The organism is Mycobacterium branderi (assembly GCF_010728725.1).
GTDB classification, from domain to species: domain Bacteria; phylum Actinomycetota; class Actinomycetes; order Mycobacteriales; family Mycobacteriaceae; genus Mycobacterium; species Mycobacterium branderi.
Map to the genome: position 1 here is coordinate 945,111 of NZ_AP022606.1, position 227,537 is coordinate 1,172,647.

General features: G+C 67.4%; 218 protein-coding genes, 1 tRNA gene, 3 pseudogenes and 2 riboswitches (2 of these 224 cut by a window edge). Of the genes and pseudogenes, 118 read left to right on the plus strand and 104 right to left on the minus strand.

Annotation, left to right across the window (positions count from 1 at the left end; all coding sequences use genetic code 11):
• The 4 genes in view from G6N47_RS05055 to G6N47_RS05070 are tightly spaced (at most 52 nt apart) and all read right to left on the minus strand, a layout consistent with a single transcriptional unit that may run on beyond the window.
• Positions 1-440, minus strand: the 5' end (the start) of a protein-coding gene (locus G6N47_RS05055) for a glutamate--cysteine ligase (protein WP_083134234.1). Its footprint begins 712 nt before the window's first position; the window shows 440 of its 1,152 coding nt (coding positions 1-440); its start codon is at positions 438-440; the stop codon falls past the left edge of the window.
• Complete coding sequence (sodC, locus tag G6N47_RS05060) at positions 421-1,125, minus strand: superoxide dismutase[Cu-Zn] (RefSeq protein ID WP_083134233.1); 705 nt, start codon at positions 1,123-1,125, stop codon at positions 421-423. Before sodC ends, G6N47_RS05055 begins: the two co-directional genes overlap by 20 nt.
• A 10-nt stretch (positions 1,126-1,135) precedes the next feature.
• Positions 1,136-1,600, minus strand: coding sequence for a LytR C-terminal domain-containing protein (locus tag G6N47_RS05065; RefSeq protein ID WP_083134232.1), 465 nt, complete (start codon positions 1,598-1,600; stop codon positions 1,136-1,138).
• 52 nt (positions 1,601-1,652) lie between these two features.
• Positions 1,653-1,961, minus strand: a complete 309-nt coding sequence (locus G6N47_RS05070; protein WP_045373824.1) for a DUF3263 domain-containing protein — start codon at positions 1,959-1,961, stop codon at positions 1,653-1,655.
• 130 nt (positions 1,962-2,091) lie between these two features.
• On the opposite strand from G6N47_RS05070, the gene G6N47_RS05075 reads away from it, so the two are divergent.
• The 5 genes and pseudogenes from G6N47_RS05075 to G6N47_RS30275 form a co-directional block, all read left to right on the plus strand.
• Positions 2,092-2,685 carry a peptide deformylase gene (locus G6N47_RS05075; protein WP_083134231.1) on the plus strand — a complete coding sequence of 198 codons (594 nt, stop codon included), beginning with the start codon at positions 2,092-2,094 and terminating at the stop codon, positions 2,683-2,685.
• Positions 2,685-3,542 (plus strand): N-acetylglutamate synthase, CG3035 family, encoded by an 858-nt coding sequence (locus G6N47_RS05080; RefSeq protein WP_083134230.1) that lies wholly within the window; start codon positions 2,685-2,687, stop codon positions 3,540-3,542. The genes G6N47_RS05075 and G6N47_RS05080 overlap by 1 nt, the downstream gene beginning before the upstream one ends.
• 2 nt (positions 3,543-3,544) lie before the next feature.
• A complete protein-coding gene (locus tag G6N47_RS05085) occupies positions 3,545-4,351 on the plus strand; it encodes an exodeoxyribonuclease III (RefSeq protein WP_083134229.1) in 807 nt (268 codons plus the stop codon).
• Between the two features lie 176 nt (positions 4,352-4,527).
• Complete coding sequence (locus G6N47_RS05090) at positions 4,528-4,950, plus strand: hypothetical protein (RefSeq protein WP_083134270.1); 423 nt, start codon at positions 4,528-4,530, stop codon at positions 4,948-4,950.
• A 1,815-nt stretch (positions 4,951-6,765) separates the two neighbouring features.
• Positions 6,766-9,141, plus strand: a pseudogene (locus G6N47_RS30275) (cation-translocating P-type ATPase); the annotation flags it as partial.
• Here the strand turns inward: G6N47_RS30275 and G6N47_RS30035 are convergent.
• Positions 9,110-9,364: an Rv1535 domain-containing protein gene (locus tag G6N47_RS30035; RefSeq protein ID WP_249025618.1), complete on the minus strand. Its 255-nt coding sequence runs from the start codon at positions 9,362-9,364 to the stop codon at positions 9,110-9,112. The pseudogene G6N47_RS30275 and the gene G6N47_RS30035 sit on opposite strands and share 32 nt — an antisense overlap.
• 63 nt (positions 9,365-9,427) lie before the next feature.
• On the opposite strand from G6N47_RS30035, the gene G6N47_RS05100 reads away from it, so the two are divergent.
• A complete protein-coding gene (locus tag G6N47_RS05100) occupies positions 9,428-9,703 on the plus strand; it encodes a hypothetical protein (RefSeq protein WP_139799709.1) in 276 nt (91 codons plus the stop codon).
• Here the strand turns inward: G6N47_RS05100 and G6N47_RS05105 are convergent.
• Genes G6N47_RS05105 through G6N47_RS05115 form a run of 3 tightly spaced genes read right to left on the minus strand, consistent with a single transcriptional unit; the run spans position 9,700 to position 12,512 of the window.
• On the minus strand, positions 9,700-10,062 hold the full coding sequence (locus tag G6N47_RS05105) for an STAS domain-containing protein (RefSeq protein WP_083134226.1): 363 nt from the start codon (positions 10,060-10,062) through the stop codon (positions 9,700-9,702). The genes G6N47_RS05100 and G6N47_RS05105 overlap by 4 nt on opposite strands.
• 32 nt (positions 10,063-10,094) lie before the next feature.
• Complete coding sequence (locus tag G6N47_RS05110) at positions 10,095-10,769, minus strand: PAS and ANTAR domain-containing protein (protein WP_232080126.1); 675 nt, start codon at positions 10,767-10,769, stop codon at positions 10,095-10,097.
• 9 nt (positions 10,770-10,778) lie between these two features.
• Positions 10,779-12,512, minus strand: coding sequence for an MFS transporter (locus G6N47_RS05115; RefSeq protein WP_083134268.1), 1,734 nt, complete (start codon positions 12,510-12,512; stop codon positions 10,779-10,781).
• Between the two features lie 101 nt (positions 12,513-12,613).
• A riboswitch (TPP riboswitch) is annotated at positions 12,614-12,722 on the plus strand.
• On the opposite strand from G6N47_RS05115, the gene thiC reads away from it, so the two are divergent.
• The 5 genes from thiC to G6N47_RS05140 all read left to right on the plus strand — a co-directional run bounded on the left by thiC (position 12,712) and on the right by G6N47_RS05140 (position 17,545).
• Positions 12,712-14,310: a phosphomethylpyrimidine synthase ThiC gene (thiC, locus tag G6N47_RS05120; RefSeq protein ID WP_083134225.1), complete on the plus strand. Its 1,599-nt coding sequence runs from the start codon at positions 12,712-12,714 to the stop codon at positions 14,308-14,310. (Overlaps the previous riboswitch by 11 nt.)
• The gene (gene thiD / locus G6N47_RS05125; RefSeq protein WP_083134224.1) at positions 14,307-15,137 is read left to right on the plus strand and encodes a bifunctional hydroxymethylpyrimidine kinase/phosphomethylpyrimidine kinase; all 831 of its coding nucleotides are present in this window, start codon (positions 14,307-14,309) and stop codon (positions 15,135-15,137) included. The genes thiC and thiD overlap by 4 nt, the downstream gene beginning before the upstream one ends.
• Positions 15,134-15,769: an alpha/beta hydrolase family protein gene (locus tag G6N47_RS05130; RefSeq protein WP_083134223.1), complete on the plus strand. Its 636-nt coding sequence runs from the start codon at positions 15,134-15,136 to the stop codon at positions 15,767-15,769. Before thiD ends, G6N47_RS05130 begins: the two co-directional genes overlap by 4 nt.
• Before the next feature lie 7 nt (positions 15,770-15,776).
• The gene (locus tag G6N47_RS05135) at positions 15,777-17,261 is read left to right on the plus strand and encodes a flavin-containing monooxygenase (RefSeq protein WP_083134222.1); all 1,485 of its coding nucleotides are present in this window, start codon (positions 15,777-15,779) and stop codon (positions 17,259-17,261) included.
• Positions 17,262-17,269: 8 nt separating this feature from the next.
• The gene (locus tag G6N47_RS05140; protein WP_083134221.1) at positions 17,270-17,545 is read left to right on the plus strand and encodes a hypothetical protein; all 276 of its coding nucleotides are present in this window, start codon (positions 17,270-17,272) and stop codon (positions 17,543-17,545) included.
• Here the strand turns inward: G6N47_RS05140 and G6N47_RS05145 are convergent.
• Positions 17,520-18,719, minus strand: coding sequence for a TetR/AcrR family transcriptional regulator (locus tag G6N47_RS05145; RefSeq protein ID WP_083134220.1), 1,200 nt, complete (start codon positions 18,717-18,719; stop codon positions 17,520-17,522). The genes G6N47_RS05140 and G6N47_RS05145 overlap by 26 nt on opposite strands.
• 157 nt (positions 18,720-18,876) lie before the next feature.
• Between G6N47_RS05145 and G6N47_RS05150 the strand changes: the two genes are divergently transcribed.
• Genes G6N47_RS05150 through G6N47_RS05160 form a run of 3 tightly spaced genes read left to right on the plus strand, consistent with a single transcriptional unit; the run spans position 18,877 to position 20,359 of the window.
• Positions 18,877-19,101 (plus strand): hypothetical protein, encoded by a 225-nt coding sequence (locus tag G6N47_RS05150; protein ID WP_083134219.1) that lies wholly within the window; start codon positions 18,877-18,879, stop codon positions 19,099-19,101.
• Positions 19,098-19,982: an oxygenase MpaB family protein gene (locus tag G6N47_RS05155; RefSeq protein ID WP_083134218.1), complete on the plus strand. Its 885-nt coding sequence runs from the start codon at positions 19,098-19,100 to the stop codon at positions 19,980-19,982. The genes G6N47_RS05150 and G6N47_RS05155 overlap by 4 nt, the downstream gene beginning before the upstream one ends.
• Before the next feature lie 20 nt (positions 19,983-20,002).
• Positions 20,003-20,359: a hypothetical protein gene (locus G6N47_RS05160; RefSeq protein WP_232080127.1), complete on the plus strand. Its 357-nt coding sequence runs from the start codon at positions 20,003-20,005 to the stop codon at positions 20,357-20,359.
• A gap of 18 nt (positions 20,360-20,377) precedes the next feature.
• On the opposite strand, the gene G6N47_RS05165 is transcribed toward G6N47_RS05160, so the two are convergent.
• Complete coding sequence (locus tag G6N47_RS05165; RefSeq protein WP_232080128.1) at positions 20,378-20,920, minus strand: Mce protein; 543 nt, start codon at positions 20,918-20,920, stop codon at positions 20,378-20,380.
• The gene (locus G6N47_RS05170) at positions 20,920-21,507 is read right to left on the minus strand and encodes a hypothetical protein (protein ID WP_083134217.1); all 588 of its coding nucleotides are present in this window, start codon (positions 21,505-21,507) and stop codon (positions 20,920-20,922) included. Before G6N47_RS05170 ends, G6N47_RS05165 begins: the two co-directional genes overlap by 1 nt.
• A 268-nt stretch (positions 21,508-21,775) precedes the next feature.
• Here G6N47_RS05170 and G6N47_RS05175 point away from each other — a divergent pair, with 268 nt between their 5' ends.
• From G6N47_RS05175 to G6N47_RS05235, 13 genes are read left to right on the plus strand one after another with little or no spacing between them, the layout of a single operon-like run.
• Entirely contained in the window at positions 21,776-22,627 is an 852-nt protein-coding gene (locus tag G6N47_RS05175; RefSeq protein ID WP_232080129.1) for an MlaE family ABC transporter permease, read from the plus strand.
• 52 nt (positions 22,628-22,679) lie between these two features.
• Positions 22,680-23,537, plus strand: coding sequence for an MlaE family ABC transporter permease (locus G6N47_RS05180; RefSeq protein ID WP_083134215.1), 858 nt, complete (start codon positions 22,680-22,682; stop codon positions 23,535-23,537).
• A complete protein-coding gene (locus tag G6N47_RS05185) occupies positions 23,538-25,058 on the plus strand; it encodes an MlaD family protein (RefSeq protein ID WP_083134214.1) in 1,521 nt (506 codons plus the stop codon).
• Positions 25,055-26,134, plus strand: coding sequence for an MCE family protein (locus G6N47_RS05190; RefSeq protein WP_083134213.1), 1,080 nt, complete (start codon positions 25,055-25,057; stop codon positions 26,132-26,134). Before G6N47_RS05185 ends, G6N47_RS05190 begins: the two co-directional genes overlap by 4 nt.
• Positions 26,127-27,149 carry an MCE family protein gene (locus tag G6N47_RS05195; RefSeq protein ID WP_083134212.1) on the plus strand — a complete coding sequence of 341 codons (1,023 nt, stop codon included), beginning with the start codon at positions 26,127-26,129 and terminating at the stop codon, positions 27,147-27,149. Before G6N47_RS05190 ends, G6N47_RS05195 begins: the two co-directional genes overlap by 8 nt.
• Entirely contained in the window at positions 27,146-28,255 is a 1,110-nt protein-coding gene (locus G6N47_RS05200; RefSeq protein WP_083134211.1) for an MCE family protein, read from the plus strand. Before G6N47_RS05195 ends, G6N47_RS05200 begins: the two co-directional genes overlap by 4 nt.
• A gap of 2 nt (positions 28,256-28,257) precedes the next feature.
• On the plus strand, positions 28,258-29,478 hold the full coding sequence (locus tag G6N47_RS05205) for an MlaD family protein (RefSeq protein WP_083134210.1): 1,221 nt from the start codon (positions 28,258-28,260) through the stop codon (positions 29,476-29,478).
• Positions 29,475-30,725 (plus strand): MlaD family protein, encoded by a 1,251-nt coding sequence (locus tag G6N47_RS05210; RefSeq protein WP_083134209.1) that lies wholly within the window; start codon positions 29,475-29,477, stop codon positions 30,723-30,725. Before G6N47_RS05205 ends, G6N47_RS05210 begins: the two co-directional genes overlap by 4 nt.
• A complete protein-coding gene (locus G6N47_RS05215) occupies positions 30,607-31,212 on the plus strand; it encodes an Mce protein (RefSeq protein ID WP_232080308.1) in 606 nt (201 codons plus the stop codon). The genes G6N47_RS05210 and G6N47_RS05215 overlap by 119 nt, the downstream gene beginning before the upstream one ends.
• 8 nt (positions 31,213-31,220) lie before the next feature.
• Complete coding sequence (locus G6N47_RS05220; protein WP_232080130.1) at positions 31,221-31,973, plus strand: mannan-binding family protein; 753 nt, start codon at positions 31,221-31,223, stop codon at positions 31,971-31,973.
• 50 nt (positions 31,974-32,023) lie between these two features.
• A complete protein-coding gene (locus G6N47_RS05225; RefSeq protein ID WP_083134266.1) occupies positions 32,024-32,458 on the plus strand; it encodes a MarR family winged helix-turn-helix transcriptional regulator in 435 nt (144 codons plus the stop codon).
• Positions 32,459-32,473: 15 nt separating this feature from the next.
• Positions 32,474-33,343, plus strand: a complete 870-nt coding sequence (locus tag G6N47_RS05230; RefSeq protein WP_083134207.1) for an LLM class F420-dependent oxidoreductase — start codon at positions 32,474-32,476, stop codon at positions 33,341-33,343.
• A 21-nt stretch (positions 33,344-33,364) separates the two neighbouring features.
• Positions 33,365-33,820 (plus strand): SDR family NAD(P)-dependent oxidoreductase, encoded by a 456-nt coding sequence (locus G6N47_RS05235; protein ID WP_264007157.1) that lies wholly within the window; start codon positions 33,365-33,367, stop codon positions 33,818-33,820.
• A 6-nt stretch (positions 33,821-33,826) separates the two neighbouring features.
• On the opposite strand, the gene G6N47_RS05240 is transcribed toward G6N47_RS05235, so the two are convergent.
• The 8 genes from G6N47_RS05240 to thiO all read right to left on the minus strand — a co-directional run bounded on the left by G6N47_RS05240 (position 33,827) and on the right by thiO (position 41,525).
• On the minus strand, positions 33,827-35,347 hold the full coding sequence (locus tag G6N47_RS05240; protein ID WP_163659550.1) for an HNH endonuclease signature motif containing protein: 1,521 nt from the start codon (positions 35,345-35,347) through the stop codon (positions 33,827-33,829).
• Positions 35,348-35,443: 96 nt separating this feature from the next.
• Complete coding sequence (locus G6N47_RS05245) at positions 35,444-36,928, minus strand: M28 family metallopeptidase (RefSeq protein WP_083133886.1); 1,485 nt, start codon at positions 36,926-36,928, stop codon at positions 35,444-35,446.
• Positions 36,929-36,962: 34 nt separating this feature from the next.
• Positions 36,963-37,826, minus strand: a complete 864-nt coding sequence (locus G6N47_RS05250; protein WP_163659552.1) for an MEDS domain-containing protein — start codon at positions 37,824-37,826, stop codon at positions 36,963-36,965.
• 61 nt (positions 37,827-37,887) lie between these two features.
• Positions 37,888-38,811 (minus strand): sensor histidine kinase, encoded by a 924-nt coding sequence (locus G6N47_RS05255; RefSeq protein WP_083133803.1) that lies wholly within the window; start codon positions 38,809-38,811, stop codon positions 37,888-37,890.
• A gap of 30 nt (positions 38,812-38,841) precedes the next feature.
• Positions 38,842-39,585, minus strand: a complete 744-nt coding sequence (locus G6N47_RS05260) for an SGNH/GDSL hydrolase family protein (RefSeq protein ID WP_083133804.1) — start codon at positions 39,583-39,585, stop codon at positions 38,842-38,844.
• Positions 39,582-40,340, minus strand: coding sequence for a thiazole synthase (gene thiG / locus G6N47_RS05265; RefSeq protein WP_083133805.1), 759 nt, complete (start codon positions 40,338-40,340; stop codon positions 39,582-39,584). Before thiG ends, G6N47_RS05260 begins: the two co-directional genes overlap by 4 nt.
• On the minus strand, positions 40,333-40,530 hold the full coding sequence (thiS, locus tag G6N47_RS05270; RefSeq protein WP_083133806.1) for a sulfur carrier protein ThiS: 198 nt from the start codon (positions 40,528-40,530) through the stop codon (positions 40,333-40,335). Before thiS ends, thiG begins: the two co-directional genes overlap by 8 nt.
• Complete coding sequence (gene thiO, locus G6N47_RS05275; protein ID WP_083133807.1) at positions 40,527-41,525, minus strand: glycine oxidase ThiO; 999 nt, start codon at positions 41,523-41,525, stop codon at positions 40,527-40,529. Before thiO ends, thiS begins: the two co-directional genes overlap by 4 nt.
• Positions 41,516-41,625, minus strand: a riboswitch (TPP riboswitch). It overlaps the preceding gene by 10 nt.
• A gap of 29 nt (positions 41,626-41,654) precedes the next feature.
• On the opposite strand from thiO, the gene thiE reads away from it, so the two are divergent.
• Positions 41,655-42,326 (plus strand): thiamine phosphate synthase, encoded by a 672-nt coding sequence (thiE, locus tag G6N47_RS05280; protein WP_083133808.1) that lies wholly within the window; start codon positions 41,655-41,657, stop codon positions 42,324-42,326.
• Here thiE and G6N47_RS05285 read toward each other — a convergent pair.
• A complete protein-coding gene (locus G6N47_RS05285) occupies positions 42,298-42,921 on the minus strand; it encodes an NUDIX hydrolase (RefSeq protein WP_083133809.1) in 624 nt (207 codons plus the stop codon). The genes thiE and G6N47_RS05285 overlap by 29 nt on opposite strands.
• Positions 42,922-43,046: 125 nt before the next feature.
• Here G6N47_RS05285 and glnX point away from each other — a divergent pair, with 125 nt between their 5' ends.
• The 5 genes from glnX to G6N47_RS05310 all read left to right on the plus strand — a co-directional run bounded on the left by glnX (position 43,047) and on the right by G6N47_RS05310 (position 50,245).
• The gene (gene glnX, locus G6N47_RS05290; protein ID WP_083133810.1) at positions 43,047-44,366 is read left to right on the plus strand and encodes a protein kinase G-activating protein GlnX; all 1,320 of its coding nucleotides are present in this window, start codon (positions 43,047-43,049) and stop codon (positions 44,364-44,366) included.
• Positions 44,366-45,379 carry a glutamate ABC transporter substrate-binding protein gene (locus G6N47_RS05295; protein ID WP_083133811.1) on the plus strand — a complete coding sequence of 338 codons (1,014 nt, stop codon included), beginning with the start codon at positions 44,366-44,368 and terminating at the stop codon, positions 45,377-45,379. Before glnX ends, G6N47_RS05295 begins: the two co-directional genes overlap by 1 nt.
• Positions 45,379-47,622, plus strand: coding sequence for a serine/threonine-protein kinase PknG (locus tag G6N47_RS05300; protein WP_083133812.1), 2,244 nt, complete (start codon positions 45,379-45,381; stop codon positions 47,620-47,622). The genes G6N47_RS05295 and G6N47_RS05300 overlap by 1 nt, the downstream gene beginning before the upstream one ends.
• Positions 47,623-47,750: 128 nt before the next feature.
• Positions 47,751-49,067, plus strand: a complete 1,317-nt coding sequence (locus G6N47_RS05305) for a DUF1800 domain-containing protein (RefSeq protein ID WP_083133813.1) — start codon at positions 47,751-47,753, stop codon at positions 49,065-49,067.
• On the plus strand, positions 49,064-50,245 hold the full coding sequence (locus tag G6N47_RS05310) for a DUF1501 domain-containing protein (RefSeq protein WP_083133814.1): 1,182 nt from the start codon (positions 49,064-49,066) through the stop codon (positions 50,243-50,245). Before G6N47_RS05305 ends, G6N47_RS05310 begins: the two co-directional genes overlap by 4 nt.
• Position 50,246: 1 nt before the next feature.
• Here the strand turns inward: G6N47_RS05310 and G6N47_RS05315 are convergent, their stop codons facing one another.
• From G6N47_RS05315 to fgd, 4 genes are read right to left on the minus strand one after another with little or no spacing between them, the layout of a single operon-like run.
• Positions 50,247-52,085: a serine/threonine-protein kinase PknD gene (locus G6N47_RS05315; RefSeq protein ID WP_083133815.1), complete on the minus strand. Its 1,839-nt coding sequence runs from the start codon at positions 52,083-52,085 to the stop codon at positions 50,247-50,249.
• 17 nt (positions 52,086-52,102) lie between these two features.
• Positions 52,103-53,233, minus strand: coding sequence for an acetate kinase (locus G6N47_RS05320; RefSeq protein WP_083133816.1), 1,131 nt, complete (start codon positions 53,231-53,233; stop codon positions 52,103-52,105).
• Positions 53,230-55,287 carry a phosphate acetyltransferase gene (gene pta, locus G6N47_RS05325; RefSeq protein ID WP_083133817.1) on the minus strand — a complete coding sequence of 686 codons (2,058 nt, stop codon included), beginning with the start codon at positions 55,285-55,287 and terminating at the stop codon, positions 53,230-53,232. The genes G6N47_RS05320 and pta overlap by 4 nt, the downstream gene beginning before the upstream one ends.
• A 1-nt stretch (position 55,288) precedes the next feature.
• A complete protein-coding gene (gene fgd, locus G6N47_RS05330; protein ID WP_083133818.1) occupies positions 55,289-56,299 on the minus strand; it encodes a glucose-6-phosphate dehydrogenase (coenzyme-F420) in 1,011 nt (336 codons plus the stop codon).
• A gap of 89 nt (positions 56,300-56,388) precedes the next feature.
• On the opposite strand from fgd, the gene G6N47_RS05335 reads away from it, so the two are divergent.
• The 6 genes from G6N47_RS05335 to G6N47_RS05360 all read left to right on the plus strand — a co-directional run bounded on the left by G6N47_RS05335 (position 56,389) and on the right by G6N47_RS05360 (position 60,515).
• On the plus strand, positions 56,389-57,135 hold the full coding sequence (locus G6N47_RS05335; protein WP_083133819.1) for an MBL fold metallo-hydrolase: 747 nt from the start codon (positions 56,389-56,391) through the stop codon (positions 57,133-57,135).
• Between the two features lie 275 nt (positions 57,136-57,410).
• Complete coding sequence (locus tag G6N47_RS05340) at positions 57,411-57,776, plus strand: heme-binding protein (protein ID WP_179966428.1); 366 nt, start codon at positions 57,411-57,413, stop codon at positions 57,774-57,776.
• 227 nt (positions 57,777-58,003) lie between these two features.
• Positions 58,004-59,011, plus strand: coding sequence for a questin oxidase family protein (locus G6N47_RS05345; RefSeq protein ID WP_308206277.1), 1,008 nt, complete (start codon positions 58,004-58,006; stop codon positions 59,009-59,011).
• Between the two features lie 3 nt (positions 59,012-59,014).
• Positions 59,015-59,575 carry an NADPH-dependent FMN reductase gene (locus tag G6N47_RS05350; protein ID WP_083133821.1) on the plus strand — a complete coding sequence of 187 codons (561 nt, stop codon included), beginning with the start codon at positions 59,015-59,017 and terminating at the stop codon, positions 59,573-59,575.
• A gap of 7 nt (positions 59,576-59,582) precedes the next feature.
• Positions 59,583-60,008: a nuclear transport factor 2 family protein gene (locus G6N47_RS05355; protein ID WP_083133822.1), complete on the plus strand. Its 426-nt coding sequence runs from the start codon at positions 59,583-59,585 to the stop codon at positions 60,006-60,008.
• A 24-nt stretch (positions 60,009-60,032) separates the two neighbouring features.
• The gene (locus G6N47_RS05360) at positions 60,033-60,515 is read left to right on the plus strand and encodes a carboxymuconolactone decarboxylase family protein (RefSeq protein ID WP_083133823.1); all 483 of its coding nucleotides are present in this window, start codon (positions 60,033-60,035) and stop codon (positions 60,513-60,515) included.
• Here G6N47_RS05360 and G6N47_RS05365 read toward each other — a convergent pair.
• The 6 genes from G6N47_RS05365 to G6N47_RS05390 all read right to left on the minus strand — a co-directional run bounded on the left by G6N47_RS05365 (position 60,493) and on the right by G6N47_RS05390 (position 66,327).
• Entirely contained in the window at positions 60,493-61,635 is a 1,143-nt protein-coding gene (locus G6N47_RS05365) for an FAD-dependent oxidoreductase (protein ID WP_083133824.1), read from the minus strand. The genes G6N47_RS05360 and G6N47_RS05365 overlap by 23 nt on opposite strands.
• Positions 61,636-61,697: 62 nt before the next feature.
• On the minus strand, positions 61,698-63,011 hold the full coding sequence (locus G6N47_RS05370; protein ID WP_083133888.1) for an NtaA/DmoA family FMN-dependent monooxygenase: 1,314 nt from the start codon (positions 63,009-63,011) through the stop codon (positions 61,698-61,700).
• Positions 62,999-64,117, minus strand: coding sequence for an LLM class flavin-dependent oxidoreductase (locus G6N47_RS05375; RefSeq protein ID WP_083133825.1), 1,119 nt, complete (start codon positions 64,115-64,117; stop codon positions 62,999-63,001). Before G6N47_RS05375 ends, G6N47_RS05370 begins: the two co-directional genes overlap by 13 nt.
• Positions 64,114-65,181 (minus strand): LLM class flavin-dependent oxidoreductase, encoded by a 1,068-nt coding sequence (locus tag G6N47_RS05380; protein WP_083133826.1) that lies wholly within the window; start codon positions 65,179-65,181, stop codon positions 64,114-64,116. The genes G6N47_RS05375 and G6N47_RS05380 overlap by 4 nt, the downstream gene beginning before the upstream one ends.
• Positions 65,178-65,657: a GNAT family N-acetyltransferase gene (locus G6N47_RS05385; RefSeq protein ID WP_083133827.1), complete on the minus strand. Its 480-nt coding sequence runs from the start codon at positions 65,655-65,657 to the stop codon at positions 65,178-65,180. The genes G6N47_RS05380 and G6N47_RS05385 overlap by 4 nt, the downstream gene beginning before the upstream one ends.
• 313 nt (positions 65,658-65,970) lie before the next feature.
• A complete protein-coding gene (locus tag G6N47_RS05390; protein ID WP_083133828.1) occupies positions 65,971-66,327 on the minus strand; it encodes a DUF3054 domain-containing protein in 357 nt (118 codons plus the stop codon).
• Between the two features lie 57 nt (positions 66,328-66,384).
• On the opposite strand from G6N47_RS05390, the gene G6N47_RS05395 reads away from it, so the two are divergent.
• Genes G6N47_RS05395 through G6N47_RS05415 form a run of 5 tightly spaced genes read left to right on the plus strand, consistent with a single transcriptional unit; the run spans position 66,385 to position 70,843 of the window.
• The gene (locus G6N47_RS05395) at positions 66,385-67,188 is read left to right on the plus strand and encodes an enoyl-CoA hydratase-related protein (protein ID WP_083133829.1); all 804 of its coding nucleotides are present in this window, start codon (positions 66,385-66,387) and stop codon (positions 67,186-67,188) included.
• Positions 67,185-67,904, plus strand: a complete 720-nt coding sequence (locus tag G6N47_RS05400) for an SDR family NAD(P)-dependent oxidoreductase (protein ID WP_083133830.1) — start codon at positions 67,185-67,187, stop codon at positions 67,902-67,904. The genes G6N47_RS05395 and G6N47_RS05400 overlap by 4 nt, the downstream gene beginning before the upstream one ends.
• Positions 67,901-69,073: an acyl-CoA dehydrogenase gene (locus G6N47_RS05405; RefSeq protein WP_139799671.1), complete on the plus strand. Its 1,173-nt coding sequence runs from the start codon at positions 67,901-67,903 to the stop codon at positions 69,071-69,073. The genes G6N47_RS05400 and G6N47_RS05405 overlap by 4 nt, the downstream gene beginning before the upstream one ends.
• A complete protein-coding gene (locus G6N47_RS05410) occupies positions 69,070-70,212 on the plus strand; it encodes an acyl-CoA dehydrogenase family protein (RefSeq protein WP_083133832.1) in 1,143 nt (380 codons plus the stop codon). The genes G6N47_RS05405 and G6N47_RS05410 overlap by 4 nt, the downstream gene beginning before the upstream one ends.
• 1 nt (position 70,213) lies before the next feature.
• Positions 70,214-70,843 carry a TetR/AcrR family transcriptional regulator gene (locus tag G6N47_RS05415; protein ID WP_083133833.1) on the plus strand — a complete coding sequence of 210 codons (630 nt, stop codon included), beginning with the start codon at positions 70,214-70,216 and terminating at the stop codon, positions 70,841-70,843.
• Here the strand turns inward: G6N47_RS05415 and kasB are convergent.
• Entirely contained in the window at positions 70,840-72,108 is a 1,269-nt protein-coding gene (gene kasB / locus G6N47_RS05420; RefSeq protein WP_083133834.1) for a 3-oxoacyl-ACP synthase KasB, read from the minus strand. The genes G6N47_RS05415 and kasB overlap by 4 nt on opposite strands.
• 146 nt (positions 72,109-72,254) lie before the next feature.
• On the opposite strand from kasB, the gene G6N47_RS05425 reads away from it, so the two are divergent.
• The 5 genes from G6N47_RS05425 (at position 72,255) to G6N47_RS05445 (ending at position 79,908) form a co-directional block, all read left to right on the plus strand.
• Positions 72,255-73,745, plus strand: a complete 1,491-nt coding sequence (locus G6N47_RS05425) for a cytochrome P450 (protein ID WP_083133835.1) — start codon at positions 72,255-72,257, stop codon at positions 73,743-73,745.
• Positions 73,746-73,774: 29 nt separating this feature from the next.
• Complete coding sequence (locus G6N47_RS05430) at positions 73,775-74,755, plus strand: YihY/virulence factor BrkB family protein (protein ID WP_163659554.1); 981 nt, start codon at positions 73,775-73,777, stop codon at positions 74,753-74,755.
• 40 nt (positions 74,756-74,795) lie between these two features.
• On the plus strand, positions 74,796-75,653 hold the full coding sequence (locus G6N47_RS05435; RefSeq protein WP_083133837.1) for an SDR family oxidoreductase: 858 nt from the start codon (positions 74,796-74,798) through the stop codon (positions 75,651-75,653).
• 67 nt (positions 75,654-75,720) lie between these two features.
• Entirely contained in the window at positions 75,721-78,507 is a 2,787-nt protein-coding gene (locus G6N47_RS05440; RefSeq protein ID WP_083133838.1) for an aminotransferase class I/II-fold pyridoxal phosphate-dependent enzyme, read from the plus strand.
• 6 nt (positions 78,508-78,513) lie between these two features.
• Positions 78,514-79,908 (plus strand): NAD(P)/FAD-dependent oxidoreductase, encoded by a 1,395-nt coding sequence (locus G6N47_RS05445; RefSeq protein ID WP_083133839.1) that lies wholly within the window; start codon positions 78,514-78,516, stop codon positions 79,906-79,908.
• Here the strand turns inward: G6N47_RS05445 and G6N47_RS05450 are convergent.
• The 7 genes from G6N47_RS05450 to G6N47_RS05480 form a co-directional block, all read right to left on the minus strand.
• On the minus strand, positions 79,905-81,038 hold the full coding sequence (locus tag G6N47_RS05450) for a glycoside hydrolase 5 family protein (RefSeq protein WP_083133840.1): 1,134 nt from the start codon (positions 81,036-81,038) through the stop codon (positions 79,905-79,907). The genes G6N47_RS05445 and G6N47_RS05450 overlap by 4 nt on opposite strands.
• Positions 81,039-81,138: 100 nt before the next feature.
• Entirely contained in the window at positions 81,139-82,275 is a 1,137-nt protein-coding gene (locus G6N47_RS05455; protein ID WP_083133841.1) for a cellulase family glycosylhydrolase, read from the minus strand.
• Between the two features lie 71 nt (positions 82,276-82,346).
• Positions 82,347-83,567 (minus strand): O-succinylhomoserine sulfhydrylase, encoded by a 1,221-nt coding sequence (locus tag G6N47_RS05460; RefSeq protein WP_083133842.1) that lies wholly within the window; start codon positions 83,565-83,567, stop codon positions 82,347-82,349.
• On the minus strand, positions 83,564-83,977 hold the full coding sequence (locus G6N47_RS05465) for a rhodanese-like domain-containing protein (RefSeq protein WP_083133843.1): 414 nt from the start codon (positions 83,975-83,977) through the stop codon (positions 83,564-83,566). Before G6N47_RS05465 ends, G6N47_RS05460 begins: the two co-directional genes overlap by 4 nt.
• A gap of 14 nt (positions 83,978-83,991) precedes the next feature.
• Positions 83,992-85,242, minus strand: a complete 1,251-nt coding sequence (gene purT, locus G6N47_RS05470; protein ID WP_083133844.1) for a formate-dependent phosphoribosylglycinamide formyltransferase — start codon at positions 85,240-85,242, stop codon at positions 83,992-83,994.
• A 27-nt stretch (positions 85,243-85,269) separates the two neighbouring features.
• Positions 85,270-85,947: a PaaI family thioesterase gene (locus tag G6N47_RS05475; protein ID WP_083133845.1), complete on the minus strand. Its 678-nt coding sequence runs from the start codon at positions 85,945-85,947 to the stop codon at positions 85,270-85,272.
• Positions 85,944-87,242 carry an adenylosuccinate synthase gene (locus G6N47_RS05480; RefSeq protein ID WP_083133846.1) on the minus strand — a complete coding sequence of 433 codons (1,299 nt, stop codon included), beginning with the start codon at positions 87,240-87,242 and terminating at the stop codon, positions 85,944-85,946. Before G6N47_RS05480 ends, G6N47_RS05475 begins: the two co-directional genes overlap by 4 nt.
• A gap of 155 nt (positions 87,243-87,397) precedes the next feature.
• Between G6N47_RS05480 and G6N47_RS05485 the strand changes: the two genes are divergently transcribed.
• From G6N47_RS05485 to G6N47_RS05495, 3 genes are all read left to right on the plus strand, one after another.
• A complete protein-coding gene (locus G6N47_RS05485) occupies positions 87,398-87,967 on the plus strand; it encodes a peptidase M50 (protein ID WP_232080310.1) in 570 nt (189 codons plus the stop codon).
• Between the two features lie 399 nt (positions 87,968-88,366).
• Positions 88,367-89,146: a site-2 protease family protein gene (locus G6N47_RS05490; RefSeq protein ID WP_083133847.1), complete on the plus strand. Its 780-nt coding sequence runs from the start codon at positions 88,367-88,369 to the stop codon at positions 89,144-89,146.
• An 11-nt stretch (positions 89,147-89,157) separates the two neighbouring features.
• The gene (locus tag G6N47_RS05495) at positions 89,158-90,033 is read left to right on the plus strand and encodes a cation diffusion facilitator family transporter (protein ID WP_083133848.1); all 876 of its coding nucleotides are present in this window, start codon (positions 89,158-89,160) and stop codon (positions 90,031-90,033) included.
• On the opposite strand, the gene G6N47_RS05500 is transcribed toward G6N47_RS05495, so the two are convergent.
• Positions 90,030-90,446, minus strand: a complete 417-nt coding sequence (locus G6N47_RS05500) for a DUF3151 domain-containing protein (protein WP_083133849.1) — start codon at positions 90,444-90,446, stop codon at positions 90,030-90,032. The two genes, G6N47_RS05495 and G6N47_RS05500, sit on opposite strands and share 4 nt — an antisense overlap.
• A 117-nt stretch (positions 90,447-90,563) precedes the next feature.
• Between G6N47_RS05500 and G6N47_RS05505 the strand changes: the two genes are divergently transcribed.
• Positions 90,564-91,415 carry an Rv0361 family membrane protein gene (locus G6N47_RS05505; RefSeq protein WP_083133850.1) on the plus strand — a complete coding sequence of 284 codons (852 nt, stop codon included), beginning with the start codon at positions 90,564-90,566 and terminating at the stop codon, positions 91,413-91,415.
• Here G6N47_RS05505 and fbaA read toward each other — a convergent pair.
• A complete protein-coding gene (fbaA, locus tag G6N47_RS05510) occupies positions 91,412-92,446 on the minus strand; it encodes a class II fructose-bisphosphate aldolase (RefSeq protein WP_062539902.1) in 1,035 nt (344 codons plus the stop codon). The two genes, G6N47_RS05505 and fbaA, sit on opposite strands and share 4 nt — an antisense overlap.
• A gap of 95 nt (positions 92,447-92,541) precedes the next feature.
• Here fbaA and G6N47_RS05515 point away from each other — a divergent pair, with 95 nt between their 5' ends.
• Positions 92,542-93,225: a VTT domain-containing protein gene (locus G6N47_RS05515; protein WP_083133851.1), complete on the plus strand. Its 684-nt coding sequence runs from the start codon at positions 92,542-92,544 to the stop codon at positions 93,223-93,225.
• A 75-nt stretch (positions 93,226-93,300) separates the two neighbouring features.
• On the opposite strand, the gene G6N47_RS30040 is transcribed toward G6N47_RS05515, so the two are convergent.
• The 8 genes from G6N47_RS30040 to clpB form a co-directional block, all read right to left on the minus strand.
• A complete protein-coding gene (locus tag G6N47_RS30040; RefSeq protein ID WP_083133852.1) occupies positions 93,301-94,650 on the minus strand; it encodes a 3-oxoacid CoA-transferase in 1,350 nt (449 codons plus the stop codon).
• Positions 94,647-95,765: a glycoside hydrolase family 76 protein gene (locus tag G6N47_RS05525; RefSeq protein ID WP_083133853.1), complete on the minus strand. Its 1,119-nt coding sequence runs from the start codon at positions 95,763-95,765 to the stop codon at positions 94,647-94,649. The genes G6N47_RS30040 and G6N47_RS05525 overlap by 4 nt, the downstream gene beginning before the upstream one ends.
• A gap of 16 nt (positions 95,766-95,781) precedes the next feature.
• On the minus strand, positions 95,782-96,420 hold the full coding sequence (locus G6N47_RS05530; RefSeq protein WP_163659556.1) for a TrmH family RNA methyltransferase: 639 nt from the start codon (positions 96,418-96,420) through the stop codon (positions 95,782-95,784).
• Positions 96,417-97,289: a hypothetical protein gene (locus tag G6N47_RS05535; RefSeq protein ID WP_276037056.1), complete on the minus strand. Its 873-nt coding sequence runs from the start codon at positions 97,287-97,289 to the stop codon at positions 96,417-96,419. The genes G6N47_RS05530 and G6N47_RS05535 overlap by 4 nt, the downstream gene beginning before the upstream one ends.
• Positions 97,290-97,312: 23 nt before the next feature.
• Entirely contained in the window at positions 97,313-97,855 is a 543-nt protein-coding gene (gene pyrE / locus G6N47_RS05540) for an orotate phosphoribosyltransferase (protein ID WP_083133855.1), read from the minus strand.
• Positions 97,842-98,618, minus strand: a complete 777-nt coding sequence (locus tag G6N47_RS05545) for an SDR family NAD(P)-dependent oxidoreductase (protein WP_083133856.1) — start codon at positions 98,616-98,618, stop codon at positions 97,842-97,844. Before G6N47_RS05545 ends, pyrE begins: the two co-directional genes overlap by 14 nt.
• Positions 98,619-98,689: 71 nt before the next feature.
• Positions 98,690-99,535, minus strand: coding sequence for a trehalose monomycolate transport factor TtfA (gene ttfA / locus G6N47_RS05550; RefSeq protein ID WP_083133857.1), 846 nt, complete (start codon positions 99,533-99,535; stop codon positions 98,690-98,692).
• Between the two features lie 125 nt (positions 99,536-99,660).
• Positions 99,661-102,207, minus strand: coding sequence for an ATP-dependent chaperone ClpB (gene clpB / locus G6N47_RS05555; protein WP_083133858.1), 2,547 nt, complete (start codon positions 102,205-102,207; stop codon positions 99,661-99,663).
• 192 nt (positions 102,208-102,399) lie between these two features.
• On the opposite strand from clpB, the gene G6N47_RS05560 reads away from it, so the two are divergent.
• Genes G6N47_RS05560 through G6N47_RS05575 form a run of 4 tightly spaced genes read left to right on the plus strand, consistent with a single transcriptional unit; the run spans position 102,400 to position 105,812 of the window.
• The gene (locus G6N47_RS05560; protein WP_163659558.1) at positions 102,400-103,002 is read left to right on the plus strand and encodes an Rv0361 family membrane protein; all 603 of its coding nucleotides are present in this window, start codon (positions 102,400-102,402) and stop codon (positions 103,000-103,002) included.
• A 21-nt stretch (positions 103,003-103,023) separates the two neighbouring features.
• Positions 103,024-103,695, plus strand: a complete 672-nt coding sequence (locus tag G6N47_RS05565; protein WP_083133861.1) for a GAP family protein — start codon at positions 103,024-103,026, stop codon at positions 103,693-103,695.
• Between the two features lie 34 nt (positions 103,696-103,729).
• The gene (locus G6N47_RS05570) at positions 103,730-104,902 is read left to right on the plus strand and encodes an FAD-binding oxidoreductase (protein WP_083133862.1); all 1,173 of its coding nucleotides are present in this window, start codon (positions 103,730-103,732) and stop codon (positions 104,900-104,902) included.
• A 10-nt stretch (positions 104,903-104,912) separates the two neighbouring features.
• Positions 104,913-105,812, plus strand: coding sequence for an aldose 1-epimerase (locus tag G6N47_RS05575; protein ID WP_083133863.1), 900 nt, complete (start codon positions 104,913-104,915; stop codon positions 105,810-105,812).
• Between the two features lie 99 nt (positions 105,813-105,911).
• Here G6N47_RS05575 and G6N47_RS05580 read toward each other — a convergent pair whose 3' ends face one another.
• The 4 genes from G6N47_RS05580 to dnaK are packed head-to-tail and all read right to left on the minus strand — an operon-like array spanning position 105,912 to position 110,045.
• Positions 105,912-106,292, minus strand: a complete 381-nt coding sequence (locus G6N47_RS05580) for a heat shock protein transcriptional repressor HspR (RefSeq protein ID WP_083133864.1) — start codon at positions 106,290-106,292, stop codon at positions 105,912-105,914.
• On the minus strand, positions 106,292-107,476 hold the full coding sequence (gene dnaJ / locus G6N47_RS05585) for a molecular chaperone DnaJ (protein ID WP_083133865.1): 1,185 nt from the start codon (positions 107,474-107,476) through the stop codon (positions 106,292-106,294). The genes G6N47_RS05580 and dnaJ overlap by 1 nt, the downstream gene beginning before the upstream one ends.
• A gap of 53 nt (positions 107,477-107,529) precedes the next feature.
• Positions 107,530-108,183 carry a nucleotide exchange factor GrpE gene (gene grpE, locus G6N47_RS05590; protein WP_083133866.1) on the minus strand — a complete coding sequence of 218 codons (654 nt, stop codon included), beginning with the start codon at positions 108,181-108,183 and terminating at the stop codon, positions 107,530-107,532.
• The gene (gene dnaK / locus G6N47_RS05595; RefSeq protein WP_083133867.1) at positions 108,180-110,045 is read right to left on the minus strand and encodes a molecular chaperone DnaK; all 1,866 of its coding nucleotides are present in this window, start codon (positions 110,043-110,045) and stop codon (positions 108,180-108,182) included. The genes grpE and dnaK overlap by 4 nt, the downstream gene beginning before the upstream one ends.
• Before the next feature lie 270 nt (positions 110,046-110,315).
• On the opposite strand from dnaK, the gene G6N47_RS05600 reads away from it, so the two are divergent.
• From G6N47_RS05600 to G6N47_RS05615, 4 genes are read left to right on the plus strand one after another with little or no spacing between them, the layout of a single operon-like run.
• Positions 110,316-111,767: an amino acid permease gene (locus G6N47_RS05600; RefSeq protein ID WP_083133868.1), complete on the plus strand. Its 1,452-nt coding sequence runs from the start codon at positions 110,316-110,318 to the stop codon at positions 111,765-111,767.
• Entirely contained in the window at positions 111,764-111,946 is a 183-nt protein-coding gene (locus tag G6N47_RS05605) for a hypothetical protein (protein ID WP_083133869.1), read from the plus strand. The genes G6N47_RS05600 and G6N47_RS05605 overlap by 4 nt, the downstream gene beginning before the upstream one ends.
• A gap of 42 nt (positions 111,947-111,988) precedes the next feature.
• Positions 111,989-112,627: a TetR/AcrR family transcriptional regulator gene (locus G6N47_RS05610; protein WP_083133891.1), complete on the plus strand. Its 639-nt coding sequence runs from the start codon at positions 111,989-111,991 to the stop codon at positions 112,625-112,627.
• Complete coding sequence (locus G6N47_RS05615) at positions 112,617-113,288, plus strand: enoyl-CoA hydratase-related protein (protein ID WP_083133870.1); 672 nt, start codon at positions 112,617-112,619, stop codon at positions 113,286-113,288. The genes G6N47_RS05610 and G6N47_RS05615 overlap by 11 nt, the downstream gene beginning before the upstream one ends.
• A 21-nt stretch (positions 113,289-113,309) precedes the next feature.
• Here G6N47_RS05615 and G6N47_RS05620 read toward each other — a convergent pair whose 3' ends face one another.
• The 4 genes from G6N47_RS05620 to G6N47_RS05635 all read right to left on the minus strand — a co-directional run bounded on the left by G6N47_RS05620 (position 113,310) and on the right by G6N47_RS05635 (position 118,399).
• Positions 113,310-116,207, minus strand: a complete 2,898-nt coding sequence (locus tag G6N47_RS05620) for an MMPL/RND family transporter (protein WP_083133871.1) — start codon at positions 116,205-116,207, stop codon at positions 113,310-113,312.
• Positions 116,204-116,626, minus strand: coding sequence for an MmpS family transport accessory protein (locus G6N47_RS05625; protein ID WP_372517546.1), 423 nt, complete (start codon positions 116,624-116,626; stop codon positions 116,204-116,206). Before G6N47_RS05625 ends, G6N47_RS05620 begins: the two co-directional genes overlap by 4 nt.
• Before the next feature lie 128 nt (positions 116,627-116,754).
• The gene (locus G6N47_RS05630) at positions 116,755-117,348 is read right to left on the minus strand and encodes a TetR/AcrR family transcriptional regulator (protein ID WP_083133872.1); all 594 of its coding nucleotides are present in this window, start codon (positions 117,346-117,348) and stop codon (positions 116,755-116,757) included.
• Between the two features lie 49 nt (positions 117,349-117,397).
• Complete coding sequence (locus G6N47_RS05635; RefSeq protein ID WP_083133873.1) at positions 117,398-118,399, minus strand: LLM class flavin-dependent oxidoreductase; 1,002 nt, start codon at positions 118,397-118,399, stop codon at positions 117,398-117,400.
• Between the two features lie 52 nt (positions 118,400-118,451).
• Here G6N47_RS05635 and G6N47_RS05640 point away from each other — a divergent pair, with 52 nt between their 5' ends.
• The 8 genes from G6N47_RS05640 to G6N47_RS05675 all read left to right on the plus strand — a co-directional run bounded on the left by G6N47_RS05640 (position 118,452) and on the right by G6N47_RS05675 (position 127,401).
• A complete protein-coding gene (locus tag G6N47_RS05640) occupies positions 118,452-119,165 on the plus strand; it encodes an oxygen-binding di-iron domain-containing protein (protein ID WP_083133893.1) in 714 nt (237 codons plus the stop codon).
• 60 nt (positions 119,166-119,225) lie between these two features.
• Positions 119,226-119,771, plus strand: coding sequence for a hypothetical protein (locus tag G6N47_RS05645; RefSeq protein WP_179966365.1), 546 nt, complete (start codon positions 119,226-119,228; stop codon positions 119,769-119,771).
• A gap of 20 nt (positions 119,772-119,791) precedes the next feature.
• Positions 119,792-120,721 carry an LLM class F420-dependent oxidoreductase gene (locus tag G6N47_RS05650; RefSeq protein WP_083133875.1) on the plus strand — a complete coding sequence of 310 codons (930 nt, stop codon included), beginning with the start codon at positions 119,792-119,794 and terminating at the stop codon, positions 120,719-120,721.
• A 13-nt stretch (positions 120,722-120,734) separates the two neighbouring features.
• A complete protein-coding gene (locus G6N47_RS05655; RefSeq protein ID WP_083133876.1) occupies positions 120,735-121,229 on the plus strand; it encodes a hypothetical protein in 495 nt (164 codons plus the stop codon).
• 66 nt (positions 121,230-121,295) lie between these two features.
• A complete protein-coding gene (locus G6N47_RS05660) occupies positions 121,296-121,943 on the plus strand; it encodes an oligopeptide transporter substrate-binding protein (protein WP_139799673.1) in 648 nt (215 codons plus the stop codon).
• A 19-nt stretch (positions 121,944-121,962) separates the two neighbouring features.
• Entirely contained in the window at positions 121,963-122,352 is a 390-nt protein-coding gene (locus G6N47_RS05665; protein WP_139799674.1) for a hypothetical protein, read from the plus strand.
• A gap of 290 nt (positions 122,353-122,642) precedes the next feature.
• Complete coding sequence (locus G6N47_RS30045; RefSeq protein ID WP_083133878.1) at positions 122,643-124,436, plus strand: Hsp70 family protein; 1,794 nt, start codon at positions 122,643-122,645, stop codon at positions 124,434-124,436.
• A gap of 184 nt (positions 124,437-124,620) precedes the next feature.
• Positions 124,621-127,401 carry a (Fe-S)-binding protein gene (locus G6N47_RS05675; protein WP_276037064.1) on the plus strand — a complete coding sequence of 927 codons (2,781 nt, stop codon included), beginning with the start codon at positions 124,621-124,623 and terminating at the stop codon, positions 127,399-127,401.
• Between the two features lie 7 nt (positions 127,402-127,408).
• Here the strand turns inward: G6N47_RS05675 and G6N47_RS05680 are convergent, their stop codons facing one another.
• Positions 127,409-128,785, minus strand: a complete 1,377-nt coding sequence (locus G6N47_RS05680) for a hypothetical protein (protein WP_083133880.1) — start codon at positions 128,783-128,785, stop codon at positions 127,409-127,411.
• A gap of 114 nt (positions 128,786-128,899) precedes the next feature.
• Between G6N47_RS05680 and G6N47_RS05685 the strand changes: the two genes are divergently transcribed.
• Positions 128,900-130,192 (plus strand): pyridoxal phosphate-dependent aminotransferase, encoded by a 1,293-nt coding sequence (locus tag G6N47_RS05685; RefSeq protein ID WP_083133894.1) that lies wholly within the window; start codon positions 128,900-128,902, stop codon positions 130,190-130,192.
• 1 nt (position 130,193) lies between these two features.
• Here G6N47_RS05685 and G6N47_RS05690 read toward each other — a convergent pair whose 3' ends face one another.
• The 9 genes from G6N47_RS05690 to dcd form a co-directional block, all read right to left on the minus strand.
• Entirely contained in the window at positions 130,194-130,592 is a 399-nt protein-coding gene (locus G6N47_RS05690; protein ID WP_083133881.1) for a DUF732 domain-containing protein, read from the minus strand.
• A 2-nt stretch (positions 130,593-130,594) separates the two neighbouring features.
• Positions 130,595-131,461, minus strand: coding sequence for a glucose-1-phosphate thymidylyltransferase RfbA (gene rfbA / locus G6N47_RS05695; RefSeq protein ID WP_083133882.1), 867 nt, complete (start codon positions 131,459-131,461; stop codon positions 130,595-130,597).
• A gap of 10 nt (positions 131,462-131,471) precedes the next feature.
• Complete coding sequence (locus G6N47_RS05700) at positions 131,472-131,825, minus strand: nuclear transport factor 2-like protein (protein WP_083133883.1); 354 nt, start codon at positions 131,823-131,825, stop codon at positions 131,472-131,474.
• Positions 131,826-131,847: 22 nt separating this feature from the next.
• Positions 131,848-132,603 carry a maleylpyruvate isomerase family mycothiol-dependent enzyme gene (locus G6N47_RS05705; protein ID WP_083133884.1) on the minus strand — a complete coding sequence of 252 codons (756 nt, stop codon included), beginning with the start codon at positions 132,601-132,603 and terminating at the stop codon, positions 131,848-131,850.
• 4 nt (positions 132,604-132,607) lie between these two features.
• Positions 132,608-133,933: a UDP-glucose dehydrogenase family protein gene (locus G6N47_RS05710; protein WP_083133885.1), complete on the minus strand. Its 1,326-nt coding sequence runs from the start codon at positions 133,931-133,933 to the stop codon at positions 132,608-132,610.
• 155 nt (positions 133,934-134,088) lie between these two features.
• Complete coding sequence (locus tag G6N47_RS05715) at positions 134,089-135,585, minus strand: DUF7159 family protein (RefSeq protein WP_170294987.1); 1,497 nt, start codon at positions 135,583-135,585, stop codon at positions 134,089-134,091.
• A 65-nt stretch (positions 135,586-135,650) separates the two neighbouring features.
• Complete coding sequence (locus G6N47_RS05720; protein ID WP_428839067.1) at positions 135,651-137,111, minus strand: DUF7159 family protein; 1,461 nt, start codon at positions 137,109-137,111, stop codon at positions 135,651-135,653.
• Positions 137,112-137,224: 113 nt separating this feature from the next.
• Positions 137,225-138,628 carry a DUF7159 family protein gene (locus tag G6N47_RS05725; protein ID WP_372517547.1) on the minus strand — a complete coding sequence of 468 codons (1,404 nt, stop codon included), beginning with the start codon at positions 138,626-138,628 and terminating at the stop codon, positions 137,225-137,227.
• Positions 138,629-138,799: 171 nt separating this feature from the next.
• On the minus strand, positions 138,800-139,372 hold the full coding sequence (gene dcd / locus G6N47_RS05730) for a dCTP deaminase (protein WP_045384910.1): 573 nt from the start codon (positions 139,370-139,372) through the stop codon (positions 138,800-138,802).
• A gap of 76 nt (positions 139,373-139,448) precedes the next feature.
• On the opposite strand from dcd, the gene G6N47_RS05735 reads away from it, so the two are divergent.
• The 4 genes from G6N47_RS05735 (at position 139,449) to G6N47_RS05750 (ending at position 142,195) form a co-directional block, all read left to right on the plus strand.
• Positions 139,449-139,522, plus strand: a tRNA-Gly gene (locus G6N47_RS05735).
• 96 nt (positions 139,523-139,618) lie between these two features.
• Positions 139,619-139,870 carry a helix-turn-helix domain-containing protein gene (locus G6N47_RS05740; RefSeq protein WP_083134777.1) on the plus strand — a complete coding sequence of 84 codons (252 nt, stop codon included), beginning with the start codon at positions 139,619-139,621 and terminating at the stop codon, positions 139,868-139,870.
• Complete coding sequence (locus G6N47_RS05745) at positions 139,860-141,161, plus strand: type II toxin-antitoxin system HipA family toxin (RefSeq protein WP_083134778.1); 1,302 nt, start codon at positions 139,860-139,862, stop codon at positions 141,159-141,161. Before G6N47_RS05740 ends, G6N47_RS05745 begins: the two co-directional genes overlap by 11 nt.
• A 179-nt stretch (positions 141,162-141,340) precedes the next feature.
• On the plus strand, positions 141,341-142,195 hold the full coding sequence (locus G6N47_RS05750; protein WP_083134779.1) for a L,D-transpeptidase: 855 nt from the start codon (positions 141,341-141,343) through the stop codon (positions 142,193-142,195).
• A 45-nt stretch (positions 142,196-142,240) separates the two neighbouring features.
• Here G6N47_RS05750 and G6N47_RS05755 read toward each other — a convergent pair whose 3' ends face one another.
• Entirely contained in the window at positions 142,241-142,621 is a 381-nt protein-coding gene (locus G6N47_RS05755; RefSeq protein WP_232080133.1) for a VOC family protein, read from the minus strand.
• Positions 142,622-142,669: 48 nt separating this feature from the next.
• Between G6N47_RS05755 and G6N47_RS05760 the strand changes: the two genes are divergently transcribed.
• On the plus strand, positions 142,670-143,164 hold the full coding sequence (locus G6N47_RS05760) for a pyridoxamine 5'-phosphate oxidase family protein (protein ID WP_083134781.1): 495 nt from the start codon (positions 142,670-142,672) through the stop codon (positions 143,162-143,164).
• 7 nt (positions 143,165-143,171) lie between these two features.
• Here G6N47_RS05760 and G6N47_RS29280 read toward each other — a convergent pair whose 3' ends face one another.
• On the minus strand, positions 143,172-143,741 hold the full coding sequence (locus G6N47_RS29280) for a hypothetical protein (protein ID WP_083134789.1): 570 nt from the start codon (positions 143,739-143,741) through the stop codon (positions 143,172-143,174).
• 525 nt (positions 143,742-144,266) lie between these two features.
• Positions 144,267-144,914 (minus strand): hypothetical protein, encoded by a 648-nt coding sequence (locus tag G6N47_RS05770; protein WP_083134783.1) that lies wholly within the window; start codon positions 144,912-144,914, stop codon positions 144,267-144,269.
• A gap of 152 nt (positions 144,915-145,066) precedes the next feature.
• Between G6N47_RS05770 and G6N47_RS05775 the strand changes: the two genes are divergently transcribed.
• Positions 145,067-146,638 carry a long-chain-fatty-acid--CoA ligase gene (locus G6N47_RS05775; protein WP_083134784.1) on the plus strand — a complete coding sequence of 524 codons (1,572 nt, stop codon included), beginning with the start codon at positions 145,067-145,069 and terminating at the stop codon, positions 146,636-146,638.
• On the opposite strand, the gene G6N47_RS05780 is transcribed toward G6N47_RS05775, so the two are convergent.
• From G6N47_RS05780 to G6N47_RS05800, 5 genes are all read right to left on the minus strand, one after another.
• Positions 146,635-147,483, minus strand: coding sequence for a glycoside hydrolase family 16 protein (locus G6N47_RS05780; protein WP_179966366.1), 849 nt, complete (start codon positions 147,481-147,483; stop codon positions 146,635-146,637). The two genes, G6N47_RS05775 and G6N47_RS05780, sit on opposite strands and share 4 nt — an antisense overlap.
• 129 nt (positions 147,484-147,612) lie before the next feature.
• Entirely contained in the window at positions 147,613-147,981 is a 369-nt protein-coding gene (locus G6N47_RS05785) for a hypothetical protein (protein ID WP_083134786.1), read from the minus strand.
• 11 nt (positions 147,982-147,992) lie between these two features.
• Complete coding sequence (locus G6N47_RS05790) at positions 147,993-149,405, minus strand: DUF7159 family protein (RefSeq protein ID WP_163659560.1); 1,413 nt, start codon at positions 149,403-149,405, stop codon at positions 147,993-147,995.
• A gap of 158 nt (positions 149,406-149,563) precedes the next feature.
• Positions 149,564-151,444 carry an Hsp70 family protein gene (locus G6N47_RS05795; protein ID WP_083131811.1) on the minus strand — a complete coding sequence of 627 codons (1,881 nt, stop codon included), beginning with the start codon at positions 151,442-151,444 and terminating at the stop codon, positions 149,564-149,566.
• Between the two features lie 203 nt (positions 151,445-151,647).
• Complete coding sequence (locus G6N47_RS05800) at positions 151,648-152,868, minus strand: hypothetical protein (protein ID WP_083131838.1); 1,221 nt, start codon at positions 152,866-152,868, stop codon at positions 151,648-151,650.
• Between the two features lie 39 nt (positions 152,869-152,907).
• Between G6N47_RS05800 and G6N47_RS05805 the strand changes: the two genes are divergently transcribed.
• Positions 152,908-153,489, plus strand: a complete 582-nt coding sequence (locus G6N47_RS05805; RefSeq protein ID WP_083131810.1) for a TetR/AcrR family transcriptional regulator — start codon at positions 152,908-152,910, stop codon at positions 153,487-153,489.
• Between the two features lie 4 nt (positions 153,490-153,493).
• Here G6N47_RS05805 and G6N47_RS05810 read toward each other — a convergent pair whose 3' ends face one another.
• Positions 153,494-154,069 carry a Uma2 family endonuclease gene (locus tag G6N47_RS05810; protein WP_083131809.1) on the minus strand — a complete coding sequence of 192 codons (576 nt, stop codon included), beginning with the start codon at positions 154,067-154,069 and terminating at the stop codon, positions 153,494-153,496.
• A 95-nt stretch (positions 154,070-154,164) separates the two neighbouring features.
• On the opposite strand from G6N47_RS05810, the gene G6N47_RS05815 reads away from it, so the two are divergent.
• Positions 154,165-154,647, plus strand: coding sequence for a nuclear transport factor 2 family protein (locus tag G6N47_RS05815; protein WP_139799485.1), 483 nt, complete (start codon positions 154,165-154,167; stop codon positions 154,645-154,647).
• Positions 154,648-154,714: 67 nt separating this feature from the next.
• Here the strand turns inward: G6N47_RS05815 and G6N47_RS05820 are convergent, their stop codons facing one another.
• On the minus strand, positions 154,715-155,377 hold the full coding sequence (locus tag G6N47_RS05820; RefSeq protein WP_083131837.1) for a L,D-transpeptidase family protein: 663 nt from the start codon (positions 155,375-155,377) through the stop codon (positions 154,715-154,717).
• Between the two features lie 276 nt (positions 155,378-155,653).
• Here G6N47_RS05820 and G6N47_RS05825 point away from each other — a divergent pair, with 276 nt between their 5' ends.
• Genes G6N47_RS05825 through G6N47_RS05840 form a run of 4 tightly spaced genes read left to right on the plus strand, consistent with a single transcriptional unit; the run spans position 155,654 to position 159,998 of the window.
• A complete protein-coding gene (locus G6N47_RS05825) occupies positions 155,654-158,008 on the plus strand; it encodes an ATP-binding cassette domain-containing protein (protein ID WP_083131836.1) in 2,355 nt (784 codons plus the stop codon).
• 35 nt (positions 158,009-158,043) lie between these two features.
• Positions 158,044-158,658, plus strand: a complete 615-nt coding sequence (locus G6N47_RS05830) for a hypothetical protein (protein WP_083131807.1) — start codon at positions 158,044-158,046, stop codon at positions 158,656-158,658.
• The gene (locus tag G6N47_RS05835; RefSeq protein WP_163659562.1) at positions 158,655-159,488 is read left to right on the plus strand and encodes a hypothetical protein; all 834 of its coding nucleotides are present in this window, start codon (positions 158,655-158,657) and stop codon (positions 159,486-159,488) included. The genes G6N47_RS05830 and G6N47_RS05835 overlap by 4 nt, the downstream gene beginning before the upstream one ends.
• A 27-nt stretch (positions 159,489-159,515) precedes the next feature.
• Positions 159,516-159,998: a hypothetical protein gene (locus G6N47_RS05840; RefSeq protein WP_083131806.1), complete on the plus strand. Its 483-nt coding sequence runs from the start codon at positions 159,516-159,518 to the stop codon at positions 159,996-159,998.
• On the opposite strand, the gene G6N47_RS05845 is transcribed toward G6N47_RS05840, so the two are convergent.
• The 3 genes from G6N47_RS05845 to G6N47_RS05855 all read right to left on the minus strand — a co-directional run bounded on the left by G6N47_RS05845 (position 159,986) and on the right by G6N47_RS05855 (position 161,442).
• A complete protein-coding gene (locus G6N47_RS05845; RefSeq protein WP_083131805.1) occupies positions 159,986-160,285 on the minus strand; it encodes a hypothetical protein in 300 nt (99 codons plus the stop codon). The genes G6N47_RS05840 and G6N47_RS05845 overlap by 13 nt on opposite strands.
• Complete coding sequence (locus G6N47_RS05850; RefSeq protein ID WP_197945471.1) at positions 160,272-160,676, minus strand: helix-turn-helix domain-containing protein; 405 nt, start codon at positions 160,674-160,676, stop codon at positions 160,272-160,274. Before G6N47_RS05850 ends, G6N47_RS05845 begins: the two co-directional genes overlap by 14 nt.
• 82 nt (positions 160,677-160,758) lie before the next feature.
• Positions 160,759-161,442, minus strand: coding sequence for a hypothetical protein (locus G6N47_RS05855; RefSeq protein ID WP_232080135.1), 684 nt, complete (start codon positions 161,440-161,442; stop codon positions 160,759-160,761).
• A gap of 28 nt (positions 161,443-161,470) precedes the next feature.
• On the opposite strand from G6N47_RS05855, the gene bluB reads away from it, so the two are divergent.
• The 3 genes from bluB to stf0 are packed head-to-tail and all read left to right on the plus strand — an operon-like array spanning position 161,471 to position 164,314.
• Positions 161,471-162,142 (plus strand): 5,6-dimethylbenzimidazole synthase, encoded by a 672-nt coding sequence (gene bluB, locus G6N47_RS05860; RefSeq protein ID WP_083131802.1) that lies wholly within the window; start codon positions 161,471-161,473, stop codon positions 162,140-162,142.
• Entirely contained in the window at positions 162,132-163,511 is a 1,380-nt protein-coding gene (locus tag G6N47_RS05865) for a sulfatase family protein (RefSeq protein WP_139799491.1), read from the plus strand. Before bluB ends, G6N47_RS05865 begins: the two co-directional genes overlap by 11 nt.
• Positions 163,508-164,314, plus strand: coding sequence for a trehalose 2-sulfotransferase (gene stf0 / locus G6N47_RS05870; protein WP_083131800.1), 807 nt, complete (start codon positions 163,508-163,510; stop codon positions 164,312-164,314). The genes G6N47_RS05865 and stf0 overlap by 4 nt, the downstream gene beginning before the upstream one ends.
• 8 nt (positions 164,315-164,322) lie before the next feature.
• Here the strand turns inward: stf0 and G6N47_RS05875 are convergent, their stop codons facing one another.
• Positions 164,323-165,090, minus strand: coding sequence for a trans-aconitate 2-methyltransferase (locus G6N47_RS05875; protein ID WP_083131799.1), 768 nt, complete (start codon positions 165,088-165,090; stop codon positions 164,323-164,325).
• Between the two features lie 67 nt (positions 165,091-165,157).
• On the opposite strand from G6N47_RS05875, the gene G6N47_RS05880 reads away from it, so the two are divergent.
• Both G6N47_RS05880 and G6N47_RS05885 read left to right on the plus strand, forming a co-directional pair.
• On the plus strand, positions 165,158-166,063 hold the full coding sequence (locus tag G6N47_RS05880) for an amidohydrolase family protein (RefSeq protein WP_083131834.1): 906 nt from the start codon (positions 165,158-165,160) through the stop codon (positions 166,061-166,063).
• Entirely contained in the window at positions 166,060-167,247 is a 1,188-nt protein-coding gene (locus tag G6N47_RS05885; RefSeq protein ID WP_083131798.1) for an alpha/beta hydrolase family protein, read from the plus strand. The genes G6N47_RS05880 and G6N47_RS05885 overlap by 4 nt, the downstream gene beginning before the upstream one ends.
• Here the strand turns inward: G6N47_RS05885 and eccE are convergent.
• From eccE to eccA, 11 genes are read right to left on the minus strand one after another with little or no spacing between them, the layout of a single operon-like run.
• Positions 167,244-168,230: a type VII secretion protein EccE gene (gene eccE, locus G6N47_RS05890; RefSeq protein ID WP_232080136.1), complete on the minus strand. Its 987-nt coding sequence runs from the start codon at positions 168,228-168,230 to the stop codon at positions 167,244-167,246. The two genes, G6N47_RS05885 and eccE, sit on opposite strands and share 4 nt — an antisense overlap.
• Complete coding sequence (gene mycP, locus G6N47_RS05895; protein ID WP_083131797.1) at positions 168,227-169,612, minus strand: type VII secretion-associated serine protease mycosin; 1,386 nt, start codon at positions 169,610-169,612, stop codon at positions 168,227-168,229. The genes eccE and mycP overlap by 4 nt, the downstream gene beginning before the upstream one ends.
• On the minus strand, positions 169,609-171,039 hold the full coding sequence (eccD, locus tag G6N47_RS05900) for a type VII secretion integral membrane protein EccD (RefSeq protein WP_139799482.1): 1,431 nt from the start codon (positions 171,037-171,039) through the stop codon (positions 169,609-169,611). The genes mycP and eccD overlap by 4 nt, the downstream gene beginning before the upstream one ends.
• 51 nt (positions 171,040-171,090) lie before the next feature.
• Entirely contained in the window at positions 171,091-171,951 is an 861-nt protein-coding gene (locus G6N47_RS05905; RefSeq protein WP_083131795.1) for an ESX secretion-associated protein EspG, read from the minus strand.
• 17 nt (positions 171,952-171,968) lie between these two features.
• Positions 171,969-172,259, minus strand: a complete 291-nt coding sequence (locus G6N47_RS05910; protein ID WP_083131182.1) for a WXG100 family type VII secretion target — start codon at positions 172,257-172,259, stop codon at positions 171,969-171,971.
• Positions 172,259-172,555 (minus strand): type VII secretion system protein EsxG, encoded by a 297-nt coding sequence (gene esxG, locus G6N47_RS05915; protein WP_083131183.1) that lies wholly within the window; start codon positions 172,553-172,555, stop codon positions 172,259-172,261. Before esxG ends, G6N47_RS05910 begins: the two co-directional genes overlap by 1 nt.
• A gap of 51 nt (positions 172,556-172,606) precedes the next feature.
• On the minus strand, positions 172,607-174,043 hold the full coding sequence (locus G6N47_RS05920; RefSeq protein WP_083131794.1) for a PPE family protein: 1,437 nt from the start codon (positions 174,041-174,043) through the stop codon (positions 172,607-172,609).
• Between the two features lie 2 nt (positions 174,044-174,045).
• Positions 174,046-174,354, minus strand: a complete 309-nt coding sequence (locus G6N47_RS05925) for a PE family protein (protein WP_083131793.1) — start codon at positions 174,352-174,354, stop codon at positions 174,046-174,048.
• Positions 174,351-178,313 (minus strand): type VII secretion protein EccCa, encoded by a 3,963-nt coding sequence (gene eccCa / locus G6N47_RS05930; RefSeq protein WP_083131792.1) that lies wholly within the window; start codon positions 178,311-178,313, stop codon positions 174,351-174,353. The genes G6N47_RS05925 and eccCa overlap by 4 nt, the downstream gene beginning before the upstream one ends.
• Positions 178,310-179,875, minus strand: coding sequence for a type VII secretion protein EccB (gene eccB, locus G6N47_RS05935; RefSeq protein WP_083131791.1), 1,566 nt, complete (start codon positions 179,873-179,875; stop codon positions 178,310-178,312). The genes eccCa and eccB overlap by 4 nt, the downstream gene beginning before the upstream one ends.
• Positions 179,872-181,713 carry a type VII secretion AAA-ATPase EccA gene (gene eccA, locus G6N47_RS05940; RefSeq protein WP_083131790.1) on the minus strand — a complete coding sequence of 614 codons (1,842 nt, stop codon included), beginning with the start codon at positions 181,711-181,713 and terminating at the stop codon, positions 179,872-179,874. Before eccA ends, eccB begins: the two co-directional genes overlap by 4 nt.
• Positions 181,714-182,177: 464 nt before the next feature.
• Here eccA and G6N47_RS05945 point away from each other — a divergent pair.
• Positions 182,178-182,561 (plus strand): annotated as a pseudogene (locus G6N47_RS05945) (PPE family protein); the annotation flags it as partial.
• A pseudogene (locus tag G6N47_RS30280) lies at positions 182,558-182,632 on the plus strand (PPW family C-terminal domain-containing PPE protein); the annotation flags it as partial. The pseudogenes G6N47_RS05945 and G6N47_RS30280, both read left to right, overlap by 4 nt.
• On the opposite strand, the gene G6N47_RS05950 reads toward G6N47_RS30280, so the two are convergent.
• A complete protein-coding gene (locus G6N47_RS05950; protein ID WP_083131788.1) occupies positions 182,622-183,527 on the minus strand; it encodes a class I SAM-dependent methyltransferase in 906 nt (301 codons plus the stop codon). The pseudogene G6N47_RS30280 and the gene G6N47_RS05950 overlap by 11 nt on opposite strands.
• A gap of 115 nt (positions 183,528-183,642) precedes the next feature.
• On the opposite strand from G6N47_RS05950, the gene G6N47_RS05955 reads away from it, so the two are divergent.
• The gene (locus G6N47_RS05955) at positions 183,643-183,897 is read left to right on the plus strand and encodes a ribbon-helix-helix protein, CopG family (RefSeq protein WP_083131787.1); all 255 of its coding nucleotides are present in this window, start codon (positions 183,643-183,645) and stop codon (positions 183,895-183,897) included.
• 2 nt (positions 183,898-183,899) lie between these two features.
• On the plus strand, positions 183,900-184,328 hold the full coding sequence (locus G6N47_RS05960) for a type II toxin-antitoxin system VapC family toxin (RefSeq protein ID WP_083131786.1): 429 nt from the start codon (positions 183,900-183,902) through the stop codon (positions 184,326-184,328).
• Here the strand turns inward: G6N47_RS05960 and G6N47_RS05965 are convergent, their stop codons facing one another.
• The gene (locus tag G6N47_RS05965) at positions 184,329-185,237 is read right to left on the minus strand and encodes an oxygenase MpaB family protein (RefSeq protein ID WP_083131785.1); all 909 of its coding nucleotides are present in this window, start codon (positions 185,235-185,237) and stop codon (positions 184,329-184,331) included.
• An 81-nt stretch (positions 185,238-185,318) separates the two neighbouring features.
• On the opposite strand from G6N47_RS05965, the gene G6N47_RS05970 reads away from it, so the two are divergent.
• A complete protein-coding gene (locus tag G6N47_RS05970; RefSeq protein WP_372517504.1) occupies positions 185,319-185,957 on the plus strand; it encodes a TetR/AcrR family transcriptional regulator in 639 nt (212 codons plus the stop codon).
• On the opposite strand, the gene G6N47_RS05975 is transcribed toward G6N47_RS05970, so the two are convergent.
• On the minus strand, positions 185,954-186,529 hold the full coding sequence (locus tag G6N47_RS05975; protein ID WP_083131783.1) for a VOC family protein: 576 nt from the start codon (positions 186,527-186,529) through the stop codon (positions 185,954-185,956). The genes G6N47_RS05970 and G6N47_RS05975 overlap by 4 nt on opposite strands.
• 135 nt (positions 186,530-186,664) lie before the next feature.
• On the opposite strand from G6N47_RS05975, the gene G6N47_RS05980 reads away from it, so the two are divergent.
• From G6N47_RS05980 to G6N47_RS05995, 4 genes are read left to right on the plus strand one after another with little or no spacing between them, the layout of a single operon-like run.
• Positions 186,665-187,303 carry a TetR/AcrR family transcriptional regulator gene (locus G6N47_RS05980; RefSeq protein WP_232080312.1) on the plus strand — a complete coding sequence of 213 codons (639 nt, stop codon included), beginning with the start codon at positions 186,665-186,667 and terminating at the stop codon, positions 187,301-187,303.
• 1 nt (position 187,304) lies between these two features.
• Positions 187,305-188,426, plus strand: a complete 1,122-nt coding sequence (locus tag G6N47_RS05985) for an alpha/beta hydrolase (RefSeq protein WP_083131781.1) — start codon at positions 187,305-187,307, stop codon at positions 188,424-188,426.
• Positions 188,423-189,373, plus strand: a complete 951-nt coding sequence (locus tag G6N47_RS05990; RefSeq protein ID WP_083131832.1) for a 2-hydroxyacid dehydrogenase — start codon at positions 188,423-188,425, stop codon at positions 189,371-189,373. Before G6N47_RS05985 ends, G6N47_RS05990 begins: the two co-directional genes overlap by 4 nt.
• 42 nt (positions 189,374-189,415) lie before the next feature.
• Positions 189,416-191,590, plus strand: a complete 2,175-nt coding sequence (locus G6N47_RS05995) for an acyl-CoA dehydrogenase (protein ID WP_083131780.1) — start codon at positions 189,416-189,418, stop codon at positions 191,588-191,590.
• A 98-nt stretch (positions 191,591-191,688) separates the two neighbouring features.
• Here the strand turns inward: G6N47_RS05995 and fadD2 are convergent, their stop codons facing one another.
• Positions 191,689-193,362: a long-chain-fatty-acid--CoA ligase FadD2 gene (gene fadD2 / locus G6N47_RS06000; protein ID WP_083131779.1), complete on the minus strand. Its 1,674-nt coding sequence runs from the start codon at positions 193,360-193,362 to the stop codon at positions 191,689-191,691.
• Positions 193,363-193,418: 56 nt separating this feature from the next.
• Here fadD2 and ligD point away from each other — a divergent pair, with 56 nt between their 5' ends.
• The 9 genes from ligD (at position 193,419) to G6N47_RS06045 (ending at position 203,167) form a co-directional block, all read left to right on the plus strand.
• Positions 193,419-194,633 carry a non-homologous end-joining DNA ligase gene (ligD, locus tag G6N47_RS06005; RefSeq protein WP_083131778.1) on the plus strand — a complete coding sequence of 405 codons (1,215 nt, stop codon included), beginning with the start codon at positions 193,419-193,421 and terminating at the stop codon, positions 194,631-194,633.
• Positions 194,634-194,671: 38 nt separating this feature from the next.
• On the plus strand, positions 194,672-195,661 hold the full coding sequence (locus tag G6N47_RS06010; RefSeq protein WP_083131777.1) for an ABC transporter substrate-binding protein: 990 nt from the start codon (positions 194,672-194,674) through the stop codon (positions 195,659-195,661).
• Between the two features lie 74 nt (positions 195,662-195,735).
• Positions 195,736-196,386, plus strand: a complete 651-nt coding sequence (locus tag G6N47_RS06015) for a 5-oxoprolinase subunit B family protein (RefSeq protein ID WP_083131776.1) — start codon at positions 195,736-195,738, stop codon at positions 196,384-196,386.
• A gap of 11 nt (positions 196,387-196,397) precedes the next feature.
• Positions 196,398-197,315 carry a 5-oxoprolinase/urea amidolyase family protein gene (locus G6N47_RS06020; protein WP_083131775.1) on the plus strand — a complete coding sequence of 306 codons (918 nt, stop codon included), beginning with the start codon at positions 196,398-196,400 and terminating at the stop codon, positions 197,313-197,315.
• 9 nt (positions 197,316-197,324) lie between these two features.
• Positions 197,325-197,870, plus strand: coding sequence for a GNAT family N-acetyltransferase (locus G6N47_RS06025; protein WP_083131774.1), 546 nt, complete (start codon positions 197,325-197,327; stop codon positions 197,868-197,870).
• 180 nt (positions 197,871-198,050) lie between these two features.
• Positions 198,051-199,460 carry a nitrate/nitrite transporter gene (locus G6N47_RS06030; protein ID WP_083131773.1) on the plus strand — a complete coding sequence of 470 codons (1,410 nt, stop codon included), beginning with the start codon at positions 198,051-198,053 and terminating at the stop codon, positions 199,458-199,460.
• Positions 199,461-199,850: 390 nt separating this feature from the next.
• Complete coding sequence (locus G6N47_RS06035) at positions 199,851-201,251, plus strand: MFS transporter (RefSeq protein ID WP_083131772.1); 1,401 nt, start codon at positions 199,851-199,853, stop codon at positions 201,249-201,251.
• An 87-nt stretch (positions 201,252-201,338) separates the two neighbouring features.
• Positions 201,339-202,481: a uroporphyrinogen-III synthase gene (locus G6N47_RS06040; protein WP_083131771.1), complete on the plus strand. Its 1,143-nt coding sequence runs from the start codon at positions 201,339-201,341 to the stop codon at positions 202,479-202,481.
• On the plus strand, positions 202,478-203,167 hold the full coding sequence (locus G6N47_RS06045) for a sirohydrochlorin chelatase (protein ID WP_083131770.1): 690 nt from the start codon (positions 202,478-202,480) through the stop codon (positions 203,165-203,167). The genes G6N47_RS06040 and G6N47_RS06045 overlap by 4 nt, the downstream gene beginning before the upstream one ends.
• Here the strand turns inward: G6N47_RS06045 and nirD are convergent.
• Both nirD and nirB read right to left on the minus strand, forming a co-directional pair.
• The gene (nirD, locus tag G6N47_RS06050) at positions 203,137-203,517 is read right to left on the minus strand and encodes a nitrite reductase small subunit NirD (protein WP_083131769.1); all 381 of its coding nucleotides are present in this window, start codon (positions 203,515-203,517) and stop codon (positions 203,137-203,139) included. The genes G6N47_RS06045 and nirD overlap by 31 nt on opposite strands.
• Before the next feature lie 25 nt (positions 203,518-203,542).
• Positions 203,543-206,116 carry a nitrite reductase large subunit NirB gene (gene nirB, locus G6N47_RS06055; RefSeq protein ID WP_083131768.1) on the minus strand — a complete coding sequence of 858 codons (2,574 nt, stop codon included), beginning with the start codon at positions 206,114-206,116 and terminating at the stop codon, positions 203,543-203,545.
• A gap of 203 nt (positions 206,117-206,319) precedes the next feature.
• On the opposite strand from nirB, the gene G6N47_RS06060 reads away from it, so the two are divergent.
• A complete protein-coding gene (locus tag G6N47_RS06060; RefSeq protein WP_083131767.1) occupies positions 206,320-206,757 on the plus strand; it encodes an Hsp20/alpha crystallin family protein in 438 nt (145 codons plus the stop codon).
• A gap of 60 nt (positions 206,758-206,817) precedes the next feature.
• On the opposite strand, the gene G6N47_RS06065 is transcribed toward G6N47_RS06060, so the two are convergent.
• On the minus strand, positions 206,818-207,579 hold the full coding sequence (locus G6N47_RS06065; protein WP_083131766.1) for an isocitrate lyase/PEP mutase family protein: 762 nt from the start codon (positions 207,577-207,579) through the stop codon (positions 206,818-206,820).
• A gap of 113 nt (positions 207,580-207,692) precedes the next feature.
• Here G6N47_RS06065 and G6N47_RS06070 point away from each other — a divergent pair, with 113 nt between their 5' ends.
• From G6N47_RS06070 to G6N47_RS29150, 5 genes are all read left to right on the plus strand, one after another.
• On the plus strand, positions 207,693-207,989 hold the full coding sequence (locus tag G6N47_RS06070; protein WP_083131831.1) for a hypothetical protein: 297 nt from the start codon (positions 207,693-207,695) through the stop codon (positions 207,987-207,989).
• 75 nt (positions 207,990-208,064) lie between these two features.
• Positions 208,065-208,886 (plus strand): hypothetical protein, encoded by an 822-nt coding sequence (locus G6N47_RS06075; RefSeq protein ID WP_083131765.1) that lies wholly within the window; start codon positions 208,065-208,067, stop codon positions 208,884-208,886.
• Positions 208,887-208,904: 18 nt separating this feature from the next.
• On the plus strand, positions 208,905-210,821 hold the full coding sequence (locus G6N47_RS06080) for a fumarate reductase/succinate dehydrogenase flavoprotein subunit (RefSeq protein ID WP_083131764.1): 1,917 nt from the start codon (positions 208,905-208,907) through the stop codon (positions 210,819-210,821).
• On the plus strand, positions 210,822-211,568 hold the full coding sequence (locus tag G6N47_RS06085; protein WP_045374135.1) for a succinate dehydrogenase/fumarate reductase iron-sulfur subunit: 747 nt from the start codon (positions 210,822-210,824) through the stop codon (positions 211,566-211,568).
• Positions 211,569-211,611: 43 nt separating this feature from the next.
• A complete protein-coding gene (locus G6N47_RS29150) occupies positions 211,612-211,773 on the plus strand; it encodes a hypothetical protein (RefSeq protein ID WP_169717262.1) in 162 nt (53 codons plus the stop codon).
• Positions 211,774-211,782: 9 nt separating this feature from the next.
• On the opposite strand, the gene G6N47_RS06090 is transcribed toward G6N47_RS29150, so the two are convergent.
• Complete coding sequence (locus G6N47_RS06090; protein WP_083131763.1) at positions 211,783-212,271, minus strand: flavin reductase family protein; 489 nt, start codon at positions 212,269-212,271, stop codon at positions 211,783-211,785.
• Positions 212,272-212,302: 31 nt separating this feature from the next.
• Positions 212,303-213,292: an isopenicillin N synthase family dioxygenase gene (locus G6N47_RS06095; protein WP_083131762.1), complete on the minus strand. Its 990-nt coding sequence runs from the start codon at positions 213,290-213,292 to the stop codon at positions 212,303-212,305.
• Between the two features lie 190 nt (positions 213,293-213,482).
• Between G6N47_RS06095 and G6N47_RS06100 the strand changes: the two genes are divergently transcribed.
• The gene (locus tag G6N47_RS06100) at positions 213,483-215,318 is read left to right on the plus strand and encodes an acyl-CoA dehydrogenase (RefSeq protein ID WP_083131761.1); all 1,836 of its coding nucleotides are present in this window, start codon (positions 213,483-213,485) and stop codon (positions 215,316-215,318) included.
• Between the two features lie 51 nt (positions 215,319-215,369).
• On the opposite strand, the gene G6N47_RS06105 is transcribed toward G6N47_RS06100, so the two are convergent.
• Positions 215,370-216,284, minus strand: coding sequence for a TIGR03564 family F420-dependent LLM class oxidoreductase (locus G6N47_RS06105; RefSeq protein ID WP_083131760.1), 915 nt, complete (start codon positions 216,282-216,284; stop codon positions 215,370-215,372).
• Between the two features lie 212 nt (positions 216,285-216,496).
• Positions 216,497-217,828, minus strand: a complete 1,332-nt coding sequence (locus tag G6N47_RS06110) for an acetyl-CoA C-acetyltransferase (RefSeq protein WP_083131759.1) — start codon at positions 217,826-217,828, stop codon at positions 216,497-216,499.
• A gap of 130 nt (positions 217,829-217,958) precedes the next feature.
• Here G6N47_RS06110 and G6N47_RS06115 point away from each other — a divergent pair, with 130 nt between their 5' ends.
• Together G6N47_RS06115 and G6N47_RS06120 are read left to right on the plus strand one after the other, a co-directional pair.
• Positions 217,959-219,323 (plus strand): 3-oxoacyl-ACP reductase, encoded by a 1,365-nt coding sequence (locus tag G6N47_RS06115; protein WP_083131758.1) that lies wholly within the window; start codon positions 217,959-217,961, stop codon positions 219,321-219,323.
• 3 nt (positions 219,324-219,326) lie between these two features.
• Positions 219,327-220,169 (plus strand): MaoC/PaaZ C-terminal domain-containing protein, encoded by an 843-nt coding sequence (locus G6N47_RS06120; protein WP_083131757.1) that lies wholly within the window; start codon positions 219,327-219,329, stop codon positions 220,167-220,169.
• A gap of 87 nt (positions 220,170-220,256) precedes the next feature.
• Here the strand turns inward: G6N47_RS06120 and G6N47_RS06125 are convergent, their stop codons facing one another.
• Complete coding sequence (locus G6N47_RS06125) at positions 220,257-220,868, minus strand: TetR/AcrR family transcriptional regulator (protein ID WP_083131756.1); 612 nt, start codon at positions 220,866-220,868, stop codon at positions 220,257-220,259.
• A gap of 58 nt (positions 220,869-220,926) precedes the next feature.
• A complete protein-coding gene (locus tag G6N47_RS06130; RefSeq protein WP_083131755.1) occupies positions 220,927-222,060 on the minus strand; it encodes a glycoside hydrolase family 3 N-terminal domain-containing protein in 1,134 nt (377 codons plus the stop codon).
• Between the two features lie 113 nt (positions 222,061-222,173).
• On the opposite strand from G6N47_RS06130, the gene G6N47_RS06135 reads away from it, so the two are divergent.
• The 3 genes in view from G6N47_RS06135 to G6N47_RS06145 are tightly spaced (at most 39 nt apart) and all read left to right on the plus strand, a layout consistent with a single transcriptional unit that may run on beyond the window.
• Positions 222,174-222,347 carry a DUF2613 domain-containing protein gene (locus G6N47_RS06135; protein ID WP_065013670.1) on the plus strand — a complete coding sequence of 58 codons (174 nt, stop codon included), beginning with the start codon at positions 222,174-222,176 and terminating at the stop codon, positions 222,345-222,347.
• 16 nt (positions 222,348-222,363) lie between these two features.
• Entirely contained in the window at positions 222,364-226,509 is a 4,146-nt protein-coding gene (locus G6N47_RS06140) for an alpha-(1->3)-arabinofuranosyltransferase (RefSeq protein WP_083131830.1), read from the plus strand.
• A gap of 39 nt (positions 226,510-226,548) precedes the next feature.
• Positions 226,549-227,537, plus strand: partial view of a lipase maturation factor family protein gene (locus tag G6N47_RS06145; RefSeq protein WP_083131754.1) — the 5' portion only. The gene runs 457 nt beyond the window's last position; the window shows 989 of its 1,446 coding nt (coding positions 1-989); the start codon lies at positions 226,549-226,551; the stop codon falls past the right edge of the window.

Below are 227,537 nucleotides of genomic sequence, written 5' to 3' on the forward strand. Positions count from 1 at the left end.
ACGTGCACACCCCAGATCAGCATCTGCCGACCCCACCACTGGGTGCGCTTGATCAGCTCGGCGTAACGCGGTGCGTCGGTGAGCTTTTGGGCGGACCACCGCGCGAACGGATGGGCGCCCGCGCAGAACAGCTCCATGCCGCGGTCCCGGACGATGGGACGCGCGGTGCGCAGCGTCTCGCGAAGGTCTTCCATCGCTTCGGCGGTGCACTCGCACACCCCGCTGACGATCTCGACGGTGTTGCGCAGCAATTCCTTGTGGACACGCGGGTTTTCGCCGATCTCCCCCATGACCTCGACGGCTTCGTTGCTCAGATCACGGGTCTGCGCGTCGACTAACGCGAATTCCCACTCCACTCCGATCGTCGGTCTTGGCGAGCCGGCGAAATCCACACGCTCGGTTACCCTGTTGCCCTTCGGGCTAACCGGAACCAATGACACCGCACGCCACCCGCTTGCCGGCGTCGCCGGTGGCCATGGTGGTCTGGTCGGGACCGGGCGCGCCGTTGACCTGGGTGTAGCGGTCCGGCGGGATGTTGGCGAAGTTGTCGGCGCCCTCGTGGATGACGATCGCCGAGCCGTCGCCGGACACCAGGTCCTCCTTGGTGAACGCGTCGGTGGTGGTCACCAGCAGCGCGGCACCGTCCTTGCGGACCTGCAGCGAGGTCAGGTCACCGCTTTCGGGATCGCCGGTGTGCCCGGGAGCTTGGTAATGCCCGCCGGCAGAGAGGAAGTCGCCCGGCGCACCCCCCGTCGGGGCGACGGAGTTGGGCTCGCACTTGCCCACCGAGTGGATGTGCACGCCGTGGAACCCGGGGGACAGCTGGCCCAGGCCGGTGGTCTCGATCGTGACGGTTACAAAGCCGTTGTCGAATTCGAACTTCGCCGTGGCGACCTGCACGCCGGTGGGCGACATCAAATGCGTGGTCAGGCTCTCCGGCCGTCCCGGACCGCCCTTCGGCGGCGTGCTGGCCGGCGGCGGCGACCCGGTCCACACCGACGGCGTGGTCCCGGGCGACGTCGCCGGCGGCTGGTTGGGCGAACAGGCGCTCAGCAGCGCGACGGGGACGGCGAGCACTCCGAGGGCTGTTGCGGCGACGACTTTGCGGCTCACGGGCTTGACCATGGGGTAAAGACTAGCCCGCAACCACCACGATGACGCCGGGTGGCTGGTCGGCGACTTCGGGGACCCGTGGTTCAACGGGGGCGTCCAGTAATTTGCCCACTGCGTCGGCGGTGTCCCGCTCCCCGGGCGCATTGCTGAAGTACACCGTGGTGGCCGAGACGTCGGGCAACGACAGGTTGCCGACCTCGGCAACGTCGTAGCCCTTGCCCTTGAGCTGGTCGGCGGTTCGGCCGGCGACGCCCTCCTGGCCGGAGATGTTGTACACCCGCACCTGGGCCTTCGCCGCGGCCGGCGTCGACTTCTTCGGCGGCATTGTGCTGGTCGTCACGGTCGACACCGAATCGTCGTCGTCGGAGTGCCCGCTCGATCCCATGGCCTGGAAACCCACCAGCAAGAAGATGACGCCGAGGAAGAGCAGCACCATCACCATGGCCCGCAGGGGCAGGCCGGAAGAGTCCGGGACACGTTCGTTCATTTCAGCCCACTGTATCCAGGCGTGGGCCCAAACCCACAAAACCGGATAAAGGTCAGGTGACCTCGAAGCCGAGCCGCCGCGCGGCCCGCGCCTTCTGCCGGCTGGCACGCAGCCGTCGCAGCCGTTTCACCAGCATCGGATCGGCCGCCAGCGCCTCGGGACGATCGACCAGCGCATTGAGCACCTGGTAATACCGCGTCGCCGACATCGAGAACAACTCTTTGATGGCTTCTTCTTTTGCACCGGCGTATTTCCACCATTGACGCTCGAACGCCAGAATGTCGTGTTCGCGGCGGGTCAGCCCATCAACGATTTCAGAGTCGTCCCCCGATCGATTAGCCCGCGCCTCAGCGCTGTCCATATCGCTCCTCTGAGCCTTCCCAAGACCCTTCGAATCTCGAATGCTGGCTGTTCCGGCGAATATTCAACCACGCCCGCAACAGCTGACCCGTAACCCCGGCCCGCGAGTCGCCCGCTTAAGCTTGCCGACCATGGCAGTCGTACCCATTCGGATCGTGGGAGATCCGGTCCTGCACACGCCCACCAAGCCGGTGCCGGTGGGCGCGGACGGTTCGCTGCCAACCGATCTGCCGGAGTTGATCACCACCCTTTACGACACCATGGACGCCGCATACGGCGTCGGCTTGGCCGCCAACCAGATCGGCGTGAGCCTGCGGGTATTCGTCTACGACTGCGCCGACGACCGCGGCCAAACCGCGCGCCGCCGCGGCGTGGTGGTCAACCCCGTCCTGGAAACCTCCGAGATCCCCGAGACCATGCCCGACCCCGATCACGACGACGAGGGGTGCCTGTCGGTGCCCGGCGAGTCGTTCCCGACCGGCCGCGCCAAGTGGGCCCGAGTGACCGGCCTCGACGCCGACGGCAACACCGTCACCGTCGAAGGCACCGGGCTGTTCGCCCGAATGTTGCAGCACGAGACGGGCCATCTGGACGGCTTTCTGTACCTGGACCGGCTGATCGGCCGGCATGCCCGCGCCGCAAAGCGGGCCGTCAAATCGCACGGCTGGGGCGTTCCGGGGCTGTCCTGGACACCCGGCGAGGGGCCTGACCCGTTCGGGCACTGATGGTTTCGTGGCCCGACCTCGGGACCCGGGTGACGGTTCGCTACCGCAGGCCCGCCGGCAGTGTGCCGCCGCTGACCGACGCGGTGGGCCATCTGCTGGCAGTCGCGCCGCTGGTGCGGGTTCGCACGAAAAGCGGTCGGGTGGTGCAGTTTTCGCCCGCCGACGTCGTGGCGGTGCGGGCGTTGACCGACGCCCCGGTGCGCACCTCGCAGATCCGCGCGCTCGAGCACGCGGCCGCGCTGGCGCGGCCGGGTCTGGAGCGGCAGTGGCTGGACGGCTGGCTGCTGCGCGCCGCGCCGGGCGCTGATATTGAGTCGAATTCTGCTGTGCTACTCGATGTTTCAGCGAGTCTGGCAACCGTCCCCGCGATCGTCGATTGGTACGCGCAACGTAGGCTGACGCCGCTGCTGGCGGTCGCCGACCGGCTGTTGCGGCTGACCGATCCAGGTGTGCACGCTCACCGGATGCTGGTGCGTGGCGTGAGCACCGCGGAGCCGGATCCGGCCGTCCGACTCACGGCAAGCCCTGACGACGACTGGCTGCGCTGCTATCACCGCGCTGAGCCCGTCGAGGTGCTGACCACCGTGCTCGACGGCGAGCTGGCGTTCGGAACCCACGACCACGCGGCCGCCCGCGCGACGGTGACCAACGCTCCGGACGGCACCCGCTGGGTCGGCCTGTCGGCGATATCCGACGAGCGTTTGTGCGAGGCGCTGCTGGCATGGGGCGCAACTCGTGGCGCAACCCGCGGTTATGTGCGGGTGCTCGACGACGACCACGCGGCCGGAAGCCTGCTCGAATCACTGGGTTTCACAGCGCACCACCGAGGCCGCTACCTCGACGTGCATACGCTCTAAGCATGCGGCTCGCCACCTGGAACGTGAACTCGATCCGCACGCGCCTTGACCGCGTGCTCGATTGGCTGCGCCGCGCCGAAGTCGACGTGCTGGCGATGCAGGAAATCAAATGCGCCGACGACCAATTTCCGGCACTGCCGTTCTTCGAACTCGGCTACGAGGTGGCCCACTGCGGGTTCAACCAGTGGAACGGCGTGGCGATCGCCTCGCGGGTCGGGCTCGATGACATCGAGGTCGGCTTCGACGGCCAGCCGAGCTGGAGCAGCAAGCCCGATCTAGCCGCCGCGGCGGAGGCGCGCGCTTTGGCCGCAACCTGCGGCGGGATCAGGGTGTGGAGCCTTTATGTGCCCAACGGCCGCGCGCTGGGCGATCCGCACTACACCTACAAGCTCAATTGGCTTGCCGCACTGCGTGATACGGCTGAAGGCTGGCTGCGTGACGACCCGTCGGCGCAGATCGCGTTGGTCGGCGACTGGAATATCGCGCCCACCGACGACGACGTCTGGAGCGTCGAGTACTACCGGGGCTGCACGCACGTCTCCGAGCCGGAGCGCAAAGCGTTCAACGCGATCGTCGACGCTCAATTCGCCGATGTGGTGCGGCCTTTCACGCCCGGCCCCGGCGTGTACACCTACTGGGATTACACCCAGCTGGCCTTCCCCAAAGGACGCGGGATGCGCATCGATTTCATTCTCGCCTCACCCGCGCTTGCCGCCCGGGTCGCCGGCGCGCAGATCGTGCGCGACGAGCGCAAAGGCAAAGCGCCCAGCGATCACGCACCGGTTTTGGTGGATTTACGCAACGATTGACTCCTAATGGCAGGCAACTGTCGGATGGCTGTGCGTTGTCTGTACGTTTGCCCTGCACCGGTCATAGCATTTATGAAGCTGAACAGAATCTCATTGATTCGCTGAACTCCGCGAGCATGCGGGTATACAACCGTCGCGAACCGGGGTTCGATAATTCAATCGGTCAGGGAGTCATCATGGGTGTCATTGACGGCGCGGTGCGCAAGGCGAGTCGAACGGTGGGTCGCGCCGCCGCGGCCACCACGGCAGCCGCCGGCGCGGTGGGCGGCGCCGCGGTCAATGGCGCCGTCGGAGCCGTGACCGGTGCGGCGGCCGGTGTGCAGAAGGGCATCAACTCCGGCAGCCATTCGGTGCCGGCGGCCGCGTTGGCATTGGGTGCGCTGGGCGTTACCGGGCTGGTCGAATGGCCGATCCTGCTGGCCGTGGGCGGCGGCGCATTGGTGTTGCGGCAGCTGAACCGCCAGCGCGACACGGGCGCCCCGGCTAAGGCGCAGCCCGCCAAAAAGTCGGCCCCCGCGAAGAAGTCGACCGGTTCGACGACGCAGGCCAAAAAAGCACCGGCACGGTCACGCGGCGCCCAGTCGCGCGCCCGCCGTTAGTTCACCGGATTGAGTACCGTCGAATTCGTGCGAAGTTCCATGCCGCTGCGCGCGGTCGCCATGGGCTTTCAAACCCTGAGCACCACAGCGTCCGTCGGCGCCAGCATGGTCGCTATTCCGGTGCGCGAAGCGGTCAGAGCGGTCGCCGGTGAGCTGCCCGGTCCGCCGCTGAACCGGCACTGCTGGCGCGGACACAACCGCGCCTGGATCGAGGTGCGCGGCCTGGACCGCCCGGACGGCGACGAACTCGGACGCGCCGTCCTCGACGCGGTCACCGCCCGACCGGGAGTCGTCTCGGCGAAGCTGAATCGTCCGCTGTCGCGGGTGGTCGTCGAGCTCGACGGCGACCACGTGTCGCTGCGTGAGCTGTGTCGGGTGGTCGACGACGCCGAAACCGGCCTCGCGGACGGCGAACGCCCGAAACCGCTGCCCGGCGACGGCCTGGTGCTGGCCACCAAGGCGGTGGCGGTGGGCGCCACCGCCGCCGGGATGGGCGCCGCGCTGGCCGGCCGGGTGCTGCGCTGGCCGCGGCTGCCGGACACCGTCGAGGCGGCGGTGGTGGCCGTGGACTACCAACCGCGGCTGCGCCGTTTGCTCGAGGATCGGATCGGCCAGCCGGCCACCGACACGGTGTTGACGCTGGCGATGACCGCCGCGCACATCATCTCGCTCGCACCGGCGTCGCTGGCGGTCGACCTGATGATGGAAACGATCAAGGCCGCCGAGTGCCGCGCCGAGGCGCAGGCCTGGCACCGGCACGAGCCGAGACTGGCCGCCCACGCCGACAACGACAACCTCTATCCGCCGTCCCGGCCGGTGCCGTTGCCGCCCGGGCCCGCCCAGCGTCACGCACAGCGGGCCGCATACGCGCAGGCCGTGGGGGCAGGCGTCGTCGGCGCTGCCGCACGCAGCGTCAACATGGCCGGCACCGCGGCGTTGGTGACCGCGCCCAAGGCGCTGCGCACCACCCGCGAGTCGTTCGCCGCGGCGCTCGGCCACGGGTTGTCCGACCGGCACGGCGCGTTGCCGCTGCGCCCGCACAGCCTGCGCCGGCTCGACCAGGTCGACGCCCTGCTGGTCGACCCGCGGGTGTTGTGCACCGACAAGCTGCGCGTGGTGCGCGTCCGCGGCGCCCGCGACGACGAACTGGCGCAAGCGTGGGAGCGCGCCCAGGAACTGCTCGACGACCCCGATGTCGGCCTGGGCTGGCACCGGGTTCCCCGCGGGCGGGGACGCCGAGTCGAGGCGCTGATCTGTCCCACCCACGACCCGCTGGCCCCGGCGGTGATGGCCGAGGCCCGCCGCTGCGGCGTGGACCTGATCTCCGTCGACACCGACGCGCTCGGCGAACTGCGGCCCGCGTTCGACGAGGTCCGCCCGCTGGACGTCGGATCCCTTGACGACGCGCTCGCCGACGCGCTGGCGCAGCTGCAGCGGGACGGCCACACCGTGGCGGTGCTGTCGTCGGCCGCGGCGCAGGCGCTGTCGTCGGCCGATGTCGCGCTGGGCCTCATTCCGACCGACGACGACGAGCCGCCGCCGTGGTACGCCGATCTGCTGCTGCCTGACCTGGCCGGCGTCTGGCGGGTGCTGCATGCGCTGCCTGCGGCCAAGGCCGCCACCCGCCGCGGCATCGAAATATCCGCCGGCGCTTCGGCTTTGGGCGCGCTGCTGATGCTTCCCGGGGTCCGCGGCCGCGGGCCCGGCCCGGTGACCACCGGCGCGGCGGCCGGCCTGCTGTCCGGCTACTGGCTGGCTCGCGGGGTGGTCAACGCGCCGACACCGCGACCGGCTCCGGTCCAGGAATGGCACGCGATGACCGTCGAACAGGTCCGCCGGGAGCTGCCGCCGCCCGCCGAGCCCGACGTCACCAGGCCCAGCCGCGCCGTCGCCACCGCTCAACGCGGCGCCGAGATCACGGCGCGGCCGGGCCGCGCGGTCTGGAATTTCGTCAGGGCCGTGCGCGCCGAACTGTCCGACCCGCTGACCCCGGTCCTCGCGCTCGGCTCGGCGGCCAGCGCGGTGCTGGGTTCGCCGGTCGACGCGGTGCTGGTGGGCTCGGTGCTCACCGGCAACGCGGTGCTCGCCGCCAGCCAGCGGCTGCGCGCCGAGAGCCGGCTGAACCAGTTGCTGGCCTTGCAGATTCCGCCGGCCCGCAAGGTGACCGCCGACGGGTACACCAATGTCAAAGCGGCGCAACTGCGTCCCGGCGACGTGATCGAGGTGCGCACCCATGAGGTGGTGCCCGCCGACGCCCGCCTCATCGAGGAAGAAGACCTCGAGGTCGACGAGTCCACGCTCACCGGCGAGTCGCTGCCCGTCGAAAAGCAAACCGACCCAACACCGGGCGTGGAGCTGGCCGACCGTCGCTGCATGGTGTTCGCCGGGACCACCGTCGTCGCCGGCACCGCGCTGGCGCTGGTGACCGCCGTCGGCCCCGACACGCAGGCCCGGCGCGCCGCCGAACTCGCATCCGGCGAGCTGCCCGACGTCGGGCTGCAACACCAGCTCAGCCAGCTCACCAACCGCGCCTTCCCGGTCAGCATGGCCGGCGGCGTGCTGGTCAGCGCGCTGGGGTTGTTGCGCCGCAAGGGTTTACGTCAGGCGGTGGCCAGCGGCATCGCCGTCACCGTGGCCGCCGTGCCCGAAGGGATGCCGCTGGTGGCCACCCTCGCGCAGGCGGCGTCGGCCCGGCGGCTGACGAATTACGGTGCGCTGGTACGCATTCCGCGGTCGGTGGAGGCGCTTGGCCGGGTCGACGTGGTGTGCTTCGACAAGACCGGCACGCTGTCGGAGAACCGGCTGCGGGTGTCGCAGGTGCATCCGGTGGCCGGGCATTCGCGCGAGGAGGTGCTGCACTGCGCCGCGCATGCCGCGCCGACCGCCAACGGCAACCCGCACGTGCACGCCACCGACCGGGCCATTATCGAGGCGGCGCAGTCCGTGAATGGTTCGGCGCCCACCGACGAGCCCGACGCACATCTGCCGTTCCGCTCCGGCAGGTCGTTCTCGGCCTCGGTGTCCGGCGACCAGCTCACCGTCAAGGGCGCACCGGAAGTGGTGTTGCGTGCCTGCCAAAACGGCGCCGCCGACTACGAGCGCACGGTGCGCGGCCTGGCGGGCGAAGGGCTGCGGGTGATCGCGGTGGCACGCCGGCAGCTGACCGCAGAGCAGGCTCAAGCGGTCCAGGACGACGAGGACGCCATCGACGACTTGTGCCGCGACAGTTTGTCGCTGACCGGTTTCCTCGGCCTGTCCGACACGCCGCGGCCCCAAGCGCCCGGTCTGCTGGCCGATCTGGCGGACCGCAACACGGCCATCCGGCTGATCACCGGCGACCACCCGATCACCGCCACCGCGATCGCCGCGGAGCTGGGCATGCCGGTGACACCCGAGCAGGTGATCACCGGCGCAGAGTGGGACGAGTTGTCCCGCAAGGACCAGGAACGCGCCGTCGCCGAGCGGGTGATCTTCGCCCGGATGTCGCCGGAGAACAAGGTGCAAATTGTCCAGACGCTGGAACGCACCGGCAAGGTGTGTGCGATGGTCGGCGACGGCTCCAACGACGCCGCCGCGATCCGGGCCGCGACCGTCGGCATCGCCGTCGTCGCCCGGGGCAGCGACCCGGCCAGCGTCGCCGCCGACGTGGTGCTGGTCGACGGCCGGATCGAGGCGCTGCTGCAGGCGATCGAGGAAGGCCGCGAGCTGTGGCGGCGGGTGCAGGCCGCGGTGTCGGTGCTGCTCGGCGGCAATGCCGGCGAGGTCGGCTTTGCGATCATCGGCAGCGCGCTGACCGGCAGTTCGCCGCTGAACACCCGCCAGCTGCTGCTGGTGAACATGCTCACCGACGCGCTGCCGGCGGCGGCGCTGGCAGTCAGCCAGACGACCGGCTCGGGCAACCGCGACGCACGCGGGCCCGATCAGCAGGCGCTGTGGCGTGCGGTCGCGATCCGCGGGACGACGACGGCGGCGGCCGCGACGGCTGCCTGGGCGATGGCGGGGGTCACCGGGCGGCCCCGCCGCGCGTCGACGGTGGCGCTGGTCGCGTTGGTGTCGGCCCAGCTGGGCCAGACCCTGCTCGACTCGCGTGCCCCGCTGGTGGTGCTCACCGCGGGCGGGTCGCTGGTCGCCATGGGGACGCTGATCAGCATCCCCGGAGTCAGCCAGCTGCTCGGCTGTACTCCGCTCGGGCCGATCGGCTGGGCGCAGGGGCTGGGATCAGCCGCGGTGGCAACCGTCGCGGTGGCCGCCGCGCCCCGTCTGCTGTTCGACCAGCGCCCGGACTCTGATCAGCCGGAACAACGTCGAGAACACCGGCCCGCCACAGTGCCGCGTACAACTCGATCACCGGAACGGTCAACGCAACAGCGAGCGCGCAAGCTAGTGGATCGGCCAGAGCATCGGTCGTCGACATACCTTCGACAGTGATGGCGCCACCCGGCCCGACGGCAAACCCAACGTTTCAGAAAGGCAAATGATGGTCGAAAAGAAGACGCGCCGCAGCACCTCCCAGCGCGAGGCCGTCGACCACATCCGCGAAGGCGAGACGTTCTTCGTCAATCTGCCGGTGGTGGGAAGGGTCGAGGTTCCGCGGCCCGAGCAACTGGCCTACTACGGCGGTTTGGCCGCGCTGGCCGCCTTCGAACTGATCGACTGGCCGGTTGCACTGGTCATCGCGGCCGGCCACATCATGGCCAGCAACCACCACAACAAGTTGCTCGAGGAGCTCGGTCAGGCCATGGAAGAGGTCTAGCCGCGGCCGTGATCCTGCAGCGCATCGGTCAGCGTCGGGAAGATCTGCAGGACGTGGTGCAGGTTGGTGACTTCGATCGGCCGGGTCACCAGCACGTTGTCGGCCACCAGCCGCACCGATGTCCCCGCGTCGGCTCCTTGCCGGTGGCAGTCGAGCACGGCGTTGAGCCCGGCGCTGCCGAAGTAGGTCAGCGCCTGCAGGTCGATGACGAGCCGCCGCGCGGCATGTGTCGCGGCTTGGCGCAGCGCGGCGCCGAGTTCCGAGATCAGCCCGCCGACGTTGCTGGAGTCCACTTCGCCCTTGACGTGCACGACGACTGCTTCCGGCAGAACGTCACAGGCCACCGCCAACAGGTCCATCTGATTTCTTCGAGCCTAGCCCGAGACCGCGTTCAGGTATCCGAGTCGGGACGGATACGGTCGTGGACCGTCAGCAACAGATGGTCGAATTCGCTTTGGACGTTTGCCGACGGCGGCGGCAGCGTGCGGACTTCGTCGAGCAACTGCTTGGCCAGCGCCCGCAGTTTGGTGTTGGTTTCCTGCGATCGCCACCGCAACACGGCGAACGCCTGCTCGGCGCTGACCCGGTAGATGGCCATCAGCACACCCTTGGCCTGCTCGATCACCGCCCGGGACTCGAAGAGGTCCGGCAGCGTTTCGTCGAGAATCTCCTGGCGGGTCTCCTCGAAGGTGTCCGTCAAGTCGATGTAGTAGCCGGCCGTTCCCACCACAGCGCCGGTCTCGTCGGTCATCCGGTCGGCCACCACGATCGCGTCGTGCATGGCGCCGCCGGTGTCGACGAAGCGGTGCCGGCTGGAAAACGACCCTCTGCTGTGCAGCGCGCGGTCGAGAATGTCTTGGACGTGGGCCCGGTCGTCCGGATGTTTGTGCGAGAGCATCAATTCCGTCGTGGGCCGCACCGACCCGGGTTCATAGCCGTGCATTCGGGCCACCTCGTCGGACCACTCCCAGCGCTGACCGACGAACCAGAACCGGAACGTGCCGACGTTCGAGTACTCGTCGGCGCCCGGCGGAAATTCCGTGGCCGCTCTGGAAGTTCTCTGCACGGTAAGAAATCATTCCACCCGGGAGTCGAACCGGCCAGAGGGCAGCACCTCGGCGGCGTAGTGTCCCGGCGCCACCAACGACGCCAACGCGCCCAGCAGCATCATCACCGTCGCCGCGCTGAACACCACCGTCAGCCCGGTGTGCAACGGCCCGGACATCAGCAGCGGGAAGAAGCTGTGACCGGTCAGCACGTCGGCGGCCACACCCGGCTGCCGCAGCGCCCCGGACGGTCCGAGCAACTCGGCGATCGGGTTGTACCCCAGGAACGCCGCGAACAGGCTGCCGACCGGCGGCGTATGCGCTACTTGGTGGGCCACCGCAGCCGACACGCCCTGCTGTTGCAGCCCGGCGCTCATCGCCCCCGGCAACGAGTTGGCCAGCCCGATGACCATCAGCGAGAAGAAGATGCCGATCGACAGCGAGGTGCCCGCATTGAAGAACGTCGCCCGCACGCCCGACGCCGACCCGCGCTGATCGGCCGGAACGCTGGACATGATGACGGCGGTGTTGGGTGCGGTGAAAATGCCGCCGCCGAACCCGTTGAGGAAGACCAGCGCCGCGAACACCCAGTAGTTGAAGTCGACCGGGATCGTCATCAGCAACACGAAAGTGATTGCCATCAACAGCATTCCGCCGACGGTGAACGGTCTGGCGCCGTGCCGGTCGGCCAGTGAGCCGGCCAGCGGACCGGCCACCAGGAAACCGACCGTCATCGGGAGCAGGTAGATCCCCGACCACAGCGGGGTGGATTCGAAGCTGTAGCCGTGCAGCGGCAGCCAGATGCCCTGCAGCCAGATGATCAGCATGAACTGCAGGCCGCCGCGGCCCACCGCGGACATCAGGCCGGCGAGGTTGCCGGTGCCGAACGCGGTGATCCGAAACAGCCGAATGTCGAGCATGGGGTGGGGCACCCGCAACTCGATAACGCAGAACGCAGCGATCGCCAGCACGCCTGACACCAGCGCGCCCAGCACCCACGGGTTGGTCCAGCCGGTGGCCGAATCACCGTGCGGCTGAATGCTGTACGTGATGGCGGTAAGAATCACGGTGAGCCCGACGCCAAGTGTCACGGTGCCGGCCCAGTCCAGCTTGGCCGGGCGGGTGTCACCCAGTTCGTGCAGCGAGCGCATCGCCCAGACGGTGCCCGCCAGCCCGATCGGCACCCCGACCCAGAAGATGGCGCGCCAGTCCCACTCGGAAAGCAGCCCGCCCAACAGCAGACCGATGAACGACCCGGCGACCGCGGCAACCTGGTTGATGCCCAACGCCATACCGCGCTGGTTGGCCGGGAACGCGTCGGTCAGGATCGCCGACGACGTCGCCATCAGCATCGCGCCGCCGACGCCTTGGACCACCCGCCATCCGATCAGCCACAACGCGCCGGCTTTGAGCTGGAACGGGTCGATGGACAACGCGACGGCGGCGGCGGTGAACACCAGAAAACCGACGTTGTAGACCCGGACTCGGCCGTACATGTCGCCGATCCGGCCGAAGAACACCACGAGCACGGCGCTCACCAACAGGTAGCCCATCAGCATCCACAGCAGGTAGCTGACGTTGGCCGGATCCAGCGCGTTCAGCCCGATGCCGCGGAAGATCGCGGGCAGCGAGATCAGCACGATCGAGGCGTTGATGGTCGCCAGCAGGACGCCCAGCGTGGTGTTCGACAGCGCGACCCACTTGTAGAACGGATGGTCGCGTTCGACACGCAACCGCGGGCCGGGGTCGACTGCCCGGGTCATTTCGGTCACCACGAAACACATATGTTAGCTATACAAATGATTGCGGTCGAATTCTTTCCCGGTACCTGCCACCGACTGCGCTAGCGTGGGCAGGGTCCGTAATACAACACCGCGGGAGCTCACCGCAGTGAGCTGAGAGGACGGCGGGGGCCGTCGACCGTATGAACCTGACCGGGTAATGCCGGCGTAGGGAGAGGAAATGACTGCAACAGTCAAACCGTCCGTGACCACCGGCCCCATCGCGGGCAGCACCAAGATCTACCGCGATGGTGTTCCGTTTCGGCGGGTGAATCTGTCCAACGGCGAGCACTTCGACCTCTACGACACGTCCGGGCCGTACACGGATCCCGACGCCGTCATCGACGTGCACCGCGGGCTGCCGCCGCGTGCCGGTGTGGTGCGTGACCGCGGCACGCAGCTGCAGCGGGCCCGCAACGGCGAGATCACGGCGGAGATGGCGTTCATCGCCTTGCGGGAAGGGATGCCCGCGGAATTGGTGCGCGACGAGGTCGCCCGCGGCCGGGCGGTGATCCCGGCCAACCACAACCATCCCGAAAGCGAGCCGATGATCATCGGCAAGGCGTTCGCGGTCAAGGTCAACGCCAACATCGGCAACTCGGCGGTCACTTCGTCGATCGCCGAAGAGGTCGACAAGATGGTGTGGGCCACCCGCTGGGGCGCGGACACCATCATGGACCTGTCCACCGGCAAGGACATCCACGAAACCCGCGAATGGATTCTGCGCAACTCGCCGGTGCCCGTCGGCACCGTGCCGATCTATCAGGCGCTGGAGAAGGTCAAGGGCGATCCGACGAAGCTGACGTGGGAGATCTACCGCGACACCGTGATCGAGCAGTGCGAGCAGGGTGTCGACTACATGACGGTGCACGCCGGCGTGCTGCTGCGCTATGTGCCGCTGACCGCCAAGCGGGTCACGGGCATCGTGTCGCGCGGCGGATCCATCATGGCGGCGTGGTGCCTGGCGCATCATCAGGAGTCGTTCCTCTACACGCATTTCGAGGAGCTGGCCGACATCTTCGCCCGCTACGACGTGACGTTCTCGCTCGGCGACGGGCTGCGGCCGGGCTCGATCGCCGACGCCAACGACGCCGCCCAGTTCGCCGAGCTGCGCACGCTGGGTGAGCTGACCAAGATCGCGAAATCCCGTGGCGCACAGGTGATGATCGAAGGCCCGGGACATATCCCGATGCACAAGATCGTCGAGAACGTGAAGCTCGAAGAGGAGTGGTGCGAGGAGGCGCCGTTCTACACGCTGGGCCCGCTGGCCACCGACATCGCCCCGGCCTACGACCACATCACGTCGGCGATCGGCGCGGCGATCATCGCGCAGGCCGGCACCGCGATGCTGTGCTACGTGACGCCCAAGGAGCATCTGGGGTTGCCGGACCGCAAGGACGTCAAGGACGGGGTGATCGCCTACAAGATCGCCGCGCACGCAGCGGACCTGGCCAAGGGTCATCCGCGCGCCCAGGAGCGCGACGACGCATTGAGCACCGCCCGGTTCGAGTTCCGCTGGAACGACCAGTTCGCGTTGTCTCTGGATCCCGACACCGCGCGGGAATTCCACGACGAGACACTGCCGGCCGAGCCCGCCAAGACCGCGCACTTCTGCTCGATGTGCGGGCCGAAGTTCTGCTCGATGCGCATCACCCAAGATGTCCGCGACTACGCCGCCGCGCACGGCCTGGACAGCGAGGAGGCCATCGAGGCCGCTATGGCCGAGAAGTCGGCCGAGTTCGCCGAGCACGGCAACCGGGTGTATTTACCCATAGCGTGAGGTACTTGCCTTTACCGCCCGCGGGTGAGACGCCGCTGCGGGTGCTGGCCATCGCCGGGTCGGATTCCGGCGGCGGCGCCGGCATCCAGGCCGACGTGCGAACCTGCACCCTGCTCGGCGTGCATGCGCTGTGCGCGGTGACCGCGGTGACGGTGCAGAACTCGGTGGGCGTCAAGGGTTTTCACAAGGTTCCCGGCAACGTGATCGCCGCGCAGATCGAGGCGGTGTGCCACGACATCGGGTTGCAGGCCGCCAAGACCGGCATGCTGGCATCCGCCGAGATCATCGAGGCCGTCGCGTCGGCGTGGCGCGACCACGCCCCGGATGCGCCGCTGGTGGTGGACCCGGTGTGCGCGTCGATGCACGGCGATCCGCTGCTGGACAGCGGCGGCCTGGATTCGCTTCGCGCCGAACTGCTTCCGTTGGCCACCCTTGTCACGCCGAACCTGCATGAGGTGCGGCTGCTGGTGAACATCGAGGTCGACGACGCACAGTCACAACGGGAAGCCGCCCGCGCGTTGCACGACCTGGGAGCGAAATGGACCCTGGTCAAGGGCGGGCATCTGCGCGGCTCGGCGTGCAGCACCGATTTATTGTTCGACGGCAACGACTTTCACGAGTTCGAGTCGCCGCGCGTCGATACCATCCACGACCACGGCTCCGGTGACACTCTGGCCGCCGCGACGGCCTGCGCGCTGGCGCATGGCTACCCCGTTCCGGATGCGGTCGCCTTCGCCAAAGGCTGGGTGACCGAATGCCTGCGCGCCTCGTATCCCCTCGGCCACGGGCACGGCCCGGTATCCCCGCTGTTTCGGCTCGGGACATGAACCTCGAGGACATCGCCGGCGTCGCGCATCAGCCGGGCGGCACCCCGTCGGGCGTGGTGGTGTTGACGCACGGCGCCGGCGGCAGCCGGGAATCCCCACTGCTGCAACGGGTTTGCGACGAGTGGGCGCGGCGCGGCTGGCTGGCGGTGCGCTACAACCTGCCCTACCGGCGGCGGAGACCCAAAGGGCCGCCGTCCGGTTCGGCGGCCACCGACCGCGCCGGGATCGTCGAGGCCATCACGCTCTGCCGGGAACTTGCCGACGGGCCCCTGGTCGCCGGCGGGCATTCCTACGGCGGCCGGCTGACCTCGATGGTGGTGGCCGCCGGCGACACGCCGGTGGATGTGTTGACGCTGTTCTCCTACCCGGTGCATCCGCCCGGCAAGCCGGAACGCCCGCGCACCGAGCACCTGCCCGACATCGCGGTGCCGACGGTGTTCACCCACGGCACGTCGGACCCGTTCGGCACCCCCGACGAGCTAGGCGACGCCGCCGCGCTGATTCCCGCGCCGACGGAGATCGTCGAGATCACCGGCGCGCGGCACGACCTGGGCAGCAAGACCGTCGACGTGCCGGCGCTGGCCGTCGATGCGGCGTTGCGGCTGCTATCCGGTACCGCGGGTTCTGTATAGTCGCATTATGGACTCACCACAGTATGACTTCGTCATCGTGGGGGCGGGCTTCGCCGGTATCGGCACTGCTATCCAGCTCAAGCGGCTCGGCTACGACAACTTCGTCATCCTCGACCGCGAGGCCGACCTGGGCGGCACCTGGCATGTCAACCGCTACCCGGGTCTTGCCGTCGACATCCCGTCGACCACCTACTCGTACTGGTTCGAGCCCAACCCGCACTGGTCGCGGCTGTTCGCTACGGGCCCCGAACTCAAGCAGTACGCCGACCACGTCGCCGACAAATACGACGTCCGCCGCTACATGCGGTTCAACACCGCCGTCGAAGGAGCCCGCTGGGACGAGGACTCGCAGATCTGGCTCGTGGCGCTGGCCGACGGCCAAACGCTGACCACCCGCTTTTTGATCACCGCGACCGGCTTTTTGTCGCAGCCGCACACCCCGGACATCCCCGGCATCTCCTCGTTCGAGGGCAGGATCATCCACACCACAGCGTGGGACGACAGCTACGACTTCGCCGGCCGCCGGGTCGGGCTGATCGGCACCGGCGCCACCGCCATCCAGCTCATCCCCGAGCTGGCCAAGACGGTCGCCGACCTGACGGTGTATCAGCGCACCGCGATCTGGGTGGCGCCCAAGGTCGACTTCCGGATCTCCCCCGCCGTGCAGCGGCTCTTCGCCCGGCTGCCGGTGACCCAGCGGGCGGTCCGCTGGGTGACCGACAACCTGCTCGAGATGATGACGGTCATCGGGGTGCTCAACTACCGCTACTTCCGCCGGCTGTCCATCGCCGCGATGGACCTGTGCAAGATCCACCGGTTCATCCAGGTCCGCGACAAGGAGCTGCGGCGCAAGCTGACACCGGATTACGACATCGGCTGCAAACGGCCGAGCTGGTCCAACGACTACTACCGCAGCTTCACCAAACCGCACGTTCACCTGGAGACCGGCGGCATCAATCGGATCGAGCCGGACGGCATCGTCACCAACGACGGAAACAAGGCCAACATCGACACGCTGGTGCTGGCCACTGGATTCGACCTGTGGGACGCCAACTTCCCGGCCATCGAGGTGGTCGGACGTGAAGGCCGCAATCTGGGTAAGTGGTGGCGGGAGAACAGGTTCCAGGCCTACCAGGGCGTGTCGATTCCGTACTTCCCCAACTACCTGAGCCTGGCCAGCCCGTACGCCTTCTCCGGGCTCTCGTTCTTCAACACCATGGAATACCAGATGCGCCACATGGACCGGCTGCTCGGCGAGGTCAAGCGCAGGGGCGCAACAACTTTCGAGGTGACCGAAGAGGCCAACGCACGCTTCCTGGATCGCATGACCCGGAACCTGGACAACTCGGTATTTTACGCCGGCAACTGTGCCACGTCGCGGTCCTACTACTTCAACCACAGCGGCGAGGCGACCCTGCTGCGGCCCACCTCGGTGCGCAACGCGGTGCGGGACGGGTCTAGATTCCCGTTAGACGACTACGCGATCGCCTAAGGAGCCGCATGTCACGCAAGAGCAACCGTCTGGCCCGATTCTCCGGTTTGGCGTTGGCCGGCGCGGGGGTGTCGCACTTCACCAGCCCGCAGCTGTTCGAGCCGATCAGCAAGCCGGTCTTCCCGCGTGACACCCGTCAGCACATCTACATCAACGGCGGGATCGAGACGGTGCTCGGGCTCGGCTTTTCCAGCCGGCGAACCCGCAGCGCGGCCATCGTGGGGTTGATCGCCTACCTCGCCTACCTGGGCGGTAGCGCTATTCGCAACGGCCAAAAAGCGTAGCCTGCATCAGCTTTCGCACGCACGCCTGCGGGTAGGCGGTCTGCTCGGCCGAGTCTTCGTAGTGCACCAACCGGCCCAGGTCGACCACCAAGGCCATCGCGGCGTGCACCAGGAACCGCGCCTGCGCTGCCGTCAACGCCGGGCGTGCCGCCTCCAGTAGCCGCGTCCACGAATCGATCGTCGTACGCTGCACGTCGCGCAGCAGCTCCTGGTCGGTGCGGGTCAAGTTGACCCGCTCGGTGTAGTAGATCGAAGCCAGTTCGGGGTTGGCGAACGACGTCGCCACAAACGCCTCGATCAGCATGGTCAGCATCTGCCGCGGTTCTCGCAGATCACCGAGGATCGCCGACAGGTGGCCGGAGACCCGGTCGGCTGCCCGCCGCAACCCGGTGGACAGGATCTCGCACTTGCCGGAGAAGTACCGGTAGATGCCTGATACCGGGATGCCGACCGCCGAAGCGATTTGCGACATGCTGGTTTCGGAATAACCGTGGTGGTTGAACAACACCATCGACGCGCCCAGCAGGGCTTCGTAGACGCCGGCATCGGAAGAGAAGATCCGCCAGGCCGTCGGCCGGGCGATGGCGTCGTCCGGGTGGGGAAGCTCGGCGGCCAGCACCGCCAACGCAGCTTCGGCCATCAGCGCGCGGATCTCGTCGTGCGGCAGCCGAACTCGATGGTCGACGATGCTGCCGATCACGCTGAGCGCTCCCGCGGATGCCATCCACCGTTGCGCGGACGTCAACGCCGGCCGAATTGCCATGAGCGGACGCTGAATTCGGTGGTTGACCAGCCGCAGCTGATCGGCCAGTGTCGACGCATCCTCGCCGTGCAGGTAACGCGCCTGCCAGCGGTACAGTCCGCCGGATTCCCTGTTGGCCAACGCTAAGTCGATCAGTGCATCCACCAAGCGCTCCAACATGGCGGCCGGGTCTGCGTCGGCAGGCTCGTCGTCGGCGAAAGCGGTGCTATCGACCAGCTGCTGACCCAAGGCGAGCACCGCGCCGCGAAACAGGTCGTACTTGCTCGAGTAGTGCCGGTACAGCGCCGCCGCCGAGATCCCGACCTTGGCCGCGATGGCTTCCATGCTGACCGCGTGGTACCCCTGTGCGCTGAACGCCTCGGCCGCGGCGCGCGCGATCTGCGCCTTGCGGTCTTTCGGCCGCCGGCGCACCTGCGTCGCGGGCTCGGCAGGAGGGGTCGTCACCGCCTCACCCTAGCGTCAGATTTAGGGTCCGGAAACCTACCCTGGGGTCAGAATGTCCATTAACATAGCTTCTATTCGATCGCCGGAGACGACGGCGCCCGGGTTGCCTGTCGGAGGGACGCACATGCTGGAGAAGGTTCGCCAGGTGCTTGGCTTCCAGATCACCATCGCCGAGTTGATCGGGCTCGCCTTGATCGTCGGTACGCCGTACTTACTGGTCGGAGTGGTCTGGTCGACGACACACACCGATCATCTGCACCAGATGCACGGAGCCGACCTGGTGGTGTCGTTCCTTGGGTCGATCGTTTCCTGGCCGGTGCTGTTGTTCGCCAACGTCTGCATGACATGACTGCCGAAGCCGGAGCCCCGCTGACCACCGCCGATACCAGGATTCACATCACCCGCCGCACCGCGCGTTGGGACAACCGACCGGCCACCGCAGCCGACGCGCTCGATTTCTGGTCGTTCGCCGCCGGGGCCGCCAATGTCGTCATGCAGCTGTCTTGGCCCGGGGTCGGCTACGGCGTGATCGAGAGCACGGTCGAATCCGGCAGCCTGATGAAGCACCCGTGGAAGCGGGCCCGTACCACGTTCAGCTATCTGGCGGTGGCGATCCTGGGCACCCCCGAGGACCGGGCCGCCTTCCGTGACGCCGTAGACGCCGCACACCGGGAGGTCCGCTCCGGACCCGAGAGCCCGGTCAAGTACAGCGGCTTCGACCGCGATCTGCAAATGTGGGTCGCGGCTTGCCTTTTCGTCGGTCTGGAAGACACCTACGAGCTGCTGCGCGGCAAGTTGACCGGCGAGCTCGCCGAGCACTTCTACCGGTCGACGTTCACGCTGGGTACCACGCTGCAGGTCACCGAGAACCAATGGCCGGCTACCCGTGCGGATTTCGACCAATACTGGAACCAGGCTTGCGGGCGCGTCGTGCTCGACGACACCGTGCGGGGGTACCTGCAGGACCTGATCAACTTGCGGATGGTCGCGCCGCCGCTGCGTATCTTCGTCCCGTTGTTGCGATTCTTGACCACCGGTTTCCTCGCTCCGGTTTTTCGCGACGCGCTGCAGGTCTCGTGGACGCCCGGTCAGCAGCGCCGGTTCGAATACCTGTTTTTGTTGGTGGCATTCGTCAACCGGTTTCTGCCCAAGTTCATCCGCCAGGGCGGCAGCTATGTGCTGCTTGCCGACGTGCGCCGCCGAATCCGGCGGGGCCGCAGGCTGATCTGAAAGGAGGTGCGTAAGTAACCGTGCAACATCTGAAGCACAGCCACTTCGTCGCCGGTGTGGTGGCCGTACTGTTGATCGCCGTCGGATTGCTTGCGCTCTGGTGGCCGGTGTACCTCGACCAGTTCGACCACTACGGAATCCAGATAACCTGCGGCAGAGGCTTCAGCGCCAACCTGACGCAGGCCGCCGACGCCGGCGGCGACGACATCGCGGGCAAATGCGGAACAGCGCTGCTCATCCGGCGTGCCTGGGCCATCCCGACCGCGGTCATCGGATGGGTGATCATCACCATCGTTCTGGCGATCTGGGTGCACACCCCGCCCGGCCCCCACGAGGAAAGCACGCGGTTCTGGGAATTGCGCGGCGACGCGACATAGCAACGCGCGCCGCACATCTCACGGCAGATCGACCTTACTGGCCAGCCATCGGCCGTCGACCTTCTCCATGGTCATCGTGACCCTGCTGCGGTCCAATTGCGGTTGCGGCGCGGCGGCGTTGCTCACCGACTGATCGACGAACAGCACAACCTCGACCTTGTTCTTGCTGGCCGATTTCACTGCTGCTTCGATGACGGTGCCGTGTGCGGCCGCCTTGTTGTCGAGCAGCGTCTGACGCAGCTGTGCGCTCGATTGGGTGTACATGTTCTTGAACTCACCGGTCGCGCCGTCGAGAACGTCGGTGAAGTTCCTGTCGATCGCCTTGGTGTCGATGCTGGTGAGCGCGAGCGTGTATTTGGTTGCGGCGTCGAGTGCTTGGGCAGCGGCGACTTTGACCTGATGGTGCTCGAACAGCAGCCAGCCCTCGTAGCCGGCTCCGGCCAGCACCGCGGCAAGCACACCGCAGGCAACCCACCGGCCTGCTCGCCGCTGCCTACCTTCCGGCTCTTGCGGTTTTTCCTCGACTTCGGGTTCCAGCTCATCAGCCTTGGTAGTGGTCATCAGTTGCATGCCCCCGATTCGCGGATCGCATTACCCCATCCCGTCGCTGCGACGATGTTGGCGTGGGTGACGCCTGACGGGTCTTTCTTCTTGATGCTGGTGCCGATTCGGCTCAGCTGAAACGCCACATGGGTCATCGATTCGCCGCCGTATATCGGCGAGTACGGGCCGAAGTTGTCGGGGTTGTTGGTGACGATCAACGGTTTGACGCGTGGCGCCAAGAACACCGTCGACTGGTCGATGTTGGCGACGACGGCGTCGGCCTGGCGTTGCACGCCGGCGCTCGAGTAGTCGTCGTGGTGGTCCCCGAGGTTGCGATTGAACTCGTTGATCTGACCCATCAGCGCGTCGAATTGCGCGTTGAACCACTGGCAGGAGTCCGACATGCCGCCGACCATTTCGGGGGTTACCCGATAGGTGAAAGTGTTGTACGGCCAGATGTCGAAGTTGGGCGACCAGTCACCCGGCGCCGGGCTGAACACCGGCAGCGGCGGCGGCGGATTCGGATCGGCGTGCGCGCCGGCGGCCAGCCCGAGCGCGGCCGCGGCCACACTGCCTACCGCCACCAACGACGCCGCCGGAACCATGCAGGCAACCGTAAATGACGAAATCACTGTTAACAAGAGCCTGACGTGCAAACCTCGCAGGTCCCCGACGCCAGAGTTGCTGCACCGTGTCACCGACGCCGTTTGTAGACTGACATTCTTTACAAAGACCCTCGCTTCTGTAGGAATTCACCGGCGCCCACGTCTCGACCGCCAATGGGGCAGTGCCGCCGACCGCGCCGCCTCCTTGCTCCGGGCCAGTTTCCCGAAAGCCTTCCCCCGAAGCAGAACCGTGATTAACATGCTCGCCGTGGATCGTGGCACAGACGTGGCGCCCGACGGCGTGGCCGCCATCGAAGAGTGGACCACAGGATACGTCCGCCGCCACCCGCTCGCGTCACTGACGACCGTCGGAGAGCAATACGTCCTGGCCGTGCGCACCATCCAGTACTTCTTCATCGACCTGTTCACCGGACGCTTCCAGTGGATCGAGTTCCTGCGGCAGGGCGCATTCATGGCCGGCACTGCCGTGCTGCCGACGGTGTTGGTGGCACTGCCGATCGGGGTCACGCTGTCGATTCAGTTCGCGTTGCTGGCCAATCAGGTTGGCGCGACGTCGCTGGCCGGCGCGGCCAGCGGCCTCGCGGTCATCCGCCAGGCCGCCTCGCTGGTGGCCGCGGTGCTGATGGCGGCGGCCGTCGGGTCCGCGATCACCGCGGACCTGGGCTCGCGCACCATGCGGGAGGAAACCGACGCCATGGAGGTCATGGGCGTCTCGGTGATCCGCCGACTGGTGGTGCCGCGGTTCGCGGCCGCGATCATGATCGGTGTCGCGCTCACCGGAATCACCTGCTTCGTCGGCTTTTTGGCGAGCTACCTGTTCAACGTCTACTTCCAGCGCGGCGCGCCCGGCAGCTTCGTCGCGACGTTCTCGTCGTTCGCGACCACCGGCGACATGATCGTGGCGTTGCTGAAAGCGGTCGTGTACGGCGGCATCGTCGCGGTGGTGGCCTGCCAGAAGGGCTTGTCGACCAGGGGTGGACCGACCGGCGTCGCCGACTCGGTGAATGCGGCTGTCGTGGAAGCGATCCTGGTGCTGATGATCGTCAACGTCGGCATCAGCCAGCTCTACAACGTGCTGTTCCCGCGGACGGGTCTGTGAGATGCGCGCCGGCGACAATGCAGAGCGAAGCGATGCTGAGGAGCGGCGCTGAATGACCGCATCAACCTACGTACCCGCCGTCGCACGGCCGCTCGTCGCCATCTACCGCCGGGCATCTACGCCGACGATCCGCCTGGGGCACATGCTGGTGTTCTTCGTCCGCGCCCTGGTCGCCGTGCCGGCATCGCTGCGGCAATACCGCAAGGAATTCCTGCGGCTGCTCTCCGACATCGCCTGGGGCAACGGCTCGATCGTCGTCGGCGGGGGCACTGCCGGGGTGGCGGTGGTGCTCGGGTTCACCGCGGGCGCCCTGGTCGCCGTCGAGGGCTACAACTTTCTGAACCTGCTGGGGCTCGGTCCGGCGACCGGCATCATCTCGTCGCTGGTGAACACGCGGGAGCTCGCGCCGATCATGGCCTCGCTGGCGTTCGCGATGCAGGCCGGTTGCCGGTTCACCGCGCAGCTGGGCGCAATGCGGATCGCCGAGGAGATCGACGCGCTGGATTCGCTGGCGATTCGGCCGATCCCGTTCCTGGTCACCACGCGGCTGATGGCCTCGATCATCGCGGTGATCCCGCTGTACGTCGCATGTCTGGCCGTCACCTATCTCACCTGCCAGCTGGTCGCGGGGGTGATCAGCGGCGGCTCGGTCGGCCCGTATCTGCACTACTTCACGATGATGTTGAGCGGCAAGGACATCGTCTATTCGGTGCTCAAATGCGTGGTGTTCGTGTGGATTTCGTCGACTGTGCAGTGTTATTACGGGTTTTATGCCGCCGGCGGCCCGGAGGGTGTGGGGGTGGCCGCCGGGCATGCGATGCGCGCCAGCATCACCGTCGTGATCATGGTCAACATGCTGCTCACCATGGCGCTGTGGAGCATCGACGCCGGCGCGAGATTTGGCGGCTAGATGGGCAATTCGTTGGACCTCGACGGACGTGGTCCCTCCGATCAGCAGCTGCTCGCGTACGGGGTGACCGTCCTGCTGGTGGTCGCGGCCGTCACCGCGGCCCTGCTGCTGAAGTCCACCGGGCGGCTCAACGACTACGTCCGGGTGGTGGCCGAGCTGGTCAACGTCGGCGACGGGCTGCCGCAGCGCTCCGACGTGAAATACCACGGCTTGCTGGTCGGCGCCGTCGACAACGTCATCCCGGCGACCTACGGCAAACCCAACTACGTGCACATCAACCTCAAATCGGAGCACGCCAGACAGATCCCCTCCACCGTCACCGCGCGAGTGGTCCCCAGCAACGTGTTCGCGGTCTCATCGGTGCAACTCGTCGACCGGGGGCAGGGCGCCGGCATTCGCGACGGCGCGCATATCCGAGAAGACACCGAGCTGTCGACGGTGATCTTCCAGACCACCATCAGCAAGCTGCGTGACATCCTCGCCGCGACCGGCCGCGGACGCGAGGACCACAGCGTCGGCATCCTGGCGGCCGTCGGCGCCGCGACCGAGAACCGGCGCGTCAAACTGCTCACCGCCGGCGCCCAGTTGACTCGCGTGCTGAACGAGCTCAACGCGATCGTCGCCACCGACCCCGGCCCGACGACGGTATCGGCGCTGCTGGATGCCACCCGCGGCCTGCAGTCCACCGCACCGGAACTCGTCGACGCCCTGCACGACGCGGTGCGGCCGATGCAAACGCTGGCCGAAAAACGCGCCCAGTTCCTGTCTTTGGTGACCGGCTCGACGCACACGTTCGGTGTCACCCGGCAGGCGTTCGACAACCACACCGACCAGCTGATCGAGATGACGCAGAACCTCACCCCGGCACTGGGCGTGTTCGCGATCAACAGCGACAAGTTCCTGCCTATCTTCACCCGCCTGAAGCGGTTGTCCGACAAGTTCTTCGACGAGGTGTGGGATCCCGAGCTGGACACCGGCAACATGCGGGTCAACCTGGCGCTGACCCCCACCTACACCTACACCCGCGCCGACTGCCCGCGCTACGGCGAGCTCAAGGGCCCGAGCTGCTTCACCGCTCCGGAGATCGCGGTGCGGGCCGATTTGCCCGAGGTGTTGCTGCCGCAGAACTACCATCCGCCAACCGATCTCGCGCCACCGCCGGGCACCCAGATCGGGCCCGACGGGAACCTCGTCGCGGTCGGGCCGCCGCTGGTCAACCCCGGCGGGCCCAACCTGGAGGATCCCAACCCGCCGTTGCCGTGGTGGCCGTGGCCCACCGGCCCGGCGCCGCGGGTTCCGGGCACCGCCGATCCCGACGACGCTCCCCCGCCACCAGCGCCCTTGCCCGCCGAGGCTGCGCCGGCGTCGTACGGCGGGAACGTCGGCCCCGTCGGCAGCCAACGCGAACGCGACCAACTGGGCGTGATCACCGGCCAGCCACACCCGGCGTCGGTGGCGACTCAGCTGCTGCTCGGCCCGCTGGCCCGCGGCACGACGGTGTCACTGGAGGGCACGAAATGAAGTTCCGTGGTCCGCTGATCGGGCTGTCCATCTTCATGGCAATCGCCACCGCCGTGACGTGGCTGGTGTACGCCACGCTTCGGCGCGACGTGTCCGGGTCCACCACAGCGTATGCGGCGATGTTCACCGACGTGTACGGCCTGCGCGTGGGCGACGACGTCCGGATGGCCGGCGTGCGGGTCGGCCGCGTCGAAAACATCGAGCTGGCAGGCAAACTGGCCAAGGTTTCGTTCATCGTCCAAAACGACCAACAGGTGTACGGCAACACCGTCGCGTCGGTGACCTACCAGAACATCATCGGGCAACGCTATCTCGGGCTGTCGCTGGGCGAGACCGGGAACCGGACCGTGTTGCCGCCGCGAAGTGTGATCCCCGTGCAGCAGACCGATCCGTCGTTCGACGTCGGAAAGCTGCTCAACGGTTTCGAACCGCTGTTCTCCCTGCTGAATCCGAAGCAGGCCGACGACCTGACCAAAGGGGTGATCCAGTCGCTGTCGGGCGACCGGGCGTCGATCCCGCAGCTGGTGGAGCAGACGTCGACGCTGTCCCGGACCCTGTCCGCGCGCGATCAGGCCCTCGGCGACCTGATCACCAGCCTGACCCGAGTGACGGACAGCGTCGCCGCGCAAAACGACGACTTGGACCATGCGCTGAGCCAAACCCTGGACGTGATGGCGGATTTCGATGCTCGCCGACCGTCGCTGCAGTCGTCCGTCGGCTCGATCGCCGCGGTCACCCGGCGGCTGTCCGCGATCGCCGACGACGTCTACCCCGCGCTGGACGAGATGATCACCCGCCAGCCGGGTTTCACCAAACACATGGCCGCCATGGAGCCGCAGTTGGCGTTCACCGGCGACAATCTACCGCTGCTGCTCAAAGGTCTGGCCCGCATCGTCGACGAGGGGTCCTACGGCAACGCCTATGCCTGCGACCTGAACGCCACCGGATTCTTCCCCGGGCTCAACGACATCACCACGTTCATCGTCAACGCGGCCACCCCGGGCAACGCCTACCCGATCACCACCAAGAACCTGGGCTGGCACACCCCGCGATGCAGGAACATGGCCAATGGCTAGGCGCCGTCCGCTGGAGTCCTACAACAAGACCTGGCTCGGGTTCGTCGCACTGGCGGTGGTCGGTGTTCTTGTCGCGGCGTCGCTGTTGGTGAAGGTGCTGGGGTTCGGCTACACGCACTACACCGCCGAGTTTCTGCAGGCGGCGTCGCTGCGTGCCGGCAACCCGATCACGATCGCCGGCATCGAGGTCGGCAGCGTGTCGAGCATCAAGCTCGCCGGCGACCACGTCGAGGCAGGCTTGAAGGTGCGCAACAACGTGCCGCTGGGCAAGGACACCAGGGCGGTCATCAAGGTCATGACCATCCTGGGTTCGCGTTATCTCGAACTGGTGCCCGACGGCCCGGGCTCGCTACCGGGCAAGACGATCAGCCTGGCGCACACCGAGGTGCCCTACGATTTGCAGTCCCTACTCGAAGACGCCACAACGACATTCGAGCAGGCGGACTCCGACCAGTTCGCGCAGTCGCTGGCCGTCCTGGGTAAGCAACTCGAGGGCGTGCCACCGCTGGTTCCGCAGGCCATGGCCAACCTGCACACGCTGGCGGCGATCACTGCCGTCCGTCGCGATCAGCTCGGCGCACTGCTCAAGAGCACGCAGCGGGTGGCCAACACGCTGCGGCGTCAGCAGACCAACCTGGGCAACCTGATGGACCAGGGTCAGGACCTGATCGGTCATTTGGTGGCGCGGGAGGCCACCTTTCACGCGATGTTGGCGGCGCTGACCCAGCTGGTCGACCAGCTCGACAAGATCGTGGTCAACCACCGGCCGATGCTCGACGAGCTGTTCACCAATTTGCATGAGCTCACCAACATGGTCGGCCAGCATGACGACCTGCTGCGCAACCTGCTGCAGGCCGCGCCGGTGCCGCTGCGCGGGCTGACCAACGCCACCGGCTACGGGCCCGTCGTCGAGTTCAATCTGGCCAACGGGCTTGCCATCGACTCGTGGATGTGCGCAATCAGCGGGCGCGCCAAGGAGTTCGGCATGATCCAGTACTTCAAGGACTGCAAATGAACAGGCGCAGGGTCGTCGCGATCGTCGCTGCTGCGGCCGTGCTGGCCGTCGCGGGCCTCGGGGTGGTCGGCTACTACGTCAAGTCCCGGCTCGACACCATTACGCTGACCGCCCAATTCGACAGCGCTGCAGGGCTATACGAGGGCAACGCGGTCGCGGTGCTCGGCATGCCGGTCGGAACGGTCACCAAGATCACGTCGAAGGGCAGCTACGTCGAGGTCGAGTTCACCGTCGACAAGCACGTCAAGATTCCCGCCGCCGCGCAGGCGGTGACGATCACCACCTCGATCCTGACGGCCCGCCAGATCGAGTTGACACCGCCCTACCGCGGGGGTCCGGTGCTCAAGAACCACGACACGATCGGGCTGACCAGAACCAAGACGCCGGTCGCCTTCGACCGGGTGCTCGACATGCTCGACAAGGTCTCGAAGTCGCTCAAGGGCAACGGCACCGGGGGCGGGCCGATCGCCGACCTGACCGACGCCGCGGTCGGAATCAGCGACGGCAACGGCCAAAAGATCCTGTCGGCCCTCGACGAGCTCTCGAAAGCGTTGCGGCTCAGCTCCGAACGCGGCGAGACCACCCGCGACGAGCTGACCACGATCATCACCAATCTCAGCTCGCTGGTGGAGGCCGCCGCCCGCAACGATGCCAAGGTACGCCAATTCGGTTCGACGACACACCAGCTCAGCCAGATGCTCGCCGACGAACAATTCGGCACCGGCGCCACCGGCCGCACCATCAACACGATTCTCGACCAGGTGGCCTCCCTGATCGAGGCCAATCGCGAGAACCTGAAACAGGCCATCCGCAACGGCGACACCGCCGCGAAGTCGATTGTGGACAACCAGCGCGGGGTCGCCGAGATGCTCGACGTGCTGCCGCTGACCCTGGAGAACCTCTATAACACGATCGACCAGAACAACGGCGCGATCCGCGTGCACGGCCTGATCGACAAGGCGCTCACCGACAGCCAGTCCGCGAAGGAGATCTGCAATCTGATGCATCTGCGGCAGTTGGGCTGCAGCACAGGGACATTGCAAGACTACGGCCCCGACTTCGGCCTGACGTACATTCTCGACGGTCTCTCGGCGATGGGACAGTAGCGATGGCGCACAAAGCGTTGGGGGCAGCCCTGACCGCCGTCGTTGTATCGGGATGCGCCACCAACGGGCTCAGCAGCCTGCCGCTGCCCGCTCCGGGGATCGGCAGCGGTGGATATCTTCTGCACGCGGTCTTCTCCAATGCGCTGAACCTGCCCGCACACGCCAAGGTGAAACTCGCCGGCGCCGACGTCGGCCAACTCGAGTCAATGGTCGCGCGTAACTACACCGCGGAGACCACGTTGCGCATCATGGACGGCGTCCGGGTTCCGGTGGGAAGCACCGCGGAGCTGCGGTCGGCCACCCCGCTCGGCGACGTGTTCATCGCGATCAAGCCACCAAATCCGTTGCAGCCCAACGCTTCGCTGTTGCACAGCGGCGACACCATCGGCCTGGAGTCCACCAGGGCCGCCGCCACCGTGGAGTCCGTGCTCAGCTCTGCGGCGTTACTGGTCAACGGCGGCGCGGTCCGTAACTTCACCAACATCGTCAACGGCGCAGGCAAGGCGACCGGTGACCAGGGACAGGCATTCGGCGACCTAATCAACCGGACCAACGCGCTGCTGGTCAAGCTCAACGCCCGATCCGGCCAGATCGACGAGGCGCTGACGGAAACCGCGCGGCTCGCCGATCGGCTCGACGAGAAGAACCAGGCCATCACCGACGTCTTGCGGGCGGTCGGGCCGGCGACCGACGTGTTGGCCGCCGACGCCGACCAGATCGCCGATGTGGTCGAGCAAGTCGGCGCCACCACCCGCCAGCTGCAGAAGTTCCCGTCGATCGCCGGCACCGACAAGACCGGTCGCAGCGTTATCAAGGACGCGAATGCGATTGCCGCGGCGTGGAACGACGTCTCGGTGAGTCCCGACACCAGCCTGGCCGCGCTCAACAGGCTGATTGCGCCGATCGTCAAAGGGACGTCGAGCTCGGCGATTTCGGTGCGCGCGAGCATCGACCGGCTGGTGATGGGATCGCGGCCGGGCACCGGGGCGGAATCCGGCGGGTTCAAGGGTGATCCGGTTTTCCACGGCCCGATGCACCGCGACATCAACAAGTTCATCGGCTCACTCAAGTACGCCCTGTGGCGGCTGCAGGAGCGTGTTGTCGGGCGCGGCCCGAACACGCCGATGGGTCAGGATCCGTGGACGCCGTCCGGTCCGCCGCTGCCACCCGCACCCCCGGGAGAGGCGCCGCCGGATCCGTTCGCTCAGGAGCCGCCGGGATGATCGACACCCTGAGCCGGCTGCTCGTCGGCATCGTCCGCGCCGGCCATCGCCAGCGAGCGTGGTTGTCCGGCATAGCGCTCGCACTGACACTCGTTGTGGCCGTGGCGTATTTGCTGATCGGGGCACTGCGGGTGAACCCGCTCGACGCGACGTATCGGGTCAGGATCCAGCTGCCGGAATCCGGTGGCCTGCTGGCCAACCAGGACGTCGCCGTCCGCGGAATCCGGGTCGGGCGCATCGACTCGCTGGAAGCCACACCATCCGGCGTCGAGGTGATCGCGCACATCAAGAAGAACGTCAAGATCCCGGCGTCGAGCCCGGTTCGCGTGTCGGGACTTTCGCCGGCCGGCGAGCAGTACATCGACTTCGAGCCCGCGTCGAACACCGGCCCGTTTCTGGCCAATGGCAGCGTGGTCGGCCCGGAGCGGGCCAGCACGCCGGTTCCGCTGTCTCAGCTGCTCGCCGACGCCGACGGGATGCTGGCCCAAACCGATCCGAGGAAGCTCGAGCTGGTCAAGAAGGAGCTGAGCTTGAGCAAGGAGGGTCCGCGCAAGCTCACCGACATCATCGACGGCGGCACCTTCCTGCTGTCCACGATGGATCCGGTGCTGCCGCAAACTGTTTCGGTGCTGAAAACCAGCCGGGTGGTGCTGACCACGCTGGCCGACAAGAACGCCGGACTGGGGGCCGCGACGCAGGATGTCGCCCAGGTGATGGCCGGCGTCAACAAGATGGACGGCGGGTTCCGGCGATTCGTCGACCGGACACCCGGGGTGTTGTCGTCGGTGGACAACCTGTTCGACGACAACTCGGACACCATGGTCGGGTTGCTGGCCAATCTGGTGACGACGGCGCGGCTGGTGTACGTCCGGGTTCCGGCGCTCAACGCGGTGTTCCCCAACTATCGTGGCTCGACGCTGGAGGCGTTGGCGACCACGATGCACGAGCATGGGCTGTGGGCCACCGCCGACATCTATCCCCGCTACACCTGCGACTACGGCACGCCGCGCCGGCCGTCGTCGTCGGCGGACTATCCGGAGCCGTTCCTCTACACCTACTGCCGCGACGACGACCCCGAGGTGCTGATCCGGGGCGCCAAGAACGCGCCCCGGCCGGGCGGCGACGACACTGCCGGTCCGCCGCCGGGCGCCGACCTGGGTCAGACTACCGACCCAACACCCAAGGGCCGCTTCACGATTCCCACCCCCTATGGCGGGCCGACACTGCCGGTCGAGCCGCCGCGCTGAATTGGAGACGATCATGAGGTATGTGCGCATCGGGCTGGTGGCCGCGGTGTTCGTTGCCGCGTTCGGCGTCGCCGGCCTGCTGGGCTGGAAGTTGTGGGAGGAGCACACCGTCAGCCAGGCCGCCCAGGCTGCCCGGCAGAGCGCAGTCGACTACGCGCAAGTGCTGACCAGCATCGACTCCAACCAGGTGGACCAGAACTTCGCGGCGGTACTCGGCGGAGCCACAGGCCAATTCAAAGACACGTACACCAAAGCCAGTGTGCAACTTCGGCAGCTGCTGATCGACAACAAGGCCACCGCGCACGGCGTCGTCGTCGCGTCCGCCATCCAGTCCGAGACCAAGGACAAGGTCGTCGTGCTGTTGATGGTCGACCAGACGGTCACCAACGCCGCGCGTCCCGACGGTCGCGTGGACCGCACCCGGATGAAGATGACGATGGAGAAGGTCGACAACCGATGGCTCGCAAGCAAAGTCGAACTGCCTTAGCCTTGCTCATGGCTGTCGCGGCCGTGACCGGCGCGCCGACGGCGTCGGCGTCGGCGCAGACGTTCTGCGGCGAGCTCGGCGGCCAATGGGACGGCCAGTACTGCCATTCCTCGGTCACCTCCGAGCGAAAAGCGGTGCGCGACATCAAGATGGCCATCCCGGGCGATCTGGTGGACAATCCCACCGCTGGCCCGGTGATTCGCGATTACCTGCGCACGCTGTCGCAGAATTGGCGCACCAAGGGCGCCACGATGGTTCAGGACAGCTGGGGCGAGGAGAACTACCAGGTTTTCCAGCACGGGCCCGCGCTCAGCGTGGCCTTCCACGAGGACTACCACGCCGACGGGCCGTGGATCAACAACGCCTACCGCACTTTCACCTTCGACATGGCCGGCGGCAGGCGGCTGGAGCTCACCGATATCACCAAGCCGGGGGTGGATCCGCGGGCGGCCATTCCGCCGCTGGCCGAACCGTTCGTTCAAGAGGCGCTCGACCGGGCCGCCTGGCAGCATTCGCCCGGCACATACCCGTTCACCCTCGACCGGTGGACGCCGGACAAGGTGTACTCGGGTGGCTACAAGGCGTGGGTGGTCACACCCGACGAGCTGATCCTCTACATGCCGGACTACCCGGTCGGCCACGACTCCCCTGTCCAATACGACCAGGCTCAGCAATGGTCGATGGACGGCGGGACCGTCGAGCCGCACATTCCGCTCGCCGCGCTCAGTTCGGTCCTGCGTCCGGAGTTCGGCGGAACATAGTAGACAGCCGAAACTGTTCAGTTCAGCCTGTCTAGTGTATGGTGGCAGGCGTGGACGGGCCGAGCGAGTCTGCGACGCAGGCGGCACGCGATTTGCGGGTTTTTTTCAGCCGGTTGCGGCGCCGAATGCGCGAGGTTGCCACCGACGACGACCTCACGCCGTCGCAGACGGCGGTGTTGACGCGACTATGGAAAGACGGGCCGTCGTCGGCCAGCCTGCTGGCCGGCGCTGAGCGGGTTCGACCGCAGTCGATGGCGGCCACACTGGCCGCACTCGACCGGCACGGCATGATCCGCCGAGCTCCGGACCCGGAAGACGGTCGGCGGCAAGTGGTTTCGCTGACCGCCGCCGGCCGGCGTCGCGCCGAGAACCACCGGCAGCTGCGCGGGGAGTGGCTGGCCCGCGCCATGCAGGAGCAGTACTCGGAGCGGGAGCGCCGCGTCATTCTCGAGGCGTTGTCGCTGCTCGAGCGCTTGACCGACTAGCGAAAGGACGTGCCAATGGAATTGGCGATTCACTTCATCGACTTTCTCCCGGAGCATCCGGCGCGGCTGGCGCCGACGCTGACGGCCACCGCCAAGGCCGCCGAAGAGATCGGCGCGACGTTGTTCACCCTGGCGGATCATTTCTTCCAGATGGAAACCGTTGGGCGCGCGGAAGACCCGTTCCTGGAGGGCTACACGTCGCTGGGCTATTTGGCGGGGCAGACGTCGACGATCGACTTGGCCATGCTGGTCACCGGGGTCACCTACCGTTATCCGGGGCTGCTGGCCAAGACCGTCAGCACCCTCGACGTGCTCTCGCAGGGCCGCTCGATGTTCGGCATCGGCGCCGCCTGGTACGAGCGCGAGCACGTCGCACTGGGTGTTCCGTATCCACCGTTGCGGGATCGGTTCGAGATGCTCGAAGAGACACTGCAGATCTGCCGGCAGATGTGGAGCGACGACAACGGCCCGTATCACGGCAAGCACTACCAGTTGGCCGAGACGATCTGCGTGCCGCAACCGATTCGGCGTCCACCTGTCTTGATCGGCGGCTCCGGGGAGAAGAAGACGCTGCGGTTGGTCGCCCAGTACGCCGATGTCTGGAACAGCACGGTCTCCGAACCCGAGGAGCTCGCGCACAAGATCGATGTGCTGAACCGGCATTGCGCGACGGTGGACCGCGATCCCGCCGAGATTCGCAAGACCGTGGGACTGTTGGCGGATCCGTTCGCGGACCTCGACGGGTACCTACGGACGCTCGAACGCTATGCCGGGATGGGTGTTTCGATGATCAACGTCGGTCCGGTACCCGGGAATCCGGATCCGGCCGGCTTCGTGAAGCGTCTCGGCGACGACCTGATGCCGAGGATCGCCGAGATCGGGTGAGCGCGGCGATATCCTTTCGCAATGGCGTCGAGCGTGTCGGGAAAGGTCGCATTCGTCACCGGCGGCGCGTCGGGCATCGGTCTTGTCACCACCGCGGGCCAGGCGGGCTATACCGCCACCAAACACGCCGTGGTCGCGATCTCGAAGACGTTGCGCATCGAGGCCGAGCGCCACGGCGTCCGGGTCTCGGTGCTGTGCCCGGGCGTGATCCGGACCCCGATACTCACCGGCGGTCGCTACGGGCGGACCGAGAAGGCCGGCCTCAGCGACGACGAAATCCTGCGGCGCTGGGAGCAATTGCGTCCCATGGCGCCCGAGAAGTTCGCCGAGCGCGCCCTTCGCGCGGTCTTCCGTGACAAGGCGATCATTGTGGTGCCGGCATGGTGGAAGACGTTCTGGTACTTGGAGCGGCTCTCGCCGTCGTTGTCGATGCGCCTTGCACGAGTCACGCTCGAGCGCATCCGGAAAGCGCCCTGATCCGCGTTAGAACGGCGGTGGTTCGTCGTCGTCGGTGGGTGGTGCGGGGCCGAATATTGCGGTTTCGCGGGCTTGTCGGCGCGCCGCGCGGGCGTCTCGGTTGCGTTTGCGTTCTTTGGCGATGTAGTTGGCGCGGTTTTGGGCGCGGGTGCGGCGGCGTTTGGGCATCATCACGGCCCGCTCGGCGCAGCGTTCGGTGCGGACCGGCGCGGGTGCGCCTAGGTCGCCGGTGGGCGCGCACAAGCTCGGGAACAACAGCGCGCTGCCCGGAGTGGTGACATAGGTCTGCCCAGACGGCGAGGTCAAAATCACCGTCGCGTCGGGCAGCTGCTTGTCTGCCCAGCCCCAGAACGTTTTCACCAAATGATGTGTGCGGCAATAGCATTTGAGGTTCGACGCGTGCGTGGGCCCACCCTGGGCATAGGGGGTCGTATGATCAAGGTCGCAGTCCCAGGCCGGCCGATCGCAGCCGGGCCAGCGACACGTCAAATCCCGGCAGCGCACAAAATCCGCCAGCGCCTTCGACGGCACATACCCCGGCTCCGGGGCGGCATCGGCGGGATGGGACAGCGCCACCAGCTTGGCCGATGTCGCCAGTTGCTCGAGCAGTTCGGGTGGGATCAGCGCATCAGCGCCCACCCGCGAGGCCGCCGCCGACCCGGCGCCCGCGATCGCGGCCGGCTCGGCGATGACATGAATCAGCACCGGTGAGGGCGCCGGCTTGGCCGCCGCGGGGCACTCGGCGCGCCCGCAGTGACACGTCAACCGCTCGGCCCCGACCGCCAGCGCCCCCATCGCATCGGCGCGGCGCTGCGTGCGGGTGCGCGGATCATGCTCACACACGCTGCCCGCCAACGCCTCCAGGCGGGCATCCACCGCATGAGCGTCGGTGGCGATCAAACGGCCGAACACCTCGGCTAAACCGTTACCGCTATCGGAGATGCACAACTCGCGATCGGCCTGCTGCTCACGACGCTGGCGCACGGCATCGCGATCGGCGCGGGCCACGATCTTATCCACCTGCCCCGCCAGCCGGCCCTGTGTCATCGACGGCCAACGCGGCACCCGCAGCGCCAACTGGGCATCGACCGCGGCCAGCACCTCGGGATCGGTGATCAGATCGGTGCGAAACACAATCGTCTGAAACATCCGATAGTCGATATCCCCGGCGACAAACACCGCGCCCAGCTGGGGCAACCGCTCCCGCATGGCCCGCGCATAACGCAGCCGGCTGCCCGCCAGGCCCTGGCTGATCCGCAACGCCGCCGCCACCTCCGCGGCCACCGCCGCCTCGGTGTCCATCGCCCACTGCTCGGTCTCCGAACAACGCGCGAGCCGATAGCCGAACAACTCCCCAATCGCAGCCAACTGCGCGGCCGCCGCCCGATTTTCCAACCGCGTCGCCGCGCAAATCCGATCCACCAAGCCAGCCGACTCCGACGTCGTCGACGGATGGCGCCGTTCCATCAGCTCATCCAGGCGGGCAATCACCGCCTCCTGCGACCCCGGACCCTGAGCATCGAACATACATTCGAGTCTAGCAGGGTGGGCGACAAGTCGTCCCGACCAGCGTGCCGTGGGATTCATCTGGTCAACGCCCAAATTGCCGCCCACCACGATCGACTACTTCTTCAGTTCGTGACGGGTGCGGTCCTCGCGGATCGGTACACCGTTGCGGCCAGTGATGTCCTGGGCGTACAGACCGGTTGCGTAGGCGACCCCGGCGCCGTGGATGCCCAGTGCGGTGCGATCGACGTGGTCCAAGGTGTCGGTGGCCTTGTGGTAGTTGGGGTCGAACGGCTGATCCGCCTCGCCGCCCCACAGCTTGGCCTGCTCGTCGGACTTCTTGTTCTCGGCGCCGGAGAACAACCCGCCCGCCGGGATGCCCGCCAGCGTGAACCCGTCGTAGTCGGACCGTCCGTCGAACGAGGTGTCCTGCGGCGTTTTGCCGGCTGAGCGCAGATACGCGGCCAGCGAGCGCTCGATACCCGCCGAGCCCTCGGGCACAATCGGCTCGCCCCGCTTGTCGACCGGCATCGACTGGTCGCCGTCGTAGGTGAAGTAGCCGGGATTCGGCGAGCCCAGCATGTCGAAGTTCAGGTACAGCGCAATGTCTTTGAGCGCGTCGAGGTTCAGCGACTCGACGTACTTGCGTGAACCGATCAGCCCGAGTTCCTCTGCGCCCCAGAAGCCGAAGCGCACCGCGTTGTGCACCTGCGGCGAACTGCCCAGTTGCAGCGCGGTTTCCAGCACCGCGGCCACACCCGAGCCGTCGTCGTTGATGCCGGGCCCCTCCGGGACGCTGTCGAGGTGTGCGCCGATCATCACCACATCGGAGGTGGAACCGGTCTTCGTTTGCGCAATGACGTTGCGGGCCGCGATGTCTCGGGTCTCCGCCTTCAGCTTGACGGTGACCGGTCCGGCCTTGTCGCGCAACTGCACCCCGGCCGCTCGGGTGACGCTGACCACCGGGATCTTGACGTCGGCTTTGTCGCCCAGCGTGCCGCCCATCTCTTTTTCGTCGACATTGTCGGCAATGATCAGCGCCACCGCACCGCGCTGCACGGCGGCCTCCTCCTTCTCGGTGAACGGGCAGGTGCCGCGGTCCACCAGCACCACCGCCCCCTTCACCGGCAGCTTGTCGTAATCGGACGGGGTGCAGCCGGGGCTGTCGTCGACGGGAGCGGACACCAGCGGTCCGCTCACCCCGTCGGGCGGGGTGGGCAGGCTGAACTGCAACGCGCGGGCCTCGAAGGTTTTGTCGCCAATCGCCACCGAACCCGGCTCGGAGTGGAATACCCGAGCCTGGAACTCCGGGGTTTGGACGTCAAACCCCTTGTCGCGCAGCTTGTTTACCACGTAGTCGACGCTGGCGTCGTAGCCGGGCGTGGCCACTGCGCGGGTGTTTCCGTTAGCGCGGGCGATGTCCTGCAGCTTCGACAGGTGCGCCATCATCGCGTCGGTGCTGATCTTCTGCCGCAGGGAGGTCGCGAAATTCGTGGCGGCGGCCGACGACGCGGGCTGGGCGGACTTCGACGTGCCACAGCCGCCGATCAGCAGTGCCGCCGTCGCGACGATGATCAGGGTTACCTTCGATTTGTTAGCCACCGCGCCCACGTTAGCCGCTGACGGACTCGCCACCTCAGCCGACGTCGGCCAGATCCGGTGCTTCCACCCGCAGGTTGGTCAGACCGAGTAGCTTGGCCAGCCGGGCCACCATGCGCCGGTCGGTCCGCAGCACGACCTGCCGCCCGTCCGCCGCGGCAAGTCGATCCAGCGCAACGAGCTGAGGGTGTGTCACGAAGTCCAACGCGCGCGCGTCGATGACCACCTCGTCGCCGGCCGCCAGCGGCCAGATCCATTGCAGCGCAGTGCTGAACGCCGCGTGGACGGCCGCGTCGAGTTCACCGGCCAAGGCGAAGTCAATGCCCTGCCCGGCGTAGATGCGGAAGCCGACCGCGCCTGTGTTGACCATGGGGTGCAGGCACATCAGCTCCTTGGCGGCGTCACCCAAGAGAGTGAGGTTGTAGGCACACAGCGCCGCGAAGGGCAGCACCGCCATCTTCTGGTCGACGAGGTACTCGAGGCGGGCGAACGCCGCGCGTTGCTCGGGCGTGCGGACCAGCACCGCCCCGTCGACCACCGCGCGGCATCCACTACATCCCGCGCCGACCACGTAATTCATCGCGGCCACTCCGTCGGCCACGGTCGCCTCCGCATCGACGACGTCGGTCCCTGGCACAAACCGGTAATGCTCGGCCACCGGAGTCACCGCGATCTGCCCGGTACGCACCGCCTCGGCGAAACCCATCTCGTCCAGCTCATTGCGCAGCGCGGCGGAGCTGGCGTCGCACGCATACAAAATGCGCTGGTTTCGCGCGAGGCCGTCGGCGATGTATTCGGCTGCGCGGGCCAGAAACTCCGAGCGGTCGCGATAGCCCCACGCCACGTGCCCCAACGGATTGAGGCCGGCGGCGGAGCGGACCTCACCATGCCGTCGGGTCATAGCGCCCCCACTCAACCACTCGCAGACCACCCCCACCACATAATCGAGATATTCGCGGCGGTCATGTCGACGACCTGGTGTCGCGACGGAGGTAGGCATGGATGGTGGTGCCCTCCGGCGTCGTGTGCATCCGCAGCAGATCAGCGACCGCGTTGACCACGAAGAGGCCGGATGGGCTCGGTTTGTCGCAACTCGGCGGCCGGCGGCCGGCCAGCGGGTCGCCAAGAAAGCCGGTATCGCGGGCTTCGCAGACCAGGTAACCGCCGTGCTCCCACAGCGAGAGCCGGCATGCCGTCCCCGCGTGCTGAAGACTGTTGGTGGCCAACTCGGTGATGACGAGTTGCAGGTCGGCGATCCGGTCGGTGGGCAGGCCGAGCAATCGGGCATAGCGATCGCCGTGCCGGCGCCCACCCACCAGGTCGGCGGGCCGGGCGACCGTGTACTGCACCGCGGCCGGGCTCGTGGCCAGCGGTTGGTTGCAGCGTTCCAGGGCGGCGTCGACCGCGTAGTCGGCACTGCGTTCGAGCGATCCGTTCCACCGGATCAGCGGGTGGGTGGCTCGAATGTCGGCCAGCACCCCGTCGTCGAGCAGCGACGCGTCATACGGGCAGAGCCCCGCCACCCGATAGTCGACGAACGCGACGTTGACCAACGCTTCGTGCTGGATGCAGGCCGGGTATTCCAGCGCGCTGCGGCCGGGCCACATCGGCTCGGCGACCATGCGGACACATCGGTCGCGGTGCCGTTGGGCGAAGGCCAGCTCGGCCGCGAGGATCCGCCCCGGATTGCGGCCCAACTCGGCAATGTCGACCCATGCCACCCGCCTCGCCGAGTCACCCAGCCCGTGACGCAACAACGGCCCTTTGTCTTCGGGGACCGCCGCCCATACCGGCTCCCCGTGGGCCAACCCTTCGGAGATAAAGGGCACCACGGAGCCGACGTATTCTTCCGGCGACCGATAGACGACCGCGGTGTGCGTGTCCATCGGCAGACGCCTACCCCCGCGGGCAGCGCCTTAATCAGCCAGGATCAGCTCGGCCACCGCACGCATCCCCGCGGCATTGGGATGAAACGGCGCCGCGCGCCAGGGCAGCGGCAACGCGGCACCCACCGTCCACGGGTCGGCGGACCAGGCGTGGTGTTCGCGGCTGGCGTGTCCGGCGCGCACGATTTCGCAGCCGGTGCTCTCGGCGGCCGCCGCGGTCAGCTCCTCCAGGCGGGCGGCGACGTACCGGCCCAGCTCGGCGTCGGCCTCCGACAACGGCGGGGCGGCTTGGCCGTCCGGCGGCAGCAGGGTCAGGTAGTCGACGAACACCACCCGGGCCTTGGGCGCGCGACGGCGCACCACCGCGCCGACCGCGCGCAGCGAGTCGCCGACTTGCCCGAGCGCCTGCTCGCGGGCATCGCGGTTGAGCAGGTTGCGGATCGGCGGCAGCAGCCGGGCCGGCGCGGGAAGGGCGGCCGCCATCAACAACGGCACGTATCCGACGTCGTTGCCGCCGATCGTGATCGTGACCAAGTCTTCGGAACCGTCGAGTGCGTCGATTTGCGGCGGTGCACCGCGCTGCCGGTCGGCGAGCACATGCGCGGTGGTGGCACCGGAAAACATGACGTCGACCAGGTCGAGGTTGCATTTCTGCGCGACGAGATGCGCGTAGTTGCGGGCCGAGCGGCCCGACCCGAACGGCGCGCCATTGGCGCGCGGCCGGATACCGGGACCGGCCGCCATCGAACTGCCCAGCGCCACATACCGTTTCATCGGTCGGGGCTGGAGGCCTGCGCCCAGAAGCGTTTCGGGATTCGGCCGGCGTTGCGCGCGAGATAGCCGGCGGTGACGGCGGCGGCCATCGCGGCGGCCATCGCGGGCGGGTCGGCGGCCCGAGTCACCGCGCTGGCCAACAGCACAGCGTCGCAACCCAATTCCATCGCCAGCGCGGCGTCGCTGGCTGTCCCGATGCCGGCGTCGAGCACTACCGGGACACCGGCGGCCTCGACGATCATCTCGATGTTGTGCGGGTTGGCGATTCCCAGCCCGGTGCCGATTGGCGAGCCCAGCGGCATGACGGCGGCGCAGCCGGAGTCCTCCAGCCGTCGCGCCAGCGCCGGGTCGTCGTTGGTGTAGGGCAGCACCACGAACCCGTCGTCCACCAATTGCTCTGCGGCCCGCACTAATTCGACGGCATCGGGAAGCAGGGTGCGCTCGTCGGCAATCACTTCGAGCTTCACCCACTCGGTGCCCAGCGCTTCGCGGGCCAGCTGCGCGGTGAGTACCGCCTCCGCGGCGCTGCGGCAGCCGGCGGTGTTGGGCAGCGGTGTGATGCCGAGGCGCCCCAACAGGTCGAGCATCCCGGTGCCGCCCTCGGCGTCGACCCGGCGCATCGCGACGGTGGTCAGCTCGGTGCCCGACGCGATCAGCGCCTCCTCGAGCACCGCGAGGTTGGTCGCTCCCCCGGTGCCCATGATCAGTCGCGAGGAGAATTCCCGCCCGGCGATCGTGAGTTTGTTGTCAGCCACCTTGCACCGCCGTCACCACCTCGAGCCGGGCGCCGTCGGAAAGCGTTGTCTGCCAACCGGATCGCGGCAGCACCGCCTGGTTCAGCGCCACCGCGATGCCCCGGTCGGGATACCCCAGGGATTCCAGCAGCGCAGCGACCGTGGTCTGGTCGTCGACCTGCACCTGTTGTTCGTTGACGAGGATGATCACGAGGCGGCTCCCACCGGAACAAGTTGGGACACAATCTGTTCGGCCGTCCACGGCGCGAGCAGGAAACCGTTGCGCCCGTGACCGGCGGCCACCAGCGTCCGCTCGTCCAAGCGCTGAACCAACGGCAGGTTGTCCGGTGTCATCGGGCGCAGCCCGGCGGCGCATTCGGCGAGCTCGTATTCGCCGAGGGCGGGCAGCACGGCGCAGGCATCGTCGAGTAGATCGCGCACACCGGAGACCGCCGGCGCGGTGTCGCGGCCGTGCTCGTATTGGGTGGCGCCGACGACCACGCCGTCGGCTCGGGGCACCAGATACACCTGTCGGCCGTGCACCCGGGCGCGAATCACCCGCTGCGGCACCGGCATACAACCTTTGCGCCAGCGCAGCCGCAGCACTTCGCCCTTCACCGGGCGGATCGGTAGGCCCGGCCACAATGCCGGCGCGTCGATACCGTTGGCGATCACGACGGCGTCGGCGTCGACGGCGGTCAGGTCGCCCACCGGCCCCGCCCACTGCACGCCGAGCCGCTCACAAGCCACCTCGAGCGCGTCCAGCACCGCGCGGTTGTCGACCGCAAGCTCGGTGGGCGCCCGGAAGCCGTGCCGGATGCCTTGGGCCAGAAGCGGTTCCACGTCGCGGGCGGCCGACTCCCAGACCACCGGATGGCCCTGCGCGGACAGCCAGTCGGCGACGGTGCGCAGATCGGCGGCGTCGGCGCGGTCGACGGCGACCACCAGCGACTCGCGTGCGGTGATCACGTGCGCCGGCAAGCCGAAGCCTTGGCGCCAGAGCCGCAGCGACTCCAGGCCCATCCGCAGTAGCCGTTCCTCGCCGGGCCAGCCCTCGCTGTGTGGGGCCAGCATGCCGGCCGCCACCCAGGACGCCCCGTGATCGCCGGTGCGGTGCACCCGCACCGACCAGCCAGCCTGCGCCGCCCGGCGCGCCACCGAGAGGCCGATGACACCTCCGCCGATGACGGCCAGTGAGCCGGGCATCCTTTTCTCCCTTCGCCGGCATGATCCGGATCAGGTGTGACGGTAAGGGCAGGCGTGCCCACTCTCAGACCCCGTGCCTGGGACTCCCGTGATTCGTCAGCTTTCCACGCTAGCGGCTAGCGTCGCGGTGTGCACGAACCCCATGCCAGGCTGGCCAGCGCCAGGCTCTACCTGTGCACCGACGCCCGCCGTGAGCGTGGTGATCTGGCCGAGTTCGCCGAGGCGGCGCTGGCCGGCGGCGTGGACGTCATCCAGCTGCGCGACAAGGGCTCTACCGGGGAGCGCCGATTTGGGCCGTTGGAGGCCCGCGACGAGCTGGCGGCGCTCGAGGTGCTCGCCGACGCCGCCCGCCGGCACGGGGCGTTGGTCGCCGTCAACGACCGCGCCGACATCGCCCGCGCGGCCGGTGCCGACGTGCTGCACCTGGGACAGAACGACCTTCCGCTGCGGGTGGCGCGCGAGATCGTCGCACCGGCAACCCTGATCGGCCGCTCCACCCACGACACCGACCAGGTCACCGACGCCCTGACCGAGGACGTCGACTACTTCTGCGTCGGGCCGTGCTGGCCCACCCCGACCAAACCCGGCCGACCGGCGCCGGGCCTGCCGCTGGTCCAGGCGGCCGCCGCGACGGCGACCGGCAAACCCTGGTTCGCCATCGGCGGCATCGACGCCGACCGGCTGCCCGAAGTGCTGGCCGCAGGGGCTCGCCGGGTCGTGGTGGTGCGGGCAATCACCGCGGCCGAGGACCCGCGCGCGGCCGCCGAGCGGCTCAGTTCGGCGCTGGCAGCAGCGAGCTGATCCGGCTGGAAAGCTGCGACGGCGCCTGATCCGGGCCGCCCGCGGTGCACCACAGGAACACCCCCGCCTCGATCTCGACCGTGCGCGGCAGGTGACGGCGCCGCTCGTCGCCCGGGCCCAATGGCACCGTCGCCGGCGCGGCGCGCAGCCGCTGCCAGCTGGCGGCGAACCCGGGATGCAGCGGCAGGTCGGCCACCTCGTCCTCGTCGACCCAGCGCAGCTCGGCGCTTTCCCGGTTGGGCACGGTAGGCAGCAGCTCGCCGGCGTCGGCGACGACGGTGGTGTAGGTCCAGTCGGTGCCGCTCGCCGTCGCGGTGATCACCGTCGCGCGCACCGACAGCTGCTCGCCCGTCAGCCCGGCCTCCTCGAGCGCTTCGCGCACGGCGGCCTGCTCGGCGGTCTCGTGGCTGTCGCGGGCGCCTCCCGGCAGACCCCACGTGCCGCCCTGATGACTCCACGGCGCGCGGTGTTGCAGCAACACTGCGGGGCTGCCGTCGGCGCGCGGCGCCCGCAAAAGCAGACCCGCCGCGCCGTGCCGGCCCCAGTACGGCACGCCGGTGTCGGAAATCACCCAGCCGTCGCCGTCGCCGCGCACGCGTTCAGGATAAGCAGCCCAACCCCGGTGACTCGGCGATGCTCCCCGCATCCCGAAAACAAACTCTTAGACTTCGCTTATAGAGTTCGTGCGACGCACAGCGAAGAGATGAGGTCCGAACAGACGTGACCGTTGAGTTGGCGCACCCGTCGACCGAGCCACTGGGGTCGCGGTCGCCAATCGAACCGGCGCACCCGCGTTGGTGGTTCATCTCGACGACCCCCGGCCGCATCCTGTCCATCGGCGTCATCTTGGCGATCCTCGGCGGGCTCAGCGCGTTTGCCACCTCGACGACGATCAACCAGCGCCAGCAGGCGCTGACTACCGTGCTCAATCACACCGAGCCGCTGTCGTTCGCGGCGGGCCGGCTCTACACCACGCTGTCGGTGGCCGACGCGGCGGCGGCGACGGCGTTCATCGCCCAGGCCGAGCCGCGGACCGTCCGGCAGCGCTACGAGCAGGCCATCACTGACGCCGCGGTCGCGGTCACCCGGGCCTCGAGCGGGCTGACCGACGAGCCGCTGGTGCAGCTGCTGGGCCGGATCAACGCCGAGCTGGCCGTCTACACCGGGCTGATCGAGATCGCGCGAACCAACAACCGGGCGGGTAACCCGGTCGGCTCGTCATATCTGTCCGAGGCGTCGGCGTTGATGCAGTCGCGAATCCTGCCCGATGCGCAACAGCTCTACCGCCAGACGTCGGAGCGAGTGGACAGCGAGACAACGGCATCCACTCAAATACCGGCTCCGGTGATCCTCGTGGTCGTCACCACCGTGACCTTCGGCGCCTTCGCGCACCGCTGGCTGGCGCGGCGCACCAACCGGCGGATCAACCCCGGTCTCGTCGTGGGCGCGCTGGCGATCCTCATTATGGTGGTGTGGGTAGGAACGGCCCTGGCGATTTCCACCTCGGCCAGTCGCAGCGCGAAAAACACTGCGGCAGAATCGTTGAAGACCGTCACCAACCTGTCGATCACCGCCCAGCAGGCGCGTGCCGACGAGACGTTGTCATTGATCCGGCGCGGGGACGAAGAGGTCCGCCAGCAGTCCTTCTACCAACGCATCGACGCCATGCACACCCAGCTCGACCAGTACCTGTCCCGCGGTGACGCCGTCGACAAGACCGATTTGCACGACGCCGGCCAGCTGCTGGCCCGCTGGCGCCAGGCCAACGACCGGATCAACGCCTACATCTCGGTCGGCAACTATCAGGCCGCCACCCAGGTCGCGCTCGGTAACGGTGAAGACGACTCCAGCCCCGCGTTCGACAAGCTCGACGAGGCGCTGCGCAAGACCATGGAGCAAAGCCGCAACCAGCTGCGCACCGACATCCTCAACGCGCGTCAGGGGCTGTCCGGCGCGACGGTCGGCGGCGTCGTGCTCAGCCTGGGCGCCGCCATCGCGGTCGCGCTCGGCCTGTGGCCACGACTGAACGAGTACCGATGATGACGCGCCGATCGCAAGCACGGCGGAGCCGGGCGCAGGGGGTCGGCGCCATCGGCTGCCGGCCCATTGCCATCCTGTGCGCCGCCCTGCTGCTGGCCGGGTGCGGGCATTCGGCGCCGATGGTGGTGGCGCCGGTGCCGACGCTGCCGCCACCCACTCCGGCCGGCATGCAGGAGCTGCCGCCGCAGCCTCCGCGGCCGCCGGAGAAAGCCAACGCCGACTGCGACGTCACCGCCAGCCTGCGGCCGTTTGCCACCAAGGCCGAGGCCGACGAGGCGGTCAGCGGCATCCGCGACCGCGGCCGGCTGATCGTCGGACTCGACATCGGCAGCAACCTGCTGTCCTTCCGCGACCCGATCACGGGCCAGATCACCGGTTTCGACGTCGACATCGCCGGCGAGGTGGCCCGCGACATCTTCGGCAGCCCGACCTCGGTGGAATACCGGATCCTGTCGTCGGCCGAACGCATCACTTCGCTGCAGAAGTCGCTCGTCGACATCGTCGTCAAGACCATGACCATCACCTGCGAGCGGCGCAAGCTGGTCAACTTCTCCACGGTCTACCTCGACGCCAACCAACGCATCCTGGCGCCCAGCCACTCGGCGATCACCAAGCCGTCCGACCTGTCCGGCAAGCGGGTCTGCGTGGCCAAGGGCACCACGTCGCTGGGCCGGATACGCGAGATCGCGCCGCCGCCGCTGATCGTGGAGGTGGTGAACTGGGCCGACTGCCTGGTGGCGCTGCAGCAGCGTGAGGTCGACGCGGTCAGCACCGACGACACGATCCTGGCCGGTCTGGTGTCCCAGGATCCGTACCTGCACATCGTGGGGCCCAACATGGACACCCAGCCCTACGGCATCGGGGTCAACCTGAACAACACCGGGCTGGTCCGGTTCGTCAACGGCACCCTGGAACGCATCCGCCGCGACGGCACCTGGAACACGTTGTACCGCAAGTGGTTGAACGTGCTCGGTCCGGCGCCGGCCCCGCCCGCCCCGAGGTATCTGGACTGATGGACAAGCCTGACGACGACGCCGTCGCTCCCGGCACCGAGCCGGCCGACGCGACGGCCGACTCCGCGGCGCAGATGCGCCCGGTGTCCACCCAGGCGCTGTTCCGCCCGCACTTCGACGACGACGAAGAGGACGACGCCACCACCGTCGAGACCGAGCCGGCCGAACGGGCGACGACAACGCGGGTGGCTCAGCCGGTCCGGCGGCTCGGCGGCGGCCTGGTGGAGATTCCGCGGGTGCCCGACATCGACCCGCTCGAAGCGCTCATGCCCAACCCGGTGGTGCCGGAGTCCAAGCGGTTCTGCTGGAACTGCGGCCGGCCGGTGGGCCGCTCCAGCCCCGACGGCAAAGCCCTCTCGGAGGGCTGGTGCCCGTATTGCGGCAGCCCGTATTCGTTTCTGCCGCAACTGAATCCGGGCGACGTGGTCGCCGGTCAGTACGAGATCAAGGGTTGTATCGCACACGGCGGGCTGGGCTGGGTGTACCTGGCGTTCGACAAGAACGTCAACGACCGGCCGGTGGTGCTCAAAGGCCTTGTGCATTCCGGCGACGCCGAGGCGCAGGCGATCGCGATGGCCGAACGGCAGTTCCTCGCCGAGGTGGTGCACCCGTCGATCGTGCAGATCTTCAACTTCGTCGAGCACCCCGACCGCCACGGCGATCCCGTTGGCTACATCGTGATGGAGTACGTCGGCGGTCAGTCGCTCAAGCGGGGCCGGGGCGTCAACCTGCCGGTGGCCGAGGCCATCGCCTATATCCTGGAAATCCTTCCCGCCCTTGGGTATTTGCATTCGATCGGCTTGGTCTACAACGACCTCAAGCCGGAGAACATCATGGTCACCGAGGAGCAGCTCAAGCTGATCGACCTGGGTGCGGTGTCGCGGATCAACTCGTTCGGCTATCTCTACGGCACGCCGGGCTATCAGGCGCCGGAGATCGTGCGCACCGGGCCGACGGTGGCCACCGACATCTACACGGTGGGCCGGACGCTGGCGGCACTGACGATGACGCTGCGCACCCGCAACGGACGCTACGTCGACGGGCTACCCGAAGACGACCCGGTGCTGGTCGAATACGACTCGTTCGCACGGTTGCTGCGCCGCGCGATCGACCCCGATCCGCGGCGGCGGTTCGCCAGCGCCGAGGAGATGTCGGGGCAGCTGTCCGGTGTGCTGCGCGAGGTGGTCGCTCATGACACCGGCGTGCCGAGACCCGGTTTGTCGACGATCTTTTCCCGCACCCGTTCGACGTTCGGGGTCGAGCTGCTGGTGGCCCATACGGACGTGTACCTGGACGGCCAGGTGCATTCGGAGAAGCTGACCGCCAAGGAGATCGTGACCGCGCTGCCGGTGCCGCTGGTCGACCCGGCCGACGTCGCCGCCCCGGTGTTGCAGGCGACGGTGCTCTCTCAGCCGGTGCAGACGCTGGATTCGTTGCGTGCGGTGCGGCACGGCTCACTGGATTCGGAAGGGATCGACCTGTCGGAGTCGGTCGAGCTGCCGCTGATGGAGGTCCGGGCGCTGCTGGACCTCGGCGACGTGGCCAAGGCGACCCGCAAACTGGACGACCTGGCCGAGCGGGTCGGCTGGCGGTGGCGGCTGGTCTGGTATCGCGCCGTCGCCGAGCTGCTCACCGGCGACTACGACTCGGCGATCAAACACTTCAACGAGGTGCTGGATACCTTCCCCGGCGAGTTGGCGCCGAAGCTGGCGCTGGCCGCCACCGCCGAATTGGCCGGCAGCTCCGACGAGCACAAGTTCTACGAGACGGTGTGGGACACCGACGACGGCGTGATCTCGGCCGCGTTCGGGCTGGCCCGCGCGCTGTCGGCCGACGGCGACCGCGAAGCCGCGGTGCGCACCCTCGACGAAGTGCCCGCCAGCTCAAGGCATTTCACCACCGCGCGGCTGACCAGTGCGGTGACTCTGCTGTCCGGCCGGTCGACCAGCGAGATCACCGAGGAGCAAATCCGCGACGCCGCGCGACGGGTGGAGGCATTGCCGCCGACCGAGCCGCGGGTGTTGCAGATCCGGGCGCTGGTCCTGGGCAGCGCGATGGACTGGCTCGAGGCGGGCCACGAGGCCAGCACCAACCACATCCTGGGTTTCCCGTTCACCGGGCACGGGCTTCGGCTCGGCGTCGAGGCATCACTGCGGGCGCTGGCGCGGGTAGCGCCCACCCAGGCGCATCGCTACACGCTGGTCGACATGGCCAACCGGGTGCGGCCGACGTCGACGTTCTAATCTGCGTCGAGCGTGCGTGTTTGTGCGCCGACACCAACGTAACGCCCGTACAACTGTGCACGCTCGCGACCTCAGGACCTTCAGCGTGTCCTCAGCAAATTTCCAGTTTTGCGGTTCACAGTTGAGTCATGGCGGGCCAATCCGACCGGTGGATTACCACTGCCCGAATCCTGCGCCGCGCAGGGTTCGGTGTCAGCGGCCCGACCGTCGACGCTGTCGTCGCGCAAGACTGGCCGACCTACGTTGCGGCGGCACTGAATTCGGACCCCGACGCCGACCCCGGCGCACGCGCGACGCCGATGCCCACCTTCGCCGTCCCGCGTGCACCCGGCAAGGATGCGACCAAAGAAGCGCGAAAGGCCCACAATCGGCAGTTATCCGAGCAGATGTCGGAATTGTCGGCGTGGTGGCTGCGCCGCATGGCATCGGTCGAGCAACCCGTGCACGAGAAGCTGACCTTGCTGTGGCACAACCACTTTGCCACCTCCGCCCAGAAGGTCCGCGTTGCCGACTACATGGCGGCGCAGAACCAGAAACTACGGACGCTGAAACTAGGCGACTTCCGGACGCTGGCCTATGCGATGCTGACCGACGCGGCGATGCTGCGCTGGCTGGACGGACAGTCCAACACCGCCAAGGCCCCCAACGAAAACCTGGCCCGCGAATTCATGGAACTGTTCGCGCTGGGCCACGGCAACGGGTACACCGAGGACGACGTGCGGGCCGGCGCACGGGCGCTGACCGGCTGGGTGATCAAGCCAAGCGGCGAAACGTCGATGATGCCCAAGCGCCACGACAACACCGCCAAGACAGTGCTCGGCGCCACCGCCGACTTCGATGCGGCCGGGTTCTGCGACACCGTGCTGGCCCAACCGAAGTCGGCGCAATACGTCGCCGGACGGCTGTGGCAGCAGCTGGCCTCCGATGAGCCGCCATCACACGCAGCCCTGGACCGGGTGGTCGCCGCCTACGGTCCCGGCCGCGACCTGAAGGCACTGACCGCGGCGATCCTCACCGACGACGAGTTCGTCGGCGCCCGTGCCGCAATCGTCAACACGCCGGTCGAGTGGCTGATCGGAATGGTCCGGACGCTACGTGTTCCGCTCGACACCCCGAAGCGTCTCAAGACTGTCGACGCGACGCTGAAAGCATTGGGGCAGCGGCCTTTCTACCCGCCCGACGTGGGCGGCTGGCCGCACGGCCAGGTATGGCTGTCCACCGCCAGCGCCGACGTCCGGTTCCGCGCCGCGAGCAACCTGGCCCGCGCCGGCGACCTGTCCACCATCGAGGACACCGGCGCCGGGGACCGCATCGACGCCGCCGGTTACCTCATCGGCGTCGGCACGTGGTCAGATCGGACCGTCGCCGCGCTCAAACCACTGGTGCGCAAGCCTGTGCAGCTGCTGGCCGCCGCCGTGAATACACCGGAGTACCTCACATCATGAATCGCCGCAAGTTCCTGATCGCCAGCGCCGGCCTGGGTGCGGCCGGCCTGCTGTCCGGCACAGTGGCGATCAGCTGGCCGGAGCTGATGCGCGCGGCCGAGGACCGACCGTTGGCCGAGGGCAGCGGCGTGCTGGTGATCGTCACCCTGTACGGCGGCAACGACGGTATCAACACCGTAATCCCCTACGCGGACAACGCTTATCACGACGCAAGGCCCGAACTTGCTTATGCCCCAGGCGATGTGCTGCACCTCGATGACCAGCTTGGTCTCAACCCGGCGCTGAAAGGTATGGCCCAGCTGTGGAACCAGCGCAAGCTGGCCATCGTGCGGGGCGTCAGCTACCCGCAGCCCGACCACAGCCACTTCCGGTCGATGGATATCTGGCAGACCGCATCGCCGGCCGAGCCCGTCTCGACGGGCTGGATCGGGCGCTGGCTCGACGCCACCGGCGACGATCCGCTGCGCGCGGTCAACATCGGCTCGGTGCTTCCCCCGCTGGCAGTGGGCGAAAAGTGCACGGCGGCAGCACTTTCCCCGACCGCCGCGCCGGAGTCGGCGGACAGGTTCGCCGCCACCATGGAAGCGTTGGGCGTCGACGACCCGGACGACACCCCGGCGATGTCCGCGGTGTGCGCCGCCTACCGCGCGAGCCGCACCACTGATACCACTCTCAGACAAGTCAAACCCTCTGGCGAGGACCACAACTCGCTGGCCGCCCAGCTGAGCATGGTGACCAGCGCGGTGAGCGCCGGGGTGCCGACCCGGGTATACGCGGTGCAGCTCGGCGGATTCGACACCCACGCCGACGAACGCGGCACCCAGCAGCGCCTGCTGCAGACCTTCGACGACGCGCTGACCCCGTTCCTACAGCAAATGGCCGGCGACCGGCGCGGCAGGAACGTCGTCGTGCTGGCGTACTCGGAATTCGGGCGGCGGGTGAAGGCCAACGCGTCGCAGGGCACCGACCACGGCACCGCCGGCCCGGTGTTCGTCGCCGGCGCACCGGTCAAGGGCGGCTTCTACGGCGACGAGCCCAGCCTGACCGACCTCGACAACGGAGACCTCAAGCCCACCACCGACTTTCGCGACGTCTACTACGAGCTGCTGGCGCAAACCCTGCAGTCCGACCCCACCCCGGCGGTCGGCAGCGGCAGACGCGCCCTGGGCTTCCTGTAGGTCAGCCGGCTACCAGCTTCACCACCTGGTCGTTGCCGTAGTCGGTGACGTAGACGTTGCCGGCGTCGTCCACCGCCACGCCCCTGGTGTAGCCGAGGCCCGTAACCGGCACGACGCTCTGCTGGTTGGACCGCGGCTCCAGCCGCACCACTCTGCTGCCGTCGGTGACGTAGACGGCGCCCTGCTCGTCGGCCGCCAACCCGGACGGGTCTTTCAGGCCGGTGAACGGGAGCACCTCCTGGCTGGTCGACCCCGGCGGCAGCTTCAGCACCCGGTTGTTGCCGGTATCGGCGACATAGACGCGGCCGGCCTTGTCCACCGCGACCCCCTTGGGCCGTTCGAGGCCGTTGAACTGCAACACGCTCTGGCTCGTCGACCCCACATCGAGCTTGAGCACCCGGTTGTTGGAGGTGTCGGCGACGTACACGCGGCCCGCCGCGTCCACCGCCAGGCCTTCCGGCCGGTTGAGCCCGTCGAACGGCAGCACGGTCTGGTTGGTGGTCCCCACATCGAGTTTCACCACACGGTTGCCGTCGGTGTCGGCGACGTAGACGTTGCCGTCCTTGTCGACGGCCAGCCCGTACGGTTCCTTGAGGTTGGTGAACGGCAGCACGGTCTGGGTGGTCGTCCCGGACTCCAGCTTCAGCACCCGGTCGTTGTCGATGTTGGCGACGTAGACGTTGCCGGCCGGGTCCACGGCCACACCCTCCGGGCCGGTCAGCCCGGTGAACGGCAGCACGGTCGGCCGGTACGTTTTCGGCGCGGCCGACGGCTGGGCGTGCAGCTCACCGCCCGTCGAGGCCACCCGCCACACGACGACGCCGACGGCAGCGAGCACCAGTAGCGCCACCACACCGACGACCAGCGGCAGCAGCCTGGAGCGCCGCCACGGCGGCGCAGCGGCCTCGTCTGAGTAGAAGTCCAGGTTGGGAATCGGGTCGGGGAGGCGGCCGCCGCCGCGCCGGGCGGCGATGACCTTGCCGAGGTCGCTGGCCCGGCGAACCATCGTGGGAGCCTCCTGGCCGGCCGCGAGCGCATCCCGGGCCGCGCGAGCGAGATCGCCCGCCGTCGCGAACCGCTGCTGCGGATTCTTCGCCATCCCGCGCGCGACGACAGTGTCGAACCGCGGAGAAACGGCATGCGGCCGCGCCAGGCTGGGCTTCGGCGGCGGGGCGGTCAGGTGGGCCTTGATGACCTGGCCCACCGTCGTCGCGGTGGGAAACGGCCTGTCGCCGGTCAGGATTGTGGCCAAAACCGCGGCGAGCGAATAGACGTCGGCGCGACTGGTCACCGGCCCTTCGTCAAATCGCTCCGGCGCCATATACGCATAGGAACTCGCCGTCGGCCCGGGCGCGCTCAGTGTCGGGTCGGCGATGCCGAGACCGAGTAGGTATGCGTCGCCGTCGTCGGTCACAACGATGTTCTCCGGCTTGACATCCCGGTGAATCAGCCGACGGGCGTGTGCGGCGTCGAGAGCCGCGGCGATCTGCTCGATGATTGCCACCGCGCGTACGGGATCGATCGGCCCGAACGTGCTCACGAGCGATTGGAGAGTCTCCCCCGGCACCCATTGCGTCACGACATAGCACCGGCCGTCGATCTCGCCCCAATCAAGCACCGGAATGACGTGCGGTTCCTTTAGCTCCGACGCAACGTCCAATTCACGGAAGAACCGCTCGCGATCCACGGTCGGCGGCAGCAGGGTGAGGCCGACCGTACGGTCTTTGGCCGTATCTATTGCCTCGTAGACCTGGCCTACGCCGGTGTGGCGAAGCAGCGCGCGGATCTTGTAGCGGCCGAATTGGGTCCCGACCGGTGCAATGCCGGGCTGCTCACCCATGTTCCAAACTGTAGCCTTCACCGGGCCGTAATCACGCTCAGAGCATCGCGGGCGATGGCCAGTTCTTCGTTGGTCGGGATGACCAGCACGGCAACGGGTGAGCCGTCGGTCGAGATCCGCCGCGCGCCGCGAGCCGGCTCGAGGTTGCGCTGCTCGTCGATCTCGATGTCCAGTGCCGCAAGGCCGCTCAGCGCGTCGCGACGCACCGACGCGGCGTTCTCGCCGATCCCGGCGGTGAAACTCACGACATCGGTGCGGCCCAGCACCGCCAGGTAGGCGCCGACGTACTTGCGCAGCCGGTGGATGAACACGTCGTAGGCCAATTGTGCTGAGCTGTCGCCTGATTCGATCATTTCGCGTAGCCGGCGAAAATCACGCTCACCGGCCAGCCCCAGCACCCCGGAGCGATGGTTGAGCACCGACTCGATCTCGTCGACGCTCATGTTCGCCTCACGACACAGGTAACCGATGATCCCCGGGTCGATGTCGCCGCTGCGGGAGCCCATCACCAGGCCTTCCAACGGAGTCAGCCCCATCGAGGTGTCGACGGGCCGGCCTCCCGCGATCGCCGACGCCGACGCGCCGTTACCCAGGTGCAGCACAATCTGATTCAGAGTCCTTAGCGGTCGGCCCAGGAATTTGGCCGCCTGCTCGCTGACATAGCGGTGCGACGTGCCGTGGAAGCCGTACCGGCGGATCTGCCACCGCTCGGCCAGTTCGCGCTCGATCGCATAGGTCGCCGCGGCGGGCGGCAGGTCGTGGAAGAAGGCGGTGTCGAACACCGCAACGTGCGGAACGTCGGGCAGCAGCTTGCGCGCCACCTCGATGCCGGCGACGGCCGGGGGGTTGTGCAATGGGGCCAGCGGCGACAGCTCTTTGAGCTCGGCGATCACCGCGTCGTCGAGGATGGTGGGCCGATAGAAATCCTGACCGCCGTGCACCACCCGGTGCCCGACTGCCGCGAGCCGGTCGAGGTCACCCAGCTGTTCGAAGGCATGTCGCAGCGCGGCATCGTGGTCGGGAAACTCCGACCCACGCTCGCCGATCTGCTCGACGAGGCCGTCCGCGCGAGACTCGCCTGAATCAGGTTGGAGCAGCTGGTATTTCAGCGACGACGAGCCAGAGTTGATCACCAAGACAAGGGTCATGAGCCCTGCGCCTGGATCGCCGTGATGGCAACGGTGTTGACGATGTCTTCGACCAGCGCGCCGCGAGACAGGTCGTTCACCGGCTTGTTCAAGCCCTGCAGCACCGGGCCGATCGCGATAGCGCCGGCGCTGCGCTGCACCGCCTTGTAGGCATTGTTACCGGCGTTGAGATCGGGGAAGATCAGCACGGTCGCACGCCCGGCGACCGCCGAGTCGCGCATCTTGGTCGCCGCGACCGACGGGTCCACCGCGGCGTCGTACTGGATGGGTCCCTCGACCAGCAGCTGAGGCGCCCGGCTGCGCACCAATTCGGTTGCCGCCCTGACCTTATCGACACCGGCGCCCGCGCCCGAGTCGCCGGTGGAGTAGGACAGCATGGCCACCCGCGGCTCGATACCGAACCGTGCCGCGGTGCGCGCCGAGCTGATCGCGATGTCGGCGAGCTGCTCGACCGTCGGGTCCGGGACAATCGCACAGTCGCCGTAGGCCAGCACCCGATCCGGCAGGCACATCAGGAAGATCGACGACACCGTGGACACGTCCGGCGCGGTGCGGATGATCTCGAACGCCGGCCGCACGGTGTGCGCGGTGGTGTGCGCCGCACCGGACACCATCCCGTCGACCAGGCCGTTGTAGACGAGCATGGTGCCGAAGTACGACACGTCGCGCATCACCTCGCCCGCCAGGTCCAGGGTGACGCCCTTGGCGGCGCGCAGCTCCGCATACTGGTGGGCGAATTTTTCGTGCAGCTCGCTGGTGCGTGGGTCGAGCACAGTGGCGTTAGACAGGTCGACGCCGAGTTCTGCTGCGCGGGAACGGATCTCGTTCTCGTCGCCGAGGATCGTCAGGTCGGCCACCCGGCGCTGCAGCAGCCGCCCGGCCGAGCGCAGGATGCGATCGTCGTCGCCCTCGGGCAGCACGATGTGCTTGCGGTCGGAGCGGGCGCGGTCCAGCAGCTGGTAGGTGAACATCTGCGGCGTGGTGACGGTCGGGATCGGAATCGCCAGCCGTGCCACCAGTTCGGCGACGTCGACGTTGCGTTCCATCAGGGCCAGCGCGGTGTCGATCTTGCGCTGCGCGCCGACCGTGATCCGGCCCCGCGCAGAGGCGACGGCGCTGGCGGTGTCGTAGGTGCCCAATGTGGTCGCGATGATCGGCAACCGCAGCCGCAGCCCGGACACCAGCGCGGCGATCGACGGGTGCAGCTCGAAGCCGCCGTTGAGGATGATGCACGACAGTGACGGAAAGCCTTCTGCCGCATGGGCACTCGCCACCGCCAGCACGACGTCGGAGCGGTCACCGGGGGTGATCACCGCGACCCCGTCGGCGAGGCGCTCGAGCACATGGTCGGCGGTCATCCCGGCGACCACCACACCCATCGCTTCGCGTCCCATCAGCGCGTCGTCGCCGGATAACAGCGTTCCACCCACCGCCTGTTGCAGGTCGGCCACCGTCGGCGCGACCAGCAGCGGCTCGTCGGGCAGCACATAGGTTTTCGGTTCGAACGCGCTCAACGCCTTGGCGACCGCGGTCATTTGCGACGGGTCGCAGCGGTTGGCCACCACTGCCGCGGTGTGGGCGTGCTGGGCGGCCAGTTCGGCCAGGCAGATCTCGACAACCTGGGCGACCTCGTCGGGAGTGCGGCCGCGGGCTCGTACGGTCAGGACCACGGGGGCGCCGAGGTTGACGGCGATGCGGGCGTTGACGGATAGCTCCGCCGGCGCCGCAACGTCGTTGTAGTCGCTGCCGACGATGACGACCGCATCGCACTGGTCGGCGACCGCGTGGAACCGGTCGACGATCTCGGTGAGCGCGGCGTCGGTGTCCTCGTGCAACTGCTGGTAAGTGACCCCGACGCACTGCTCGTAGGACAGGTCGGCGGTGGCGTGCGCCAACAGCAGTTCGAGGATGTAGTCGCGCTCGTTACCCGCCCGCACGATCGGCCGGAACACCCCGACCCGGGCCACGGTCGCGGCCAGCAGGTGCAGCACCCCCAGCGCGATCGTCGATTTGCCGGTGTCGCCTTCCGGCGAGGTGATGTAGAGACTCGGCACGTCAGCCCAGTCGCCGCAGCCTTGGCGCGAGATCCTTCTCGAATAGTTCCAGGAACCGGCGCTGGTCGTGGCCGGGCGCGTGGAACACCAGGTGGTTGAGGCCCCAGGTGACGTACTGGCCGACCTTTTCGACGGCCTCGTCGGGATCCGAGGCGACGATCCAGCGCTTGGCGACCTGCTCGATGGGCAGCGCGTCGGCGGCCTTTTCCATCTCGATCGGGTCGTCGATGGAATGCTTCTGCTCGGCGGTCAGCGACAGCGGCGCCCAGAACCGGGTGTTCTCCAGCGCGAGCTTGGGGTCGGGGTCGTAGGAGATCTTGATCTCGATCATCTTGTCGATATCGTCGACCGATCTGCCCGCGCCCGCTGCTCCTTCCAAGACCGCCGGGATCAGCTTGTCCTTGTAGAGCTCCTCGCCCTTGCCGGAGGTGCAGATGAAGCCGTCGCCGGCCCGGCCCGCGTACTTGGCCACCGCCGGGCCGCCCGCGGCGATGTAGATCGGCACCCCGCCCTCGGGCACGTCGTAGATCGAGGCGCCCTTGAGCCGGTAGTAGTCGCCGTCGAAGTCCACGCGGTCGCCGCGCCACAGTTCGCGCATCAGCCGCACCGACTCCCGCAGCCGGGCGAAGCGCTCCTTGAACTCCGGCCACTCACCCTCGTAGCCGGTGGCGATCTCGTTCAACGCCTCGCCGGTGCCCACGCCCAGGAAGATGCGGCCCGGATACAGGCAGCTCATCGTTGCGAACGCCTGGGCGACGACGGCTGGGTTGTACCGGAAAGTCGGGGTGAGCACCGAGGTGCCCAGCGTGATCCGCTTGGTGCGCTCACCGACCGCGGTCATCCAGGCCAGCGAGAACGGGGCGTGCCCGCCCTTGTGCCGCCAGGGCTGGAAATGGTCGCTGACGGTGGCGCTGTCCATGCCGTGCGCTTCGGCGGCGACCGCCAGCTCGACGAGTTCCCGCGGCGCGAATTGTTCGGCCGACGCCTTGTATCCCAGTTTGAGTTCAGCCACGGTGTCGTTTCTACTCCCCCAGCCCTCGGGCGACCCGCCGCGCCCGGCTCCGCCGCGCTTGCGATCGCCCGGTGCCTAAACTCGCGGGCATGGCACCGGCGCTGACGGCGATCACGGAAAAGGTGCACCTCGCGCAGGGCGAGGCGGTCAACTGGCTGCTGGTCACCGACGATGCCGGAGTGATGCTGATCGACGCCGGGTATCCCGGTGACCGCGACGACGTGCTCGCCTCGCTGCGCGAGCTGGGGCACCAGCCCGGCGATGTGCGGGCGATTCTGCTCACACACGCCCACATCGACCATCTGGGCTCGGCGATCTGGTTCGCCAAGACCCACGGCACGCCGGTGTACTGCCATCCCGACGAGGTGGGCCACACCAAGCGGGAGTATCTGGAGCAGGCGTCGCCGCTCGACGTCGCACTGCGGATCTGGCGCCCGCGCTGGGCGCTGTGGGCCGCGCACGTGGTGCGCAACGGCGGGCTGATCCGCGAGGGCATTCCGTCGGCGCAGCCGCTGACGGCGGAAGTGGCCGCCGAGTTGCCCGGCCACCCGATGGCCATTCCCACTCCCGGGCACACCGGCGGACACTGCTCGTATCTGGTCGACGGCGTGCTGGCCAGCGGCGACGCGCTGGTCACCGGTCATCCGCTGCTGGCGCACAGCGGCCCGCAGCTGTTGCCGGCGGTGTTCAGCCACAACCAGGACGACTGCGTGCGCAGCCTGGCCGCGCTGGCGCTGCTGGACACCGAGATCCTGGCCCCAGGCCACGGCGACCTGTGGCGCGGCCCCATCCGTGACGCTACCGACAAAGCGACCGCGCTGGCTCAAGGCCACTGAGCGCGATCACAATTCGATCACAGTGAACATCACAGTCCCCTAAGAATTCTCACGATTGCACCGCGGCTCTGGTCGATCGCTTACCGACGACCGCCACACGTGCACCATTGTTCACACCAGCCGCCGGTTGCGCACTGCGGCACCGGTTTTCGCGTACTTCACGCCGAATTGGCTTCGCGTACTTTGGGCGTCGGGCCGGCCCAAGGTGACGGCCCGCCCGCTTGAGCAGGAGGCGGGCTTTCCTGCCAATGTGCAACTCCAAGGAACAAACAATGATGAGAATTCATGCTGCCTGCTTGCTGCTGGGCGGTCTGGCCGCAACGACGATCGCGGCGCCGACGGCATCGGCGGCTCCCGACTGCAGCCCCGCGGGCGTGCAGAACACCGTCAACTCGGCGACCGGTTCGGCCCGCCAGTACCTCGACGCTCACCCGGATGCCAACGCGGCGGTGACGGATGCGTTCACCCGGCCGCGTCCGGAGGCGTCGGCCACTTTGCGCACCTATTTCACTGCGCACCCGCAGGAGTACTACGACCTGCGGGGCATCCTGGCGCCGATCGGTGACACCGAGCGGCAGTGCAACACGACCGCACTGTCACCCGAGCTGGAGTCGGCCTACCACGAATTCATGGCCGGCTGACCGCGCAGGCGGGGGCATGCCGGCACATCTGCCGGTGTGCCCCCTCGCCGCGTCGCCATCGCCATCGGACGCGCCTAAACGGTCCAGTTTGGGGGTATTCGAAGATGATGCCGACGACAATCGTGTCCACCAATATCTACGCCCACGCGATGAGCGAGGCCTATGAACGCCTCGAAGGGCTCGGCTACGAACGCGGCGACGGCATGGAGCTGGCCAATCACGGCCCGATGGGCGCCGAGGCGCTATCCACCCTAGGGTTTGCCGACGAGGTTGCGTCCTGGGTGGAGGATTACAAGCGCAGCGTGACCCACCACGATCCGCCACAACCGCGGTTCGGCATCGATCCATCAGATGAGCAGTCTTGGCGTCAGGCCCTGGGTGAGTTGGACCGCGCCGGCGACTGGGAAGAAATGTTCGCCCGCGAACTCAACGAGCGGCCGTGGCGTGACGTCCTCAGCCAATGGTGGCCGCGACTCTTACCGGGGTTGATGGCCGGATTGACCCACGGACTTATCCGCACCGCGCATGCGGTGCGGTGTCTCGCCGCCTCGGATCAGCCGAAAGTGCTTGCCGTCAAGGAACTCTCACGCGGACTGGCGTACTGGGCCGCTCGATACCAAGCGTTGCCCGGCGAGGTGGCGCTCACGGGCCGGCGCGCCGTGCCCGACGCCGTCAACGGGCTGGCCCGGATGTCCCCCGACGGTCCCCTGGGTGGTGCGCGGCTTGCTCGTCTGCGAGACCATCCCGGCTACGCCGAGGCGTTGCGCGCATTGACACCGCTGGACGCGGGGCATCGCCTCAGTGAAATGACGACCACCTTCGCCGGCGTCTACCTGGCTCATCCGGAGGCGCCGCCGGTGCCGCTGATCCACGGCGTGACAGCTCCGGCAGCCATGCGGATCGTGTTGGCCGAGCTTCCCGACAACCAGCACGCCGGCGCCGTCGCGGCCATGTGGCGAGTCCATCTCGCCCTGTTGCTGATGTTCACCAGTGAGGTTGGTGCCGAGCCGGAAAGCCTTGCGGCTGCGTCTGATACGGAGTTGCTTTCGTGGCACGAGCTGTTCGAGCGCGCCCTTGTGAACGGCGATGAGCACGTCGTCAAGTTCACCGAGGCCTGCTACCGGGAAAACGCCATCCGGCCCGACCCGCGGTTCGCCGCGGCCGTGCAAGCTGCCCAGCACCGGATCCCGCCTCGCGCGCTCGGCGGGGGTGCCGCGACTGTTACCAGGAGGTAGTCAATGCACATCCAAGTCATCGTGGGCAGCGTGCGGGAAGGCCGGCGAGCCAAACCAGTGGCCGACTGGGTCTGTGCGCAGGCAGCATCCCGGCAGGATTGCTCGGTGGAGTTGGTCGACCTCAAGGACTGGGACCTGCCGATGATGAGCCTGGCCAAGCCGCCGATTCTCGGCGACTATGAAGACCCGCTGCAGCAACGGTGGGCGCAGCAGGTATCCCAAGGTGACGGCTATATCTTCGTTACTCCCGAATACAACCACGGGTATTCGCCCGCGTTGAAGAACGCGCTCGACTATCTGTATGCCGAATGGGCACGCAAGCCAGCCAGTTTCGTCACCTACGGCGGTGTGGCCGGGGCGCGCGGCGTCGAACAGCTGCGGCTTGTCCTGATTGAGTTGCGGATGGCGCCGCTGCGCGATGCACTGCATATCAACGGAATCGGCAACAAACTCAACGACGGCGTTTTCAACGGCGATACCAACGACATCTCACAATTGAACACCGCGATTGATGACTTGCTCTGGTGGAGCCGTGCGCTGAGTGCGGCCCGCGTAAGCGACTAGGAGGGTCATGTCTCGCAACGAAAGTTTTCAACAGGCCGCCGAACGCATCTACCACGATTGGGACAAGGCACTGAGCGACGAGGACGTCGACGGACTGCTTGCACTTTATGCTCCGGAGGTCGTCTTCGAGAGTCCCGCCGTGCCGCTGACCATGGGCACGGAGTCGGGGGTGTGCCACGGACTCGACGAGTTGCGTCCGGTGCTCGAGCAAGTGGCCGCACGCAAGCCGCCGTTGCGGACCTACTACCGCACGGGCTATCTCACCGACGGCGCGCACACCATGATGTTCGAGTACCCGCGCGCTACACCCGACGGCGAGCAGATGGATTTCGTCGAGGTGATGGAGATCGCCGACGGCCTGATCCAGCGCCACTGCGTGTACTGGGGCTGGCGCGGCGTCAAGGTCATCCAAGACGACGCCTACCACAAGTAACCACCACCCGAAGGACGGCGAATCATGAAGGCACGGATCAAAAGCCCGGCGATGTCAGTACCGGGCGTGTTCGAAGCGATGTCGAAACTGGGAGCCGCCGCAAAGACCGCCGGCATTCCCGAGACCACTCACTTCCTCATCCATACGCGGGCCAGCCAGATCAACGGCTGCAGCGTGTGCGTGGACATGCACTCCCGCGAGCTCCGGCACGCCGGTGAGCCGGACGAAAAGATCTTCACGGTCGCGGCATGGCGGGAGGCGCCGTACTTTACCGACGCTGAGCGGGCCGCGCTCGCGCTCACAGAAGCCGTCACCCGGCTTGCCGACCGTCCCGACCCGGTTCCCGACGAAGTGTGGGACGAAGCCGCACGCCACTACAGCGAGGAGCAACTCGCCGCGCTCGTGGTCTCGATCGCGACCATCAACGCGTGGAATCGCCTGAACGTCGCGACCAGGCAGCCCAGCGGCGACTACGTCGAGCAGCTCATCGGTACACCAGCCCGCTGAGTCGCCACGCCAGCGCGCGTCGGGCGCCGGGAACAGCGGAAGCCAGGCTGATCGCCGCGTTGCGTGCCGGGCGTGCGATACGCGGAAGCGTCGCGAGTCGAGTCAACCGGTCGGTGAGTCGCAGCACCTGTTTGGCAATCGGCCGTCGCGCCTTACCGAAGTCGTCCAACAGATCGTCAGAGGCCCCGCCGAGGACACGGACGAGTACGTCGGCCAACACCGTGGCGTCTTGGATACCCAAATTCATGCCCTGTCCGCCGGCCGGGCTGTGCACATGGGCGGCGTCACCGACCACCAGCACATGGCCCGCCCGGTAGCTGTCCACCACCCGATGGTGAATTCGAAACTCTGAGGCCCAGATCGGGTCTCCGACAACCTGCAGCCGTCCCGGACCGAAGGCGCGAGTGTCAAGCAGCCGCTGGAAAAACTCGGCGCTCAGCGGCGGCGACTGGTCACTGACCGGGGCGACGATCCGGTGCACACCGCCGGGCAACGGCACCAGAACCAAAAGACCCGCCCCCGCGAAAAACAGCACAATCTCGTCGGCCGGCGCGCCGCCCTGCAGATGGACATCGGCAAGGGCAAACGACTCGCTGTATGCGTGGCCGCGGTAAGCGATGCGCGCTTGATCTCGCACCGTGCTGTGCATCCCGTCGCAGCCGACCACGTAACGTGCGCTGACTGAATCACCGTCGTCGAACGTTGCGACCGGACCCTGCTCACCTTCGCTGACGGCGGTGACGGCGGTGGGCCGCAGAACCTCGGTACCAACCTCGGCGAGCCTGTCGAGCAGTACCTGTTCGGTCGCGGCCTGCGAAATCGTCAGCGTGTAAGGGTATTTCGTCGGCAGCGCACTGAAATCGATGGGCATGAGGATCTGATCGCGCTGACGGATGGAGAAACGCGGAACGTGAATGCCCTCCTTGGTCAGGCGCGCACTGACGCCGAGCCCTTCGAGCACTTCGAGCGTGCGGGCGGCGATAGCGACAGCCCGCGACGTGTTGGCGCCCGCCGCCAGACGGTCTACCACCGTGACATCCACGCCCTGCTGGGATAACGCCGTGCTAAGCGTCAGGCCCGTCGGGCCCGCGCCGACAACCAGCACGTCAGTGGTGTTCATCGCAAACCCCCTTGTGTCATCCGGGGTCTACGTTCCACCGTACGAGCCGTGCGGGGTCGACGCTAGTCGTTCGTCAGGTGCTCGCGCAGCGTCGTGCCCGTGTACTCGGTGCGGTACACACCACGTTCCTGCAGCAACGGGACCACCTGGTCGACGAAGTCGTCCAACCCGTGCGGGGTCAGGTGCGGAACCAGGATGAAACCGTCGCAGGCGTCGGCTTGCACGTAGCGGTTCATCTCGTCGGCGATCTGCGACGCGGTTCCGACGAACTGCTGCCGGCTGGTGACGGCGATGACCAGCTCGCGGATCGAAAGGCCTTCCGCCGCAGCACGTTCGCGGTAGCGACGCGCCACCGCGACCGGGTCGCCGTGACGCACCCGGCCCTGGGTGATGCTGGTGTCACCGGTCGGGTCGACGTCGGGTAGCGGGCCGTCGGGATCGTAAGCCGACAGGTCACGGCCCCACACCTGCTCGAGCATCGCGATCGCTGTCGGACCGCTGACCTGTTGGCGACGGATGTGGTGCGCCTTTTCGGCGGCGTCCGCGGCACTGTCGCCCAGCACGAACGTGGCAGCGGGAAACACCTTGAGCTCGCCAGGGTTTCGGCCAGCCGCTGCCGCGCGGCCCTTGACGTCAGCAGTGTAGCGCTGGCCGTCCTCCAGCGACCCGTGCAGGGTGAACATCGCGTCGGCGTGCCGGGCGCCGAACGACCTTCCCTCGTCGGAGTCGCCGGCCTGCAACAGCACCGGCTGGCCCTGCGGCCCCGCGGGCAGTGTGGCCACCCCACGCACGTCGAAGTGCTCGCCGTGGTATTCGACGGTTTTGATGCGGCTCGGGTCTACGTAGATGTTGTCGGCTATCACGGCATCCGGCTGCCAGCTGCCCCAAAAGGACTGGGCCACGTTAAGGAATTCCTCCGCCCGACGGTAGCGGTCAGCGTGGTCGAGGAATCCGCCGCGCCGGAAGTTGGCGCCGGTGAACGCGTCTGACGAGGTGACGATGTTCCAGCCCGCCCGGCCGTCGGACAAATGATCCAAGGTAGCGAATTGCCTTGCTACTTCGAAGGGTTCGTTGAACGTGGTGTTGATCGTGCCGGTCAGCCCGATCCGGTCGGTGACGGCGGCCAGCGCGGCCAGCACGGTGAAGGTGTCCGGCCGGCCCACCACGTCCAGGTCGTAGATCCGGCCGCGGTGCTCGCGCAACCGCAAACCTTCGGCCAGAAAGAAGAAGTCGAACAGCCCTCGCTCGGCGGTGCGGGCCAGATGCACGAACGACTCGAACTCGATCTGGCTGCCCGCAGCCGGATCGGCCCACACCGTGGTGTTGTTGACGCCGGGGAAATGTGCGGCCAGGTGGATCTGTTTCACTGGTACCAGCGCTTTGCGATCAACTCGTGAGAACGCAGCCGGTCCTCGTGCCGGTAGGTGACCGACGTGATGACGAGTTCGTCGGCGCCGCTGACCCGTTGCAGCGCCGTCAGCCGCTCGGCCACCTCGTCCGGGTTGCCGACGAATTGCGTTGCCAGCCGGTCGTTTACCACCGCTAGCTGCTCGTCGGTCAGCGGCGGGCATTCGTCGGGGTTGGGATAGGGCACGGCGCCGTCGCCGACGCGGATGGAGTACACCCAATGCCCGTAGCTCGAGGCCAAGTGTCGCGCGGTGGCGCTGTCGTCGGCGACGACGATGTCCGCCGAGATCACCACGTAGGGCTGCGACAGCATCTCCGACGGCTTGAATGCGGCGCGGTAGGCGCCGACGGCGTCCAGCGCGGTGGCCGGGGTGAGGTGGTAGCTGGCCACGAACGGCAGGCCCAGCGCCCCGGCGACCTGCGCGCTTTTGCCCTTGCTGCTGCCGAAGATCCACGGCGTCAAGCCGCTTCGTTCACCGGGGACCGCGTGCACGTCGAACCCGTCGACCCGGTAGCTGCCGTCCAGCATTGCGATGATGTCGCCCAGTTGTTCGGCGAAGTCGGGTGCGACAGCCTCGGGCTGCTGCAGGATCGCCATCGTGGCCTGCACGCGTTCCTTGTTGAGCACGGTGCGCAGGTCGAACGGCGGCGGCACGACGACGCCGTCGATTTCGCGCCACTCGCGGGGCGTTTCGGTCTTGGGCCGCGGCTTGCGGGGTTTGTCCGGCCTGATGCGGCGCTGCCCGGAGCGGCCCACGCCGAGGTCGATGCGGCCGGGATGGAATGCCTCGAGCATGCCGAAGCTCTCCACCACCGCAGCGGCCGTAGTGTGGCTGAGCTGCACGGCTGCCGTGCCGACCCGAATCGTGTTGGTGGCAGCGGCAATCTGACCCACCAGCACCGCCGGCGCCGAGCTGGCCACGCCGACGAAGTGGTGTTCGGCGACCCAGTAGCGCCGAAAGCCCCACTGCTCGGCGTGCTGAGCCAAGTCGATCGTGTTGCGTAGCGCGGTGACCGCGTCGCTGCCGGCGCTGATCGGCGCCAGATCGAGGACTGACAGCGGGGCCCCAGTCATTGACGCACCGCCGCGTAACGATTGGGCGCCACCGGCAAGCCGAGCCGTTCGCGCAGCGTCTCGCCGTCGCGATAGCCGGTGCGGAACCGTTTCGCGCGCTGCAGCGCCGGCACCACCTCGTCGACGATCACCGGCAGGTCCGTAGCGTTGACCGCTGGCCGCAGCCGTGCGCCCTCGATGCCCATCGCCTGCCAGCCCAGTAGCAGATCGACCAATTCGGTTGGACTTCCGGTGAATACGAGCGCGTCGGATCTGAAGGTGTCGCCGCCGAACGAGACGACCACGTCCGCATAGATTTTCAGCCGCGCGTCTACCTCGTCGAGTATCCGGCGCAGCCCGTCGTCGTCGATGGGTGTGATGAACACGAGATCGGCGCTGACGGCGGCGAATTCGTAGATGCGGGAAGCGTGGGCAAGGGCTGCGACCACCGGCTGGCCCTGCGGTGGTCGCGGCGTGATCGAAGGCCCTTTGACCGAGAAATACTTTCCGGTGAAGTCGATGTAATGCAGCTTGTCCCGGTCGATGTAGCGCCCGGTCGCGACGTCGCGGATCACCGCGTCGTCCTCCCAGCTGTCCCAGAGCAGGCGCACCACCTCGACGAAATCGGCGGCCTCGTCGAACAGGTCGCCGGAGAGATCGCGACGGCCGAACAGCGCCGCTTCGTGCGCTGTCGCGCTGACCCGGGCCTGCCAGCCCGCCCGCCCGTGCGACACAAAGTCGAGGGTGGCGATGGCCTTCGAGACGTGGAACGGCTCGGTGTGGGTGACAGTCGCGACCGGTATCAGGCCGATGTGCCGGGTGGCCGGCGCGACACGGGCAGCGAGAAGAACCGCGTCGGCCCGGCCAGCCAGCCGCCGGGGATCGATGGCCTCGCGGCGGCCGGGCTGCGGCATCAGCGTATCGTCGATGGTCAGAAAATCCAGCGACCCCCGTTCGGCGGTGGCGGCCAGGTCAGCCCAGTATCGGCCGGACAGCACCGATTCCGCGGGAACTGTGCTGCGCCATGCCTGCGGATGCCAGCCGTAGCCGTCGAGCGCGACGCCCAGGTGCAGCTGTTCGGTCATGACAGCCACTTCTCGAAGGCGATCGGATGAAACTCGCCCCAGGAGGGCAGCGGCTCGTCGAGCCGGGTGTAGCCGATCGTGCGGTACAGGCACTCTGCCTCGGGCTGGCGGTTGCCGGTGATCAGATACACCCGCCGGTATCCGCGGGCGGCGGTCGTGGCTTCCAGCGCGGCCAACAGTTCCTTGGCGTAGCCGCGCCGGCGGTGGGCGGGGTCGGTCCAGATCCGCTTGAGCTCGGCGGTGTCGTGGTCGTAGCGCCGAAACGCGCCGCCGGTGACGGGCACTCCGCCCACCACGCCGATCATCAGGCCGCCGTCGGGCGGCGCGAACTCGTCAGCTGGCACGCGCAGCCAGGTCAGGTGCCATTCAGGTGTGCCGCCGTAGCGCTGCGCATACTCGGCCGCCAGGCCGACGAGCAGCGGCTGCGCCAGCGGGTCGTCCTGGTCCGTCGACACGAACTGAAAGGTTTGAGGCATCACCTAACTGTCTAACGTGGATTGCTCCGCCGCATTCCGGGACCGCCTTGCTGTCAACCGACGCCCCATCGGTCTCAAGACAGTCACCATGCGCGGGGATGTGCCGTTGTGCCCGCCTCCCAGCGACAACTCAGGTGCAGTACTGGTGATACGCCGCCGCGGTGTTCACGTAAGGGCACTTCTAGCTCCTCGGCCACTTTCGTCCCTGCGCAGGGCTGTGTTTCAGCCTGCCCGGCTACGCGCGACAATCATGGCAGTTGTCGCTGCGAGGCGGGCACATCGTCACATACCAAAGCTCCTGAGACGCTTGGGATTAGGGAGCCCGGCGGGAACCCGCCAACACCGCGGCGCGCCAGCCCAGCAACAGCAGCGCGGTAACCGTCGACGCCACCACCACAAAACTCGCGGCGACGCCGGCCGAACTCGCCTTGCGCAGCAACATCCCGACCACGACGGTGCTGATCCACACGACCACACCGGTCGGGACGACCGCGGTCGGCCGTCGCCAGCCCCGCGACAGCGCCCACCCCAGAATCGTGCCGATCAAAAACGGCCACGCCGTCGTCGCGACACCCGTCAGGTTGAGCCCTTCGTCGTGGCTGCGCCGCCCGACACCGCAGAACACCAGCACGCACACGACGTCGACGGCCAGCCACCTCAACCCGCGCATGTCGCGAACAGTACCGGCCCTTGACCACGCACTTGGTTGAATATAAATTCGTCCAGAATGAACGCTGATTCACTCTACGAGGACATCACCTACGAGATCGACGCGGCCGCCGCGGTCATCACGATCAACCGGCCGGAGCGCTACAACGCGTTTCGCGGCAAGACCGTCGAGGAACTCATCAAGGCATTCCGCGCGGCGTGGGCCGACACCCGGGTCTCGGCGATCATCCTGACCGGCGCCGGCGACAAGGCGTTCTGCACCGGCGGCGACGTCAAGCAACGCGCCGAGACCGGTGACTACGGGCCCACCGAGAGCGGCATGTTCGAAATCGGCTACTTGCACAAGCTGATTCGCGATGTGCCCAAGCCGGTGATCGCCGCAGTCAACGGCATCGCGGTCGGCGGGGGCCATGTGCTGCACGTACTGTGCGACCTGAGCATCGCCGCCGAGCACGCGACGTTCGGTCAGGCCGGCCCGCGGGTGGGGTCGTTCGACGCGGGCTTCGGGTCGGCGTATTTGGCCAGGGTTGTCGGCGAGAAGCGGGCACGCGAGATGTGGTTCCTGTGCCGCCGCTACGACGCCGCCACCGCCGAACGCTGGGGCCTGGTCAACTATGTGGTGCCCGCGGAGAAGTTGATGACCGAGGCCAAGGCCGTCGCCGCCGAGATCGCCGAGAAGAGCCCGACCGCGCTGCGGTTCCTCAAGCACTCGTTCAACGCCGACACCGACCACCAGGCCGGTCTGTCCAACCTGGCCATGTCGGCGCTGGAGATCTTCGTGCACACCGACGAAGGTATGGAGGGTGCGCGGGCATTCGCCGAGAAGCGTCCGGCAGAGTTCGGGAGGTATGTGACGGCATGAAGCTTGCACTCGTCACCGGTGCCGGATCGGGAATCGGCAAGGCGATCGCGTTGGGCTTCGCCGCCCAAGGCGATCAGGTCATCGCCGCCGACCTCGATCTCGCGGCGGCTCAGGCCACCGCCAAGGAATACCCCGAGCTGATCACCGCGCTGCCGGTCGACGTCGCCGACCGCGCCCAGGTGGATGCCCTGCGCGATCAGGCACCTGGGGCGCCCAACGTCGTCGTCAACGCCGCCGGCTGGGACCGCACCGACCAATTCCTCAACGCCACAACCGAATTCGCCGAAAAGGTGGTGGCCATCAACTACCTCGGCCCGGTGCACGTGTGCAGCGCGTTCCTGCCGGGCATGATCGAGGCCGGCGGCGGCGGACGCGTGATCAACCTCGCCAGCGACGCCGGACGGGTCGGCAGCGCGGGCGAAACCATCTATGCCGGCGCCAAGGGCGGCGTCATCGCGCTCACCAAGTCGCTGGCCCGGGAAATGGCCCGCTACCAGATCACCGTCAACTGCGTGTGCCCCGGACCGACCGACACCCCGTTGTTCGCGGCCCAGCCGGAAAAGCTGAGAGAGGCTCTGGTCAAAGCGATTCCGTTTCGCCGGCTGGCCCGCCCGGAGGAGGTCGCCGCCCCGGTGCTGTTCTTTGCCTCCGATGCCGCGTCGTTCATCACCGGCCAGGTGATCAGCGTCAGCGGCGGCCTTACGATGGCCGGATGATGAGCTTCGACCCGCTCGACCCACTGAACCTGGACACGTTGCTGTCCGACGACGAGATCGCGGTGCGCGACACGGTCCGGCAGTTCTGCGCCGAGCACGTCACCCCGTACGTCGCCGACTGGTTCGAGGCCGGCGACCTGCCGGTGGCCCGCGAGCTGGCCAAGCAGTTCGGCGAACTCGGTCTGCTGGGCATGCACCTCAAGGGCTACGGCTGCGGCGGCGCGTCGGCGGTGCACTACGGGCTGGCCTGTACCGAACTGGAGGCCGCCGACTCGGGCATCCGGTCGCTGGTGTCGGTGCAGGGGTCGCTGGCGATGTTCGCGATCTGGAACAACGGCTCCGAGGAGCAAAAGCAGCAATGGCTGCCCGGCATGGCCGCCGGCGAGCTGCTGGGCTGCTTCGGGCTGACCGAGCCCGACATCGGCTCCGACCCGGCGGCGATGAAAACCCGTGCGCGACGGGATGGTTCGGACTGGGTGCTCAATGGCCGCAAGATGTGGATCACCAACGGCACGGTAGCCGATGTCGCGATCGTGTGGGCAGCCACCGACGACGGTATCCGCGGGTTCATCGTCCCCACCGACACACCGGGTTTCAGCGCCAACACGATTCACCACAAGCTGTCGCTGCGAGCCTCGATCACGTCCGAGTTGGTGCTCGACGACGTGCGCCTGCCGCACGACGCCATGCTGCCCGAGGCGAAAGGCCTGCGGGGGCCGCTGGCGTGTCTGTCCGAAGCGCGCTACGGCATCATCTGGGGCTCGATGGGCGCCGCGCGCTCGGCCTGGCGGGCCGCGCTCGACTACGCCACCCAGCGCACCCAATTCGGCCGTCCCATCGCGGGTTTCCAGTTGACCCAGGCCAAGCTCGTCGACATGGCGGTCGAACTGCACAAGGGCCAGCTTCTCTCGCTGCACCTGGGCCGGCTCAAGGACAGCGTCGGGTTGCGGCCCGAGCAGGTCAGCTTCGGCAAGCTCAACAACACCCGCGAGGCAATCGAGATCTGCCGTACCGCACGAACCATCCTGGGCGGCAACGGGATATCGTTGGAATACCCCGTCATCCGGCACATGGTCAACCTGGAATCGGTGCTGACCTACGAGGGCACCCCGGAAATGCACCAGCTGATCCTCGGCCAGGCCATCACCGGCATGGATGCGTTCCGATGACCCTGACCTACACCGCCGAGCATCGCCAGTTCCGGGAGCTGGTACGCGATTTCGTGCGGCAAACCGTCGTACCGGCTCACGAGGCCTGGGAGAAGGCCGGCTGCGTGGACCGCTCCCTGTTCGTCGAGGCCGGCAAACTTGGGCTGCTTGGGTTTTCGGTGCCTGAGGAGTTCGGCGGCCCCGGTGTCGACGACTTTCGCTACAACGCCATCCTGGTCGACGAGCTGCAGCGGGCCGGGGCGGCCGCCGAGGCCGTCGGCCTGTCGCTGCAGAACGACATCGTGCTGCCCTATCTCACCGACCTGACCACCGCCGAGCAGAAACAACGCTGGCTGCCGGGCGTGGTGACCGGCGAGACGATCATCGGCATCGCGATGACGGAGCCGGGCGCCGGCAGTGATTTAGCGGGGATCCGCACCACCGCAGTGCGCGACGGCGACACCTACGTGGTCAACGGCGCAAAGACCTTCATCTCCAACGGGCAGATCGGCGACTTGTTCGTCGTCGCCGTCCGCACCGGCGCCGACCGGCACAAGGGCCTGTCGCTCCTGGTCGTCGACCCCAACACGCCGGGTTTCTCCCGCGGCCGCAACCTGGAGAAGATCGGGCTGCACGCCCAGGACACCAGCGAGCTGAGCTTCACCGACATGCGGGTTCCGGTCGAAAACCTGCTCGGGGAGGAAGGCCGCGGCTTCTATCAGCTGATGAACAACCTTCCCCAGGAACGGCTTTCGCTGGCTGTCGGTGCAGTCGGCGCGGCCGAAGGGGTACTGGCCGAGACGCTGGAGTACGTGCGCGGCCGGCAGGCGTTCGGTTCCCCGATCGCCAACCTGCAGAACACCCAATTCGTGATCGCCGAGCTGGCCACCGAAATCGACATCGCACGAACCTATCTCGACGACTGCATCGCCGCGCACCTGAACGGCGAACTCACCGCCGCGCGCGCCGCCCGGCTGAAATGGTGGACCACCGAACTGCAGGTGCGCGTCGCCGACCGCTGCCTGCAATTGCACGGCGGATACGGTTACATGCGCGAATACCCGGTGTCGCGGGCGTTCGTCGACGCCCGCATCCAGACCATCTACGGCGGAACCACCGAGATCATGAAGACGATCATCGCCAAGGACCTGGGCCTCTGAGATGGCCACCGACTTCGCCGACCTGCCGGTCGAGGAGGCCGTGCGCGCCGCCCGGACCAGCTCGCGGCGACGCCAACTCCTCGACGCCGCTGTCAAAGTCATGGGGCAGAAGGGCTTTCACCAGATGTCCATGCAGGACCTGGCAGCCGAAGCCAACGTCAGCGTCGGGCTGATCTACAAGTACTTCGGCGGCAAGGAGGACCTGCTGCTGGCCACCATCGTGCGCATCCAGGACGCGTTTCGCGACCAGCTCGCGCCGGTGATGGCGGCCGCCGGTGACGACCCTGTCGATCAACTGGCCGCCGGCATCCGCCGCTACATCGAGATCGTCGACGAAAACCTCGACGCGGTGGTGTTGACCTACCGGGAGAGCCGCACCCTGGATGCGGCGGGGCGCGCGCAGATCAAGGAACTCGAGATCGCCACCGCCGCGCCGCTGCGCGCGGCGATCGAAAAAGGCGTTGCCGACGGCAGCTTCGTCGACGTCGACGTCGACCTGGTGGTGTTCGACATCATGCTGCTGGCGCACGGATGGGCCTTGAAACAGTGGCATTTCGGGCCGAACTACAGCCTCGACGACTACATCCGCCTGCAGACTCGCCACGTGCTCGGCTCGCTGACCGCGCACTAAGCCTTTCCGAAGGCCAGCGCAACGTTGTGGCCGCCGAAACTGAACGAGTCCTTGATCGCGTAGCGGTAGCTGCCCGTACGCGGCTCCCCCGCAACGATGTCCAGGTCGATTTCGGGATCGAGGTTGTGCAGGTTCCGCGTCGGCGGGATGACGCCGTCGCGCAGCGCCAACACCGTCAGGATCGACTCCACCGCGCCTCCTGCACCGATGGAGTGACCCAGCGCCGCCTTCGGCGCGTACACCGCCGGCCGATGGGCACCGAACGCGTTGGTCATCGCCTTCCCTTCGGCCAGGTCCCCGACAACGGTGCCGGTGGCGTGTGCGTTGACGTGGTCGATGTCGGTCGGGCGCAGCCCGGCGAGCTGGATCGCCCGCGTAATCGCCTGCCCGGCCCGCAGACCGTTGGGGTCGGGCGCCACGATGTGGTAGCCGTCCGAGGTGATGGCCGCGCCCATCAGCCGGGCCAGGATCGGCGCGCCGCGGGCCTTCGCGTGGTCCTCGCGTTCGACGACGAGCAGTGCCCCTGCTTCGCCGAACACGAAGCCGTCACGGTCCTTGTCGAACGGGCGACACGCGCCGGCGGGATCGTCGTTGTTCGTCGACAGGATGCCCATCTGGCTGAACGCCGCGAGGGGCACCGCCTCGATCCGGGTCTCGACGCCGCCGCAGATCGCGATGTCGGCCTCGCCCAGGACGATCTGCTGCCAGGCCCGGGCGATGGCCTCGGCCCCGGAGGCGCAGGCCGACACCGGGGTGATGATCCCGGCCCTGGCCTTGCGTTCCAGCCCGACCCACGCGCTACCCGAGTTGGGCATCATCATCAGCACGCCGACCGGGTTGACGGCCTTCAGGCCACGCGCGCGGATGTCGTCGTAGCCGAAGACCATTTCCTCGGTCGAGCCCATCGCGGTGCCGATGGACACCATCAACCGGTTGGGATCGACCTCGGGCGAGCCGGCGTTCGTCCACACTCGCCGGCCGAGCACGACGGAGATCTTCTGCAGAAACAACATCCGCCGAAGCTCCACCCGGTTCAGCTCGGCGTCGAAATCCTCGAGCAGATGCCCGCCGATGCGCACCGGCGCGTCGAACTGCTCGACGAACGGATCGTCGAGCTTGCGGATGCCACTCTGACCGTCCAGCAGCTTTTTCCAGGTGCCGTCGACATCGGTCGCCAGGGCTGTCGTCATTGCGACGCCGGTGACGACGACATCGGGGAAACCATCGCCCGTCGAGAAACTGGCTACCGCGCTGCTTCCTTCCATTCCAGGCCTTTCCTTGGACGTTCCGCCCCATCCGAGTACCCAAGGTGTAGTACCCACGACCGTAAACCTGCTTGCGCATCACGCTGTAGACACGCCGCGGAACCGGCGGTACCGTATACCGCAGGTATCGGGAAGCGAGTCGCCTTATGCACGCTGAACGTCCACAACTCCATCCGCCGCGCTGGGCACCGAGCTTCGTCCGCTGGCAGCACACGAAGATCGGCTGGATCAAATCGTGGAGATTGGCGCTGGCCGGTATCTGGGCGGGCTACCGGCACACCATCTTCGACTACGCCGCCCGGCTGCCCGGCCAGGACGACATCATCGTGGCGCGTGCCCCGCTGGCCAAGTTCGTCGTCGTGCGCAACCCCGACATCGCGCGCCATGTCCTGGTGTCCAACCAGGACAACTACGCCAAAAGCGCCGAATACGACCTTCTGGCAGTGGCTTTCGGGCGCGGACTGGTCACCGACCTGAACGACGAGCTCTGGCAGCGCAACCGCCGGCTGGTGCAGCCGATCTTCGCCAAGCGCAACGTCGACGCGCTCGCCCCGCAGATGACCGCGGCCGCCGTCGCTGCCGCCGAACGGTGGGAGGAACGTGCCGGCCAGCCGCTCGATATTGCGGCCGAGATGAACTACATCACGATGGATGTCATCGCCCGCACCATGTTCGGCATCGACCTGACCGGCGAGCTGGCCGAGCAGATGCGCGTCGACTTCGCGCGCCTGCTAACGATTTTCGGCTACGGATTCATCGGCGGCGGATCACGGCCGCTGCGCTGGATTGCCGACCGGCTCCGCTCGCCGCGGCTGGCTATCAATGCATTGCGCTGGGAGGCAGCGATATTCGCGCCGCGCACGGTGCTGGGACTGCGCCGCATCGAACGTTTCCTCGATCGTCTGATCGCCGACTACCGCAGCGGCAAGCTGGTGGGGACCGACAACCTGCTGGCCCTGCTGATGGCCGCCGAGGACCCGGAAACCGGCTATCGCTACAGCGACTTGGAGATCCGCGACGAGCTGATGACCTTCCTGGGTGCCGGCTTCGAAACCACCGCAGCCGCTCTGGCCTGGACGTGGTACCTGCTCAGCGAAAACCCGGATGCCAGAACCGAACTCGGGCGCGAACTCGACGAGGTGCTGGGCGGCCGCGAACCCACGGCAGACGACGTCGACAACCTGCCGTGGACGCAGGCGGTGGTCGCCGAGGCGATGCGCCGCTACCCGCCGATCATGGGGTTGGCCAGGGTGGCAAGGGGCGACGACGTCCTGGGCGACTACCCGATCACGGCCGGCACCACCGTCGCCGTCCTCATCCACGGCGTCCACCACAACGAACGCTTCTGGAGCGACCCGTACACGTTCGACCCGGCGCGGTTCTTGAAGGAGAACTTCGAGCCCCGGCAGCGCCGCGCCCACATCCCGTTCGGCGCGGGCAAACGGATGTGTGTCGCGTCCGGCTTCGCCACCCTGGAGGCCACTCTGATCGTCGCCACGTTGGCCCAGCGCTTCGAGCTCGACCTGGTTCCGGGCCAGCGGTTGCGCCGCGAGCTGACGTTCACCGGCGGTCCCGATGGCGCGCTGCTGATGTCGCCGAAATTGCGTCGCCACGAACGAGTCTCCAAACGGGCCTAACCGCGACGCTTTCTGGGTATGCCCTGTTGGTGAACCCGATTGAACGCGCCGCCCGCGGCTTCGACGGCTGGCAGCAGCGACACCCGGCGGCCGGGTTCCCGATCGCGGTTATCAAGAAGTTCAGCGACGACCAGGCCGGCTATCAGGTGTCGCTGCTCGCGTACTACAGCTTTGTCGCGGCTTTCCCGCTGCTGCTGGCACTGACCGCGATTGCCGGCGTGGTGCTGCGGTCGCACCCGAAACTCCAACAGCACCTGGTGAATTCGGCGTTCGCTGAGTTCCCCATCGTCGGCGGGCAGATCCATCAACAGCTGGGCGTGACCAACTTCGGCAACTCGTTGTCGCTGACCATCGGCATTCTGGGCTCGTTGTACGGTGCCCGCGGCTTCGCGTATTCCCTACAGAACACGCTCAATACGCTCTGGGCCGTTCCGAAGGTCGACTGGCCCGGGTTCCCGAACAGGTATGTGCGCACGGTCGGGACGCTGTTGTTGATGGGGCTGATCGTCGTGGTCACCGGCGCATCGAGCGCCGCCGCGGTGAAAGCCGCGTCGTGGGGCTTCGACGGGATGGCCGCCCAGACCGTCAGCTTCGTCGTCGGCACCGCGCTGGGCACCGGCTTCTTTCTAGCGCTGTTCCGTGTCGCGGCATGCGGGGAGGTGCCCACCCGCGCGATGCTGCCGGGCGCCGCGATCAGCGCCGCGGCCTGGCAGCTGCTACTGACCGCCGCCGGCGTCGTCGTCGCGCACCAGCTGCGCTACGCCCAGGCGGTCGCCGGCTTCTTCGGCGTCGTGCTGGGGCTGCTGGCGTGGCTGGCGCTGCAGGCGACGGTGGTCGTCTACGCGATCGAGATCGACGTGGTCCGGGTCAACCGGCTGTGGCCGCGCAGCATCGTGCAGCCGCCGCTGATCGAGGCGGACAAGGTGTACTACAGCAAGGCGCTGCGCACCGAGACGCGCCGCCCCGAACAACGGCTCGACATCGCCTACGAGGACGAGGAGCAGGGCTGATCTTCCGCTCCAGAACTTGACACCTGTAAAGTCCGTCGTCATGGACAACATCAGGGGAAAGACCGTCGTCATCACGGGCGCTGCCCGCGGGATCGGCTACGCAACCGCCAAGGCGCTGCTGGCGCGCGGTGCCCGGGTGGTCATCGGCGATCGCGACGTCGACATCCTCGAGAAAGCCGTCAAGGACATCAGCAGCCTGGGCCCGGTGTCGGGTCATCCCCTCGACGTCACGGACCGGGAGTCGTTCGCGGCGTTCCTGGACAAGGCGCGCGCCGACGGTGGCGGGCACATCGACGTGCTGATCAACAACGCCGGGGTAATGCCGGTCGGGCCGTTCCTGGAGCTGTCGCAGGACGCGATCCGCTCGTCGATCGAGGTCAACTTCTACGGCGTGCTGACCGGCTGCCAGCTGGTGCTGCCCGAGATGGTCAAACGACGCAGCGGGCGCATCGTCAACATCGCCTCGATGGCCGGCATGGTGGCGGTGCCGGGCCAAGTGGTCTACGCCGGCACCAAGTTCGCGGTCGTCGGGCTGTCCTCCGCGATGGCCGACGAATTCGCCCCGCGGGGCGTCGACGTCACCGCCGTGCTGCCGACATTCACCAACACCGAATTGATCTCCGGCACCCACACCACTGCCGCGACAAAACCCGTGCAACCCGAGGACGTCGCGGCCGCGATCGTCAAGGTGCTCGACAAGCCGAAACCCCAAGTGTCCGTACCTGGTTCGTCGCGATACATCGGGTTGCTCACCATGTTGCTTCCGGTGCGGGCCCGTCGCTGGCTCGGCAAGAAGGCGGGCACCGACACGGTGTTCCTCAACCTCGATGCCACCGCGCGGGCGGCTTATGAGAACCGTGCCCAACACGCGACGGGCGTCGTCGAGCACAAGGACTGACTCGAGCAAAACGGCGCTTGTAGTGCGGCGTCGGCCTAGCCTGGTCCCATAGGGGCTGGAGGCTGACATGGCTGACGTAAATCCGCACGCGTACAACACCGCATGGCAATTCCGCGCCGACGCCTGGTGCCGACTGGAGGAAGCCAGCAGGCGGCTCTCGATCACCGCGGCGCGCGGCAACGACCTGACGGAATTGACCGACCTGGTCGAGGGACTGCTGTCGCAACTGCGGCCGTTCGAGCGCTACTGGGCATTCCCCGGCATCCACGTTTTCGGGCAGACCCACCGCCTGTTCGCCACCGGCGCCTACGAAATGTTCGGCAGGGCCGTCTCCAAGATCAACCGGGCGCTGGTCACCGAGTCCTACCGCAGCGGGCTGCCGGCGTCGCCGCTGGAAAGCGAAGGCGAGACACTCGGCGCCGACGAGGGTTCCCTCGAGGTACTGGGGCTGCACCGTTCCGGGCGACCGTATTTCGAGTTGCTGATCGTCGCGACAATGACCGAGGCGCAAGAACGCGCACTGCGCAACGAGATTCACGCCCGTCGCCGCCCGGACGACGCGTTCGTCTACGAGATCGTGGTCGTCGGCAGCGGTGACGAGGCGGTGATCGCCGCCCGGCTCAACGCCAGCGTGCAGGCGTGTGCCATCACGCGGCGCTTCGCGCACCGCTCGCGCCGCGACCTGTCGGCCCTGTCGCATTTCGTCGACGCGCACATCGCCGAGGATCTGGCGGAGCATTCACCCGAGGAGCGGGCCGCGATCCTGGCCAACGCCATCAAGGACAGCCGCCCCGAGATCGACATGTATTTGATCACCGAGCTCGAGGTGGAGGACGTCGCCGCCCGGCTCGGCCATCACTTCCGCCGGGTCTTCCACGGCGGGGAGGCCGGACTCGACCAGCACCTGTCGCTGCTGGAGGGCATCGCCGCGCGCTACCGGACGCCGTTCTTCTCCGCGCTGCGCGAATACAGCCACCGCCCGACCGGGGTGTTCCACGCGCTGCCGATCTCCCAGGGCAAGTCGATCGTCGGCTCGCACTGGATCTCCGACATGATCGACTTCTACGGCCTGGAGGTGTTCCTCGCCGAGACGTCGGCCACCTGCGGCGGACTGGACTCGCTGCTGGAACCCACCGGGCCGCTGCGGGAGGCGCAGGCGCTGGCGGCCCGCACCTTCGGATCACGGCACACCTACTTCGTCACCAACGGCACCTCGACCGCCAACAAGATCGTCGAGCAGGCGCTGGTGGCGCCCGGCGACATCGTGCTGGTCGACCGCAACTGCCACCAGTCGCATCACTACGGGCTGATGATGGCCGGCGCGCAGGTCACCTATCTGGATGCGTATCCGCTCAACCAGTATTCGATGTACGGGGCAGTGCCGCTGCGCGAGATCAAGTCGCGGCTGCTGGCGCTGCGTGCAGCCGGAAAGCTGGACCGCGTCAAGCTGTTGACGCTGACCAACTGCACGTTCGACGGCATCGTCTACGACGTCGAGCGCGTGATGGAGGAATGCCTGGCGATCAAACCCGATCTCGTATTCCTTTGGGACGAGGCATGGTTCGCGTTCGCCCGGTTCCACCACGTGTACCGCAAGCGCACCGCGATGCATGCGGCCCGCGCGATCCGCGAGCGGCTGCGTTCACCGGAGTACCGAAAGGCCTATCTGGACTACGCCGAGAAGATGGCCGGCGCCGACGACGAGACGCTTCTGAATACCCGCCTGCTGCCCGACCCGGCCAGCGCGCGGGTGCGGGTGTACGCCACACAGTCCACCCATAAGACGCTCACCTCGCTGCGGCAGGGATCGATGATCCATGTCTACGACCAGGATTTCGACCAGAAGGTCGAAGAGCCGTTCCACGAGGCCTACATGGCGCACACCTCCACCTCGCCGAACTACCAGGTGCTCGCCTCGCTGGACATCGGGCGGCGCCAGGCCGACCTGGAAGGCGTGGAGCTGGTGCAAAAGCAGGTCGAAAACGCCATGCAGCTGCGCGACGCGATCGACAAGCACCCACTGCTCAGCCGCTACATGCATTGCCTGTCGACGGGCGAGATGATTCCGTCGCAGTTCCGTCCGTCGGGCCTCGATCAGCCGCTGCGCACCGGGCTGCGCAACATGGCCACCGCGTGGGAGCAGGACGAGTTCGTGCTCGACCCCAGCCGTATCACCCTCTACATCGGCAACACCGGGATCGACGGCGACACGTTCAAACGTGCTGAGCTGATGGACCGTTACGGCGTGCAGATCAACAAGACGTCGCGCAACACCGTGCTGTTCATGACCAACATCGGCACCACCCGCAGCTCGGTCGCCTACCTGGTGGAGGTCCTGGTCAACGTCGCGCGCGAGCTCGACGACAAGATCGCCGACATGAGCCTGACCGACCGCTCGCATCACGAGCGTGCGGTGCTGCGGCTGACCAGCCCGTCGGCGCCGCTGCCGGATTTCAGCGGATTCCATTCGTGTTTCACAGAACACGACGGGGACGGCGCGGCAACTCCGGATGGTGATGTGCGACGGGCGTTCTATCTCGGCTACGACGACACGTTCTGCGAGTACCTGTCCGGCGACGAGGTCGAGGAGCGGATGGAGTCGGGGCAGCAAGTGGTGTCGGCCACGTTCGTCACCCCGTATCCGCCGGGATTCCCGATTCTGGTGCCCGGTCAAATCTTCAGCCGGCAGATCCTGTCCTTCATCCGCGCTCTGGACACCAAGGAAATCCACGGATACAAGCCACATCTCGGCTTCCGGGTATTTACCGCCAAGGCGATGGAGATGGCCGAAGCCAGTGTGCGTCCGTGGAGCCGACTCGGCAAGGCCAGCGCCGCCGCCGCCGAAATCGCCTGAGAGAGGATGAATATGCCGACTGCCGACCAGCGTCATCATGTCGTCATCATCGGGTCGGGATTCGGCGGCCTGACCGCGGCCAAAGCGCTCAAGCGCGCCGACGTCGACGTCACGCTGATCTCGAAAACGACCAGCCACCTCTTCCAGCCGCTGTTGTATCAGGTGGCCACCGGTATCCTGTCCGAGGGGGAGATCGCCCCGACCACTCGGCTGGTGCTGCGCCGGCAGAAGAACGTCCGGGTGCTGCTGGGAGACGTTGAGGGCATTGACCTCAACGCTAAGACGGTGACGTCGCGGCTGATGAGCATGCACACGGTGACGCCGTTCGACAGCCTGATCGTCGCGGCCGGCGCGCAGCAATCCTATTTCGGCAACGACCATTTCGCCACGTACGCGCCGGGCATGAAGACAATCGACGACGCGCTGGAGCTGCGCGGCCGGATTCTCGGCGCGTTCGAGGCGGCCGAGGTCACCACCGACCACGCCGAGCGCCAGCGCCGGCTCACGTTCGTGGTGGTCGGGGCCGGCCCGACGGGCGTCGAGTTGGCCGGGCAAATCGCCGAACTCGCCGAACGCACGCTGGCCGGGGCATTTCGCACCATCTCGCCCAGCGACTGCCGGGTGATCCTGCTCGACGCCGCGCCGGCGGTGCTGCCGCCGATGGGCGAGAAGCTGGGGCGCAAAGCGCAACGGCGCCTGGAGAAGATGGGCGTCGAGATCCAGCTGAACTCGATGGTGACCGCCGTCGACTACCACGGCATCACGATCAAGGACAAGGACGGCACGGAGCATCGCATCGAATGTGCGTGCAAAGTGTGGGCGGCCGGCGTGCAGGCCAGTCCGCTGGGCAAGATGCTCGCCGAGCAGTCCGACGGCACCGAAACCGACCGCGCAGGCCGGGTTTTGGTGGAGCCCGACCTCACCGTCAAGGGTCATCCGTATGTCTTCGTCGTCGGCGACCTGATGGCGGTGCCGGGTGTGCCTGGGATGGCGCAAGGCGCGATTCAGGGCGCGCACTATGCAACCAAGTGCATCAAGCGGGCGCTGAAGGGCCGTGACGACCCGGCCCAGCGCAAGCCGTTCGAGTACTTCGACAAGGGCAGCATGGCCACGGTGTCGCGCTACAGCGCGGTCGCTCAGGTGGGCAAGCTGGAGTTCGGCGGGTTCATCGCCTGGCTGGCGTGGCTGGTGCTGCATCTGTATTACCTTGTCGGGCACAAGAACCGGTTCACCACCGTGGTGTCGTGGCTGGTCTCGTTCTTGGGTCGCGGCCGCGGTCAGATGGCCATCACCAGCCAGATGATCTACGCGCGGCTTGCGATGAGCCGGTTGGCGGAACACACACAGGGTGCCCTGGCCGCGGCCGAGGAAGCCGAACAGGCCGAAGAAGCAGCCGGTTAGGACGACTGCGTGGCGCTGACCGTCTTGATGGCCTGAATTTCGCTGCCCTGGAAGGGCCGGCCGTCAGGTCGCAGCAGGTCGTGGAACCACACCTTCGGCACCGACGTGTAGGGCTGATTCCACGAGTCCCACGGAAAGTAGGTCTGGGTTCGTCCGGCGACCAGGCCCCAGTTGAAAGCGCCGACGTTGTGCCGCTTGGCAATTGGCAGGATGCCTTCGACAGTGCTGCCCAGCGTGCGGGCCATGTACTCCGTGCAGAGGATCGGCCGGCCCAGCGGGGTGAGCTCGGCGATGCGGCTCTCGAAAGTCGCCGGTTTGCCGTAGCTGTGGAACGTGATCACGTCGGAGTTGTCGAGTTGAATATTGGCGATTGCGCTGCGGCTGGAGGGATCTGCCCACTCGCCGTCCCACACACCACTGGTCAGCGGCTGGCCGGGGTCAACCGAACGCGCCCACCCGAACACCTGCGGAAGCAGGTTGGCGACAAGCTGCAGCTTGTCGTTCCGCTCGGTCGAGTGATATTGGTTGGCGGGGTTGTCGGGCTCATTCCACAGATCCCAACCCAGGACGCGGTCGTCGTTGCGGAATTGCGTCAGCACTCCGGTGACATAGGCCTGCAGAGTCGGAAGGTAGGCACGGTCGTCGATGCGGTCGGCACCCGGGCTCTGCACCCAACCGGAGTTGTGGACTCCGGGCTTCGGAGCACGCTGCAGACCCGCTCTGGGGTGAGGATCCCAACACGAGTCGAACAGTACGAACAGCGGCTTGATGCGATGGCGCGCCGCAATGTTGACGAACTGCGCCAGCCGAAGCTGGAACGCTTGCCTGTCCTGCGCCCAGAGCTGATCGTGCAAGAACACCCGCACGGAGTTGAGGCCGTGAAATCTCGCCCAGCCCAACTCGGTATCGATCCGTCGCGGGTCATAGGTGCCGGCCTGAAACATCTCGAGCTGATTGATCGCCGTCGACGTGATGTAGTTGGCGCCGACGGGCCAACCTTGCGCTTGATACCAGCGGTTGGCACGGTCCACCGACCACCGATTGGGTTCCGCTGCGACGCGCGGTGTTGGGGCCAATGCAGTACCTGCTGCGATGAGGAGCGGTAGCTTCAGGACCGTTCGACGGTACACGAAGTGACCATAAGTTGCCCGAGGGGGCGTCCCCGGTATTTGCCGAGCGCGTCGCGCGGATTGTTATACGGCGAGGAGTTGCCGAATCGTTATCTCGCCGTCATCCAGTGGTATTCAGCCGCGCGACGGAGTTGCGGATCGTTTGGATCTCGGCGCTCTGGTAGGGCCGTCCGTCGGGGAGCAGCAGGTCGTGGAACCATAGCTTGGGCATCGCGGTGTACGGCTGATCCCACGAGTCCCAGGGATAGTACGTCTGGGTTTTGCCGGCCACCAAGCCCCAATTGATTGCACTTACGTTGTGCCGCTTGGCAATCGGCAAGATGCCGTCGACGGTGCTGTTGCGGGTGCGGGCCATGTATTCGGTACACAGTATGGGCCGACCCAGCGGCGAAAGCTCGGTGATCCGGCTCTCGAAGGCCGCCGGCTCGTCATAGCAATGGAAACTGACGACATCGGACTGGTCCAGTTGAATGCCGGCGATCACGCTGCGGCGCGCGGGATCTCCCCAGTTGCCGTCCCACACCGCGCTCGTCAGTGGTTGACATGGATCGACTTCGCGGGCCCAGCGGAACACCCGTGGAAGCAGGTCTGCAACATACTGCTGCTTGTCTTTCATCTCGACGTCGCGATACGCCAGCGAGGGATTGTCGGGTTCGTTCCACAGATCCCAGCCCAAAACGCGGTCGTCGTTGCGGAATTGCGTCAACACGCCGGTGACATAGTCGTGGAAGGTTCGGGTGCGGCCGTCGTAGAGGCGCTCGGCGCCCGGGCTTTGCACCCAACCGGAGTTGTGCACGCCCGGCTTCGGTGCGCGCTGCCGACCGGTTTTGGGCAACGGATCCCAACAGGAGTCGAAGAAGACGAACAGCGGCTTGATGTGGTGGCGCGCCGCGATTCCGACGAATTGCGCCAGACGCCCCTGGAAGCCGCGATGATCCTGGGCCCAGAGCTGATCGTGCAAAAAGACCCGCACGGTGTTGAACCCGCACGACCGGGCCCAGCCCAACTCGGTGTCGATGCGCCGCGGATCGAAGCTGCCGGCCTGAAACATCTCGAGCTGATTGACCGCGTTGGAGGTGATGTAGTTGGCACCGACAAGCCAGCCCTGCGCTTGGTACCAGGTGTTGGCCCGGTCAACCGACCATCGGCCTGCGTGTGCGGCGGCGCGCGGTGCGTGGACCAGCGCGGTGCCCGCGGCCGCCAGCAGCGGTAGCTTCAGGACCGTTCGACGCTGCACGGACCGACCCCCTCTCCGCGCGCTGGATCCAGTATTGACCGCGTCGGGGCGCTCCGTGGAAGATTGCGCGTTTAGCCCAGCGCGCGATCGAGATCGGCGATCAGGTCTTCGGTGTCCTCCAGCCCGACGGAGATCCGGACCACGCCGTCGCCCAGGCCGATCGCGGCCCGCCCTTCCGGGCCCATCGCCCGGTGCGTGGTGGTCGCCGGGTGGGTGACAAGCGATTTCGCGTCGCCCAGGTTGTTCGAGATGTCGATCAGCTGCAGCTTGTCCAGCACGTCGAAGGCCCGCTGCTTGGCCGTGCTTTCCGGGGCGTCGAGTTCGAAGGTGACCACGGTGCCGCCACCGGACATCTGCCGCTTGGCCAGATCGTGCTGCGGATGCGACGGCAGGAACGGGTAGCGCACCCAACGCACCGCGGGATGCCCGTCGAGGAATTCGGCGACACGCTGGGCCGAGGCATTGGCGTGGTGGACCCGAACAGCCAGCGTCTCAAGGCCTTTCAGCAGGATCCAGGCGTTGAAGGCGCTGATCGCCGGGCCGGTGTGGCGCATCAGTTTCTGCACCGGGCCGTCGATGTATTCCTTGTCGCCCAGGATCGCCCCGCCCAGCACCCGGCCCTGCCCGTCGAGGTGCTTGGTCCCGGAGTACACCACCACGTCGACGCCGAGCGGAAAGCCCTGCTGCAGCAGTGGTGTGGCGAACACGTTGTCCAGCACCACTTTTGCACCGGCAGCGTGCGACATCTCGACCACGGCGGCGATGTCGACCAGCGATTGCATCGGGTTCGACGGCGTCTCGAAGAACACCGCCTGCGTGGGCACCGACAGCGCCTGCTCCCACTGCGACAGGTCGTCGCCGTCGACGAAAACCGTCTCGACTCCCCAGCGCGGCAGGATCTCGTTGCACACCACGAAGCACGAGCCGAACAGGCTGCGCGCGGCAACCAACCGGTCGCCGGCGCCCAGCAGTGCGCCCAGTGAGGTGAACACCGCCGCCATGCCGCTGGCCGTGGCGAACGCGGCCGGCGCCCCCTCGATGAGCCGCAGCCGTTCCTCGAACATCGTGATCGTCGGATTGCCGTAGCGGGAGTAGACGTAGCGGTCCACCTCGCCGGTGAAAGCCTTTTCCGCGGCGGCCGCCGACTCGTAGACGTAACCGGAGGCCAAATACATTGCCTCCGCGGTTTCTTCGAACTGCGACCGCAAGATTCCACCGCGCACCCCGATGGTGGCCGGGCCAACACCGTCGGGCAGCGGCGGCGGAACTCTGATGGAGTGGTCGTCGCTCATGACTGTCTCCACGGCAAACCGATTGCCCGCCAACCGGTTGCGCCGCGGTGACCCGCTTCGTCGAGGTGTCCTTCGAAGCCGTCGAGCACGTTGTAGGACGGCGTGATGCCCACCTCGGTGGCGGCCTCGGCGGCACCGATCGAGCGGTTGCCGGAGCGGCACAGGAATACCACGGGCCGGTCGTCACGCGCCGGCACCCGTTCCAGCAGTTCGTCGACGAAGTTCTGGTTGCGGCTACCGTCGGCGCGGTTCCATTCGATGTAGACGACGTCACGGCCGAGGCCGGACAGGTCGGGCACGCCGACGAAACGCCACTCGGCGTCGGTGCGAACGTCGACCAGCACCGCGTCGGGGTTCTCGCGCAGCAGCTCCCAAGCCTGCTGCGGCGTGATATCTCCTGCGTAAGTCATTTAGCGTGAGTCTCTCACGACTGCCAGACCTTCCGCAGAGCGGTCGCCACCTGCCGGGCCCGGTCACGCGCCGTCGGCACGTCCACTGCTGTGACGACCGCCACGCCCAGCCGGCGCCGCTCGTCGGACTGGTGATGACCGAAAATCCGCACGTCGCTTTCCGGCACGGCCAGCGCCTCGGTCAGCGCGCCGCCGATCGGGCCGGTGTTGTCGGCGCCGGTGTCGAGGGACTCGTGGCTGGAGAAGAGCACCTGAGCGGCGGCCGGCGAGATCATGATCGTGTCGGTGGGCAAGCCCAGGATCGCCCGGGCCTGCAGCTCGAACTGCGAAAGTCGCTGGCTGCGCAGCGTTACCACGCCGTTCTCGTACGGTCGTGTGCTGACGTCGCAGAAGTAGACCTCGTCGCCGCGGATCATCAGCTCGACCCCGAACACGCCGCGCCCGCCGAGCGCTTTGACGATGCGCGCGGCGATCGACTTGGCAACGTCCAGCGCGGCACGGCTCATCTGTTGCGGCTGCCAGGATTCCAGCGCCTCGCCGCTGACCTGGCCGTGGCCGATCGGCGAACAGAATTCGACCACCGGGCCTTTCGGCCCTTCGCTGCGAACCGTGAGCAGGGTCACATGAAAGTCGACCTCGACGACGCTCTCGGCCATCACCCGCTTGGGAGCCTGCGGGCCGCCGGCCGACACCGCGGTCCGCCACGCCGACTCCAGATCGAACGGCCCGTAGATCACCGACTCACCGTCGCCGGCCGGCGCCACCGGCTGGATCCGCAGCGGATATCCGGCGTGCTCGGCGACCGCGCGGAGTTCGTCGATTGAACCCGCGAACCAGAACGGCGCGGTGGGCAGCCCGAGTTCGTCGGCGGCCAGCCGGCGCAGGCCCTCCCGGTCGGCGGTGAGCCGGGCGGCGCGGGCCGTCGGAAACACCTGCGCGAACCCGGTTTCGGCGGCTGCCGTCAACGCGTCGGCGGCTACCACGTCGGTCACCGTCACCACAAAGTTGGGCTGCAGCCGGCCGATAACCGCCGCCAACTCGTCGGTGTCGGTCAACCGGACCACCACCGACTGGTCGGCAACCCGGTGCGCGGGAGCGTCGGCGTACCGCTCGGCCGCGATCACCTCGGCGCCGAGTCGCTGAAAGGCGATCGCCAGTTCCCGGCTGAACTCCCCCGCCCCCAGCAGCATCACCGTGGTGCGCGAAGAGTCGTCGTCGGAAGACTGTTCGTGTTTTCCGTGGGCGGGCTCGTCTTCCTCAGTCATTTGCCCCAAGGATAGGCGCCCAATGCATTAGGGCTGGCCGGGCAGCAATCGCAGCATCAGCGCATTGGATTCGGCCAACAGCGCGTCGTCGGGGTCGCGCAGTTCGCCCGTGATGAACGCTTTGCGGCCTTCGGTGGAGGCGATGCGCCCCCGCACCACCAGCGGGGTGTCGATCGGGGTGATCTTGCGGTAGTCGACATGCAGGAACGCGGTCCGGCTGATCGGGCGGCCCGCGGCGACCACCACCATCCCGCACATCCAGTCGAACACCAGGGGCAGGACGCCGCCGTGTACGGCCATGTTGCCGCCGACGTAGAACCGGCTGAACTCGCCGCGCATTTCGACACCGTCGGGGCCGAACTTCGTCATCGTCCACGGCGGCATCAACAGGCTGCCCAGACCGGGCATCGACGGAACGCGTCCGGCGGGAGCGACGCCCTCCGGCGCCTGGAACGGGTCCAGCAGCTTGACCAGCTCCTCGGCGCGCTCGGCGGCGCTGTCCCAGGTGGCATCGTCGGGGTCGGTGGACACCGCGAGGTCCTGCAGGCGCCGCATCGCGGCGACGAACCTGGCGAATCCCGGACCCGGCTCTGCGGCCTCGTAGCGCGGAAAACCGCCGTGATGCTGGTAGTCGGGATCCTCTGTCTGCGGTTGGTCGGTTCGCGACCCCCTGCGCCCGGCTTCGCCGCGCTTGCGATCGCTCACGGCGAAGCCGCCAGCACGTCGCGGCGCACGATGGTCTGGTCTCGGCCCGGGCCGACTCCGATGCACGAAATATGTGCTCCCGCAAGCTCTTCGAGCCTTAGCACGTAGTCGCGCGCTTTGGCCGGCAACTCGTCGAATGTCCGGGCGTGCGAGATGTCCTCCCACCAGCCGGGCAGTTCCTCGTAGACCGGCTCGGCGCGGGCCAGCTCGCTCTGGGTCATCGGCATGTCGTGGAGGTGTTTGCCGTCGATGGTGTAGCCGACGCACACCGGAACGGTTTCCAGGCTGGACAACACGTCGAGCTTGGTCAGGAAGAAGTCGGTGATGCCGTTGACCCGGGTGGCGTACCGGGCGATGACGGCGTCGAACCAGCCGCAGCGCCGGCGCCGGCCCGTCGTCACGCCGAACTCGCCGCCCGTCTTGGACAGGTACTCGCCGTTCTCGTCGAACAGTTCGGTGGGGAACGGGCCGGAGCCGACCCGGGTGGTGTAGGCCTTGAGGATTCCCAGCACCGTGGTGATCCGGGTGGGGCCGATACCGGAGCCGACGGCCGCGCCGCCCGCGGTCGGATTCGACGACGTCACGTACGGATACGTGCCGTGGTCGACGTCGAGCAGGGTTCCCTGCGAGCCCTCCAGCAACACAGTCTCGCCGCGTTCGAGAGCCGCGTTGAGCAGCAGCCGGGTGTCGGCGATGCGGTGCTTGAAACTCTCGGCCTGTTCCAGAAGGGTTTCCACCACGTGCTGCGGCTCGAGCGCCTTGCGGTTGTAGATCTTGACCAGCACCTGGTTCTTGAACTCCAGCGCGGCCTTGATCTTGTGGGCCAACTGGTCGGGGTCGAGCACGTCGGCGACCCGGATGCCGATGCGGGCGATCTTGTCCTGGTAGCACGGCCCGATCCCCCGGCCTGTGGTGCCGATCTTCTTGCTGCCCATGTAGCGCTCGGTCACCTTGTCGATGGCGACGTGGTAGGGCATCAGCAAATGTGCGTCCGCGGAGATCAGCAACCGGGAGGTGTCCACGCCGCGGTCCTCGAGGCCCTTGAGCTCGTCGAGCAGCACACCGGGGTCGACCACCACGCCGTTGCCGATGACGTTGGTAACGCCCGGGGTCAGCACACCTGACGGGATGAGGTGCAGCGCGAAGTTCTCGCCGGTGGGCAAGACAACCGTGTGGCCGGCGTTGTTGCCGCCTTGGTATCGCACAACCCACTGCACGCGGCCCCCGAGTAGATCGGTGGCCTTGCCTTTGCCCTCGTCGCCCCATTGGGCGCCGATCAGGACGATTGCCGGCATGGTTCTCCTGATTATTGTGGTCCAGCCGGTAGCCAACACTAGCCCAGTGATCGCGGAGGACATTCTTGAACCGCCCGGTGACGATGCACGCCGGAACGGCGTGAGGAGGAGGCGGGCAATTGAAGATCGCCGTGCTGTTGGTCGGGGGGGCGCGATTGCCTCGTTCGCTGAGGGCGTTGCCGGTCGTCGACGACGTCGAGGCCGCCGAGTTCCAGCGGCTGATCGTGGTCGGCGCGGACGCGGACCTGGCCGCGGTGCTGACCGGGTTGCTGCGCGCCGGACGGCTTGATGTCGAGGTGGCCTTCGTGTCGCGGCGGCGCAGCGCGGCTACCGGGGCCTACCGCCTTCCGACCGGGTGGCGAGCGGCCCGTCGGGCGCGGGGCGGCGCTGCGCAGCGGGTGCCGCTGATCCGCGACGAGACCGGCTCGGTGATCGTCGGAGCAGCCGAATGGCGGCCCAGTGGCGACGCGCCGCAGCTGCACGGCGAGGCGGTGGTCGACGACACCACGCTCTTCGACGGCGACGTCACCGCGGTGCGAATCGAGCCGACGGCGGCGCTGCCCGGGCTGCGCGCGCGGGTGGCCGGCGGGCGCTGGGTGACGGGCCGCGCCGCCCAATTGGGCACCACCGGCGCGACCGTAATCCGCGACGGCGTCCCGGCCGCCCGGCCGGTGCGGCGCTCGACCTTCTACCGGCACGTCGAAGGCTGGCTGCTGGTCCGATAGGGCTCAATATTCCCAAGGGCACCAAGAAGTTTGACATGTGCCGTTGTGTCCGCCTCCGAGCGACAACTGGCGGTTAGCGTGGTGGAGCGTCGTCACATCGTGCACTTCTGACACGGGGGTGGCCCGTACGCCCCACTAGACACGGCGAAAGTCGGGTTACAAGGGTGCCCAGCTACGAGCGACAACGTCGTGTCGCGCGTAGGCGGGCACCGCGAAGTACGCAAATCCGACGCGACGCATGTGACTCAAGGAGGCGCAAGTGGGACACGTGACTGGATGGGCCGCCCGCCACCTGCCGAAGTGGCCGGTGTCGCGCTGAGGCGGGCACATCGGACACACCGATCCCGCGGTGGCTGTTGTGACAGACGAGGTTATCGACCGGTTCGGTAGCGTCGTGGCGTGAGCATCCGCGGCGCGCATCAATCAGTGCGACCCAGCCCGATCTTCCTGGCCATCGTCGGGTTGACCGTGGTGGGTGGCGTCCTGGCCTGGCTGGCCGGGCCGAAATTCGACATTACCGCCCGGATCGGCGTCTTCATCCTGGTGATCGCCGGCTGGTTGGTGTCGCTGTGTGTGCACGAGTTCGGCCACGCCGTCACCGCTTGGCGGTTCGGCGACCATGACGTCGCCGTCCGCGGCTACCTGACCCTGGACCCCCGCAAATACAGCAATCCGGGCCTATCGCTGGGTCTGCCGATGCTGTTCATCGCGCTGGGGGGCATCGGGCTGCCCGGCGCCGCGGTCTACATACGGACCTCGTTCATGACGGCCAGGCAGCGCACGTTGGTCAGCCTGGCCGGACCGGCGGCCAACCTGGCGCTGGCCGTGCTGCTGCTCGCGTCGACCCGGCTGCTGTACGACCCCACGCACCCGGTGTTGTGGGCCGGCGTCGCGTTCTTGGGCTTCCTGCAGGTCACCGCGGTATTGCTGAACCTGCTGCCAATCCCCGGCCTGGATGGCTACGGCGCGCTGGAACCGCACCTGAGCCCGGAGAACCAGCGCGCGCTCGAGCCGTTCAAGCCGTGGGGCTTCCTGATCCTGCTGGTGCTGCTGATCACGCCGCTGCTCAACCAGTGGTTTTTCGGCATCGTGTACCGGTTCTTCGAGCTGTCCGGTGTGCCCGGTCTGCTGGCGCAGCTCGGCGGCCAGTTGACCCGGTTCTGGAGCGCCTGGACCTAGGCTTGCTACATATGCGTAACTACGCATATATTGTGGTCATGTCCCGGGTCGCCCGCATGCTGGTCGCAGCGGCACTGCTGAGCGCGTTTTTCCTTGTCGAGGTAACTACTGCGTTGGCGATCGGCTCGATCGCGCTGCTGGCCGACGCCGGCCACATCCTGACCGACGTGGTGGCCGCATTCATGGGGCTGACGGCGGTGACGTTGGCCCGTCGCGGCAGCGCGGCATCGCGCCGCACTTACGGCTGGCATCGCGCGGAAGTGTTCACCGCGGTGGCCAACGCGGCGCTACTGATCGGGGTCGCCGGGTTCATCGGCTACGAAGCGATCCGGCGGCTCGACGACGCCCCCGCCATCCCCGGTGTGCCGATGGTCGCGGTGGCGCTCGCGGGTCTGGCCACCAATGCCGTGGTGGCGTTGCTGCTGCGCTCGCACGCATCGCAGAGCCTGGCCGTGAAGGGCGCGTACCTGGAGGTCGTCGCCGACATGGTCGGCAGCATCGGGGTGCTGATCGCCGGGCTGGTCACCGCCACCACCCACTGGCCGTACGCCGACATGGTGGTCGCCGTCGTCGTCGCGCTGTGGGTGGTGCCGCGGGCGGTCGCGCTGGCCGGCGGCGCGCTGCGGATCCTGTCCGAGACGTCGCCCCGCCATATCGACGTCGAGGAGCTGCGGGCGGCGCTGGCGGCGGTCGACGGCGTAACCGACGTCCACGACCTGCACGTGTGGACGCTGGCGCCGGGCAAGGACATGGCGACTGCGCACCTGACCAGCCGCGGCGACTCGGCTCGGGTGCTCGACGACGCCCGTGCGGTGTTGGCCGGCCGCGGACTGGCGCACGCCACTGTCCAGGTCGAACAGACGAGTGCCTGCTCGGCCGGCTGTTAGCTCAAGCCGAGTTCCGCGCGCGCGGCCGGGTCGCAGTCGTCGAGCAGATCCAGGCAGCGCTGATACTCGTCGGTCTCGCCGATCGCGTCGGCGGCGCGGGCCAGCGCGGCCACGCAGCGCAGGAATCCCCGGTTGGGCTCATGTGAGTAAGGCACCGGGCCGAAGCCCTTCCACCCGTTGCGCCGCAGCTGGTCCAGCCCGCGGTGATAGCCGGTACGGGCGTAGGCGTAGGCCGTGATGGCCTTGTCGTCGGCCAACGCTTCTTCGGCCAGCACGGCCCAGGCCACCGACGCCGAGGGGTGCGCGGCAGCGACGATGGCCGGTTTCTCGTCGGCGAGCAACTCGGCTTCGGCGTCGGGATCGCCGGGCAGCAAGATCGGATCCGGTCCCAAAAGATCGCGCATTGGTGCCATAAGCGTTCATTGTGCCGTGCCGCCCGACAACCCGACCGCCCCGGCGTCGCCGTATAACCTGGAACCGGTCGCTAAGCTCCAACTACCGATCTCGACAGCTGGAGGACAGCAGCGCTCATGCCCAATCCATCGGGGCCCGACCGCGACGACAAGCCCAACGCGGCTGGATTCGATCCAGACGCCGAGGTCGCCGACCCCGCCGCCGGGCAGGCTGATCCCGACGACGAGGTGACCGAGGCGTACCGCACGGCGCCCTCGGACGCCGAGCCCGCCACCGAGGTGATCGCCAAGCGCGAAGGCGAGCGCGACGCTGGAAAACCGCAGTTCCAGCGCGGCGAACGTCGCTTCACCGCACCGGGTTTCGACGCCAAGGAGACCGCGGTGATCGCCACTTCCCCGGAGCCGGCCACCGAGGTGTTCCAGACCGGCGAGTCAGCGACGGGACCGGGCCGGGCTATGCCGAGAGCCGCTATGCCGCAACTGATTCCGCCCCGGATCGGCGCGAAGCTGCGGCCGTCCAGCCAGCGCAGCTGGGGGTGGGTGCTGGCGCTGATCCTGATCATCCTGGCGTTGGCGGCGGTCGCGGTGCTGGGCACGGTGGTGCTGACACACGGCAACAAAAAGAAGCACGCCTCGCAGGAGGACCAGGTCCGCAGCACCATCCAAAGTTTCGACGCCGCAGTGCAAAAAGGCGACCTTGCCACGCTGCGCGGCATCACCTGCGGCAACATCCGCGACGGTTACGTGAACTACGACGAGCAGGCCTGGCAGGACACCTACCAGCGCGTCGCGGCGGCCAGGCAGTATCCGGTGGTCGCCAGCATCGACCAGGTGGTCGTCGACGACGGACACGCCGAAGCCAACGTCACCGCATTCATGGCCTATGCGCCGCAGACCCGCTCGACTCGCAGCTTCGACCTGCAATTCCGCGACGACCAGTGGAAGATCTGCCAGGCCACCACCGGTTAGGCCGTTAGCGACTTTCCGGCGCAGTGCAGGTCGTTGCACGCCTCGATGACCCGCTCGGTCATCGCCGCCTCGGCCTTCTTCAGGTAGCTGCGCGGGTCGTAGTCCTTCTTGCGGCCCACCTCGCCGTCGATCTTGAGCACGCCGTCGTAGTTGGTGAACATGTGCGCGGCGACCGGGCGGGTGAACGCGTACTGGGTGTCGGTGTCGACGTTCATCTTCACGACGCCGTAGCGCAACGCCTCCTCGATCTCCGACTTCTCCGAACCCGAGCCGCCGTGGAACACGAAGTCGAACGGCTTTGCGCCGTCGGACAATCCGAGCTTGGCCGCAGCCACCTTCTGGCCCTGGGCCAGGATGTCGGGGCGCAACTTGACGTTGCCGGGCTTGTAGACGCCGTGCACGTTGCCGAATGTCGCCGCCAGCAGGTACTTGCCGTGCTCGCCGTGGCCCAGCGCGTCGATGGTTTTCTCGAAGTCCTCCGGCGTGGTGTAGAGCTTCTCGTTGATCTCGTTGGCCACGCCGTCCTCTTCACCGCCGACCACGCCGATCTCGATCTCCAGAATGATCTTGGCGGCGGCCGCCTCCTTGAGCAGTTGACGGGCGATGTCGAGGTTCTCGTCGATCGGCACCGCCGAGCCGTCCCACATGTGCGACTGAAACAGCGGATTCTTGCCCGCCGACACCCGCTCGGACGAGATCGCCAGCAGCGGCCGCACGTAGCCGTCCAGCTTGTCCTTCGGACAGTGGTCGGTGTGCAGCGCGACGTTGACCGGGTATTTGTCGGCGATGACGTGGGTGAACTCGGCCAGCGCCACCGCGCCGGTCACCATGTTCTTCACTCCCAGCCCGGAGGCGAACTCGGCGCCACCGGTGGAGAACTGGATGATGCCGTCGCTGCCGGCGTCGGCAAACCCTTTGATCGCGGCGTTGACCGTCTCCGAGGACGTGCAGTTGATGGCCGGGAAGGCGTACGAATTCTCCTTGGCACGTCGCAGCATCTCGGCGTAGACCTCGGGCGTTGCGATGGGCATGAAACTTCCTTCCTCGGCGATCGTGGGCCTCCAGTATCGCAATCGCGGCCCGGCATCGACAGACCGCCCGGGACCCGCCGGTATCTTGGTGGGCAATGACTACCAGCCTGGTCGCGTTGCCCGACCTACTCGACCCGATGTACTGGTTGGGCGCCCACGGGGTGTTCGGCCACGCGGTGCTGCCCGGCATCCTGTTGATCGTCTTCATCGAGACCGGGCTGCTGTTCCCGTTGCTGCCCGGCGAGTCGCTGCTGTTCACCGGCGGGCTGCTCGCGGCCAGCGCCAACCCTCCGGTCAGCATCGAGGTGCTCGCCGTCTGCGTCGCGGTGGTCGCGGTGCTCGGCGACCAGACCGGGTACTTCATCGGGCGGCGAATCGGCCCGGCGCTGTTCAAGAAGGAAGACTCCCGCTTCTTCAAGAAGCACTACGTCACCGAATCGCACGCCTTCTTCGAGAAGTACGGGCCGATGGCGATCATCCTGGCCCGCTTCATGCCGTTCGTGCGGACGTTCACCCCGGTGGTCGCCGGGGTGTCCTATATGCGCTACCCGCTGTTCCTCGGCTTCGACATCGTCGGCGGTATCGCGTGGGGCGCGGGTGCGACGCTGGCCGGCTATTTCCTCGGCAACGTCAGCTTCGTGCACCAGAACCTGGAAAAGATCATCCTGGGAATCTTGTTCGTGTCGATGTTGCCTGCGTTTATCTCGGCGGGGCGGGTGTGGCTGAACAGGCGCCGCGCAGCGGCCGAGCCCGAAGAGCGGCTACCGGTGGCGGAGTGACGTTCAGATTGCGTCTAGGGTCGTGATCGGGCGAAATTCACGACCCTGGACGCAATCTCAACGGCGATGGCGCGATCAGAGCGCGACGCGGAAGTCGCAGCCGGTCTTGGCCCGCACTTCCTCGACCGTGACACCGGGATGCAGTTCGGTGAGCAACAATCCCTGTCCGGGCTCGACGTCGAACACGCACAGGTCGGTGATGATCATGTCGACCACGCCCTTGCCGGTCAGCGGCAGCGTGCACTGCTGCAGGATCTTCGGGCTGCCGTCCTTGGCGGCATGATCCATCACGACGATCACGCGTTTCACTCCCGACACCAAATCCATTGCGCCGCCGGGTCCCTTGACCATTTTGCCGGGCACCATCCAGTTGGCCAGGTCACCGTTTTCGGCCACCTGCAGGCCGCCAAGGATGGACAGGTCGATGTGGCCGCCGCGGATCATCGCGAACGAATCGGCGCTGGAGAAAAAGCTCGAGCCCGGCAGACTTGTGATGGTCTGCTTGCCGGCGTTGATCAGGTCGGGGTCGACGGCGTCTTCGGTCGGGTAAGCGCCGATGCCGAGAAGTCCGTTCTCCGACTGCAGCGTGACGTTGATGTCGGCGGGAATGAAGTTGGCCACCAGCGTCGGGATGCCGATGCCGAGATTCACGTAGTAGCCGTCGCGGAGTTCCTGCGCGGCGCGCTGGGCCATCCGCTCGCGGATGGGGCTGTCGTGCTTGAGCGTGGAACCGTTGCTGACCGTGCGGAATTCGATGCGCTTCTCGTAGTTGCGGCCCTCGATGATTCGGTCCACGTAGATGCCGGGCGTGTGGACCAGGTCGGGATCGAGCTCTCCGACGTCGACGAGCTCTTCCACCTCGGCGACCGTCACCGCACCGCAGGTGGCGATCATCGGGTTGAAGTTGCGTGCTGTCTTGCGGTAGACGAGGTTGCCCGCAGCGTCGCCCTTCCACGCCTTGACTAGCGCCACGTCGGCCCGAATGCCTTCTTCCAGAACGTGTTCCGTGCCGTCGAAGACACGGGTGTCTTTGCCCTCGGCGAGCACAGTGCCGTAAGCCGTGCGGGTGTAGAACCCGGGAATACCTGCGCCGCCGGCGCGTAACTTCTCCGCCAGCGTGCCCTGGGGCGTGAGCGTGAGATCCAGCTCGCCGGAGAGCACCTGACGCTCGAACTCCTTGTTCTCGCCGACGTAGGAGGCGATCACCTTCTTGACCTGCCGTGCCTTGAGCAGCAGCCCCATGCCGAAATCGTCGACGCCAGCGTTGTTTCCGACGATCGTGAGGTCCTTGACCCCGCTGTCAACCAGAGCCTGAATCAAGTTCTCCGGAATGCCGCACAGGCCGAAACCGCCTGACGCGACGGTGATTCCGTCCTTCAGCAGTCCCTGCAAAGCGGACTCGGCGTCCCGGTAAACTTTACTCATTCAGTGCTCCCTTCTTCGGCGCTCGCGGCGTGCGCGGCCTCCATCAGCATCCAGCCGGACAGCTGCACCGACAGGTCGCGCTCGGCGATCTCCGAGCCGGTGACCGCGCCCTCGACGAACTCCGCCTGCTTGCCCGCGGTCGTCGGCAGTTCGGCGGTGCGATCCCAGAACGGCCCGAACAGTGGCAGGCCGTCGACCGTCTGTCGGTAGTCCCACGCCGACTGCGCCGAATCGAGCACCAGCTTGCGGGCGGTGTCGCGGGCCTTGCCGTCCTCGGCCGATTCGCCCGGCAACGAGGTCGCCACCAACGCCAGATAGCGGGCGGTGATCCCGGCGAACAGGCCGCCGTCACCACCGCCGGCGCCCTTGATCACCCCTCCCGGCGCCATGTGCTCACTGACCGCGGCGACGAGCCGGTGCACCCGCGGCGCGTGTCGCGGGTCGCCGGTGCGCACGGCAAGCTCGGTTTCCAGCCCGAGTACCACGCCCTGGCAGTAGGTGTACTGCGCGCGCACCAGCGAGCCGGCCTTGATGCCGTCGAACACCAGATGGGTGTCCGGGTCGATCAGCGTCTTGTCGATCCAGTCCGCCATCTGCTGGGCCCGCTTGAGCCGGTCGCCGTAGCGGGCCAAGAAGATTCCGGCGGGACCGTTGGCGGGAGCGTTGAAGAACTGGTCCTGCTTGCGCCACGGAATGCCGCCGCCGTCCTCGGGCACCCAGGCCTTGACGAACTGGTCGGTGAGCTTGTCCAGCGCGCGATGCCGGTCCATGCCGGTGACCCGGCAGGCACGTTCGATCGCCAGCGCCAGCCAGGCCATGTCGTCGTAGTAGCTGTTGATCCAGCGGCCGGTGTTGCGCAGCCGGTGCGAGCGGATCTGACGCCGAATCCTCTTGAGCCGCTCCGGCTTTGGTTCGCGCTGCTGGGCGTCGACCAGACAGTCCAGCAGGTGCGCCTGCCACCAGTAGTGCCAGCTGCCGAACAATCGGTCGCGCCGCACCGGCGGCCAGGCCACCACGCCCAGCTGGGTGCCCGGCAGCGCCCACAGTCGTTTGAGATGCCGGGTGGTCACCGCGGTTTCCGCGCTGCCCGCCCGGTTGGCCCATACCTGCTCCATGTGAACCGATACTGCCTTACCAGGCGCGCGCGATGTTTGCGTGTCGGGTGATCCAGGCATGCATGGCGATCCCGGCGGCGACGGCGACGTTGATGCTGCGCGTCGAGCCGAACTGGGCGATCGACACGGTCAGCGCCGCGCCGGCCCGGGCGTCGTCGCTGATGCCGGGCCCTTCTTGGCCGAACACCAGCAGGCACTCCCGCGGCAGCGGGGTCTGCTCCAGGCGGGCGGCGCCGGGAACATTGTCGACGGCGACCACCGTCAGGCCCTGCTCAGTCGCGAAGTCCAGCAGGCCGGCGACGTCGTCGTGATGACACAGCCGCTGGTAGCGGTCGGTGACCATGGCGCCGCGGCGATTCCAGCGTCTCCGGCCGACGATGTGCACCGTGTCGACGGCGAACGCGTTCGCGGTGCGCACCACCGCGCCGATGTTGGCGTCGTGACCGAAGTTCTCGATCGCCACGTGCAGCGGGTGACGACGGGTGTCGATATCGGCGATGATCGCCTCGCGCGTCCAGTACCGGTAGGCGTCGACGACATTGCGGGTGTCGCCGTCGCGCAGCAGCGCCGGGTCGTAGCGCGGGTCGTCCGGCAGCGGTCCTTCCCACGGTCCGACGCCGCCAGTCGGTGCACCCCACTCCGTCGGACCAGTCATCGGCTGGTCCAGACCGCGGCGTGGGTGCCGACCACCGAGACGGTGGCATACAGCAGCGCCTGGTTGATCTCGCCCTGGGTGCACAGCGAGGCGTCGACGTGCACGGCGTCCAGCGACGCCTCGGGCAGCAGCAGCGCCGACGACCCGTACGTCGAGCAGGCGGGCGAAAGCCCCGGCGGGGGCAGGGTCGGGGCGGCCAAGAGCATCATCGGACCGCCGCGGGACGCCGAGTCGTCACGGTATTTCGCCGCGATCGTGTCGGCGACGAGCCCCAGCAGCATGTAGCCACTGCCGGTGAACGCGGCCGGGTCACCCAACGACTGCTGGCTCAGCTGGGTGCCGTCGGCGCGCCACGCCGACACGCTGGTGGTCTTGACGACCATGCCGATGTCGTTCTCCTTGGTCGGCAGCATTCCCACCGGGAAGGTCGCCGGATAGGCCGCGGCACTGCCGGCGATCCGGTCCCGCGGCGAATACACATACACCCCGCGCACCGTGCTGCGCTCCTTTTGCGGGCCCAAACACACCGTGCCAGTGAGCCGGTCGGGTGCTGGTGACGAGAGTGCCTGCACCACAACATTTTTCGCGGTGTCGCAGCTGCCGATGCCGGTGGCCTCCATCGGGTGGGCCAGCGCGCCGTAGAGTCCGAACCGCAGCTCGGCCGGTTTGGCGTGCGGGGCAGCCGGATCGGTGGGGGCTGCGTCGACGTCGACCAGCACGTAGTCGGCGTTCCAGCGCAGGTTGGACACCGCGACGTTCCAGCCCAGCACCGCAACCGATTCGCCCAGCCGGGCGGACTGCGCGCCGTAAATGCGATCCGGGTGATGCGCCCCAGAGCAGCCGGACACCAGCGCCAGCGTCGCCAACATCGCAATGAGAACGCGCACGGTGTCTAACGCAGCCCCAGATCCGCCAGGCCGAGCACACTGCGATACGCCAGCCCCTCGGCTTGGATGGCTTCGGCCGCTCCCGTGGCGCGATCCACCACCGTCGCCACACCGACGACTTCGGCGCCGGCATCGCGCACCGCGCGTACCGCGGTCAGCGCCGACGCGCCGGTGGTGCTGGTGTCCTCGACCACCAGCACCCGGCGCCCAGTGATGTCGGGGCCCTCGATAAGTCGTTGCATGCCATGGGTTTTCACTGACTTGCGGACCACGAACGCGTCGACCGGCCGGCCCGGAGCGTGCATGACGGCGGTCGCGACCGGGTCGGCGCCCAGGGTCAGGCCGCCGACCGACGCGTAGTCCCAGTCGTCGGTGAGGTCGCGAATCAGCCGGCCGATCAGCGGGGCGGCCCGGTGGTGCAGGGTGGCGCGGCGCAGGTCGACGTAGTAGTCGGCCTCTTTGCCCGACGACAGCGTGACCCGCCCATGCACCACACACAGCCGGCGCACCAGGTCGGCCAACTCGTCGCGGGGCTCAAGTTCTGCCACGGCCCCGTCCGAATCTATTTGTGGTGGCGCGCGCGAGGTTTCGCGGCAGCATCCGTGCGCCGCCCGTGAGCAGCTTGTACTGCAGGCCGGGAACGCTGATCACCTTGCCGCGAGCGATATCCGCGAGAGAGTCCCGTACCACGTCGTCGACCTCGAGCCACAGAAACGACGGCAGCTTGGTCATGTCGATGCCGGCCCGTCGATGAAATTCGGTGTGTACGTAGCCCGGACACACCACGTGCACGCTCACGCCGGTCCCCTTCAGGCCGCCGGCCAGGCCTTCGGTGAACGACACCACCCAGGCCTTGGACGCCGAGTACGTCGAGCCGCGACCCGACAACAGCCCCGCAACGCTGGCAACGTTGATGACGGTGCCTGATCGAGCGTCGAGCATGGCCGGCAGCGCGGCCCGGGTCAGCTGCATCACGGCGGTCACGTTGACGTCGAGCTGGGCCTGCAGCAGCGCCGGATCGGCGGTCCAGAACTCGCCGGAGGTGCCGAAGCCGGCGTTGTTGACCAAGACGTCGACGCCGCCGGCCAGCCGTTCGGCGACCTTGCCGCGGTCGGTGGCGTCGGCCAGGTCGGCCGGGAGCACCTCGACGTCGCGGCCGGCCTCGTCGCGCAGTTCGGCCGCGAGTTGGTTCAGCCGGTCGGCGTCGCGGGACACCAGCACCAGGTCGTAGCCGTCGGCCGCGTAGCGGCGTGCGTAGCCCTCGCCGATTCCGGAGGTGGGCCCGGTGATCAGGGCGACGGGACGCGGCACGGCGCCAGTGTAGTCAGCCCGGCGACGATGCAGAGCGCGCAGCGCGATGAGGAGGAGCCGGGCAATCGGGCTCAGCGCTGGTAATGCGTGGCCTGGTAGCCGTTGCGGCCGGCCGGCGGCGGGCGGCGGACCGCTTCCCCACGAGTGCTTTCCCGGCGCACCGGCTCGGCCGACGTGCGGCGCGTCGGCTCCGGACGCGGCGCCGACTCGGCGCGCCGCTGCGGGGATTCGGCGCGGCCGGCCGGGGCCAGCGGGCGGCTCGGGGCTGCGCTGCGGCGTGCGGCCGGTGCCGGTGTCGCGGCCTGCTGCGGCACGGGAGGAAGCACCCGCAGCAGGTCGTTGAATTGGCGCACGGTGCGCAGGCCTTCGTCCCACTGGGCGCGGGTGCTGGTGATAGGCATGCTGACCAGCGTCCAGTTCTCTTCGTTCCACATGATCTCGGCGCAGTCCGGCGCGGTGTGGGCGAAGGTGACCATCCGCCGGTCACAGGCCCGCCGGGCCGCGTCGAGATTGGTCGAGTACACCATCCGCGGCCCGATGGCCCCGAGTAGCCAAATGTCGTTCTCTCGAGGCTCTTTGAGGCCCTTGAGACGCACGTCGACCACGACGTTGGTGCCCACCTTGCGGTGCAGCGCGATCACCGTGGCGACCTCTTCGAGGTCGAAGATGAACACCGCCTCGCCGCGGATCTGGCCCAGCACCACGTTGCGGGCCGGGATGTCGCCGACCGTCGACATGACGCCGCGCTTCCAGCGCTGCACGATCTCGGTGTTCTCCGGTTCGTAGTCGAAACCGTGTGAGCGTGCCCAGGACTTACGGCGACGACCCCGCCCGCGGCGCCGATCGATGTCGACGTACAGCAACACCACCGCGCCGACGAAGCACAGCGCGGACAGCGTGAACCAAAGCGGGACCATCGGGCCTAGCGTACTTGCTACTGGCCCACAATCACGAATGCTTGCAGGTCACAACCCCGTCACGCCGAACGTCGACTTGTTGGGCGATTTCCGCTGGAAATGCCACAACAAGTCGACGTTCGAGCTCAACCCAGGATCAGCGACTCGCCGTCGGGGCTGACGTTCACCGGCACGGTGTCGCCGTCGTGGACGTCGCCGGCCAGCAGCATCTTCGCCAACTGGTCGCCGATGGCCTGCTGCACCAGCCGCCGCAGCGGGCGCGCCCCGTACACCGGGTCGAACCCGCGCTGCGCCAGCCAGCGCTTGGCCTGCAACGACACCTCGAGGGTCAGTCGCCGCTGCGCCAGCCGCTTGCCCAGCTGCTCGAGCTGGATGTCGACGATCTGCACCAGCTCCTCGGGGTTGAGGCCCTCGAAGATCAGCACGTCGTCGAGCCGGTTGATGAACTCCGGCTTGAACGTGGCACGCACCGCGGCCATCACCTGCTCCTCGCTGCCGCCCGCCCCGAGGTTCGACGTCAGGATCAGGATCGTGTTGCGGAAGTCGACCGTGCGGCCCTGCCCGTCGGTGAGCCGGCCCTCGTCGAGAACCTGCAGCAGCACGTCGAACACGTCCTGGTGGGCCTTCTCGATCTCGTCGAACAGCACCACGGAGTAGGGCCGGCGGCGGATCGCCTCGGTGAGTTGACCGCCGGACTCGTAACCGACGTAGCCGGGCGGGGCCCCGATCAGCCGCGCCACCGAGTGCCGCTCGCCGTACTCACTCATGTCGATGCGGACCATCGCCCGCTCGTCGTCGAACAGGAACTCGGCCAGCGCCTTGGCCAGCTCGGTCTTACCCACACCGGTCGGCCCGAGGAACATAAACGCCCCGGTCGGCCGGTTCGGGTCGGCCACGCCTGCGCGAGAACGCCGCACCGCGTCGGCGACCGCCTGCACGGGCTTGCGCTGCCCGACGACGCGCTTGGCCAGCTCGTCCTCCATCCGCAGCAGCTTGGCGGTCTCGCCCTCCAGCAGCCGCCCGGCCGGGATGCCCGTCCACGCCGACACCACGTCGGCGATGTCGTCGGGGCCGACCTCTTCCTTGAGCATGACCTGCTCACGGGCCTCGGCCTGCGGCAGCGCCGCCTCGAGCTTCTTCTCGACCTCGGGGATGCGCCCGTAACGCAACTCGGCGGCCTTGGCCAGGTCGCCGTCGCGCTCGGCGCGCTCGGACTCGCCGCGCAGCGTCTCGAGCTGCTCCTTGAGCTCGCGAACGGTGTCGATGGCGTTCTTCTCGTTCTGCCAGCGGGTGGTGAGCTCGGCCAGCTTTTCCTTGTGGTCGGCCAGCTCGGACCGCAGCTTCTCCAGCCTTTCGCGCGACGCCTCGTCCTCTTCCTTGGCCAGCGCCATTTCCTCGATCTCGAGGCGGCGGACCAGCCGCTCGACCTCGTCGATCTCGACGGGCCGCGAGTCGATCTCCATGCGCAAGCGGCTAGCGGCCTCGTCTACCAGGTCGATGGCCTTGTCCGGCAGGAACCGCGCGGTGATGTAGCGGTCGGACAGCGTCGCCGCCGCGACCAGCGCCGAGTCGGTGATGCGCACACCGTGGTGCACCTCGTAGCGGTCCTTCAGGCCGCGCAGAATGCCGACGGTGTCTTCCACCGACGGCTCACCGACGTAGACCTGCTGGAAGCGCCGCTCCAGCGCGGCGTCCTTCTCGATGTGCTTGCGGTACTCGTCGAGCGTGGTGGCGCCGACCAGCCGCAGCTCGCCGCGGGCCAGCATCGGCTTGATCATGTTGCCGGCGTCCATCGCGCCTTCGCCGGTCGCGCCGGCGCCGACGATGGTGTGCAGCTCGTCGATGAACGTGATGATCTGCCCGGCCGAGTTCTTGATGTCGTCGAGCACGGCCTTGAGCCGCTCCTCGAATTCGCCGCGGTACTTCGAACCGGCCACCATCGAGCCGAGGTCCAGCGCGATGACGGTCTTGTCGCGCAGGCTCTCCGGCACGTCGCCGGCCACGATGCGCTGCGCAAGACCTTCGACGATCGCGGTCTTACCGACACCGGGCTCACCGATGAGCACCGGGTTGTTCTTGGTGCGACGGGAGAGCACCTGCACGACGCGACGAATCTCGTTGTCCCGCCCGATAACCGGGTCCAGCTTGCCGTCGCGGGCACGCGCGGTCAGGTCGGTGGAGTACTTCTCCAGCGCCTGGTAGGTGGCTTCCGGCTCGGGGCTGGTGACCCGGGCGCTGCCGCGCACCTTGACGAACGCATCCCTTAGCGCTTGCGGGGAGGCGCCGTGGCCGGTCAGCAGCTTGGCGACGTCGGAGTCGCCGGTGGCCAGCCCGACCATCAGGTGCTCGGTGGACACGTATTCGTCGTCCATCTCGGTGGCCAGCTGCTGGGCGGTGGTGATCGCGGCCAACGACTCGCGGGACAGTTGCGGTTGCGTGGTCGCCCCGCTGGTCTGCGGTAGCCGGTCGAGCAGGCGCTGCGCCTCGGTGCGGATGGCGGCGGGCTCTACGCCGACAGCCTCCAACAGCGGCGCAGCGATCCCGTCGTTCTGCGTCAGCAGCGCCAACAGCAGATGAGCGGGCCGGATCTCGGGGTTGCCGGCGGCCGATGCCGCCTGAAGCGCCGAGGTCAGCGCCGCTTGAGTCTTGGTTGTCGGGTTGAAAGAGTCCACGACACCTCCAATCGGTACGGGTAAAAATGCTTGTCGCGATGTTCAACGCCGTCAAGGTTGAGTCTGTTCCGCTCAAGTCTAGCGATTTCGACGCGTCGACGGCATGGGCCTTCGCGATCAAACGCGGGCAATGCCGCAAAATGAATCGCTATGTCGAGCTATCCGCCGCCGATGCCACCACAAGGGCCCCCGATGCCACCGCAAATGCCGCAGGGTCCGTATCCGCCGCAAGGGCCGTACCCGCCGCAAGGGCCGTACCCGCCGCAAGAGGGATACCCGCCGCAACCGGGCTGGCAACCGCCCTCTGCGTGGCCTCCGGCGCCGTCGGCCGCGCCGGACTGGATTCCCAGCCCTGCCGGATGGCGAGCGCCGCCACCCGGTGTGCGTCGGCGAAACCGGACTGTGTGGATCGTGGGCGGGATCATCGCCGTCCTGACGGCGGTGGCCGTTGCCGTGGTGCTCCTTGTGACGGTGGGGTCGTCCAAGCCGAAGTCCGACGACGACCAGATCCGGGCGCTGATCAGCAAGGCAGCCGACACCAACAGTTCCGATGTGACGGCGTTTCGCGGCCTGTGGTGCACCAAGATGCAGCAGATCATCGACCAGGTGAGCCAGGCTCATCCGGACATGAAGCCGCCGGGCGGAGGCAAATCGCACGGACCGATCACCGTGAAATCCATTCAGGTCAACGGTGACAAGGCCACCGCCACGATCACCGGCACGGTCAATGGCAGAACCCGCGACTCGCAGATGACGTTCGCCAAAGAAAACGGCGAATGGAAGCTGTGCCTTTGATCGCACGGTTACGGTTCTGGCGTGGCAGACGGCTGGGGCTCGGAGCTGACCGGGCTGTTTTCGCTGGCCCTGGTGATCGCCCTCTCGCCGCTGTCGATCGTCCCTGCCGTGCTGATCTTGCACACGCCGCGGCCACGGCCGAGCAGCCTGGCGTTCCTCGGCGGCTGGCTGCTGGCCCTGGCGGCGCTGACGGCCCTGTTCGTCTCGCTGTCCGGTCTGCTCGGCGGCCTGCATAAGTCGCCGCCGGCCTGGGCGTCGTGGCTACGGATCGTCGTGGGTGCGGCGCTCATCGTGTTCGGTGCCTTGCGGTGGCTGACCCGTCATCGCCACACCGATGCTCCCCGGTGGATGCGATCGCTCACCAACCTGACTCCCGGGCGCGCGGCAATCACCGGGGCGGTGCTGGCCGTCGTGCGCCTCGAGGTGCTGTTGCTTTGCGCCGCAGCCGGTTTGGTGATCGGCAGCGCCGGGCTGGGCCTCACCCGCGCTTGGATAGCGGCGGCGTTCTTCGTCGCCGTCGCCGCCTCGACGGTCGCGATCCCGGTGCTGGCCTACGCCGCGGCCGGTGAACGCCTCGACGATCCGCTGGCCCGGCTCCAGGACTGGATGGAACGGCACAACGCGGCGATGCTCGCGGCCCTCCTGGTCGTGATGGGACTGTTGGTGCTGTACAAGGGCATTCACGCGCTGTAACCGGCGGGCGTGAACGCGCATAAAATCGTCGCCCGTGGGCCTAGAAGACCGGGATGCGCTGCGGGTGTTGCGTGCCGCCTTCAACGAGGAGGCCGCACGCGACGCCAGCAGCCTGATCGGCCGCTTCTACACCCGCTGGTTTTCCCTCGACGTCGCACTGCGTGACAAGTTCCCGCCGGAGATGGCGGGCCAGCGGGCCGCGTTCGCGCACGCGATGAACTGGGTGTACGGCGAACTCGTCGCGCAGCGGGCTCAGGCGCCAGTGGCGTTTTTGGCTCAGCTCGGCCGCGACCACCGCAAATACGGTGTGGCCGCCGAGCATTACGAGACCTTGCGGCAGGCACTGTATGCCACGCTGCGCGACGAGCTGGCCGACGCCTGGACCGACGCGGTCGACGAGGCGGCGCGGCAGTCGCTGAACCTGATCACCGGCGTGATGAGCGGCGCCGCGGACGCCGAGGACGGGCCGGCGTGGTGGGACGGCACCGTGATCGAACACCTACGGGTGTCGCGCGATCTCGCGGTGGTGCGGCTGCAGCTGGACCGCCCGCTGCACTACCACCCAGGCCAGTACGTCAACGTCGCGGTGCCGCAGTGCCCGCGGCGCTGGCGCTACCTGACGCCGGCCATCCCGCCGGATGAGGGCGGCGCGATCGAATTCCACGTGCGGGCGGTACCGGGTGGCCTGGTCAGCACCGCCATTGTCGGCGAAACCCAGCCCGGTGACCGCTGGCGGCTGTCCAGTCCGCACGGCGCACTGCAGGTCGACCGCGACGGCGGCGACGTGCTGATGGTGGCGGGCAGCACGGGCCTGGCGCCGCTGCGCTCGATCGTGATGGACCTCGCCCGCTGGGGCGAGAACCCGCGGGTGCACATGTTCTTCGGCGGTCGCTATCCGTGCGAGCTCTACGACCTGCCCACGTTGTGGCAGATCGCCGCGCACAACCCGTGGCTGTCGGTGTCGCCCGTTTCGGAGTACACCGCCGACCCGGAGTGGGCCCGCGACTATCCCGACGTGACGCCGCCGCGCGGGCTGCACGTGCGCCAGACCGGCCGGCTGCCCGAGGTGGTCACCCGATACGGCGGGTGGGGCGATCGGCAGATCCTGATCTGCGGCGGGCCGGCGATGGTGCGCGCCACCAAGGCGGCGCTGATCGCCAAAGGAGCGCCGCCCGAGCGCATCCAGCACGACCCGCTGTCGAGCTAAGTTCGTCAGCATGGAGATCGTCACGCTGCGCGACCCGTCGGCGCCCGTCGAGGCACAGTTCGTACCGGGCTCCGGGATGATCGGCGTCTCGCTGACCGACGCCGGTGTGCAGCTGCTCGGGCAGCGCCGCGGCCTGGACGCCTACGTCGCCGACGGCAAGACGATGGGCATTCCGCTGCTGTACCCGTGGGCGAATCGGTTGAGCGGCACCACCTATGCAGTCGATGATGAAACGGTCACGTTGGCGCCCAACACATTTCGCACCGACCCGAACGGGTTGCCGATCCACGGCATGCTGGCCGCCTACCCCGGCTGGCGCGTGGTGGCGCAGACGGACGACGAGCTGACCGCCGAAGTGGACTTCGGCGCCGACGCAGATCTGCTCGCCAGCTTCCCGTTTCCGCATCTGCTGGCGCTTACCGTGCGGCTATCCGAGCGCACGCTGACCGTGCGCACTGCGGTGACACCGACCGCGGGCAAGGCCGTTCCGCTGTGCTACGGCTTTCACCCGTATCTGCAACTGCCCGGCGTGCCGCGCACCGAGTGGATCATCGAGACCCCGCCGCTGCAACACCTGAAACTCGACGCACACGGACTGCCCACCTGCGAGTCGACCAGCCAGCAGGCGGTCACGGAGCCGTTGGGCGACAAGACTTTTGACGACGGCTACGACCAGGTGCCCGGCGGCGCGGTGTTCGCGGTGTCCGGCGGCGGTCGGCGCATCGAGGTTCGCTTCGACCAGGGGTATCCGGCGGCGCAGGTCTTCGCGCCGCCGGGCGAGGATGTGGTGTGCTTCGAGCCGATGGCCGCGCCCACCGATGCACTGCGCCGCGGCGGTTATCGGGTGGCACAGCCCGGCGACTCGGCCGTCGCACAGTTCTCGATCCGGGTCGGCTCACCGAACGTGTAACTACGGCGGGATTTACGCCGTTTTCTCGCCACAGATACACGCTCGGTGAAACGGATGGTTTCGAAGGCCCAGTGCCAACGCCGCATTACTGAGCACCGGTTAGCGCCGGGGCTGCCAGACCACGACCGCGGTGCTCTTGGGCATTACCGCCAGGTCGCGCCGCTGGTTGGCGCGCAGCACCTCGATCTCGGCGGCCATCTCCTTGAGACGGGCCTGCAGCGCCTCGACCTGATTGGTCAGCTCGATGATGCGCTTGATGCCGGCGAGGTTGACGCCCTCGTCCTGGGAGAGCCGCTGCACCTCACGGAGCAATTCGACGTCTCGCTGCGAATACCGCCGTCCCCCACCGGAAGTGCGCTGCGGGCTGACCAGGCCGAGCCGGTCGTAGGTGCGCAGCGTCTGCGCATGCATGCCGGCCAGCTCGGCGGCCACCGAGATCAGGAATGTCCGGGAATCTTGCTCTTTGGACTTCTTGGCCATCAGCGATTACCTGCCCATCCGGCCCGAGGATCGAAGCCGCTGGCCCGCTCGGCGGCGGCATAGGCCTCCAGCGCTTCCTTGGCGGCGCCGTCGACGTTCGGTGGGACGGCGACTTTGACGGTGACCAGCAGGTCGCCGTTGCCGCCGCTGCGCTTGGGCACTCCGCGGCCGCGCACCCGCAGGGTGCGGCCGTCGGCGGTGCCCTTGGGCACCTTAACCCCCACCCGGCCGTCCAGCGTCGGCACCGAAAGCGTTGTGCCCAGCGCCAATTCGCTGAAGCTGACCGGGATGGTCACGGTCAGGTCGTCGCCGTCGCGCCCGAAAACCGGGTCGGGCCGCACGTGCACGGTGACGTACAGGTCGCCCGACGGGGCGCCGCGCAGCCCCGCCTCACCCTGACCGGCCAGCCGGATCCGCTGCCCGTCTTCGACACCCGGCGGGATCCGCACGTTGATGGTGCGGGTCCGGGTGGTGACGCCGGTGCCCTTGCACTCCGAGCAGGGGTGCTCGATGATCGACCCGCTGCCGCGGCAGTCGGTGCAGGGTTCGGAAAAGCCGAAAGCGCCTTGGTTGCGGCTGATTACACCCGAGCCGTTACAGGTGGGGCATACCTTCGGGCTGGTGCCCGGCCGCGCTCCGCTGCCGTGGCAGTTGGTACACGGCGCGGGGCTGGTCAACCGCAGCGGCATCGCCACGCCCTTGGTGGCCTCCACGAAGCTCAGCTCCGCTTCGGTCTCCAGGTCGTTGCCGCGCCGGGGCCGGCTGGGCCGGGGCGCCGACGCCCCCCGCCCGAACAGGCCGCCGAACAGGTCGCCGATATTGGTTCCGCCGGTGCGGCCCGCGGCGTCGAACAAATCGCCCAGGTCGAATTCGACGCCGTCGCCGCCCATCCCGAAGCCGCCGAAACCGCCGCCGCCGCCGTTGAAGCGGCGGCCAAATCCGCCGCCGGCGAACAGGCGTCGAGTTTCGTCGTATTCCTTGCGCTTGGCCGGATCCGACAGCACGCTGTTGGCCTCGGAGACGGCCTTGAACCGGTCTGCGGCGCGGGGGTTGTTCGGGTTGCGGTCTGGGTGCAGTTCGGAGGCCAACTTGCGGTAGGCCCGCTTGATCTCGTCCTGGCTGGCGTCAGGGGAGACGCCCAGCTCCTTGTAGAAGTCTTTTTCGACCCACTCGCGTTGGGCCATTCCGCGTCACCCCCTCTCACCTTCCTGGAGTTGTGTGCTTATTAAACCTGTCGTCAATTCTCCGACGGTTCTGACTCTGCGTTCTGCTCACCGGCATTGGCGTCGGCGGGCGGCTCGGCGTCGGCAGCACCATCGTCAGCCAGGGTGTCGACCACGCCGACCAGCGCATGCCGCAGGATCTGGTCGCCGAGCTTGTAGCCCTGCCGCATGACGTGGCCGATCACCGGCTTGGAGCCTTCGGCCCCGTCACCTTCATGCTGGACGGCCTCGTGCAGCGCCGGGTCGAAGTCGTCGCCCTCGGCGCCGAACGCCGTCAACCCCATTCCGTTCAGCGCACTGGTCAGCTTGTCGGCGACCGACTTCAGCGGGCCCGACTCGAGGTCACCGTGGCTGCGCGCGCGATCGAGATCGTCGAGCACGCCCAGCAATTGGCTGACCACTCCTGCCTTGGCCCGGTCCGCCGCGGCCTGCTGGTCGCGCAGCGCGCGCTTGCGGTAGTTGGCGAAGTCGGCGTGCACCCGCTGCAGATCGGCGGTCAGCTCGGCGACCTTGTCGGCGGTGTCGGGCGCTGCCGACGCCGTCGCAGCTTCCGGCGCCGGCCCGCTGGGGGCCGGCTCGGAAGCTGCGTGGCGTACCTCGCCGGTTTCCGGATCAATCCGCCGTTTGTCGGTGACCGTTACCTGTTCGCGTGGGTTGCCTTCCGTCACTTGGCCTCCCGGTCATCGTCGACCACCTCCGCGTCGACAACGTCGTCGGCACTGCCGCCGGACCCGTCGCCGCCGCTGGGGCCGCCGCTGGCGGCCTGCGCCGCCTGGGTGGCCTCGTAGATCGCCTGGCCGAGCGCCTGCGACTCCTGGCCCAGCTTCTCCATCGCGGACTTGATCGCGCCGATGTCGGTGCCCTCCAACGCTTTCTTGGCGTCCGCGACCGCGGCGTCGACCTTGCTCAAGACGTCTTCCGGAACCTTCGAGCCACCCTCGGCCTCGCGCTGCTCCTTGACGAACTTCTCCGTCTGGTAGACCAGCGTCTCGGCCTGGTTGCGGACGTCGGCCTCCTCGCGACGCTTGCGGTCCTCCTCGGCGTGCGCCTCGGCGTCCTTGATCATCCGGTCGATCTCTTCCTTGGACAGGCCGGAGCCCTCCTGGATCTTGATCGTGTTCTCCTTGCCGGTGCCCTTGTCCTTGGCCGTGACGTGCACGATGCCGTTGGCGTCGATGTCGAAGGTGACCTCGATCTGCGGCACGCCGCGCGGCGCCGGCGGGATACCGGTCAGCTCGAAGGAGCCGAGCAGCTTGTTGTGCGCGGCGATTTCGCGCTCACCCTGATAGACCTGGATCTGCACCGACGGCTGGTTGTCGTCGGCCGTGGTGAAGGTCTCCGACCGCTTGGTCGGGATCGTGGTGTTGCGCTCGATCAGCTTGGTCATCACGCCACCCTTGGTCTCGATACCCAGCGAAAGCGGCGTAACGTCAAGCAGCAGAACGTCTTTCACCTCACCCTTCAGCACACCGGCCTGCAGCGCGGCACCCACGGCGACAACCTCGTCGGGGTTGACGCCCTTGTTGGGCTCTTTACCGCCGGTGAGCTCCTTGACCAGATCGGTCACCGCGGGCATGCGGGTGGAACCACCCACCAGCACCACGTGGTCGATCTGCGACACCGAGATGCCGGCGTCCTTGATCACCTGCTGGAACGGCTGGCGAGTGCGGTCCAGCAGATCCTGGGTGATGCGCTGGAACTCCGCGCGGGTCAGCTGCTCGTCGAGGAACAACGGGTTCTTGTCCGCGTCGACGGTGATGTAGGGCAGGTTGATCGACGTGCTGCCCGAGCTGGACAGCTCGATCTTGGCCTTCTCGGCCGCTTCCCGCAGCCGCTGCATGGCCATCTTGTCCTTGGTCAGGTCGATGCCGCTGGTGCCCTTGAACTTGTCGACCAGCCAGTTGACGATCCGGTCGTCCCAGTCGTCACCGCCGAGGTGGTTGTCACCCGAGGTGGCGCGGACCTCAACGACGCCGTCGCCGATCTCCAGCAGCGACACGTCGAAGGTGCCGCCACCGAGGTCGAACACCAGGATCCGCTGCTCCTTCTCGCCCTTGTCCAACCCGTAGGCCAGGGCGGCCGCGGTCGGCTCGTTGACGATCCGCAGCACATTCAGGCCAGCGATCTGGCCCGCCTCCTTTGTCGCCTGGCGCTGGGCGTCGTTGAAGTAGGCGGGTGTGGTGATCACCGCGTCGGTGATGTCCTCGCCGAGGTAGGCCTCGGCGTCGCGCTTCAGCTTCATCAGAATGCGAGCGCTGATCTCCTGCGCGGTGTACTTCTTGCCGTCGATTTCGATCTTCCAGTCGGTGCCCATGTGCCGCTTGACCGACCGCACGGTGCGGTCGACGTTGGTCACCGCCTGGTTCTTGGCGGGCTGGCCGACCAGTACCTCACCGTTGCGCGCGAACGCGACGATCGACGGAGTGGTTCGGGAGCCCTCGGAGTTGGCGACGACGACGGGATCGCCACCCTCCAGAACTGAGACGACGGAGTTGGTGGTCCCGAGGTCGATGCCGACCGCACGAGCCATGGTGAATCCTCCCTGATAGTCGAGCTTCGTATTGCACTACACTGAGTGAACCACGCTCAAGCCTGCTCCGACCGGTGCGGTGCTGTCAAGCCGTAGTTGAGCCTAGTTCACTCAAGTTGTCGAACTGGTCAACGGCGCGACCGTCCGGTTTGTTCCCGACGCCGCGGCCAATACCGGACGGCGTCCGCGGCACTGTCGGATACCCTTTCCACCACCCGGTTCCTCGGGTATGCCCGCATCGCAGCGATCCGCCCCAAAGATAGGAACCCGATGCCACCGCTGCCTGACACGCCTGCTCCGGCAGTACCCGAGAAGGTTCCGGCCGACCTCCTCACCCGCGAGGACGCGGGTTATCACCACGATCTGCGACCGCGCCAGCTGCAGATGATCGCAATCGGCGGCGCCATCGGCACCGGGCTCTTCCTGGGTGCCGGCGGGCGCCTCGCCTCGGCCGGACCGGGACTGTTCCTGGCATACGGGATCTGCGGCGGCTTCGTGTTCCTGATCCTGCGCGCGCTCGGCGAATTGGTGCTGCACCGCCCGTCGTCGGGCTCGTTCGTCTCCTACGCCCGCGAGTTCTTCGGCGAGAAAGCGGCGTTTGTCGCCGGCTGGATGTACTTCCTGAACTGGTCGATGACGGGGATCGTCGACTCGACGGCGATCGCGAAGTACTTCCACTATTGGTCCGCGTTCCATGTGATCCCGCAGTGGACGCTCGCGCTGATCGCGCTGGTCGCGGTGGTCTCGGTGAACATGATCTCGGTGCGGATCTTCGGCGAACTGGAATTCTGGGCGGCGCTGATCAAGGTGGTAGCGCTGATGACTTTCCTGGTCGTCGGGACCGTCTACCTGGCCGGGCGCTACCAGATCGAAGGCCAGGAGACCGGGCTGAGTCTGTGGACCGACAACGGCGGGTTCTTGCCCACCGGCCTTTTTCCGCTGGTGCTGGTCACGTCCGGAGTCGTATTCTCCTATGCCGCAGTCGAATTGGTCGGCACCGCCGCGGGCGAGACGGCCGAGCCGGAGAAGATCATGCCGCGTGCGATCAATTCGGTGGTGGCGCGCATCGCGATCTTCTACGTCGGGTCGGTCCTGCTGCTGGCACTGCTACTGCCCTATACCGCCTACAAAGACCACGAAAGCCCGTTCGTGACGTTCTTTTCCAAGATCGGCTTCGGCGGCGCCGGCACCCTGATGAACGTCGTGGTGCTGACCGCGGCATTTTCCAGCCTGAACGCCGGGCTGTATTCCACCGGCCGGATTCTGCGTTCCCTGGCGATGAACGGCAGCGGCCCGAAGTTCACCGCGCGGATGTCGAAAAACGGTGTGCCCTATGGCGGTATCCTGCTGACCAGCGTGATCGGGCTCTTCGGCGTCGTGCTCAACGCGATCAAGCCGGGGCAGGCTTTCGAAATCGTGCTCAACATCGCCGCATTGGGCGTCATGGCGGCCTGGGCGACAATCGTGGCCTGCCAGATCCGGATGTACCGCAGAGCCAAGGCCGGTCACATGCAGCGCCCCAGGTTCCGGATGCCGTTGGCTCCCTACAGCGGCTATGCCACGTTGGCATTCCTGGCGGGCGTGCTGGTGTTGATGATGATCGACGATCAGCGCGGCGCCTGGATTATCGGAACCCTGGTGCTGGGTACTCCCGCCTTAGTCGGGGGCTGGTACCTGGTCCGCCGCCGGGTGATGGCCGCAGCTCAGGAGGTGAACCCATGAGCCGCAACAGATATGCGGCCACGCCGCCGCTGTATGGGATGGCGATGGTTCTTCTCGCCATCGCGATCGTGGCCGTCACCGCCTACCTACACGCCGGCTGGTTGTCGCTCGTCGGCTATGGCACAGCCGCAGTCATCGCGGCGGCCGGTTTTGCGCTCGCGTTCCGCGACTTCTCGTAGCCGCCGACATAACAGAGCGAACGCTCTGTTATGCTCCCGGGTGTGCCCCGCCCTCGTGTCCACGACCCCGATCGGGTGCTCGACGCTGTCGAGTCTCTGACGGCATCGTCCGGTCCGGCCGCGGTGACCATCCGCGCAATAAGCGCCGCAGTCGGGGTTTCCAACGGCGCGGTGTACCACACGTTCGGGTCGCGTGCCGGGTTGATGGGGCAGGCATGGCTGCGGGCCGGACGCCGATTCCTCACGCTGCAAACCACATTGGTCGACGAGGTGCTGGCCGAACCGAACCGTCCGTCCGCAGTGGACGCCGTGGTGGCCGCGGCCGAAGCCCCTGTGGTGTTCGCCGAGCGGTATCCGGATTCGGCCAAGCTGCTGTTGACGGTGCGACGCGAGGAGTTGCCCGACTCGGAGTTGCCCGACGAAATCGCCGCTGAATTAAGGGATCTCGACCACTCGTTGGTCGGCCTGATGATCCGGCTCGCGGCCGGCGTCTGGGACCGCAAGGATGCCCGCGCCGTCGACGCCATCACCACTTGCATTGTCGACTTACCGACCGCCATCCTGCTGCGCCGAGACCGCTTGGGCAACACGACGGCCCGCGAGCATCTGCGCGCGGCCGTGCGGGCAGTTTTGGCCGTTGGACCACCACCGCCACGGAAAGGGAAAACCGATGGGCATTAGCCTGAGCTACCAAGACAAGATCGCAGTCCTTGATCTCGGCGACAACGAAAACCGGTTCGCGCCTGGCTTTCTCGACGCCATGGACTCTCACCTCGACGAGATCGTCGGCGGCGGGGCGCACGGTCTGGTGACGACGGCAAGCGGCAAGTTCTACACCAACGGGCTGGACCTGGACTGGCTGAGCGCGCACGGCGAGCAGACCCAGTGGTATGTCGGGCGGGTGCAGGGCCTGCTCGCCCGGATGCTGACACTGCCCATTCCGACCGCCGCGGCGGTGGTGGGCCACGCATTCGGTGCCGGGGCAATGCTGGCCCTGGCGCACGACTTTCGGGTGATGCGGGCAGACCGCGGCTATTTCTGCTTTCCCGAGGTGGACATCCGCATCCCGTTCACGCCGGGCATGGCGGCACTGATCCAGGCCAAGCTCACACCGCGGGCGGCGGTCGCCTCGATGACGACCGGTCGGCGCTTCGGCGGCACCGACGCCGAAGCCCACGGCCTGGTCGACGCGACCGCCTCCGAGGGTGCGGTGACCGCCGCCGCGGTCGAGCTACTGCGTCCACTGGGCGACAAGGACGCCGGCACGCTGGGCGCCATCAAGCAGACGATGTTCGGGCCGGCGGTGCAGGCATTGACGACGGATCCCGGCCGTCGAGAGTGAATCCACTGGCGCACAGTCGGTTCACCGGGACGCCGCAGCGCCGACGTCCTCGGGGTCGTCCCACAGCAGGAGCTGGCGAACCGCGGGCCGTGACCCGTAGGGCTGCAGCATTTGGCTGGCCGGGCGCGGGCGTACGCGTAGCGGCCACCAGAACCAGCGGCCGAGCAGCGTCGCGATTGTCGGGGTCATGAACGATCGCACGATCAGCGTGTCGAACAGCAGACCCAGCGCGATCGTGGTACCCACTTGGGCGAGAATCACCAACGCGCTGAAGGCGAACGACGACATCGTCGCGGCGAACACCAGACCGGCCGACGTCACCACCGAACCCGAGCCGGCCATCGCGCGGATGATGCCGGTCTTCAGGCCGGCATGGATTTCCTCTTTGAACCGGGAGATCAGCAGCAGGTTGTAGTCGGATCCGACCGCCAGTAGCAGAATGACGGCCAGCGCCAACACAACCCAATACAACTGGATGCCGAGAATGTCCTGCCAGACCAGGACGGACAGGCCGAACGAGGCGCCCAGCGACAGCGCCACCGTGCCGACAATGACGATCGCGGCCACCAGGCTTCGGGTGATGATGAGCATGATCAGCAAAATCAGGCTCAACGCCGCGATTCCGACGATCATCAGGTCGTATTTGACCGAGTCCTGAATGTCTTTGTAGGTCGCCGCGGTTCCCGCGAGATAGATGTGGGAGCCCTCGAGAATAGTTCCCTTGACGGACTCTTTTGCCGCGTTCTTGATCAGGTCGACGTGCTTGATGCCCTCCGGCGTGGCGGGGTCACCGTCATGGGTGATGATCATTTCCGCGGCCTTGCCGTCCGGCGACATGAACAGTTTCACCCCACGCTTGAAATCGGGGTTCGAGAAAACCTCCGGGGGCAAGTAGAAGGAATCGTCGATTTTGGCCTTGTCGAACGCTTGTCCCATCGCGGCCGGATTGTCGTTGGCGAACGCCGACTGGGCATTGATCCCGGAGTTGGTGGCGTAGTTCGACAGCGTCAGCGACAGATTCGTCATCTGGCTTTCGATCTGCGGTGGTATCAACGCGACCAGTTGCGGCTGGAGCGCGTCCAGCTTGTCCAGCGACGCGGTGATGTTCTGGAACTGGTCGGTGAGTTCGTCGATGCCATCAATGGCGTCGAAAACTGACCTGAGCGCATAGCACACCGGGATGTCGTAGCAGTGCTTCTCCCAGTAGAAATAGCTGCGGATCGGCCGGAAGAAGTCGTCGAAATTCCCGATCTTGTCTCGCAGGTCCTCGATGACGGCGATCGTGTCGTGGAAGCTTTGGGTCTGCTCGTGTGTGGCTGCGGCGCTTTGCTTTTGGAGCGCATATTGCTGTTGCAGGATGCCGACGGTTTTCCTCAGCTCGGCGGCCTGCTTGAGCAGATCGGCTGCGCGGTCCTTCTGGTATTCCAGGTTCATGACTTGACCGACGCTTTGCTGACTGAGCTGAAACGGGATCGAGCTGTGGTCCAACGGCGTTCCCAACGGCCGGGTGATCCCCTGCACCTTCGCGATGCCCGGGGTGTGGAAGACGTTTTTCGCCACCCGTTCCAAGACCAGCATGTCGGCGGGGTTACGCAGGTCGTGATCCGCCTCGACCATCAGCAGCTCGGGATTCAGCCGGGCCTGCGAAAAGTGGCGCTCGGCGGCGGCGTAGCCGACCTTGGCCGGCGTCGCCGCCGGCAGGTAAGGCTTGGAGTCGTAACTCGTCTTGTATCCCGGCAGCGCAAGCAGACCGATCAGCGCGACAGCGATCGTCACCGCGAGAATGGGCGCCGGCCAGCGCACGATCGCGGTGCCGATGCGCCGCCAGCCTCGCGTCCGCATCATGACCTTCGGCTCGAGCAGACCGAACCGGCTGAGCACCGCAAGCACCGCCGGCGCCAGGGTGAGCGCGGCCAGAACCGACACCAGCATCCCCACCGCGGAGGGAATGCCCATCGATTCGAAGTAGGGCTGGCGGGCAAACCTCAGACAGAACACCGCCCCGGTGATGGTCAGGCCCGAGCCCAAGACGACGTGTGCGGTGCCGTGAAACATGGTGTCGAAGGCCGTTTTTCGGTCCTCGCCCGCTGCGCGTGCTTCGTGATAACGGCCGAGGACGAAGATCGCGTAGTCGGTGCCGGCGGCGATGGCCAGCAGCGTGAGGATGTTGACCGAGAAAGTGGAGAGCTCGATCAGATTGAGGTTGCCCAGAACAGCCACGACCCCGCGCGCCGCGGCCATTTCGACAAGGACCGTGATAAGCACCGTCAGCGTCGTGACGACGGACCGATAAACCCACGCCAACATCATCACGATCACCAGGAAGGTGATGAGCGTGACCTTGAGGATTCCCTTGTTGCCCACCTCGAATTGATCGGTGATCAACGGCGCCGCGCCGGTGACATAGGCTTTGACGCCCTGCGGCGCGGGCGTGTGGTCGACGATGTTGCGGACGGCGTCGACGGATTCGCTGGCTAACGCGTCGCCTTGGTTACCGGCGAGATACACCTGGACCAATGCGGCCTTGCCGTCGTTGCTTTGCGAGGCCGACGCCGTGAGCGGATCCCCCCAGAAATCCTGGATGTGCTCGACGTGTTTCGTGTCTTGCTCGAGCCTGTGGATCAACGTGTCGTAAAACTTGTGGGCGTCGTCTCCCAGCGGCTTGTCGCCTTCCAGCACGATCATGGCCGCGCTGTCGGAGTCGAACTGTCGAAATACCTTGCCGATGTGTTTCATCGCCTGAAGACTGGGCGCACTCGGCGAACTCATGCCCACCTGGTGGGCTTGCGCAACGGCTTCTAGCCGCGGTACCGCGATATTCGTGAACGCGGTCAGGCCGAGCCAAAACAGGATGATTGGCACCGCGAGCCGACGGATGGTGTGCGGCAGCCGGTTTCGCGGGGCGTGGTGGGTACTCATCCGGATTTGTCGAGGCAGAAGGTGTAGGCGTTCACTGCGTTCACGGTCCTCTCGTCCTTGACCTCGTCGTTGATGATGATGCGGCAGCCCAGTGTGCTGCTGTTACCTTGCGCCGTCAGGTTGGCGATGACGGCCGGGTCGGTGGTGATGGCCTCGTACCTCCACGGCAGCGGGACCCGGTCTACGCGCTGTGGCGTGGCATGGATGTCTTGGTAGTTGATGGTCGCCACCGACCCGGGGTCACCGAAGACCTCATAGACCACGTGTTTGGGGTTGAACGGGACGCTGTCGTTCAGCACGCCGGTCGGAGTCGACGTGTCGTTGTTCGATCCGAAAATGCCGTGCAGTCGGTAGACGCCGAATCCTGCCAGCGCCACGACGACGACCGTGATCAGTACTATCCACCAGCGCTTAAGCACGCGGGTAAATGAAAACCGTTTCACCCGTAGCCCTTCGACGCTGGGACGCGACTTCTGGCGTAGACAGTACGGTACGGGACCGGACCGCACAAGAGACGATGTCGTTCACACTGTGGAAATCGGGCACTTTATTTCAGGGGCCGGGTCAGGCTGGGGATGATGACGTCGTCGACCAGGGCCTGCACAGTCTCCGCGGTCGGCGGGCGAGTGGGAATGATCGACCGGAAGATGAGATAGCCGGGCAGTAGATCCCACAGTTCGTCGTTGATGGCGGCTTCGTTGATTTCCCCGCGATCGACCGCCTGCCGCAGCACGTGGTGAATCAACGCTCTCCGCTGCTCGACGAACTGGCGCTGCATGACGTCGTTGAGCGCGGGGTTACGCGAGGTTTCGACCAGGACGGCGCGGATGGTGCCGGCATGCTGGCCAATCTCCTGGCAGATCACCGCGCCCAGCCGCAGTAGGTCACCGCGCAAGGTGCCGGTCTCGGGGGGGACCGCGACCTGGCGGATGCCTTCGATGAACGCCGCCAACACCAATTCGGCCTTGGAGGGCCACCGCCGGTACACGGTCGCCTTGCTGGCGCGGGCGGTGGCGGCGACGGCGTCCACGGTCAGCCGGTCATAGCCGTGTTCTTGCAACAGTTGCAGCGTCACCGCAAGCAGCTCGATCTCCCGGGGCGACCACGGTGACTCGGCCGCAGGATCGGCTAGTTGGATCACAGGGCCACGATAGAGCCGCCCCGGTAGTACTGTCCAGTACCGTACTGTCTCAGCTCATGCCCGCAACCCCAACAGCGGACGCGAAAGCCCTTAGCTCCCGGGCAATGTCGGATCCGGCCGGCTGGTAGACGACCTCGGTGACTCCGGCTGCGGCGAGCCGGTCGATCTTCTCCGTGATCTGTGCGGCGGTGCCGGTCAACGCCGTCGAGCTGGCAAACGGGATCAGGTCGGCGACGTGCGGCTCGTCGCGCGGGTTCGCCTTCACCAGATGTCCCTCGTGGATCGCGAGATGCCGCTCGTTCTGCGGATAGGCCTCGATCGCTTCACGCCATGCACGCCCACCGGGTAGCGCGTCGACGACGTCGGCGCCGCCGCGTTCATACATGGCGTGATACATCACCACCGCACCCGGGCCCGCGGCGTCGGCAACGCGCGGCGAGGTCAGCTCCTCGCCGTCGTCGAGCACGGTGCCGAACGTCAGCAGCGCCCGCCACGGCGACACCTTCGCCGCATCGGGTTGGGGCAGCGCGGCGGAGAACACGCCGTCGCCGAGTTCGGCCGCCACGGCCAAACCCTTTGGGCCGTCGGCGCCGATCAGGATCGGCACGTCGATCGGCCGCTCGGCACCGAAACCGGGCAGCTGCAGCATGCGTATCGCCGCGCCCTCCCATTCGGCGGTTTGGCCCGCGAGAAGAGCCCGCAGGCAACGGACATAATCGGCAACCTGCCGCCACGGCATCGGCCGCTTGCCGAGGGCGAAGCGACCGGTAAAGCCGGAGCCGATCGCCACGACCACCCGTCCAGGCGCCTGCGCGACCAGCTCGGCGATGGCGGCGGCGTTCACCATCGGATGGCGCAGGCTGGGAACGAGCACGCCCGGTCCAAGGCCGATGCGCGAGGTGCGCTCCGCGCACCGGCTGAGGACCATCCACACATCCGGCAGGATGGCCGGCGAGTCGTAGAGCCAGGCACGCTGGTAGCCAAGGGTTTCCGCCAATTCCACATGCGCGGGAGTCTCCGACGAGGTGGCGAACGCGCACGAAATGTCCATTGCCCAGACATTACTGAAGCTCGGCGCGCAGGATGAGCGCATGAACACCGGGCTGCACACTGACGTCGACGAAATCGCCGAGGGCATCTTCCGGCTTTCGACGTGGGTCCCCGGTATCACCGAACACGGCTTCACGTTCAACCAGTTCCTGCTGACCGGCGAGCAGCCGTTCTTGTTCCACTGCGGGATGCGCCAGCTCTTCCCACTGGTGTCGGGGGCCATCGCGAAGGTGATCCCGCTGGAACGGCTGCGCTGGATCTCGTTGGCTCACATCGAGGCCGACGAATGCGGCGCCATGAACATGCTGCTGGCCGCCGCGCCGCACGCCGAGGTCATCCACGGCCCGCTGGCGATCATGCTGTCGCTGAACGACATGTGCGACCGCCCTCCGGTGGTGGCCCCAGGCAGCGACGCGCACGATATCGGCGGGCACCGGCTGCGGTTCATCGCAACCCCGCACGTGCCGCACAACTGGGAAAGTGGGCTCTGGTTCGACGAGACGACGTCGACACTGCTGGCGGGCGATCTGCTCACTCACACCGGCAAGTGCTCCGCTTTGACCGAATCCGATTGCGTGGCACCGGCTTTGGAAGCCGAGGAGTTGTTCCATGCCACCGGCCTGACGACGAATCTCGCGCCGACGTTGGAGCAGTTGGCTCAGTTGCAGCCGACCACGTTGGCGCTGATGCACGGCGCGTCGTTCACCGGCGACGGCGCCGGACAGTTGCGCGGCCTGGCCGAGGGCTACGCGGCCATGGCTCGGTAACCGCGCCGCCGGGCGCGTCACTACAGTCACATCCGTCACTTCAGCCGTAGGCTGGCGCACGTGCGGCTATCGCAGATGGCACTGGCAGGTCTGCTGGCGGTCGCGACGCTGGCGGCCGGGTGCGGTTCCACCGTCGACGGCACGCCGGCGGCCGCGCCGGGCGCCGGGCCAACCGAACCGTCCTACCCCAAGGCCCGGCCGTCGCTGCCGCCGACGGCAAAGCCGTCCCAGCCGGCGTCGCCGAGTCCGACGGCGCCGGCCGGCGCCATCCCGCTACCGCCCAACCCGGACGGATACGTCTTCATCGAGACCAAGTCAGGCAAGACGCGCTGCCAGATCGCCAAGGACAACGTGGGCTGCGAAGCGCCGTTCACCAACTCGCCGATGCAGGATGGCGAGCACGCCAACGGCGTCAGCATCACCGCCAGCGGGGATGTGCACTGGGTGCTGGGCAATCTCGGTGACATCCCCACGGTCACGATCGACTACCGCACTTACGATGCGCAGGGCTGGACAATCGCCGCCAGCCAGAGCGGCACCCGCTTCACCAATGACCGCACCGGCCACGGAATGTTTGTGAGCATCGAGAAAGTCGACACGTTCTAGAGCCGCATAGTCTGTCGGTCGTGGACTTTCGCGTATTCGTCGAACCGCAGCAGGGCGCCAGCTACGCCGATCAGCTCGCCGTCGCGCAGGCCGCCGAATCACTGGGCTTCTCCGCGTTTTTCCGGTCCGACCACTACGTGGCCATGAGCGGCGACGGGCTGCCCGGACCGACAGATTCGTGGGTGACGCTTGGCGGAATCGCCCGCGAGACGTCGTCGATCCGGCTGGGCACGCTGGTCACGTCGGCGACTTTTCGTCACCCCGGCCCGCTCGCGATTTCGGTCGCCCAGGTCGACGACATGAGCGGAGGACGAGTCGAACTCGGGCTCGGCACCGGCTGGTTCGAGCGGGAGCACCAGGCCTACGGGATCCCGTTTCCGCCGCCGCGCGAGCGTTTCGCCCGGCTGACCGAACAACTCGAACTCATCACCGGCCTGTGGACGGCGCCGAGCGGGGAGACATTCGACTACGCGGGCACCCACTACGCGGTCAACGACTCACCTGCTTTGCCGAAACCGGTGCAGCGGCCTCATCCGCCGATCATCATCGGCGGTCTGGGCGCCCAGCGGACACCGCTTCTGGCCGCGACATTCGCCGACGAGTTCAACGTTCCGTTCGCGTCGCTGGACACCGTTCGAACCCAGTTCCGGCGAGTCGCCGACGCGGTCGAGGCCAACGGCCGGTCGGCTGATTCCATCACCTACTCGGCGGCGTTCGTGCTGTGTGCCGGACGCGACGGCGCCGAACTCACCCGCCGTGCCGGCGCCATCGGGCGCGAGCTCGACGAGATGCGGACCAACTCGCCGCTGGTGGGCACACCCGGCGAGATCGTCGACCGCCTCAGCCCGTTCGCCGAGATCGGGGTGCAGCGGGTGTACATGCAACTGCTCGACATGTCGGATCTGGAGCACCTGCAGCTGTTCGCCGACGAGGTCATGCGCCGGCTCTGAGTAGGATCGACACGTGGCCCGCTACGGTCCTCCGGACGATCCGAGCAGACAGCCGACCCAAATGGCCGAGGCGCAACAGCCAACCGGTCCCATCGAATTCGGCAACGCGTCCGAGCCGGAACCGCCGCCCCCGTGGTATCGCAAGCGTTCGCTGCTGGCCGCCTGGGCCACGCTGGTCGCGATCCTGATCGTGCTGATCATCTACGGCCTCATCCAGCTCTCCACCGGCGGCGGAGGCGGTCCCGCGACCACCACGTCGACGACTCCGTCCTCGACGACAACCACCACTCCGTCGACGACACCCAGCACGACTACCACGACGCCCTCGCCGAGCAGCACCGAAGAGGCGCCACCGCCGGCGACCAACGCCCCCGTCCCGCCGCAGCCCGGGCGGCCGCCACCAGCGCACCACGAGCCACCTCACATACCCAAGCTGCCGCCGTTGCCGCCGCTGCCGTCGACCATCACCCTGCCGCACACGGTGATCACACTGCCGCCGCACATCTGACGCGCTCCGCCCGCCGCCCGCGTGGCACCAGCGTTTTTGCGGTCCCGATGGCTACCATCGGCGACCGTGGCACGCTACGAACCCCCAGGCAACGGCGGCGACGAGCCGACCCAATACGGCCCCAGCTACGGCCAGGGCGGCTACGACCAGGGTGGCGAGCCGACCCAATACGCGCCAAACTACCGCGAGAGCGGCGAGCCGACCCAATACGCGCCCGACTACGGCGGATACGAACCCGAACCGGCATACGACGAGGCCGAAGCAGAACCGCCAGTCGAAGCCACGCCATGGCATCGCAAGCCTGCCGCGCTGGTCGCCTGGGGTGTCGCGGTCGCGATCCTGATCGCCCTGATCGTTTGGGGCGTCCTGCAGTTGACCAGCGGACACAGCAAGGCTCCGGTCACCACGACGTCATCCACCACGACAACCACCACCACGCCGGCACCAACCACAAGCTCTGCTGCGCCGGTCGTTCCGCCGGCGACGACCGCGCCCACCACCACGACAGCGCCGACGACGACCACCACCACCACGACAACGACGACCACGACAACCACCACGACAACGACAACAACCGACACCACGACCACGACCACGACCACAACCACCACCGCGCCGACCACGACGACCACTACCAGTGCGCCGGCACCGGGAGCTTTCACCCCGCCGTCGGTGATCACGCTGCCCCCGATCACGCTGCCGCCCGGGCTCTGAACCGATACGATCGCTTGCCGTGAGGGGGAGCGAACCACCCGATAACGGCGACCGGGACGACCCGTTCATGCGGGCCGACGATCCGTCACCCTGGTACCTCAAGCCATGGGCGCTGGCGGGGTGGGGTCTGCTGGTCGTCTTCCTGATCGCGGTGATCATCTGGGGCCTTGTCGTGTTGGCGACCGGCGGCGGAGGCGAAGCGCCGTCCCCCACCACGACAACGACCACGACGACGACGACCACCACCACCACCACGACCACAACGACAACCACCACCACGACCGTCGAACCGACAACCACGGCGCCGCAATGGACCACGCAAGCGCCGCCCCCGCCTGTGACCAGTTCGCCGAAGCATCACTGGCGGGACCAACTGCCCAACATCCACGTCCCGGGTATCAACCCCTAAGAATCTGTGCCCCTTGATATTCGGCGACGATCGCCTCGGCGCCGCGCACCGCAGCAGGGACGCGACGGCGCCGCCGGCCCACCCCGCTCCGGACCGTCGCAGGTTCCCGGCCTGCCGGCCCAAACACCAGCGAACTCCCAACGGACGCGGCCGCAGGATTAGGCAACGCCGCATCGGGGGAAACAGTTATGAGGGGGAATCGTCGATGAGGCCCGGCCCTCTTCCCCAATACCGTGGGGCGCCGGCGCCGGCGATCACCACACAGCCGATAACGCAGAGGTATCCGACATATGAGCGACGCGCTCGGGTTGTCCATCGGGATGGCCAACCTGGTCGCGGCACGAGTGGGCAGCGCGCCGGTGACGCGCCGATCCGTGCTGACCTTGTTCGGCCACCGGCCACCGGAGGTGGGGATTCCGGAGGAAAACCCGAACCTCACCGAACCCGGCCTGGTGCTGCCCGGATTCGTCGAGCAGATCGGCGTCCCCACTCCGTTGATTGCCCCCGACGGATCCAGCCACAGTGGCGATGAGCTGGCGGTCGAGGCGCTCGACGCGATGGCGCGCACGGCTGGCTACGGGGCACCGGTGGCGATTGCCGTCCCAGCGCATTGGAATCCCACCGTCGTCGCACCGCTCCGAAAAGCATTGGGCACCAAGCAGTTTCTTACCCCCGGCGGTGTGCCCCCGACCCTGATTTCCGACGCCACTGCAGCGCTTGTCGCGCTGTATGCCAACCCCGGGTTCCCGACCGATGGGATCGTGGCGCTGTGTGACTTCGGCGCCAGCGGCACCAGCGTCACCCTCACCGACGCGGCGTCAAATTTTCAGCACATCGGCCAGACACTGCGCTACCCCGACTTCTCCGGCGACCAGATCGACCAAGCGATCCTCAGCCACATACAGGCCGGCATCGCCGCTCAGTCCGACGCGGCCGGGACTGCGCCGTTAGGCGCGATGTCTCGGCGGATCGACGAGTGTCGGCGCGCCAAGGAGCAACTGTCTGCCGCGACCGTCGCGGTCATCCCGGCCGAGATGCCCGGCGCCGATGACATCCGTTTTTTCCGAACGGAATTGGAACGCCTGATCGCCGAACCCCTGGGTCGGTTTGTCAGCAACGTCGGAAACGTCCTGCGGCGCAACCGAATTCCACCGGCAAAGCTGGCCGCGATCGCGACGGTCGGCGGTGGAGCGTGCATCCCGTCGGTCACCCGGCAACTCGAGGAGCGATTGCAGTCACCGGTGGTCACCACACCACATCCGGCGCTGAGCGCCGCGATCGGCGCGGCGGTGCTTGCTGAGCAGGAGTCGTCTACCGACGCCCCGACAGAAGCGCAGGCCACTGCGCTCGCCCCGGGCGCTCCGGCCCCGACCGATGTAGCCCCCGCGGCGTGGGCGGCCGGGGCGGCCGCTGCGGCTGCGGGCGAATCGGTGGAAGACGGTGCCCAGTCGGCGACCTACCGCGCGCTGGCCTGGTCGCAGGAGGCATCCAACGGCGATGAGCCATTGCCCTACACCGGCGACGATCACAGCGGCGAGTACGGCCGAAGCACGGCAGCCGCCCCGCCGCCGGCGGCACCCCAACCGTTGCGGCGATCGAGGCGCTTGGGCGTCTTGTTCAGCGCAGCCGCTACGGCGGCCCTGGTCGCCCTGCTCATCGCCGGCTTGGTGGTAGTCAAGTTGAGCTCCACCGACCACGGACCCACCCAAAAACCCGGGCCCACACCGAGCACCCTGCCCAGCGTCGGCTCGCTGCCTCCCGCGCCGCCGCCCGTGACCGAGACGGAAACTGCATCCGAGTCGGCGATTCCGCCGCCACCACCGCCGACCACCGAACCACCCACCACCACGCGGACCACGGTGCCAACCACGACAACCACCGTGCCCACCACGACGACCAGGGTGCCGACCACCACGACCACTACGACCATGCCCACCACGACGACCAGCAGGCCCCTGACCACCACCCAGCCGACGACCACCTTCAGCTATCCGCCGCTGATACCGCCCAGCACGACGGCTCAGGTCCCGCCATTGGTCCCGGTCAGGCCGACCTATGGCCATTACCCGCCGTTTCCAAGTTAGGGCAGCCTTTGTCGCGGTCGGCACCAAGAAGATGTCACTATGAGCAGGCCAAGCAGGCCTGAGCAGGCACGGCCGGATGGTTACCAGCCAGTAACATTGGATAAGTTACCGCTCAGTAACGCCAGAATTGGAGAGACGCTCCGTGGAGACGCAGACGCTGATCAGACTGGTAGTCGGCCTCGGCATGACGGCGATAGTGCTGCTGTTTGCCGCCAGACGGGTTGGCTGGCTGGCCAAACTCATCATGTCGGGCCAACCGGCCAGCGGGCGCACCGACGAGGTCGGCGCCCGCATCGAGGTCGAGGTGGCCGAGGTGCCCGGCCAGCGCCGCCTGTTGAAGTGGACCATTCCCGGCCTGGCGCACTTCTTCACCATGTGGGCGTTCTTCGTGCTGCTCACCGTCTACATCGAGGCATACGGCCTGCTGTTCGACCCACATTTCCACATCCCGCTAGTCGGGACTTGGGACGCGCTGGGCTTCTTGCAGGACTTCTTCGTCGTCGCCGTAACGCTGGGCATCGCCACGTTCGCGGTCATCCGGATCAAGCGCAACCCCAAGGAGCTCGGCCGCACGTCGCGTTTCTACGGCTCGCACACCGGCGGTGCGTGGCTGATTCTGTTCATGATCTTCAACGTCGTGTGGACCTACTGCCTGTTGCGTGGGGCGGCGTCGTATCTGGGCAATCTCCCCTACGGCAACGGGGCCTTCCTGTCCCACCTGTTCGGCAAGATTTTGAGCCCGCTCGGCCACACCGGCAACGAGATCCTGGAGACAGTGGCGCTGCTGCTGCACATCGGGGTCATGCTGGCGTTCCTGATCATCGTGCTGCATTCCAAGCACCTGCACATCTTTGTGGCGCCCATCAACGTCGCCTTCAAGCGACTGCCCGACGGGCTGGGTCCGCTGCTGCCGATCGAGGCGGACGGCAAGCCGATCGACTTCGAAAACCCGCCTGACGACGCCGAATTCGGGCGGGGCAAGATCGAGGACTTTTCCTGGAAGGCGATGCTCGACTTCGCCACCTGCACCGAGTGTGGGCGCTGCCAGTCGCAGTGCCCGGCGTGGAACACCGGAAAGCCGTTGTCGCCCAAGCTCGTCATCATGGATCTGCGCGACCACTGGATGGCCAAGGCGCCCTACATCCTTGGTGAAAAGGAAGCCGACGCGGAGGGCGGCTACATCGAATCCGGTCGCGGCGAGGGCCACCACGTTCCGGAATCCGGATTCGGCCGCGTGCCCGGCTCGGGTCCCGAGCAGGCCGGACGTCCGCTGGTGGGCACCGCCGAGCAAGGCGGGGTGATCGACCCGGACGTGCTGTGGTCCTGCGTGACGTGCGGCGCCTGCGTCGAGCAGTGCCCGGTCGACATCGAGCACGTCGACCACATCGTGGACATGCGCCGCTACCAGGTGATGATGGAGTCGGAGTTCCCCTCCGAGCTGTCGGTGCTGTTCAAAAACCTTGAAACCAAGGGCAATCCGTGGGGTCAGAACGCCGGTGACCGCACCAACTGGATCAGCGAAGTCGACTTCGACGTTCCGGTCTACGGCGAGGACGTCGAGTCCTTCGACGGCTACGAGTACCTGTTCTGGGTGGGTTGTGCCGGCGCCTACGACGACAAGGCGAAGAGGACCACCAAGGCCGTCGCCGAGTTGCTGGCCATCGCGGGAGTGAAGTACCTGGTGCTCGGCACCGGCGAAACCTGCAACGGCGACTCCGCGCGTCGCTCCGGCAACGAGTTCTTGTTCCAGCAGCTGGCCCAGCAGGCCGTCGAGACCCTGGACGGGGTGTTCGAAGGCGTGGAGACCGTCGACCGCAAGATCGTGGTGACCTGCCCGCACTGCTTCAATACCCTTGGGCGCGAATACAAGCAGCTCGGCGCCAACTTCACCGTGCTGCACCACACCCAGCTGCTCAACCGGCTGGTGCGCGACAAGAAGCTGGTGCCGGTCAAGCCGGTCGACGGCAACGGCAGCGGCCCCTCGATCACCTACCACGACCCGTGTTATCTGGGCCGGCACAACAAGGTCTACGAGGCGCCACGCGAGCTGATCGGGGCGTCGGGCGCGACGCTGACCGAAATGCCGCGCCACGCCGATCGCAGCTTCTGTTGCGGCGCCGGCGGTGCGCGGATGTGGATGGAAGAGCACATCGGCAAGCGGATCAACCACGAGCGCGTCGACGAGGCGCTGGCGACTGGCGCCACCACCGTCGCCACCGCGTGCCCGTTCTGCCGGGTGATGGTCAGCGACGGCGTCAACGACCGCGCCGAAGCCGCCGGGCGGGAAGACGTCGACGTGCGCGACGTGGCCAACCTGCTGCTGGAGTCCATCGACCGCAGCAACATCACGCTGCCGGCCAAGGGAACCGCCGCCGAAGAGGCCGCCAAGGCCGCTCCGAAGCCCGCTCCGAAGGCCGAGGCAGCACCGACGGCGGCGCCGGCCGAAAAGCCCGCTGAGGCTGCCGAACCCACGCCGGAAAAAGCCACCAAAGCCGTCACCGGCTTGGGCATCGCCGGCGGCGCCAAGCGGCCCGGCGCCAAGAAGGCCGCCGCGCCAACGCAATCCGCGGCCCCCCCGGCCGCCGAAAAGGCACCGGCTGCGCCGGCTAAGGGGTTGGGCCTCGCGGCCGAAGCAAAGCGGCCCGGAGCCAAAAAGGCCGCTGCCCCAGCACAACCGGAGGCCGCAGAGGCGCCGGCCGCAGAAGAGCCGAAAGCGGAAGAGGCCAAAGCGCCTGCCGCACCGGTCAAGGGATTGGGTATCGCAGCCGGAGCCAAACGACCCGGCGCCAAGAAGACTGCCGCGCCCGCGCAGCCCGCTGCCGAGCCGAAGAAGGAGCCGGAAGCAAAGCCGGAACCGGAATCTCAGGCCGCGCCCGCGGACAAGGAAAGTGACGGCGAAGCCACCACACCGCCGGTCAAGGGACTCGGCATCGCCCGCGGCGCGCGCCCGCCGGGCAAGCGGTAACGAGCCGTTACGCGGCGCCACCGCGGAGGTCGGCGTCCGACGGCGCGTATTCCGCCCAATCCCGGAAAAGGGTTGCCGGAGTGGAGTTTCCAACCTGCGTCAGCGTGGCGACGTGGGTGAACGGATCATCGACGGCTTCGCGGGTTCCGAACAATGGCACCAACGTCGGCACTTCTGCGACGTGAGCCGGATTGTCGACCACGGTAATAGTCCTCATTACCGGATGGTCCGAAACCAGGTCCTGGATGGCTCCTGTCGAGGCGAACTGACTCTCGGTACACAGGACACGCGCTCCGGCTACCCCCCACTCATGAAGCTTTCCCGCCTCCGACAAGAATGCCCCGGGATCTTGCGAGAAGGACACTTGAGGCGGGTAGCACGAGCGGGTTTCCTGCATCATTCGATGGGTGACGAGTGTTGCTTCCACCGACAGGCGTACCAGCCGAACGGTTCGGGAGTCGACGTCGATCACTCGTTGATAGGTCGAAGTTTCGCCAGGATTGAGAAAGCTGTCTTCGTAAGAAGCGGCGATGATCGAGGCGTAGAGCAGCGTCGAATCGCCCGGCAGAGTGGGTTTTTCGCGGTAGTCGTCTCTCAACGACCTTCCACTGGGATCCAGGCCGGCGAGCAGTGCTTCGGTAGTGGCGGGCTCCGTCGGCGTCCCGACGGGATAGGACGTGACACGCATCAGCCCCGCTGGCATGTCGATTTGGACAGAACCGCGGCTGTGCAGCGTCACTTTCGCCAACAGATGGATGATCGGACCCGTCGAGCCCATCGGTGACAACTCGGCATTGACGTCGACGAGCGGGCTCGAGGCCTCGGGCAGGTATTGGGTCTGCATCCAGAACTGCACCAGACCGATCAACGGGAACAACGCGACCACGACGGCAGCGCCCTTGGTGACGGCAGTGCGCGCGTAGCGACCGAGGTAGAGCACCCAGGCCAACGCTATGCCGCCGAGCGTCAACGCAACTCCGGTTATCCCCATCAGCTGGCTCACCGGACTGCGCTGGTCGACCAGCCACACGTAGGCCGCCAGACCCGCGATGAAGATCTGACTCACCATCGCGGTCATCAAGGCGTTACCCGAGCCCCTGACGATCTGCCCGAACGCCAGCGCGCAGGTGATGCCGATGCCCAACAGCAGAGCGCTCCCGATCAGATCCCATGCGGAGGTGGTCAGCGTCGCATTCCAGACCGCCAGTGCGAGGACGATCGCGGCGTCGACGCCGACCCAGCAGGCGAGCAGAATCCGTAGCGATTTGGGCAGGTTGCGGACCGTGAGATCGGGTGGCGACGCTTGTTCTTCGACCGCCGACTCATGGCCTTCCGTTGCTTGATGGCCGTCTCGACCTAGCTGCGTTTCAAGTTTGAGCTTCATCCGTGTGCCCCACATGTTCGGTGATGGCGGCACTGTACGGCCATGCAGCAACCCAGCGTGCGAGTAATCGACTACCTGTTTTCCCGGCCTTATCTCGACTTCAGCAAATTTCCATTGGACGGCCATGGCACCATGGTGAACGTGACTACGCATCAGCTGCCCTGGTCGGCCACGGGGCACCAGCCGCGGCAGCGCATGTTCGCGCAGTCGTCGAAGCTGCAAGACGTCCTCTACGAGATCCGCGGCCCGGTGCACGATCACGCCGCGCGGTTGGAGGCCGAGGGGCACCGCATCCTCAAGCTCAACATCGGCAACCCGGCGCCGTTCGGGTTCGAGGCACCCGACGTGATCATGCGCGACATGATCCAGGCGTTGCCCTATGCGCAGGGCTATTCGGACTCCAAGGGCATCCTTCCGGCGCGGCGCGCGGTGGTCACCCGCTACGAGCTCGTCGACGGCTTCCCGCGATTCGACGTCGACGACGTCTATTTGGGTAACGGCGTCTCGGAGCTGATCACCCTGACCCTGCAGGCACTGCTGGACAACGGCGATCAGGTATTGATCCCGGCGCCCGATTATCCGTTGTGGACGGCGTCGACGTCGCTGGCCGGTGGTACCCCGGTGCACTACCTGTGCGACGAGACGCAGGGCTGGCAGCCCGATATCGCCGATCTGGAATCCAAGATCACCGAACGCACCAAGGCGCTTGTGGTGATCAACCCGAACAATCCGACCGGCGCGGTGTACAGCCGCGAAGTCCTCACGCAGATGGCCGATTTGGCGCGCAAGCATCAGCTCCTGCTGCTTGCCGACGAGATCTACGACAAGATTCTCTACGACGACGCCAAGCACATCAGCATGGCCTCGGTGGCGCCGGACCTGTTGTGCCTGACGTTCAACGGATTGTCGAAGGCCTATCGGGTGGCGGGCTATCGGGCCGGCTGGTTGGCGATCACGGGCCCCAAAGACCATGCCAGTAGCTTCATCGAAGGCATTCACTTGCTGGCGAATATGCGGCTGTGCCCGAATGTTCCGGCGCAGCATGCGATCCAGGTGGCGCTGGGCGGTCACCAGAGCATCGAGGATTTGGTGCTGCCGGGCGGACGGCTGCGCGAACAGCGGGATGTCGCCTGGTCCAAGCTCAACGAGATCCCGGGGGTTTCGTGCGTCAAGCCGGCCGGGGCGCTCTACACCTTCCCGCGACTGGATCCCGAGGTGTACGACATCGAGGACGACGAGCAATTAGTCCTCGATCTGCTGCTGCAGGAGAAGATCCTGGTCACTCAGGGCACCGGATTCAATTGGCCCGCACCGGATCACCTGCGGATCGTGACGCTGCCGTGGGCGCGTGACCTGTCGCATGCGATCGAGCGGCTGGGTAACTTCCTGGCCAGCTACCGTCAGTAAATCAGACCTCGGGGCAGAACACTTCGCGGGCGATGTCCGCGAAATCGGCTGCGGTATCACCGGTCATGTCCGGCGATCCGTCGACGATGTCCGCAATGACTTGCTCTTCACTTTCGCCGCCCTCCAGGCGTTCGCAAACACTGCGGGCATCGTTGACCGCAACATCGGCGGGTCGGGTCAGTTCGATGCCTTCTTCGGACAGCAGCCACAGGAATCGGCCGTCCTTGTCCATCTTCGCCGGCGAGTTAGCGGCCTGCGAACCTGACATCGATCCTTTCGGCGCGGGATGGTCACGCTTCCAGTACGAAACCGATACTGCGGCAACGACGATGAGGGCGATTACGACCGCGACGAGCACGGCTCCGCCGCGGATGGGCTGCGGGTTAGGTGTTGTTGTCATCCTCAGCGCTGTTCGAGCAACTGCAGCAGATAGTCGCCGTAGCCGGATTTGACCAGGCTCTGCGCGCGGCGCGCCAGTTGCTCGTCGTCGATGAAGCCCATCCGCCACGCCACTTCCTCCGGCACGCCGATCTTCAAGCCCTGCCGGCGTTCCAGGGTTCGGACGTAGTCACTGGCATCCAGCAGGGAGTCGAAGGTCCCGGTGTCCAGCCAGGCCGTGCCGCGCGCCAGCACCTCGACCGCCAGCCGGCCCTGGTTCAAATAGATCTGGTTGACCTCGGTGATCTCATACTCGCCGCGCGCCGAGGGCTTTAACCCCTTGGCGATCTCGACGACGTCGTTGTCGTAGAAATACAGGCCCGGAACCGCGTAGTGGGACTTGGGCGTTGCCGGCTTCTCCTCGAGCGAGAGCGCGATGCCGTCGTCGCCGAATTCGACCACTCCGTACGCCGACGGGTTGGCCACCCAGTAGGCGAAAATCGCGCCGCCGCTGATGGTTTGGAACCGGCGCAGGTTGGTGCCCAGACCGGGGCCGTAAAAGATGTTGTCGCCCAACGCTAATGCCACCGACTCGGTACCGATGTGGTCAGCGCCGATGACGAATGCCTGCGCCAGACCGTCGGGCCGGTCCTGCACCGCGTAGCTGACGTTGATGCCGAATGCGGCGCCGTCGTCGAGCAGCCGGTGAAAGCCGGGCGCATCGTGACCGGTGGTGATCACCAAGATGTCGCGGATGCCGGCCGTCATCAGCGTCGACAGCGGGTAATAGATCATCGGTTTGTCGTAAACCGGCAGCAGCTGCTTGCTGACGCCCATGGTGATCGGATAAAGCCGTGTGCCCGAACCGCCGGCCAGGATGATTCCGCGCATCAGCTACTCCTCAGTCGACCAGGTCGGCCTCGGTGAGCTCGGTTGCCGCCAAGGCCGACTCCAGGTCATCATGCCGGAACACCGAGGTGACGTGATCGTGAACGACCCGAAATGCCGCCGCCGCAGTGTCGTTGGCGCCTTTGAGTTCGACGACGACGACGCCGTCGTGCACGAACATCCTGCCCAGCTCCGCGGTCTGGGCGCGCTCGGTGGCCCACTTGCGCAGCGCCTGGTGGCCCTGCCCGGCTCCGTGCGCGTCGCCGACTTCGATGTCCTCGCTGGACAGCGCGATCAAGGTGTCGATGTCCGACGTGTTGAGGGCGTCGTGCCATGCCAGTACGGTGGCGATCTCCGATGTCGTCATGACCTGCAACGTACCGCGCCGTTCAGAACGGCGTGCGCTCCAGCCAGTTCTGCCATACCGCGGTGTCGCCGAACACCGCGATGCCGGTGTCGGCGACCGCAACTCGTCGGGTGACGGCCAGCAGCAGGTCGGTGGCGGGCCCGCGCAGCGCTACTGTGCCCTTGCCGTGGTCGTGTGACCAGCTGATCGTGCCGTTGTCGGCACGGATGGTCCACTCGCCCGCGGCTCCGATACCAGGATCGGTGGCGTGGAGGTGCATGCTCTGCCCGTCTGTAAGCGGAAGCGCCGCGCCGTCGCGTCCGGCCTGTGCCGCGACCCGCTCCAGCCATTCGCTGATCCCGTCGGCCGCGGTCTCGGCGTCGAGTGTGAAATCGAGTCCCAGCGCGAGGGCGGCGTCGGCGCGGTGCACGCTCGCCTCGTGTAGCCGGCGGCGAACCCACCAGTAAGCGGGCCGCGGCCCGATGAATGTCCAGACGGGGGTTTCCATGCCAGCCTGCTCGACGGTGTCGACCAGCAGCTGCGCGCCGCCGTGCAGCCAGGAGATGGCCTCGTCGGGATCCGGCGGCGGCTTGCCTTGTTCGACGCTGCGCGGATCGAGGAAGTGGTCGACGCGGTCGCGGACGATCTGCGCCGCCCACCGGTCTCCGCGGCCGACATGGCGGAACAACTGCTGCAAACTCCACTCGGGACAGGTCGGCACCGGTGTCGACGGGTCGGCGCCGCGGATCACCTCACCGAAGGCGCGGTTTTGCTCGAGCAATGCTGCCGCGTAGTCCACGCGGTTAGGCTACGCGCCGCCCCAGGCTGTATACGCGCCAGCCCGCGTGCTGCCAGCGGGCGACGTCCAGGCAGTTGCGGCCGTCGACAATCACTTTGGCGCGCACCCGATCAGCAAGCTCGCCGGGGTCGAGGTCGACGAATTCGCGCCACTCGGTGAGGACCAGCACGGCGTCGGCGCGCTCGCAGGCTTCGGCGACCGACACCGCGTAGTTGAGGGTGGGAAACACGCGGTGTGCATTGTCCAGGGCCTTGGGGTCGTAGACGTTGACCGCGGCGCCGTTGAGCTGGAGCTGCCCGGCGACATTGAGCGCCGGCGAGTCACGCACGTCGTCGGATTCGGGTTTGAACGCGGCACCGAGCACCGCGATGTTGGCGCCGAGCAGCGAGCCGCCGCAGGCGGTGGTGGCCAGTTCGACCATTCGGGTGCGCCGGCGCATGTTGATGTTGTCGACTTCGCGCAGGAATGTCAGCGCCTGGTTAGCGCCCAGCTCGCCGGCGCGGGCCATGAATGCGCGGATGTCCTTGGGCAGGCAGCCGCCGCCGAAACCCAAGCCGGCGTTGAGGCATTGGCGCCCGATGCGCGGGTCGTGCCCGAGCGCGTCGGCCAGCATCGTGACGTCGGCGCCGGCGGCCTCGCAGACCTCGGCGACCGCGTTGATGAACGAGATCTTGGTCGCCAGAAAGGCATTGGCGGATACCTTGACCAATTCGGCGGTCTGCAAGTCGGTCACCAGGAACGGCACGCCGGCGTCCAGCAGCGGCCCGTACAGTTCGCGAACCGCTGCTTCGGCGCGAATCGAATCCTCTTGTACGCCAAGGACAATGCGATCCGGCTCTAAGGTGTCGTGGACGGCGAATCCTTCCCGCAGAAACTCGGGGTTCCATGCCACTTCGACGTCGACGCCGGCCGGTGCGATGGCGCGGGCGCGTCGGCCCAATTCGGCCGCGGTCCCCACCGGCACAGTCGATTTCCCGACGATCACCGCCGCCCGGGTCAGTCGTGGCACCAGCTCGTCGATGACGGCGTGCACGTGACGCAGATCGGCGCCGTATTCGCCCTTCTTTTGCGGCGTGCCGACGCCGAGGAAGTGCACGTCGGCGAATTCGGCGGCCATCTCGTAGTCGGTGGTGAACCGCAGCCGGCCCGCGGCGATGTTGTCGCTCAACATCTTTCGCAGGCCGGGTTCGTAGAACGGGATGTCACCGCCGGCCAGCTTGGCGATTTTGCCGGGATCGATGTCGACGCCGACGACGTCGTGCCCTAATTCGGCCATCCCGGCGGCGTGGGTAGCACCCAGATAGCCCGTGCCGAAGACGGTGCATCGCATAACACCGTGTGTATGCGGCCGCGACGAGCTAACCGTGTCCGGTTACCAAGCGGCAGGCGAACGCCAGGTGACAGTTTGCTGCCGGCTGTCGCCGCGTCGATTCTGCGGTTTCATACGCCCGCGCCGGCGTGTACGAAACCGCACAGCCGACGGGGTTAGAAGCCCGGGATGCCGGGAATTCCCGGGAGTCCCGGGATGCCGCCACCGCCGCCGTGACCGCCGCCGCCATGACCGCCGCCGTGGCCGCCACCGCCGCCGTGACCTGGGCCACCGGGGATGCCCGGAATGCCGCCGCCACCCGGGATACCGGGAATCCCGCCGCCTCCGACCCCCGGCCCGACGGGAACTGGGACCGGGACCGGGACGGGTGCGGCCGGGGCGGGCGCCGGCGCGGCCGGGGCCGGGGCTTCGGGCGCCGGAGCCGCGGGAGCGGGAGCCGGGGCTGCGGGAGCGGCGGGCGCTGCGGGAGCGGCGGGCGCTGCGGGAGCGGGCGCTGCGGGCGCCGGTGCTGGAGCCTCAGGCGCCGGGGAGGGCGCGGCGGGGGCCTGCGGCGGCGCGGACGGCGCAGGAGGCGCGGCCGGCTGCGATTGCTGCGGCGGCGCCTGATTGCTCGGAACCACCACCGGCTGCCCGGGATTCGGCCGCTCACCGACCGACGGGCGCATCGTCATCAACAGCGCAACCGCCAGCGCCACCACTCCGATCACGAAGATGGCGGCCACCGCACTCGCCACCAGCGCCGCGGGCCGGCGCCCGCGCCGACCCTCACCGGCATCGGGAAATACGCCGGTCTGCAGGTCCGGCCGGTTGCCGAAAGCGGTGGGGGCGTTGGCTTCGTCGTCCGCGACAGCGCTGTAGGCCAGCGCCTCGCCGGCGGCGGCCTCGTCGAATGCGGGGTGATATCCGGGGGTCACTTCGTACGGGTCGATCGCGCCGGTCCCGGGATCTTGCGCATAGGCCAGCGCGGCGGTCGACGACGAGAACAACGGCGCATGCGCCGCCGCCAGCGCCGCCCCGCGGGCCAGCGCCGTCTCGGGCTCCTCGGGCGCGTTCACCGGTAGCGACGTCGTCGCCTCCAGCTGGGATTTGAGCGGCGTGATGTCCACGCCGGAGCCGACCATGAACAGCCCGTCCGGCCGCATGGGCAGCGTCTGCATGTCGGTGACCAGAGCCGCCAATTCGCCGGCGGTATCGCCGCTTCTCAGGGGCTCGCGGCGCACGTCGCTGATCGACCCGTCGGCGGAATCGACGATCGCCATGGTCGCGGTGTCCGGTTCGAGGAACAACAGCCCGGTGCGGGAGTAGCCAACCGAGCTGCCGACCGATTGCGCCAGCGCCGCCGCGGCCAAAAACGCCGAGACCAACATGACGTTTTCGACCTTGTGGGCGGCCAGCGCGTCGCGCAGGGCGGTGGCCTCGGCCTGGTCGGTCCAGGTCACTCCGGTCGACAACAGCTCATAGCCGCCCTCGGCGGCGCCTTCGCGGGTTCCCAGGATCGCCGAAACCACCTGCTGCGGTGCGCTCCGCGGTCCGGGCCCGCCGTCGACGTCGAAGTCGTCCTGCTCGACGGTGACACCGTCGCCGTTTTCACCTTCGACCAGCACCATGCGAACCGTCGAGGGTGCCATCGACACACCTAGTACGGTCTCCATCGCCCCTCCAAATTCATGCCGCCAAGCGTTGGTCACAGAAGTACCCGTTTTCGGCGGTCGGGCGTTTAGAACCCGATGCCCAGATTGAGCCCGGGAGCCAGCGGAACCTTGATGCCCGGAGGGCCTCCGCCGTGGCCACGGCCACCACCGCGACCATGGCCCCAGCCACCGCCGCCATGATCACCGCCCCACGGTTCGACCGGCGGCCCGGGTGGCGGCGGCGCGAGAATCTGGCCCAGCTGCGGCAAAACCGGCGGCGGCGGCGGAGGCAGCGCAGGAGCGGGAGCCGGTGCGGGCGCGGGAGCGGGCGCCGCCACGGGAGCCGGCGCAGGCGCAGGGGCAGGCGCCGCAGCGGGCGGGGGCGCGGGCGCCGGCGCAGCGGTCTTGGGCGGGGCGGGCAACGCAGCCGGCGGTGGCGCCTTCGGCGGCGCAGGCGCCTGCTTGCTCGGGGCGACCGCGTTCTGGCTGAGGTTGGGCCGCTCGTTGACCGAGGGCCGGATGCTGACCGCCAACGAAATCACCAGTGCGACAACGCCGACGACGAAGATCGTCAGCACGCTCATCGCGGTCAGAAACGGCTTACGACTGGACTCGGCCGCTGCCGCCCGAAAGTCGAGCATGCCGGAGTCCAGAATCTCCTGCTCGCCGGTGAGGCCGACGTAGGCGTCTGGGCCTTCGGCGGTGTAGGCCTCGGCTTCCTCGTCGGGAACGGCGCTGTAGGCAAGGCCCTCCTCGCCGGAGTCGACGTCAGCCGCGGCGAGGTAGCCCGGAGAAACGGCGTAGGGATCCACGGCGCCGGTGCCCGGATCCTGGGCGTAAGCGAGTGCGGCAGTCGACGACGAGAACAGCGGCGCGTGCGCCGACGCCAGCGCAGCGCCCCGGGCCAGCGCCATGTCCGGCTCCTCGGGAGCGCTCAGCGGAAGCGTCGTCGCTGCCTCCAGCGCCGGTTTGATCAGCGGGATGTCCACTCCGGAACCCACGACGAACAAGCCCTCGGGCCGTGACTCCAAGCGCTCGGCGCTGGCGGCGAGCTTCGTGATGGCGGCGACGGCCTCGTCGTCGTCCTCGGGAAGTGGCTGGCGATGCACCTCGGAGACAGACCCGTCGGCGGAGTCGACCACCGCCAGGGTGGCGGTATCCGGCTCGATGAACAGCAGCGCGGTGTTGGCGTAGTTGGTGGCGGTGCCGACGGCTTGGGCCAGCGCCGCCGCCGCCAAGAACGCCGACACCAGCATGACGTTTTCGATCTTGCGGGCGGCCAGCGCGTCGCGCAGTGCGGCAGCCTCGAACTGGTCGCTCCACGTCACACCGGTCGAGGCGAGGTGGTAGCCGCCCTCGGCGGCACCCTCGCGGGTTCCCAGAATGGCGGAGATCACCCGGTCGGCAGCAACGGTGTTTGCCGGCGTGCCGTTGGGGCTGATCTCGAAGTTGTCCTGGTCAATGGTGACGCCGTCGGCGTTCTCGCCTTCCACCAGCACCATGCGGACCGTCGAGGGTGCCATCGACACACCCAGTACGGTGTCCACTACTTCCTCCTAAGTAGTTTGCTAGCGCCTCGTGGCCCGGGCAGCGCGGCAGAGGCCGCTGCTGATGTTGATACTTCGAGCCTACCTGCCCACCGGTCCGTAGCGTCTGACGCTCACCGGTGACCGTGGCCACCACCGAAACCGCCCCCGTGGCCAAAGCCGCCACCGTGGCCCCATCCGCCGCCACCGTGACCGCCGCCGCGCGGCCCGATCGGGGGTCCGAATATCGGCGGCGCCAGGATCGGCGGAATGAGCGGAGGTATGACGACCGGTGGCAGCGCGGGAGGAGGCGGCGGCGCCGCGGCCGGGACCGGCGCCGGCGCATGTACCGGAGCGGGAGCTCGGGCGACAGGAGGTGGCGGGGCCGGAACTGCCGCAGCGGCCGGGGGCGCAGGCGGTGCGGTGGGCGCCGGCGGTGCCGGCACCTGTGCCTTGGGCACCGGCGGCGGGGGCGCCTGTTTCGTTGGGGCGACGGCGTTTTGGCCGACGCTGGGCCGCTGATTCACCGATGGGTGGATACTGGCCGCCAGCGAAATCACCAGCGTCACAACGCCGACCACGAAGACCGCCAAGACGCTCATGGCCACCAGGAACGGCCGCCGACCGGCCGGCTCGACCGGTGCGGCACCGAAGTCGAGCATTCCCGAGTCGATGGCCCCGTCGTCGTGGCCGAGCGAGGTGAAAGCGCCGGATTGCTCATCCGCGACCGCGCTGTAGGCCAACCCGTCCTCGGGGATGTCGCCGGCGGCCACATAGGCCGGCAGCAGCAGATAGGGGTTCACTGCACCGGTGCCGGGATCTTGGGCGTAGGCCAGCGCCGAGGTGGACGACGCGAATAGTGGAGCGTTCGCCGATGCCAATGCAGCGCCGCGAGCCAGCGCGGTATCCGGCTCCTCGGGAGCGCTCAGCGGAAGGGATGTCGCCGCCTCCAGCACCGGTTTGATCAACGGAATGTCGACGCCGGAACCGACGACCAACACGCCTTCGGGCCCGCTTTCCAGTCGCTCGGCACCGGAAGCCAGTTCGACCACCTTGGCCACGGCCTCGTCGTCATCGTCGGGCAAGGCCTCGCGGTGCACGTCAGCGATCGAGCCGTCACCGGTGTGGACCACGGCCAGGGTCGCCGTGTCGGGCTCCACGAACAACAGGGCGGTGTGCTCGTAACCGGTCTCATTGCCCACCGACTGGGCCAGCGCCGCCGCGGCCAAGAACGCCGAGACCAGCATGACGTTTTCGACCTTGCGAGAAGCCAACGCATCCCATAACGCGGCGGCCGCCAGCTGGTCGGTCCAGGTGACACCGGTCGATCGCAGCTGGTAGCCCGCCTCGGCGGCGCCCTCCCGAGTGCCCAGGATCGCCGAAATCACCTGCTCAGGGGCACTGGCGGGGACTGACTCGTCAGCAACCCCGACGGCGAAGTTCTCCTCGTCTACCGTGGCGCCGTCCCCGTTTTCCCCTTCGACCAACACCATGCGGACCGCCGAGGGTGCCATCGATACACCGAGTACGGTGTCCACCACTCCTCCAAGTCATTCGCCAGCCGACGGTGGCTACCGCGCCGACTCCGCGAGGTTCCGCACAGCTGCGACGCCCCCCGCAGATCGTGGTAGTTCGACACTAACGCCGAAAGTCCGGCCGGGCGCTCACCCAAAGGGACCCCGCAGCAACCTCCCAGCTGTGCGGCGGCCTTAGCTGGATTTGATGAAGTTCTGGTACGAGCGGGACGGTGTGGGACCCCGCTGACCTTGGTATTTCGACCCGGCCCGGGCGCTGCCGTAGGGATGCTCGGCGGGGCTGGTAAGCCGCAGGATGCAAAGCTGACCGATCTTCATTCCCGGCCAGAGCGTGATGGGCAGGTTGGCGACGTTGGAGAGCTCCAGCGTGATGTGCCCGCTGAAACCCGGATCGATAAAACCCGCGGTCGAGTGGGTCAGCAGGCCCAGCCGACCCAACGACGACTTGCCCTCCAGCCGGCCGGCGAGGTCGTCGGGCAGAGTGCAGAGCTCCAGCGTGGACCCCAGCACGAACTCGCCGGGGTGCAGGACGAACGGTTCGCCGTCGACCGGCTGCACCAGGCTGGTCAGCTCGTCCTGCTGCTGCGACGGATCGATGTGGGTGTAGCGGGTGTTGTTGAACACCCGGAACATGCTGTCGAGGCGGACGTCCACGCTGGACGGCTGAACCAGGGTGTCGTCGAATGGGTCGATGCCCAGCCGGCCGGCGGCGATTTCAGCTCGCAGGTCGCGATCGGAGAGCAGCACGCGACGAGCGTATCCCCGGCATTCCCGGTGTGGATGAGCGACGCCGGGCTGGATGCTAGCCTTTCCGATCAATCGCGCCGATGTAGTTCAATGGCAGAACATCAGCTTCCCAAGCTGAGAACGCGGGTTCGATTCCCGTCATCGGCTCCACGTTGACCGGCGGAATATCGTTCGAACCGTCGCTTCCCGGTATACCGATGCTCAAAATATCGATCACCGAGCGGGAGCCGGCCGTATGATCGATATATGCATCATTCTGTGCCGCTTGTCTACGACACCGCCGAACTCGGCGAACATGTGCGGCGCGCGCGCCGGGCCAGAGGCTTTCGCCAAGATGAGCTCGCTGACCGCATCGGAGTCACCCGCATGACGATCTCCCGCCTCGAGCGAGGGGAATCAGTCAGCGTCGACATCGCGATGCGCGCCCTATCGGAGTGCGGCATCGCGCTCGCGCTGGTGCCGAAGTTTTCCCGAGTGGCGGTAATCGATGGCAAGTAAGGCGATTGACGTTTGGCTGTACGACGTGCATGTCGCCAGACTGAGTGAGCCACGCCGATTCCGTCTGCGCTTGGACTTCACCGAGGAGGCGCTCGACACCTTCGGCGAGGGAAGTCGAGTGCTGTCTTTGGCATTGCCTGTCTCACGACAGCCCATCCAAGACAGGAACACCGCGTTGCCGGTGTCGGCGTTCATCGAAGGTCTTCTGCCAGAAGGCAACCTGCGCCGTCACATCGCCTCCGAGGCCGGCGTGCCAGTCGATGACACCATGGCCCTGTTGCGACAGATAGGTGCGGAATGTGCCGGCGCCGTCCAGTTTCTCGCCGACGGAGCAAAGCCCGGCGCCGGCCAAGTCCGCCGGTTGACCAAGCAAGAACTCGACAGACTTATCGCGGACCTGCCGACTTACCACCTGCCCGAGGGCGCCACACCACAGGCATCGCTGGCCGGAGTTCATGACAAGGTGCTGTTGGCCGCCCTTCCCGACGGCGCATGGGGGTGGCCGGAAGGCGGCGCGGCGTCGACACACATCATCAAGCCCGAACCACCCGGCGGCGCCGTGAGGCATCTGATTCAGACGGAAGACTGGGCGCTGCGAGCGGCGCGCCGGGCAGGCTTGCGTGCTGCGGAGTCGCGTTTAGAACGGTTCGACGAGCGCGAGGCCATTGTCGTTGTCCGCTATGACCGAAGCCCCGAAGGCCACCGCCTGCATCAGGAGGATTTCTGTCAAGCGCTAGGTCTCGATCCTCAGGCCAAGTACGAAAGCACCAGCGAGGCAACACGGTTGGGGTCGAGGCTGCGACGCGTCGCACGCGCGGCCGCCCCGAGGGCCCGGGACCCCGACGGGTTTCGTGTGGAGTTGCTGCAGGCCGTGACATTCAACGTCGTGATCGGCAACGGTGATGCTCACTCCAAAAACTATTCGCTGCTGATCGGTCGCGATGGGAGCGTGTCGTTGGCCCCGATCTACGATGCCGCTCCGGTGCTGTACCTGGATCCCGCATTCAAGGGCACAGGGCACGTAATCAACGGCAAGACGAATATCGACGACATCAATGTCGATGACCTCACTGCCGAAGCGGCATCGTGGGGCATGGGGGTGCCGCGTGCACGTGCGGCAGTACGGTCCTGCATGGAGCGGGTATACAGCTCGGTCGAGCGTGTCCCGCTTCCACCGGGAGCAGAGTCTGTCAGGCCGAACCTCGATCAATTGTGGACCCGGCGCTCATGGCCGAGTGCAGCGCTGAAATCCGCGGATTCCGGCTCCACCGTGGACGATGCCGACCAATAAAAATGGCGCGTCGGAACGCAGCCTCGTCTTTCTGCCACCGAAACAACCTGCCGGCTTTGCTCGCCGTAGCCGAAACGTGACGAAGCCTTGACCGAATTGCTAACGCGCCCTTGCGCTTCCACCTATCAGGCCAGCCCTACCATCTATTACAACTTTGTCAAATGAAAAGGAATGGGGCCATGCGGGCGGCTCTCCGGTGCGTTCTTGCGCTGATCGGGACCGCTGCGACGGTGGTTGCCGGGCCGGCCGACGTCGGCCTGGCGGCGAGCCAGTCGTATCGGTTCGCGGTCGTGTCGGTTTTACCAACGCGCGGCGCAACTGTGGGCGTAGCACACCCAGTAGTGGTGACGTTCAGCGCACCGGTTGCCGATCGGCCCGCTGCCGAGCGGGCCATTCAAGTCAGGTCGGTGCCCGCGATGAGCGGCCATTTCGAATGGCTCGACAACGAGGCGGTGCAGTGGGTACCCGACCGCTTCTGGCCGGCGCACAGCACGGTGGCGCTGTCGGTGGGCGGGCTGGCCACGGAATTCAAGACGGGCCCTGCCGTCGTCGGTATTGCCGATATCGCGGAGCACACCTTCACAGTCACCATCGACGGAGTCGGGACCGGACCACCGCCGCCACGACCCGCGCCCCACCACCGACCGCACTGGGGAGAAGAAGGGGTCCTGCTCGCTTCGATGGGTAGGCCCGAGTACTCAACGCCGGTCGGCACATACACCGTCTTGTCCAAGGAACGCTCGGTGATTATGGATTCGAGCAGCGTCGGCATCCCTGTCACCAATCCCGACGGTTACCGGATCCCGGTGGATTACGCGGTGCGGATCACCAAGCGTGGCCTATTCGTGCATTCCGCTCCGTGGGCCGTGCAATCGTTGGGCCTGGAGAATGTCAGCCACGGGTGTATCAGCCTGAGCCCCGCGGACGCGGAGTGGTACTTCAACACCGTCAACATCGGCGACCCGGTTATTGTGCAGGAATCAGGAATAGAGCGGCCACAACGGCTGGCCCCGGCAAGCTCTGCACCGAGATAGCCTGCACTGCAAGTCTTTTCGCGTGTACCGGGCTGGGCGCGAGTGCTATGCGGTTGGACCGATTTGCCTGCTGGCGATCTGATAGACGTTGCCGGTCTGGTCCCGCACCATTGCCCGGCGATCACCGTATGGGGTGTCCAGAGGCGGCTCGACGGTCACCGCACCGGCATCTAACGCCACCTTGTATGTCGCGTCGGCGTCATCGACGTACACGTATAGGAACGCTGGAAATAGCTCTCGCTGAACAGCTTCCGATACCAGGACCAGCGAGTCCCCAATGCACACCTCTGCCGGCCGATTCGCTTCGACGTTGCCCGTCGCCCCGAATACCGTACGCAGGAAGGCGACTGCACCGTTGAGGTCGTTAACCACCATCCGCGGCGTAACCGAGTGGTACCCAGGTGGAGGAACGGACGCGGCAGCCATGGAGTTAGTCTCGCACGGGCCTCTACGGACAACGCACAGGAGAACACGATGGACCGGCAGCAGATCGACGACGAACTGTCCACGCCCGGCGCGCAGGAGTTGCTCGCGTCAACCTCGGCCGCCCACCTCGCCTACACCGGCAAGGACGGGACGCCGCGGGTGATTCCGGTCGGATTCTTTTGGACTGGTAGGCAATTCGTCATCGCCACGGCCCCAACTTCTCCGAAGGTGGCGGCGCTGTCAGTTCGCCCGTCCGTCGCGCTGGCGATCGACGCCGGAGACACGCCCGACCAAGCGCGATCCCTTTCGGTACGCGGGCGGGCGAGCGTCGAGATCGTCGACGGCGTGGTCGAGGAATACCTTGCCGCCGCCAGGAAATCCATGGATGCCCAAGCAGTGGCCGAATTCGAGCGGAACGTCCGCGAAATGTATGACCAGATGGCGCGAATCGCGATCACGCCAAACTGGTTGCGCTACTACGACTTCGGCGCCGGTCGAATGCCGAAATTCCTGCAGGAGCTGGCCGAACGCAACCAAACCTGACGAAAGACTAGCTGGCCGGGGCCGACGGACCGGGCGCAACCGGTTGGCCGGGAACTGGCCCGCCTGCCGGCGCCGGACCAGTCGGGTCACCCTTGCCTGCATAGGTGCCCGACATATCGACGAGCGGTGCACCCACCGGCGCACCCCCGAGCGCAATCAGCGGAGCACCAGCCGGCACAACCGGAGCCACCGGCACCGGCGCACCCGCCGGAACCGGAGCACCAGCAGGGACCGGAGCACCCACCGGAACCGGAGCACCCACCGGAACCGGAGCACCCACCGGAACCGGCGCGCCCACCGGGGCACCGACCGGCCCGGGCAGCGCCAGCGGCACTCCGGCCATATCCGTGAGGGGGGCGCTCGCCGGGCCGCACGAACCCGCGGCTCCGGCTCCAGCGGCTCCTGCCGCGGCTGCTGCGCCACCGGCCGCGACATCGCCCGCCGTTCCCTGCATGCACGCGTAGCCACCGCCCGTTATCAGCGGCACGGCTGCCGCACCCGGACTCAACGCTATGGCGGCCCCCCACAACCCAGCGCTGGCAATGACTTTGATGCTCAATCGATCAAAGCTCATCATCACCGACTCCTTCATTCGCGCTCTGAGAGTTCCGCAGCCAAGTAATGCAGCAGAACCGCATAGCTATACCGACGTCGCGGTTAGACGACCGTCCAATTGTTAGCAGTCGCTACCGCACACGAAACGCGGCGCACCGTGCCGTTTCCAAAAGGTGACCTTCGGTCGGCAGTGTCGGTCGGGAGAGAGTGTCGCGCTACAAACTGCCGGGCGTGCCTGCCGGAACTTGCATGTTGATCCCAGGAGCCCAATTGCATGGCATCCAAGTTCTCCAGGCGATCAGGGCGCACTGTTGTTCCGGCGTCAAAGGGCTAGGCCCCGCGCATGGCACTTCGGGACTTCCGCAGGGCGGCGGTGCGGGATCAGCGTGTGCGGTCGCCGGTGTGCCTGCCACGACGGCAACGCCACCAGCCGTCAGTACCGCTGCGGCCGCGGCCGTCAGCAAAATTGGCTTCATGGTCAGTTACGGTAAGACGCCCACGGCAGCGTGTTCGGCGATTTGCCGGATACGTTCACCGGGTGACGAGCTCAGCGAATGTAAACCTCGTTGCCGGTGGGGTATCCGCCACCGGTGGTGGTGATGTGGACGTGGTCGTAGTGGCCGTACCCGGATCCTTGCGGCCCGGAAGGCGTGTAGTAGGTGCCGCGCCAGATTGCGTCTTGGATCCCGAAGCGATCGGCGTTTTGGAGCACGAAGGCGACGATCTGGTTCCCCAGTGCGATGCCCTCGTCACTGCCGGGGTTGGGAATCATCACGTCGAGCGCCAATCCGTTGGGATGCCACCGCAGCGCATCCGGTCGGACGCCGCCGATGGTTTGAATCTCGGGGAATATCGCGCTGATGGTGCGCTCCACCAAGATCGTCTTGACCTGCAGCCCGCGCTCGGGCGCCTTTCCAGGTGGCAGCACCTCCGGCGGACGCTCGTGAACCACCCGCATTCGCGATGCCGGCATCGACTCGGCGGGAACTGGCGCCCCCGACTGTGCCGACCCGTCACGTGTTGCCGCCACGATCTGCAAGCAGCACGGCGCGTCGGCCACCGACTCGGCCTCGCCGCCAGCGCCGAGCGGGCGCGCACTGCCGGCGACGGCAAAGAAGACGGCCGCCGGGCCGACGGCCGCAGCCATGACTGCCGATGACTTTCGTCGCTTCTTGGCTAACCGGTGCCTCCCCATGGTCGAACAGAATACGAGCAAATGGAGGAATAGTCACAATTGGGTAACGGCCGCGCAGTGACGCCGGCCGTATCTCGGCCGTCCGCGCAGGTCAGCGCGGGATTCCGGCGGCGGGGTTTCTCGACCGGAACGTGGGTGGCACGCTCGGAGGCATGAACGAGCAGCTGCCGCAGCCCCGCTACCTCGACGACCGGCTGACCCACTGGGCCGCCACCAAGCCCGACGACGAGGCGTTCACCTACCTCGACCGCACCTGGACCTGGCGGCAATGGAACGACCGGGTCCGGCGTCTTGCGGGCGCCCTGACCGAGATGGGCATCGAGCGCGGCGACGTCGTGGCGTTCCTCGACAAGAACCACCCAGCGTGCGTCGAGCTGACAATGGCCGCGGCATCGCTCGGCGCGGCCAACGCGATCATCAACTTCCGGCTCGCCGGCGACGAGCTCGACTACGTCATCAACGACTGCGGTGCCACGGTGCTGATCGTCGGCAGCGAGCTGAAACCGACGGTCGACAAGATCCGCGACAAGCTCGCCAACGTCGAGCACATCATCGAGGTCACGCCCAACGGCGGTGACGGCGACGAATACGAGGCGCTGCTCGCCAACGCCTCACCCGTCCAGCGCAGCGCCGACGTCGAGCCCGACGACGTGTGCATGGTGATGTACTCGTCCGGAACCACCGGCCGCCCAAAGGGAGTCGCGCTCACCCAGGCAAATGTCTTGGCGCACACCATCAACGCGCACGAGGGGTGGGACTTCGACGAGGGCGACAAGAACATGGTGTCGATGCCGCTGTTCCACGTAGGCGGCTCTTCGTACGTCCAGTTCGGAATCTACGACGGCGTGCCGAGCGTGATGACCCGCGACGTCGACGGCATGTCATTGGCCGGCGCAATCCTGCAGGGCGCCAACCGAACTTTCCTGGTGCCGGCGGTGCTGGCCAAGGTGCTGGAATCCGGCGAGGACGCCATCAAGCTGTTCGGTCAACTCAAGACGTATTGCTACGGCGCGTCGCCGATGCCGCTGCCGCTGCTGCGCGCGGCGCTAACGGCGTGGCCCAACACCGACTTCATCCAGGTGTACGGGCTGACCGAGGTCTGCGGCGTGATCAGCCACCTCATGCCCGGCGCGCACCGCGACGACAGCCATCCCGAGCGGCTGGTCAGCGCCGGCACCCTGATCCCGAACGCCGAGGTGCGAGTCGTCAACCCGGACACCCCGGTCGACGTGCCCACCGGCCAGCCCGGCGAATTGTGGTTCCGCACACCACAATTGATGAGGGGCTACTTAAACAGGCCGGACGCGACGGCCGAAGCGGTCACCGAAGACGGCTGGTTCCGCACCGGCGACATCGGCCGGGTCGACGACGACGGCTACATCTATGTCGAAGACCGGCTCAAGGACATGATCATTTCCGGCGGCGAGAACATCTACTCGATCGAGGTCGAGCGCGTGCTCGCCGAGCATCCCGCGGTGATGGAGGTCGCGGTGTTCGGTGTGCCCGACGAACGTTGGGGCGAGTCCGTGAAGGCCGTCGTCACGCTGGAAGGCGAGGCGACGGAAGCCGAACTAATCGACTGGGCGCGCGAGCGGCTGGCGCACTACAAGTGCCCCAAGAGCATCGACATCAGGGACGAGCTGCCTCGCAACCCAACTGGCAAGATCCTGAAAAAGGATCTGCGCCAGCAATATTGGCGGGGCCGCGAGCGGGCAACCGTTTAGAAGACGCGTATCCAGTCGATGAGCATCTCCGCGGGGTAGCTTCCGCCCGCTGGGTCGCCGCCGCCCGAACCACCAACCGCGAGATTGAACACGGGAAACATCGTGTAGTCGGGGTCGTTGAACGGCCACTTGCGGATGGGGTCGTTGAGATCTTCGATGCCGGTGGCCGGAACGCTGAAGTATGGCTCCGCCCCGTCGACGTAGTCTTCCCAGAAGTAAAACCCGGTCTGATTCCAGGTGACCCGCCAGTTGTGCCAGTTGCCGTCCACCCCGATCGGCTGGGTCTCGAAAGCGGTGCCGAACGGATCCGCGTGGACGGTGGTTCCGGCAGGCCACGTCCCGTTGCCATACCACTCGACGAGGTCGACTTCGCCTTCGCGGCCGGGAAAGTCGTTGGACAACCAGAAGGCGGGCCAGCAGCCGGCGGTGAGGCAGTTGAGCTTAATCCGGGCCTCCCACGTCGTCCCGATCCCTCCCCGCCAATTGCCGCTGACGAGACCGCCGAAATAGGTGTCGCCGTCATGTGTGGCGCGTAGGACCAGGTTGGATTTGCCGTCGAGGAACACGTTTTGCCGACTATCCCGGTACTGGTACCAGAATTCGGGTCGATCGAAGCCCACCGGGTTCTTGATCGGGGTCCGGTAGTTCGACACCGCCCAGTTCCCACCGGGGGCGGAACCGGCCGGGCCGTCGAACTCGTCACGGAAAATAAAGCCGCCAGTGGTGGCACCGGGTGCGGGCGCGGCAGGCGCGGGTCGTGACGGGTAGGCCTGCGCCTTCGGGAGAGGCGTTGCGGCTGCCACGGCGCCGATCCCGAGCATCAACATCACGTTGCGACGATTCATCCCTGCACCACCCATCGATCGAGTACATACCCGCGGGAACAACTCTCAAACGGTGCTATGAAACCATGCGACGGCCGGGCTGCGCATCCGAATCCGCCGCGCGCCGCGGCTGATGTCATCGAAGTGCGGTTACGACGTCTGGTCGGAATCGTCCAAGACGCTAACGGCGATGCCGTACGGCAGGAACCGAACCCGGCGAGCGGGGTCGGTGTTGTTCTTATTCGCGCGCAACGCATCCAGTTCGGTCGCATAGACCTCTTCGACGCGCGCGCCGCCGTTGGCGTCGACGGTGTAGATCGCCCACACGCCGTCGCCCGCCTCCCCGGCGGTTTCCGGTCGGGGTCGCGCCCGTCGCGTGAACTCGTCGATGAACCCGGCCCATCCGGCCCGCTCGTTCGTCAGCAATCTGCCAAACGCATCGCGTAGCCCCTCTGTCGCTTCGCGAAGCACTCGTTCGAAGTCTTCCGGATCGAATCCGAACGGACCGTTCTCACCCATGGCAGTCGCTCCTAGGGCCCCGGCGGCGGCGCCGGCGGCGGTGGTGGGTTGATCGGGATCGGCACCGTGACGAACGGCAGGTGCAGATACATCGTCATCGGCGGCATCTGCGGCGCGGGTGGAGCCGGTGGTGGCGCAGCCGGGGGCGGTGGCGGCGGCGCAGCCGGCGGTGGCGCTTCTTGCGGTGCAGGCGGCGGCACGTAAGCAGGCGCCTGCCGTGGCGGTGCCTGACGCACCGGAGCCGGGTTCGCCACCCGCTGCGGCGCCTGACGCACCACCGGCGCCGGTTCGGTGATGGTTTCGGGGGCCGGCGCGGGCGGGGGTGGCGGCTGCGGCGCGGCCGACGGAGGCGGCGGCGCCGGTGGCGGCGGGGCGGCCGGCGGGGATGGCGCGGCCGCGGCAGGCGGCGGGGACGGCGGCGCCTGCTTTGTGGGCACGGCGACGTTTCCGTTCGCACTGGGCGGCTGCTGCCCGACCGTCGGGCGGACATCGGCGGCCAGCGAAACTACCAGCGCCACAACGCCGATCACCAGAAGCGCGGCTACTCCGCTACCGATCACCAGCAGCGGCCGGTGCGGCCGGCTGTCCACGTCGACGTCGTCCGGCACAGCGCTGTAGGCGAGGGCGCCGGTGCCGACGACGGCGTCGGCGGACACGTCGAGGTAGGCCGGCGCCAGCACGTCCCGGTTCACTTCGCCGGTTCCCGGGTCCAGCGCGTAGGCCAGCGCGGCGGTCGACGATGCGAACAACGGGGCGTTGGCCGACGCCAGCGCCGCGCCGTGAGCCAGCGCCATGTCGGGCTCCTCGGCCACGCTGACCGGGATCGGTGCCGCCACTTCCAAGTGATGCTTGATCGGGAAGATATCGACGCCGCAGCCGACGATGAACAGCCCGTCCGGGCGTGCCTCCAGGCCGTCCAGGCGCTCGACCATCGTGGCCAGATCGGCGGCCGCCTGCCCGGTATACGGCGCGCACGTCACCTCCTGGCGGTGCAGGTTGACGATCGAACCGTCGGACGTGTCCACCACAGCCAGCGTGACGCTTTCCGCCTCGACGAACAGCAATGCGGTGTACTCGTAGCCCAGCGCGTGGCCGACCGTCTGAGCCAGCGCAGCCGCGGCGAGCAGCGGGGACACCAGCATGACGTTTCGCAGGTCACGGGTGGACAGCGCGTCGCGCAACACGCCGACTTCGCTGGGATCGGTCCAGGTCACCCCTGTCGACATCAACCGGTAGCCGCCTTCGGCGGCGCCTTCCCGGGTGCCGAGGATGGCAGCTATCACCTGCTCGGGTCCACTGGACGGCCCTGAGCCGCCGACCTCGAAGCATTCTTGCTCGACGACGACACCGTCGGCGTCTTCGCCTTCGACGAGCACCATGCGGACCGCCGTTGGTGCCATCGACACACCAAGAACGATGTCCACTACTCCTCCAAAATCCTTTGCTGACCACGGTCTGGGCGGAGGAGTACACCGCGCGGGCCGCCCATTACTTCGTTCGCCGCTGCCGTGCGCGGCGTTACCTCGCGGCTAGCTGGACGGCGTCAGCTCCGCCGAACCGGGCAATTCCACCCTACTCGGGGTTATCCGCCGGGGTTCAAGAACGGATTCTGCGGAGCCGGGGCCTGGTTCTGCGGGACCTGAACCGGTATCGGGACCGGAACCAGCGGGATGGTCAGGTATTCCGTGGTCATCGGCACGGTGGTCGTGGTGGTCGTTGTGGTCGACGACGGGGGCGGCGTAGTCGTGGTGGTGGTCGTCGTCGTGGTGGTTGTGGTGGTCGTCGTGGGCTGCGGCGTGGTGGTGCTCGGCGGCGGCCGGTACGTCGTGGTCACCGGCGGCGGAGGAGGCGGCGGCGCCTCGGTGCTGGGCGGCGGAGGTGCGACGCTGGGCGTCGGTGCCGCGCTGGGCGGCGGGGGCGGCACGGGACTCGGCGACGGCGGCTGAGAGCTCGGCGGTGGCGGAGGCACGGCGGTGCGGCTGGTCGGCGCGGGCGGCGCCTGGTGGCCGGTGGTGCTGGTCAAGGAGTACGCCACTCCGCCGATCGCGAACATAGCGACCAGCGCGCCCAGCCCAAGCAGCAACTGCGGCAGGCGACCTCGTCGCCGCGGCCGCTCGTCGTCGGCCCGGAACCTTGGCAAGTACTGAGAGGGTGGGGCGCTCCCGTCGTCGTACGGGTCGCCGGTGTAAAACAGCGGTTCGTCGCCGGAGTCGTCGGCCTCCGACCAGGCCAGTTCCGCCTTCGGAAGTGTCGACGACGGCGCCTCGTCGAAAAACGCTCCGTCGATGGGAATTCCAAAGGAACCGGTGCCGAATCCGCCGGTCGGTGCATCGAATGTGCCGGTGTTCGCGGCAAAGCTGCCGGTCGCCGCGCTCGCCGCTGCGGCCATCGCGGTCGCCGGCTCGGCCTGGTCCTCGAGTTCCTCGGCCGGCCCGCGTGAAGCAAGCATCTCCGCGCCAACCGCCATGGCCAGCGCGGGCTTCACCGCAGTCACCACCGACAATTTGGCGTGCGATGAAAGACGTTGGGCCACAAGCGGAATACTGGCTCCACCGCCGGCCATCGCAACTGCAGCCAGATCCGCGCGGTCGACCTTGTTGCGGGACAGCGCCTCGTCGAATGCGAAGAACACACCGTTGAGTCGATTCTCGATCAGCGTCTCCAGCTGGGCTCTGCTCACCTGAATAGTGGCGCGACGTCCGGGGAGTTGGGCGTCCACCGCGGTCACCGTCTCGGTGGACAACCGCTCTTTGGCTTTGCGGCACTCGTCTCGCAGCTGGTCGAGTTGGCCCACCGCCGCGGTGTTCTCGGGATCGGCCTGACCTGTGTGGCCCATGGCATCCAGGACGTGAACCAGCAGTGCATCATCAACGTGCGTGCCGGAAAACTCTGAGTAGCGCAACGTTTCACCGATGGGCGCAAAGCCGGAGCCGGCGTCGGCCAAGGTGATGTTGGTGCCGCCGCCGCCGAAATCAAGCAGGCCGACCACACCGCGCGCGGGCAGGCGTGCACCAGAATTCAACGCGGTCAAGGCGGTGACGGCGTCGGAAACGAGGCGGGGAGCTATACCGCTTCGGACAAAGCCGGGGTGCGTGCGCAACGCGTCGCGCAGCGCCTGCACGGCTTGCGGTTCCCAGTGTGCGGGAACGGCGATCGCGATCTCCGATGTCGAGGCGTCGGCTCCGGCCGCCGAGATCATCGCGTCCAGCGCCTCGACCAGCAAGAGCGCCGGGTCGTGCGTCGACCCGGCGACAGATACCACCGCGTCCGAGTGACCAATCCGCTCAACAAAGTCGCTGACCACCGCGCCGATCTCGGCATCGGGGCTGTGCATGGGTACGCCGAGTTGCGGTGCGCGGTCAGGAAATAGGGTCAACGTTGAGCGGCGCGTCACGGGTGGAGTCCCGTTACGCACCGCGACTAGGTTTGTGGTCCCGATCGATAACCCCAACGGGTCGTACATAAAGCGATTACCTTGCGTCGTTAGCGGTCGGCGGCCAGCGTTCACCATAGCCGCGATCGGGGCCCATCGAGGCTAGCCGCATCGCGGTTGGTATCCGGTCGATGCGGTTGTGTCACCTAAGCGATATGAAAGCCGACGGCGCGTTGACTCTGCCGTCACCACAGCAAAGTTCGAGTAGCGACCATGGTGGTCGCAGAATGAACTCAGACGACGGTGAGCGGCAGCGACCGTCGTGGCTGGAATCGGAACGTCGACCCGGCGCTGACCTTGGCTATCGAGACCTCGGGCAATTCCTTTGCCGCAGCGGTGGACTCGGCGAATTCGGCTGTCCAGTCGGTGCTCGTCCCGCTGGCCCGTACTTCGACGTGCGCGTCTACCGCCGTGGCGACGGCCTGCAGTGGCTGCACGGATTCCGGCGAGCACAACGAGATCCAGGCGCCGTCGTCGTGCGCAGGTGAGCGGTGAACCACAACCCGGTCCGTCACCTCTGCCTCGACATAGCCAACGGGATTGAGCAGCGGATGCAGTTCCAATACCCGCAAGACACCCTCGACGCCGCCGGGCAGCGACAGTGCCCGGTGAATGCGCTCCGCACCCAACCCCGCCACGCCGATCAACTGGCGAGTGCCCACGGAGGTGGCCACGTCGGAGCTGGCCCGCGCCCGCACCGCGACGGCGAACGACAGATACAGCAGGTGCATCTGCAGGCAGACTTCGTCAGCCATGCGCACCAGTGCCGAATGCGAGAAGGCGCCGAAGTCGAGGTCCGAGACCAGGGGACCCGAGTAGTCGGCCTGGCCCTCCTCGGACCGGTCGATGGCGTCGAGTTCCCATGTTGCAGCCCGTGTTTGGCCCACAACCCGAAGAGCCGGAATCCCCTGCGCGGGCGGGTACGACTCGTCGATGATCACCGTCCACGCGCAGTGCGGATGCCGATCCGACGGCACCCGCGGCGGCCTGTGGATCGGACGCATCTGAGCGCGCGGATTGGTGGCCACCGCGGTCGCGTCGAACGTCGGGTCCTCGATGGTGTGGCACATGCCGAAGACGTAGTCGTCGCCCATGGGCTCCACGTCGAGCAGTGCGCCGCAGTGGTCGAGACGGAATTCGCCGTGCCAGCGGTCGTGAACGGTGTAGCGGAAGTCCATGAACTGCGGCGGCGCGCCGATGTCGAGTTGCAGGCCCTTGAAAATGGTGGGCACGTCGTCGCCCTCGTAGTTCAGCGCCCGCTGCATACGTTTGGTGTAGATCGGGCTGGCGCCGGCCCACTCCTCGATGGCGATCTGCAGCATCTCCTCGCGGCCGAATTCCTGGATGCACCATGCCATTCCGGAGCGGTCGATCATGTGCCCGATGAGAAGCAGCTCGGGGACCAAGGCGGCAAGCTGCTCGCGGGACAGCCGCGCATAGCGGGATCTGCTCACCAGCACAAAAATAGTCGGCACTATGTTATAAAGTCAACAATGTCCATAGCCCCTACCAGACGCACCGCCGCACCCCGCAAACGCGGCGACGACACCCGCGCGAAGATCATCGACGAAACGGTGCGCTGCATCGTCGAGGAGGGCTTTCAGGCAGCCACCGCCAAGCACGTCGCCGAGCGCGGCGGCGTGACGTGGGGCGTCATCCAGTACCACTTCGGCGACCGCAACGGCCTGCTGATGGCCGTCGTCGACGACGGCGTGGCCAAACTGATCGAGTCGCTGTCGTCGGCGGAGGTGGCCGACCTGCCGCTGCGGGAGCGCATCGAGGTTGTCGTCGACACCGCCTGGAGCTGCTATGCCAGCCCCACCTCGATGGCCGCGTTCGAGATCCTGCGGGCCACCCGCTGGAGTTCCCGGCGGCATCTGGTTGAGATGAACGACGCCATCGCCCAGCTCGGCAAGCTGGTCACCGACGATCCCGCCAATGACGGTGTGGCCGAAGTGATTTGGGCCGCGCTGCGTGGTGTGGTGCTGGCGCAGATGATCGTGGGCGTGCCGGTCGACTGGCAGCGGGAGCGTCGCGCGCTGATCGACATGGTGTGCCACTACCTGCAGCGCTGACTCCTCAACGGCCGGTCAACGCGTCGAGCGTGAATTCCATTTCCGCCGGCTCGTGCACATGGACGCGGTCTCCGTCGAGCGCCGCGACCGGTCGATACACATCGCCGTCGACGCGGTACGTGAGGAACCGTTCGCCAGACGGCGCCTCGAGGTCGACGATCCAGTAGTGCTCGATGCCCGCCTTCGCGTACTCGTGCAGCTTCATCACGTGATCCATTCCGCGCGAGCCCGGCGAGACGATCTCGACGACGAGCACCACGTCGGCTGCTGCGACCCGGACGGTACGCCCCTCGAACGCGCGATCTCGAATTACCACGATGTCAGGGTCACGCACGCTCGGCGGGAACGATGCGCTCGTCGTCACCTCGATCTCGGGAAGTACTTGCACCCCATCCGGTAGGTGATCATCGAGAAGGCGGGTCAGCCTTTTCGAAATGCGCTGATGCATAAGCGCCGGGCGCGGCGACATGATGAGGGTCCCCTCACTGAGCTCCCACCGCCGCGTGTGGGCGACCTCCAGTGCATCCCACTGCTCGAGGCTCAGCAAACCACGTGGCAGATCATCTGCCAGCTCAGACACCGCATACCCCCTCCCGATCGGAGCTCGAATAGTTGCAGATTACGCCGTAGCGGCGATTAAGTCGGAGTCCGGCGGACGCCACCGACATCTCGCCGCTGTGCTCCAATGTCGTGATGAGCCCCCACGACGACATTGCAGCGATCAAACAGGTCAAGTACCGCTATCTGCGCGCCCTGGATACCAAGCACTGGGACGACTTCGCCGACACCCTCACCGAGGACGTGCAGGGCGACTACGGGTCGTCGGTCGGTGAAGAGTTGCACTTCACCAACCGCAAGGACCTGGTCGACTACATGCGTTCGGCGTTGGGCCCGAACGTCATCACCGAGCACCGGGTCACCCATCCGGAGATCACCGTGAGCGGCGACGAGGCGTCGGGCGTCTGGTATCTGCAGGACCGCGTCATCGTCGCCGAGTTCGACTTCATGCTGATCGGCGCGGCGTTCTACCGCGACCGTTATCGGCGCACCGCCGACGGCTGGCGGATCGCCGCGACGGGATACGACCGTACCTACGAGGCGACAATGTCGTTGGCGGGCCTGGACTTCAAGGTGAAACCCGGTCGCGCGCTGGCGTAAAGCGCCGCGAGTGTGAACCAGGCGACGCGACACGCCGAAAACCCGTCGTAGGCTTCACAATCGGGGGCTAAGCACCCTTCGCGATGGCGATCAGTGCACCGGGTCGCAGCCAGCGGATGATCTGCACCAGCGTGTCGTCGTCGATCGCCACGCAGCCCGCGGTCGGTCCGCCGTCGGTGGTGTGGAAGAAAAACGCGGCGCCGTCGCCCGGGACGCGGGCCTTGTTGACGCCCATCACCACCGCGTGCTTGTACTGCGGGATTTCGAGATTCTCGCTGGCGTTCGTGTCGAACGGGCACTGCGCCTTCTGGCAGACCTGCATGGTGTTGAACGTCGGGCTGTGATCGTCGCCGTTCCACCAATGGTTGGGCCCGACCTGCGTGTACGGTAGTCCCCCACCGGGATTCGGCGCGGTGCCGAACGCGGAATCCAGCGAATAGACACCCATGGGTGTGGCCGGGTAGCCGCTTTTGGCCTTGGGCGCCAACCCCGCCGAGCCGATGTGGGTTGGAATCCCGGCTCCGATCGGCTGCCAGCCCGCGGCAGTGCGCTGGTAGACGTCCATCTTGGCGTTCGAACCGCCAACTCCCACAACGGAAACCACCTGGCTGGCATTGCCGACGGACGGCGCGAACCACGGCGCACCGACCGCGGCGCCCGGGGGCGCGCCGGCCACCATCACACAGGTCGCGCACAGCGCAGCGCACAGCGAGCCCAGCAGTCGGCGCATCGTTTCATCGTCAAGGCCGAACAATCGCAGCGTCAAGTAAAGGTTTAGCCTCGATCCGGTCACTGCGCGGGCGCGACACAGCCGCCGCGTCCCGCCGATCGCAGGTTCGGTCTATATGATCGGCAACCGATGTCCTGCACCGACAGGACCATTCGTTGCCAAAACCGCACGGCCACATGAAAGAACTGGATGACGTCTGACGCAGGCAACACGACCCGGCTCGCCGTGGCGAACGGACCGGGCGAGCTGCCGTTGACCGTCTGGCTGGGTTCGGCGATGTACACCTTCCCCGCCGAACGCGACGTCATCGTCGGCCGCGGTCGCGACTGCGACATCTGTCTGCACGACGGCAACCCGGCCGACCTGACGTTGATTTCGCGCGTTCACGCGATTCTGCGCTTCGACGACGGCCGGTGGGTCGTCGTCGACAAAAGCCAGAACGGCGTTTACCTCGACGGCGTGCGCGTGCCGCTGGTCAGCATCCGCGACGGCCAGCGCGTCACGCTCGGCAGCCCGCGCGGCCCGCAGCTGACATTCCGCGTCGCCGCGTCCGCGGCACCGCCCGAACCCCGCAACCCGCGCACGCTACGCAGCATCCCCACGCCGACACGCCCTCCACTGCGACGCAGCGGCCCCCAAACCCGGCCCAGCGAACCGGCTTTCAGGGAACGCACCATGCGGCTGCGGCGAGCGCCGCGGCCCGGGTCTGCGCCGGCAGGCTCGGCGACCATCGGCCGCGCCAAGACCAACAACATCGTCGTCAACGACGCGTTGGCATCCCGGGTGCACGCGGTCCTGGTGTCCACCGCGGCCAGCCTCGAGATCCGCGACAATCACAGCAGCAACGGCACATTCGTCAATGGCACCCCGATCACCTGCACCCTGCTGCGCGACGGCGACGTCGTCACCGTTGGCAACACCGACCTGGTGGTGTCTGGCCACACCTTGCTGCCGCGAACCGCACCGGCGCGCAGCAGCGGCCTGACCACCCAGGGACTGGCGCTGACCATCGACGGTCACCCACTGTTGACCGACGTGTCGTTCACCGCGCGGCCCGGCACGCTGACCGCGGTGATCGGGCCGTCGGGCGCGGGCAAATCCACCCTGGTCAAGCTGATCGGCGGCACCACAACGCCCACCGCCGGCGTGGTCACCTTCGACGGGCACGACGTGCACGCCGAGTATGCGTCGATGCGCTCCCGGATCGGCATGGTCCCCCAGGACGACGTGGTGCACCGCCAACTCACCCTCGAACAGGCGCTGGGATATGCGGCCGAACTGCGGCTGCCGCCGGACACCTCAGCCGACGACCGTCGGCAGGTGGTCAAGCGCGTTCTCGACGAGCTCGACCTCACCCCACACCGAAAGACCCGTGTTGACAAGCTTTCCGGCGGCCAGCGCAAGCGCGCGTCGGTGGCGATGGAACTGCTGACCGGCCCGTCGCTGCTCATCCTCGACGAGCCGACCTCGGGGCTGGACCCGGCGCTGGACCGCCAGGTGATGACGATGCTGCGCCGCCTGGCCGACGCCGGCCGGGTGGTCATCGTGGTCACCCACTCGCTGACCTACGTCAACATGTGCGACCAGATCCTGCTCCTGGCTCCCGGCGGCAAGACTGCGTTCGCCGACCCGCCCGCCGAAATCGGGCCGGCGATGGGCAGCACCGACTGGGCCGACATCTTCGCCCGGGTCAGCACCGACCCCGACGGCGTGCACCAGGCCTTCCTGGCACGACATCCGCCCGCCCCGCGACGACGGCCGACGACCGCCGCGGCACCGCTGGGCACTCCGCCGCGCACCCGCCGGCGGCGTCAGGTTTTCACGTTGGCACGTCGCCAGATGCGGCTCATCGCCGCCGACCGCGGCTACTTCGCGTTCCTTGCGGTGCTGCCGTTCGTGTTGGGCGTGCTGTCGCTGGCGGTGCCGGGCAATACCGGATTCCATCTCGCCGGGCCGGATTCGGACGAACCCAACTCGATCCTGATCCTGCTCAACATCGCCGCGGTGTTCATGGGGACCGCGCTGACGATTCGCGACCTGGTCGGGGAACGGCTGATCTTTCAGCGCGAGCGGGCAGTGGGGTTGTCGGCGACGGCGTACCTGACCGCCAAGGTCGTCGTGTTCAGCGCCGCGGCAGTGCTGCAGACTGCGATCCTCACCGCGATCATGGCCGCCGGCAAAGGCATGCCGACCCGCGGCGCGGTGCTGTTGGGCCACGGCCCAGTGCACGCGGTCACCGAGCTGTATGTGACGCTGGCGCTGATGGCGATCGTCTCGGCGATGGTGGGCCTGGCGCTGTCGTCGCTGGCCCGCTCCACCGAGCAGGTGCTGCCGATGCTGGTGGTGGCGATCATGGTGTCGATGGTGATGGCGGGCGGGCTGATCCCGGTGACCGGCCGGATGGGCCTGGACCAGGCGTCGTGGCTGTTGCCGGCGCGGTGGGGTTTCGCCGCCTCGGCGTCGACGGTCGAGCTGCGGGCGATCGAGCCGATGGTGCCCGCCGACCGGTTGTGGTCGCATTCGCCGCACTACTGGGTGCTCGACGTCGGAATGCTGACGCTGTTGGGAGTCGTCGCCACCCTGTTCGTGCGGTTCCGGCTGCGGCTGCGTGTGCACAGCGCCAAAAGCTGAATAGCGCTTTCGCGCCGCGCCGATACCATCGGCCCATGTCGGACTTCCCGCCCGGCCGGTATTCGCAGATCCTGGTCGGTCACGTGTGGCCATCCGGCGCGAACCTGGCACTCCTGGTGAATGCGTCGGCCGAATGCGGCACCGTCGCGGCGGCCTATCATGATCTGCGAGACCGGCTGTGCCAGGCCCGCTTTGGGCCACTGGCCGACCAGGTCGGCGTGACCGCCGACGACGTGCACGACGCATTCCGCCGCGGCGAGGACCATGCCCACAGCATCGCGGAGAAGAACGAGATCAAAAGGGCGGCCTTCGATTCCGCACACGACGCGGTGCGCGAACTGCGCGCGGAGCTCACCGCTATCGCTGAGGACGGCGACAGCCGGATCCGGCACATCGAGGGCGGTAGAGACTCTGAGGCGGCCAAGCTCGACGGGTTCGTCGACGTGGTGATGGACTGTCAGAGCCGGGCCGGCGGCAAGGCCGCGAGGTACGGCCAGGACATTCTCGACGCGATCCAAAAGGTGCTCGCCGCCGAGGGCATCGACCAATCCGCCCGCCAGTTCGCCGCGCAGCATGGGATCGAGGCCGTGTTCACCCGGCCCGCCGTGAGCCGTGACCGGCTGGCCGCACTCTTGCACAAGCCGGCATGAGTCCCGAATTCCAAGCCGTCCCAACCGGTTACGCCACCGCTGCCGCGGCCAATACGCCGCCGCCACCGATCCCCCCGACCAGCATTCCCGACCCCGGCTCGATCGTCGACAACCTACTGGCGACGTTGGGCACCGCGGCCAACCTCGGTGTCCCGTCCGACTTCACCGACGCGCAAGCCGGACAGGCCGAGCGGGCCGCCAAAGCCGCCGACGCCGAGGCCAAATTCCCCGCCAACGAACAAGACTCGGCCGCGCAGCTGGCTGCGTTACCGCAGCTGGCGTCCGGTCTGGCGGGCGCCGTCGCCGGCGCGCTCGGCGGCGCACTGCAACCGCTGGCCCAAGCCCCGCAACAGGTCGCCCAAGCCGGGCAACAGGCGATGCAGATGGGCATGAGCGGCCTGCAGAGTGATGCCACGGCGGACAGCGATATCGCACCCGACGAAACGTACGAAGTCTCGGACGAACTACCCAGTGGCAGTGCGGGTTTCGGCAGCGGCGGAGTCGACGCCACCGTACCGACGGCCATGCTCGGGCCGCCACCGGCCCCGTCGGCCGCTACGGTCCCGGCGTCGTCGCCGACCGTGCCCGTGGCGCCGGTCCCGCCCGAGCCCTCGACCGCCAGAAGCGGGGCGGGCGCCGTGCCGATGATGCCCCCGGCCGCCATGCCCGCTGCGCGCGGTACGGCCGACACCCCCAAGCCCGACACCAAACGTGTCGTCGTTGGGTCGGTGCGCAACGGTGCACCGGTACAAGGACGAATCGCCGCTCCGCTGCCCGAGGTGACCAAGCGAGTAGCGGGCAAACCCATTACCAGCGGGCGCGAGCACTAGCACCGCCACCGTGGTCATACTGGGCGCATGGCGGTCATTGTCCGAAGGCTGTTCGGTATCGGCAAGCTGCCCGCCGACGTGCGCGCACAGGTCGAAGCCGAAGGCCTGCTCTACCTCGCCGACTATGTCGCGGTCACCCGGCGGTTCAGCGGCGCCATCCCAGGCCTGCGTTCGGCGCACAGCGTCGCAAGCTATGTCGGCTCACTGGTGTTGACCTCGCAGCGGGTGCTGGCCACCCTGTCGTCGCTGCCGAAGCTGGCCGGTCCCACCGTCGACGTGCGGTGGGACGCGCCGCAAACGGGCCCGGCGACGGCGCAACTCGCGTCGACGGGCCTAGAGGTCGAACTCGACGTCGGGCGGGTCGACCCCGCGTTCCACGGGCATCTGTCGCTGCACTACAAGACCGCCATCCCCGGCGACGTGCTCACCGGATTGCCACGCCAATCGCTGGCTTTCGACATGCCGCCGGAATACATCTTCCGCGCGGTCGGCGTCACCTACCGGCCGTAACGCAGGTCCGGCCAGGGCGGGCGCCGCAGCACGGCCAAACTGCCGATCACCGCCGCGAGCAGGCCGGTGATCACCCCGATCAACGCGATTCGGTTGGCGTCGACGGCCGCCACCCACGAAGCCTTCTCCCCGTGGACGACGAACACGCCCAGCGGTGTCGCGGCGGAACCGCGGACCTTGGCCACCGGGATGACGGTGGCGCCCTCGGCGGTCCGGTATGGCTCGCCGTAGACGCGCCGGCTGGCACCATTCGTCGGCAATTGATCGAGCGATTCAGGAAACTTCATGGCCAGACTCCTTCTTCCGTGAGATTTCGGCCTGCTGAGCCACGCTCTCGGCGCGCACCAGCAACGCCGCAGACGGCACCACTTTTCCGGTCAGATAGGTCGACATGCGCGACGCCGAAGTCCCCAGCCGCCGCGCGAATTGAGCCGCGGTGAGTCCCGACCGTTGGACAAGGAGCTGCAGTCGGCGCGTAACTTCCTCGCGGGCCCTGGCGTCAATGTCATGTCGCGCCTGCGTGAGGGTTCGCCGTAGTGTCGCCACGACACCAACATCCTCCGCGAGATCCAGCGCCTCCTCCAGATCGTTGGCAGCCGGCCCCCAGGGGTCAGCACGCACCGCGCCTGCGATGCGCCGCCAATGCAGCAACGAGCCGCGGTCGATTGCCGCGAGCATTCCCTCGACACCCCACCGTTCGACAGGATCATTCGGGCTGACATTCAGGTTGCGGAATCGGAGAGTGCGCATTGGGCCTGAGCTATCCCACCATGGCGTCGGCGACGGCTTGGCATTGCCGAACGACCGCGTTCCACGATCGCCATTCAGGCGCCAGATCCTTGTACTGACCAAGCCTGGTCGTGGTTCGCGAATCACGCGGTCGCGGTTGACCGAGTTGGCGCAACACTTGTTCGGCTACCGAGGTTGCACCTTGAACGCCCTCGTCGTAGTAGGCGTCGATGTCGGCCAAAGTATCGGCAGCCCATTGCGTTCCGAAACGGTGCGCAAGTGCGGCCACATCGAGATAATCACGAGTCTGGTTCCGCTTGACCAACAAATAGCCCTTTATCCGCAGAGTCTCCTCCGGGGTGGGCGCGACGAGAGTGCCACCCCCTGGGATCTCGACGACCTGTTTCTCCAGCGGCCGCCGACGAATAAGCTGCCGAATTCCCACCTCGATGTCGCCCAGCGCGCCGAGCAATAACTTGCCGGGCACTGCACGATTGAGCACCCACTCAGGGTCGGCCTCGAGCGCCCCTAGAACAGCGTCGAACCGGCCGGCGAGATCAGCCAACACATGGTCGTGGTCGTCCGATCCGCCGACCAAAACGGCGTCCGGCACAAGTTTCCGCAAACGCGCCGCCGAACGCAGCACGTCGTCGAAGTCGGCTCGACTCATAAGTCCTCGGTTATCAGATACGATAATACCCGAATGGCGGGCCATCCACCGAGTTGCAGCAACGGTTTCTACGATGGCCCCTGTGAATGATCACGCATTCAGCCCGCTCGAGCGGCAAACTGTCTACCGCGTGATCTGCGAGCGGCGCGACATGCGCCGGTTCGTGCCGGGTAGCACCGTCGCCGACGACGTACTGGCGCGGCTGCTGCAGGCCGCGCACGCCGCGCCCAGCGTCGGGCTGATGCAGCCGTGGCGGTTCATCCGGATCACCGACGACTCGCTGCGACGACGCATCCACGCCCTGGTCGACGAGGAGCGGCTGATCACCGCGCACGCGCTGGGCCGGCGCGCCCAGGAATTTCTGGCGCTGAAGGTCGAGGGCATTCTGGACTGCGCCGAGCTGCTGGTGGTGGCTCTGCGCGACGGCCGGGAAGCCCACGTCTTCGGGCGGCGCACCCTGCCGCAGATGGATCTGGCGTCGGTGTCGTGTGCAATCCAAAACCTTTGGCTGGCAGCGCGATCCGAAGGTCTCGGGATGGGCTGGGTGTCGCTGTTCGATCCGCAGCGGCTGGCGGCTCTGCTGTCCATGCCGGCCGACGCCGAACCGGTGGCCATACTGTGCTTGGGGCCGGTACCCGATTTTCCCGACCGGCCGGCGCTGGAATTGGACGGCTGGGCGTTTGCCCGGCCGCTGGCCGAGTTCGTGTCCGAGAACAGCTGGGGAGGTGGCGGCGATCAGCGATAGTGACGAAACGCCCGACAACGTATTGGTCGTGCATTGGCACGACCTTGGTCGTTATCTGGGCGTCTACGGCCACACCGATGTCTCGAGCCCCCGGCTGGACCGGCTGGCCGACGAGGGCATCCTGTTCACCAGGGCACATGCCACCGCGCCGCTGTGTTCGCCGTCGCGCGGATCGCTGTTCACCGGCCGCTACCCGCAGAGCAACGGGCTGGTCGGCCTGGCCCATCACGGCTGGGAGTACCGCTCCGGCGTGCGCACCCTGCCGGACATTCTCTCCGAATCCGGTTGGTACTCAGTGCTTTTCGGCATGCAGCACGAGACGTCATATCCGTCTCGGCTGGGTTTCGACGAATTCGACGTCTCGAACTCCTACTGCGAGTACGTGGTGGAGCGGACCGAGCAGTGGCTGCATGATCGTGCCGGGAGGCGACCGTTTTTCTTGACGGCCGGATTCTTCGAAACACACCGGCCCTATCCGCGAGATCGTTACGAACCGGCCGACGCGACCGCCGTCGCGCTGCCCGACTATCTGCCGGACACCGGCGAAGTCCGCCAGGACATGGCCGACTTCTACGGCTCCATCAAAACCGCCGACGCCGCTGTCGGTCGGATACTGGACACACTGGCCGCCACCGGCCTGGACGCCAACACCTGGGTGGTGTTTTTCACCGACCACGGCCCGGCGTTCCCCCGCGCGAAATCCACGCTGTACGACGCCGGCACGGGCATTGCCATGATCATCCGTCCGCCCACCCGAATGCGGCTGGCGCCAAGGGTTTACGACGAGATGTTTTCCGGTGTGGACCTGGTGCCCACTCTGCTGGGTCTGCTGGGCGTCGACGAGCCGGACGACATCGAAGGCATCTCCCATGCCCGGGCGCTGCTGACGGCCGGCGACACCACCCCGGTCCGCGAACACGTCTACACCGCCAAGACCTATCACGACTCGTTCGATCCGATACGGGCAATTCGCACAAAGGAATACAGCTACATCGAGAACTACGCGCATCGCCCGCTGCTGGATCTGCCGTGGGATATCGAGGAAAGCCCATCCGGGCATGCCGTGGCGCCGTTGGTGACCGCGCCGCGGCCGGGACGCGAACTCTACGACCTTCGCGCAGACCCCACCGAGACCAACAACCTGCTGGGCAGCGACGACACCGGCCACGCCGATGCGATCGCCGCCGATCTGGCTGTGCTGCTGCATGAGTGGCGTCAGCAGACGGGCGACGTCATCCCGTCGGACTTCGCCGGCAGCCGAATTGCGGCGCGCTACACCGAAACCTACCTTCGCATCCATGCGAAGGTGCCGACCAGCCGGTCGGCGATCGCCGCCGATCGCGGTATCGAAGACGAGGTCAAGAAGTGAAGTCTTGCGTCCCGACGTCGTATCTGGTGCTGGCCTCGCAGCGCAGTGGGAGCACGCTGCTGGTGGAATCGTTGCGCGCGACCGGATGTGCCGGCGAGCCGCAGGAGTTCTTCCAGTACCTGCCCAGCACCGGGATGGCCCCGCAGCCGCGGGAATGGTTCGCCGGAGTCGAGGACCCCACGATTCTACGGCTGCTCGATCCGCTGGAGCCGGGCACACCGGACACCGCGTCGGCGGTGGCCTGGCGTGAGCACATCCGCAGCTCGGGCCGCACACCCAACGGTGTCTGGGGCGGCAAGCTGATGTGGAACCAGACGTCGCTGCTGCAGGAGCGGGCGGCGGGGCTGCCCGACCGCAGCGGTGAGGGCCTGCGCGCGGCGATCCGTGACGTCATCGGCAGCGACCCGGTTTTCGTGCACGTGTACCGGCCGGACGTGGTCTCGCAGGCGGTGTCGTTCTGGCGGGCGGTGCAGACCCGGGTGTGGCGGGGACGTCCTGACCCGGAACGGGATTCGCGGGCGGTCTACCACGCGGGCGCGATCGCCCACATCGTCACGATCCTGCGGGAGCAGGAGAACGGCTGGCGCAACTGGTTCGCCGAGGAGCAGATCGACCCGATCGACGTCGCCTACCCGGTGCTGTGGCGCAACCTGACCTCGATCGTGGCCACGGTGCTCGAGGCGCTCGGGCTCGATCCGCGCCTGGCGCCCGCGCCGGTCCTGGAACGCCAGGCCGACCAGCGCTCCGACGAGTGGGTGGACCGCTACCGCGCCGAGGCGGAGGAACTGGGCCTGCCGCAGTAGCAGTGCGGCTACGCGCCCACCTGGGCGACGACGAACACTCGCCGGAACGGGAAGAACGTGATCCCGTCGGGCCGGGTGGGGTAAGCGTCGGCGAGCAGCGGGATCAGGTCGGCGCGGAACCGCTCCCAGTCGGCGTCGCTGAGCCGCTCGCGCACCGGCAGCAACGCGGTGCCGCTGATCCAGTCCAGCACCGGGTGCTCGCCGCGCAGCTGATGCAAATACGTCGTTTCCCAGGCGTCGACACTGCAGCCGGCATCCATCAGCAGCTCGGCGTAATAGGCCGGCGGGTGGACCACCGCGCCAACCCGAAACGGCACGTCCCGCAACGCCTTTGCGTAGGGCTCGCGGCGCGCCAGCGCGCGCACCGCGGCGTGCGACGGAGTCTCGAAGTTGCCGGGCATCTGGGCGGCGATCCATGAGCCGGCGGCCAGCTGCCCCGCCCAGCGGACCATCAGTTCCGGGTGTTCGGGCACCCACTGCAGGACGGCGTTGCTGAGCACCACGTCGGTGTCGCGCTGCGGCGTCCAATTGCGCAGATCGGTGACGGACGCGTCGACGCCTCGCTCGCGTGCCGCGGTGACCATCTCCGGCGAGTTGTCCAGCGCCTCGACCACCGCGTCCGGCCAGCGCCGGGCCAGCTGCAGTGTCAGGTTGCCCGGCCCGCAGCCCAGGTCGACGACACGGCGCGGGCGCTCCGCGCCCACCCATGACAGCAGGTCATAGAAGGGGCGGGCGCGCTGATCCGCAAAGGCCAGATAGACGTCCGGATCCCACATGTCGTCCCTCCCGGTCAACGGCCCGTGTACCGACTGGTATGACAAACGTAGACGAGTCGAGGTGGAGATGGCTGACGAAGACGAAGCGGCGAGCGTCCGGCAGGTCTGGTCCGCTCTGGACCTGCCGGGCGTGATCGACGTTCACACCCATTTCATGCCGAAATCGGTGATGGACAAGGTGTGGAACTACTTCGACTCCGCCGGTCCGCTGGTGGGCCGGCACTGGCCCATCACCTACCGGGCCGACGAATCCCGGCGGGTCGCGATGCTGCGGCAATTCGGGGTGCGGGGCTTCACCGCGCTGGTCTACCCGCACAAGCCGCAGATGGCCGCCTGGCTGAACCAGTGGGCCGCCCAGTTCGCCCGGTCCACACCGGATTGCCTTGCCACCGCGACGTTTTACCCCGAACCCGATGCCGCCGACTATGTCGAGACCGCGATCCGCGACGGCACCCGGGTCTTCAAAGCACACATCCAGGTCGGCCGTTACGAGCCGAACGACCCACTGCTGGACCGGGTTTGGGGGCTGATCGAGGACGCGGGCGTGCCGGTCGTGATTCACTGCGGCTCCGGGCCGGTGCCGGGTGAATACACCGGGCCCGAACCGATCCGTCGCCTGCTGCGCCGCTATCCGCGGCTGCGGTTGATCGTGGCGCACATGGGAATGCCGGAGTACGCCGAGTTTCTCAATATCTGCGAGAGCGCGGCCGAGGTGCGACTGGACACCACGATGGCCTTCACGCCGTTCACCGACGACGTCATGCCGTTCCCGCCGGCTCAACTGCCCCGGCTGCGGGACTTTGCCGACCGCATCCTGTTCGGCAGCGACTTCCCCAACATTCCCCACCGCTACGCCGATGCGATGCGCTGGCTCACCGAATTGCCCGGAATCGACGACACCTGGTTGCGAGCCGTGTTCTATGAGAATGCGGCCACACTTTTCTTCCCGAGCACAGAGAGCAGCCGACAATGACGTCCGATGCCAACCCGCCCATTCCGCTGCCCGAGGTGCCGGGCGCCGACGCGGGCGCCGAAGGCCTGCCGGACCGGTCGGCGCTGCCGGCGCGACAGCGTGCGATCGTCGAGGCGTCCGCGGTCAGCGATCTCGGGATGCGCACCGCCGTCGCCACGATGCTCGCTGTGGCGATGACGCCGCCGGTGCTCGCTACTACGATGCGCCGCAGCGAAATCCGTCGCGAGCGCGAGAATCTTCGTTTCTATGCCGAGCTGGCCGCCGAACGCGATCCGGCGAAGTCCTTCCCGGCGCCGACGACGCTGCCGCGGGTGGCGTCGCGGCCGGCCAACCCGGTAGCGCAGCGGATCGCGCACGGCACCGTCGAAAACATCGCCTTCGCCAGCAGCTTCGCGGCGGTCAACTCCGCGCTGCGTACGCAGTGGCGCACGTTGCGCCGCAACAACATCGTACGGGCGCAACACTGGCGCCACGACGACGGGCCGCGCCCGACGCTCTGCGTCATCCACGGCTTCCTGGGATCGTCCTACTTGGCCAACGGATTGTTCTTCTCCCTGCCGTGGTATTTCAAATCGGGTTACGACGTTCTGCTCTACACCTTGCCGTTTCATGGGCGCAGGGCCGAAAAATATTCACCGTTCAGCGGTTACGGCTACTTTGCCCGCGGCCTGACCGGATTCGCCGAGGCATCGGCCCAGGCGGTGCACGACTTTCGGTCCGTGTTGGACTATCTGCGCCACACCGGTGTCGAGCGCATCGCGCTCACCGGACTGTCGCTCGGCGGCTACACGTCGGCCTTGATCGCGTCGGTCGACGACCGGCTCGAGGCTGTTGTCCCCAATTGCCCTGTCGTCACACCGATTACGATGTTCGACGACTGGTTCCCGGCCAACAAGCTGGTCGAGTTGGGGCTGCGGAGCAGCGACATCCGCCGCGACGAGTTGGCCGCCGCGCTGTCCTACCACTGCCCGTTGAACTACCGACCGCTGGTGCCGATGGACCGCAGGTTGATCATCACCGGTCTCGGCGATCGGTTCGCGCCGCCGGAGCAGGCCGAGATGCTATGGGAGCATTGGAATCGCTGTGCGCTGCACTGGTTCCCGGGCAGTCACCTCATGCATATCAGCCAGCTCGAGTACCTGCGCCGGATGACGGCGTTCCTGCACGGGTTCATGTTCGGCTAGAGAGCGGCATGCCGCGGGCGCGACTGCCGCGCGACTGTGCTGGGCCAGCGCAGTTGCCCGAGCAGGCCGTCGGGCAGATCGGAGTGACCGTCGAGCCTTTCGGTCGATGTCGGGTCCAACGCCACCAGCGCCGGCCGGTGGTTACCGGATTGCGGCGTCAACCCGGATATCGGTGCGCCGCCGGCGGGATGGGCATTGGTGCGGAAGGCGCACGCGACCGCCAGCGTCTGATCGCCCGCCGTGCCGGAGATTTCGAGCGCGGTCCACGTTTCGCGGGCCGGATACGACCTGATCACCGCGAGGGTGTCGAGCAGCGTCTCGTCCGCCTTGACGCGGTACGCCGCAACGTAATCGCCGCTTGCCTCCTTGACGCCGCGCCAGGTTTCCCGGGCGGGCCGCGCGAACAACGTCGGGACGTCGTCGGACTCCACCGGCGATGCCGCCCAGCCGATCTCGCGGAGATGGTCCGCGAGCCGGCGCACCGCAACCTCCGCGGTCTGATGCAAAGGAATGTTCGACGAACGGGCCTGCAGTGCCGCAAGGTTGTCGGCCGCCGACAGGGTCAGCCCAATCCAGGTGTCCCGCTGGGGCACACCGTTGTCGCCGCCGCTCTCCCGGCTGGTGACCCGGACCGCGGCGGCGCGGATGCCGTAGCGGTCCAGGTATCGCGCGATCAGCGGCAGCGGCAGCAGGTCCGGCTCGTCCTCGGGCGGGTTGACGATCCGAAGCAACGCGGTCGTGTACACGTCGACGCCGGCGCGGGCCAGCGGGGCGCGCATGTGGTTACGGCGCAGCATCGCAAGCCGGCGGCGCACCATCGTGGTGAAAAACAGTCCGCGCCACCAGGCCAGCACTACCACCACCGTGGCGACCGCGATGCCCAGCACCCACCGCTCACGCGGGGTATGCCACGGATGGGCCATGACTGCGGCCAATACGGCCAGCAACACCAGGCTGATCCGTCCGGTCAGTGACTGCCTCACGAAGTGAGCTCCTTTCGACGGCGCGCCGCGATCGCGGCAGCACCCACGACGGCCAGTGCGAACGCCGCGGTTCCGATTCCCGCGACGATCAGCGGGGTGTAGTTCTTCGGCGCGGGCTCCGGCGGTGCCGCGATCGGCTTCGTCGGCGCCGCATCGGATTTGGCGCCGACGGGCAACTGCCACGTCAAGGCCGCGACCGCGTCCACGCTGCCGGCGCCCACCACATTGGACGGCGCCCGGGCGCCGTTGTGCGCGGTTGCGGTGAGACGGCGGATCACCTGCTCGGCACTCAACTCGGGATACTTGCTGCGGACCAGGGCCGCCACCCCCGCCACATACCCGGCCGCATAACTGGTGCCGCTCAACGGCATCAATTGCTGACGCTGGTTGGGCAGGCCGTTGGCCAGGCCGCCGTCGTCGCGGTTGCTCACCGACACGATGTCCTGGCCCGGCGCCGCGATGCCGACCCACGGGCCCGCCATGGTGAATTTCGACGGCTGGCCATCCGGGGCCAGCGATGCCACCGAGAGCACATAGGGCTGCCACCACGACGGGATCGACACCGACGTGACGCCCGCCCAGTTGCGCGGATCGTCGGGCCGGCTCAAATCGGTCAGCGGGTTGGACTCACACGCGGTGCCGCCGGTCATCGACCCGGTCGGCCCGCTGTTGCCGGCGGCCGCCACGATCACCGCATCCTTGTCGACGGCTGCATACCGGATCGCCGCACCGAGCGCCCCCTGGTCGACGCTGCGGTCGGCGGGCAGGCACGTGACCGCCGAGACGTCGATGACCCGCGCCCCGAGGTCGGCGGCGTGCACGATGGCCCGGCCCAGCGCCGTGACGTCGAAAGTCACCTGCGCCAGTGTGGGATCGCCGCCCGGCATGCGGGGCGAGAACTTCGCCGACGCGGTGCGCAACGACAGCAACCGCGCGCCCGGCGCGACTCCGGCAAAGCCGTCGTCGCCGGGCTGGCCGGCGATGATCCCGGCAACCAGAGTGCCGTGCCCGTCGCAGTCGGTCAGGCCGTCGCTCGATTCCAGATAGTCGCCACCGGGTTCCACGGTGGGCAGCCGCGGCCCGGGCCGGACCCCGGTGTCCAGGACCGCAACCAACTGACCGTCGCCGCGCGAAATCCGCCACGCCGCGGGCAGATCCAGCATCTTTTGATTGGGCGTGACGGCGCCGGGATCGCTGCCGGGGATGACGCCGGAGGTGCTGCATTCACCGCGTTGTTCCATCGGCTGCACCGGCCCGGGCGCACCGTTGGGCGGCGCGGCGCCAGGGTCGACCACCGGCGGGCTGATCGCCGCGGCCGGCGGGCAGCACCACACCGCCGCAACCAGAACCGCGGCGACACAAGCGAATCCGGCACGGATCATCGATTGAGCACCCAGCTGAATATCCCGACCAGATAGGCCATCACCGGGATCAGCGACGCGTCGATGCCCGACGCGACGAATCCCACCACCCGGCGCAGCGGCAGCGAGTAGCTCTCCGGTTCGGCGATCGGCGGGTTCAGGGCGACCACCACCCACGCCAGCACCAGCACTGCCAGCACCAGCACCGCGCACAGCGCCGGAATGTAGCGCGCCGTCGCCGTGTAGATCACGAGCAGCACCACGGTCAGCAGATACGGCTGCGCCAGCAGCCATGCCTTGCAGGCCGCCGAATCCCAGACCCGGGCCCGCAGCGCCGCCGCGGCCGCGGTCGCCGCAACCACGTACCAGCCCCACACGGCCAGTGTCTCCGGCCGCAACGCGATGGCCACCGATCCGAGCACGCTGAGCAGCACCGCACCCGCGATGAAGCCGGTCTGGTGCGCGTCGCTGATGCGAACCCTGCGCGGCAGATCCTCGAGCACCCGTGCCGACGGGGCCGACGGGGTGGGATCGCCGGGCGCCGGGATGATCGGCAGCGGGAACCGCGCCCACAGCGCGGACAGCTGGGCGGCCTCGACGGTGACGAACAGCGCCACCACGATCAGCAGGCAGCCCAGCGTGAGCATCGGCAGCTGCCACAGCGACGCAGCGCCAGCCGCCAGCAATACACCGACCCCGAGAACTGTTGTGGCGGTGAAGAATCCGATGGCATGCTCGCGTCCCCGACGGGGAAGGATGATGCTGATCAGCGACCATGCCGCAACCCCTGCTGCGGCCAGCATCACGTGCGCCGGCCCGAAGTCGCCCGGCACCGCCAACGTCAACGCGGCCGCGATCGGTACCAACGCCGCCGCGGACAAGGCGGTACCGGCCCGCGCCGAACGCGCTGCCAGTCCTGCGATTGCAGTGAGCACCGCGATCACGCCCACCGCGATCAATCCCGCCGGCGCGCCGGTGACCTCACGGTGAGCGACCGCCAAACCGGTTGCGGCGAGCACCAACCCGATGACCGCGGCGAGCGCGCCGCGCTGAATGTGCGCGATTCCCCACGGCTTCAACCGCGAGGCGGAGAAGATCACCGCGGCATCGGCGATGTCCTCCACGATGCCCGGCGCGGCCGGCCCGGGCGGCACCGGTTGCAGCGCGAGCAGATCACCATCCACGACGCCGACGGTGTCCAGACTGGCGTCCAGGCTGAACGGCGCGCCGCCGATCGGGGCAAGGCTGAGCCGCGCGGGTGTTGCCGTGTCCACGGCTGGCTCGCCGTCGGCGGCGTCGGACTCACCGTCCAGACCGGTGGGAACCACCAAACGTTGGACCGCGGGCAGGATCTCACGCAGCGGTAGCTCGGCGGGCAGGGCCATCTCGGTCAGCCGGCTGTCGGCGAGGATGGCCACCCGGACGATCGGCATCACAGCGCTCGACATCAGCGGATCCTCAGAATTTGGCGGGACATGGATTCTCTTTCTCTGTGCTGTTTACGACGACTGGACGCTGAAGTCTCTGGACAACCGCTTGCCCGGGAACCATTGACCGTCGGGCAAGGTTGTGGTGAGTTGTTCGACCGCCATGGCGATCGCGAACGGTGTGCCGGGGCGAAACGTCGAGATCCATTCACCGTCGAAGGCGCGCGACGGGCTGACCAGCACCCGGCCCGCTGTGGTGTCGACAATGCTCATCCCGACTTCGGTGGTGGCGTGCTGGCCGTCGTGGCGGCAGCCCGCGACGATCTCGACGTAGCTGCGCGGGCCGGTGAACACCGATTCGACCACGGGCCGCGCCGACTCCGGAATGCCCAGGTATTCAAGGACTTCGGCCAGCGGCGCGCCGTTACGCAGCCGCTCGTCGGCCCTGGCGCCCACCCGGGCGGGCATGCTGAACTCGTCGAACCGGGCCGGCGGGCGGTGCGCCAACCCGACTCCGAGCACGGGCACCAGCGCCCGCGCGTCGTCGATTTCCATCGACGTGAACGTCACCAGCTGCGCGTTGCGCAGCGCGACAACGGTTTGGTCGCCGCGCCGCGCAACGATGCCGCGCAGCATCTCGCCAGGCCCGGAGTCGTTGGCGGGTCCCACGTAGCGCAGGTCCAGCCACCGCTCCGGGAAACACACCACCCGGATCCAGTCGGCCACCGCCGGGTTGACTGCGCCGTCGGCGGACAGCAGACCCATCTGGGCCAGTTCGCTCGTCTGCCGCTCGACGAATGCGCCGCGTTCGCCGGCGTCGGTGTAGGGCGTGGTGATCGCCAAGACCCACGGGAATGTCCCCGCGCCAACGGTTTCGGCGATGAACCACGCCTGCTCGACGGTCAGCTCGACGGCATTAGGCTCGTTGCCCATCTAACCTTCGACTCCGGTCAGCCGCCCCATTTGGCGGCTTCGGCTTGGTCGCGGGCCAGCATCGAGACGGTGTTGGTCTCGTGCGTGCCGGCCATCGCGTGATAGGCGCGCACCAGATCGGCCATCGCCTGATTCCACTGCGCCTGCCACGCCTGATACGTCATCCCGGTATCGCCCTGCCACGCCGCCGACAACGCCGCCTGCTCGGACGCGATATCCGCCCCCAGGCCCTGCATCGTGGCCGCATAGGAGGCCATGTCCCCGGCATGCACCAGCATCGCCGGGTAGTTGTACATAATCTGCGACATCAGAAACCTCCCGTGTACGTCGACGCGGCCGCGGCATCGGCGGCCACATAGGTACCCGCCGCATCACCCAAATTGGCCTGCGCGACATCCAGCAGCGCATTCACCTTCGCCGCCACCTCCACAAACCGGGCATGCGCGGCCTGAAACGCCGCCGCCGACTCCCCCACATGAAACGCCTGCGCCGACACCGCCTCCTGCTCGGCCTGACCGATCGTCGAGCGCATCAACCCCGCCTTAGCCGCAAACGCCGACTGCGACGCCACCAACTGCGGAATATGAGCATCCAACATGCTCATCACTCACATCCTTTCCTCATCGACTGTCATCGTGCGATACGCCGTGCTCTCTCAGTTGTGTTCTCCCCCTTCGCCGTTGGTATGGTCAGCCTCCTCTGCCTCCCAGGTGCCGGGCACCATCGGCATCGTCGGGCCGCCGCCGAATTCGTCACCGGCCAGCGTCGCCAATCCCGACGCCGCGGCGACCGTGTCTTTGCCCACCGTGCCGGCGAACCCCAACCGCCCTGCACCGTTCCCCGAGGCCATCGTCTGCGGCTCGGCGGGATCGAAATCGGGGTCCATGTCGGCGAATTCGTCGGCGTAGTCGTGCAGCGCCGCCCGGCGGCGGCGTCGTGCGCGTGCCTTCTCCCGACTCGATACCCCTACCGCGGCAGCGGCCGGAATGTGCGCGGCCGGCGCCTTGGTGCCCTCGCGATCGCGCAGGTTCGGGCCGGGACCGCCATCCGGATAGATACCGCCCACCGCGTAGGCAAAGCCCGGTGCCGCCGGCGCGGCAGCCGGTGCCGCGCCCGCCGCTGCGGTGCCGGCGGCCGGCGCTGATCCTGTGGCAACCGAGGCGGGGACACCGGGCGCCATGGCGGCGACCGGCATTGCGGTCGGCGATGCGGTGCCGGCCGCGGCGGGTGCTGCGACCACCGCCGGCACCAGGCCAGGTGCCACCGGGGCGTCCGTGGTCATCAGTGCGCTGACACCAAGGCCGATCGCCAGCGGGAGGACGAACGGGGCGCTGAGGATCATCGCCCACGTCGGCCAGCCGACGAGGTTCCAGAACACTTGGTAGCCAATGAAAAACAGCAGCGGGAAATACGTCACCCAAGCGGCCGGGTTCGTCAACAGCGCTTGAAGCACCTGGCCCGGATTCTGGAACAGCTGCATCAGTTGGTTGAGCATCTGGCTGAAGAAGTCCGACCCAGACGGCGCCTGGCTAGCGGCCTGGGTGACGCCGTTCGATTTCACCACCGTCGGCGCCGGCGTGGTGCGCGGTGCGGAGGCCAGCGCAGTGCCCGAAACCGCGTGATAGGTCGCCATAGTGGTGGCAGCCTGGACCCACATCCGGACGTAGTCCGCCTCATTCAGCGCAATCGGAATCGTGTTGATCCCAAAGAAATTCGTGGCGACCAGGATCCCGTGGATCGCATGGTTGGCGGCCAGCTCGGGCAGGGTCGGCATAGCGGCCAATGCCGCGGTGTAGGCCGCCGCTGCCACTTCGTGCTGTGCGGCCACCCCTGCGCTGTTCGCGCTGGCCTGTGTCAACCACGCCAAGTAGGGCAGGTGGGCGGCGACGTACTGCTCCGCGGTCGGGCCTTCCCACGAGCCGGCCTGCACAGCGCCCAGCAGCGTGGTGAGTTCGCCTGCGGCGGACGCGTATTCGGTACTGAGCGAGGTCCATGCCGCCGCGGCCGCCAGCAGCGACCCGGGCCCAGGACCGCTGCTGAGCAGCGTCGAATGCACCTCCGGCGGCGAAGCCATCCACACCGGCGCTGTCATAGTCAGCCGCCGGCAACCAGGTAGGTCGAGGCCGCGGCCGCATCACCGGTGGCATAGCTGGCACCGGATTCCCCGACGCCGACGCCCGCTCGGCCCAGCTCCTCGACGCCTTGGGCGGCCACGGTCGCGTGCTCGCTGCCCTGGGCGCTGAAGCCCGCAGCCGTCTGCAGCGAAACCGGGTCGGCCGCAGACGGTATCACTGCGCTGATCAACGGAGCCGCGCTCGCGTGGGCAGCCGCAAGCTTGGCGGTGATCGCTTCCACCGCCGCGCTTGTCGCGGCCAACCCCTCGGGAACAACTTGCAGCGTCATTGCAGATACTCCTTTCGACCGTCAACGGTCACCCCCTCGTCGACCAGAGGGTTGACCAACTGCACGTACGTGGGACTGTCGTTGTCGCCCAACAGGATCGCTCGCCCGGCCGGCAACCGCTCGAATCGTTGACCACGGATCTTGCCGCCGTCGGCCGGATTGCCGGACAGCATCAACGTGGTCGCCTGCAGGTCGTTGAACCGGCGCAGCAGCGGGCTGGTCATCAACGCGTGGGCGGACCCGCTGGCGCGCGCGGTGATGATCACCCGCAGGCCCAGGTCGCCGGCCTCCGCCAGCAGCCCGATCAGGCTGGTCCACGGCCGCTGCCCGATGAACGGGCCGCTCATCGCCGGCGTATCCGGGATCTGGTCGACGTCGTCGATGATCAGATAGTGGGTGTGGCCGCGGTATCTCCAGCCGGCCAGTTCGTGCGGCGCCAAACCTGCGGGCGGGCGGCGCTTTTCGATGAGGGCCGAGAGCCCCAGCATCGCCGGGATAACGCGGTCGATGTTGGTGGTGTACTCGTTGTCACCGAACAGTGGCTCGTCGACCAGATGCAGCCGGCGGTCCAGCACCGTGAACGCGACCTGCTCGGGGGTCGAGTGGTCGCGAACAGTGCGGATGATGTGGCGCAGCAGCGTGGTCTTACCCGACTTGGTGTCGCCGAACGCCATCAGCAGCGGGTTCTCGGCGAAGTTGACTTCGACTGCGGCCAAGTCTTCTTCGCGCTGGCCGATGACCACCCGGTCCGGACCGCGATAGACGGCGCCGACTTCGGTCGGAGCGAGGTTGGTCGGCAGCAGCCGCACCGGCGGCGCCTCGGCTCCCGGGTAGCGGGCGTTGACCGTGGCGACCTGGTCGGGCTCGGGGGCCGCGAACAAGAAGTGCTCGGCGGCCATGGTCAGCCCGCGGCCGGGCTGGTCCGGCGGCACCGTCTCGGCCGGGCGGCGCAGCGCGCCCACCACTCGGACGTTGCTGTCGCGAGAGTCGTGCAGCTTGAGCTCCAGCCGCATCCCGAGACCGTCACGCATTGCCAGCGGCACCTCCAGCCAGCTGGGCGTGGTGACGATCACGTGGATGCCGTAGGCAAGGCCGACGTTGACCAGCTCAGTCACCTTGGTCAGCAACGGGTTACGGGTGTTGAACTGGTCGGTGTTGTCCCGGCTGAAGGCATAGAGGTTGTCGATGACCAGGAACACTTCGCCGAAGCCGTCATCGAGCGCAGACCGGTCCCGGAACACCTCCCGCTGCTGGCGGATGCGCAGCAGTTGCTCGAGCTCGCCGAAGGTGCGACGGATGCGCTCGGGCTCCAGGGGCGACGCCACGCTGCCGACATGCGCCAGATCCTCCAGCGCCCGCAGCTGCCCGCCGCCGTAGTCCAGGCAGTAGAAGCTCACTTCCCCCGGCGCGTGCAGGTTGGCAGCCGAGAGGATGAAGGTCTGCAGCGCAGTCGATTTACCCGACTTTGCGCCACCGTGGATCACCATGTTGCCCGCCGCCGAGCGCGCGTCGAACACCAGCGGGTCGCGGCGCATCTCGAACGGCTTGTCGATCTCGCCGAGCGGCCAGCGCCACTGTCCTTGCGGTATCGCGGCGCGGGTCAGCACCGACCTCAGCGGGATCGGCTCGTCGAGCGGCGGCAGCCACAGCTCCGGCGCGCGCGGCCCGTAGCGGGCCAACTGGTCGCCGATCGTGGCGATCAGCTTGCGCGGCGGACCGGTGGGCTCCTCCTCGTCGGCGCCGGTGATCACAGTCTCCTGGTCCGGCTCGACGCGCCCGGCGCTGAACAGCTTGGGCTCCGGAGCAGAGTGCACCACAAGCGTTTTCGCTGCCTGCGGCGGATCGTAGATGCCGTCGACGTAGGTGCTGCGGAACTTGATCGGCGCGGCACCCGGTGCGGGCACCAAGAAGCCCACGCCTTTGTGCTCCTTGCCCGATTCGATGTGGTAGGCGTCCTCCACACCGATGATCTGCCGCGACACCGCGGGACTGGCCACCTTCAAACCGATCCGGTAGGAGGTGTTCTTGTCGATGTCCTTGATCTTGCCGATGTCCAGCGTCTGCGACGCGAAGAGAATGTGGATGCGGAACGAGCGGCCTTTGCGGGCAACGTAGTCGAACAACTCCGCGTATTCCGGGTGGTCGGCCAGCATCAGAGTGAACTCGTCGGCGACCACGAACAGCGTCGGGATCGGCGCCAGGTCGTGGCCCGCCGCGATCGCGTTCTCGTACTCGGTGACCGAGTTGAATGCGCTGCCCTGGACCCGGCGACCGGCCTCCCGCAGCAGCACCTCGCGGCGCGCCACCTCACCGCGCAGCGTGTCGGCGAACCGATCGGCCAGCGACTTCTTCTCCGCCATGTTCGAGATCACCGCGACCACCTGCGGGAAGTGGCGGAAGCTGTCCGCGCCGGCCTCACCCTTGAAGTCGGCGTAGATCACGATCAGCCGGTCGGCGGGGTGAGTCGTCAACAGCGACAACAGGATCGACATCAGCGTCTGCGACTTGCCGGAGCCTGTCATGCCGATCATCAGGCCGTGCGGGCCCATGCCGCCCTCGGCTTCGTCCTTGAGGTCGAAGATCAGCGGCTCGCCGGTCGCGGTGACCCCGATCGGGACCCGCAGCTCGTCCTCGCGGCGCCGCGGCGCCCACAGCGTCGGCACGTCCAGCCGTGACGCATCCGGAATCCCCAGCAGCGTCGTGAAAGTGGCGCCGCGGGTGGCCGCCGACTGCAGCCCGCTGTGGGTGGGGTTGGAGTCCCAGCGCGACAGCCGCCGCGCCAGATGCGCGGCCTCGTCGGCGCCGAAGGTGTCGGCGGTGTCGACGTAGCGCTGCCAGCCGCCGGTCTGCCACCGGTCGACGACGCCGTTGGCCACGCGCAGGATCGGCCGTTCGGGATCCGAATACTGTTCGCGGTGCGGAGGCGTGGCCGAACGGTGGATGACGGTGACCCCGGCCCATCCGGCCGCCAGTGTCGACGCGTTGACGTCATAGTCGGGGTCGTCGACGATGACCAGCAGGTGCCGCAGCGCGTCGGCCGCACCACCGTTGAATGCGGGACGGTCGGCCAGCGCCGGGCCCAGCTGCGCGGCGAGCTCGTCGATATTGGTCGACAGGTAGCGGGCCGGACCGACACCGTCGACCTGGCCCGGAATGTCAACGTGCGGAAGCCATTTCAGCCACGACCAGTCGGGGGACTCAAGGTCGGGCGTGGCAAGCGCGACGCCGAGCACGGTCGGGTCGTGCCACGTCACCGCCTGGGCGATCCAGGCGCGCAGCGCCCCCCGCACGTCATCGGTGTCGCCGAGTACGGTGATCCGCGAAACCTTGGTCAGGTCGATGCCGGCCGGCACGTCGCGCACGGTGCGCTGGGTGTCCAGCAGGCTGCGTAAAGCGCTGTGCGACACCGGTTCCAGGTCGATCTCGTCGGCGGTGTCGTTGACGCGCAGCGCCGCGGCGAGCGGCGCCGAATGCAGCCCGGCCCGCACCACCAGGAAGTCGTCGTCGGCCGGGTCGCGCTCCCACTGACGCCGCGAACCGGGTATCGCGACCAGTTCGGCCGGGGCGGGATGCGACCATTCGGCGGCCGCGCGTTGCTCCGCGGCCTGGGCGCGGATGTTGTCCCGGACCACCGACAGATAGCGCAAGTAGTCGGCCCGTTCGGCGTCGACTTCCTCGGTGCGCATCTTGTTGTCGGTGCCGCGATACAACGCCGTCGCGGCGAGCAACAGCACGAACGGGAAGAACAAGGTCTGCGGAGAAATCACCCGCATCCCCGTGGCGACCATTGCGACGATCATCCCGACGATCAGGATCACGATCACGATGGGCAGCGCGCGCCGCAGCAGCGACGGCGGGATCGCCCGCGGCAGCTCCGGCGGCGCCTCGATGTTGATGGCTCCCTTGCGGCTCGCCGGCCGCGGCACCCGGCGGCGGGCCTCGAAGATCAGACGGCTCATCGGGTCTCCTCAGCTGAGGTCGTGCGACCGGGCCGCTTGTCGGGCGCCAGGCCGTCGTGGGCGAGCAACGCATCGGCGCGCGACAGCGTCGGTCCGGGCGCGAACAGCGACAGCATCGACCACGGAATCGGAGTCGGGGGCGGGTTGAGGCCAAGGGCTTCAACGGTTTTGGAGTGACCGGTGGAGCCGGCTTCGGTGTCGATGCCGTAACGCACACCAGTGTCGGAGATCCAGAACAGCGAACCGGCCGCCGGTGACTCCGCGCCCTGGCCGACGCTTTGGGCGAAGTAACCGGTCCCGGGCGCCAGCGCGACACGCGTGGCTGTCCCGCCCGCGCCGGCACTGACCAGGTCCTCGGTGTGCACCGCCTCGGGCACCGGCAGCGCCGAGCCGGACAGCAGCGTCAGCGAGTTGGTGGCGGCTCCCTCCGGCTTGCTCCAGTGCGCGCAGGTGACCGGATCATGGGCGGCGTCGACCAGGCTGATCCGCTGATCGGGATAGCGTGCGGTGTCCAGCACCCGCGACACCGGTAGCTTGGCGACCTGGTCGGCGCTGAGCCGGGGCGGCTGGTCCAGGCCATAGGAGTTGGCATTGCGCAACATCGCGGCCAGCACCGCCGAAATCGGTTGCAGCCCATCGGGTAAGACCGCGTAGTACAGCGGGGTGTTGTCCGCAGCGTAGGCGACGACGACCGCGCCCACCGGCGCTGCCACCGGCAGCGGGAACTGCGGCGGGCTTCCGGCGTCGGGGATGGCCGGGGCGCTTAGCGCCGGCGCCTCGGGAATCGCGTTGAACAAGCCTGCGGCTATGGTCCGCGGCGCGGGTACGTCGGTGCCGAAGCCCAGCGCTCCGGTGACCGCGCGGTCGGCCACGTCGATCCGGCTGCGCTTGCCGTCCCACAGCAGCCAGGTGCCGGCGTCGTTTTTGGTCAGCACACCATGCCCGGCGGCCAGCGTCGCCGCGCGGGCGCCGCTGCTGTCCGGCGTCCCGGCGATCACCGTGACCCCGGCATCCGGGCCACCGACGGCGTCGCACACCGTCCAGTTGGCGTCCTTGTTGGTGTTTTGCACCATCCGCTCCGGCGCACCGGGGATGCCGATCAGGTTGCCGCGTGGGAATTGGTCCAGCGCACTGCTTTTCACGGTGGTGGGGTTGACCGGCCGGCCGGCGATCAGCCGCGCCGAGGTGAGGTTGAGCACCGGGTGCAGCCGATCCCCGACCCGCACGTACAGCGCGGCGGTGGAACGGTCGGCCAGCACCGGGTTGTTGGCCGGGGACCCGTTGGGCCGGATCAGCGAGAACACGAAGCAGCCCACCAGGGTGGTGACCAGGATCAGCACACCCATGACCACCGAACGGGTCTGGGTGCGCAGCGGGTCGACGAGCATCCGAGTGTCGTGCAGGGCAACCCCAGATGCGATGCGGCGCATGACAAATCGCCAGCCACTCACCTGGTGGCGGGTGACGAAGCCGCGACGGTAGACGACTTTGTCGGGGTTGTCGTTGACCGGAGTGCGCGACGAGAACGAGCGCCGTTCGTCCTCGGACTCGCGGGCCGTCATGCCGGCACCGACAGGCCGAGGCCACGCAGCAGCGGCTCCACCGAATTGGCGACGTCGCCGGCAGTGATCGTGATCAGTTCGTCGTCGGTGAACTCACCGGTGCCGGCCTGCTCCGAGTGATCCAATCGGAATTCTCTTTCTTCCTCGGACTTTTCCACGATGTTGCGGACGAACCGGCCGTTACCGGCGATGTCGAGGCTGCGCCGGTTGACGCCGTTGGAGTCGGGAGTCGTCGAGGAGGCCAGGTGCGCGAACAGCTTCTCCAGGTCGTCGAGCGCGGCCTTCTCGAAGGCGCTGTCTCGTTGTTCGGCCATCTTGTGCGCGATCTCGACGAGTTCGCCCGGGTTGTACGACGGGAAGTCGATGCTGCGGGTGAACCGTGAACGCAGACCCTCGTTGGTGTCGAGGAACTTGTCCAGGTCGGCGCGGTACCCGGCGATGATGACCACCAGCCGGTCGCGGTCGTTCTCCATCCGGGCCAGCAGGGTGTCGATGGCCACCAGCCCGAAGTCGTTCTTGGCGCCCGTGGCCACCAGCGCGTAGGCCTCGTCGAGGAACAGCACGCCGTCCAGCGCGCTGTCGATGATCGCGTTGGTCTTGGCTTCGGTCTCACCGATGTGCTGGCCGATCAGGTCTGCGCGGTGCACCTCTTTGATGTTCTCTTTCTTCAAAAGGCCAAGGCCGCAATAGATTTTGGCGACGACTCGGGCGATCGTGGTCTTACCGGTGCCGGGCGGTCCTGCGAACACCAGGTGGTGGGTGCGCTGGGCCACCGTAAGGCCGCGCTGTTTGCGCACCAATTCCATTGCCACCGAGCTCTTCAGCCGCGCCACCTGGTTTTTGACCTGTTCCAGTCCGATGAACTCGGCAAGCTGGCGTTCGGCCTCGGCGAGCAATTCCGCCTTGCGTTCCCGGGATTCGGGGTCGATGAAATCCTCGGCGGACGGCTCCGTCTCCGGATCCCACGGATCGGTACGCGCGTCGATCCGGGCCGCGGTGGTGGTGACGATCCCGAAGCTGGTGTCGGATAGGGCGTGCTCGATCTGCTCGTTTTCCGGATTAGCCGCGTAAAGGTCTTGCAGGACTTCGCTTGCCGACTCTTCGTCGACGTGTGCGCGCAGTACCAACGCTTTGGCCAGCGCGCCGTCGACGGCGGCGACGGCGACCGGCCCGTCTGGTTCCTCCAGGTACGACAACGCGGGAGCGAACATGCCCAGCCGGGCCAATGCGATGCCCAGCGTGATCTTGGCGGCGTGAGCGTACGTCTCGTCGAGGTCAGGATCGTTGACGACGGGGGTCAGCAGTTTGACGACGTCGGACCAGCGCTCGGCGCGGTAGTGGATGGCCACCGTGACCCAGCGGGCGTCGCGCCAGCTGGGCCGGCGCCCGGTGATGTCGCTGACCAGCTTGTGCGCGTCGGCGTAGCGGCCCTCCCCGGCCAGCGCCGCTGCGTAGGCGAGATGGAAAGAGTCGGGGTCGCAGGCGCGAAACCGCAGATACAGACCGGTGTCGTAGTAGAAACCCAACGCTCCCGGCGCCAGCTCGACGCGGCGCTGCAATATCCCCGCGGTGGGGGCGGTACGCGAAATCGCTTCCAGCACACGGGCCGACACGTCACCGGCAGCGGCCAGCCCGGTCCAGGCATCGCACTGGTCATAGGCGATCCGGGTCAGGGCGGTGAAGCCGGACCGGGCGGCGGCCAGGTCGGCCGGGCGCCGGCGGTCGTAAACCTGAAGCCCGAGCGCTCGGCAGCAGGTGGCGAATCGGCTGATGACGTCGTCGTCAACCCGGGCAGTTGCGGGCCGCGTCGCAAGCGTGCCGGTGTCAGCGCTGTCCACGCCCCCGTCTCCTCCTGTTGTTAGTGCTACCTAACTTCGCTGAAGTTAGCATTGCATAAGCTAAGTGTCGAGACGCCCCTGTTGGAGCAGCCAGCGGCCCCATCGATGAGACTGGCGGAACACGACAGCCTCCTTCCGGCACCACGCGTTGATGAAAACCATTTTCGATAACGCCTCGTCCGGGACGATACCCCACGCTGACGCCCTCGATTGAGCGGGTCTCACTATCAGTCGGTTCGCCGGGGTGTCGGGTTCCCCAGCCCGGTGAGCATCGCCGGGCCAGGCCCGCCACCGCATGGATCCTATCTGCGCAGCCGCGGACATAACGGCAATTTGTCACAGCTAATACGGAGTTATTGCAGGTAAATTTCCGTGTCTGCGGTCATAGAATATCGTAGTACGTCCTATGTGGGGCGGCTTTGACAAGCCCCGCAGTGCGGAGTCGTTATCGGAAGAGGTGTGCAATGACTGCGCCGATCTGGATGGCGTTCCCGCCCGAAGTGCACTCGACGTTGCTGAGCAGCGGAGCTGGTCCGGGGCCGTTGCTGGCGTCCGCCGCCGCGTGGGACTCGCTGAGCACCGAATACGCCTCCGCCGCAGACGAACTCACTGCTGTGCTGGAAGCGGTGCAAGCCGGCGCATGGGAGGGCTCCAGCGCGGAGTCCTACGTTGCCGCCCACGCTCCTTACCTGGCCTGGCTGATGCAGGCCAGCGCGGACAGCGCCGCGACGGCCGCCCAGCAGGTGAGCGCGGCAACCGCTTACGCAACCGCATTGGCCACCATGCCGACGCTGGCCGAACTGGCGGCCAACCACGCCACCCATGCCGTGTTGCTGGCGACCAATTTCTGAACGACGATCGGTTCGGTGGCGGACCGACCGTTCCGATGGTGCCGGGCAGCTGGGAGATCAGCTCTTGACCGCGCTGACCAACGTGTTGCGGGCGATCATCGGCGCCGCCTCGGTACCCGGCTCCGGAACCGGTCGGCCGACTTCCCGTAGGTAGTCCCCCAGCGGCGTCGGCACGGCGTTCCAGCCGCGCTCACCGAACCACTGGTCGGCCGGTGCGCACTGCTCGTTGTAGACCAACTGGAAGAACAGCCGCTGATCGCCTTCGGCTCTTGCTGCACGTTCTTCCTCGACCGCGGCGGCGAACTCCTCCGGCGGCATCGGGGCCCCGTCCTCCAGGCCCACACGGCTGCCGGGGGCGGCCAATGCATCGATCCCGGTGAACAACTGATGCTGCGCGGTGGCCGGAAGGTAGATCAGCAGACCTTCGGCAATCCAGGCCGACGGCTTGGCCGGGTCAAAGCCGCTGTCCCGCAACGCCTGTGGCCAGTCCTCCCGCAGGTCGACGGCAACCTCACGACGCTCGGCACGTGGCTGGGCGCCGTGTTCGGCAAGCACTTCGCGCTTGAACTCCAGCACCTGAGGCTGGTCCAACTCGAAGATCGTCGTGCCGCCGGGCCAGGGCAGCCGGTAGGCGCGGGAGTCCAGCCCCGCCGCCAAGATGACCACCTGGCGGACGCCTGCGTCGGCCGCCTGCCGGAAGTAGTTGTCGAAATACTTGGTGCGGGCGCCCTGGAAGTTGACGAAGTGCCGGCCGAAATCGTCTGTCTTCAATTGGTGGTCGGGCACTTTGCCGTCGAGCACACCGGCCCAGTCGCCACCCACCGCGCGACAGAACACTTCGGCGAACGGGTCGACGGCCAGTGGGTCGGGCTTTTGCGCCTCCAAAGCACGGGCGGTGGCCACGAATAACGCGGTCGAACCGACACTCGTCGTGATGTCCCAGGTGTCATTCTCAGTACGCATAGCACCGACACTACGGCAACCGGCTGAAACGCCATTCCCGGTGCGGCGCAACCGGAATAGCTAGCGATCGCAGCGCCGCGAAGTGTGATGCTACTGATGCGGTACCGTAGGCATCATGCGCACCACGGTATCGATCTCTGACGAACTCCTGGCGGCCGCCAAGCGGCGGGCACGCGAACGAGGACAATCGCTCGGGGCGGTGATCGAGGATGCCCTTCGCCGCGAACTCGCCGCGGCGCCCGACTCCAAGCCGCGACCGAAAGTCCCGATATTCCACGGCACCGGCCCACGGCCGGGCCTGGAGTTGACCTCCAACCGCGCCTTGGCCGAAGTTCTCGACGAAGGTCTCGACCTGAACAGGCGTCGGTGAGGATGTTCCTTCTCGACGTCAACGTGGTGCTGGCCGCTCACCGGGGTGACCACCCGGATCACCCGACTGTCCGCCCCTGGTTCGATCAACTGCTCGCTGGTGACGAGCCCTTTGGCGTGCCGAACGTGGTGTGGGCGTCGTTTCTTCGATTGGCGACAAATCGCCGGATCTTTGAGATCCCGACACCGCTAGCCGCGGCATTCGCCTTCATCGAGGCGACCAATGCCCAACCACACCATCTCCCCGCGAACCCCGGCCCACGACACCTGACGCTGCTCCGCGAAATCGCCGAGGAGGCCGATGCCTCCGGCGACCTGATTCCCGACGCGGTGCTCGCCGCAATCGCCGCCGAACATCACTGTGCAGTGGTAACTCTCGATCGCGACTTCGCCCGGTTCACCGCGGTGCGCCACATCCGGCCGACGGTGTGATCACACCAACGGGAGGCCCCTCTTGATCCGCCGGTCCAGATCCCACAGCAGCACGTTGAACGGGAATTTCCGGACGAACCGCGGCATCAGGTTGTTGGCGAACCGCAGCACGGCCATCAACCGGTCGAACCGACGCTGCTTGGCGGCGTCCCACTCGAAGCGCATCTCGTCGCGGAACCGTTGCGGCAGAAAGCCGGCGGTGATCAGCAGGCCGAAACTGTCCAGCCAGCGCTGTACCGGCCCGGGCAGTGTCACGCCGGGCATCCGGCCCACCGCGATCGGATAGAGGTACTCGCGCACGGCGTCGTCGATGTGCACCTTGTCCAGCGACTCCTGCCAGTACCGGTCGAACGCGGCGCGATCGGCCGGCCACATCTCCGGCGGAACCTGCAGAGTGGTGCCCAGCGCCATCCCCTCGCGATAGTGCCGCTCGGCCTCGTCGTCGTCCATTTCGCCGACGAAGATGCGGTAGATGTCGACCCCGCCCTTGTACAGGCAGGCGCCGACCCAGCGCTGCAACTCCGGGTCGAATGCGTTGTAGGCCACCGGGCTTTCGTCCGTCGAATACACCTGCGCGTGCGCACGGTTCACCGCCCGGCGAAACGCCGCCTTCTGCTCGTCGCTGCCCGCGCTGGCCACCGCCAGGTAGGTGAACGTGGTGCGCGCCCGCTTGATCGGATGCAGGTCGACGCGGCCGCTTTCCACCCGGCTTTCCAGCACGCCATAGCCGACGCCGGGACGGGCCAGTTGCATGATCACGTTGGCGGGGCCGGCCAGCAGCGCCACGCCCATCAGGCCGTCGTCCATGCCCGCCGCCCGCAGACGGCGGCGGTTGCGCCGGGCCAACCGCTGGTCGGGCGGATCGCTCACCGCACGCTCGACCTGCCCGATGGGTTCGCTGATCGTCATCGCCACACCTGCCCGCTAATTGTGAGAACGCCTGTTTCCTGATATTGCCGCCCGGTTGACTTCGATGTCAAGATGGTGGCCATGGCCCCGGCGGAGACGACGAGCGTGCGGCCCTATCGGGGCATCGATCCGGCCGAGCGACTGGCCGCGCGTCGCAGTCGCTTACTTGCCGCCGGTTTGGATTTGCTGGGCACCGATCAGCAGGACCCTGCCGAGCTGACCGTACGGGGTGTGTGCCGTCGCGCCGGGGTGGCCGCTCGCTACTTCTACGAGAGCTTCGCCAACAAGGACGAGTTCGTCGGCGCGGTGTTCGACTGGGTGATCGCCGACCTGGCCGCCACCACCCAGGCCGCGGTGGCCGCCGCACCTCCCGAGGAGCAGACCCGCGCCGGCATGGCCAACATCGTGCGCACCATCGACGGCGATCCGCGGGTGGGGCGTTTGCTGTTCAGTTCGCAGCCGGCCAACGCGGTCTTGGTGCGCAAACGCGAGGAGTCCAGCGCCCTGTTCGCAATGCTGTCCGGCCAGCACGCGGGCGCGGTGCTGAGGATGCAGCGCAACGACCGGATCACCGCCACCGCGCATTTCGTGGTTGGCGGCGTCGGGCAAACACTGAGCGCCTGGCTGGCCGGCGAGGTGCGGTTGGATTCCGAGCAGCTCGTCGACCACCTGGCTTCGCTGCTCGACGGATTGGCCGACCCGGCGCTTTACCGCGATTAGTTACCCACCGGCACCCGGCGGTCGGCCGCCGTCTTCGGCACGGCCTTGGCGTCGCTGCCGCTGAATTCCTTTGTCCAGCAAGCAAACTCGAGTGTGATGCCGTCCGGGTCCTGGAAGTAGAAGGATCGCACGTAGACGCCGGGGTGCAGCGTCGCCGAGACCTGCATCTCGCTCTCGTCGTGGTTGAGCACCGGACCGACCCGTACACCCTTTTCTTTGAGCCGCTTTCGGTAGTCGTCGAACTTCTCGGCGGGAACATGGAAGGCCAGGTGGTTCATCGTGCTGACCGCGCTGGTGATGTCCCCGATCCCGGGAATCGCAGCCGGAGACGACACACCCGGCACGCGGTCGGGGGCATCGGCGAACCAGAAGAACGCAACGCAGTCGCCGTTGCCGGCGTCGAAGAAGAAGTGCTGACCCTGACCGCCTGGCAGGTCCAGCGACTTGACCAGCGGCATGCCGAGGATGTTGCTGTAGAAGTCGACGGTGCGGGCCATGTCCGAACACACCAGCGCGACATGGTTGATCCCACCGAGTTCGAATTCGGGGTTGGGGTTGTGCGGCTTGATCATCTGCCGGGCTCCCGTCGGTCGGCGCGCGTATCGCTGATCCGTGCACGAAGATCTGGATCTGAATCTAACATCAGATTCAGCTCTCTTCCAAGGGTCGCATGGGTCGCAGCGAAGGAGGCGCCACCGGTGTACACCGTGTCCGAGCAGCCCGGCCAGCGCGCCGACTTGCCCACGCATCGTGGCCGCCGAACCCAGGCCGCCATCGACGCCGCCGCCAGGGCCGTCATCGCGCGCAAAGGGATTCTGGCCGCCACCATCGCCGACATCGCCACCGAAGCAGGACGCTCGACGGCGTCGTTATACAACTACTACGACTCCAAAGAGGCGATGATCCGCGAGTGGGCGCTGCGATTTCGCGACGAAGCCAATCAGCGTGCGAAAACCGTTGTCCAGCATGGCCTTTCTAATCGCGAGCGGGCACACGAGGTGGCGGCAGCACACTGGCACACGTATCGCAACCGGCTCGCGGAGATGATCAGCGTGTCACAGCTGGCGATGGTCAGCGACGACTTCGCCCAGTACTGGGCCGAGATCTGCGCGGTCCCGGTCTCTTTCATCACCGAAACGGTGCGACGCGCACAGGCCGACGGGTACTGCGCCGACGACGACCCGGAGTTGATCGCGGTGGCGATCGTGGCGATGTTCAACCAGTTCTGCTACCTGCAGCTCAGCGGCGCTCGTTCGTATTTGGCCGGTGACCCAGACGACGAGGCTTGCATCAACACGCTGGCCAACATCTTCTACCGCGCCATCTACTACAAGGAGGTCCGCTGAGATGGCCACCCCTGGAGTCATTCGCGAGTTCATCGGACTGCCCTCACCCACCGCGCGTCGTGCCGGGGCGGGCGGAAACCCCTGTCAGGGGCTGTATCACCGCGGCGTCGGGCGCAAGCCGAAGGTCGCGATGATCGCAACCCACTACCAGATCGACTTCTCCGAGCACTATCTCGCGGACTACATGGCCACCCGCGGCATCGGGTTCCTCGGCTGGAACACAAGGTTCCGCGGCTTCGAAAGCAGCTTCTTGCTCGACCACGCCCTGGTTGACATCGGCGTCGGGGTGCGCTGGCTGCGCGAGGTCCAGAACGTGGAAACCATTGTGCTGCTCGGCAACTCCGGAGGCGGTTCCCTGATGGCGGCCTACCAGTCACAAGCGGTCGAGCCGAACGTAAACCCGCTGCCCGGCATGCGGCCCGCCAGCGGGTTGACCGAGTTGCTGCCCGCCGACGGCTACGTCGCCAGCGCCGCCCACCCCGGTCGTCCCGACGTGCTGACGGCATGGATGGACGCCGCCGTCATCGACGAGAACGACCCCATCGCCACCGATCCGGATCTTGATCTGTTCAACGAAAGCAACGGTCCACCGTTTTCCGAGGAGTTCGTCGCGCGCTACCGCTCGGCCCAGATCGCCCGTAACCACGCGATCACCGACTGGGCCGAAAAGGAGCTGAAACGTGTACGGGCAGCGGGGTTTTCCGATCGGCCGTTCACCGTGATGCGGACCTGGGCTGATCCGCGGATGGTCGACCCGGCCATCGAGCCCACCAAACGTCAGCCCAACATGTGCTACGCCGGGGTTCCGGCCAAGGCGAACCGGTCGGCGCACGGCATCGCGGCGGCCTGCACCTTGCACAACTGGCTGGGGATGTGGAGCCTGCGGACCGCGCAGACCCGGGCCGAGCCGCATCTGGCGCGCATCACCTGCCCGGCGCTGGTTATCAACGCCGACGCCGACACCGGGGTCTTTCCCTCGGACGCCCAGCGCATCTACGACGCACTGGCCAGCACCGACAAGTCGATGTGCACCATCAACACCGACCACTACTTCACCACCCCCGGAGCGCGCAGCGAGCAGGCTGACACAATCGCCAAGTGGATTGCCAAAAGGTGGCGCTGAGAGTCCTCGCCCACTTTGTCCCCGGACAGAAGGTGCTGGATTTCGTTGCGCCCGAAACGGACTGGCTCGACGTCCGGTGGTGCGCCGGCGACGACGACAGCGCGTTCTACCGCGAGCTGCCCGACGCCGACGTGATCTGGCACGTGCTGCGGCCGCTGTCCGGGGACGACTTGCAGCGCGCCCCGAAGCTGCGGCTGGTGCACAAACTCGGCGCCGGGGTCAACACCATCGACGTGCAGGCCGCCACCGAGCAGGGCATCGCGGTGGCCAACATGCCCGGCGCCAACGCGCCGTCGGTGGCCGAGGGCGCGGTGCTGCTGATGCTGGCCGCGCTGCGCCGGCTGCCGGTGCTCGACCGGCTCACCCGTGAGGGCCGCGGCTGGCCGTCCGACCCGCAACTGGGCGAAACCGTGCGCGACATCGGCGGCTGCACAGTCGGGATGGTCGGCTACGGCAACATCGCCAAACACGTCGGCCAAATCGTCGCCGCGATGGGCGCGACGGTGCTGCACACCAGCACCCGCGACGACGGCTTGCCGGGCTGGCGCGCGCTGCCGGACCTGCTGACCGCCAGCGACATCGTCTCGCTGCACTTGCCGTTGACGCCGTCGACGCGACGCCTGCTCGGCCGCGACGAGCTGGCCACCATGAAGCCCGGCGCGGTATTGGTCAACACGTCGCGCGGCGAGATCGTCGACGAGGCAGCCTTGGTGGACGCGCTGCGCACCGGGCCGCTGGCGGCAGCCGGACTGGATGTGTTCGCCGTCGAGCCGGTGCCGCCGGACAACCCGCTGCTGAGCCTGGACAACGTGGTGCTGACCCCGCATGTCAGTTGGTACACCGCCGACACGATGCGGCGCTATCTGATCGAGGCCGTCGCCAACTGCCGTCGCCTGCGCGACGGGCAGCAGCTGGCCCATGTAGTCAACCAACCGACCGGTTATTAGATTGAGGGTGGACGTGGCCCCTACGAAAGGCAGGGCAAGGCGATGCCGATCGCGATAACTCCTGAGCATCAAGACTTGGCCGATTCGGTGCGGTCCCTGGTGGCGCGGGTAGCGCCGTCGGAGGTTTTGCACGCGGCGCTGGAAACGCCGATCGACAATCCCCCGCCGTATTGGCAGAGCGCGGCCGAACAGGGTTTGCAGGGCGTGCATTTGGCGGAATCCGTTGGGGGACAAGGCTTTGGCATCCTCGAATTGGCGGTGGTGCTCGCCGAATTCGGCTACGGTGCGGTGCCGGGCCCGTTCGTGCCGTCGGCGATTGCCAGCGCGCTGATCTCGGCGCACGACCCGGACACCAAGGTGCTGAACGACCTGGCGTCGGGCGCGGCCATCGCCGCCTACGCGCTGGGCCCCGGCCTGACCGCCACCCGGCACGGTGACGGCTTGGTGATCCGCGGCGAGGTCCGGGCGGTGCCGGCGGCCGCGCAGGCGTCGGTGCTGGTGTTGCCGGTGGCCATCGACAGCGGCGAGGACTGGGTCGTGCTGCGCGCCGACCAACTCGAGATTGAACCGGTCAAAAGCGTCGACCCACTGCGGCCGATCGCCCATGTGCGCGCCAACGCCGTCGAGGTCGGCGACGACGCGGTGCTGAGCAACCTGTCGATGACCACCGCCCACGCCCTGATATCCACGCTGCTGTCCGCCGAGGCCGTCGGCGTCGCGCGGTGGGCCACCGACACGGCGTCGGAATACGCCAAGATCCGCGAGCAGTTCGGCAGGCCGATCGGCCAGTTCCAGGCCGTCAAGCACAAGTGCGCCGAGATGGTCGCCGACACCGAGCGGGCCACCGCGGCGGTGTGGGACGCGGCCCGTGCGATCGACGAGGCCAGTCCCGCAGTCGAATTCGCGGCAGCGGTGGCGGCAACGTTAGCGCCGGCAGCTGCTCAGCGCTGTACCCAGGACTGCATCCAGGTGCACGGCGGGATCGGGTTCACTTGGGAGCACGACACCAACGTGTACTACCGGCGCGCGCTGATCCTGGCCGCATCCTTTGGCCGTCGCACCGATTACCCGCAGCGGGTGGTCGACACCGCGACGAGCACCGGGATGCGCGCGCTGAACATCGACTTGGATCCGGACACCGAGAAATTGCGTGAGCAGATCCGCGGCGAGGTGGCCGCGCTCAAGGCGATGCCCCGCGACGAGCGCACCGTCGCGATCGCCGAGGGCGGCTGGGTGTTGCCGTATCTGCCGAAGCCGTGGGGACGCGCCGCCAGTCCGGTCGAGCAGATCATCATCGCCCAGGAGTTCGAGACCGGGCGGGTCAAGCGCCCGCAGATCGGCATCGCGTCGTGGATCGTCCCGTCGATCGTGGCGTTCGGCACCGAGGAGCAGAAGCAGCGGTTCCTGCCGCCGACGTTCCGTGGCGAAATGATCTGGTGCCAGCTGTTTTCCGAGCCGGGCGCCGGATCTGATCTGGCGGGGTTGAGCACCAAGGCCACCAGGGCCGACGGCGGCTGGCGCATTACCGGGCAGAAGATCTGGACCACCGCCGCGCAGTTCTCGCAGTGGGGCGCGCTGCTGGCCAGGACGGACCCGTCGGCACCGAAACACAACGGCATCACCTACTTCCTGCTCGACATGAACAGCGAAGGCGTCGAAGTCAAACCGCTGCGCGAGCTCACCGGCGGCGCGATGTTCAACACCGTCTTCATCGACGACGTGTTCGTGCCCGACGAGCTGGTGCTCGGCGAGGTGAACCGCGGCTGGGAGGTCAGCCGCAATACGCTTACCGCCGAACGGGTTTCGATCGGCAGCAGCGAGGCACCGTTCTTGGCCAACCTCGACGGCTTCGTCGAGTTCATTCGCGACGGCCAATTCGACCAGGCGGCCCACTACCGGGCCGGGCAGTTGATCGCCGAGGGGCATGCCGCCAAGGTGCTCAACATGCGCTCGACGCTGCTGACGCTGGCCGGCGGCGACGCGATGCCGTCGGCGGCGATCTCCAAACTGCTGTCGATGCGCACCGGCCAGGGCTACGCCGAATTCGCGGTGTCCACGTTCGGCACCGACGCCGCCATCGGTGACCCCGAGCAGCTGCCGGGCAAGTGGGCGGAGTATCTGTTGGCCAGCCGCGCCACCACGATCTACGGCGGCACGTCGGAGGTACAGCTCAACATCATCGCCGAGCGGCTGTTGGGCCTCCCGCGCGACCCGTAAGCTTTTCGCGTCGAAATTGCGCTCAGGGTCGTGATTTGTCGAAAACTACAGCCCTGGACGCAATCTGAACGCGCCGCGACACGCGCCCGCCGAAAAACCTAGACGTCCATCTCGCGCAGTTCGCGTTTGAGGATCTTGCCGGTCGGATTGCGCGGTAGCTCGTCGAGGAAGATCACTTCGCGCGGCACCTTGTAGCGCGCCAACTGATCTCTCACGTACTTCTTGACGGTGTCCTCGTCGATGTCGGCGCCTTCCTTCTTGACGACGAACGCGCGCAACCGGTGGCCCCACTCCTTGTCCTCGACGCCAATCGCCGTGGCTTCCACCACATCCGGGTGGCCGGTGATGCAGTCCTCGACTTCGGCGGGGAAGACGTTCTCGCCGCCCGAGACGATCATCTCGTCGTCGCGGCCGCTGATGTAGAGCAGGCCCTTCTCGTCGAAATAGCCGACGTCGCCTGACGACAACATTCCGTCGATGATCTGCTTGCCCCCGCCGCCGGTGTAGCCCTCGAACGGAAAGCTGGTGCCGACGAAGATCCAGCCGACCTCACCCTGGGGCAACTCTTTGCCGTTTTCGTCGAAGATCTTGACCCGCACCCCCTTGACAACAGGTCCGGCCGTCGACGAATTGTATTGCAAATGTTTGGGTTCCGCGATCGTGGCGAACGCGATCTCCGTCGAGCCGTACATGTTGTAGACCACCGGCCCGAAGTCCTTGAGCGCGCGTTCGGCCACGTCGGCGTTCAGCGCGGAGCCGGACGCGAAGATGATCCGCAAGCTCGACAGGTCGGGCTTGGAGTCCATCTTTTCCAGCGCATCAAGCATCCGCGCCAACATCACCGGCACGACCACAACCGCCGTCACTTTGTACTTTTCGATGTCTTCGAGCACCTGCGGCGGCTTGAACTTGCGGTGCAACACCAGCGTCGAGCCCAGGAAAGCCCCGATGGTGGCGTGCAGGAAGCCCAGCGCGTGAAACATCGGCGCCGGCAGCGCCGTCACCTCGCCGGCCTTGAACGGGACATGCGACAGGATGCCGCCGATCGGGGCCAGGGTTGGCGGGGTGCTGCGGTTCGCACCCTTCGGCGTGCCGGTGGTGCCGCTGGTCAAAATGATGATCGAGGAGTGCTTGCTTGCCTTGGGTGCCGGCGTGCCGCTGCTGCGTTCGATCAGTTCCGCGAGCGTCTCATCGGTGCTGCCCGAATCCTTGTCCGAGTCGGGATTGGTCCCCAGGGCCCGCAGCTTGCCCAACGGCGGTTCGGCCTTGCGGACGTCTTCGGTGTACTCGTCGTCGTAGATGATCAGTTTGGCGTCTTCGCGCTCCGACACCTCCTTGATCTGCGGGCCGGAGAACGAGCTGTTCAGCAAGATGATGCGGGCACCGACCCGGGCGCACCCGTACTCCGCGATGGCGAACCAGCGGCTGTTGCGCGCCAGAAGCGCAACCCCGTCGCCGCCTTTGACGCCCTTGTCCAGCAGACCGTGGGCGACGGCGTTGGCGGCGTCGTCGAGTTCCTTCCAGGTCAACTCGCCGTCGTCGTCGATGATCGCCACCTTGTCGGGAGTGCGCCGCGCGTGCAGGGCGGGCAGCATGCCGATCTCGCCCCACTTGCGGATGTCGTTCACCATCGCCGCCACGTTCTGCGGCGCCTCGATCGGGAACCCGCCCGCTTCGAAGATCTTGCGCACGTAGTGCAGTTCGGCCAGGCCGCGGGACGCATACTGCTGGACTTTGGCCACGGCCCCGAACGGGTCAAGCAAACTAGGCATGACCCCACCATATGTGACCCACGTCGCAGTCCGACCGGGAAAATTACCATGAACCCATGACCGGCCCGGTGACCCTGGAAATCGGTGGGCGCCGGGTCCGGATCACCCATCCGGACAAGGTGATTTTCCCGGCTGCCGGCCACACCAAGCTGGACCTGATCCACTACTACCTGGCCGTCGCCGACGGGGCGCTACGAGGTGTGGCAGGCCGACCAATGATCCTGAAGCGTTTCGTCAAAGGCATCGACCAGGAAGCGATCTTCCAGAAGCGCGCGCCCGCCAAGCGGCCGGACTGGGTCGACGTCGCCGAACTGCGCTACGCGTCGGGCACCTCGGCCGCCGAGGCCGTCATTCACGATCCCGCCGGGCTGGCGTGGGCGGTCAACCTCGGCTGCGTCGACCTCAACCCACACCCGGTGCTCGCGCAAGACCTCGACCACCCCGACGAGTTGCGGGTCGACCTGGACCCGATGCCCGGCGTCGAGTGGCCCCAGATCGTCGACGTGGCCGCCGTCGCTCGTGAGGTCCTCGAGGACTACGGGTTGACGCCGTGGCCCAAGACGTCGGGGTCGCGGGGCTTCCATATCTATGCGCGCATCGCGCCGGACTGGACGTTTCGGCAGGTGCGGCTGGCCGCCCAGACGGTGGCCCGCGAGGTCGAGCGACGCGCGCCGGAGCTGGCCACCGCCCGGTGGTGGAAGGAGGAACGCCAGGGGGTGTTCGTCGACTTCAACCAAAACGCCAAGGACCGCACGGTCGCGTCGGCGTATTCGGTGCGGGCCACGCCGGACGCGCGGGTGTCCACGCCGCTGCACTGGGACGAGGTCGCCGGCTGCGATCCGGCCGCGTTCACGATGGCCAGCGTGCCAGCCCGCTTCGCCGACGTCGGCGACCCGTGGGCGGGCATGGACTCCGAAACGGCCGGCCTGGAACGGCTGCTGGTGCTGGCCGAAGAACTCGGCCCCGCCGAGAAAGCGCCGAAAGGCGCCCGCAAACGAGCGGGACCGGGCCGCCGCCAGTCCCCGATGCCGCTCATCGAGATCGCCCGCACCAAGACCAAGGACGAGGCGATGGCCGCGTTGGACACCTGGCGGGACCGCTACCCCGCCGCCGCCGATCGGCTGCAGCCGGCCGACGTGCTGGTCGACGGGATGCGCGGGCCGAGTTCCATCTGGTATCGGATCCGGATCAACCTGCAGCATGTGCCGGAAGACCAGCGGCCGCCACAGGAGCAGTTGATCGCCGACTACAGCCCATGGCCGACGCGTTAAGTGGCCCGCCGCGTCGCTGTATAGGAGAGAATCGCTGCATGCGCGCGACTGACCGGGTTCTGGGTCGGCGCGAATTCCTGGGCGTTGCCGGCGCGGCCGGGCTGCTGACCGCCGCGGCCGCGTGCTCGTCGCACAAACCGGCGCCAAGGACCGATGGCGCTGGGCCCGTGACGATCCCGCATGTGTTCGGCGAGACAACCATCCCGGCGCCACCCAAGCGGGTGGTCAGCGCCGGCTACACCGGACAGGACGACTTGCTGGCGGTCGGGGTCGTGCCGATCGCGGTGACCAACTGGTTCGGCGACCAGCCGTTCGCGGTGTGGCCCTGGGCCCAACCGAAACTGGGCGACGCCAAACCCGTTGTGCTGAACCTGGATAACGGAATTCCGGTCGACCAGATCGCCAGACTGAAACCGGATCTGATCGTGGCGACCAACGCCGGCGTCGACGCCGACACCTACCAAAAGCTCGCCGCAGTCGCGCCCACGATCGCACAGGCCGACGGCGAGGCGTTCTTCGAACCGTGGAAGCAGCAAGCCACCGCCATCGGCCAAGCGGTCTTCCAAGCCGACCAGATGAAGTCACTGATCGACGGCGTCGACCAGAAGTTCACGTCGCTCGCCCAGCAGAACCCGCAATTCAAGGGCAAGAAGGTACTGCTGCTGCAGGGTCGGCTCTACCAAGACAATGCCGTGGCGACTACGGGTTGGCGTACGGAGTTCTTGACCCAGATGGGTCTGGTGGTCAGCGACAGCATCGCTTCATTCGCCGTCGATTCGCAGCGCGCGTTCATTCCTCGCGACAAGATGCAGGGCGTGCTCGCCGCGGCCGACGTGCTGATCTGGACCACCGACGGCGAGCAGGATCAGCAGGCGCTGCTGACCGTCCCCGAGGTGGCCGCCCGGCAGAGCCACAGCGTTTTCACCACCAAGGATCAAGCCGGCGCAATCGCCTTTGCCTCCCCGCTGAGCTACCCGGTGGTGGCCGACCAATTGCCGCCGCTGATCACGAAAGCCCTTGGCGTCTAAGCATTTGCTAAGGCTGCTCTGGCAGTGCTCGAAAAATTCTCGCCGCCTCGCAAACCCGGAGTTACTGTCGAGTAATGAGCGTGGCACTGGATCTGACGGTGGCCAACACCGTCCTCGACTACGGCGATCGGGCGCTGCTGCTGCAGTTCGACAGCACCGCCGAGGTGCTGGCGGCCACCGCTGCGCTGCGCGAGGCGGCGCTGCCCGGCGTCCTCGACATCGTCCCGGCTTCCCGCACCGTGCTGGTTAAGCTCGACAGCCCGCGCTACCAGGGCGTCGTCCGTCATCGCCTGCGCGGGTTGCGGGTGGATACCGACACCGTCGAGACCGCGCCGCCGCACGGAAGCGTCGAAGTGGTGATCGACGTCGTCTACGACGGCGCCGACCTCGCCGAGGTCGCCGAGCGCACCGGGCTGAGCACCGCTCAAGTCATCAACGCGCACACTTCGACGCCATGGCGGGTCGGATTCGCCGGTTTCGCACCGGGTTTCGCGTACCTGGTGGGCGGCGACGAGCGGCTGGCGGTACCACGGCGATCGGAGCCGCGGCCCTCAGTGCCGGCCGGCGCGGTGGCCCTGGCCGGTGAGTTCAGCGGCATCTATCCGCGTCGGTCCCCCGGCGGGTGGCAGCTGATCGGCCACACCGACGCGGTCCTGTGGGATATCGACCGTCCCAACCCGGCGCTGCTGACGCCGGGCATGTGGGTCCAGTTCCGAGCCGCGTAAGGAGATCACCGGTGACCACTTTGGAAATCCTGCGCACCGGACCGCTGGCACTGGTCCAGGACCTCGGACGGGTCGGACTCGCCCACCTCGGCGTCACCCGGTCGGGGGCCGCCGACCGCCGTTCGCACACCCTGGCCAACCGACTGGTGGCCAACCCCGACGACCGCGCCACCATCGAGGTGACCTTCGGCGGTTTTTCGGCCCGGGTCCGCGGCGGCGACGTCGACATCGCGGTCACCGGCGCCGACACCGACCCGACGGTCAACGGAATTGCCTTCGGCAACAACAGCATTCACCACGTCCGCGACGGCGACGTGATCTCGCTGGGCACGCCGTACTCCGGCCTGCGCAGCTATCTGAGCGTCCGCGGCGGCATCGACGTGACACCGGTGCTCGGCTCGCGCAGCTACGACGTGATGTCGGCGATCGGGCCGCTGCCGCTGCAGCCCGGTGACGTGCTGCCGGTCGGCGAGCACACCGACGACTACCCCGAACTCGACCAGGCGCCGGTCGCCGGGATCGACGAGCACCTCGTGGAACTGATGGTGGTGCCCGGCCCGCGCGACGACTGGCTGGCCGATCCCGACGCGCTGGTGCACACCATCTGGATGGTCTCCGACCGCAGCGACCGGGTGGGGATGCGTCTGGAGGGACGGCCGCTGCAATACCGCTGGCCGGATCGTCAGCTACCCAGTGAAGGAGCCACCCGCGGCGCAATCCAGGTGCCGCCCAACGGTTTACCCGTGATACTGGGCCCGGATCACCCGGTGACGGGCGGCTATCCGGTAGTCGGCGTCGTCGCCGACGACGACGTCGACAAGCTGGCCCAGGTGCGCCCCGGCCAATACGTCCGGCTGCACTGGTGCCGGCACAGGTCGCCGCTGGCGGCGGTTTCCGGCTCCGTGACGGCGGGCCCCTCGGCCTGGTAGACCGTAGGTGTGCGCACCCAGGTCCACACCGCCCGCCTGGTTCACACCGCGGATCTCGACGCCGAGACCCGCCACAGCGCCCACGACATGGTCACCGCGGCGTTCGCCGGTGAATTCAGCGACACCGACTGGGACCACGCATTGGGCGGGATGCACGCCCTCATTTGGCATCACGGCGCGATCATCGCCCACGGCGCGGTGATACAACGCCGGATCATCTACCGCGGCACATCGTTGCGCTGCGGCTACATCGAAGCGGTCGCGGTGGCCGAAGAGTGGCGCGGCCAAGGCCTGGCGATCGCCATCCTCGATGCGTGCGAGCAAGTGATCCGCGGCGGCTACCCGCTGGGAGCGCTGAGCTCCTCGGACCGGGGGCGACGGCTCTACACCGTGCGCGGGTGGCTGCCGTGGAACGGACCGCTCTCGGTGCTGGCGCCCACCGGACCGACCCGCACTCCCGACGACGACGGGTCGGTGTTCGTATTCCCCGTCGGCATCAGCCTGGACACCTCCGCGGAGCTGATGTGCGATTGGCGTGACGGCGACGTCTGGTAGTCACCGGTATTCCGCTCCTACGCAACGGGTTTCGCTAGGTGACCCGGCCTCCGAACCAAATGTGATACGCGCCACGCGCGCCGGACGAATCACACCGCGTCACACAGCCGGTGATCGGAAGTTCACATCAGGGACACGCCGGACAGCTTTCGGGCAACAAAGAATTCCTAGCGTGGCCGCATGCCACGTACACATTTGATCACCGACTGGGATCCCGAGGACGTTGTGGCCTGGGAGGCCGGTAACAAGAACATCGCCCGCCGCAACCTGATCTGGTCGGTGGTGGCCGAGCATGTCGGCTTCTCGATCTGGTCCATCTGGTCGGTGCTGGTGTTGTTCATGCCGCAGGCCGTGTACGGCTTTTCGGCCGGCGACAAGTTCCTGTTGGCCGCCACCGCCACCCTGGTCGGTGCCTTCCTGCGCATTCCCTACACCCTGGCCACCGCGACGTTCGGCGGCCGGAACTGGACGATGTTCTCGGCGTTCGTGCTGCTGATCCCGACGGTCAGCACCATGTGGCTGCTGGCCCACCCCGGTCTGCCGCTGTGGCCGTACCTGGTGTGCGCGGCGTTGACAGGCTTCGGGGGCGGCAACTTCGCGTCGTCGATGACCAACATCAACGCGTTCTACCCGCAGCGGCTCAAGGGTTGGGCGCTGGGCCTCAACGCCGGTGGCGGCAACATCGGGGTGCCGACGATCCAGTTGGTCGGGCTGCTGGTCATCGCCACCGCCGGCAACCGGCAGCCCTACTGGGTATGCGCGTTCTATCTGATCTTTCTGGCGGTCGCCGGAGTGGGTGCGGCGTTGTTCATGGACAACTTGGACCACCACAAGATCGACGTCACCGCAATGCGGTCCATTCTGTCCATGCGCGACACCTGGATCATCGCGTTGTTGTACGTCGGCACGTTTGGGTCGTTCATCGGTTTCTCGTTCGCATTCGGCCAGATCCTGCAGATCAACTTCGCCGCCGGCGGCCAGAGCGCCGCACAGGCCGCGCTCCACGCCGCCCAGATCGCCTTCATCGGGCCGCTGCTGGGATCGGTGTCGCGGGTATACGGCGGAAAGCTTGCCGACCGCGTCGGCGGCGGGCGCATCACGCTGGTTACGTTCACCGGAATGATTTTGGCCGCCGGGCTGCTGATCGGCGCCAGCACGCTCGACGACAACACCCGCGGCCCCGCGACGGGTGCCACCATGGTCGGGTATGTCGTCGGTTTCGTCGCGCTGTTCGTGTTGTCCGGCATAGGAAATGGCTCGGTATACAAGATGATTCCGTCGATTTTCGACGCGCGCAGCCGATCGTTGAACGCCACCGAAGCCGAGCGCCAGCATTGGTCACGGGCCATGTCCGGAGCATTGATCGGGCTCGCCGGTGCCATCGGCGCCCTCGGCGGCGTCGGCATCAATCTGGCGCTGCGCCAGTCCTATTTGAGCAACGGCTCGGCGACGGCAGCGTTCTGGGTCTTCGTGTCGTTCTACGTCGGTGCGTCGATCCTGACCTGGGCGCGCTACGTTCGCCGGCCGATGCGGACACCCGCCGCGGCATCCGACGTGGTGTCGCCGGCTGCCGCATTTGCCCAAACATGACGAACGCAATGCGTTGGGACCAGGACCAACTGAGCTAGCAAGTCAAAAGCGGCCGCGAAGCATACTGTGGTGCAACGACGTTGCGCAACTCAGTAGTCTGCCAGCGTCCTTTCAGCTAACTGGGACACAACTTTCAGGCGCTATCGCCCGATCTGGCTTGACCGGGTTTGGGTCCTGAGGTGAGATTGCCGAATACATCGTTACAAGCCCCAATGTGGGGTGCCTGCACCGAGATAGGCGCGGGCTAATTCGCTTGCGGCTTGGCGGATGCCGGAGACTTCGTGTGGCGGCGGACTCCGGCGGCAGGGGTGCCGTGCACGCACCGATTCGGTCGTGCCGGCACCCCTGTTAATGCAACGACGCATCTGGGACCCGAAAGGTTAGGACTGCATGGCTCGCTCGCATCACATCGCCGACTGGAATCCCGAGGACACCGCGGCCTGGGAAGCCGGTAACAAGGCCGTCGCGCGTCGCAATCTGATTTGCACGGTGGCCGGCGACCACGTCGCGTTCTCGATCTGGTCGCTGTGGTCGGTGATGGTGCTGTTCATGCCCCAAGAGGTCTACGGTTTCTCGCCGGGTGACAAATTCCTGCTGGCAGCGGTGGCGACCTTCGTCGGCGGATGTGTGCGTATCCCGTACACGATGGGTATCGCGAAATTCGGCGGCCGCAATTGGACGACGTTTTCGGCGCTGGTGCTGCTGATCCCTACGGTTGGAACGATCCTGCTGCTTGCGAATCCGGGCCTGCCGCTGTGGCCGTATGTGCTGTGCGCGGCCGCCACCGGCTTGGGTGGCGGCAATTACTCCGCCTCGCTGGCCAACGTGAACGCCTTCTACCCGCAGCGACTCAAGGGCTGGGCGCTGGCGGTCAACGCAGGCGGCGGCAACCTCGGTGTGGCCGTCGTGCAGGCGGTCGGGCTGCTGGTGCTCTCGATCGCCGGCAACCGGCAGCCCTACTGGGTGTGCGCGTTCTACCTGGTGTTGCTGGCGATCGTCGGCATCGCGGCGGCGCTGTTCATGGACAACCTCGATCACCGCATCGAGGTGGGCCACATCGGTTCGATTCTGCGCGAGCCCCACACCTGGGTGATCTCGCTTCTCTACATCGGCACATTCGGCTCGTTCATCGGGTTCTCCTTTGCCTTCGGCCGTGTGCTCTACATCAACTTCCTGACCACCGGCCAGACCGCCGCCCAGGCCTCACTGCATGTCGCGCAGATCGCGTTCCTGGGGCCGCTGCTGGGGTCGCTGTCCCGCATCTACGGCGGCCGGATGGCGGACCGGATCGGCGGCGGCCGCATCACGCTGGCAGTCTTCGGCGGCATGATCCTGGCCTCCGGGCTGCTGGTCGCAATCAGCACGTACGACGAGCACACCGGCTACGCGACGAGCACCGCTGCGCTGGTTGGGTACGTCGTCGGCTTTATCGCCCTGTTCATCCTGTCCGGCATCGGCAACGGGTCGGTGTTCAAGATGATCCCGTCGATCTTCGAGGCCCGCAGTCGTACGTTGGACGGCAGCGAGGCCGAGCGCCGCCACTGGGCGCGGGACATGTCGGGTGCCCTGATCGGCTTCGCCGGCGCGGTGGGCGCGTTCGGCGGCGTGGCGATCAATCTTGCGCTGCGCCAGTCGTATGCGAGCACCGGCGAAGAGACAGCTGCGTTCTGGGTCTTCCTGGTGTTCTACGTCGTGGCGTCGGTGCTGACGTGGGCAATGTATGTGCGCCCGCCCGTTTCGGCGCCGCGCGTGCCGGGTGGAGAGCTCGAACCGACACACGCCCGCGTGTGAGCGACGCCGCCCGGGTGTGACCACCGGGCAACTCGTCGGAAATTGCCAGGTAACGCAGCGGCAATCTGCCGGGCTTACACACTTCATATGGGTCAACCCGACTCGCCACCCCTTGCCGGCTACCGGGTGGCGGTCACCTCCGCGCACCGCGCCGACGAGCTCTCTGCGCTGCTGCGCCGGCACGGAGCCACGGTGTGCGGCGCCCCGGCGATCACCAAAGTCGCCCTGCCCGACGACGACGAACTGCACCGCCACACCGAAGCGCTGATCGCCCGCCGACCGGACATTCTGGTCGTGACAACCGGTATCGGCTTTCGGGGCTGGATTGCGGCCGCCGACGGGTGGGGGTTGGTGAACCCGTTGATCGACGCCCTGCGCAGCGCCCGGATCGTCTCACGCGGACCCAAGGCGACGGGCGCGCTGCGCGCCGTCGGATTGCACGAGGAATGGAGCCCGGAGTCCGAATCATCCCGCGAGGTACTGCATTACCTGCTCGAGGCCGGCGTGCATGGGCGGCGCATCGCGTTGCAGCTGCACGGCGCCAGCCAGGACTGGGATCCGTTTCCGGAATTCGCCGACGAGCTGCGCGCCGCAGGCGCCGAGGTGGTGCCGATCCGGGTGTACCGATGGACGTCGAAGCCGAGCCGCGAATTCGACCAACTGCTCGCCCAGATCGCCCAGCGCCAAGTGGACGCCGTCAGCTTCACCTCCGCTCCTGCGGTGGCAGCCACCCTGCAGCGTGCCCGCGAGCTGGGCATCGGCGAGGCGTTGCTGGCCGCGTTGCGCAGCGACGTGCGCGCGATGTGCGTCGGGCCGGTGACGGCTCAACCGCTGGTCCGGTTGGGCATTCCGACGTCGTCGCCGCAGCGGATGCGGTTGGGCGCGCCGGCCCGTCATATCGCCGACGAACTGCCCCGGCTGCGGTCCCGCACAGTGCAGGCCGCCGGGCATCTCATCGAGATCCGCGGCTCGTGTGTGGTGGTTGACGGCACCGTCAAGTCGCTGTCACCGGCGGGGATGGCGACGTTGCGGATATTGGCCCAACGTCCGGGCGTGGTGGTGGCCCGCAGTGAACTGCTGCGGGCGCTTCCGGGCAACGGCACCGACACCCATGCGGTCGACACCGCGGTGCTGCGGCTGCGAACTGCCTTGGGCGACAAGAGCATTGTGGCGACCGTGGTCAAGCGCGGTTACCGGCTGGCGGTCGACGAAGAGTCGGGTGTGGCGTGAGCCTGATCCTGGTGGCGCACGGCACCCGCAGACCCGAGGGGATCGCCATGATCGGCGACCTCGTCGAGCAGGTCAGCGCGGTGCTGAACCACCCCGTGCACGTGGGTTTCGTCGACGTGCTGGGCCCCACGCCCAGCGAGATACTGTCCGACGCAACGGTCCTGGCTGAGCCGGCGGTCGTGGTGCCCGCGTTCCTGTCGCGTGGCTATCACGTTCGCACCGACCTGCCCACCCACGTCGCCGCCAGCGGCCATCCCGACGTCACGGTGACACCCGCGCTGGGGCCCAGCGCACAACTGGCGCGGATCGTCCTCCAGCAGATACGCGAGTCCGGTTGGCGTCCAGGCGATTCCGTCGTCCTGGCTGCTGCGGGCACATCGGATAAACCGGCGCGCGCCGACTTGCGTACCACCGCGATGCTGCTGTCCGCGCTCACGGGCTCGCCGGTCGAGCTGGCGTTCGCGGCCACCGGCGAACCCAGTGTGGCGGAGGCCGTCGCGTCGGCGCGCAGCCGATCCGCCGGCCGGGTCGTGGTGGCGTCCTACCTACTTGCCGAGGGCTTGTTCCAGGAGCGGTTGCGGCACTGCGGGGCCGACGTCGTCAGCGCGCCGCTTGGCACTCACCCGGCTCTGGTGCGGCTGATCGCCGGCCGGTTTCAGGCCGCCCTCGCGTGCGCGCCGGTGTGACCGAATCGGCCCACCTGGACGATCCCGTCGGTCACCCGCGTCGGATACACGGGCACTGCCACAGCAGGGTCGTCGAGGCAGCGGCCGTCGTCGAATGCGAAGGCCTGCTTGGCGATCGGTGACTGAACGACCGGCCGCCCACTGCGGTCACCCACGATGCCGCGGGACATCACCGCGGCGCCGGAGAACGGGTCGATGTTGCCCAGCGCGTGCAGCGATCCGTCGGCGAGGCGGAACAGCGCCGCTTGCGATCCGTCGTCGAGCAGCACCCCGACACCGCGGCCCGGGATCAGGTAGTCGTAGGCGCACGCCGCGGTCCAGGTCTTGGTCATGTCATCTACCAGCGTCATGAGATCTCCTTGGTGTGGTGCACTTTCACGCCGGCATCGTCGGCATACCGATGGGAACGGGGGCGGGCCTCTTGCGCCCGTTGTATTCGGTGAAGGTCACCGTCGAGTCGACGGCGTCGGGAGCGTTGACGAAGGACACGAACCGTGACAACTTGTCCGGATCCTCCAGCACGCCTTTCCATTCGCATTTGTAGTTCGCGACATGGCGCTCCATCGCGGCCTCGAATTCGCCGGCGAGACCGAGCGAGTCGTCGCATACCACTTCGCGGACGTGATCCAAACCGCCCTCGAGTGATTCGATCCACGGCGCGGTGCGCTGCAACCGGTCGGCGGTGCGGATGTAGAACATCAGGAACCGGTCGATGTAGCGGACCAGCGTCTCCTCGTCCAGGTCGCCGGCCAGCAGCTGGGCATGCTTGGGCGTCATCCCGCCGTTGCCGCCGACGTAGAGGTTCCAGCCTTTTTCGGTCGCGATCACGCCGACGTCCTTGGCGCGCGCCTCCGCGCACTCGCGCGCGCAGCCCGAGACACCCATCTTGATCTTGTGGGGTGCGCGCAGTCCGCGGTAGCGCAGTTCCAGGTCGATGGCCAGCTGTACCGAATCCTGTTGTCCGTAGCGGCACCAGTCGCTGCCCACGCAGCTTTTCACCGTCCGCAACGCTTTTCCGTAGGCGTGCCCGGATTCCATGCCGGCGTCGACCAGCCGCTTCCAGATGGCAGGCAATTGGTCGACCCGCGCGCCGAACAGGTCGATGCGCTGGCCGCCGGTGATCTTTGTGTACAAGCCGAAGTCCTGGGCGATCTGGCCGATCAGGATCAAGTGTTCGGGTTTGATGTCGCCGCCGGGAACTCGCGGAACCACCGAGTAGCTGCCGTTGCGCTGGATGTTGGCCAGGAAGTGGTCGTTGGAGTCCTGCAGGGCCGCCTGCTCGCCGTCGAGGATGTGCTCGGAACCAGTGGACGCCAAGATCGAGGCGACGACGGGTTTGCAGATGTCGCAACCCATTCCGGTGCCGAAACGTTCCAGCAGGCCGGAGAACGTGCGGATCGACGTGGCGCTGATGATTTCGAAAAGCTCGGCGCGGGATTGGCTGAAGTGCTCGCAGAGCGCCTTGGACTGCTCGACACCCTCGGCCTCGAGCAGCTGCTTGAGCAGCGGAACGCAGGAGCCGCACGACGTCCCGGCCTTGGTACAGGACTTCAGGCCCGCCACATCGGTGCAGCCGCCGGCAATGGCGTCGCACAAGTCAGCCTTGGTGACGTTGTTACACGAGCAGATCTGCGCCGAGCCGGGCAGTGCGCCCACTCCCAAAGCCGCTGCGCCGCTGTCGGATTGGGCTGGCGAGATCAGCGCCAGCGGGTCGCCGGGCAATTCCTCGCCGACCATGGGCCGCAGCATGCCGTAGGCGGAGGCGTCGCCGACCAGGATGCCGCCGAGCAGGGTCTTGGCGTCGTCGGAGAGCACCAGCTTGGCGTAGGTCTGGTTCACCGCGTCGTTGACGACGACCTCGAGGCAGTTCTCGGTCTTGCCCATCGCGTCGCCGAAGCTGGCCACGTCGACGCCGAGCAGCTTGAGCTTGGTCGACATGTCGGGCTCGGGAAATTCGGCCGCGCCGTCCAGCAGTCGATCGGCGACCACCTCGGCGGAGGTGTAGCCCGGCCCGACCAGGCCGTAGCAGCGGCCCTCGATAGCGGCTACCTCACCGATCGCGTAGATGTTGAAATCGCTTGTCCGGCACGATAAGTCGGTGAGCACGCCGCCGCGCTCGGCGATCGCCAGCCGCGCCGCGGAGGCCAGCTCGTCGCGTGGCCGGACGCCGGCGGCGAAGATCACCAACCCGGCGTCGATAGCCTCGCAGTCCGACAGGTGCACCCGCAGCGACCGCCACCCGTCCAGGTGCTCGAACGATTCGATCCAGTCGGTTTTCACGTCGAGATGCACCGAGATCCCGAGCTCGGCGATCATGCGGCCCAACAGTGCCCCGCCCGCCTCGTCGAGCTGCTGGACCATCAGTCGCGGCGCCAACTCGACGATGTGGGTCTGCAGCCCGAACCCGCGCAGCGCGTTCGCAGCCTCCAGCCCCAGCAGTCCACCGCCGACGACCACGGCGGTCTTGGTGTGGCCGGCGTCGAGCGTGCGCTGCGCGTCGGCGCGAATTGCGTCGAGGTCGTCGAGCGTGCGGTACACGTGGCAACCGGGCAGGTCGTGGCCGGGAACCGGGGGGACAAACGCATACGACCCGGTCGCCAGCACCAGCTTGTCGTAACCGAACTCCTCGCCGCTGCCCGTGACCACCTTTCGGGCGGCCCGGTCGATGTCGACGACCCGGGAGTTCAGCCGCAGCCTGACCCGCGCGTCACCGGCGTAGTCGTTGCCGGGCAAGGCAAGCTGCCGTCGTTCCCAATGCTCGGTGTAACCGGTGAGACCCACGCGGTCGTATGCCGCGTCGGCTTCCTCGGCCAGCACGGTGATTCGCCACAACCCGTGGGTGTCGCGGGCCCGCAGCGCCTCCACGAAACGGTGGCCCACCATGCCGTGCCCGACCACGACGACATCGCGAATATGGCCGTCGTCACAGCGATTTCGGGCAGAAGCCATGGCCCGAGGCTATGGAAGCGATGTTGCCGATATGTTTCGCGAACTTGGCCGCCAGCTGTGAGACTGTTTCGCAAATCTCTCCGTCTAGGGCCGGGAGCGTTCGCTCCCGGCGAACGCCCAGGTGGAACTTAAGCGTAGGCGACTCATGTTTAGTCCAATGACAGGCCGGCGCTGTGTCGGCCGCATCACGACGAGGAGAACTCATGAGCAACGTCACACTGTGGTCGCGACCCACTTGGGACACCGAGCGCTGGATGCGTGAATTCTTCGGTCCCGCAGCCGCGTCCGATTGGTTCAAGCCGCTCAACGGTTTTCGGCCCGCCACGGAGATCGTCAAGGACGGCGATGACGCGGTGGTCCGCGTGGAGCTGCCGGGGGTGGACGTCGAGAAGGACGTCAACGTCGAGCTCGACCAGGGTCGGCTGGTGATCCACGGCGAGCGTCGTGACGAGCACGCCGAGGACAAGGACGGCCGTACGCTGCACGAGGTCCGCTACGGCTCGTTCCGCCGGTCGTTCCAGTTGCCGGCACACGTCACCAGCGACGCACTATCGGCCTCCTACGACGCCGGCGTGCTCACCGTCCGGGTAGCCGGTGCATACGCCGGTACGCAGGCGAAGCGCATCGCGATCAGCAAGTAACCGGTAGACGCAAAATCCCCCGCATGCACGGCATGTCGGGGGATTTTGTGTCGTTCACGCTCAAGCCCAGCGGGCCAGGATCTCCTTGGCCCGGGTCGTCAGCGCGGCCTGCAGGAACGGGCCGAAGCTGACCCGCCCGACGCCCAGCGGGCCAAACGACGCGGGATCGTCCTGGTCCGGCAACGCGATCGCATTGACCGGCAGCGGCAGCTCAGAGGTCAAGCGCCGCAACGTATCCGGGTCATGACGTCCCACCGGATAGAGCACGTCGGCGCCCGCGGCCGCAGCCTCCTTCAACCGCGCCACCGCCCGCTCGACGCGGTCCGATTCGTCGCCGTCCTTGCGTAGGAACAAATCCGTGCGGGCATTGACCACGACGTGCACGCCCGCCGCGTCGGCTGCGGCCCGTAGTGCGCCGACGAGTTCGGCGTGTTCACTCGCTGAGCGCAGTCGCTTACCCTCGCTGTGCACGGTGTCTTCGATGTTCAGCCCTACTGCCCCAACGCCGAGCAGCCCGTCGATCAGCCGCGCCGCCGGCAGCCCGTAACCCGATTCGATGTCCACCGATACCGGCACGTCCACTGCGGCGGTGATCTGCGCGACCCGACCCAACAAGTCGTCGAACGACATGCCCTCGTTGTCGGGCTTGCCAACGGAATCGGCGACCGGATGGCTGCCGACGGTCAGCGCGGCGAACCCGGCATCGGTGGCCAGCCGCGCCGACCAGGCGTCCCACACCGTCGGCAGGATCACCGGGTTACCCGGCTGATGCAGCGCCAGCAACGCGGCCGCCCGGTCAGCGAGTGTGCGCCCTGCCGGCATTTCGGTGCAGCCTCTCCGTCGCACGGACGTGACCTGCCTCACCTCCGCTGTGTGGGATGGATAGTATCGAGGAAAGTACTGTGATCCACGACACCATCAGCTCAGGAGACCCGTTGTCGAGCCCCACTGAACTCGCCGAACTGCACAACCTCATCGGCGGCCTGCGGCGGTGTGTGACCTCGCTGAAGTCGCGCTACGGCGACACTCCGGCGATGCGGCGCATCGTCAACGACGCCGAGCGGATTCTCAACGATGTCGAACTGCTCGACATCGACGCCGGGGAACTGGAGTTGGCGCACGCCAGCGTCCCGCAGGCCGGTGAGAAGATCCCGATCCCCGACACCGAATACGACGCCGAATTCTGGCGCGACGTCGACGACGAGGGCGTGGGCGGGCACAGCCGGCCCTGACCACCCCCGCGGTTCGGGTGCGCAGGTGTGACTTAGTACCCTCCAACGAGCCCCACGCGAAGAGGATCACACTTGATGAGCGCACCTACCGCGAACCGTCCTGCCACCGGCGTTTTCTCACCCACCCGCGCGCAGCTGCCGCAGCGCACCCTGCGAACCGACCGATGGTGGGCGCCGATCTTCTGGACAGACCTGGGTCTGTCGATTTTCATCGTCTACGCGACGATCCGGGCCTTTTGGGGCAGCGCCTATTACGTCGAGAAATACCACTACCTGACGCCGTTCTACTCACCGTGCGTCAGCGCGTCGTGCGTGGAGGGAGCCCGGCACTTCGGCACGTGGGTCGGCGAACTGCCCTGGTTTATCCCAATGGCTTTCATCTCGCTGCCGTTTTTGCTGGCCTTCCGGCTGACCTGCTACTACTACCGCAAGGCTTACTACCGGACGGTGTGGCAGTCTCCGCCGGCATGCGCTGTGGCAGAACCACATTCGAAATACACCGGCGAAACCCGGCTTCCGTTGATCATGCAGAACGTGCACCGCTACTTCTTTTACGTGGCGTGCGTCATCTCGCTCGTCAACACCTATGACGCCGTCAAGGCCTTCCACTCGCCGAGCGGCTTCGGCATCGGACTGGGCAACGTCATCCTGACGGGCAACGTGATCCTGCTGTGGATCTACACCCTGTCCTGCCACTCCTGCCGCCACGTCACCGGTGGCCGGCTCAAGCACTTCTCGAAACATCCGGTGCGCTACTGGCTCTGGACACAGGTCAGCGTGATCAACACCAAGCACATGCAGTGGGCGTGGATCACATTGGGCACCCTGATCCTGACCGACTGCTACATCATGCTGGTTTCCAGCGGCGTCATCTCCGACTTGAGATTCATTGGCTGACAAGACGAGTGAGGTTTCATGGTTGAGGTCGAACGGCACTCCTACGACGTAGTCGTCATCGGTGCCGGCGGCGCAGGGCTGCGTGCGGTCATCGAGGCCCGCGAACGGGGCCTGAAGGTCGCCGTGGTGTGCAAATCCCTTTTCGGCAAGGCACATACGGTTATGGCCGAGGGCGGCTGCGCGGCGTCGATGGGCAACGCCAACCCGAAAGACAACTGGCAGGTGCATTTCCGCGACACCATGCGTGGCGGGAAGTTCCTGAACAACTGGCGGATGGCCGAGCTGCACGCCAAGGAGGCCCCGGACCGGGTCTGGGAACTGGAGACCTACGGCGCCCTGTTCGACCGCACCAAGGACGGCAAGATCAGCCAGCGCAACTTCGGTGGCCACACCTACGCGCGGCTTGCCCATGTCGGCGACCGCACCGGACTCGAGCTGATCCGCACCATGCAGCAGAAGATCGTGTCGCTGCAGCAAGAGGACTACGCCGAACTCGGCGACTACGAGGCGCGGATCAAGGTGTTCGCGGAGTGCACGATCACCGAGCTCCTCAAAGACGGGGACGCCATCGCCGGTGCGTTCGGGTACTGGCGCGAGTCCGGCCGGTTCGTCTTGTTCGAAGCGCCGGCAGTGGTGATGGCCACCGGCGGGATCGGCAAGTCGTTCAAGGTGACGTCGAACTCCTGGGAGTACACCGGCGACGGGCACGCGCTGGCGCTGCGGGCCGGCGCGACGCTGATCAACATGGAGTTCGTCCAGTTCCACCCGACCGGCATGGTCTGGCCACCCAGCGTGAAGGGGATCCTGGTCACCGAGGGTGTACGCGGAGACGGCGGAGTGCTCAAGAACTCCGAGGGCAAGCGGTTCATGTTCGACTACATCCCGCCGGTGTTCAAGGGCCAGTACGCCGAAACCGAACAAGAGGCCGACCAGTGGCTCAAGGACAACGACTCGGCCCGCCGCACCCCTGACCTGCTGCCCCGCGACGAGGTGGCCCGGGCGATCAACTCCGAGGTCAAAGCGGGCCGCGGCAGCGCGCACGGCGGGGTCTACCTCGACATCGCCTCCCGGCTGACGCCCGCGGAGATCAAACGGCGGCTGCCGTCGATGTATCACCAGTTCATGGAACTGGCCGGGGTCGACATCACCAAGGAGCCGATGGAAGTAGGGCCCACCTGCCACTACGTCATGGGCGGCATCGAGGTCGACCCCGACACCGGCGCGGCGACGGTCCCCGGGCTGTTCGCCGCCGGCGAGTGCTCCGGCGGGATGCACGGCTCCAACCGGCTGGGCGGCAACTCGCTGTCGGACCTGCTGGTGTTCGGCCGGCGCGCCGGCCTGGGCGCCGCCGACTATGTCCGCGCGCTGCGCAGCCGTCCGTCCGTCTCCCAAGAGTCCGTCGACGCCGCCGCCAAGCTGGCCCTGGCGCCGTTCGAAGGGCCGAAAGACGGTGGGCCGGCGGAAAATCCGTACAAGCTGCAGATCGACCTGCAGGACACGATGAACGATCTGGTCGGGATCATCCGCAAGGCCGACGAGATCTCCGAGGCGCTGTCGCGGCTGGAGGAGTTGCGCACCCGGTTCACCAGGATGCAGGTGGAGGGCAATCGCCAGTACAACCCCGGCTGGAACCTGGCCATCGACCTGCGCAACATGCTGATGGTCAGCGAGTGCGTGGCCCGCGCAGCCCTGGAACGCACCGAGAGCCGCGGTGGGCACACCCGCGACGACCATCCCGCCATGGAGGCCAACTGGCGCAACACGTTGCTGGTCTGCCGGGCCGAGGGGGACGACGCGACGCTGCCCCACATCAGCGTCACCCGCGAGGAGCAGGTCCCGATGCGGCCCGACCTGCTGGAGCTCTTCGAGATCTCCGAGTTGGAGAAGTACTACACCGACGAAGAGCTGGCCGAGCACCCAGGACGGAGAAGCTAGATGGCATACAACGCGAGCATGCGGGTGTGGCGCGGCGACGACGACGGCGGCGCGCTGCAGGACTTCACCGTCGAGGTCAACGAGGGCGAGGTGGTGCTCGACGTCATCCACCGGCTGCAACAGACCCAAACGCCCGACCTGGCGGTGCGGTGGAACTGCAAGGCCGGCAAGTGCGGGTCGTGCTCGGCGGAGATCAACGGCCGGCCCCGGTTGATGTGCATGACGCGGATGTCGACGTTCGCCGAGGACGAGGTCGTCACCGTGACGCCGCTGCGGACGTTCCCGGTGATCCGCGACCTGGTCACCGACGTGTCGTTCAACTACGAAAAGGCGCGCGAAATCCCGTCGTTCGCTCCGCCCAAGGAGTTGCAGCCCGGCGAATACCGAATGGCGCAGGTCGACGTGCAGCGCTCGCAGGAATTCCGCAAATGCATCGAATGCTTCCTGTGCCAAAACGTCTGCCACGTTGTCCGCGATCACGAGGAGAACAAGAAGGCGTTCGCCGGACCGCGCTTCTTGATGCGGATCGCCGAGCTGGAGATGCATCCGCTGGACACCTTGGACCGGCGCAACCAGGCGCAGGAGGAACACGGCCTGGGCTATTGCAACATCACCAAGTGCTGCACCGAGGTCTGCCCGGAAAACATCAAGATCACCGACAACGCGCTGATCCCGATGAAGGAGCGCGTCGCGGACCGCAAATACGACCCGGTGGTGTGGCTGGGCAACAAGCTGTTCCGGCGCTGACGCACGACGTTAGCCCGGAGCCGGTCTCGGGTATCCCGTTGGGATGGCCATCCGACAATCCCACAGCATCAACGACATTCGAACCGCGATCCGGGAACTGACCACTCGTGCCGAGCTCGCGCGCAAAGAGGAGCGACACGACGAGGCCGACGAGATCGAGCAGCGCGTCCAGGCCTACCGCGACGAGCTGAGCCAGCGCCCGTAGCAGTCAGGCTCAGGCACCGAGGCGGCGGAAAACGCTGCGGTGAAACACGATGGGCGCCACGTTCGGGTCAACGCGGACATCGCTGACCTGTAGCACGACGATGGTGTGGTCCCCCGCCGGCACCAACTGGTCCACACTGCTTTCCAGCCACACGCTGGTGCCCTTGATGAAGACGGCGCCGCTGCGGTAGGACACCGTTTCCAAGCCGGCGAACCGGTCCCCTGTTTTGGCCGCCAGGGTGCGAACCGCCTCGTCGTGCGCCTCCCCGAGCACGCTGATGCCCAGTGCCGGTGCATCTTTGAGCTTCGGCCACGTCGTCGACGTGTTCTGCACGCAGAACGACACCAGCGGCGGATCCAGCGAAACCGGAACGAACGTGCTGGCGGCCAGCCCTTCACGTACGCCGTTGATTTCGGCGGCGATGGCGATCACGCCGGTCGGGAAGTGGCCGAAGGCTTCACGCAGTGACGACGGTGTCAGCTTGTCGGGTGAGTTCACCGGGCTTCATTCGTATCGACGGGTTTTCGCTTCATGACCCTACCGAGTAACCGTGCGCCTCGGCGACGTCGGGGTGCGCGCGCAGCCTGCTCTTCCAGGCATTACGCCCGTAAACCGCGAAAATCGGGTCCGACGGGTCCGGGCGCATGCCGCCCCGCGCCGCCAGGTCCGGCGGCAACGACAAGACGGGCAGCTGCGCGTCCAGCCGCGGGTTGAAAAAGTACGGCACCGAGATCCGGTCCGCGGCCTCGCGCAGGTTCACCCGGTGTTCGGTGGCGCGCAGATATCCGCCGGTCGCGAGCTCCAGCAGCTCGCCGATGTTGACGACGAACGCGCCCTCGCGCGCGGGGACGTCGACCCAGCCGCCGTGCCGGCCGCGCACCTGCAGCCCCTGGCTACCGGGCTCGGCCAACAGCAGCGTGAGAACCCCGGCGTCTCGGTGCGCCCCCACGCCCTGCGAGGTGGGCGCGCCCGCCGGATACCGGACGATCTTGATCAGCGTGGCCGGCGTCTCGGCGAAGGCCGCGTCGAAGACGTCGGGCGGACTGCCCAGTGCGGCCGCCCAGTGCCGCAGCAGGGTGCGGGCCACCCGGGAAAGCGCGGCGTCCCACGAGTCGACGAGTCCGGGCAGCTCGGGCAGACCGGCCGGCCATTGGTTGGGGCCTTGCAACCACATGTAATCGGGCTGGCCGGCGCCGCCGATGGGCGGGCGCTGCGGCCCGATGTCGATCTGCTCGCGCCAGTCCACCTGGCCACCGGTCAGCTCGCCACCCAGCCGGGTGTAGCCGCGGAAATGTGGACTGCGCACCATCGCGATGGCGTCCTTGTCGGCCTGCGGCAGCGCGAACAGCCGGCGCGCCGCCTCCAGCACCGCCCGGGTCAGCGGCGCGGGCACCCCGTGTCCGGTGAGATAGAAGAATCCGACCTCGTGCGCCACCTCGCGCAGCCGCCGCCGCAACGCATCGGGATGGTCGCGCAGGTCGACGACAGGTAGCCCAGTGACCGTTGACACAGGTCGCACGCGCCCATCATCGCCGCAGGTCAGCGATATCGCCAGGGTAGCAATCGGGCGGATCCCAACCGGTTGGTTGAAATCTTGCTCACACTCGCTTGCGTTGAAGTTACTGACCCGTTAAGTTTAGCGGTGTTACTGGTGGGTAACTTAGCCTTAGTACCCAACCAACAGTGGCATTCTCATCGAGGAGGAGCACGTGAGCCACTACAAGAGCAATGTCCGCGACCAGGTATTCAACCTTTTCGAGGTCTTCGGCGTGGACAAGGCATTCGGGGAGGGCAGCTTCAGCGATCTCGACGTCGACACGGCGCGGGAGATGCTGGGCGAGATCAGCCGACTGGCCGAGGGCCCGGTTGCCGAGTCGTTCGTTGAGGGTGACCGCAACCCGCCGACCTTCGACCCGGAGACGCACGCGGTGACGCTGCCCGAGTCCTTCAAGCAATCCGTCCGCGCGGTTCTCGACGGCGGTTGGGACAAGGTGGGCATCGACGAGGCTCTCGGTGGCATGCCCGCGCCCCGGGCGTTGGTGTGGGCGCTGCACGAGCACCTCCTGGGCGCCAACCCGGCGGTGTGGATGTACGGCGGCGGCGCAGGCTTCGCCAACATCCTCTACCACCTGGGTACCGAGGAGCAGAAGAAGTGGGCCGTGCTGGCCGCCGAGCGTGGTTGGGGTTCGACGATGGTGCTCACCGAGCCGGACGCCGGCTCGGATGTGGGTGCCGCCCGCACCAAGGCCGTCCAGCAGGACGACGGCTCCTGGCACATCGACGGTGTCAAGCGGTTCATCACCTCCGCGGACTCCGGCGACCTGTTCGAAAACATCTTCCACCTGGTGCTGGCGCGCCCGGAGGGGGCCGGCCCCGGCACCAAGGGCCTGTCCCTGTTCTTCGTGCCGAAGTTCCACTTCGACCCCGAGACGGGCGAGCTGGGCGAGCGCAACGGTGTGTTCGTGACCAACGTCGAGCACAAGATGGGCCTGAAGGTCTCCGCCACCTGTGAGCTGTCCTTCGGTCAGCACGGCGTACCGGCCAAGGGCTGGCTGGTCGGCGAGGTGCACAACGGCATCGCGCAGATGTTCGAAGTCATCGAGCAGGCCCGAATGATGGTCGGCACCAAGGCAATCGCCACGCTGTCCACCGGCTACCTCAACGCGCTGGACTACGCCAAGGAGCGCGTGCAGGGCGCCGACATGACGCAGATGACCGACAAGACCGCGCCGCGGGTGACCATCACTCACCACCCCGACGTGCGCCGGTCGCTGATGACCCAGAAGGCTTACGCCGAGGGTTTGCGGGCGCTGTACCTCTACACCGCGACCTACCAGGACGCCGAGGTCGCCAAGGCGGTGCACGGTGTGGACGCCGAGCTGGCGGTCAAGGTCAACGACCTGATGCTGCCGGTGGTCAAGGGTGTGGGCTCCGAGCAGGCCTACGCCAAGCTCACCGAAAGCCTACAGACACTCGGTGGATCGGGCTTTTTGCAGGACTACCCGATTGAGCAGTACATCCGTGACTCGAAGATCGACTCGCTGTATGAGGGCACTACGGCCATCCAGGCGCAGGACTTCTTCTTCCGCAAGATCGTCCGCGACAAGGGTGTGGCGCTGGCCCACGTGTCGAGCCAGATCGAGGAGTTCGTCAAGAACGAGTCCGGCAACGGCCGGCTGAAGGCCGAGCGGGCCCTGCTGGCCACCGCCCTGGCCGACGTGCAGGCGATGGCGGCGTCGCTGACCGGCTACCTGATGGCGGCCCAGGAGGACATCTCCAGCGTCTACAAGGTGGGCCTGGGTTCGGTGCGCTTCCTGATGGCCGTCGGCGACCTGGTGATCGGCTGGCTGCTGCAGCGTCAGGCCGCCGTGGCGGTCGAGGCGCTGGACGCTGGCGCCAGCGACGCCGACCGGGCGTTCTACGAGGGCAAGATCGCGGTTGCGTCGTTCTTCGCGAAGAACTTCCTGCCGCTGCTGACCAGCACCCGCACGGTTCTGGAGAACCTCGACAACGACGTCATGGAGCTTGACGAGGCAGCCTTCTAAGCCTGCCGACACGACGTAAAGGTCCCCGCACGCACAGCGTGTCGGGGACCTTTACGACTGTTGGCGCAATAGGGCGCGGGTGCGGGCGCGAACCTCGGCGGAGCGGTCGAACACGACGCCGACGAACTCGTCGACACCGGCGGCGCGCAAGCCGTCCAGCCGCTCGCCGACCGACGCCTCGTCGCCGATGATCACGGCGTCCTCCGGCCCGGCGAAGCCCTCTCTGTCGAGCATGGCGCGATACGACGGCAGCTGCCCGTACATCGCGAACTGCTCGGCGGCGTGTGCCCGCGCGGCGGCGACGTCGTCGGTGACGCTGACCGGTAGCGCGGCGACCACCCGCACTGAGCGCCCGGCTTCGGCCGCGGCCTCCCGCAGCGTCGGACCGATGTGCTCGGCCAGGGTCTTGGGGCCGGTCATCCAGGTCACCGTGCCTGCGGTGCGCCGGCCCGCCAGCCGTAACAGTTGCCGGCCCAATGCCGCGATGTACACGTCGGGCGCCGTAGCGCCCGGAATCTGCAGCGCGCCACGGGTAGTCACGGTTTCGCCGACCGCGTCGGCCTTCTCCCCCGCCAGCAACGGCTGCAGGCCGTCGAGGTATTCGCGCAACCGCCGAACCGGCTTGTCCCACGGGATGCCCCACATGCCCTCGGTGACCGCCTGGTGCGTCATACCCAAACCGAGGATGAAGCGGCCGCCGCTGATCAAGCTCAGTGTCAACGCGCGCTGCGCCAGCAGCATCGGGTGCTGGTTCTGGATCGGTATCACACCGGTACCGACCTCGATGCGGTCGACTTCACGCAGCGCCACGGCCAGCACGGTGAGCAGATCCGGCTCGTAAGGCATCTGGGTCATCCAGACTCGACGGAAGCCCTCGTCGCGCAAGCTGGCGAGGTTCTCCACGGTCGCGTCAACGGGAGAGCGGCCGTCGGTGTCGCTCAACGATCCCAGGATGCTGATCTGCACGGCTCATCGTAACCGCCTCAGACGGACAAAAAGGGGCCGCCGCTGGATCCCCTCTTTTCAGCGGCGGCCCCTAAATCCAGGGATGCCCCGCGCTGCCATCGGGTCGGGGGTCGGACGACAACACGGAGCTATCCGGTCTATCGGATAGCCCTGTCGTCGCGTTACCAAACTTTTTCGGCGAAAATTTTCCGCCGTTCCCGCTGGGTAGCGGCTCAGGCTTCGAGGATAGCGGCCACGCCTTGGCCGCCTGCCGCACAGATCGAAATCAGCGCGCGCAGTGGCGTGTCGCCGGACCCCTTCTGCTCTGCTTTCTTTTCGGCCAACTGCTTGGCGGTCTGCGCCAGAATCCGCCCACCGGTGGCGGCGAACGGGTGGCCCGCGGCCAGCGACGAGCCGTTGACGTTCAGCTTGGACCGATCGATCGGCCCCAGCGCGGCGTCCAACCCCAGCCGCTCCTTGCAGTACTCCTCGGACTCCCACGCCTGCAGGTGTGCCAGCACCACCGAGGCGAACGCCTCATGGATCTCGTAGAAGTCAAAGTCCTGCAGGCTCAACCCGTTTCGGGCCAGCAGCCGCGGCACCGCATACGTCGGCGCCATCAGCAGGCCGTCGGCGCCGCTGACATAATCCACCGCCGCGGTCTCGGCGTCGACGAAGTAAGCCAACGGGGTCAGCGAATGCTCGGCCGCCCACTCTTCGCTGGCCAGCAACGCCACCGAAGCGCCATCGGTCAGCGGCGTCGAATTGCCGGCGGTCATCGTGGCGTCACCGGCTTTGACCCCGAACACCGGCTTGAGCTTGGCCAGCTTCTCCACCGACGCGTCGGGCCGCAGGTTGTCGTCGCGGTAGAGGCCCAGGAACGGCGTGACCAGGTCGTCGAAGAAACCGCGGTCGTACGCCGCAGCCATGTTCTGGTGGCTGGCGGCGGCCAGCTCGTCCTGGGCGACCCGGGTGATGCCCATCTGTTTGGTGGTGATCGCCTGGTGCTCGCCCATCGACAGCCCGGTGCGGGGCTCGCTGTTCACGGGGATCTCCACCCCGAGGCTGGCGGGCAGCTTGCCCACCAGCTTCAACCGCTCGACGTTGGTCTTGGCTCGCCGCAGTCCCAGCAGCGTGCGGCGCAGGTCGTCGCCGAAGCCGATCGGCGCGTCGGAGGTGGTGTCCACCCCGCCGGCGGCGGCGGCCTCGTAGCGGCCGGCGGCGATGCCGTCGGCCGCGGCGATCGCGGCCTGCAGGCCCGTCCCGCAGGCCTGCTGGATGTCGAACGCCGGCGTGTAGGACGACAACTTCGACCCGAGCACGCACTCGCGCATCAGGTTGAAGTCGCGGCTGTGCTTGAGCACGGCGCCGCCGATCACCGCGCCCAGCCGCTCACCGGCCAGACCGAACCGGTCGACCAGGCCGCCCAGCGCCGCGGTGAACATGTCCTGGTTGGACGCTTCGGCGTAGGCACGGTCGGACCGCGCAAACGGGATGCGGTTGCCGCCCAGCACGGCGACGCGCCGCCGGGTCGTGGAACGTGCAGAAGAATTTTCAGGGGCCACGCTTATCTCCGTCAGTTGAGGGTTACTCGCGGTTGAGGGCCATACTACCCACTGTTCTTACTCTGGAGTAAGTTCGGTCTTCGATACGGTTGTCGATAGACGGCACGCTCGAACACGGAAGGCAACATCAGTGGCCCCCAAGCTTTCATCGGATCTATTCTCCCAGGTCGTCAACTCCGGCCCCGGGTCGTTTCTGGCGAAGCAGCTCGGCATTCCGCAACCGGAGCCGCTGCGCCGCTACCGGGTCGGCGAGCCGCCCCTGGCGGGCTCGCTGCTTATCGGCGGCGAGGGCCGAGTCACCGAACCGCTGCGCGCCGCACTGGAGCCAGACTACGACGTGGTGGGCGCCAACCTCGGCGGCCGATGGGCCGATTCGTTCGGTGGGCTCGTTTTCGACGCCACCGGTATCACCGCTCCGGCCGGGTTGAAAGCGCTCCACGAGTTCTTCCCCCCGCTGCTGCGCAACGTCGCACCCTCTGGCCGAGTGGTGGTGGTGGGCACCACCCCTGAGGCGGCTGGCAGCACCGACGAGCGAATAGCGCAGCGCGCACTGGAAGGGTTCACCCGGTCGCTGGCCAAGGAGCTGCGGCGGGGCGCCACGGCGCAGCTGGTGTACCTGGCCCCCGATGCCAAACCGGCGGCGACCGGCCTGGAGTCGACGATGCGGTTCATCCTGTCCGGCAAGTCGGCCTACGTGGACGGCCAGGTGTTCTACGTCGGCGCCGAGGACTCCACCCCGCCGGCCGACTGGGACCGGCCACTGGACGGCAAGATCGCCATCGTGACCGGCGCCGCCCGCGGCATCGGCGCGACCATCGCCGAGGTGTTTTCCCGGGACGGCGCCCGGGTGGTGGCGATCGACGTCGAGGCCGCCGCCGAGGCGCTGGAGAAGACCGCCAGCAAGGTCGGCGGCACGGCGCTGACGCTCGACGTCACCGCGGCCGACGCCGTCGACAAGATCACCGAGCACCTGCGCGACCACCACAACGGCCGGGCCGACATCCTGGTCAACAACGCCGGCATCACCCGCGACAAGCTGCTGGTCAACATGGACGAGGGCCGCTGGGATGCGGTGCTCGCCGTCAATTTGCTTGCCCCACTTCGTCTTACCGAGGGGCTGGTCGGCAACGGCAGCATCGGCGGAGGAGGCCGCGTGATCGGACTGTCGTCGATGGCAGGGATCGCCGGCAACCGCGGCCAGACCAACTACGCCGCCACCAAAGCGGGCATGATCGGTCTGACCCAGGCGCTGGCTCCGGAGCTCGCGGGTAAGGGCATCACGATCAACGCCGTCGCACCGGGATTCATCGAAACGCAGATGACCGCGGCGATCCCGCTGGCCACCCGCGAGGTGGGCCGTCGGCTGAACTCGCTGTTCCAGGGCGGTCAGCCCGTCGACGTGGCCGAGACAATCGCCTACTTCGCCAGCCCGGCGTCAAACGCCGTGACCGGCAACGTGATTCGGGTGTGTGGCCAAGCCATGATGGGGGCATAGCCGATGACGCAGCCAAGTGGTCTGAAGAACCTGGTGCGCGCAGCGGCCGGGGCGTTGCCGCTGGTACCGCGCGGCGACCAGTTGCCCAGCCGCACGCTGACTGTGAAGGACGTGGCCATCGACCGCGCGAACGTGGCCGCCTACGCGGCGGTCACCGGACTGCGCTACGGCGACAACGTGCCACTGACCTACCCGTTCGCGCTGACCTTCCCGACGATGATGTCGCTGGTGACCGGGTTCGACTTCCCGTTCGCCGCAATGGGATCCGTACACATCGAAAACCACATCACCCAGTACCGGCCGATCGCGGTGACCGACGCAGTCAACATCGCGGTCCACGCCGAAAACCTTCGGGAGCACCGCAAGGGTTTGCTGGTCGACTTGGTTACCGACGTCACCGTCGGCAACGACACGGCGTGGCATCAGGTGACGACCTTCCTGCATCAGCAGCGCACCAGCCTGTCCGACGAGCCCAAGCCGCCGCCGCAGAAACAACCGAAATTGCCTCCGCCCACCGCCATCCTGCGGGTCACCCCCGGCCAGATCCGCAAGTATGCTTCGGTCAGCGGCGACCACAACCCGATCCACACCAACCCGATCGGCGCCAAGCTGTTCGGCTTTCCGACCGTTATCGCCCACGGAATGTTCAGTGCGGCAGCAGTATTGGTGAACTTGGAGGGCAAGCTGCCCGACAGGGTGAGCTACTCGGTGCGCTTCGGCAAGCCGCTGGTGCTGCCCGGCAGCGCGGGGCTTTACGTCGACCAGGTCGACAACGGCTGGGATCTGAGCCTGCGCAACATTGCCAAGGGCTATCCGTACCTGACCGGCACGCTGCGCCCGCTGTAGAAAGGCAATTAGCGAGACTTAAATGTCTGCGATTCCGCTCGGCGTGTCGTCGCAGAGGTTTAAGTGTCGCGGCAATCGATGCCGGGACTAGGTGCCGGTGGGGATTTCGGACGGCACACCTTTCAGGCCGCGCCAGAACAGGTTGATCATCAGCTCGGCCGCCTCGTCGACGTCGGTGTCGCCGGTGCTGAGCCTGGTGGCGATCGCCTCGCCGGCCCCGACCAGCGCCACGGCCATCATCTCGAAGTCGGTGCCCGGCTCGGGGTTTCGGGTGCCCGCCTGCAGCAAGCGGGCCACCAGTGCAATGATGCGGTCCCGGCCCTCGCGCACGGTGTGCGCGAACGCTTGCGAGCTGGTGGCCTGGGTGTACATCACGATCCACGACGCCCGGTTGGCGTCGATGTAGCGCAGGAACGACACAATCGTGTTGCGCAGCAAGTCTTTCGGGCTTTGCTCGAGGTCGATGTCCTCACGCACGCCGTCGATGAACCGGGACAGTTCGCGGTCCAGGCAGGCGCCGAACAGTTCCTCCTTGGAGCCGTAGTAGAGGTACAGCATCGGTTTGGAGATCTCGGCCTTGGCGGCGATGGCGTCCATCGAGGTCTCGTGGTAGCCGTTGACCGAGAACATCTGCACGGCGGCGTCGAGCATCTGCTGCTCGCGGACAGCACGCGGTAACCGCTTGGTACCACCTGCCATGAGCTGTCCTTCACGTGCAACCGGGTTATCTGACTCCAGGGTAAGCAATACCTGCGCTCTACCTGCCGCATCCGGGCGACGACTTCTTCATCGCCGCGATCCGATGCAGCGAGGCGTCGACGGCCGGCTGGGCCAACTCGCCGGCGGCTAACGCCTTCTCCAGCCGGTCCAGCACGGCGGGCACCTCGTCGGTGGTGACCCACAGCGCGACGTCGCTGCCGGCCTGCAGGGCCCGCAAGGCCGCGTCGGGCACGCCGTAGCGTTCGTTGATCGCGGCCATGCTGGACAGGTCGTCGCTGAACACCGGTCCGTCGAAGGGGGGTCCGCCGTAGCCGCTTCCGGCGCGCAGCAGCTGCACGGCGGCCGGGCTCAAGCTGGCCGGCTGGTCACTGGTCAGGCCCGGAACCTGCAGGTGGCCGATCATCACCCCGACCGGGGATGCGCTGACGAGCTTGCGGTACGGCACCAGGTCGTCGTTCTGCAACCGATCCAGCGGCGGAGTTGTCACCCCGCCGGTGTGCGAGTCGCCCGAGCCGTGCCCGTGGCCGGGGAAATGTTTGAGCACCGGCAGCAGTCCGGCGTCGCGTAGCCCGCGGGCGTACGCGCCGGCGTAGTCGGTGACCACCGCCGGATCCGAGCCGAACGAGCGGTCACCGATCACGGTGTCGTCCGCGGCCTCGGTGACGTCGACGACGGGAGCGAAGTCGATGGTGACGCCCAGCCCACGCATCTTGTGGCCGCGCTCCAGCGCTATCGCGTAGACGTCGTCGGGGGTATGCGTCTGCGCCAGCACCCGCGCCGACGGCGACGTGCCGATCAGCGACGACAGCCGCGACACCCGGCCGCCCTCCTCGTCGACGCTGATCGCCAGCGGCAGCGGCCCGGCCGCGCCGGTAATGCCGCCCAGCGAGCCGTCGGTCAGCATCGACAGGTCCGTCCAGCTCCCGATGAAGATGCCTCCGACGTGGTGGTCGCTGACCACTGCCTTGGCGTCGGCGGCGTTGCGCACCCCCACCATCAGCAGCTGAGCCAGCTTGTCGCGGGCAGACAGGCCGGCCGTCGGGTCCCCACAGGCAGGCTGGTGAGCGGCGGCCGGAGTCGACGGTGCTGCCGATGGTTTGGTGTGGTGGCCGCATGCGGCAATCAGTGCCGACACCGTGGCAAGCACCGCCAGAACGCGTGAAAAGGCCATCCGGCAATGTTGTCATGGACACGGAGCCGTCGGTCGCGCGCGCCGACGCCTCAGCCGCATGCGATGGCTCTGCTAGGTTTGGCGACTAAGTCCCGCCCGTTGAGGAGCACCCGATGAACCGGTTCGTTGCGCCCGCCGCAGCCAGCATTGTGGTCGGTCTGCTGCTAGGGGCCGCCGCGATCTTCGGGATCACCCTGATGGTGCAGCAAGACACCAAGCCACCACTGCCGGGCGGCGATCCGCAGTCGTCGGTGCTCAATCGGGTTGAGTACGGCAACCGCACCTAGCCGGAGCGGAGTGTCGCTGTCGCGACGCTGGTTGTGGGTGGTCGGGGCGGTCGCGCTGGCCTTGAGCTTCGCCCAGTCGCCCGGGCAGATCTCCCCCGACACCAAACTGGACCTCACCGCCAACCCGCTGCGGTTCCTGGCCCGCGCGACCAACCTGTGGAACAGCGAGCTGCCGTTCGGGCAGGCGCAGAACCAGGCGTACGGCTACCTGTTTCCGCACGGCACCTTCTTTCTGGCCGGCCATCTGCTGGGCTTGCCCGGCTGGGTGACCCAACGGCTGTGGTGGGCGCTGCTGCTCACCGTCGGCTTTTGGGGGCTGCTGCGGGTCGCGGAGGCGCTGGGCGTCGGAAGCCCGACGTCCCGGGTGATTGCGGCCGCGGCGTTTGCGCTGTCGCCGCGGGTGCTGACCACGCTCGGGTCGATCTCGTCGGAAACCTTGCCGATCATGCTGGCGCCGTGGGTGTTGTTGCCGACGATCCTGGCGTTGCGGGGCGAGGGTTCGGCGCGACGGCTGGCCGGACAGGCCGGTCTGGCGGTGGCGCTGATGGGCGCGGTCAACGCGATCGCGACGCTGGCGGGCTGCCTGCCGGCGGTGATCTGGTGGGCCTGTCATCGGCCGAACCGGGTGTGGTGGCGCTACACCGCCTGGTGGCTGCTGGCACTGACGCTCGCGATGACGTGGTGGCTCGTGGCGCTGGTTCTGATGGCCCGGATCAGCCCGCCGTTTCTGGACTTCATCGAGTCCTCCGGCGTGACGACGCAATGGTCGTCGCTGGTGGAGGTGCTGCGCGGCACCGACAGCTGGACACCGTTCGTGGCCCCCACCGCCACCGCGGGTGCGCCGCTGGTCACCGGCACCGTGGCCATCCTGGCCACCAGCCTGGTCGCCGCGGCCGGGCTGGCCGGCCTCGCGATGACCGGCATGCCCGCACGCGGTCGGCTGGTGACCATGCTGCTGGCGGGGGTGGTGCTGATCGCGGCGGGCTACTCCGGCGGCCTCGGCTCACCCGTCGCGCATCAGGTGCAGGCATTCCTGGACGCCGGCGGGGCGCCGCTGCGCAACGTCCACAAGCTCGAGTCGCTGATCCGTATCCCGCTGGTGCTGGGTTTGGCGCAGCTGCTGAGCCGCGTGCCGTTGCCGGGCAGCGCGCCGGCGCCGGTGTGGCTCCGCGCCTTCGACCACCCGGAGCGTGACAGACGCGTCGCGGTCGGGATCGTCGTGGTGATCGCGTTGATGGTCAGCACGTCGCTCGCGTGGACCGGTCGGCTCACCCCACCCGGCGCGTTCCGCGCGATACCTCAGTATTGGCACGACGCCGCCGACTGGCTCGACCAGCACGACACCGGCGGTCGGGTGCTGGTGGTTCCCGGCGCGCCGTTCGCCACCCAGGTGTGGGGCACCAGCCACGACGAACCGCTGCAGGTGCTGGGCGAAAGCTCGTGGGGAGTGCGCGATTCGATTCCGCTGACCCCGCCGCAGACCATCCGCGCGCTGGACTCGGTGCAGCGGCTGCTCGCCGCCGGCACGCCATCTGCGGGCTTGGCGGATACGCTTGTGCGGCAAGGCATTTCGTATGTCGTGCTGCGCAACGACTTGGATCCCGACACCTCGCGCTCGGCCCGCCCGATTCTGGTGCACCGCGCCATCGCCGGCTCGCCGCGGCTGGAGAAGGTCGCGCAGTTCGGCGAGCCGGTCGGGCCGGGCCCGGTGCCGGGGTTTGTCAGCGACAGCGACCTGCGGCCGCGGTATCCCGCGGTGGAGATCTACCGGGTCGGCAGCACCCCTGCGGCACCCTACGTCGCCGACCTCGACCAGTTGCCCCGCGTCGACGGCGGGCCCGAGGTGCTGTTGCGACTCGACGAACGGCGGCGCCTGCTCGGTCGGCCGGCGCTGGGGCCGGTGCTGCTGACCGCGGACGCACAGCGTGCCGGCCTGGCGGTGCCTGTCGTAACCGTCACTGACACCCCGGTCGCGCGGGAGACGGACTACGGCCGCGTCGACCACCACTCGTCGGCGATCCGCGCGGCCGGCGACGCACGCCACACGTTCAACCGGGTGCCCGACTACCCCAGCCCGGGCGCTGAAACCGTCTACGGCGGCTGGACCGGCGGGCGGCTGACGGTGTCGAGCTCGTCGTCGGATGCCACCGCGTTGCCCGACGTCGCGCCGGCCGCCTCACCCGCGGCCGCCGTCGACGGCGACCCGGCGACCGCGTGGGTCTCCAACGGGCTGCAGTCCGCCGTCGGGCAATGGCTGCAAGTCGACTTCGACCACCCGGTGACCAACGGCGTCATCACGCTCACGCCCAGCGCGACCGCCGTCGGGGCGCAGGTCCGCAAGATTCAGATCGAAACCGTCAACGGCACCACCACGCTGAGATTCGACGAGGCCGGCAAGCCACTCAGTGCCGCGCTGCCCTACGGCGAAACGCCGTGGGTGCGGGTCACCGCGATCGGCACCGACGACGGGTCCGCCGGGGTGCAGTTCGGCATCACCGACTTGTCGGTCACCCAGTACGACGCGTCCGGCTTCGCCCACCCGATCGACTTGCGGCACACCGTGCGGGTTCCGGCGCCGCCTGCCGGCGCCACGGTAGCGGGTTGGGATCTGGGCTCGGAGATGCTCGGCCGGCCGGGCTGCGCCCGCGGTCCCGACGACGTGCGCTGCGCGGCGTCGATGGCGCTCACCCCGGAAACCCCGGCCACGTTCAGTCGCACGCTGAGCGTGCCGGGCCCCGTGTCGGTGACGCCGACGGTGTGGGTGCGGGCCCGGCAGGGCCCGAAGCTGGCCGACCTGATTGCGGCGCCGGACACCGCCCGCGCGCGCGGCGACTCCGACCTGGTCGACGTCTTGGGCTCGGCGTATGCGGCGACCGACGGCGATCCGGCGACCGCGTGGACAGCGCCGCAGCGTGTGGTGCAGCACAAGACGCCGCCAACGCTGACCGTCGCGCTGCCCCGACCTACCGAGGTGACCGGATTACGGCTCACCCCGAGCGGTTCGGCAGTGCCCACACATCCGACGATGGTCGCCGTCGACCTGGGCGACGGCCCTCAGACCCGCGAACTGAAATCCGGCGACGGCGCCCCGCAGAGCGTGCCGCTGAAACCGCGGGTCACGGACACTGTCAGGGTCAGCCTGCTCGACTGGGCCGACGTCATCGACCGCACGGCGTTGGGCTTCGACCAGCTCAAGCCACCGGGCCTGGCCGAGATCGCGGTGCTCGGCAGCGACGGCAAACCAATCGCGCCCGCCGACGCCGCCCGCAACCGCTCGCGTGAGGTCAGCGTCGACTGCAGCAGCGGACCCGTCATCGCGATCGCTGGGCGGTTCGTGCACACGGCGATCACGGCCACGGTGGGCGCGCTGCTCGACGGCGAGCCGGTGGCGGCCCAGCCGTGTGAGCGTGAACCGATCGCGCTGCCGGCCGGTCAGCAGGAGTTGCTGATCAGCCCAGGCGAGCAGTTCGTCGTCGACGGCGCCCAGTTGACCAGCAGCACCGAATCAGCCAGTGCCGCAACGAGTCCCGCCCAGATCGCGTTGTGGGGCCCGGCCCGTCGCGAGGTTCGGGTAGCCCGGGCGACGGCTGCGCGGGTGCTGGTGGTGCCAGAAAGCGTCAATCGCGGGTGGGTGGCGCGTACCGGCACTGGTATTCGCCTGGACCCCGTCGTCGTCAACGGCTGGCAGCAGGGCTGGGTCGTGCCCGCCGGAACCTCCGGCACCATCACGTTGACCTTCGCACCCAACTCGGCCTATCGGATCGGACTGGCCGGCGGCCTGGCTCTGCTACCGCTGCTGGCGTTGATGGCGTTGTGGCGCGGTCGCCGTAGACCACCCGATGACCCACCGGCGCGGCCATGGGCACCCGGCCGGTGGGCGGCCGTTGCGGTCTTGGCGGCGGGCGCAGTGATCGCCGGCGCTGCCGGCGTCGTGGTATTCGGCGCCTTCCTCGGCGTGCAATGGCTGCGGCCGCAGCACCGCTTGACGGTCGGGTTGAGCGCAGCAGGCCTGATTCTGGCCGGCGCCTTGTTGTCACGGCATCCGTGGCGATCGGTGGACGGCTATGCCGGGCATTCGGCCGTCGTGCAACTGCTGGCGCTGGTTTCACTGGCCGCATTAATCGCGTCGGTGGTGGTATTGCGACCACGCGAACCGGGGTAAGCGGGACAATAGAAGTCCACCGTCCGAGGAGCTGCGGGCATGGGATGGTTCAGCGGACCCGAATATTGGCTGGGCAGGCTGATACTGGAGCGCGGTATCGCAGCCGTCTACCTGATCGCGTTTATCGCGGCCGCCCGGCAGTTTCGCGCGCTGATCGGCGAGCACGGGATGCTGCCGGTGCCACAGTTCCTGGCTCGAGTGACGTTCCGGGAACTGCCGAGCATCTTCCATTGCCGCTACTCCGACCGGCTTTTCGCCGCCGTCGCCTGGTTCGGTGCAGCGCTGTCTGCGGCGATCGTCGCGGGTGTGACCGGCCTGGTGCCGCTCTGGGCGGCGATGCTGATGTGGCTGGTGTTGTGGGTGCTCTATCTGTCGATCGTCAACGTCGGGCAGACTTGGTATTCCTTCGGCTGGGAGTCGCTGCTGTGCGAGACCGGCTTCCTGGCGATCTTCCTCGGCAACGACCGGGTGGCTCCGCCGCTGCTGGCGATGTGGCTGGCCCGGTTGCTGCTGTTCCGGCTCGAGTTCGGCGCGGGCCTGATCAAGCTGCGCGGCGATCGATGCTGGCGCAACCTGACCTGCCTGTACTACCACCACGAGACCCAGCCGATGCCGGGGCCGTTGAGCTGGTTCTTCCATCACCTGCCCAAGCCGCTGCACCGCGTCGAGGTGGCGGGCAACCATTTCGCGCAGCTCGTCGTGCCGTTCGCGTTGTTCGCGCCGCAGCCGGTGGCGAGCGTCGCGGGCGCGATTGTCGTCATCACCCAGCTGTGGCTGGTGGCCTCCGGCAATTTCGCCTGGCTCAACTGGCTGACGATCCTGTTGGGTTGCAGCGTGATCGACGACTCGTCGTGGGCCACGGTGCTACCGGTGCGTGAGCACGCAGGATGGCCGGCGACGCCGCTCTGGTTCGCGGTGTTGGTGATCGTCTTCGCGGCGGTGTCGGTATTTTTGAGCTATTGGCCGGTGCGCAACATGATCTCGCGGCGGCAGCGAATGAACATGTCGTTCAACCCATTTCATTTGAT

What these genes read in the sequence shown, in the direction of transcription:
- sodC (WP_083134233.1), bottom strand. Translation starts at nt 1,125, where the DNA reads ATGGTCAAGCCCGTGAGCCGCAAAGTCGTCGCCGCAACAGCCCTCGGA.
- G6N47_RS05065 (WP_083134232.1), bottom strand. Translation starts at nt 1,600, where the DNA reads ATGAACGAACGTGTCCCGGACTCTTCCGGCCTGCCCCTGCGGGCCATG.
- G6N47_RS05070 (WP_045373824.1), bottom strand. Translation starts at nt 1,961, where the DNA reads ATGGACAGCGCTGAGGCGCGGGCTAATCGATCGGGGGACGACTCTGAA.
- G6N47_RS05075 (WP_083134231.1), top strand. Translation starts at nt 2,092, where the DNA reads ATGGCAGTCGTACCCATTCGGATCGTGGGAGATCCGGTCCTGCACACG.
- G6N47_RS05080 (WP_083134230.1), top strand. Translation starts at nt 2,685, where the DNA reads ATGGTTTCGTGGCCCGACCTCGGGACCCGGGTGACGGTTCGCTACCGC.
- G6N47_RS05085 (WP_083134229.1), top strand. Translation starts at nt 3,545, where the DNA reads ATGCGGCTCGCCACCTGGAACGTGAACTCGATCCGCACGCGCCTTGAC.
- G6N47_RS05090 (WP_083134270.1), top strand. Translation starts at nt 4,528, where the DNA reads ATGGGTGTCATTGACGGCGCGGTGCGCAAGGCGAGTCGAACGGTGGGT.
- G6N47_RS30035 (WP_249025618.1), bottom strand. Translation starts at nt 9,364, where the DNA reads ATGTCGACGACCGATGCTCTGGCCGATCCACTAGCTTGCGCGCTCGCT.
- G6N47_RS05100 (WP_139799709.1), top strand. Translation starts at nt 9,428, where the DNA reads ATGGTCGAAAAGAAGACGCGCCGCAGCACCTCCCAGCGCGAGGCCGTC.
- G6N47_RS05105 (WP_083134226.1), bottom strand. Translation starts at nt 10,062, where the DNA reads ATGGACCTGTTGGCGGTGGCCTGTGACGTTCTGCCGGAAGCAGTCGTC.
- G6N47_RS05115 (WP_083134268.1), bottom strand. Translation starts at nt 12,512, where the DNA reads ATGACCCGGGCAGTCGACCCCGGCCCGCGGTTGCGTGTCGAACGCGAC.
- thiC (WP_083134225.1), top strand. Translation starts at nt 12,712, where the DNA reads ATGACTGCAACAGTCAAACCGTCCGTGACCACCGGCCCCATCGCGGGC.
- G6N47_RS05130 (WP_083134223.1), top strand. Translation starts at nt 15,134, where the DNA reads ATGAACCTCGAGGACATCGCCGGCGTCGCGCATCAGCCGGGCGGCACC.
- G6N47_RS05135 (WP_083134222.1), top strand. Translation starts at nt 15,777, where the DNA reads ATGGACTCACCACAGTATGACTTCGTCATCGTGGGGGCGGGCTTCGCC.
- G6N47_RS05140 (WP_083134221.1), top strand. Translation starts at nt 17,270, where the DNA reads ATGTCACGCAAGAGCAACCGTCTGGCCCGATTCTCCGGTTTGGCGTTG.
- G6N47_RS05150 (WP_083134219.1), top strand. Translation starts at nt 18,877, where the DNA reads ATGCTGGAGAAGGTTCGCCAGGTGCTTGGCTTCCAGATCACCATCGCC.
- G6N47_RS05155 (WP_083134218.1), top strand. Translation starts at nt 19,098, where the DNA reads ATGACTGCCGAAGCCGGAGCCCCGCTGACCACCGCCGATACCAGGATT.
- G6N47_RS05165 (WP_232080128.1), bottom strand. Translation starts at nt 20,920, where the DNA reads ATGACCACTACCAAGGCTGATGAGCTGGAACCCGAAGTCGAGGAAAAA.
- G6N47_RS05170 (WP_083134217.1), bottom strand. Translation starts at nt 21,507, where the DNA reads ATGGTTCCGGCGGCGTCGTTGGTGGCGGTAGGCAGTGTGGCCGCGGCC.
- G6N47_RS05180 (WP_083134215.1), top strand. Translation starts at nt 22,680, where the DNA reads ATGACCGCATCAACCTACGTACCCGCCGTCGCACGGCCGCTCGTCGCC.
- G6N47_RS05185 (WP_083134214.1), top strand. Translation starts at nt 23,538, where the DNA reads ATGGGCAATTCGTTGGACCTCGACGGACGTGGTCCCTCCGATCAGCAG.
- G6N47_RS05190 (WP_083134213.1), top strand. Translation starts at nt 25,055, where the DNA reads ATGAAGTTCCGTGGTCCGCTGATCGGGCTGTCCATCTTCATGGCAATC.
- G6N47_RS05195 (WP_083134212.1), top strand. Translation starts at nt 26,127, where the DNA reads ATGGCTAGGCGCCGTCCGCTGGAGTCCTACAACAAGACCTGGCTCGGG.
- G6N47_RS05200 (WP_083134211.1), top strand. Translation starts at nt 27,146, where the DNA reads ATGAACAGGCGCAGGGTCGTCGCGATCGTCGCTGCTGCGGCCGTGCTG.
- G6N47_RS05205 (WP_083134210.1), top strand. Translation starts at nt 28,258, where the DNA reads ATGGCGCACAAAGCGTTGGGGGCAGCCCTGACCGCCGTCGTTGTATCG.
- G6N47_RS05210 (WP_083134209.1), top strand. Translation starts at nt 29,475, where the DNA reads ATGATCGACACCCTGAGCCGGCTGCTCGTCGGCATCGTCCGCGCCGGC.
- G6N47_RS05220 (WP_232080130.1), top strand. Translation starts at nt 31,221, where the DNA reads ATGGCTGTCGCGGCCGTGACCGGCGCGCCGACGGCGTCGGCGTCGGCG.
- G6N47_RS05230 (WP_083134207.1), top strand. Translation starts at nt 32,474, where the DNA reads ATGGAATTGGCGATTCACTTCATCGACTTTCTCCCGGAGCATCCGGCG.
- G6N47_RS05235 (WP_264007157.1), top strand. Translation starts at nt 33,365, where the DNA reads ATGGCGTCGAGCGTGTCGGGAAAGGTCGCATTCGTCACCGGCGGCGCG.
- G6N47_RS05240 (WP_163659550.1), bottom strand. Translation starts at nt 35,347, where the DNA reads ATGTTCGATGCTCAGGGTCCGGGGTCGCAGGAGGCGGTGATTGCCCGC.
- G6N47_RS05250 (WP_163659552.1), bottom strand. Translation starts at nt 37,826, where the DNA reads ATGACCCGACGGCATGGTGAGGTCCGCTCCGCCGCCGGCCTCAATCCG.
- G6N47_RS05255 (WP_083133803.1), bottom strand. Translation starts at nt 38,811, where the DNA reads ATGGACACGCACACCGCGGTCGTCTATCGGTCGCCGGAAGAATACGTC.
- G6N47_RS05260 (WP_083133804.1), bottom strand. Translation starts at nt 39,585, where the DNA reads ATGAAACGGTATGTGGCGCTGGGCAGTTCGATGGCGGCCGGTCCCGGT.
- thiO (WP_083133807.1), bottom strand. Translation starts at nt 41,525, where the DNA reads ATGCCCGGCTCACTGGCCGTCATCGGCGGAGGTGTCATCGGCCTCTCG.
- G6N47_RS05295 (WP_083133811.1), top strand. Translation starts at nt 44,366, where the DNA reads ATGACGCGCCGATCGCAAGCACGGCGGAGCCGGGCGCAGGGGGTCGGC.
- G6N47_RS05300 (WP_083133812.1), top strand. Translation starts at nt 45,379, where the DNA reads ATGGACAAGCCTGACGACGACGCCGTCGCTCCCGGCACCGAGCCGGCC.
- G6N47_RS05305 (WP_083133813.1), top strand. Translation starts at nt 47,751, where the DNA reads ATGGCGGGCCAATCCGACCGGTGGATTACCACTGCCCGAATCCTGCGC.
- G6N47_RS05310 (WP_083133814.1), top strand. Translation starts at nt 49,064, where the DNA reads ATGAATCGCCGCAAGTTCCTGATCGCCAGCGCCGGCCTGGGTGCGGCC.
- G6N47_RS05315 (WP_083133815.1), bottom strand. Translation starts at nt 52,085, where the DNA reads ATGGGTGAGCAGCCCGGCATTGCACCGGTCGGGACCCAATTCGGCCGC.
- G6N47_RS05320 (WP_083133816.1), bottom strand. Translation starts at nt 53,233, where the DNA reads ATGACCCTTGTCTTGGTGATCAACTCTGGCTCGTCGTCGCTGAAATAC.
- G6N47_RS05335 (WP_083133819.1), top strand. Translation starts at nt 56,389, where the DNA reads ATGGCACCGGCGCTGACGGCGATCACGGAAAAGGTGCACCTCGCGCAG.
- G6N47_RS05340 (WP_179966428.1), top strand. Translation starts at nt 57,411, where the DNA reads ATGAGAATTCATGCTGCCTGCTTGCTGCTGGGCGGTCTGGCCGCAACG.
- G6N47_RS05345 (WP_308206277.1), top strand. Translation starts at nt 58,004, where the DNA reads ATGGGCGCCGAGGCGCTATCCACCCTAGGGTTTGCCGACGAGGTTGCG.
- G6N47_RS05350 (WP_083133821.1), top strand. Translation starts at nt 59,015, where the DNA reads ATGCACATCCAAGTCATCGTGGGCAGCGTGCGGGAAGGCCGGCGAGCC.
- G6N47_RS05355 (WP_083133822.1), top strand. Translation starts at nt 59,583, where the DNA reads ATGTCTCGCAACGAAAGTTTTCAACAGGCCGCCGAACGCATCTACCAC.
- G6N47_RS05360 (WP_083133823.1), top strand. Translation starts at nt 60,033, where the DNA reads ATGAAGGCACGGATCAAAAGCCCGGCGATGTCAGTACCGGGCGTGTTC.
- G6N47_RS05365 (WP_083133824.1), bottom strand. Translation starts at nt 61,635, where the DNA reads ATGAACACCACTGACGTGCTGGTTGTCGGCGCGGGCCCGACGGGCCTG.
- G6N47_RS05375 (WP_083133825.1), bottom strand. Translation starts at nt 64,117, where the DNA reads ATGACTGGGGCCCCGCTGTCAGTCCTCGATCTGGCGCCGATCAGCGCC.
- G6N47_RS05380 (WP_083133826.1), bottom strand. Translation starts at nt 65,181, where the DNA reads ATGACCGAACAGCTGCACCTGGGCGTCGCGCTCGACGGCTACGGCTGG.
- G6N47_RS05385 (WP_083133827.1), bottom strand. Translation starts at nt 65,657, where the DNA reads ATGCCTCAAACCTTTCAGTTCGTGTCGACGGACCAGGACGACCCGCTG.
- G6N47_RS05390 (WP_083133828.1), bottom strand. Translation starts at nt 66,327, where the DNA reads ATGCGCGGGTTGAGGTGGCTGGCCGTCGACGTCGTGTGCGTGCTGGTG.
- G6N47_RS05395 (WP_083133829.1), top strand. Translation starts at nt 66,385, where the DNA reads ATGAACGCTGATTCACTCTACGAGGACATCACCTACGAGATCGACGCG.
- G6N47_RS05400 (WP_083133830.1), top strand. Translation starts at nt 67,185, where the DNA reads ATGAAGCTTGCACTCGTCACCGGTGCCGGATCGGGAATCGGCAAGGCG.
- G6N47_RS05405 (WP_139799671.1), top strand. Translation starts at nt 67,901, where the DNA reads ATGATGAGCTTCGACCCGCTCGACCCACTGAACCTGGACACGTTGCTG.
- G6N47_RS05410 (WP_083133832.1), top strand. Translation starts at nt 69,070, where the DNA reads ATGACCCTGACCTACACCGCCGAGCATCGCCAGTTCCGGGAGCTGGTA.
- G6N47_RS05415 (WP_083133833.1), top strand. Translation starts at nt 70,214, where the DNA reads ATGGCCACCGACTTCGCCGACCTGCCGGTCGAGGAGGCCGTGCGCGCC.
- kasB (WP_083133834.1), bottom strand. Translation starts at nt 72,108, where the DNA reads ATGGAAGGAAGCAGCGCGGTAGCCAGTTTCTCGACGGGCGATGGTTTC.
- G6N47_RS05425 (WP_083133835.1), top strand. Translation starts at nt 72,255, where the DNA reads ATGCACGCTGAACGTCCACAACTCCATCCGCCGCGCTGGGCACCGAGC.
- G6N47_RS05435 (WP_083133837.1), top strand. Translation starts at nt 74,796, where the DNA reads ATGGACAACATCAGGGGAAAGACCGTCGTCATCACGGGCGCTGCCCGC.
- G6N47_RS05440 (WP_083133838.1), top strand. Translation starts at nt 75,721, where the DNA reads ATGGCTGACGTAAATCCGCACGCGTACAACACCGCATGGCAATTCCGC.
- G6N47_RS05445 (WP_083133839.1), top strand. Translation starts at nt 78,514, where the DNA reads ATGAATATGCCGACTGCCGACCAGCGTCATCATGTCGTCATCATCGGG.
- G6N47_RS05460 (WP_083133842.1), bottom strand. Translation starts at nt 83,567, where the DNA reads ATGAGCGACGACCACTCCATCAGAGTTCCGCCGCCGCTGCCCGACGGT.
- G6N47_RS05465 (WP_083133843.1), bottom strand. Translation starts at nt 83,977, where the DNA reads ATGACTTACGCAGGAGATATCACGCCGCAGCAGGCTTGGGAGCTGCTG.
- purT (WP_083133844.1), bottom strand. Translation starts at nt 85,242, where the DNA reads ATGACTGAGGAAGACGAGCCCGCCCACGGAAAACACGAACAGTCTTCC.
- G6N47_RS05480 (WP_083133846.1), bottom strand. Translation starts at nt 87,242, where the DNA reads ATGCCGGCAATCGTCCTGATCGGCGCCCAATGGGGCGACGAGGGCAAA.
- G6N47_RS05495 (WP_083133848.1), top strand. Translation starts at nt 89,158, where the DNA reads ATGCGTAACTACGCATATATTGTGGTCATGTCCCGGGTCGCCCGCATG.
- G6N47_RS05500 (WP_083133849.1), bottom strand. Translation starts at nt 90,446, where the DNA reads ATGGCACCAATGCGCGATCTTTTGGGACCGGATCCGATCTTGCTGCCC.
- G6N47_RS05505 (WP_083133850.1), top strand. Translation starts at nt 90,564, where the DNA reads ATGCCCAATCCATCGGGGCCCGACCGCGACGACAAGCCCAACGCGGCT.
- fbaA (WP_062539902.1), bottom strand. Translation starts at nt 92,446, where the DNA reads ATGCCCATCGCAACGCCCGAGGTCTACGCCGAGATGCTGCGACGTGCC.
- G6N47_RS05515 (WP_083133851.1), top strand. Translation starts at nt 92,542, where the DNA reads ATGACTACCAGCCTGGTCGCGTTGCCCGACCTACTCGACCCGATGTAC.
- G6N47_RS30040 (WP_083133852.1), bottom strand. Translation starts at nt 94,650, where the DNA reads ATGAGTAAAGTTTACCGGGACGCCGAGTCCGCTTTGCAGGGACTGCTG.
- G6N47_RS05525 (WP_083133853.1), bottom strand. Translation starts at nt 95,765, where the DNA reads ATGGAGCAGGTATGGGCCAACCGGGCGGGCAGCGCGGAAACCGCGGTG.
- G6N47_RS05530 (WP_163659556.1), bottom strand. Translation starts at nt 96,420, where the DNA reads ATGACTGGTCCGACGGAGTGGGGTGCACCGACTGGCGGCGTCGGACCG.
- G6N47_RS05535 (WP_276037056.1), bottom strand. Translation starts at nt 97,289, where the DNA reads ATGTTGGCGACGCTGGCGCTGGTGTCCGGCTGCTCTGGGGCGCATCAC.
- ttfA (WP_083133857.1), bottom strand. Translation starts at nt 99,535, where the DNA reads ATGGTCCCGCTTTGGTTCACGCTGTCCGCGCTGTGCTTCGTCGGCGCG.
- G6N47_RS05560 (WP_163659558.1), top strand. Translation starts at nt 102,400, where the DNA reads ATGCCACCGCAAATGCCGCAGGGTCCGTATCCGCCGCAAGGGCCGTAC.
- G6N47_RS05575 (WP_083133863.1), top strand. Translation starts at nt 104,913, where the DNA reads ATGGAGATCGTCACGCTGCGCGACCCGTCGGCGCCCGTCGAGGCACAG.
- G6N47_RS05580 (WP_083133864.1), bottom strand. Translation starts at nt 106,292, where the DNA reads ATGGCCAAGAAGTCCAAAGAGCAAGATTCCCGGACATTCCTGATCTCG.
- dnaJ (WP_083133865.1), bottom strand. Translation starts at nt 107,476, where the DNA reads ATGGCCCAACGCGAGTGGGTCGAAAAAGACTTCTACAAGGAGCTGGGC.
- dnaK (WP_083133867.1), bottom strand. Translation starts at nt 110,045, where the DNA reads ATGGCTCGTGCGGTCGGCATCGACCTCGGGACCACCAACTCCGTCGTC.
- G6N47_RS05600 (WP_083133868.1), top strand. Translation starts at nt 110,316, where the DNA reads ATGCCACCGCTGCCTGACACGCCTGCTCCGGCAGTACCCGAGAAGGTT.
- G6N47_RS05605 (WP_083133869.1), top strand. Translation starts at nt 111,764, where the DNA reads ATGAGCCGCAACAGATATGCGGCCACGCCGCCGCTGTATGGGATGGCG.
- G6N47_RS05615 (WP_083133870.1), top strand. Translation starts at nt 112,617, where the DNA reads ATGGGCATTAGCCTGAGCTACCAAGACAAGATCGCAGTCCTTGATCTC.
- G6N47_RS05620 (WP_083133871.1), bottom strand. Translation starts at nt 116,207, where the DNA reads ATGAGTACCCACCACGCCCCGCGAAACCGGCTGCCGCACACCATCCGT.
- G6N47_RS05635 (WP_083133873.1), bottom strand. Translation starts at nt 118,399, where the DNA reads ATGGACATTTCGTGCGCGTTCGCCACCTCGTCGGAGACTCCCGCGCAT.
- G6N47_RS30045 (WP_083133878.1), top strand. Translation starts at nt 122,643, where the DNA reads ATGAGCGACGCGCTCGGGTTGTCCATCGGGATGGCCAACCTGGTCGCG.
- G6N47_RS05675 (WP_276037064.1), top strand. Translation starts at nt 124,621, where the DNA reads ATGACGGCGATAGTGCTGCTGTTTGCCGCCAGACGGGTTGGCTGGCTG.
- G6N47_RS05680 (WP_083133880.1), bottom strand. Translation starts at nt 128,785, where the DNA reads ATGAAGCTCAAACTTGAAACGCAGCTAGGTCGAGACGGCCATCAAGCA.
- G6N47_RS05690 (WP_083133881.1), bottom strand. Translation starts at nt 130,592, where the DNA reads ATGACAACAACACCTAACCCGCAGCCCATCCGCGGCGGAGCCGTGCTC.
- rfbA (WP_083133882.1), bottom strand. Translation starts at nt 131,461, where the DNA reads ATGCGCGGAATCATCCTGGCCGGCGGTTCGGGCACACGGCTTTATCCG.
- G6N47_RS05700 (WP_083133883.1), bottom strand. Translation starts at nt 131,825, where the DNA reads ATGACGACATCGGAGATCGCCACCGTACTGGCATGGCACGACGCCCTC.
- G6N47_RS05710 (WP_083133885.1), bottom strand. Translation starts at nt 133,933, where the DNA reads ATGCGATGCACCGTCTTCGGCACGGGCTATCTGGGTGCTACCCACGCC.
- G6N47_RS05715 (WP_170294987.1), bottom strand. Translation starts at nt 135,585, where the DNA reads ATGGAGACCGTACTAGGTGTGTCGATGGCACCCTCGACGGTTCGCATG.
- G6N47_RS05740 (WP_083134777.1), top strand. Translation starts at nt 139,619, where the DNA reads ATGCATCATTCTGTGCCGCTTGTCTACGACACCGCCGAACTCGGCGAA.
- G6N47_RS05745 (WP_083134778.1), top strand. Translation starts at nt 139,860, where the DNA reads ATGGCAAGTAAGGCGATTGACGTTTGGCTGTACGACGTGCATGTCGCC.
- G6N47_RS05750 (WP_083134779.1), top strand. Translation starts at nt 141,341, where the DNA reads ATGCGGGCGGCTCTCCGGTGCGTTCTTGCGCTGATCGGGACCGCTGCG.
- G6N47_RS05755 (WP_232080133.1), bottom strand. Translation starts at nt 142,621, where the DNA reads ATGGCTGCCGCGTCCGTTCCTCCACCTGGGTACCACTCGGTTACGCCG.
- G6N47_RS05760 (WP_083134781.1), top strand. Translation starts at nt 142,670, where the DNA reads ATGGACCGGCAGCAGATCGACGACGAACTGTCCACGCCCGGCGCGCAG.
- G6N47_RS29280 (WP_083134789.1), bottom strand. Translation starts at nt 143,741, where the DNA reads ATGATGAGCTTTGATCGATTGAGCATCAAAGTCATTGCCAGCGCTGGG.
- G6N47_RS05770 (WP_083134783.1), bottom strand. Translation starts at nt 144,914, where the DNA reads ATGGGGAGGCACCGGTTAGCCAAGAAGCGACGAAAGTCATCGGCAGTC.
- G6N47_RS05775 (WP_083134784.1), top strand. Translation starts at nt 145,067, where the DNA reads ATGAACGAGCAGCTGCCGCAGCCCCGCTACCTCGACGACCGGCTGACC.
- G6N47_RS05780 (WP_179966366.1), bottom strand. Translation starts at nt 147,483, where the DNA reads ATGAATCGTCGCAACGTGATGTTGATGCTCGGGATCGGCGCCGTGGCA.
- G6N47_RS05785 (WP_083134786.1), bottom strand. Translation starts at nt 147,981, where the DNA reads ATGGGTGAGAACGGTCCGTTCGGATTCGATCCGGAAGACTTCGAACGA.
- G6N47_RS05795 (WP_083131811.1), bottom strand. Translation starts at nt 151,444, where the DNA reads ATGTACGACCCGTTGGGGTTATCGATCGGGACCACAAACCTAGTCGCG.
- G6N47_RS05805 (WP_083131810.1), top strand. Translation starts at nt 152,908, where the DNA reads ATGTCCATAGCCCCTACCAGACGCACCGCCGCACCCCGCAAACGCGGC.
- G6N47_RS05820 (WP_083131837.1), bottom strand. Translation starts at nt 155,377, where the DNA reads ATGCGCCGACTGCTGGGCTCGCTGTGCGCTGCGCTGTGCGCGACCTGT.
- G6N47_RS05825 (WP_083131836.1), top strand. Translation starts at nt 155,654, where the DNA reads ATGTACACCTTCCCCGCCGAACGCGACGTCATCGTCGGCCGCGGTCGC.
- G6N47_RS05830 (WP_083131807.1), top strand. Translation starts at nt 158,044, where the DNA reads ATGTCGGACTTCCCGCCCGGCCGGTATTCGCAGATCCTGGTCGGTCAC.
- G6N47_RS05835 (WP_163659562.1), top strand. Translation starts at nt 158,655, where the DNA reads ATGAGTCCCGAATTCCAAGCCGTCCCAACCGGTTACGCCACCGCTGCC.
- G6N47_RS05840 (WP_083131806.1), top strand. Translation starts at nt 159,516, where the DNA reads ATGGCGGTCATTGTCCGAAGGCTGTTCGGTATCGGCAAGCTGCCCGCC.
- G6N47_RS05845 (WP_083131805.1), bottom strand. Translation starts at nt 160,285, where the DNA reads ATGAAGTTTCCTGAATCGCTCGATCAATTGCCGACGAATGGTGCCAGC.
- G6N47_RS05850 (WP_197945471.1), bottom strand. Translation starts at nt 160,676, where the DNA reads ATGCTCGCGGCAATCGACCGCGGCTCGTTGCTGCATTGGCGGCGCATC.
- G6N47_RS05855 (WP_232080135.1), bottom strand. Translation starts at nt 161,442, where the DNA reads ATGGCCCGCCATTCGGGTATTATCGTATCTGATAACCGAGGACTTATG.
- bluB (WP_083131802.1), top strand. Translation starts at nt 161,471, where the DNA reads ATGGCCCCTGTGAATGATCACGCATTCAGCCCGCTCGAGCGGCAAACT.
- G6N47_RS05875 (WP_083131799.1), bottom strand. Translation starts at nt 165,090, where the DNA reads ATGTGGGATCCGGACGTCTATCTGGCCTTTGCGGATCAGCGCGCCCGC.
- G6N47_RS05880 (WP_083131834.1), top strand. Translation starts at nt 165,158, where the DNA reads ATGGCTGACGAAGACGAAGCGGCGAGCGTCCGGCAGGTCTGGTCCGCT.
- G6N47_RS05885 (WP_083131798.1), top strand. Translation starts at nt 166,060, where the DNA reads ATGACGTCCGATGCCAACCCGCCCATTCCGCTGCCCGAGGTGCCGGGC.
- mycP (WP_083131797.1), bottom strand. Translation starts at nt 169,612, where the DNA reads ATGATCCGTGCCGGATTCGCTTGTGTCGCCGCGGTTCTGGTTGCGGCG.
- eccD (WP_139799482.1), bottom strand. Translation starts at nt 171,039, where the DNA reads ATGTCGAGCGCTGTGATGCCGATCGTCCGGGTGGCCATCCTCGCCGAC.
- G6N47_RS05905 (WP_083131795.1), bottom strand. Translation starts at nt 171,951, where the DNA reads ATGGGCAACGAGCCTAATGCCGTCGAGCTGACCGTCGAGCAGGCGTGG.
- G6N47_RS05910 (WP_083131182.1), bottom strand. Translation starts at nt 172,259, where the DNA reads ATGTCGCAGATTATGTACAACTACCCGGCGATGCTGGTGCATGCCGGG.
- esxG (WP_083131183.1), bottom strand. Translation starts at nt 172,555, where the DNA reads ATGAGCATGTTGGATGCTCATATTCCGCAGTTGGTGGCGTCGCAGTCG.
- G6N47_RS05920 (WP_083131794.1), bottom strand. Translation starts at nt 174,043, where the DNA reads ATGACAGCGCCGGTGTGGATGGCTTCGCCGCCGGAGGTGCATTCGACG.
- G6N47_RS05925 (WP_083131793.1), bottom strand. Translation starts at nt 174,354, where the DNA reads ATGACGCTGCAAGTTGTTCCCGAGGGGTTGGCCGCGACAAGCGCGGCG.
- eccCa (WP_083131792.1), bottom strand. Translation starts at nt 178,313, where the DNA reads ATGAGCCGTCTGATCTTCGAGGCCCGCCGCCGGGTGCCGCGGCCGGCG.
- eccB (WP_083131791.1), bottom strand. Translation starts at nt 179,875, where the DNA reads ATGACGGCCCGCGAGTCCGAGGACGAACGGCGCTCGTTCTCGTCGCGC.
- G6N47_RS05950 (WP_083131788.1), bottom strand. Translation starts at nt 183,527, where the DNA reads ATGCGTACTGAGAATGACACCTGGGACATCACGACGAGTGTCGGTTCG.
- G6N47_RS05955 (WP_083131787.1), top strand. Translation starts at nt 183,643, where the DNA reads ATGCGCACCACGGTATCGATCTCTGACGAACTCCTGGCGGCCGCCAAG.
- G6N47_RS05960 (WP_083131786.1), top strand. Translation starts at nt 183,900, where the DNA reads ATGTTCCTTCTCGACGTCAACGTGGTGCTGGCCGCTCACCGGGGTGAC.
- G6N47_RS05965 (WP_083131785.1), bottom strand. Translation starts at nt 185,237, where the DNA reads ATGACGATCAGCGAACCCATCGGGCAGGTCGAGCGTGCGGTGAGCGAT.
- G6N47_RS05970 (WP_372517504.1), top strand. Translation starts at nt 185,319, where the DNA reads ATGGCCCCGGCGGAGACGACGAGCGTGCGGCCCTATCGGGGCATCGAT.
- G6N47_RS05975 (WP_083131783.1), bottom strand. Translation starts at nt 186,529, where the DNA reads ATGATCAAGCCGCACAACCCCAACCCCGAATTCGAACTCGGTGGGATC.
- G6N47_RS05985 (WP_083131781.1), top strand. Translation starts at nt 187,305, where the DNA reads ATGGCCACCCCTGGAGTCATTCGCGAGTTCATCGGACTGCCCTCACCC.
- G6N47_RS05995 (WP_083131780.1), top strand. Translation starts at nt 189,416, where the DNA reads ATGCCGATCGCGATAACTCCTGAGCATCAAGACTTGGCCGATTCGGTG.
- fadD2 (WP_083131779.1), bottom strand. Translation starts at nt 193,362, where the DNA reads ATGCCTAGTTTGCTTGACCCGTTCGGGGCCGTGGCCAAAGTCCAGCAG.
- ligD (WP_083131778.1), top strand. Translation starts at nt 193,419, where the DNA reads ATGACCGGCCCGGTGACCCTGGAAATCGGTGGGCGCCGGGTCCGGATC.
- G6N47_RS06010 (WP_083131777.1), top strand. Translation starts at nt 194,672, where the DNA reads ATGCGCGCGACTGACCGGGTTCTGGGTCGGCGCGAATTCCTGGGCGTT.
- G6N47_RS06015 (WP_083131776.1), top strand. Translation starts at nt 195,736, where the DNA reads ATGAGCGTGGCACTGGATCTGACGGTGGCCAACACCGTCCTCGACTAC.
- G6N47_RS06030 (WP_083131773.1), top strand. Translation starts at nt 198,051, where the DNA reads ATGCCACGTACACATTTGATCACCGACTGGGATCCCGAGGACGTTGTG.
- G6N47_RS06035 (WP_083131772.1), top strand. Translation starts at nt 199,851, where the DNA reads ATGGCTCGCTCGCATCACATCGCCGACTGGAATCCCGAGGACACCGCG.
- G6N47_RS06040 (WP_083131771.1), top strand. Translation starts at nt 201,339, where the DNA reads ATGGGTCAACCCGACTCGCCACCCCTTGCCGGCTACCGGGTGGCGGTC.
- nirD (WP_083131769.1), bottom strand. Translation starts at nt 203,517, where the DNA reads ATGACGCTGGTAGATGACATGACCAAGACCTGGACCGCGGCGTGCGCC.
- nirB (WP_083131768.1), bottom strand. Translation starts at nt 206,116, where the DNA reads ATGGCTTCTGCCCGAAATCGCTGTGACGACGGCCATATTCGCGATGTC.
- G6N47_RS06060 (WP_083131767.1), top strand. Translation starts at nt 206,320, where the DNA reads ATGAGCAACGTCACACTGTGGTCGCGACCCACTTGGGACACCGAGCGC.
- G6N47_RS06065 (WP_083131766.1), bottom strand. Translation starts at nt 207,579, where the DNA reads ATGCCGGCAGGGCGCACACTCGCTGACCGGGCGGCCGCGTTGCTGGCG.
- G6N47_RS06075 (WP_083131765.1), top strand. Translation starts at nt 208,065, where the DNA reads ATGAGCGCACCTACCGCGAACCGTCCTGCCACCGGCGTTTTCTCACCC.
- G6N47_RS06080 (WP_083131764.1), top strand. Translation starts at nt 208,905, where the DNA reads ATGGTTGAGGTCGAACGGCACTCCTACGACGTAGTCGTCATCGGTGCC.
- G6N47_RS06085 (WP_045374135.1), top strand. Translation starts at nt 210,822, where the DNA reads ATGGCATACAACGCGAGCATGCGGGTGTGGCGCGGCGACGACGACGGC.
- G6N47_RS29150 (WP_169717262.1), top strand. Translation starts at nt 211,612, where the DNA reads ATGGCCATCCGACAATCCCACAGCATCAACGACATTCGAACCGCGATC.
- G6N47_RS06120 (WP_083131757.1), top strand. Translation starts at nt 219,327, where the DNA reads ATGACGCAGCCAAGTGGTCTGAAGAACCTGGTGCGCGCAGCGGCCGGG.
- G6N47_RS06125 (WP_083131756.1), bottom strand. Translation starts at nt 220,868, where the DNA reads ATGGCAGGTGGTACCAAGCGGTTACCGCGTGCTGTCCGCGAGCAGCAG.
- G6N47_RS06130 (WP_083131755.1), bottom strand. Translation starts at nt 222,060, where the DNA reads ATGGCCTTTTCACGCGTTCTGGCGGTGCTTGCCACGGTGTCGGCACTG.
- G6N47_RS06135 (WP_065013670.1), top strand. Translation starts at nt 222,174, where the DNA reads ATGAACCGGTTCGTTGCGCCCGCCGCAGCCAGCATTGTGGTCGGTCTG.